Source organism: Amycolatopsis iheyensis (assembly GCF_024703995.1).
GTDB classification, from domain to species: domain Bacteria; phylum Actinomycetota; class Actinomycetes; order Mycobacteriales; family Pseudonocardiaceae; genus Amycolatopsis; species Amycolatopsis iheyensis.
The window spans coordinates 1-228,300 of the sequence record NZ_JAMXQV010000015.1; the positions used below are offsets into that span (position 1 = coordinate 1).

Genomic DNA, 228,300 nt, shown 5'->3' on the forward strand with positions numbered 1-228,300 from the left:
CGCGCCGGCCTTGCCCCCGGCCGCCGCGGCGCCGGCGGCGGCCGCACCCGCTGCCGCCGCGGTGGCCGCGCTCGCCTTCGCCGCACCGATGGTCGCGAGGTAACCCAGGGCCGCGCCGCCCAGGACGATCGGGGCGATGATCGCGCGCAGCCCACCGTTGACGTCGGCCAGCTCCGCGGCCAGCGCCCGGCAGTTCTCGCACTCGTCGAGGTGGTTTTCGACCTGGGAGCGTTCGCGCTTCGACAGCCCGTCGCGGGTCCACGCGCCGAGCCGCTCGGCGCACGCCCGGCAGCGTTCCTCGGCGTTCTCCTGCAGGTGGACCTGCAGATAGGCCTGCCGCAGCCCCTCACGGGCGCGGTAGGCGAGCGCGGAGACGCCGTTCGCGGTCAGCCCCAGCAGCGGCGCGACCTCGGCCGGGCTCTGCTGCTCGATCTCGGTGTGCCAGAGCACCGCCTGCCAGCGTTCGGGCAGCCGCGCGAACGCCTTCGCGGCCATCGTCCGCTCGAGCCCGGCGACCGCGGTGTCCGAGAACGGCACGGTCAGCGCCTCGGCCGAGACGTCGGTCATGTCCTCGTTGAGGTCGACCCGGCGTTCCTTGCGGGTGCGGTCATACGCGGTGTGACGCAGCGCAGTCAGCAGGTACGCCCGGAAGGCTGTGTCGGGACCCTTGCCGCCACGCAGCGTGTCGAGCACTTTGGCGAACGCTTCGGACACCAGGTCGTCGGCTTCGGAGCTGGATCGGGCCAGCTGACGCGCGAGGTTGTGGGCCGCGCCGGTGTGCCGTTCGTAGAGCGTGCCGTACGAAGCGATCTTCCCGGCGCGGACCTCCGCGATCAGCTCGGCGTCACTCTTTCCGCTGAGATCGGCGGGAACGGTGGACACGGCACTCCTCGGTCGACTAGGGCCAGGACCTGCCATTACAGGCGGACCCGGGACGCGAGACAAGTGTGACTGACCCACCCCAAGCCGTCACGCCGTGGTCGGGGTGTTGACTCCGACGGCGGAGCGAAATCACCCATCCCCGGGTCGCGCCGTGGAAAACCTTCTTAACAAAACTCGCGAGTACGCGTCACGCCGTCCGGCGGGGCACGTCCTCACCGTGAAGCACCGAGCAAGATCGACACGGATCGGACGAAAGGGACGGGGGGTAAGTGGACGTTCCGGCTACGCGTTCCGGCCCCGGTGACGCCCCGTTCGCCGACCGCGCCCTCCGCGCGTTGCGGGCCCGCTGGCGCACCGCCAGCCTGGCCGCCGGCTGGCGCTTTCCGAGCGACTGGGCCCTGCCCGAAGTCGACGCGGTCTGCGCGGCCGTGATGACCAAGGGCCGCGTCGAAGCCGCCGAAACCGCGCTGGCCGGGTTGGCCAGGGCGCGGGCGGCGGCCGGCGCCGGCCTCGCGGAAACCCTCGCCGACCTGGCCGCCCTGCACGCGGTGCTCGACCACACCGGCGACGGGTTCGTGTCGCCGGACGTCGACGCCACCCCGGCGCGGCTGCTCCGGACGACCGCGCTGGCCTGGGCCGACGTCGCCACCGACCAGCTCGTGCACACCGAGGTGACCGACCCGCTGACCGGCCTGCCCTCGGCCGCCTACCTGCGCACGCGGCTCGTGGAGGTCTACCGCGCCGCCGCGAAGCGCGAGCGCCCGGCCGCGGAGGACCACGTGCTGCTGGTCGTCTCGCTCGACCTCACCAGCGTCGCCGGCTTCCCGCGGCTGACCGGGATGATCCTGGTCGCGGACGCGCTGCGGGCGGTGTTCGACAGCGGGCAGAGCATCGCTTCGCTCGGGCCGTCGGTGGTCGCCGCGCTGGTCCCGAAGGACGATCGGGTCGCTTCGCACGGCGTCGCGCTGCGAAGGGCGTTGCACGAGCGGCTTTCCGTCGACGCCCAGCTGGCCGACGCCGGCCGGCCGCGGGTCTCGGCGGTGCGTCTGCCCGCCACCCACGAAATGGCTTGCGACCTGCTGGCCCAGCTCGCTCGCGTGTAGAAGAGGTGAAAAGTCCGGTTTGCCCCGGACCCTTCTGACCTGGATCGGGCGGGTCATGATTTCCTGGTGAGGTGACCCGGACCGTACCCACCGACGTCGACGGCCCGATCGCGGCCGGCTCTCAGCACCGCCTGGCCCTGCGGAAGTCACTCGCCCGCCTGTCCGTGCGCCCGCGGTCGATCCTGATCCTGGCGGTGATCCCGCTGGTCGCGATCGGGTACGGCATCTACGGCTGGCAGCACGACTGGGTGCTCGGCGTCGACAGCGCGGTCTACCGCGCCGGCGCGCTGACGCTGCTGCACGGCGATTCGCTCTACGACGCCAACACGCTCGCCGACGAACCGTGGTGGGCGCTGCTGCCGTTCACCTACCCGCCGACGGCCGCGCTCATCTTCGTCCCGCTCGCGGCGTTCCCGACGCAGATCTCGTGGGGCCTGATCACCGCGATCTCGCTGGCCGCGATGGCGCTGTCGATCCGGATCGCGATCGGCGCGCTGCCCCGCCCGGCCTCCGACGGCCCGCGCTGGTGGGCCTCGCCCGCCCGCTCGACCATCGTGTTCTTCCTGGTCTTCCTCGGCCTCGAGCCGGTGTGGCGGACGATCTTCCTCGGCCAGATCAACCTGGTCCTGATGGCGATGATCCTGCTGGACATGCTGGTCATCGGCGCTCGCGGCAGCAAGTGGGGCGGCGTGCTGGTCGGCGTCGCGGCGGCGATCAAGCTCACCCCGCTGGTGTTCCTCGGGCACCTGTTCATCACCGGCCGCCGGATGGACGCGATCCGCGGGCTCGTCACGTTCGTCGTCCTGCAGGGCCTGATGTTCCTGGTCAACGCCCACGACGCCGCCAAGTACTGGACCATCACGCTGCCGGACACCGGCCGGATCGGGCCGGTGCACTGGGCGGGCAACCAGTCGCTGAACGCGCTGATGAACCGGGCCACCGACCTCGCGCCGTGGGCGTCGAAAGCCGCGATGGGCATCGGCTTCCTGCTCGCCATCCCGGCGCTGTGGCTGCTGATGCGCTTCCACCGCAAGGGCCAGGCGCTGGCGGCGCTGCTGGTGACCGCGTTCTGGACGCTGCTGATCTCGCCGATCTCGTGGACGCACCACTGGGTGTGGGTGATCCCGCTGATCGTGCTGCTGGTTTCGCGGCTGCCGAAGACGACGCCGAAGACGGCGTGGAAGCGCTGGGTCGGGACCGGGGCAGTGGCCTTCGTGTTCGTCAGCTGCGTGCTGCTGATCCTGCCGAACGGCCGCAACGTCGAGCTGCACTGGAAGGTGTGGCAGAACGTGCTGGGGGACGCCTACATCCTGATGCCGGTGGTGCTGGCCGCTGCGCTCGTGCTGCGCTGGGGCCTGCAGCGGCGGGCCCGCAAGAAGGCGGCTCCCGACGAGCATGTCGACGTCCAGACCGGCGTCTGACGTGCGGCGGGGCCGGCTCCTGGCCGGCGGGATCGCGCTGCTGGTGCTGGCCCTCGGCGTCGTCGTCTGGCTGGCCGGCTGGCACCTGGGCGCGGACAGCGCCGTCTACCGCGCCGGCGCGCTGACGCTGGTGCACGGCGACCCGCTCTACACGCGGGACGTGCTGACCGCGCTGCCGGACTGGGTGCGGCTGCCGTTCACCTACACCCCGGCCGCCGCGCCGCTGTTCCTGCCGCTCGCTCTCGTGCCGTCCGGCCTGGTGTGGGGCGTGATCGCGGTTTTGTCGGTGGTCGCCCTTATCGTCGTCATCACGGTGGTTTCGTCGTCGCCGGGGCGTGCTCCGCTTCTGGGAAGAAGCTGGTGGGCGCTGCCGGCGGGAACGGCCGCCGCGCTGGTGCTGGAGCCGGTGTGGAAGACGCTGTTCCTGGGCCAGATCAACTTGATACTGATGGCGTTCGTGGTGCTGGACGTCCTGGTGCTCTCGCTGCGTGGGTCGCGGTGGGCGGGTGTCCTGATCGGCGTGGCGGCCGCGATCAAGCTGACTCCGTTGATCTTCGTGCCGCACCTGTTCTTCACGGGCCGGTGGAAGGACGGGCTGCGCGCGCTCGGCACGTTCGTGGCACTCGAAGCGGTGATGTTCGCGGTCATCCCGGTCGACGCGGCGCGGTTCTGGCGGGATTCGGCGACCGACCCGAGCCGGGTCGGGTCGGTGCACTGGATCTTCAACCAGTCGCTCAACGGGCTGGTCAACCGGGCTTCGCAGCTGGCCCCCTGGTCGCTGGCGGTGGCGGTCGGCGTGGCGGCGGTGCTGGCGGTGCCCGCGGTGTGGCTGGTGGTGCGGCTGCACCGGCGTGGCGAAGACGCGGCGGCGTTGCTCGTGACGGCGTTCTACGGGCTGCTGCTTTCGCCGGTGTCGTGGTCGCACCACTGGGTCTGGTGCGTGCCGTTGCTCACGCTGCTGGTGGTGAAGGCGCGGTGGTGGGCCGCGGCGGCGGTGGCGGTGCTGTTCGCCTCGCAGATCGTGATGCTCGTGCCGAACGGCGGCGACCAGGAGTTCGGCTGGGGCCTGGGCTGGTCGGTCCTCGGCAACGTCTACGTGCTCGCGGCGGCGGCCGGGATCCTCGGGCTGGCGGCGCGTGAGCTTCGGCTGGTCCGGCGGTCGACCCGCCTGGTCACCGTTTGCCAATCCGGCTGAAAGCAGGCGGACACGTTCCGGAGGCGGCCCGCTCAACGGCCCCTTTCCGCCGTGACTGCCAGCCGGATTGGCAAAAGTCGACACAGTAGGCTGATCGGCGCTATGGACAAACACACCGGTCTGCCCGTCGTGGGCATGGTGGGCGGCGGCCAGCTGGCCCGGATGACCCACCAGGCGGCGATCTCCCTCGGCCAGTCCCTGCGCGTGCTCGCCGCGGGCGAGAACGAAGCGGCCGGGCTCGTCGCCGGCGACGTCACCCTCGGCCACCACACCGACCTCGACGCGCTGCGGAAGTTCGCGGAGTCGGTCGACGTGCTCACCTTCGACCACGAGCACGTGCCGGGCGAGCACCTGCTGACGCTGGCGATGGAGGACCACGTCATCCGGCCGGCGCCGGCGGCGCTGGGCTTCGCGCAGAACAAGCTGGTGATGCGCGAGATGATGGCCGGCCTCGGCGTGCCGGGCCCCGCCTTCGCCGAAGTGTCCGCTGTGGACGACGTGGTGGCGTTCGGCGGCGAGCACGGCTGGCCGGTGGTGCTCAAGGCGTCCAGCGGCGGCTACGACGGCCGCGGCGTCTGGATGCTGGACACCGCGCGGCACGCCCGCGAAACCGTGCCGGAGCTGCTCGAAGCGGGCACCCCGCTGCTGGTCGAGGAGAAGGTGGCGATGCGGCGGGAGCTGGCCGCGCTCGTCGCCCGCTCACCCTTCGGCCAGGGCGCGGCGTACCCGGTGGTCGAGACGGTCCAGCAGGGCGGCATCAACACCGAGGTGCTGGCCCCGGCGCCGGGGCTGTCCGACTCGCGGGTGCACGAGGCCCAGGACCTGGCGCTGCGGGTCGCGTCGACGCTCGACGTCACCGGCCTGCTGGCGGTCGAGCTGTTCGAGACCGACACCGGGCTGCTGGTGAACGAGCTGGCCATGCGCCCGCACAACTCCGGGCACTGGACCATGGACGGGTCGCGCACCTCGCAGTTCGAGCAGCACCTGCGCGCGGTGCTCGACTACCCGCTGGGCCGCACGGACCTGATCGCGCCCGCGTGCGTGATGGCGAACGTGCTGGGCGCGGCGGAGCTGCCCGAGATGGGCCCGGACGAGCGGCTGCACCACCTGTTCGCGCGGTTCCCGGAGGCGCGGGTGCACCTCTACGGCAAGCAGGAGCGGCCGGGGCGCAAGCTCGGGCACGTGAACTTCACCGGCGAGCGCATGGAAGACCTGCGCAACCGCGCGCTGCTGTCGGCGCACTGGCTGTCCCACGCCGTCTGGCTCGACGGCTACGAAATCCACTAGGAGATCAGGTATGGCGCCGCAGGTGGGCGTGATCATGGGCAGCGACTCGGACTGGCCGACGCTGGAGGCGGCCGGCGCGGCGCTGGCCGAGTTCGGCGTCGAGTACGAGGTCGGCGTCTACTCGGCGCACCGCACCCCGCAGCGCATGTTGGACTACGCGACGTCGGCGGTGGCGCGCGGCATCCGCGTGATCATCGCGGGCGCGGGCGGCGCGGCCCACCTCCCGGGCATGGTGGCTTCGGCGACGGTGCTGCCGGTGATCGGCGTCCCGGTGCCCCTGAAGTACCTCGACGGCCTGGACTCGCTGCTGTCGATCGTCCAGATGCCGGCGGGCGTCCCGGTGGCCACGGTCTCGGTGGGCGGCGCGCGCAACGCGGGCCTGCTGGCGGTCCGCATCCTCGCGGCGTCGGATGAGGGCCTGCGCGCGAAGATGGCGGAGTTCCAGCGGGACCTGGAGAAGCTGGTCCTGGACAAGGACGCGGCCCTGCGCGCCAAGGCGGGCCAGTAGCCTTCCCGGCCGGGCCGCGCCGTCCGGCCGTCAGCGGGTGAACTGGTGGGCGACGGTGCAGCCGTTGACGGTGCACAGCTGGATTTCCACCTTGGTGATGCCGCCGATGGGGCCTTGCACGGTGAAGTTGAAGCTCCGCGTCTCGCCGTCCGCCGTGCGGGTCTGGCCGACGTAGAAATCATCGGCTCCGTAGAAGTCGAAGTAGACCGTGGTGTCGCGCGCCACCTTCGCGCTGTCGACCACGTAGCCCTGCACGCCGACCGACCAGTTGTACCAGATCAGACCGCCCGCGGTGGCTCCGCCGGTGATCTCGTAGCGGCCGAACGGCGTCGTCGGGTAGTCGGCGCTCGCCTCGCCGGCGACGGCGACGACAGCGCAGAGCGAGGCGGTCGCGGCGACGACGGCCCGGGTGAGTTTCCGCATCGGGGGTTCCTCTCGGGGAGCGGACGATCCGCCCCCTCCACTCCCCGAGGCACCTGCGGGTTTAGCCGTCGAGCTCGCCGATCAGCTGCTCCCGCAGCTGCCGCTTGAGCACCTTGCCCGCGGCCGACACCGGGATCTGGTCGACCACGTGCACCTCCCGCAACCGCTTGTAGGGCAGCACCTTCTCGTTCACCGCGGCCATCAGCTCGGCCGGGTTCAGCTCGTCCCGGGCCACCACGAACGCGACCGGGAGCTCGCCGACCTCGACGTCGGGGCGGCCGACCACCGCGGCCGCCGCGACGCCCGGCATCGTGATCAGCAGCTCCTCCAGCTCCCGCGGGAAGACGTTGTATCCCTTGTACAGCAGCATGTCCTTCTTGCGGTCCACGATGGACAGGTAGCCGTCCGCGTCGAGGATGCCGACGTCGCCCGTGTGCAGCCAGCCGTCCACCAGTGCCGCCGCCGTCTCCTCCGGGCGGTTGCGGTAGCCGAGCATGATCTGCGGGCCGCGCAGGCAGACCTCGCCCTTCTCGCCGGACGGCAGCGGGTCTTCGCCGCCCTCGGCCGGGACGATCTTGACCTCCGTGTCGAAGATCGGGACGCCCACCGAGCCCACCTTGCGCGTGCCCGAGGCGTACGTCGGCGAGATGACCGCGCCCATCGTCGCCTCGGTGAGGCCGTAGCCCTCGCTGACCACGACGCCGGGGAACCGCTCACGCAGGGCGTTGATCATCGCGTGGTTCATCGGCGCCGCGCCCGAGCCGATCGAGCGGACCGACGACAGGTCCGCCGTGTGGAACGACGGCGTCGCGAGCAGCGCGGCGAACAGCGCCGGGGCGCCGCCGATGCCGGTGATGCGCAGCCGTTCGGCGTCTTCGACGTACGCCGCCGGGTCGAAGCGCGAGTGCAGGACGATCGTCGTGCCGGCGATGACCGCCGCGTTCAGGCCGCCGATGATGCCCATGGCGTGGAACCACGGCGTCAGGTTGATCGCGACGCCGGTGCCCAGCCGCGTGGGCCACTCGTCCTCGCCGCCGATCTGGTCGAGGGTGATGTCGCCGTGCGCGTCGAGCGCCGGGACCGAGCCGCTGCCCCAGCACGAGTGCTGGAGGGTGTTGACCACGACGTTGCGGTGGGTGAGCCGCACGCCCTTCGACCGGCCGGTGGTGCCGCCGGTGTAGGCGAGGTGGGCGAGGTCGGCGTGGACGTCGATGTCCACCGACGGGCGCGTCTCCGGCTGGCCGGCCTGGAACGCCTCGAACTCGACGGCGTCTTCGGCGAGGTCGCCGGTGGGCCCGACGACCACCGTCAGCCGCGCCGGGATGCGGTCCGCGACGCTCGCCAGCACGCCCGCGACCGGGCCGAACGTCACGACCGCCGCGGCCTCGCAGTCGGCGAGCTGGAACGCCAGATCGTCCGGCGGGAGCAGCGGGTTCGCCGGGCTGAAGGTGGCCCCGGCCAGCAGCGTGCCGTAGTAGGCGACCGGGAAGGCCAGGCAGTTCGGCAGGTGCAGCGCGACGACGTCGCCGCGGCCGATGCCGTGGGCGCGCAGCGCGTGCGCGAAGCGGCAGGCGGCGCGGTAGGTCTCGGCGAAGGTGAGGCTGCGGCCTTCGTGGGCGAAGGCGGTCCGGTCGCCCCAGCGGGCGGCGCCGGCGGCGATGAGCGAACCGACGGGGACTTCGGGGTAGGCGAGGGAGGCGGGCAAACCGGGCGGCGTCGTCGGCGCGGTGAGCGGCATCACTCGACCTTACGAATTCTGCGGTCCACGACACAAGGACGCAGCCGGTCGGTGAACGAGCGCTAACATCGAGCAGGACTCTCCCGACGTCGTAGAGAAGGTGACCCGAAGTGACCGACGGCCTGTACCAGCTTGCCGAGGAGCACGAGGAGCTGCGGGCCGCGGTCCGGGCCCTGGCCGAGAAGGAGATCGCGCCGTACGCGGCCGAGGTCGACGAGAACGAGCGCTACCCGATCGAGGCGTACAACGCGCTGGTGAAGTCCGGGTTCAACGCCGTCCACATCGGCGAGGAGTACGACGGCCAGGGCGCGGACGCCGTCGGCGCCTGCATCGTGATCGAAGAGGTCGCGCGGGTCGACGCGTCGGCGTCGCTGATCCCGGCGGTGAACAAGCTCGGCACGCAGCCGATCATCCTGTCCGGCTCGGAGACGGTGAAGAAGCTGGTGCTGCCCGCGATCGCGTCGGGCGAGGCTTCGGCGTCGTACGCGCTTTCGGAGCGCGAGGCCGGCTCGGACACCGCTTCGATGCGCGCCCGCGCGCGGCTCGACGGTGACCACTGGGTGCTCAACGGCACCAAGTGCTGGATCACCAACGCGGGCGAGTCCTCCTGGTACACCGTGATGGCCGTGACCGACCCCGACGCCGAGAAGAAGGCCAACGGGATTTCGGCGTTCGCCGTGCACAAGGACGACCCCGGCTTCTCGGTGGGGCCGAAGGAGAAGAAGCTCGGCATCAAGGGCTCGCCGACGCGGGAGATCTACTTCGAGAACTGCACGATCCCCGAGGACCGCATCATCGGCGAGCCGGGCACGGGCCTGAAGACGGCACTGCGCACGCTCGACCACACCCGCCCGACGATCGGCGCGCAGGCACTGGGCATCGCCCAGGGCGCACTCGACGCGGCGGTGGCGTACGTGAAGGACCGCCGTCAGTTCGGCAAGGCGATCGCCGAGTTCCAGGGCGTCCAGTTCATGCTGGCCGACATGGGCACGAAGATCGAGGCCGCACGCCACCTGGTGTACGCCTCGGCGGCGGCTTCGGAGCGCGGGGACAAGCGCGCGGGCTTCATGGCCTCGGCGGCGAAGACGTACGCGTCGGACATCGCCATGGAGGTGACCACCGACGCGGTCCAGCTCTTCGGCGGCGCCGGGTACACCCGTGACTTCCCGGTCGAGCGCATGATGCGGGACGCGAAGATCACGCAGATCTACGAAGGCACGAACCAGATCCAGAAGGTCGTCATGGCCCGGGCCCTGCTCAAGGGCTGACCGCCAGAACCTCGCGAAGCCCCCGGCGCACCTGCGCGCCGGGGGCTTCGTCATGTCGAAAAATCACTCACCAGGGGGAGTGTCCGAACAAGTTACTCGCGCGTTAACCCAGCGGTGACGTGGATCACCATCCTTCACAGAGAGGTGAACCGGATGGGCATGACGCGCAGGTTGCTGACCGCCGCCCTCGCCACGGCCGTGGCGCTCACGCTGGGGGCCGGGACCGGGCAGGCCGCCGAACGAGAACCCACTGGGCCCGTGCAGCCCAACATCCTCACCGCCGCCCTCTACTCGCTGGGGAACCCGACCATCGCGCCGCCCGGGGCGAACGACTGGGGCTGCAAGCCCTCCGACCGGCACCCGAACCCCGTGCTGCTCTCCAACGGGACCACCGCCAACGCCTACGAGAACTGGGCCAACCTGTCGCGGAAGCTCGCCGACGCCGGGTACTGCGTCTTCGCCGGGAACTTCGGTGGGGCGCCCGGCTCCTTCCTGCAGACCGTCGGGCCCGTCGCCGACACCACGAAAGCGCTTGCCGCCTTCGGGGACAAGGTCCTCGCCGCCACCGGGGCCAAGAAGCTGGACGTCGTCGGGCACTCGCAAGGCGGGATGAACGTGCGGTACTGGATCAAGTACCTCGGCGGCGCGAACAAGATCAGCCGGCTCGTCGGGCTTTCGCCGTCCAACCACGGGACCGACCTCTTCGGGCTGCTCAGCACCCTCGAAATGATCCCCGGCGTGCCCGCCGCGCTCGGGACCGTCTGCCAGGCCTGCAACGAACAGGCCGTCGGCTCGGACTTCCTCACCGACCTCAACGCCGGCGGCGAGACCGTCGACGGCATCCAGTACACCGTCATCCAGACCCGGTACGACGACGTCGTCACGCCCTACACCAGCGCGTTCCTCCCGGCCGGGCCGAACGTCAAGAACATCCTGCTGCAGAACGTCTGCGGGCTCGACTTCACCGACCACCTCGGCATCACCTACGACCCCGTCGCGCAGGGGCTCGTGCTCAACGCGCTCGATCCCGCCCACGCCAAGACACCGCCGTGCGTTCCGGTGCCCCCGGTGATCAGCTGACGTTCGCCACATGAGACATGACCCACCGCCGGGGCGGATTCGCGCCCCGGCGGTGTCACTCTCGAAGCATGTACTGGCCGGTTCCGGCGTCCTGGACGCCCCACGACGAAGCCGAGCTGGTCGCCGGGTGGCGGCTGTGGCTCGAGCTGGCCGACCGCGCCTGGCCGGCGGCCGGCTGGGACGGCACACCCGCCGACGCCGTCCGGCAGCTGCGGGAGCTGCTCGCCGCGTGCGACGAGATCGAGACGTCCTACCGCGCCGCCGCGCCCGAGCCTTCGCCCGGGTTCCTCAGCCTCACCCAGGGCCTCGCCGTCACGGCCGGTTCCGCGATCTCGCTCTGGTTCGACGACTTCGACCAGCTCGACGGCGAACGAGCCGCCCTGCTGCACGACGACTTGGCGCGGTTCGCCGAGCAGGCCGAGCAGGTGTTGACCTTGTTGGCCGTTCACGGTGGGTGGGCCGGGCTCGACGCGATCCGGCGCCGGCCTGCCTAAGCCAGCGTCGGGTCGAAGCCGCCGGCTTCGACCGCCAGGAACTCCGTGCCGCCGAGGGCGTCGTCCAGGGGGCGGTCCAGGGTCAGCTTCCGGTCCTCGAGCGTCCAGGCCAGTTCGATGAGCGTGTCGACGCGCTCATCGCCTTCGACGCGGTGGCTTCCGCCCGGAGCCCACTTGCCGTCGATCTCCGCCCGCACGCGCACCGCGAGCCGGCCCGGCTCCGGGGTGTGCCAGTCGAAGCGGAGGACCACGAACTCCTTGCTCCAGCTCGACCAGTACTGCCAACCCGTTCCGTCGGCACGGAAGCCCAGCTCCGTGTACTCGGTGGAGCCGGGGTACAGCTCACACTCCGACCAGTAGCCGGCCAATCGCGCGCTCACGCCCCGATCGTTCCACAGGCACAGCAAGTGATTAGGCCGCTTGGCCCAGCCGATCACGATCCGGAATGGGTACCCGTACACGCATGAACCGGACATCAGACGGCGCGAACCGGGCCGAGGCCAAGGCCGAAAGAGGAGTGCGCCGGACCGAGGCCGACGCGCAACGGGGCGAGAAGAGTGACACCGCGCAGCTGCTCGGCCGGATCGGCATGGCCTGCTACGGCGTCGTCCACCTGATCATCGCCTACCTCGCCCTGCAGGTTGCCTTCGGGGACAGTGAGCAGGCCGACCAGAAGGGCGCCCTGCAGCAGGTCGGCTCGACAGCGTTCGGGCAGGTGCTGCTGTGGGTTCTCGCCATCGGTCTGGTCCTGTTCGGGCTCTGGCAGTTCATGATGGCCGCCACCGGCTACGAGTGGGTCAGCGGCGGGCAGCGGACCCGCAAGCGGATCGGCGCCGCCGCGCGCGGGGTCGTCGTGATCGCCTTGGGGTTCACCGCTTTCCGGATCGCCACCGGCAGTGGTGGTGGCGGGTCGAGCAACCAGACGCAGCAGGAGTTCACCGCGAAGCTGCTCCAGCTGCCCGCCGGTCCGGCGCTGGTGGTCGTCGCCGCCGCCTGCATCCTCGGGGTCGCGATCGCCGCCGGGGTCAAGGGTGCGAAGAAGAAGTTCCTCGAAGACCTCGACACGCACGAGCTGCCCGGCAAGACCCAGCACTGGATCGGCGGCGTCGGCCGGGTCGGCTATCTCGCGAAGGGCGCCGTCCTCGGGATCGTCGCGGTCCTCGTCGCCATCGCCGGGTTCCAGGCCGACCCGAAGAAGGCCGGCGGGCTGGACGCCGCCCTCAAGACGCTCGCCGCCCAGCCCTTCGGCACCGTGCTGCTCATCGTCGTCGCGCTCGGCCTGGCCGCGTTCGGCGCCTACTGCTTCGGCGCGGCCTGGGCGCACAAGCGCTAACGCCGGGCCACCTGCGCGAGGTATTCCTTGCGGTCCAACGGGTTGTCGCCGGTCCGCGGCCGCGTCGGCGGCGGCCCGGGGTAGGGCCGGTAGTCGTCGAACTCGCTGAAGAACACGGCCTCGCCCTGCCCGAGCGCGGGCAGCGCCTGCTCGAACTCGTGGACGTGCGCGGCCGGGATCGTGCCGTGCAGCGTGCACGACGCCGGCCCGACGACCGGCTCGCCCGGAATCCCGCGCAGGTCCGCGAGCTTCAGCAGCACCGCGCTGACGGCGCTCGCCGGGATCTCCAGCTCGAAGCGGTGCACCGGCTCGTGCACCCGCGTGCCGGCCTCCTGCAGCGCCGCCATCAGCACCAGCGGCGTCATCTTGCGGAAGTCGCCCGCCGCGCTGAGCGGGCTGAAGAACGCCGTGTGCGTCAGCGTGACGGCGACGTCGAGCACCTCCCAGCCGTACAGGCCCTGCTCGAGCGTCGCGTGCACGGTCTCCTCGATCGCCTTGTGGAAAGCCAGCGGCAGCGACCCCAGCTCGACCGACAGCCCGAACGAGACGCCCTGACCGGGTTCCACCCGCAGCCCGACCGTCGCGAAGAAGTACAGCCGCTGCTCGGGATCCAGCTCCTCGAGCGCTTCGCCGCGGCCGACCGGCTTCTCGACGTACAGCGTGCGTGTCCGCTCGAACGTGACGTCGATCCCGGCGCCGTCGGCCAGCATCGAGCGGATCACCTCCTTCTGCACCTCGCCGTAGAGCCGAACCGAAATGTCGTGGCCGTGCCGGCGGACGTCGATCAACGGGTCCTCTTCGGACAGCCGGGTCAACGCCGTGAACAGCGCGGCCGCCTGCTCGGGCCGGACCGGCCGGACGACGGTCTCCAGGCTCGGTGGCGCGAACACGCCGTCGCCGGCGGCGCCGGGGGAGCCGAGGCGGTCGCCGATCCGGACCTCGCGCAGCCCGCGCACCCGGGCGACGTCCCCGGCGAGCGCCACGTCGCCGCCCGCGACCTCGACCGCCGAGACCCGGCCGGCGAACTCCGTCTCCCCGCGGTAGCAGGGAATCCGCTGCCGCGGGGCCAGTGAGCCGGAGTGCAGGCGGGCGTAGGCGATCTTCTCCCCGGCGCGGCCGCGGTCGATCTTGAACACCGTCGCGCGCAAGGGCCCCGCGCCGGTGCGTTCGGTCGCCGGGAGCAGTTCCGTCATCGCCGTCACGAGGTCCGCGACACCCGCGCCGGTGATCGCCGAGCCGGTCAGGACGGGGTGCGCCAGGCCGCGCGCGACCTGGCGGGCCAGCTCGGCGCGGCACGCGGCCTCGTCGACCGACCCGTCCACATAGGACTCCAGAAACAGGTCGTCGCCATCGGCGAGGAATTCGGGTGACGTCGCTTCGGCCACCGCGACCGCTCGTGGGGCCAGCTTCGCGCGGATGTCTTCGAGCTGGTCGCGGGCACCCATCCGGTCGGTCTTGTTGACGAAGACCAGCGTCGGGATGCCGAGCCGGCGCAGCGTGCGCATCAGCACGCGGGTCTGGGCCTGGACGCCGTCGACGGCCGACACCACCAGGACGGCGCCGTCGAGGACGCGCAGCGCGCGTTCGACCTCGGCGATGAAGTCCGAGTGGCCCGGGGTGTCGATCAGCGTGATCCGGGTTTCGCCGGTCACGAAGGAGACCACCGCGGAGCGGATGGTGATGCCGCGACGGCGTTCCAGCTCGAGGGAGTCGGTCTGGGTGTCGCCGCGGTCGACGCTGCCGAGGTGGTCGATGGCGCCCGCTTCGAAGAGCAGGCGCTCGGTCAGGCTGGTCTTACCGGCGTCGACGTGGGCCAGGATGCCGATGTTCAGGGTTTTCACGGTCGTGAGAAGTCCTTTGTGATGCGGGTGACAGGCCGGGCAGGACGGTCTGTCGGCGCATCGGGGTCTCCTCACGGTCGTTGACGCAGGTCAGGGCGAAGATAGCGCTCGCGGCGGTGGTCGCCAAGTGAGTTTTCGGTCCCTGTCGGTTCCCTGTCGATCACCCTCCGATGCTTCGATCGGGCGTTCCGGACCCCTAGCTTGGGGCGGGTCAGTTGAAAATTCACCCACCGGGGAGCTGAAACCGATGTTCGGACGAGTCAAGGACGTGGCGCTGCTGCTGGGGAGGATCGGCGTCGCGGTCGTCTTCCTCGCGCACGGGCTCCAGAAGTGGAACAACGGCATCGACGGCACGGCGAAGTTCTTCGAGATGACGGGCATCCCGCTGCCCACGGTCGCCGCGGTCTTCGCGATGACCGTCGAAATCCTCGGCTCGATCGCCTTCATCGCCGGGTTCCTGATGCCGCTGGTGGGCATCGGGTACGTCGTGATCTCGGTCGGTGCGCTGCTCTCGGTGCACATCGACAACGGCCTGACCGGCCAGGGCGGCTACGAGCTCGTCCTGGTGCTGGCGCTGGCCGGGCTCGCCCTCGGCTTCAACGGCGGCCGCCTGTCGCTGGACCACCTGCTGTGGGGCCGCAAGCGGGCGCGCCGCGAAGCCGAGGTCGGCGAGCTGCAGAACGCCTAGGCCGGGAGGTCCGCCGTGGTGCGTTCGGCATCGCGGCGGGCCGCCAGCTTCGCCTCGTCCGCGTTGCTCACGTGGACGAGGTGGGCGCCGGCGGCCAGCGGGACGAGCAGGCCGTCGAGGATGCCGTCGGTTCCGCTCCAGTCGCGAATGGACAGCACCCGGTCGTCCGCGCCGAGGCCGAGCTTCCCGGCGCGGGTGCGGGCTTCGGCCAGCACCTCGTCCACAGTGGACTCGAAGAGCGCCGCGGTGTCGCCGGGGATCGGGAACAGCGGGCTGTACTGGTCGCCCGCCGCGCGGGACTCGCTCAGGTAGTCGAACGCGCCGCCGCCCGGCGGCTCGGCCAGCCCGCGGCCCATCGGGTCGAGCGTGACGACGGCCGTCGCCGCCGCGCCGGTCGGCTCCGGGTCGTCCGGCCCGACGAACGCCACCCGCGCGCCGGCTCCTTCGGTCACGACGCGCGCCCCGCACCACCACGCCCCGAGCAGCACGCCGACGGTCTGCCAGTGCGCCGGGAGCTGCACGGCCACCGCGTCGCCCGGTTCGACGTCGAACTCTTCGGTCAGCCAGTTGGCCGTTTTCGCCGCCCAGTTGGCGGTCGTCGCCACGGACAGCTCGACGCGGCTGCCCAGCTGGTCGTCGTAGTGGGTGATCAACGGTTTGGCGGGCGAGGCCAGCAGCGGGCGCAGCAGCTCGTCGGTCAGGCTCATGCGCGAAAGCCTAAAGCGCGGACCACGCGGTTCGCCGGTTGACACCGCCTCTCCGGGCTCGGTAGCTTTGCTTTGCAAGCAAATGTATATCGGAGCTGGGGGACAGCCATGACCGTTCTCGTCACCGGCGCGCGCGGCCACGTCGGCCGCGCCGTGCTCGACGCGCTCGTCGCCGCAGGTCAGGACGTGCGCGCGGCGAGCCGCGACGCCACCACGCTCGACGTGCCGACGCCCAAGGTGAGCGCCGACCTCGAAGATCCGTCCACACTGGACGCCGCGCTCGCCGGCGTCGAGTCGGTGTTCCTGTACACACGCCCGTCGGGGATCGAGGGCTTCGTGAAGGCGGCCGAAGCGGCCGGCGTGCGGCACGTCGTGCTGCTGTCGTCGGGCGCGACACTCGAGCCGGAGTCGGCGCAGAGCCGCATCGCGGCGCTCCACCACGCCGTGGAGCAGGCGCTGATCGCGGCGCCGTTCGGGGAGACGCGGCTCAACCCGGGTGCGTTCGCGACGAACGTCCTGGGCTGGCGCGCGGACATCGCCGAGGGCGTCGTCCGCACCGCGCACCCGGACTCGCGGGTCGGCGCCATCCACGAGCGGGACATCGCCGACGTCGCGGCGAAGATCCTCGTCGATGGTTCGCACGTCGGGGCGGCGCTGCAGCTCAGCGGACCCGAGCCGATCAGCTTCCGGGAGCAGGCGGCGGTGCTCGCCGACGTCCTCGGCAGGCCGCTGCCGGTCGAGGAGCTGACACCGGAGCAGGCCGCCGAGCGGATGGTCGCGCTGGGGTGGCCGCCCGAGGTGCCGCCGGAGATCCTGCGCGCCTGGGCACGGACGTCCCGGGAGCCGTCGGTGGTGACCGACGTCGTGCGCGAGGTGACGGGGAACGAGCCGCGCACGTTCCGCCAATGGGCCGAGGATCACCGCGCCGACTTCGCTTGAGCGGCACTTTCCCTACGAAAGCTCCGCTCGGGTGGCGGCGGGGCGGCACTTTCCCTACGAAAGTGCCGCTCAGTTGACGCAGGGGACTCCGTCGGAGGCCTGGAGCAGCGGTGTCGCGGCGGGGGCGGCGCCGCTGCCCCCGCCACCACCTCCGGGGGCCTTGGCCGCCGCCGGCGCTGGCCGGCCCGCCAGGCTCGCCACGAACTCGCGGACCGCCTTCGGGTCGACCTGCACGATGCTCTGGCCGTCCGGGCTGCGGCCGTTGGCCGTGAGCACCGGGATCGTCGCGAACGTCAGGTCACCCGAGGCGATCCCGCGCGCCTGCTGCGCGAACTGGAGCAGGTCGAGCCCCGGGTCGAGGGTCAGCGACCGGTGCACCGCGTCCATCAGGTTGTTCAGCGTGCCCGGGCTGGTCAGCGTGCCCGCCGAGAGCACCTGGTGCAGTGCCGAGGACAGGAACGCCTGCTGCCGCACGATCCGGTCGAGGTCGCCGCGCGGGAGGTTCTTGCGCTGGCGGACGAACGACAGCGCCTCGCCGCCCGACACCGTCTGCTCGCCGCGGCGGAAGTTCGCGCCCGAGTCCTTGTCCTCGGTCGAGTGGTTCAGGCACACCTTGACCCCGCCGAGGGCCTCGGTGAGCAGGTAGAAGCCCAGCAGGTTGACCTCGGCGTAGTGGTCGATCCGCACCTGCGTGAGGTCCTGCACCGCCTGCACCAGGACCCGGCGGCCCTCGGTGTCGGAGTCGCGCTCGATCTTCGCCTGGTCACGCTCGCCCTGGCCGCGCAGCTGCTGCGCGAAGTGCGCCTTCGCGATGCCGTACGCCGAGTTGATCTTCGCCGGGCCGCGGCCCGGGACGTCGGTCCACGTGTCCCGCGGGACGGAGACCGCCGACGGCTTCGCGCCGTTCTTCGGCACCCGCAGCAGGATCATCGTGTCGGTGTTCACCGCGCCGTCGTTGGACTCGGTCCGCAGCTGCTTCAGCAGGCGCAACGGGAGCTGGTTGCCCTGCGCGTCCGTCCGCGCGTCGCTGCCGACGAGCAGGATGTCCTCCGCGCCGTCGTCGGCCGGGGGCGGCGCGGGCTCACCGGCCCGCGGGGTGAGCGCGTCGGTCGTCGGGACGTTCTGCTGCAGCTGGTCCTTCGTGACGTACGCGTAGCCGGTGACGCCGAGCGCGAGCAGCGAGACGAGCCCGATCGCGACCCGGCGCGTGACCCGCCCGGCCCGGCCCAGCCGCGAAGCGGGCAGCGGCGCGGCCTCGACGACCGGAGCGGGCTCGGGCGGACGCGGGAACGGCGACGGCTTCCACTCGGAATCGTCGCGCTGTGTCACCGGCGTCACGTCCGGCTCTGGCTTTTCCTGCTCTTCTGCCACCCTGGCTCACTTCCCCCGACCACCCTGCGTACGCAGTCTAGTTGACGCAGGGAACGCCGCCCGCGGTGATCGGCGGCGCGGCGGGGGTGGAGTTCGCGGACGTCGACGGCGTCGTCGTCGGCTTCGCGGGCGCCGTCGAGGGCGCGCCGCCGGCGCCGGCGGCGGAGCTCCGGAAGTCCTTGCCCAGCAGCACGCGCACGTGCCCGGCGGTGACGTCGCGGTCCGGCTCGGCCTGGACCGTCGTGCCCAGGGCCTGCTTGACCAGCTCGAGCCCGGCGGCGTCGGCCGGGTTGTAGCGGACCACGGTGGTGTTGCGGTTGCTCAGCTTCTGGTCGGCGGCGAGCGTGAAGCCCTTGCCCTGCAGCATCGCGTGGGTCTGGGTGGTCAGCGCCGGCGAGCCGGTGCCGTCGAACAGCTCGACCGTGACGGCCTTGGCGCCGGGCAGCTGCGTGGCGCTCGGCGCGGCCGGGGTGTCGCCGTCCGACGTCAGCCGGGCCACGTCGGCCTGGACGGCCGCCTGGTCGACGCGCAGCACGTCGGCGCCGCCGATGTTCGCGTTGCCCAGGGTGGGGATGGTGTGGAACTCGATGTTGCCGCCGGTCAGGCCGCGCATCTGCTCGGCGAACTCGGTCAGGTCCCAGCCCGCCGACACGACCACGGACTTCTTCACCGCCGTGACCAGGTCGGCGATCTTCGCCGGGCTGGTCAGCACGTCGGTGGAGATGACCTTGCGGGCCAGCCCGGACAGGAACGCCTGCTGGCGGGCGATCCGGTCGAGGTCGTAGTTGGGCAGCCCGTAGCGCTGGCGGACGAACGCCAGCGCCTGCACGCCCTCGATGGTCTGGCGCCCGCCCGGCAGGTCCACGCCGGACTTCACTTCCTTGACCGGCCCGTTGAGGCAGACCTCGACGCCGCCGATCGACTTGGTGATCTCGTAGAAGCTCGCCAGGTTGACCTCGGCGTAGCGGTCGATCATGCCCGGCTTGCCGATGAACTTCTCGATCGTGGCGATCAGGTTCTTCCGCCCGGCGACCTTCGCTTCCTTGTCGGCCTGCTTGAGGTCGGTCATGCCCTGGCGCTGCAACGTTTTGTAAGTGTCCGTGTACGCGTAGACAAAGGCGCTGTTGAGCTTGTGCTTGCCGTAGCCGCCGGCCAGCTCCACCCAGGAGTCGCGGGGGAACGAGATCGCGATCGCGTGCTTCCCGTTCTGGGGGATGTGCACGAGGATCATCGTGTCGGTGTTCAGCTCGCCGTCCGAGACGCCGGCGTGCAGCATGTCCAGCACCTCGCGGGGCAGCGGGTTGCCCTGCGCGTCGGTGCGGCTGTCCTGGCCGACCAGGAGGATGTCGATCGCGCCGTCGAGCGGCTTGGCGTGGGCCGTGGTGTCGGCGAAGACGTCGGTGGTGGTCAGGCCCTTGTTCGGGTCGCCGATGAAGTGCCAGCCGTACCAGGTCAGGGCCAGGATGGCGACCGACAGCAGCGACACGACGACCTTGCCGCCGCGGCGGGCGAAGATCGCGGCGGCGTGGCCGGCCCGCTCCCGGCGGGGGGCCGGGATGGGCGGCGCAGGCCATTCGGTCACGCGCTTCCTCCCCTGTGAACCCCGTGCTTCCCCCAGGGCACCGACGTGCCTCCATCATGACTCTACTGAGGGTGTTGTGGGACCTCCGTAGGCTGGGGGTCGATTGCCCCGGACGGGGCGGAGGGGAAGGCGGGAAGATGCGGGTCCTGGTCACCGGTGGTGCCGGCTTCATCGGGTCGCACTACGTCCGGCAGGTGCTGACCGGCGCCTACGCGGCGCTGGCCGACGCCGAAGTGGTCGTGCTGGACAAACTCACCTACGCCGGCAACGAGGCCAACCTGGCCCCGGTCGCCGCCGACCCGCGGTTGCGCTTCGTCCGCGGCGACATCTGCGACACCGCGCTGGTCGCGGAGGTGATGCGCGGGGTGGACCTGGTGGTGCACTTCGCCGCCGAGTCGCATGTGGACCGCTCGATCCTCGGCGCCGCCGACTTCGTGCTGACGAACGTGCTGGGCACGCAGAACCTGCTGCAGGCGGCGGTCGAAGCCGGGGTCGGCAAGTTCGTGCACGTGTCCACCGACGAGGTCTACGGCTCGATCGAGACCGGCTCCTGGACCGAAGACCACGTGCTGGAGCCGAATTCGCCGTACTCGGCGTCGAAGGCGTCGTCCGATCTGGTGGCGCGGTCGTTCTTCCGCACCCACGGGCTGCCGGTGTGCGTCACGCGGTGTTCCAACAACTACGGTCCGTACCAGTTCCCCGAGAAGGTCATCCCGCTGTTCGTCACGAACCTCCTCGACGGGCGGAAGGTGCCGCTCTACGGCGACGGCCTCAACGTCCGTGACTGGCTGCACGTGGACGACCACTGCCACGGCATCCAGCTGGTCGCCGAGGCCGGCCGGCCCGGCGAGGTCTACAACATCGGCGGCGGCACCGAGCTGACGAACCGGGCGCTGACGGAGCTGCTGCTGGCCGCCGTCGGCGCGGGCTGGGACAGCGTCGAACCGGTCGAGGACCGCAAGGGGCACGACCGCCGCTACTCGGTGGACATCACGAAGATCGGCGCCGAGCTGGGGTACGCTCCGCGGGTGTCCTTCGAGGACGGTCTGGCCGCGACAGTGGCCTGGTACACGGAAAATCGCGCGTGGTGGGAGCCCCTTGCGGAGCGGGCCGCGCTCAAGAAGTAGAGGATGTGCCTGTGCGGCTGACGGTGCTCGTGCCCGGTGGTTCCGGACAGCTCGGCCGGGATTTCGCGGCGCTGGCTTCGGATTCGGTGGACGTGATCGCCCCCGGGTCGGCCGAGCTGGACGTGACGGCGACGGGCCAGGTGCTGGCGGCGGTCGGCGCGCTGGCCGACCGCGCCCGCGAAACCGGTTCGGCCCCGGTGGTCGTCAACGCGGCGGCGTACACGGCGGTCGACGCGGCGGAGACGGACGAGGACCGCGCGTTCGCGGTGAACGCCGACGGCCCACGGGTCCTGGCGGCGGCGTGCGCGTCCCGGCGGGTCCCGCTGATCCACGTGTCGACGGACTACGTGTTCGCGGGCGACGCGTCGACGCCGTACGAGCCCCTCGACGAGCTGGGCCCGCGCACGGCGTACGGCCGCACGAAGGCGGCGGGCGAGGACGCGGTGCTCGGCTCGGGCGCGTCGTCCTGGGTGGTGCGGGCCGGCTGGCTGTACGGGCACACCGGGTCGAACTTCGTGAAGACCATGACAGCTCTGGAGTCTTCGCGCCCGGAACTGTCCGTTGTGGACGACCAGATCGGCGGTCCCACGTGGACGGCCGACCTGGCGGCGGGGCTACTGGAGCTGGCTTCCCGAGTGGCGGCCGGCGACGGGCCGGAGCGCCGGATCCTGCACTGCGCGAACACCGGTTCGGTCAGCTGGTGCGGGTTCGCCAAGGCGATCTTCTCGCGGCTGGGGGCGGACCCGTCGCGGGTGCACCCGTGCACGACGGAGGAGTTCCCGAGGCCCGCGCCGCGGCCGGCGTATTCGGTGTTGTCGCCGGCTTCGTGGCAGGAGGCGTGGCTGACCCCGCTGCGGCCGTGGGAAGAGGCGCTGGACGCCTACTTCAAGGCCCGGTCAGTGCCGGCCTGAGGAGCGTTCGAGCACCCACGCGTAGTACCACTTGTTGTCGCGGAACTGGTTCTTGCCGTTCTCGGACAGCGCGTGAACGGCACCCCAGAGTCCGCCGCTCGCCCCCACCGCGGCGATCGCCGTCTGCAGTGCCGGTCCGTATGCCGCCACGAGGATCGCGCTCACCGAGCCCAGGACCGCGCCGGTCGCGCCTGCCGCCCGTTTGCGGCGGACTTTCCCGATCTCGGCTTTCATCGACCTGATCTGATCGTTGATCTTCAAGCCGACCTTGACCAGCTCCTGCTGGGACTGAACTGCGTCCAGCGACGAGTCCAGCTCGAGCAACGTGAGGCGCAGCTGGTCGCGGAACGCGGCATAGGAGTCGAATTCGCCGACGGTGATCCTGCTGAAGTCGCGAAGGCTGGTGCCCTCGATGAAGGGCAAGTCGGTCTGAAGCACCGGTCGAATCAGGCGGCTCTTGAGCGGGGTGGCCCCTGATCCGTCGATGAGCCGGCCGTCGCGAGCCAGCAGGTCCAGGGCGTGGAGACGCCTTGGTTCATCACACGGCCGGGGTCGCAGCTTGACGCCGCGCTCGGTGCGGTAGCCGAATCTCGAAAAGCTGGGGACGTACCAGGCGAGTCCCGCTCGCAGCAGCGGCCGGGCATCCAGGACCCAGTGGCCCAGTTCGCTCAGGTTCGGGCAGTGCACACCGTAGGCCTCCGTCTCGTTGTGGTTTTCTTCCCGATACCTCGTGGCGTGCAGGCTGGCTCGTGCGTCGCCGGCCCTCCCGGAGTCGATTTCCACTATTGGCTCAGGATGTGTGCATTTCCGTCGTTCTATACCTACCTCGTGGAGGTCCTGGGACCAGTCGTGACTGAGCGTCAGCGTGTCGGATATCAGGGCAGCTCGTTTCGTGGTTTCGGCGAGGTCGTGGCAGCTGTTGTCGGTGGACAAGTTCACGTGGAACCTGGATCTCGTCAGGTCGTCGATCGCCTGCAAGTCCGCCTGCCTGGTTTCCCAGAAAAGTTCGCAGTAGTGGAGTGCCGCTGCTTCGGGGTCGGACCGAAACTTGGAGCCCGGGCGCGGGTGATATTTCTTCATTCGAGACGAAATCGGCTCGAAACCGGGGGCCTTTCGTGAGCGGAGCACGACTTCATGCTAAATGAACCGAGGCGGCAGTCGGCGGAGGCGTTGCCCGTTGCCCGTTGCCGGGTGGGCCCGGTCAGTGCCGGCCTGAGGCCAGCCGGTACGCGCCGACCGTCAGCTCCGCGCACGTCCGCCAGGTGAAGTTCGCCGCGTGGGCTCGTCTCGATGCCGACGTCGCCACCGCGTGGGGGTCGGTCACCGCCGTCCGCAACGCCGAGGCCAGGCCGTCCACGTCGCCGTAGGGGACCAGGCTCGCGCAGTCGCCCGTCACCTCGCGCAGTGCCGGGATGTCCGTGCACACCACCGGGACGTCCGAGGCCATCGCCTCCAGCACCGGCAGCCCGAACCCTTCGTCGCGGGACGGGAGCACCAGGGCCGACGCGCCCGCCACCACCGTGCGCAGGTCCACATCGGACAGATAGCCGGTCTGGGTCGTCCGGGCCGAGCGCGGGAACGGGCCCGGGCCGGCGAAGACCAGGTCCGGCAGGTCCGGCGCCGCCTCGTGGGTGCGGGTCAGCCAGTCCAGGCCCTTGCGGGGGCCCGCCGCGCCGGCGAACAGCAGGTACCGCGACGGCAACCCGAGCCGCGCGCGACGCTCGTCGTCCGGCGGGCGGGCGGTGAACCACGCCGGGTTCACGCCCAGCGGGGTCACCACGATCTTGTCGCGGGAGACGTCCAGGCGTTCGGCCACCGAGTCCGCCACCGCCGCCGTCGGCGTGCAGATGACGTTCGCGCGGTGGGCGCCGCGGCGGACCAGCTCCGGCAGGTCGCGGTCGCTCGGGGCGAGCTCCGCGGGATTGTCCAAAAAGGCCAGGTCGTGGATCGTCACGACGCCTGCCGCGCGGAACCGGGCCGGCAGCACGAAGTTCGTGCCGTGCACGACGTCCGTCGGACCGGCGAACAGCTCCACCGGCGGGAACTCCGCGCGCACCCAGGCCTTCCGCAGCAGCCGCGCCGCCACCGGCATCCCGCGGGCCCGCGCGCCGTAGGGCAGCACGTGCCGCAGCCGCCGCCAGCCGCGCAGCGTGAACGCCACCGCGCGCGTGTCCACCTCGGGGATCGACACCAGCTCTTCGATCAGCGCGGACGTGTACCGGCCGATGCCGGTGCGCGCGCCGAGGAGCGGGGTGCCGTCGAGGAGAACGCTGAGGGACCTAGCCACGGCGCAACCGCTGCTTGACGACCTTCAGCGCCCGGCCGCCCGCCCGCCGCGCCAGCTCACCGGCACCACCCGCGGCCAGGTACTCGCGGACCAGGTCGGCGTCGCGGCGCAGCATCGCCCGGCCGCGCACCGCCGGCGTCTTCACCAGGTCCGCCGAGCCGGGCAGCCGGTCGGCCGCCGGGCGCGGGTCGCGGCAGAACTCCACCAGCGGCTTCAACGCTTCCGGCCAGGCGAACCGCTGCGCGACGACGGCGATCCGCTCGACGCAGCCCGCGGCGAACTCCTCGTCGTACAACGACTTTTCCAGCGCGTCCGCCAAAGCCGAAGCGTCTTCGGCCGGGACGACGACACCGAGCTTCTCGGCCCGCACCAGGTCGGCGAACGCGTCGCCGTCGGTGGTGACGATCGGCAGCCCGGCCCACAGGTAGTCGAGGACCCGGGTGCGGAACGCGAACGTCGTCTCGACGTGCTCGTAGTGCGTCGTGACCCCGCAGTTCGCGTCGAGCAGCCAGTTCTGGCGCTCGTGGTAGGGCACCCACTGCTCGTTGAAGTAGACGTGCTTGTCCGTCATGCCCAGCGAATCCGCGAGCCGGATCGTGCGCGTGCCGATGTCCATCTCGGCGACCTCGGGGTTCGGGTGCTTCATCCCGAGGAACACCAGCCGGACGTCGCCGCGGCGGCGGCGCAGCGTGTCGATCGCGCGGACCAGCGTCAGCGGGTCGAACCAGCTGTACACCCCGCCCGCCCAGAGCACGACGTGGTCGGTGCCGCCGATGCCCAGCGACGAGCGGAGCCCGGGGCCGGTGCGCGCCGGTGGCTGCGGCGACAGTCCGAACGGGACGACCGCGAGCAGCGACTGCGTGGTCGGGTCGGCGTCGTAGAGCCGCGGGGAAAGCCGGCCCATCGCGGCCAGGTGGCCGAGCCAGAAGTGCCGCTGCCGCTCGGACGCGCAGAGGAAGAAGTCGCCGCGTTCGAGCTGGGCGTCCAGCACGCGGGTGACGCCGGCCAGGTCGGCCGCGCGCTGGTCGTCGGCGACGCCCTTGCCCTGCTCCAGCAGTTCCAGGTGCATCGGGTCGTAGAGGTCGGCGACGACGATCTTGCCGCTGTGCTCCTTCTTCAGCGACGGCGCCAGTTCGAGCACGTGGCCCTGCAGGACGATGACGTCGGCCCAGGCGATCGGCGCGTCCAGCTCACGGTGCTTGCCGGCGCTGACGCGGAACGGCGCGGGCGGCGGCGTGGCCAGCGGGTTGGTGGTGATCAGGTGGACGTCGTGCTCGGCGGCCAGCGCGAGCGCGATGTTCCAGGCGCGGATCGCCGGGCCGGCCATCCGCTCGGTGAGCGCGTCACCGGTGAGCACGAGGATCTTCCGGCGCCGGCCGAACGCTTTCTCGATGCCGAACGCCTCGACGAGGATGTCGTGCGCCGCGAGGTAGCGCGGCAGCGGGTACGCGGGCTCCAACGCCTTGCGCAGCAACGGAAGCAGGTCCGCGTCGGTGCGGACGCGGGCGGCCTGCTCGACCGCGCGCGACTCGGCCAGCGACGGCAGCTGCTCGACGAACTGGTCGATCGCCAGCAGCCCGGCGAGCGTCGTGCGCGGGATCGCGACGTCGCCGGACTCGATCGGCCCGACCCCTTTTTCGAGGTCCAGCTGGGTCGCGTCCAGCTCGCCGCGGGCGGTGGCCCGCCGGACGGCGAGGGCGAGGGCCGCGGGCAGCGCTTTGACGAGGGTCTCGTCGGAAAGGTTCTTGTAGAGCGCGGCCAGGGCGTTGCGCTCCAACAGGAAGGTCTCGCGGCCGGTCTCCGGCGCGTCGACGGCCGCCATCGTGCCGTGGTGGCGGTGGTAGGTCAGCGACTCCGGGACGTACCGGACGCGCCAGCCGCGCAGGTTGAGCCGCCAGCCGAGGTCGACGTCCTCGTAGAACATGAAGAACCGCTCGTCGAAGCCGCCCAGCTCGGCGAACACGCTCGCCCGGACGAACATCGCCGAGCCGGTGCCGAACAGGACGTCTTTCGCGACCTCGTGCTCGGCCGCCGGGACGTCGGCCAGCGGCGAGCCCGCGTGGCGCTTGTAGCCCATGCCGAACCAGGTCAGGCCGCCGTCGACGAAGTCGGTGCCGGTGCCGTCCCAGTCGAGGACCTTGCTGGCCACGGCGGCGACGCGGGGCTGCGCGCGCAGCTCGGCGACCGCGGCGGAGACCCAGCCGGGCGCCGGGCGCGCGTCGTTGTTGAGGAACCCGAGGACAGTGCCCTTGGCGTGCTTCGCGCCGAGGTTGCAGCCGCCGGCGAACCCGGTGTTGCGGCCGGCCTCGATGACGTTCGCGGCGGGCACGGCCTCGCGGATGCGGGCGGCTTCGTCGGAGTTGTCGACGCAGATCAGCTCGAGCTCGGGGTAGTCGTGCTCGGCGAGCGCGCGCAGGCAGGTGATCGTGTCGTCGGCGCCGCGGTAGTTGACCACGATCACCGAGACGAGCGGTTGCGGTGCCCCCTGCGCCAAAGCCTGCTCCTTCGTCGGGATTTGCGCCAGCTTAAAGGCCAGCCCAAGCGTCCCAGACCGCGCCTCGGCCGAGTGCCGCGCGACGGCCGATTCCGCGCCGGGCCGCCAGCGTCGCCGGAAGGCGGGTGATCACCTCGGCCAGCACCCGGCAGCGCAGGCCGAACCGGAAGTTCGCCGCGGCCGGCCGCCCCGGCCGCAGTGGCAGCACCGCTGTCAACACGGCGAACCGCAGCAGCTGGTTCACCGCGACCCCGCGGGGCGCGCAGCGCAGCAGCATGAGCAGCCGGTTGCGCTCGTTCCAGCGGTGGAACGGCGCCGAGCCCGGTTTGCTGCTGACGCCGTGGGCGTGCCGGACGCGGGCCTCGGGCGCCGCGACGACGTCCCACCCCGCCAGCCGCAGCCGCCACGCGGTGTCGGTGTCCTCGTAGTAGCAGAAGAACGACGCCGGGACGCCGCGCACGCTCTTCAGCGCGTCGACGCGGAGCAGGGCCGCGCCACCGCAGAAGCCGAACACCTCGCCCGCGGGATCGGTGAGGTCGGCGCCGTGGCCGTCGGCGGTCAGCCGGACCCCGGCGGACTGCGTGGTGCCGTCGGGCCGCACGAGCAGCGACGTCGCCGCGCCCGCCAAGGGCGCTTTGTCCAGGGTGTCTTCCAGCGTGGCGAGCCAGTCCGGCGCCGGTTCGGCGTCGTCGTTCAGCCACGCCATCAGCGGGGTTCCGACTTTCCCGAGCGCGACGGCGAGCGCGCCCGCGTAGCCCGTGTTGCGGGACAGGCGAATTACTTGCGGGTGCGAAGGATGGGCCTCGAGCAGGGCGGCCGTGCCGTCGTCGGAGGCGTTGTCCACCACGAGCGTCCGATGTGGACGCGTCTGCGCGGCGAGCGCGTCGAGGCACGCGGTGACGTGCCCGGCGCCCCGCCAGGTCACGACGACCACCGTGGTGGCGGGATTCGCGGTCACGTCCCGCACAATAGCCGCGTGCCCGAACTGGTCGTGCTCGCCGAGCAGCTCCTCGCGCCCGTGCCCGGTGGCACCGGGCGCTACACGGCCGAGCTGCTGCCCGCGCTCGCGCAGACCGCGCCGCCGGGCTGGACGGTGTCCAGCGTGGTCGCGCGGCACGCCGACGTGGGTGCCGCGCGGCTCGACGGCGTCGACGGTCCCCGGGTGCTGCGGATCCCGCCACGCGCGCTGGTCGCGGCCTGGCAGCTGGGCCTGCGCTGGTGGCCGGGCGGCGACGCGGTGCACGCGCCGACGCCGTTCGCGCCGCCGCGCGCGCCGGCCGGGAAGACGTTGAGCGTGACCGTGCACGACACCGTGCCGTGGACCCACCCCGAGACGCTCACCGCGCGCGGGGTCAGCTGGCACCGGTCGATGATCGCGCGCGCCGCGCGGCGGGCGACCGGGCTGGTGGTGCCGACGCGGGCCGTCGCCGACGAGCTGGCGGTGCTGGTCGACGTCGACGTCCCGGTGCGCGTGGTGCCGCACGGCGTGCGGGTGCCGCCCGGGTCCGCCGAGGTGGACCTGCCTTCGCGGTACGTCCTGGCCGTCGGCACGATCGAGCCACGCAAGGGCATCGACGTGCTGGTCGACGCGGTCGCGGCGCTGGAGGGCACGGTGCTCGTGCTCGCCGGGCAGCCGGGCTGGGGCGGCGTCGACCCGGTGGCGCTGGCGCGGGAACGCGGGCTCCCCGCGGACCGGGTGCGGATGCTGGGGAAGGTGTCGGACGCCGAGCTGGCGACCGTGCTGCGGCGGGCGAGCGTGCTGGCCGTGCCGAGCCTCGCGGAGGGCTTCGGGCTGGGCCTGCTGGAGGCGATGGCGGCCGGGGTGCCGGTCGTGCACACGGACGTCCCGGCGCTGGTGGAGGTCGCGGGCGGCGCGGGCCTGACGGTGCCGCGCGGCGACGCGGCGGCGCTGGCGGCGGCGTTGCGGCAGGTGCTGGAGTCACCCACCGTGGCGGCCGAGCTCACTCGATCGGGGCGGGAGCGGGCTCGCGCGTTCACCTGGCGTCGCGCGGCCGAAGCCGTCTGGGCGATCCACCAGCGGCCGCCCGACTAGGCGGGTTTGCCAGTTCCCGACCATGACGGAGGGTCGTCGCCGTACCCTGCAGGGGTGAGCGATGACCCCCGGGTGCTGATCGACGCGACCGCGGTTCCCGCGGACCGCGGCGGGGTCGGCCGGTACGTGGACTCGCTCGTCGCCGCCCTCGACGCGGACGGGGCGCGGGTCACCGTCGTGTGCCAGCCCCGGGACCTGCGGCTTTACGATCGGCTGGCACCGCATTCGCGGATCGTGCCCGCGTCGCCGTCGACGACCACCCGCACCGCGCGGCTGACCTGGGAACAGGCGACCTTGCCCCGGCTGGTGCGCCGCCTCGGCGCGGACGTCGTCCACTCGCCGCACTACACGATGCCGCTGGCCACGTCGGCGGCATCGGTCGTCACGCTCCACGACGCGACGTTCTTCACCGACGCCGTGCTGCACTCGTCGGTGAAGGCCCGCTTCTTCCGCGCGTGGACGGCGACGGCGTTGCGCCGCGCGACGCTGTGCGTGGTCCCCTCGGCGGCGACGGCGTCGGAGCTGGCCCGCGTCGGCCCGGTGCGGCACGCTTCCTTGGAAGTCATTCACCACGGCGTCGACACTGAGCGGTTTCACCCACCGTCACCATCGGAGGTGGCGGCCGCCCGATCGGCGGTCGGCCTCGGGCGTACGCCTTACGTGGCATTCTTGGGTGCTCTCGAGCCGCGGAAGAACGTCCCGGCACTGATCCGCGGGTTCGCGCGGGCGGTGGCGGGGCAGCGGGACGCGCCGGCGTTGGTCCTGGCCGGGCAGCCGGGGTGGGACACGCAGGTGGAGCGGGCGCTGGACGCCGTGCCGCATCGGCTTCGGGTGATCCGGGCAGGATATCTGCCCTTCGGGACACTGGCCGGGTTCCTGGGCGGGGCTTCGCTGGTGGCTTATCCGTCGCTGGGCGAGGGGTTCGGGCTGCCGGTCCTGGAGGCGATGGCGTGCGGCGCGTGCGTCCTGACGACCCGGCGGCTGTCGCTGCCGGAGGTGGGCGGCGACGCGGTGGCGTACTGCGGCGTCGGCGCGGGCGACGTGGCGGCGGGGCTGTCGGAGCTGCTGGCGGACCCTTCGCGCCGCTCGGAGCTCGCGACGGCGGCTCAGCAGCGCGCGAAGGAGTTTTCCTGGGCGACTACGGCTGAGCGGCACCGGGAGGCGTACGCCAAGGCCTGGTCCCGCCACCTCCGCACCCGCTGACCCCGGTGATCCCAGAGCCGACACACGTGATTGAAGAGTCAACTCGCGTGATTGAAGGGTCGACACGGCGGGGCTCGGGCGCGGGCGGCGTGTCGTCTCCGCAATCACGCGTGTCGGCTTCCTGATCACGTGTGTCGGCGGTTCCGTCACGGGCTTCGGGGTGGCGGGGTCGCGTTGGGTGACCGGTGGACAATGGCCGGGTGACTGAGCACTCCCGCTATGGCGACGAAGTCGGCGTCGTGACCGTGACGTACTTCTCCGAGGACACCATCGAGCGCTTCCTCGACACCCTCGACAAAGCCACCGAGCGCGAGGTCAAGGTGGTCATCGCCGACAACGCCTCCGTCGAAGGCGCCCTCGAGGAGGTCGCGAAGAAGCGGAAGAACGTCCAGCTGCTCAGCATCGGCGAGAACGTCGGTTACGGGGCCGGCGCCAACCGCGGTGCCGCGGAGCTCGACGACCGGTACGGCTGGGTCGTCGTCGTCAACCCGGACCTCGAATGGGAGCCCGGCTCCCTCGACGCTCTCCTCGAGGTGGCCGAGCGGTGGCCGCGTGGGGGTGCCTTCGGGCCGCTCATCCACGACCTCGACGGGACCGTCTACCCCTCGGCGCGGCTGCTGCCGTCGTTCGGGCGGGGGATCGGGCACGCCGTCTTCGCGAAGGTCTGGCCCGGCAACCCCTGGACGAAGCAGTACCGGCAGGAGACCGGCACCCCGGTCGAGCGCGTCTCGGGCTGGCTGTCCGGCTCGTGCCAGCTCATCCGCCGCGAGGCCTTCGACTCCGTCGGCGGCTTCGACACGCGCTACTTCATGTACTTCGAGGACGTCGACCTCGGGGACCGGCTGGCGAAGGCGGGCTGGCTGAACGTCTACGCGCCGTCCTCGAGCGTCATGCACGTCGGCGGGCACTCGACGTCGCAGGCCTCCAAGAAGATGCTCAAGGCGCACCACGACAGCGCTTACCGCTACCTCGCCGACCGCCACCCGGGGCTCGTCTGGAAGCCGGTGCTCGCCGCCGCGAAGCTCGGGCTCGCGCTGCGGCTCAAGCTCGAGACCCGCTAGATCCCGTCGAGCCGGCGCGAGAGGTCGGACCTGCCGTTGTTCTGCGTCACCGTCGGCACCAGACCGGTCTCCTCCGGGTCCGGCTCCTTCAGCGGGCTCGTGATCGGCTCGGCCTGGGGCCGGCGGGCCAGCGGCGTGGTGACCGGCGAGGGCATCGGCGTCGTCGGCGTGGGTGTGCTCAACGGCGTCGTCGGCTGCGGCCGCCGGCTGCCCTGGGCCTCCAGCCGCCGGGTCGGCGACGAGCCGGCCAGCGGGTGGTCGTTCTCCTCGATCAGCGACGCCGGGAGCTGCGTGGTCGTGTCGGGGTCCTGGCTGCGGTCGAGCCCGTCGATGGCGGCACGCGGTATCTGCTGCGTGTTGGAGGCGTCCATCGGCGAAATGGCGCTGTCGGGTGTCACTACGAACACACCGCGCGCTTGGGCTCGTGCGAGCAGGGCGTCCGCCCGATCGCGGGGGTCCATCCCCTCGGCCTCCCGACTGACCCGGGGCCCTCTGGGGAAAGGCCCGCCTGTTTCCTGTCTAGGGTAGGCCCTCCGGGCGACCTCCGTCAGGGTTTCCCGCGGCTTGTCGCTCAGCGGTGCGTGATACAGGAGGAGATTTCCGTGACGTCCGAGGTCGAGATCGACGCCGTCGTGCTGGTCGGGGGCAAGGGCACCCGCCTGCGGCCCCTGACGCTGTCGGCGCCCAAGCCGATGCTCCCGACAGCCGGGACGCCCTACCTGAGCCACCTGTTCTCGCGCATCCGCGAGGCCGGGATCCGGCACGTCGTGCTCGGCACGAGCTACCGTGCGGAGGTGTTCGAGGAGTACTTCGGCGACGGCAAGTCGATCGGTCTGGACCTCGAATACGTCGTCGAGGCGGAACCGCTCGACACCGCGGGCGCGATCCGCAACGTGTACGACAAGCTGCGCGCCGACCACGTGATCGTCTTCAACGGCGACATCATCTCCGGCTCCGACCTCGGCGAGCAGCTGCGGGTGCACCGCGAGTCCGAGGCCGACGTCACCCTGCACCTGCAGCGCGTGCCCGACCCGAGCCGCTTCGGCTCGGTGCCGACCGACGAGACCGGCCGCGTCCAGGCCTTCCTCGAGAAGACGCCGAACCCGCCGACCGACCAGATCAACGCCGGCTGCTACGTCTTCCGCCGTCCGGTGATCGAGGCCATCCCGACCGGGCGGCGCGTGTCGGTCGAGCGCGAGACGTTCCCGGGGCTGCTGGAGCAGGGCGCGCACATCCAGGGCTTCGTCGACAGCTCGTACTGGCTTGACGTCGGCACGCCGGAAGCGTTCGTGCGCGGCTCGGCCGACCTGGTGCGCGGCGTCGCGCCGACGTCGGCGCTGCCCGGCCGCCCCGGCGACTTCCTGGTGCTCGACGGCGCTTCCGTCGCCGAAGACGCCCAGCTGTCCGGTGGTTCGACCATCGGCGGCGGCGCGGTGGTCGGCTCGGGCGCGAAGATCGACGGCTCGGTGCTCTTCGACGGCGCGGCGGTGTCCGAAGGCGCGATCGTCGAGCGTTCGGTGCTCGGGCACGGTGCTCGGGTCGGCGCCGGCGCGGTGCTGCGCGGGGTCGTGCTGGGCGACGGCGTGTCCGTCGGTGCGGGCTGCGAGCTCCTGGACGGCGCCCGGATCTGGCCCGACACCGTGCTGCCCGACGGTTCCGTCCGCTTCTCGAGCGACGCGTAGCCGATGTTCTGGCGTCCCGCGTTCGAAGTCGACCTGGGCCGGGTCCTGGGTCCGCTGAAGCGCGGGCGCGGGTCGCTCAACATCCTCACCGACGAGCGCGGCATCACCTGGCTCGCCTCGAACACCCCGGACGGCCCGGGCACGCTGGCGCTGCGCAAGCTGTCCGACGGCCGGATCGAGGCGGCGGCCTGGGGCGAGGGCAAGGACCGGCTGCTCACCGGCGTCCCGGCACTGCTCGGCGCGGACGACGACGACACGGAGTTCGTCGCGCACCACGACGTCGTCGCGCGGGCGCGGCGGGAGAACCCGGGGCTGCGGCTGGGTGCGACGGGTGTCGTGTGGGACTGGCTGGTGCTGGCGGTGCTGGAGCAGAAGGTGACCGGCAAGGAGGCCATCCGGTCGTGGGCCGAGCTGTGCCGCCGCTTCGGCGAGCCGGCACCCGGGCCCGGGCCGGAGCGGCTGCGCGTGCCGCCGACGCCGGTGGCGCTGCGGTCGCTGCCGGACTGGCACTGGCACCGCGCGGGCGTGGACATCAAGCGCCGCACGGCATTGCTGAACGCGGCGCGCGTGGCCGGGCACCTGGAGCGCGCGGTGGAGCTGCGCGGGCTGGCGGGCCGGCACCTGCTGCGCAACGTCCCGGGCATCGGGGTGTGGACGGCGGCGGAGATCGCGCAGCGGGCGTGGGGCGACCCGGACGCGGTGAGCTTCGGCGACTACAACATCCCGTCGATGGTCGGGAACGCCTTGCTGGGCACGAAACTCGACGACGCCGGGATGGCCGAGCTGCTGACGCCGTACGCGCCGCAGCGCCAGCGTGCGGTGCGGTACCTCGAGGCGGCCGGCCATCGGCGGCCGCGGTTCGGGCCGCGGATCGAGCTGCGTGACTATCGCGCGATGTGAGGAGTCGGCGGGTTGGCCTGGTATGGGCGGCCGCGGTTCGGGCCGCGGGTCGAGCTGCGTGACCACCGCGCGATGTGAGCCGCTTCCCGGTCGGCTGCCGGAGCCGCTTCGCGCTGCCCGGGTGGCGTGGCCGCTCGCCTCTCCTTCCCGGGCCACTGCCCCAGAACGCCGCGAAGGGCACATCCAGGGCGCTCAAGCCCACCAAGGTGCCCTGCCAGACCTCCGGCTACTGCTGCGGGGGATAGCCACCCTGCTGCGGCGGATACGGCTGCTGCGGCGGGTACCCAGGCTGCTGCTGCGCGGGATAGCCCTGTTGCGCCGGATAGCCCTGCTGCGGCGGATACCCGGCCTGCTGACCGGGGTACCCCGGCTGCTGCGGCGGGTAGCCCGGGTACTGCTGCGGGTACGGCGGCTGCTTCGGCTTGGCGGCGTGGATGATCACCGCCACCACCGCTCCGATGCCCGCCAGGAGCACCAGCAGGATCAGCAGCATCAGCACGCTCATGCTCACCCTTTCCCTTCGTCGAGTGCGGCGCGGACGATGGACAGCGCCTCCGCGTCCGCCAGCCCCAGTTTGCGGGTGAGCGCAGCGTATTCGGCCGCGGCCTGCTGGGCGCGGCGGCGGCTCTGGTCACCCGACGCCGCCACGAAACTGCCCGCCCGGCCGCGGGTTTCGATCAGCCCCGCCTCTTCGAGCTCGCGGTACGCGCGGGCGACCGTGTTCGGCGCGATGCCCAGGTCGGCCGCGAGCTGCCGGACCGTGGGCAGCTTCGCGCCGACCGGGAGGCTCCGGTCGTTGATGCGCGTGGCGAACCCCGACCGCACCTGCTCGTACGGCGGGACCGGCGAACCGCTGTCGAAGGGGATCACCAGCTCTGCGGACCCGCTCCCGGACCCGGCGGCCGCTGCCCGTACGGCCCCTGCGGCGCGTACTGCTGCGGCATCGGCTGCGACGGCGGATACCCCTGCTGTGGCGGGAATCCTTGCTGCTGCGGCGCGAAGCCCTGCTGCGGCGGGTACGGCTGCTGCGGACCCGGCGGCGGGAAGTGCTGCGCCGGCGGGAAGTTCGCCTGCGGGAACTGCCCGCCGTTCTTCATCGCCTCCTCGCGGCGCATCTTCGACACCCGGACGATCACCGCGATGACGAACACGATGATGCCCAGGACGATGATGCCGAGCACGATGTAGCCGAACACGCCGGTGTCACCGCCGCCGCCGGAGTGGTAGTGCACCCGCTCGGGGAACTGCGTGGCCATGGTGGTCCTCCCTCCGGACCCCAGGCTAGTGCCCGGCACCGACCGGAACGGCCGCTTTCACCAGATCGGCGAGATCTTCCGACCCCGCCGGGAGCGCGTCCACCGGCCACCAGCGCAGGTCGTCGGACTCCTCGCTGCGCACCGGCGAAGCACCCGCCGGCGCGTGGACCGCGTACCGGACGTCGAAGTGCCGCGTCGGCACCCCGAGCGAGCACGTGATCGGGTGGACGTCCAGGTGCACCGGCGCCGCCCCGATCCGCAGCCCGCTCATCCCGGACTCCTCGGTCGCCTCCCGCAGCGCGGCCTCGGCCAGCGAGCCGTCGGCCGGTTCGCAGTGCCCGCCCAGCTGCAGCCACCGCCCGACGCGCGGGTGCAGCGTCAGCAGCACGCGCGTCCCGGTGTGGTCCAGGACCACCGCCGACGCCGTGAGGTGCCCGGCCGCGCACGAACGCTGACACGAGTCCTCACGTGCGGCGAGGAACCCGAGGAACGCCTGCCGCAACGACTCCTGGGCCGCGAGAGCGGGCCGCCACGCCTCGAGCGTGGCGACCGCGTTCGAGTGCAGGCTCACCGCTCCAGCAGCCCGTCGCCGGGGGTGACCGGCCCGCGCGGGCCCGGGTCCGTCAGCGGGACGCCGATCGCGACCGAACCCAGCGGCTGCCAGCGTTCGTCGAGGCCGAGGACCTCGCGCACGAGCGGCGCGGCGAAGATCGTCGACCCGATCCAGCACGAGCCGAGGCCTTCGGCCGCCAGCGCGACGAGCAGCCCCTGCACCGCGGCGCCGCCGGCGACGGTGAACATCGTCTTCTCGCAGTCGTTGCGCCGGTCGTCGCGGTAGGTGTGCGCGCCGTCCGGGACCAGGAACGGGATGACGACTTCCGGGGCCCGGTAAAGGATGTCGCCGCGGCTGAGCCGCTTCGCGATCTGCTCCTCGGTGAACTCGTCCCCGGAAAGGTCGGCCCGCCAGGACTCGCGCATCGCGTCGAGCAGCTTCTCGCGGGTGCCGGCGTCGCGCAGCCAGACGAACCGCACCGGGTGCGTGTGGTGCGGCGCGGGCGCGGTCAGCGCGGACGCCACGGCGCGGCGCATCGCGGCCGGGTCCACCGGCTCGTCGGCGAACTGCCGCACCGACCGCCGGGCCGGCACGGCCGCGCGCCGGCCCTGCGTGATGGCCTCGTTCGTGCCCAGCCGGAAGAGGTCCTCCTCCAGCGGACGGACCAGGTCCCGCGCCGTCGAGCCGTCGTCTTCGAGGAAGAGCCCGCGCACGACGGCGACCGGGGTGCCGCCGAGCTTGCCCTTGACCAGGTCGGCGGCCGCGGCCAGCTCGTCGGCGACCGCGACCTCGGTGACGGCCAGCTCGTTGCCCTGCCCGTCGACCTCGCCGCGGTAGGCGTGCAGCACGCGCAGCCCGGACGAACCGATCGCAGCGTCGGTCTGCCCGACCCGCCACGCGCGGCCCATGGTGTCGGTGACGATCACCGCGACCTCGACGCCGAGCCGCTCGCGCAGCCCGTTGCGCAGCGCCAGCGCCGACGCGTCCGGGTCCGCCGGCAGCAGCGCGACCTCGTCGCCTTCGACGTTGGACGCGTCGATGCCCGACGCCGCCTGCACGATCCCCAGGTGGTTCTGCGTGATCACGGTGCGCGCGATCCGCGCGACCACCCGGATCGCCTCGCGCTCGACGAGCTTGCGGCGTTCGGTGTCGCGGGCCTCGGGGTCGGCGGGCACCTTGACGAGCCTGCCCTCGGCCTTGGACACGATCTTGCTGGTCACGACCAGGACGTCACCCGAGCGCAGCCAGGGCGCGGCCGTCACGATCGCGCCGGTCAGGTCGTCGCCGGGACGGAACTCCGGCAGCCCGGTGACGGGCAGGATCTCCAGCTTGGCGGAGGCGTGGTCAGGCAACGGGGGCTCCAGCGAGTTCGAGGGCGGCCCTGGCCATCGCCGCGGTCGCGTCCACATCGGACATCAGCAGCGGCACGTCGCGGACGGTCACGCCCGGCACGTCGGCCGTCTCGCCTTCGGCGATCAGCCAGCCGTCGAGGACGCCACCGTCCTTGCGCGAGCCGTAGTGCCGGCCCACCGCCTCGGCCGACGTCTCGACGCCGATCGCGGTCAGGCACGCGTCGGCCATGCCGCGCAGCGCCTTGCCGCCGATGATCGGGGACACCCCGACGACCCCGGCCGACGTCTTGCGCAGCGCGTCCCGGATCCCCGGCACGCCCAGCGTCGTGCCCACCGACACCACCGGGTTCGACGGCGCGAACAGCACGGCGTCGGCTTCCTTGATGGCGTCGAGCACGCCCGGCGCGGGCTTGGCCTCGTCGTTGCCGACCGCGACGATCGAGTGCGCCTTCGGCTCGGCGCGGTAGCGCACCCACCACTCCTGGAAGTGGACGGCCTTCTGCTGGCCGTCCTGCTCCGGGTCGTCGATGACGACGTGCGTCTCGACCCGGTCGTCGGACATCGGCAGCAGCCGGACGCCCGGCTGCCAGCGGTCGCAGAGGGCCTCCGTGACCGCCGAGAGCGGGTAGCCGGCACGCAGCATCCGCGACCGGATCAGGTGGGTGGCGATGTCCTTGTCACCGAGGCCGAACCAGCTCGGCTCGGCGCCGTAGGCCGCCAGCTCCTCCTTGACCACCCAGGTCTCGCCCGAGTGCCCCCAGCCGCGTTCTTTGTCGATCCCGCCGCCGAGGGTGTACATGCAGGTGTCCAGGTCGGGACAGATCCGGAGGCCGTGCATCCAGACGTCGTCGCCGGTGTTGACCAGCGCCGTCACCTCGTGCTCCGACTCCCCGGAACCTTCCGCCGGCAGCCCCAGGGCCGCCTTGACACCCAGCAGGAAGCGGGCCCCGCCCACTCCGCCGACCAATACCACGATCTTCACGACGTCGAATCCTCGCACGAGCCGGGTGCGGGCACCCAGTACCGGTATCTGTGGTGCGGGGCGTAGCCGAGCCCCGCGTAGAGCGCGAGCGCGCCCGAGTTCCCCTCCGCCACCTGCAACACCGCCTGCCCCGCGCCGTGTTCCGCGCCCCAGGCGTGCAGGCCGCCCATCAGCGCGGACGCGAGCCCGCGGCGGCGGAAGTCCGGGCTCACTTCGAGCCGCCCGACGTGCAGCCAGCCGTCGACCAGGGCACCTCGGACCACGCCGGCGGTGACGCCGTCGAGCGTCGCGACCCCATACCCGACCTTCCCACCGGTCAGCACGCTGCGCGCGGCCGGGGAGTCCTCACCGGCCCCCAGCGTCAACTCCCACCACCCGGGCGTCGGCTCGTCCGCCACTTTCATGACGAAAGTTGCGTCTCGGCGGCCGGAGGCGTCACTTTCGTAGGGAAAGTGCCGCTTGGGCGGAAGCGGGGTGGTGAGGACTACCACCTCGTGGCCGCGGTGGTGGCGCTTCGCCTCGACCCAGCCTTCGGCGGCGATCGCGTGCTCGTTCGGGCTGTCGCGGAGCACCTGCGCCATCGGTGGGATCCCCCGATCGTGGGCGAAGTCACACACCGTGCGCAGCGCCTCGGGGACCGGGCGGCCGGGGTCCCCGACTGCGAGGACGCTGTTCGCCCGCCCCGTGAAGCCGTCCGCCCAGCGCAGGCGCCACTCACCCAGGGGATCCTCCACCAGGGGTGGCCATGCTTTGCTGCAGGCGATTTCGAGCGTCTCCGGTGCGTTCACCGCTAGATTGTGACTGAGGCGGCGGAAGTCGCGGAGCGGATATTCCCGAGGAGGTGGCCGTGGGCATCCAGCGCAAGGACGAGCGGCACAACGAGAAGCTCGTCGACGAGATCTCCGAGGGGTTCAACCGGGCGGTGGGCGACAAGAAAGCCGAGGAGGACGCGCCCAAACCGCGTTTCGTCATCACCGGTGACGCCCGGGCGACCCCGCCCCCGCGCCGCCGGGAACGGTGAGCAGCGGCCATACCCCTGGTATGGCTAAGGGTTGCCTCACCAACCGATCGGGTGCCGATGCCGCGTAATGTCGGCACGGACTGGCTGTTTGCAGAGACTGTCTCTGCAGAGAAAAAGCAGGAGTGCGCAGTGACCTACGTGATCGCCGAGCCCTGCGTCGACGTGCTCGACAAGGCGTGTATCGACGAGTGCCCCGTGGACTGCATCTACGAGGGCGAGCGGATGCTGTACATCCACCCGGACGAGTGCGTCGACTGCGGCGCCTGCGAGCCGGTCTGCCCGGTCGAGGCGATCTACTACGAGGACGACGTCCCGGACAACTGGTCGGACTACACCAAGGCCAACGTCGACTTCTTCGACGAGCTGGGCTCGCCCGGCGGCGCCTCCAAGGTGGGCAAGACCGCGCACGACCCGGGGTTCATCAAGGCGCTGCCCCCGCAGGGCGAATGAGCCGGGTCGCGCTGCCCGACTTCCCCTGGGATTCGCTCGCCGAAGTCAAGGCCAAGGCGCAGGCGCATCCCGGTGGGGTGGTCGACCTCTCCATCGGCACGCCGGTCGACCCGGTCCCGGCCGGCATCCGCGACGCGCTCGCGTCGGTGTCGGAGATCCCGGGCTACCCGACGACGCACGGCATCCCGGCGCTGCGCGCGGCGGCCATCGCCGCCCTCGGCCGCCGGCACGGCGTCACCGGCCTGGAGCCGGACGCGGTGCTCCCGACCATCGGGTCGAAGGAGGCCGTGGCCTGGCTGCCGCGGCTGCTCGGCTTCGGTCCCGGTGACCTCGTGGTCATCCCGGAGCTGGCGTATCCGACGTACGAGGTCGGGGCGCTGCTCGCGGGCGCGTCGATCCTGCGCGCGGACAGCACGGTCGCGCTGAGTTCTGCCTCAGGCGCCGGCGGGCTGGGCCCTCGCAAGCCGGCGATGATCTGGCTGAACTCGCCGTCCAACCCGACCGGCAAGGTGCTCCCGGTGGAGCACCTGCGCAAGGTGGTCGAGTGGGCCCGCGAGCGCGACGTCGTCGTGGTGTCCGACGAGTGCTACCTGGCGCTGGGCTGGGACGTCGAACCGCTGTCGATCCTGCACCCCGACGTCTGCGGCGGCCGCACGGACGGCCTGATCGCGGTGCACTCGCTGTCGAAGTCGGCGAACCTGGCCAGCTACCGCGCCGGGTTCCTGACCGGTGACCCGAAGCTGATCAAGCAGCTGCTGGAGATCCGCAAGCACGCGGGCATGATCGTGCCGCGCCCGGTCCAGGAGGCGATGGTCGCCGCCCTGACCGACGACGAAGCCTTGACGGCCCAGCGCGAGCGTTATGCGCGGCGCCGGCTTTCGCTGCGGAAGGCGTTGCAGGACAACGGGTTCCGCGTCGACCATTCCGAAGCCGGGCTGTACCTGTGGTCGACCCGCGACGAGCCCGCCGCGGCGACGGTCGAGTGGCTGGCGGACCGCGGGATCCTGGTGGCCCCGGGCACCTTCTACGGCCCGGCCGGCGGCAAGCACGTCCGGATCGCGCTGACCGCGACCGACGAGCGCGTCGACGCCGCCGTGGAACGCCTGACTCAGTAGTCCCGGCCCGTGAAGCCCCGGTAGACGAACCTGGTGAGGGCCTCGACCGCCTCTTCGTCGGTCGGGGGCTGCCAGCCGGCCGGGGCCGGGTCCAGCAGCCACATCTGCGCGAAGTTGTCGATGAGCTGGTACATCATCGCGATCGACAGCTCCGTGCGCGCCGGCAGCCGCATTCCGGCCGCCGTGACGTGCGCCAGGTGGCCCGTCAGGTCCGCCGCCTGGGTCGCGCCGAAGCTCGCCACCGTGCGCGCGAAGGTCTCGCTGACCATCGCCGCCTGGCGCAGCGCCTGCATCGTCGGCGCGTGCTCCTTGTAGAAGTCCCAGTACTGGGCGACGTGCCAGCGCACCGCCGCCGGGTCGGTGAAGTCCGACAGGTGTCCCTCGGTCCGCGCGCTCTCGTCGCCCGAGGCCGCCATGTCGGCCAGGAGCGCTTCGAGCAGCTCTTCCTTGCCCGCGAAGTGGTTGTAGAACGACCCCGCGGCCCGGCCCGCCTCGGCGGTGATGTCGGTGATCTTGGTGTTCAGGTAGCCCTTGCGCGCGAACACGCGCCGGGCCGCCACCTTCAGCGCCGCCTCCGTCTCGGCGGCCTTCTCCTTGCGGTTCACCGGCACCTCCTTGACTCCGGACGCTAGCAGTGTCATTCTGAATTCAGATTCACTGAATTTCAATTCACTGGGAGGACGACATGGACACTCGGGTGCTGATCGCGGGGGCGGGACCGACCGGGCTGACGCTGGCCATCGAGCTGGCGCGCCGCGACGTCGCGGTGCGGATCATCGACAAGGCGGAGACCTTCTTCCAGGGCTCGCGCGGCGACGGCCTCCAGCCCCGCACGCTGGAGATCTTCGAAGACCTCGGCGTGCTGGACGCGGTGCTGGCCGCGGGGGCCGCGCCGGTCCCGATGCAGATCCACGTCGGCGGCGAGGTCGTCGGCGAGCGGGCGATGTTCGAGCCGGTCGAGCCGACGCCGGACAAGCCGTACCCGACCGGCTTCTTCCTCGGCCAGTCGCAGACCGAGGGCATCCTGCGCGACCGGCTGGCCGAGTTCGGCGTCCACGTCGAACTGGCGACCGCGCTGGCCGGCTTCGAGCAGGACGACGAGGGCGTGACGGCGACGTTGAGCACCGGCGAAACCGTCCGCGCCGAGTACCTGGTCGGCGCCGACGGCGGCAAGAGCTTCGTGCGCAAGGCGTTGGGGATCGCGTTCGAGGGCACCACCGACGAGTCGATCCGGATGCTGCTCGGCGACGTCCACGCCGAGGGGCTCGACCGCAACTACGGGCACTGGTTCGGCGCGTCGGACGACCCGATGCGCGGCATGATGTTCAGCCCGCTGCCGGGCACGCCGTGGTTCCAGTTCGGCTCACCGCTGGGCGACGGCGACCTCGACGTCGAGACGGCGCTGCCGGCCATCCAGGCCCGGCTCGACGAGCTGACCGGCGGCGGCATCACGCTGTCGGACCTGGCCTGGTCGACGGTGTGGCGGCCGAACGTCCGGCTGGCGGCGAGCTTCCGCTCCGGGCGCGTGTTCCTGGCCGGCGACGCGGCGCACGTCCACCCGCCGACCGGCGGCCAGGGCCTGAACACCGGCGTCGGCGACGGCTACAACCTGGGCTGGAAGCTCGCCGACGGCGCCCCCGAGCTGCTCGACAGCTACGAGCTCGAGCGCCGCACGAACGCGGCCCGCGTGCTGGGCATCTCGACCGAGCTGATGCGGAAGTACACCGACGGCGACGAGGACGCGCACCGGCGCGGCGAGGAGACCCAGCAGCTGGACATCAGCTACCGCGGCGGCCCGCTGTCCCCGGCCGGCGACGGCGCGCTGCGGCCCGGCGACCGCGCCCCGGACGCGCCGCTGCTGGCGTCCGACGGCAGCCGCGTCCGCCTGTTCGAGCTGTTCCGCGGCCCGCACGCGACGCGCCTGGTCTTCGGCGACGGCGAGGTGGGGGAGCACGCCCACCGGATCCTGCCCGCGGGGAGCACACCGGTCGGCGGCGCACTGGTCGACGACGGCGGGCACGCGTACGCGGCTTACGACGTCAAGCCGGGGGCCGAGGTGCTGGTGCGGCCGGACGGTTACGTCTGGTCGGTGTCCTGATTCACGACATCCCGCCGCTGTGCGTGGAGTTGTCGTAGGTGCCGTTCGGCTTGGCGCGGTACGGGTAGCGACCGGCCTTCCGCCCGCGTCGCACGCGGCGCCCGGCCAGGGCGCCGATCGTGAGGATGAGCAGGACGAGCAGCACCACGCCGCCGATGGCCAGGGTCAGTGCGGTCGTCATCGGCCGAGCCTAGGCGTGCAGGGCCTTGGCAGCTTTGTCGACCTTGGTCCAGGCGTCCTGCCAGGCCGCGCGGGCCTCGGCGCGGCGGGCCAGCTCCCGCTCGGCGATGCGGCCCGCGACGAACCCGACCGGGCCGTCCACCGACGCCAGCACCGTGCGCATCCGCTCGGCCGCGAGCACCGCGTCCTGGTGGTCACCCAGCACGGTCTGGAAGTCCCGCGTCGCTTTGATCAGCTTCTTGATCCGCTTCGCCCGCTTCTTCTTCGCCGACGTCTGGGCCAGCTCGGCGGCGTAGCGCAGCTTCTTGCCGTGGATGCGCAGCGCGTGCAGGTCGTCGTCCGGCGGGTCGGCCGACAGGGCGCGAACGGCCTTCGCGAGCTTGCGGTGCGGCTTCGCCAGCCCGGTGACCAGGTCGTGCGGCTCGTCGGCCACCTCCTCGGCCGACGAGCGGCTCAGCAGGCTGACCTCGCGCAGCAGCGTCGAGTAGCGGGCACTCGACAACGCGCGGGTCAGCCGCCGCTTCGCCGTCGCGCGCTCGGTGACGAACCGGGACACCAGGCGGCGGCCCGCCTCCTGGTCGCGGACCTCGAAGTCGGCGATGACCTCACGCAGGTGCCCGACCAGCACGTCGTAGTCACGCACCTCGCCGAGGGACTGCCCGAGCCAGCCCAGCTCGGCGCGCACCGGCTCGGCGCCGTCGCCGACCAGCCGGCCGGAGAGCTTCAGCACGCTGCGCATCCGCCGGAGCGCGACGCGCATCTGGTGCAGGTCCTCCGGGTCGGCGCCGGAGCGCGTGCCGGGCTCGTACGCGAGCAGCGCGCGGATCTCCCGGTCGAGCTTGGCCCGGACGTGGTGGGCCGCCGGGTCGGCCGGGCCCACCACGACCGGGAGCTCCGGCAGGCCCAGCTCGGCCGGGGTGCGAGGCAACGATTCGGTGGTCACCTCATGAATTCTAAGTGAACCGCGCGCCTCAGTCGTTCGCGTGCAGCATCGCGTTCAGCTCGACACCCGACCCGGTCCGCGGCACGACCTCGACCGCGCCGGTGGCCGAGTTGCGGCGGAAGACCGCGCCCGAAATGCCGCTGAGCTCGAGGGCCTTGACGACCTTGCCGTCGACGAGCACCTTCGTCCCCGCCGTGACGTAGAGGCCGGCCTCGACGACCGTGTCGTCGCCCAGCGAGATCCCGACGCCGCCGTTCGCGCCGATCAGGCAGCGCTCGCCCAGCGAGATCGTCTCCTTGCCGCCACCCGAGAGCGTGCCCATGATCGACGCGCCGCCGCCGACGTCCGAGCCGTCGCCGACGACCACGCCGCCGGAGATCCGGCCCTCGACCATCGACGCGCCGAGCGTCCCGGCGTTGAAGTTCACGAAGCCCTCGTGCATCACGGTGGTCCCGGACGCCAGGTGCGCGCCGAGCCGGACGCGGTCCGCGTCGCCGATCCGGACGCCGGAGGGCATGACGTAGTCGACCATCCGCGGGAACTTGTCCACGCTGTAGACGGTCACCGCGCCGCGCGCCCGCAGCCGCAGCCGGGTGGCCTCGAAGCCCTCGACCGGGCACGGGCCGTGGTTGGTCCACACGACGTTGGCCAGCAGGCCGAACATGCCGTCGAGGTTCTGGCCGTGCGGGCGGACCAGGCGGTGCGAGAGCAGGTGCAGCCGCAGGTACATGTCGTGCGTGTCGGCGGGGGCGTCGGCCAGCCTGGCGATCGTGGTGCGGACGGCGACGACCTCCACCCCGCGGTCGGTGTCCGGGCCGAGCAGGTCCGCGGCGGCCGCGCCGAGCAGCTCGGTGGCCTCCGCCGCGCTCAGGCGCTCGGTGCCGGCCGTGCCGCCTTCGACGAGCTTGGGGTGCGGGAACCAGGTGTCCAGGACGGTCCCGTCGGTCGCGACGGTGGCCAGCCCGACGCCGCCGGCGCCGGTCGTTTCAGGGTTCGGGCTCTGCTCGCTCACGCCCGACACCGTAGTCCGTGACTTCTGGGGCCGAGCCCCAGACCCCAGCCGGGGGCGAGCCCCCTGGACCCCCGAAAAGCGGTGTGTGACCTGCGTCAACTACCCGTGGGCCGCGCGGCTACCTGCTTCTTCAGCCCGTCGAGTGCCCCGGCGATGTCCACCAAGGCCTGGGTGCAGGGCCCGCCCGGATCCGGCACGGTCGTGCAGCCCGCGCCGCGGAACGCCGCGATCGCGCGGTCGAGCCCGTCGGCCTGGGCGACCAGCTGCGGGTCGCGGTCGTTCGCGCGCTTGCGGGCCGCGCCCGGGACGCCGCCGAGCTCGGTGACGTACTTCTCACAGCCCTTGGGCAGCTGGGTGCGCGGGCTCGCGAAGCACTGGTCGGCGGTCAGCGCGTCCAGCTTGGTCGGGAGCGCGTCCGGGCCCGGCTCGCCGCCGCCCTGCTTGGGGGTCGGGCCGGCTTCGTTGCCGCAGCCGGACAGGACCAGGACCAGCAACGCACCGCCGAGGACGACCGGGAACCTACGCACACCCTCACGGTAGCGTGCCGGGCATGAGCCTCGACCTGCACGCCGACCCCGTCGACCTGACCGCCGCGCTCGTGGACGTCTTCAGCGTGTCCGGCGCGGAGGCCGAGATCGCGACGGCGGTGCAGGAAGCGCTGCGGGAGCAGGCATCGCACCTCGAGATCGTCCGCAACGGGGACGCCGTGCTCGCCCGGACCAACCTCGGCCGCGCGTCGCGGGTCGTGCTCGCCGGGCACCTGGACACCGTGCCGGAAAACGGCAATCTGCCTTCGCGGCGTGAAGGTGCCGGAGACGACGAGGTGCTGCACGGCCTCGGCACGGTCGACATGAAGGGCGGCGACGCGGTGTTCCTCCACCTCGCCGCGACGCTGCCTTCGCCGAGGCACGACGTGACGTTCGTCTTCTACGACAACGAAGAGGTCGAGGCGGTCAAGAACGGCCTCGGCCGGATCGAGCGCGAGCTGCCGGAGTGGCTGGCGGGCGACCTGGCGATCGTCGGCGAGCCGTCGAACGGCGTCATCGAGGCCGGCTGCCAGGGCACGATGCGCGTCGAGCTCCGGTGTTCGGGCACGCGGGCGCACACGGCGCGGGCGTGGATGGGGGAGAACGCGATCCACGCGCTGGCCGAGCCCCTGCGGCGGCTGGCGGAGTACGCGCCGCGGATCGTCGACATCGACGGGCTGACCTACCGCGAGGGCCTGCAGGCGACGAAGATCGGCGGCGGGGTGGCCGGCAACGTGGTCCCGGACGCCGCGGTGCTGACGGTGAACTTCCGCTTCGCGCCGGACCGCAACCCGGAGGCGGCGGAGCGGCACGTGCGCGAGGTGTTCGACGGCTACGAACTGTCCGTTGTGGACATGTCCCCGGGAGCCCTCCCGGGCCTGTCGGCCCCGGCGGCGGCGGAGCTGGTGACGGCGGCCGGCGGGCGGGCGGCGGCGAAGCTGGGCTGGACGGACGTCGCGCGGTTCGCGGCACTGGGCATGCCGGCGGTGAACTTCGGCCCGGGCAACCCGACCTTGGCGCACACGAAGCAGGAGAACGTCCGGACGGCGGAGATCCGCCAGGTCGCGGACGTGCTCCGCAAGTTCCTCGCCTGACCCGGTCCCCAAGCGCCCCAATGTGGCCTTCGGTGCGTCAGACGCAACGAAGGGCCCCTTGGGTGCGTCAGACGCAACCAAGGCCACATTGGGGCGCTGTGGTCCTTGTCACAGTGGAGGGTGCTGAGCTGCGGTGACGCTCCGGCACCGGTCGTCACCGCAACTTTTCGGCGTCGTGGGCCGTATTCCCCGGTGAAGCCGCTTCCTGGAGGAGTCATGCCCGAAACCGCGAGACGGGCCGCGGCCGCCGCCGTGCTCGCCGCGGCGGTGGTCGGGGTGCTGACCGCCTGTGAGCAGCAGCCCGTCGCCGCGCCCGCGGCCGGGCCCGTCGTCATGGCCATCGGTGAGGCGACCGCGTTGCCGCCGCCGCCCGCCGAACAGCAGCCCGTCACGCAGACAGCACCCGTGGAAGTCGCCATCACCTTCCCGCGCACCGGCTCCGGCCAGTGGATGTTCACCCCCGGCAGCGCCGAAGTCGCCGGCACGCAGGGCAAGCTCATGCGTTACCGCATCGCGCTGGAGACCGACATCGACGGCGTCGGGCCCGCCGGCTTCGCGAAGCAGATCCGCGGCATCCTCGGCGACCCGCGTGGCTGGACCGGCGGCGGGCAGTGGCGGCTGCAGGAGGTCGGGCCGGACGACGACGCCGACTTCACCATCTACCTGGCCACCCCGGCCAGCCGCGACAAGCTCTGCGGCGGCACCGCGGACAGCTACACCTCGTGCCGCAACGGCAGCAACGTCGTGCTGAACGTCGCCCGCTGGGCCAACGCCGTGCCGAACTACGGCGCTCCGCTCGACGTCTACCGCCAGTACATGGTCACCCACGAAACCGGGCACCGGCTCGGCCACGGCCACGAGCTGTGCCCGGGCGCGGGCCGGCCGGCGCCGGTGATGGAGCAGCAGACGCTCGGGCTGCACGGCTGCGTCCCGAACCCGTGGCCGTTCCCGAACGGCCGTGAGTACGCCGGCCCGTCGGGCGAGTACGACGACCCGATCCCGGCCGGCGACTCCTAGCGGCCCTGCAGGGACTTGACGTTGTTGCCGAACGTCCAGCCCTTCGAGCCGTCCCAGTTGATCGACCAGTCCATCAGGCCCTTGAGCCCCGGAACCGACCGCCACGCCTGGGAAACCAGGCTCGGCGACATGTACCCGCCACCCGCGCCGGGCTGCGCGGGCAACCCCGGGACCTGCTTGTCGTAGGGCACCCGGATCGTGGTGCCCTGCACGGTCAGGCCGTTGTTCAGGCACTGGGTCTGCACGGTGAAGCCCTGCACGGTCCCGGCCTGGTAGGAATCGCCGCTGCAGCCGTACATGGACCCGTTGTAGTACTGCATGTTCAGCCACCACAGGCGGCCGTTGTCCGCGTACTTCTTGATGATCGGCAGGTACGCGCCCCAGATCGAGCCGTAGGTGATGCTGCCGCCGGTCACGTACGCGGTCTCCGGCGCCATCGTCAGCCCGAAGCCCGCCGGCATCTGCGCCAGCACGCCGTCGATGATGCGGATCAGGTTCGACTGCGACGCCGAGAGCGTCTTGATGTTGCCGCTGCCGGTCAGGCCGGTCTCGATGTCGATGTCGATCCCGTCGAAGTTGTACTGCTTCAGGATCGGCACGACCGTGGCGACGAACTTGTCCGCCACCGTCGAGGACGACAGGTCGATACCAGCCGCCGCGCCGCCGATGGACATCAGGATCGTGGCGCCCGCGTCCTTTGCCGCGCACATCTCGGCGGGCGTGGACACCTTGACCCCGGCGTCCATCCCGTTCTCCCACAACACGGTCCCGTCGGACCGGATCACCGGGAAGGCGGCGTTGATGACGTTGTAGCCGTGCTGGGCCATGCGGCTGTCGGTGATGGGCACCCAGCCCATCCCGGGGTGGACGCCGTTGGCGGCGCCGTCCCAGTTCTCCCAGTAACCCTGGAGAACCTTGCCGGCGGGCCGTGGTTTCACCGCGCACGTGTCGGCCTGCACCGCCCCCTGCGCGGGGGCCGACACGAGCAGCGGGACGGCCAGCACCGCCGCCAGGAGAGTTCCGAACAGGCGGGTTCTGCGACCGGACATACCGGCTCCCATCGTCGTTGAGGGGCGTACGCGGCGTGTCCACTCACGATAGGGAACCGGGGAAAGTGCTGACTACCTACGAACGGGTGGTCTAGACAACCGTAGCTTTCACGTGAAAGCGGCGACCTGGGGGCGGCACTTTCACGTGAAAGTGCCGCCCTTTGGGTCAGACGGTGAGGGTCCAGCTGGAGAGGTAGCCCGTGTCGGCCGGGCCGACGTCGCGCAGCCGCAGCTGCCAGGCGCCGTTCGCGGCCTCCGACGAGGCGTTGACCGTGTAGGTGGTGTCGAGGTTCGGCGTCGAGTCGCTGCTGGAGTTCTTCAGCCGGTACGCCGTGCCGTCCGGGGCGACGAGGTCGATGACCAGGTCGCCGCGGTAGGTGTGGGTGATGTGCACCTCGACCTTGGTGGTGCCGGACGCGTTGCGCGCGCAGCCGCCGACGGTCGCCGGGCTGTTCACCGCGGCACCCGGGTAGTCCGGGATGTCCAGCCGGGTCCCGTTGGTCACCGGCGCGCACGACGACGTCCCGACGCCGAGCGAGAACGACGCCGTGTGGTCGACGTTCGCGCCGTCCGCGGTCACGGTGACCGGGAACGTGCCGGTCGGGGTGGTCGAAGACGTCGAGATGGTCAACGTCGAGGACCCACCGGACTGAATCGTCGCCGGGCTGAACGACGCCGTCGCGCCCGCGGGCAGGCCTGAAGCGGACAGGGAGATGGACTGCGCGGACCCGGACGTCGTCGCGGTGCTCACCGCGACCTGCAGCGACTGTCCGGGTTGGACGGTCCCGGCAGTGGGGTTCAGCGCGACGGAGTAGTCGTTGCCCGTCGTCGTCGCGACGGCCAGCTTCCACAGCGCGTACCCGATGGCGTCGGAGTTCTTCTCCAGCGGGGTGTCCGGGATGTTGGAGGTCGTGTCGCACGCGCGGTGGTAGCAGTTGTCGAACGCCGCACCCGCGGTGCCGCCCCACTTCTGCGCCTGCGCCGAGCTCTTGATGTCGCCAGCGCCGGTCGCGAGGCCGCCGACCGGGATGCCCGCGCTCTTGAAGGACGCGTGGTCGGAGCGGCCGTCGCCCTCGCTGTCGCCCTCGGTCTGGATGCCGATGGACGAGAAGTACTCGTCGAAGATCGCCTTGACCGAAGCGACGTCGTCGTAGACGAAGTAACCCCAGTTCTTCGAGCCGATCATGTCGAAGTTGAGGTAGGTCTTGATCTTCGTGCGCTCGCTGCTCGGCAGGTTGTTGACGTAGTACTTGGAGCCGACCAGGCCGGACTCCTCGTCGGCCCACCAGGCGAACCGGACGCGCTTGGCCATCGCCGGGTTGGTGCGGGCCAGCGTCAGCGCGACTTCGAGGATCGACGCGCTGCCGGAGCCGTTGTCGTTGATGCCGGGGCCGGCGCTGACGGAGTCGAGGTGCGCGCCGAGCATGATGACCTGGCTCGCGTCACCCTGCGGCCACTCGGCGATCAGGTTCTGCGACTGGCCGATGCAACTGGTGCACGTCTGCCTCGACGTCGTGTAGCCGGCGTTCTTGAGCAGGTTTTCCACATAGGACACCGAGGCCGCGTAACCGCCGCCGCGCGGCGAACGCGTGCCGCCGTTGTTGTTGGCGATGGTCTGCAGCTGGTTGAGGTGGGTCTTGATGTTGGCCAGCGAGATGTCCGGCGCGGCGAGCGCGGTGGCCGGAGCGGCGGTGGCCGCCGGCGCGGTCACCACACCCAGGACGGCGGCCAGGGCGGTGACCCCGGCGCCGAGTCGTGTCTTCCACTTCATGGCGGTGAATTCCTTCGGTGGGGGTTGGGGAGAACGGCCGTGAAGGCCGCACCTGGCTGGTGCGGCCTTCACGGGGTGGGGCGTGCTACACGGTCAACGTCCAGGAGGACAGGTAACCGGTGTCGGCGGGGCCGACGTCTCGGATGCGGAGCTGCCACGCGCCGTTCGCGGCTTCCGAAGAAGCGTTCACGGTGTAGGTGGTGTTGATGTTCGGGGTCGACGACGAGCTGGAGTTCTTCAGCCGGTAGGCGGTGCCGTCCGGCGCGACCAGGTCGAGGACCAGGTCACCGCTGTAGGTGTGGGTGATGTGCACCTCGACCTTGGTGGCGTTGGACGCGTTGCGCGCGCAGCCGGCCACCGTGTTGGTGCTGCTGACCGCGGCACCCGGGTAGTCCGGGATGTCGAGCCGGGTCGAGTTGGTCACCGCGGTGCACGAGCCCGTGGTCCCGACGCTCAGCGTGTACTGCGCGGTGTGGTCGGTGCTGGCGCCGTCGGCGGTGACGGTGATCGGGTAGCTGCCGGTCGGCGTCGACGCCGTCGTCGCGATGGTCAGCGTCGAGGAGCCGCCCGACTGGATGGTCGCCGGGCTGAACGTCGCGGTCGCGCCGGCCGGGAGACCCGAGGCGGACAGCGTGATCGACTGCGCCGCGCCGGAGGTGATCGCGGTGCCGACGGTGGTGGTCGCCGAGGCGCCCGGCTGCACGGAACCCGAAGCCGGGTTCAGCGCGACGGAGAAGTCCGGTCCGCCGCCGCTGCACGAGGTCGGCTCACCGCTGACGGTGGTGACGGAGATGGCGTCCCACGCGGCCTTGGTGGCGTTGTACTCGGTGCAGCTGCCCGGGAAGAGCGCGATCGCGGCTTCGAGGGTCGCCTTGCGGGCGGCCTTGTGGTTCCACGACGAGGTCTTCTTCAGCAGGCCGTTGTAGAAGATCTTGCCGGCCTTCTGGATGCCGACGCCGGTGACGCTGGAGTTGTTGCAGGTCGGGCTCGTGGGCTTGCCGCCACCCGGGTTCGAGCCCTCGGCCAGCAGGTAGAACCAGTGGTTCTGCGGGCCGGCCGCCGCGTGCACCTCGGTGCTCGGGATCGACGACGAGTAGCAGTTCGGGTCGCCGACCTTCGACGGCTGGTACATGTAACGGATCGGGCCCTGGCCGACCAGGTTGACGCCCTCGCCGACCTCGTAGTCCGGGGTGTCCTTCGGGTTGTTCGCGTACGCCTCGGTCAGCGCGCCGAAGATGTCACCGGTCGACTCGTTCATGCCGCCGTTCTCGTTGCCGGAACCGGCGCCGCCCGGGGTGAACTGGAAGATGCCGTGCCCGAACTCGTGGCCGACGACGTCCATCGAGGTGGCCTGGCGCTGGTTGTCCTGCGAGTGCCCGAAGTGCGTCGACGAACCGTTCCAGTAGGCGTTGACGTCGTTGAGGCCGACGGACGCCGGGTAGCCGGTGCCGCTGCCGTTGATGCCGTTGCGGCCGAGCCAGTCGGCGAGCATCTTCCACTCGGTCTGGACGCTGTAGAGGACGTCGACGCAGCCGGTCTCGAGGTCCGTGCCGGAGCCGTTGCCCCAGTTGTTGTCCGGTCCACTGTAGACGGAGCCGCCTTCGCGGCCGCAGCTGATGCCGGAGCGGCCCGGGTCGCGCAGGGTGTACGTGCTGCCGGACTGCGTGGTGTCGATCGAGACGTTGCCGACGTAGTAGCTGTTGCCGGTGCCGGCGACGTTCACCGTCGCGGGCTGGGCCTGGGTCCGCGCGCCCGAGGCGAACGTGCGCACGTCGTCCCGCTTGTCGAGCACCGCGCCGGTCGCCGCGTCGACGAAGACGTGCAGGTTGCTCGGCGCGGTCGCGGTGCGCCCGGCGACGACGACCTCGTACGCCAGCTTCGGGTTCGCCCCGGCCAGCACGACCTTCTCCGGCGTGCTCACACTGTCCACAGTGGGCAGTTGGGCGCGCGCGGTGGCCGCGGCTTTCGCGGCGTCCAGCGTCACCCGCGTGCCGACGGTGATCGGCGCGGTCTCGGCGGCGCTGGTGCCGCGCACCCGCCCGGCCCCGTCGGCGACGACGACCGCGTCGCCGCCCACGACCCGAAGGCCCTGGTAGGTGCGCTGGTAGGCGCCGTAGAACAGGCCTCCGCCGCCGGCGGTGAGCCCGACGCGCTGGAACGCTTCGGCCGGCCCGCGCTTGAGCGCGTCGAGCCCGCTCGCGGCCGCTTGGTCGGCGGCGCGGGCGGCGGCCACATCCGGCGCGGCGGGCTGGGCCGCCGGGGTCGCGCTCGCCGGGGTCACCGGCAAGGCGAGCGTCATGGCGAGCCCGGCGGCGGCCGCCAAGCCCGTTCTGAACCCACGATGGGTCATCGAGATCACCTTTCACGAAGGCAGAATCAAGGTCCGGCAAGGGAAAGGGGGACGTGTCCGGCGGCCTAACAGCAGGTATGCGTCCGGACGCATCCGAGTAAAGGATCAGCGCATCGGGGCGTCAATGCGCCGAACGGACCAACGCCGCCTTTCGGAATAGCGGGTCAATTCGTACAAACCCCGCCGGGGCTGGGGATTCACCGCGTGTTCCGCGCCGGAACGACTTTCGTAGGGACTGTCCCGGACACCATCCGAACGCCGGAAGCTCTCGATCACCGGGAATCGTTAGTACTGCTCAGGAAAACGTTGTCAGTCGGCTTCCGCGCCCAAGGCGATGAGCCCGTTGCGCAGCACGTCCGCCGCTTCGGCCTGCTTCCCCGTCTCGCCCAGGAGCTCGCTCAACGGCCGCAACGCCCGCACCAGCACGCCGCGCGCGCCGAGCCCGGTGGCGAGCTCGACCGCCGCGCGCAGGTACTCCGCCGCGCTCCGGTGATCGCCGCGGGCGCGGGCCAGTGAACCCAGCTGGAGCCGCAGCTCCGCGGCCAGTGCCGTGCCCGCCACGACCGACGGCCGGATCTGGTCGAGCAGCGCGCTCGCGGTCTGCAGCCGGCCGGCGGCGAGGTACTCGGCAGCCAGCTCGACCGTGATCGCCGGGACGTCGTCCGGCCACGCCGTCTCGCGCGCCGCGCCGAGGTCGGCCAGCGCGCCTTCGACGTCGCCCGCGCGGCCGCGGACCCGGGCCCTGGCCAGCAGGCAGTGCGCCATCGCCGGGTGCAGGGCGCGTTCCTGCATGAGGTCGTAGGCCGCGGCGATCGACGCCGCCGCGTCGGCGAACCGGTCGGCCGCCAGGTGGCTGCGGCAGACCTCGACGTGGCTGCGGGTCAGCTCGGCCAGCACCGCCGGGCCGCCGCGGGTGAGCCGCAACGCCGACTCGGCGTACTCGGCGGCGCGGTCGAGGTCGCCCTGGCGCAGGTGCCGCTCGGCCAGGCACGCCCGCAGCGTCAGCAGCATCGAGGGCTGCGGGTACCCGTCGCGCAGCAGCTCCGCGTGGCAGGTTTCCAGCAGGTGCAAGGAATACTGGGACTCGCCCCAGCCGGACAGCACCGCCGCGCGCAGCGGGACGACCATCGCGCGCACCGGCGGCGGCTCGCCCGACAACGTCGTCTCCGCCTCCGCGACGTACTTGGTGCGGGCTTCGCCGCCGGCGTACCCGGCCAGCCACAGCAGCGCGATGCCCGCCTGCCGCGGCCGGTCGAGGCGTTCGGCCTGGCGGCGGATCCGCTGCATCCGCGGGATCGCGCGGCGGGCGTCGCCGGCCAGGAACCGCTCCGCGGTCTCGATCAGTTCGAGGTCCAGTTCGAGCAGCTCGCGGGGTGAGCTGCCGCCGAGCAGCTCGTCGGGGTCGATGCCCAGCTGCTGGGCGAAGAACCGCAGCGCGTCCCCCGACGGCGTCCGCGCGCCGGTCTCGACCGACGACACGTACGCCGCCGAGTACTGCGGTCCGGCCAGTTCGCGCTGCGTGAGCCCGCGCTCGGTGCGCAGCTCACGCAGGCGTTCGCCGACGCTCTCGCTCACTCGGGTCGCCCTTCCACCGGTTCAGGGTAGGCCGCGCGGCGGCGGGGGAGTCGCCCGCCGCCGCGCGGTGAGGGATCAGCAGGCGCCGGCGTCGCTCCACACGGCCCACGAGCCGGGTGCGCCGGGCTCGGCACCGGTCGAGTACCAGGTGGACGTCCACTTGTGACCGTTGTGGCTCACGGCGTCGTTGGGCACGTACGCCTTCGCGGAGTCCCACTCGGCGAGCCCGCCGCAGCCGGTCGGCGGGGTGCCGGTGCCGACGGTCAGCGAGAACTGCGCGGTGTGGTCGGCGTCGGTGCCGTCACCGGTGACCGTCACCTGGCTGGTGCCCTGCGGCGTGGTCGCCGAGGTGGTGATGGTCAGCGTCGCGGTGCCGCCGGACTGGACGCTCGCCGGGCTGAAGGTCGCCTTCGCGCCCTCGGGCAGGCCGGTGGCCAGCAGCGAGACGGTCTGCGCGTTGCCGGAGGTGACCTGGGTGGTCACCGTGGTGGTCGCCGTCTGTCCCGGTTGGACGGACGCCGACGTCGGCGACAGCGTCAGCGAGTAGTCGTTGCCGGCCGGCGGCTGCCCGCTGCAGGTCGGCTCACCGCTGACGGCCGGGACGCTCACCGCGTCCCACGCGGCCTTGGTGGCGTTGAACTCGGTGCAGCTGCCCGGGAAGAGCGCGACCGCGGCTTCGAGCGTGGCCTTGCGGGCCGCGCGGTGGTTCCACGACGACGTCTTCTTGAGGAGGCCGTTGTAGAAGATCTTGCCGGCCTTCTGGATGCCGATGCCGGTGACGGTGCTGCCGTTGCACGTCGGGCTGGCCGGGGAGGCGTTGCTGCCCTGGGAAAGCAGGTAGAACCAGTGGTTCTGCGGACCCGCGGCGGCGTGCACCTCGGTGCTCGGGATCGACGACGAGTAGCAGTTCGGGTCGCCGACCTGGCTCGGGTTGTACATGTAGCGGATCGGGCCCTGGCCGACGAGGTTGACGCCCTCGCCGACGGTGAAGTCCGGCCGGTCGACCGGGTTGTTGGCGTAGGCCTCGGTCAGCGCGCCGAAGATGTCGCCGGTGGACTCGTTGAGCCCGCCGTTCTCGTTGCCGGAGCCGGCGCCGCCGGGCGTCGTCTGGAAGACGGCGTGCCCGAACTCGTGCCCGACGACGTCCATCGGCGTGGCCTGGCGGCGGTTGTCCTGCGAGTGCCCGAAGTGGGTCGAGGAGCCGTCCCAGTAGGCGTTGACGTCGTTGAGGCCGACGCTGGCGCGGAACCCGCCGCCGGCGCCGTCGATGCCGTTGCGGCCCAGCCAGTCGCCGAGCATCTTCCACTCCGTCTGGACGCTGTAGAGCGTGTCGACGCAGCCGGTTTCGAGGTCGGTGCCGGAGCTGTTGCCCCAGGTGTTGCTGCTCTTGGTGAAGATCGAGCCGCCTTCGCGGCCGCAGGCGATGCCGCGGCGGCTCGGGTCGGTCATCGAGTACGAGCTGCCGGAGCCGGAGGTGTCGATCGAGACGGTCCCGGCGTAGTAGGAGTTGCCGGTGCCCGCTTCGCGGACGTCGTCGCGGGTGTCGAGGACCGTTCCGGTGGCGCTGTCGACGAAGACGTGCAGCTTGGTCGGGTGGCCCTGGTTGTGGCCGCTGACGACGACTTCGTAGGCGAGCTTGGGGGCGTCCCCGGCGAGCACGACGAGCTTCGGCGCGCTCGTGGTGTCCACTTGGGACACCTTGGCGGTGGCGATCTTCTTCGCTTGGTCGGCCTTGAGCGTCGCCTGGGTGGGCACGGCGATCGGCGCGGTGCGCGCGGCCTCGGTGCCGCGGACGTGCCCGGCCCCGTCGGCGACGACGACCGCGTCCCCGCCGACGACCGGCAGGCCGTGGTAGGTGCGCTGGTAGGAGGCGTAGTAGAGCCCGCCGCCACCCGGGGTGACTCCGGTGCGGACGAAGGCCTCCCCCGTGCCCTTGGCGAGCTGGTCGACGCCGTTGAGCGCGGCTTGGTCGGCAGCTCGGGCGGCGAGCGCCTCGGGCGGGGTGGCGGCGGGAGGTGTGGTGGCCGCGGCCGGGATCACCGGCGCCGCGAAGGTCAGGGCGAGGCCGGCGATCGCCGCCAGCCCACGTGGGGATCTCATGGGGAACCTTTCCGGGGACGCGGGGTGTGCCCGGTGTGATAACTGCTGTTATTGCGCCGGACGCAACCGAGTAAAGGATCCGGTGGGCGCGCCGGTCAATGGGCCGAACGGAGCAGTGGTGGCTCGCGAAGATCACGGCGTTCGGCGTGAAACCGCAGGAAACGGCCGTTCTGCCGACTGGTCTGAACCAATTCACCAACTTTGGTAGGAACTTGGTTCTGGTCCGGACCACCGAGCCCAGTGGTCCGGCGAATCGGGAGGGTCGGCTCGCGTACCCGGGTGGTCGGTTCGCGTACCCGGGCGGTCGGCTCGCGTGCCTGGACGGTCGGTTCGTGAGCCGACCCTCTGGGTACGCGAGCCGACTCTGCAGGTGCGTGGGCCGACCCTCCGGGTCAGGCCTCGGGGCCGGCCGCCGAGTCGAGCCCACGCCGGTAGGCCGCGATCGCTTCGTCCAGATGACCACGTTGTCGGAGCACGTCGCCGAGCCGTAGTGCCGTCGAGACCGCCGCGCCGTGCAGTGCCGCCCCGGTCTGAATCTCGGCCGCTTCGCGCAGCAGCCGGGTCGCCGTCTCCAGGTCTCCCTGGGCCTGGGCGACCTGGCCGCGCAGGCCCGTCGCCTCGCCCAGGGCCTCCACGTCGCGGGCCAGCAGCGACCAGACCTCCGAAACCAGCTCGGCTGCCTCGTCCGGGGCGCCCTGCCGGAGCCGGACCTCGGCCAGTTCGAGCGTCGCGCCGGCGACGCCCTCCTCCGACCCGATCGCCGCCAGCTGGTCGCGTGCCGACGTCAGCTCCGCGCGGGCCTCGGCCAGCCGGCCCAGCCGCCGCAGCAGGTAGCCGCGCGCCCAGCGGCAGCGGGCCGCGTCGCGGTCGAAGCCCACCGACGCGAACAGGCGGCACGCCTCGATCAGGTCCTGCTCCGCCCGGCCGGACTCGCCGGTCGCCTGCCACACCTGCGACGCCTGCCGGTGGAACCGCGCGACGAAGTCCGGCCGCGTGGCCGCCTTCGCCAGCCGGTGGCCGTCGACGGCCGCGCGCTGGGCCCGGTGCAGGCCGCCCATCTCCATCAGCGGGTGGATCAACGCGGTGAGCAGGCACAGCTCGGCATCGGGGTCGCCGGACGACGCGGCCAGCTCCGCCTCGACGCGCGCGATCGCCGCGCCGGCGTCGCCGCTGAGGTACCGGCAGCCGGACCAGCGGTGCACGATCATCGCCCGCAGCCACGGCGGCGCCGCGTCGGCCAGCTCCGCCGCGTGCTCGAGGGCTTCCTGCGCGCCGGAGACGTCGAAGAGCTGCCACTTCACCTCGGCGGCGCAGAACCGCGCGTAGCACTCGACGTCGTCGAGGTGGTAACCCGCGGCCTGCTTCCCGGCGGTCGCGAACCGTTCTTCGGCGAGCTCGACCCGGCCCTGTTCGAGGTCGCGGTAGCCCTCGTCGAGGGACGCGCGCAGCTCGTCGGCAACCCCGGGCGGCCGCCCGAACCGCAGCTCGTCGACGGTGAGGCCGAGCCGCCCGGCCAGGTAGCCGAGCATCTCCTCCGACGGCGGCCGGCTGCCCGTCTCGACCTTCGCGAGGAACCCGCGGTCGTACCCCGGCTCGGCCAGCTCGCGCTGGGTCCAGCCCCGGTCGGTGCGCAGCCGCCGGATCCGCGCGCCGAGCGGTTCGGTCATCTCCCCACGGTAGGTCATGACCCCGCGGAACAGCCGCACCGGAGACACCGACCTGCCCGGACGGGCATCACGTGTGTCTGGAGGGGCATCACGCGTGATCAGAGAGGCATCACACGTGATTGGAGGGCCATCACGTGTGATTGGAGGGCCATCACGCCGATGTCCCTCCAATCACGCTTGATGCCCCTCCAGACACGCTTGATGCCCGCCCAATCACGCTTGATGCCCCCCTGATCACGCGTGATGCCCGTGCGGAAACGGACATATTGACGTGCGTGGCCCGTCCGGCTAGCGTTCTCGCCAATTAAATAGGAAACTTTCCTAACTAAGCGGAGGCTGATCATGCGCCTGCTTCCCCTCGCGACCGTGGCCGCGCTCGCCGTGCCGCTCGCTGCCGTCCCGGCCGAAGCGGCCACTGCCGCCGAGGTGCGGGTTGATCAGGTCGGCTACGCGCTTGGTGAGGCGAAGCACGCGTACCTGCTCGGTGGTGCGCCCGGCAAGTTCGCCGTCGTCGACGAGCGCGGGCGCACCGTCCGCGAAGGCCGCACCGGCGCGAGCCTCGGCGAGTGGAACGCGCGGTACCAGACCGTGTTCGACCTCGATCTGTCCACTTTGGAGAGACCGGGCACCTATCGGGTCAAGGCCGCCGGCGCGACGTCGCCGCCGTTCCGGATCGACACCGCGCGACGCCTCTTCCGCCCGCTCGTCAACGCCACCACCGAGTTCTTCCAGGCCCAGCGCGACGGCCACGACGTCGTCCCCGGCCGGCTCGACCGCAAGCCGTCGCACCTCGCCGACCGGCAGGCGACCGTCTACGCGGAACCGAAGTTCCAAGGCGAGGGCGGCGACGAAATCGTCGAACCGCTGAAGCCCCAGGGTGGCCCGGTCGACGTCGAAGGCGGCTGGGTCGACGCCGGCGACTTCGTGAAGTTCACGTCCAACACCGCGTATTCGCTGGCCGAGCTGGGTGTCGTGCTGCGTGACGACCCCGATCCGGTGCTGGCGAAGGAGGTCCGCTTCGGCCTCGACTGGCTCGACAAGATGTGGGACGGCCGGACCAAGACCCTCTACGCCCAGGTCGGCATCGGCACCGGCAGCGAGGAGTTCGGCTTCCTCGGCGACCACGACGTCTGGCGCAACCCCCAGGACGACGACGCCCTCGACGTCAAGCCGGGCGACCCCGCCTACTTCGTCAAGTACCGGCCGGTGTTCCCGGCCGCCCCGGCGGGTGCGCCGCTGTCCCCGAACCTCGCCGGCCGCGTCGCCGCGGCGTTCGCGCTCGGGGCGCAGGTCCAGGCACACCGCGACCCGAAGCTGGCCCGGCATTACCTCGCCGAAGCGGCCGCGGTGTTCGCCCAGGCGAAGACGACGGACGTCGGCGAGCTCGTCAGCGCGTTCCCGCACGCCTACTACCCGGAGTCGTCCTGGGAGGACGACCTGGAGCTCGGCGCGACGCAGCTCGCGCTCGCGGCGCGCGCCCTGAACGACCCCCGCGCGAACGGCTGGGTCCGCGACGCGGCCAAGTGGGCGAAGGCCTACATCGGCAGCGACGACACGAGCACGTTGAACCTCTACGACACCAGCGCGCTCGCCCACGCCGACCTCGCCGGCCTGCTGCGGGCCGGTGTTCCCGGCGCCGCGCTCGGCGTCCGCGAGCTGGCCGCCGACCTCCGCCGCCAGCTCGACTCCGGTGTGGAGCAGGCGAAGAAGAGTCCATTCCGGACGGCCGTCGACGTCACCGACTTCGACGCCGCCAGCAAGAGCTTCGGCTTCGCCGCCACCGCCCGGCTCTACCAGCGCGTCACCGGAGACACGCGGTACGCGGCCTTCGGCGCCCGGCAGCGTGACTTCACCCTGGGCGCGAACGCGTGGGGCGTGTCGCTGGTGGTCGGCGTCGGCACGACCTTCCCGCAGTGCCCGCACCACCAGGCCGCGAACCTCGCCGGACCGGCCAAGGTGCTGTACGGCGCGGTCGTGAACGGTCCGAACGGCGCGGACAACTTCGCCGATCTGCCGTTCCCGGCGGGCGCGAAGGAATGCACCCGTCCGTATGAATCCTTCGACGGCCAGGGAAGTCGTTACGCCGACGACCTGAGTTCATGGCCCAGCAACGAGCCGGCCATCGACTTCACCTCGACGGCGCTGCTCGCATTTTCGCTGGCGGGCAGGCCGTAGCATGGCGTAGTGAGCGAACAGTCTGAATGGCCGGACGGCCAGTACCCCGAACGCCCGGTAGAGCGCCACAAGGGCCCGGTCGTGCTGCGCCGCGACCGCCGCGACCAGGGCAGCACCACCGACCAGCGGCTCCTGGACGCGCGCGGCCCCAGCGACTGGGTGCACACCGACCCGTGGCGCGTCCTGCGGATCCAGGCCGAGTTCGTCGAGGGCTTCGGCGCGCTCGCCGAGGTCCCGCGCGCGGTCACCGTGTTCGGCTCGGCGCGCACCAAGCGCGACAACCCGGAGTACGAGCTCGGCCGCAAGATCGGCGGCGCGCTGGCCAACGCCGGCTTCGCCGTGATGACCGGCGGTGGCCCGGGCGCGATGGAGGCGGTCAACCGCGGCGCGGCCGAGGCCGGCGGCTTCTCCGTCGGGCTCGGCATCGAGCTGCCGTTCGAGCAGGGCCTGAACCCGTGGGTCGACCTGGGTGTCAACTTCCGGTACTTCTTCGCCCGCAAGACGATGTTCATCAAGTATTCGCAGGCCTTCATCTGCCTGCCCGGCGGCTTCGGCACGCTCGACGAGCTGTTCGAGGCGCTGACGCTGGTGCAGACCAAGAAGGTCACGAAGTTCCCGGTGGTGCTCTTCGGCAGCGACTACTGGGGCGGTCTCTACGACTGGATCGCCAAGACCGTGCAGGCCGAAGGCAAGATCAGCCCGCACGACCTCGACCTGCTGCACGTCACCGACGACATCGACGACGCCGTCCGTGTGGTCCAGGAGTCCTACCAGGCCTGGGAGGACACCCACTGATGAGCCGGATCTGCGTGTTCTGCGGCTCCTCCATGGGGTTCTCGCCGCGCTACGCCGAGCAGGCGGCCGCGCTCGGCAAGCTCCTGGCCCAGCGCGGCATCGGCCTGGTCTACGGCGGCGCGAGCGTCGGCACGATGGGGGTGGTGGCGGACGCGGCGCTGGCCGCGGGCGGCGAGGTGATCGGCGTGATCCCGGAGGCGCTCTCTTCGGTGGAGATCTCGCACGCCGGGCTGTCGGAGCTGCACGTCGTCCGGGACATGCACGAGCGCAAGGCCAAGATGGCGGCCCTGTCGGACGGCTTCCTGGCGCTGCCGGGTGGCGCGGGCACGCTGGAGGAGCTGTTCGAGGTCTGGACGTGGGCCCAGCTCGGGCTGCACGGCAAGCCGATCGGCCTGGTCGACGTCGACGGCTACTACGGGCCGCTGCTCGCGTTCGCCGACCACATGGTGAGCGAGGGCTTCCTCAAGGCGGACTACCGGCAGCTGCTGCTGCTGGATCAGGACCCGGCGGCGCTGCTGGACCGGTTCGAGACGTACGAGCCGCCCGCGCCGCCGAAGTGGGCGAAGGAGCCACCGGGGATCTGACGTCGGTGGCGGCCCGCACGAACGCCGCCACCACGCGCGAGCGGGTCCGGTCCGGCCAGGCCAGCACCACCGACGTCCGGGGTGCGTCGAGCACCGGCACGCACACGACGTCCGCGCGCACGTGGCGTCGGGCCGACTCCGGGACCACCGCGACGACCTGGCCCAGCGCCACCAGCTGCAGCAGCTGTCCCGCGTCGCGCACCTCGGGCCCGGGCACGTCGCTGCCGGGCCAGCGGGGGAACGGCTCGCCGTCGAGGTCGGCCAGGACCAGGGCCGCCCGGTCGGCCAGCCGGTGGCCGCGGGGGAGCATCGCCACCTGGTCCTGCTCCAGCAGCAGCTCGGTGTCGAACCCGACGTAGTCGTCGTGCGGGCCGTGCAGGAACGCCAGGTCGACGCGGCCGTCGCGCAGCATGCGGGACTGCTCGCCGACCCCGCACACGACGATCTCGACGTCGATCGCGTCCGGGTCGGCCCGGTAACCGGGGAGGATCCGTTCGAGCAGGCCGGCGTCGCCGTCGGTCTTCATCGCCACGAGCAGCTTCGGCGCCGCCTGCCCCGCACGCTGCGCCCGGCGCACCGCGGCGTCGACCGCGTCGAGCGCTTTGCGGCTCTCCGCAAGGAAAACCGTGCCCGCGGGCGTCAGGCTCACGCCGCGGCTCGTGCGGTTCAGCAACGGCACACCCATGCGGCGTTCGAGCTGCTGGATGGCGCGCGACAGCGGCGGCTGCGCCATGCCGAGGCGCTGCGCCGCCCGGCCGAAGTGCAGCTCCTCGGCGACCGCGACGAAATACGCGAGCTCCCGCGTCTCCATACCGCCAGGGTATCCGCCGATGCGGCATCGGTGTTGGCTCGCGCGGGCGTCCCGCTGGTGTGCTGGAGCCATGGACGAAATCACTTTGGTCACCGGCGCGAACAAGGGCATCGGCCGCGAGATCGCCGCGCAGCTGGCCGCCCTCGGGCACACCGTCGTCATCGGCGCCCGCGACGCGGAGCTGGGCGAGAAGGCGGCCGCGGAGCTGGGCGTCGACTCCGTGGTCCTCGACGTGACGGACCCGGCGTCGGCCACCGCCGCTGCCGCCCGCATCGAGGAGCGCTACGGCCGGCTCGACGTGCTGGTCAACAACGCCGCCGTCGCCAGCCCGCCGGGCACCGACCTGGCGCGCCAGAGCCCGAGCACCGCCGACCTCGGCACGCTGCGCACGGTCTTCGAGACGAACTTCTTCGGCGTCATCACGGTCACGAACGCGCTGCTGCCGCTGCTGCGCCGGTCGGCCGTGCCGCGCATCGTCAACGTCTCCAGCAGCGCCGCGTCCCTGACCCGGAACGCCGAGCCCGCCACCCCGCTGCCGATTTCGGCGGGTTACACCCCGTCGAAGACCGCGTTGACGTCGTTGACCCTGCAGTACGCGCGGGAGCTGCGCCCGGACGGGATCCTGGTCAACGCGGTCTGCCCGGGCTTCTGCGCGACGGACCTGAACGGCCACCGGGGGTTTCGCACGCCGGCCCAAGGCGCGGTCGCGGCGGTCCGGATGGCGACGATCCCGGCGGACGGCCCGACGGGCACCTTCGTCGACGACGAGGGTCCGGTGCCCTGGTGACGGCCTAAACCGCCGGGCCGGTCCACGCGTGGAGGGTGGCGAACCGAGGGAAGGAGCCCACCATGGTCCGGACGAGCAAGCGCGTGGTCCGGCGGCTCGCGGCCGTGCTGCTGGCGCCCGTGGCCGCCCTGGCGCTGGCCGCTGCGCCCGCCTCGGCGGCCACCAGCGGCTTCGCGACCGCCAGCTCCTGGCAGGACTGCCCCGAAGGGTGGTTCTGCGCCTGGGAGAACGCCGACGCCACCGGCCACTGGGCCCGCTTCCAGGACGGGTCGTCCGATCTGACCAAGGCGATCAACGGCTACGTGTTCAACGACAAGTTCCAGTACGCCTACAACCGGACGGGCAACGTCTGGGCCCTCTACGAAAACATCGGCTACAACTACTACCAGCCCGGGCGCAAGCTGCTGATCGGCCGCGGCTGGCGGGGCCCGCTGGCGCCGAAGTACAGCTTCGCGAACCTCACCAGCTCGCTGCTCTGGATCGCCAACTAGGCGACGCCCTCACTCGGCCGCTTGTGGTAGGTGTCCACGTACTCCTGCCCGGAGATCTCCAGGATCTGGTACATCACCTCGTCGGTCACCGACCGGCGGATCGCCGGCGAGTAGTCCTGGCCCTCGTACCGCGAAAAGTCGAGGGGCTTGCCGAACGTGATGGCGATCTTGGCCCGGCGCGGGATGCGGGCACCGCCCGGCTGGAGGCCCTCGGTGCCGGTCAGCGCGACTGGCACCACCTTCGCGCCGGTCGCCAGGGCCAGCGCCGCGACGCCGGTGTGGCCGCGGTGCAGCCGGCCGTCCAGGGAGCGAGTTCCCTCGGGGTAGATCGCGAAGACACCGCCCGCGTCGAGCACCTTGCGCGCCGCTTCGAGGGCGGCCAGCCCGGCCTGGGCGTTGCCGCGCTCGACCGGGATGTAGCCGAGCCCGCCGACGAACCCGGCCATCAGCTTGCCCTTGAGGCCCTTGCCGGTGAAGTACTCCGCCTTGCCGAGGAACTTGACCTGCCGCGGGGTCGCGAACGTGATCACGCCGGTGTCGAGCGCGGCGCGGTGGTTGGCGGCCAGGAGCACGGGGCCCTCGGCCGGCACGTTCTCCACGCCGATCACCTCCGGCCGGTACACGGCCCTGGCCAGCGGGCCCAGCACGAACCGGACAAGCAGCGCGATCAAGTGGTCCTCCTCCTCGGTGCGGTGACACCAGCATGGCACGATCGTTACTCGTGAGTTGGTTCGAGCGGCGGACATGGCAGGAGCCCGGTTGGGCCCCCGAGGACATCGTGACCGCGAAGGGTGACCGGACGGTTTCCGTCGTGCTACCGGCGCTGGACGAAGAGCGGACCGTGGGCGACGTCGTCGCGTCGGTGCGGCCGCTGGTCGGCAGCGTGGTCGACGAGCTGGTCGTCGTGGATTCGGGTTCCACGGACCGCACCGTCCAAACGGCCGAGGCCGCCGGCGCGCGGGTGGTCCGCCGGGAGGACGTCCTGCCGGACCTGCCGACCGTGCCGGGCAAGGGCGAGGTGCTGTGGCGCTCGCTGGCCGCGACCAGCGGCGACTTCGTCGTCTTCCTCGACTCCGACCTCGTCGACCCGGACCCGTCGTTCGTGCTCTCGCTGCTCGGCCCGCTGGTCACCGAAAGCGGCGTCCACCTGGTCAAGGGCTTCTACCGCCGCCCGCTGCGGCTGGAGAGCAGCGGCGGCGGCCGCGTCACCGAGCTGCTGGCGCGACCGGTGCTCTCGGCGTTGCGCCCGTCGCTCGGCGGGCTGGTCCAGCCGCTCGGCGGCGAGTACGCGGGCACCCGCGAGTTCCTCGAATCGGTGCCCTTCGCCGCCGGCTACGGCGTCGAGATCGGGCTGCTGCTCGACGCCGAGGCGCGCTACGGCCTCGACGGGCTCGCGCAGGTCAACCTCGGCGTCCGCAAGCACCGGAACCGCTCGCTGCTGCAGCTGGGCGTGATGTCCCGGCAGATCCTCGGCACGGCGCTGGCGCGCTGCGGGGTCCCGGCCGCGGACGCGCCGTTCACGCAGTTCGTGCAGGTCGACGAGGAATGGCTGCCGGACGTCACCGAGGTGCCGGTCGCGGACCGGCCGCCGATGCGGGAAGTGCTCGCCCGTCCTCGAGGGTGACGACCTCGTCGAACCCGGCCAGGTGCTCGGGCCGGTGGGTGACGAGCACGACGCTGCCCCGGGCCTTCGCAAGCACTTTCGCGAGGACGGCGTCGCCGTGGGCCGGGTCGAGCCCCTCGACCGGCTCGTCGAGCAGCAGCACGCGGGGGTTCGCGAGCACGGCCCGGGCGAGGACCAGCCGCTGGCGCTGCCCGCCGGAGAGCCGGTCGCCGTCCGGCCCGGTTTCGCGGTCGAGCCCGAGGTCGAAACCGGCGGTCTCGCAGGCTTCGCGCAGCTCGTCGTCGGTCGCGTCCGGGTCGGCGATCAGCAGGTTCTCGCGGACAGTCGTGTGGAAGACGTGCGCGTCGGCTTCGGCGCCGGAGACGAGGCGCGGCAGGTCGGCGTATTCGTCGAGCGGGTGGCCGTCGAGGAGCACCCGGCCTTCGGTCGGTGTTTCGGCGCCGAGGAGCAGGCGAAGCAGCGTGGTCTTCCCCGCGCCGCTGGGGCCGAGGATGCCGACGCGCTTGCCGGGCGGCAGGTCGAGGTCGACGTCCCGCAGTGCCGGGGCGCGGCCGGGATACCGCACGCCGGCCCGCTCCAGCCGGAAGTGTCCACTTTGTACGGAACGCGGGCTCGGGACGGGTGGGGGCGTGGCGAGGACGGCTTGCACGCGGGTCGCAGACGCGCGGATCTCCGGCACGCGCCGGGCCGCGCCGATCAGCGGGAGGACGACCTCGAAGGCGGTCATCGCCGCCAGGGTGAGGGCGGCGGTCCAGGGCACGGAGGCGTGGCAGAGCAGTGCGACGGCGACGGTGGTGCCCAGCTGGACGAGCACGCCGGCCGCCGCGAACAAGGCGGTTTTGCCCATGGTTTTCCGCTCGCGCACGACGAGGTGGCCGACGACGTCGTCCGCCCGGGCGCGGTGCGCGGCGAGTGCCCCGGCGGCGACCAGCTCCCGGTGCCCGGTCACCAGCTCGACCGCGCGTTCGGCCAGCTCGGCCCGCTTCGGCGCGTTCTCTTCGGCCGCCCGCGCGGTGCTCCGGACGACCAGCCACGGCAGCAGCACCCCGGCGACCGCGAGCCCGCCCGCGAGCACCCCGGCCGCGAGCGTCGACGCCGTCGCGGTCACCCCGACGGCGACGCTCCCGACGAGCGCGGCGACCCCGGCCGGCAGCAACCACCGCAGGACGGCGTCCTGCAGAGCGTCCACATCGGACACGAGCCGGGTGACGAGGTCGCCGCCGGAGTAGCGCGGTGTGAGGGCTTGGTAGACGCGGGTCCGCAGGGTGGTGAGCCACCGCAGGACGACTTCGTGCCCGGCGAGCCGTTCGGCGTACCGGAGCCCGCCGCGCAGCAGCGCGAGCGTGCGGACGGCGACGATGGCCACGGTCAGCGCCCCGAGCGGCGGGCGTTCGGCGGCGCGAAGGAGCAGCCAGGCGGCGGTCGCCATGAGCGCGAGCGCGGCGAGTTCGGCGCCGGCGCCCAGCAAGGCCGCGCGCAGGAGCCGGAGGACGTCTCGGGGGGACACGGCCCAGCGGTTCACGCCGCCACCTCCGCGCCCACCCGGCCGGCCCGCAGCTCGACCACGCGGTCGGCCAGGGAAACCATCGCCGGCCGGTGGGCGACCAGCACCGCCGTCCGTTCCGGCAGCAGCCGGCGCGTCGCGGACAGCACCGCCGACTCCGTGCGGGAGTCCAGGCGGGCGGTCGGCTCGTCCAGCAGCAGGAGCCCCGCCGACGTCCGGGCCAGCGCCCGCGCCAGGCCCACGCGCTGCCGCTGGCCGGCCGACAACCCCGAACCCAGCTCGCCGACCGGGGTGTCGAACCCGGCCGGCAGCCCGGCCGCCACCGAGTCCAGCGCCGCCGCCCGCGCCGCGGCCGGGACGTCGGCGGCCGCACCCAGCGCGATGTTCGACGCGAGCGACCCCCGGAACAACGTCGGCCGCTGCGGCACCCACGCCACGTCCGCCAGCCAGTCCGCGGGGTCGAGCGTGCGCAGGTCCACGCCGTCCACGAGCACTCGTCCCGATGACGGCGTCACGAACCCCAGCAGCAGCGCCAGCAGCGTGCTCTTCCCGGACCCGCTCGGCCCGACCAACGCCAACCGCGAGCCGCCCGGCACGGACAGATCCACTTCGGACAGTGCGGGAACGCCGTCGTAGTCGACCGAAACCCGCTCCAGCACCAGCGAAGGCGCACCTCGACGGCGGGTGGAAGCCGCCTTCCGAACCGAAACCACCGGTGCCGCGAGCGCCTCCCGCAGCGCCGCCAGCCCTTCGGCCGCGGCGTGGAACTTCGCGCCCGCCGCCCGCAACGGCAGGTACGCCTCCGGCGCCAGGACCAGGATCAGCATCGCGGTGCGCGCGGAGACGTCGCCGGACAGCAGCCGGAACCCGATCGGCACCGCGACCAGCGCCACCGACATGGTCGCGACCAGCTCCAGGACCAACGCGGACAGGAAGGCGACCCGCAACGTCTTCACGGTCGCGTCGGCGTGCGCCGAAGCCATCGCCCGGACCGTCGACGCCTGGGCCGCCGCCCGCCCGAACACCTTCAGCGTCCCGAGCCCCCGCACCACGTCGAGGAAGTGCCCGCCCAGCTTCGTCAGCAACGACCACTGCCGCTGCGTGCGGGCCGCGGTGTGCTTGCCGATGAGGATCGCGAACACCGGGATCAGCGGCAGCGTCACGGTGACCACCAGCGCCGACACGAGGTCCGTCGTGAACAGCCGCACGATCACCGCCACCGGCACCACGACCGACACCACCAGCGACGGCAGGTAGCCGGTCAGGTAGCTGTCCGTGGCGTCGACCCCGCGGGTCACCTGCGTCGCGACGACCCCGGCGCGCTCGGCCCGGGAGTCGAGCAGCCGGCGGCGCAGACCACCGCGCACCGACGCCGCGAACCGTCCACTGAGGACACCGTGCCCCGCGGTCAGCAGGACGCGGGCGGCGACGGCCACGACGAGGAACAGGGACACCCCGCCGCCGGTGAGCAGCGTGGCGAGACCTTCGGCTTGGAAGAGCACCGCCGCCGCGGTGAACACGGCGAGCGCGCTCAGCGCGGCGAGGTACCGCCGGAGTCCGGGCAGAGCAGGCACGACGTCCCCCTAGAAGTGCAGCAGCGAGCGCTGGTCGAGCGGACGGCGGTGCGCGCGCCAGGTCAGCCACTGCACGACCAGCAGCAGGAGCACCGACGGCGGCGCGAACCAGGCGAGCACCGCGAACGTCCCGGACGCTGTCGCCGCCTGGTCGACGCTCATCGCGTAGTCGGTGGCGACCAGCACCGTCGGGAACCGGACCACCCCGACGAGCAGGGCCGGGCACGCCGACAGCACCATCGACCCGACGAGCGCGACCCGGTGCCGGCGCGTCGCCAGCGCGACCCGCAGCACCAGGAACGCGGCAAAGGCCAGCACGACCACCGCGACGCCGAACCCGGTGCCGCCGTCCAGTGCGAAGAAGCCCCAGCCGGTGGCGACGACGAGGAAGGCGAGCACGGGCGCCGCGAAGGCGCGGGCCAGCCGCACCGCGCGGCCGGTCAGCTCGGCCGGCGCCCGCACGGCGAGGAACGCCGCGCCCTGCAGGCAGAACAACGCGACGAACCCGAGGCCCCACAGCACCGCGTACGGGTTGAACAGCGCCAGGACGTCCCCGGACGGCGAGCCGTCGGCGTCCAGGGGCAGCCCGACCAGCAGGTTGCCGAGGAACAGGCCCCACGACAGCGCCGTCACCAGCGCGCCGCCGACGATGCCCGCGGTCCACGCGCCGCGCCGGGCGTCCGGGCGGCGGCTGCGCAGCTGCATCGACGCGGTGAACGTGACCAGGCCGAGCAGCAGCGTCACGACCAGGACGTACGCCCCGGCGAACACCTTGCCCTCCAGGTGCGGGAACGCCCCGAACAGCAGGCCGACCGCGGCCACCAGCCACACCTCGTTGGCCAGGAAGAACGGCCCGAGCGCGCCGAGCGTCTGCCGCCGGCGCCGCTCGCCGGACTCGAAGCCCGGCAGCAGCATGCCGACGCCGTAGTCGTAGCCGGCCAGCGCGAAGTACCCGCAGGTCAGCAGACCCAGCACACACCACCAGATGGTCGCCATCGGTCAGACTCCGCTCAGGACGGGCAGTTCGGCGGGCTCTTCTTCGACCGGATCCGGGCCGCGCTTGGCGACCCGCGCCATGAGCACCCAGTCGGCGACCGCGAGCGCGGCGAACAGCAGTGAGAAGGCGATGAAGGAGAACAGGATCTGGCCGGCCGGGACGTCCGCGATCGCGTCCGCGGTGCGCAGCTTCCCCCAGACCAGCCACGGCTGGCGGCCGAGCTCGCGCACCAGCCAGCCCATGATCGAGGCGAGGAACGGCAACGGGATCGCCGCGACCATCAGGTAGTGCAGGAACCGCGCCTTGGTCACCCAGTTCCGGAAGAGCAGCAGCGTGCCGAGGATCGCGCACACGAACATCAGGAACCCGAGCCCGATCATGGCGCCCAGCGGCATCCCGACGACGCTCTCGTCGAGCTTGTCCGGTTGGTACATCTTCAGCTCGCCGAACTGCGCGAAGCCCTGGTTGACCACGAAGATCGAGCCGACCAGCGCCGCGACCACGCCGATGCGCATCGAGCGGCGGAAGAACTCGACCTCGGTCGTGCGCTTCAGGAAGTGGTACGCGCTGACGCCGACCACGAAGAACCCGCCGGTCACCAGTGCCGCGCTGAGCACGTGCGGCAGCGAGGCGACGAGCGCCGGGTTCGAAAACAGCGCGCCGAAGTCGTCGAGGTGCAGCGTGCCGCCTTCCAGGCGGCTGCCGACCGGGTTCTGCAGGAACGAGTTGGCCAGCATGATGAACAGCGCCGACGCGTACGCGGTCAGCGTGACCAGCCAGATCAGCGTCAGGTGCAGCCACTTGTTCAGCCGCCCGAAGCCGAAGATCCACAGGCCGAGGAAGGTCGACTCGAGGAAGAACGCGACCAGCGTCTCGATGGCCAACGGCGCGCCGAAGACGTCACCGGCGAATGCGGAAAGCCCGGTCCAGGTCAGCCCGAACTGGAATTCCATCACGATTCCGGTGACGATCCCCAGCGCGTAGTTGATCACGTACAACCGGCCCCAGAAGCGCGTCATCCGGAGCAGCTCGGGCTTGCCGCCGAGCGTCCAGCGCGTCTGCATCACGGCCACCAGCGTGACCAACCCCAGTGTGAGCAGCACGAACAGGAAGTGGAACGAAGTCGTCGTCGCGAACTGGAGTCTCGCGACCGGGAGTGCGTCCATGCCGAGCGACTATATACGTAGACTGCCTACATGTAGCCATCAAATCCATGAGATCCGGGTCATCTCCGGGAAATACCCCGGTGTGTCCGGAGTGCCCGGTCAATAGCGTGTCCGGGGTGGGCATGCGTAGACTGCGTACCTATGAAGGCGGACACCTTGCGCGGGCACCTCGACGCGTTGCTGCTGGCGGTGCTCGACGGCCGCAAGCTGCACGGCTACGCGATCATCGAGGCGCTGCAGCTGCGCAGCGACGGCGCGCTCGACCTGCCGACCGGCACCGTGTACCCGGCGCTGCGCCGGCTCGAGCGGGCCGGCTGGCTGGCCAGCGAATGGGACGTCGTGTCCGGCCGCAAGCGCCGCACCTACCGGCTCACCCGCTCCGGGCAGCAGGCCTTGGCCGCCGAACGCGCCGAGTGGCGGGAGTTCACGGCGGTCATCGGGGGAGTGCTGGGAGCGGACGCATGATCGAGGGCTACATCCAGGAGCTGGACCATCGGCTGCACGGCTGCGGCCGCTTCAAGGCCGACCTGCTGGGCGAGGCCCGTGACGGCCTGCACGACGCCGCGGACGCCTACCGCGCGGGCGGCTGGAGCGTCGAGGACGCCGAGCGCCGCGCGGTCGCCGACTTCGGCCCGGCCGCCGTCGTCGCCCGCGACTACCAGGCCGAGCTCGGCATGCTCAGCGGCGTCCGCACGCTCTGGAAGCTCGTCCTCGGCGTGCCGGCGATGCAGATCTCGTGGGACTACGCCCGGATCCTCACCTTCGGCGAATGGACGAGGTTCACCACGCCGACGCCGGGGTGGTACCAGGTCGTCACGCACGTCACCCACGGCGCGGTGTTCGTCGTGCCGGTGATCGGCGTGCTCGCGCTGCTCGGCATCCGCTGGCTGAGCCGGCGCCTGGACGGCGTCGGGCTCGCGCGGTTCTGCGGCGTCCTCATCGCGCTCGCGGTCGGCGTCAACCTCGCCTCGGTCGGGCTGCTGATCGGCACCACCGGCTTCGTGGACGCTTCGAGGCTGTTCCTGAGCGTCCCGTGCGTCCTGTTGATGGTCGCCTGGGTGCTGCTTTCGCTGCGGCTCGTCGTGCTCGCGAGACGATCCTGGGGTGGGTATGCCACGATCGTCGCGTGACGACCGCGCTGATCTACCTCGTAGTCATGCTGCTGGTGGCCGCCGTGGTGTTCCTGCTCGCCGCCGTCGTGTTCGGCCGGGGTGAGGAGCTCGCCCCGCTGCCGCCGGGCAGCTCGCCGACGCGGCTGCCGGCCGAGGACATCACCGGCGAGGACCTGACCGAGGTCCGGTTCCAGCTGGTGCTGCGTGGCTACAAGATGTCCGAAGTGGACTGGGTGCTGCGGCGCCTCGGCGTCGAGCTCGACGAGCTGCGTGCCCGGGTCACCGAGCTGGAGCAGCGCGAACGCGAGCGGGAGAGCTCGCCCGAAGGCGCCCAGTGACGGATCTGATCCTGTCGGTCGACGTCCGCGCCCCGGCCGGGACGACCTGGCTCGCGCTGACGGACTGGACGCGCCAGGGCGAGTGGATGCTCGGCACCGAGGTCGAGGTCGTCGAGGGCAACGGCCGCAGCGTCGGGTCACGGCTCTCGGCGTTCACCGGGGTGGCCGGCATCGGCTTCACCGACACGATGGAGATCACCAGCTGGGAGCCGCCGGTGCGGTGCGCGGTCCGGCACCTCGGCAGCTTCGTCGCCGGCACCGGCGTGTTCCAGGTGGTGCCGAAGGGCGCGCAGCGCTCGACGTTCGTCTGGGCCGAGCACCTGCGGCTGCCGTTCGGGCCGCTGGGCCGGCTCGGCTGGCCGGTGGTGCGGCCGGCGTTCGCGCTGGGGGTGCGCCAGTCGCTGCGGCGGTTCGCGCGGTTCGCGGAAGGTTATTCGGTGGGTGGGGATGAGTGAGCTTCTCGGCGCCGACGGCGTCGCGCGGTGCAGCTGGGGCAATTCGACGCCGGACTACGCGTCCTACCACGACGAAGAGTGGGGCGTGCCGCTCCACGGCCGGGACGAGCTGTACGAGCGGCTGTGCCTCGAGTCGTTCCAGTCCGGGCTGTCGTGGATCACGATCCTGCGCAAGCGCGAGAGCTTCCGGAAGGCGTTCAAGCAGTTCAAGCCGGTCAAGGTGGCGAAGTTCGGCGACGCCGACGTCGAGCGGCTGATGCAGGACGCGTCGATCGTGCGGAACCGGGCGAAGATCCTGGCCGCGATCAAGAACGCCCAGGCGATCGCTTCGCTCGATACGCCCTTGGACGACCTCTTGTGGTCGTTCGCGCCCGCCTCGCACGCGCGGCCGGCGTCCATGTCGGACGTCCCGGCGATCACCGACGAGTCCAAGGCGATGGCCAAGGAGCTGAAGAAACGCGGCTTCGTCTTCCTCGGCCCAACCACGTGCTACGCGCTGATGCAGGCCACCGGCATGGTCGACGACCACGTCGCGGGCTGCTTCCGCGCCTCGTGAGTGTTTAGGGCGGTTAGAACCGCCCTAAACACTCACGAGCGTCACTTGCCCTGGAAGTTCGGCTTGCGCTTGCCGACGAAGGCCTCGACGGCCTCGGTGTGGTCGGCGGTCGCGCCGAGCGCCGTCTGGGCGGCGTCCTCGGCCGCGAGGGCCTCGTCGAACGTCGACTGGGCGGCCAGGTTGAGCACGCCCTTGATCTTCGCGTAGGCCACCGTCGGCCCGGCCGCGAGCCGCGCCGCGACCTTCTGGGCGCGGGCCGGCAGCTCTTCGTCCGGGACGACCTCGCCGACCAGGCCGAGCCGCTGCGCCTCGGCGGCGTCGACGGTGCGGGCCAGCAGCATCAGCTCGGCGGCGCGGCCGTAGCCGACCAGCCGCTGCAGCGTCCAGGACGCGCCCGAGTCCGGGCCGAGCCCGACGTTGGCGAAGGCCATCAGGAACGACGACGATTCGGCGGCGATCCGCAGGTCACTGGCGTAGGCGAAGGCGGCCCCGGCGCCGGCGGCGGTGCCGTTGATCGCGGCGATGACCGGCTTCGGCATGTCCACGATCGCCTTGACGATCGGGTTGTAGTGCTCCTTCACCGTGTGTAGCGGGGCGGGGTCACCCGCCTGCAGCAGTCCCACGTGCTCCTTCAGATCCTGGCCGGCGCAGAACGCCTTGCCGGAACCGGTCAGCACGACCGCGCGGACAGCCTCGTCGCCCGCCGCCTCGCGCAGCGCCGCGAGCAGTGCTTCCTTCAGCTCGACGGTCAGCGAGTTGTACGCCTGCGGCCGGTTGAGGGTCAGGGTGCGCACCCCGTCGGCGTCGGCGGTCAACAGGACGTCGGATGTGGTCACGTCTTCTCCTTGCGCGGATGCATCGGTCGTTCGACAGTCTTTCACCTCGCGCGAGCCGCATACCAGCACCGATACGGCGGCAAAAGATCCCCTCCGCTGATGCGCCCGGCCGCTGATGAGGGACAATGGACCCAAGACCCGGCTGGCTTTCACGCGAGCGCGACCCGGGCGCGCCGGTTGAGACGGAGGGAGCACGCTATGGCGGCCATGAAGCCCCGGACCGGAGATGGTCCCCTCGAAGTGACTAAGGAGGGGCGGGGCCTCGTGATGCGCGTACCGCTCGAGGGTGGTGGGCGACTCGTCGTCGAACTCTCCGCGGAGGAGGCCAAGGACCTCGGCGCCGCTTTGGCGGAGGTCACCGGCTAGCAAGCCTCCCCAGAACCGTCCTTCCGTCGCACCCCGGTCTCCTTCGGAGGCCGGGGTCGCGGTTCCTCTGCGCCCGAAGGTTGCTCACTGTGCGTAATCCGCTACCCCCCGTTCCGACTAGTCTGCTCGACATCGAGGTCGCGGGCGACCTGCGCCGCGGCGCCCCGACGGCCCGGCTGGTGGCCGCGCCCGCCGACGACGTCGAGTCCGAGCCGCTGGAGATCGGCGGCGTGCGGATCACCGGCAAGGCGGGCGACGTGCAGACGGTCACGGGCGACGGGCCCCGCTGGGTCGCGGGCCTCGGCGACGGCGAGCCCAAGCAGTACCGCAAAGCCGGCGCGGCGCTGGTCCGCGCGGTGAACGCGGCCTTGGCGGACGACGTCGACCACGGCGGTCGCGCCTTCCGCGCGGTGCAGCTGGCGCTGCCCGAAGAAGCGTCAGGGGAGCACGTCACCGAGCTCGCGCTGGGGCTGCTGCTCGGCGGCTACCGGTTCAAGGTGACCGGCGACGACCCCAAGCCGTCGGTGCGGACGATCCGGCTGGTGGCGCACGACCGCGCGGTCGAGCCGTTCACCGCGCTGGTCGCGCGCGCGTCGGTGCTGGCGGGCGCGACGGCGTTGACCCGCGACCTGGCGAACACGCCGTCCAACGTGAAGACCCCGGCCTGGCTCGCGGACACGGCGGCCCGGGTGGCCGGCCCGCGCGTCGAGGTGGCGGTGCGCGACGAGAAGTGGCTGACGACGCAGGGCTTCGGCGGCGTCCTGGCGGTCGGCGGCGGTTCCGCGCGCCCGCCGCGGCTGATCGAGATGACGTACCAGCCGTCGGGGGCGGCCCGGCACCTGCTGCTGGTGGGCAAGGGCATCACGTTCGACACGGGCGGCCTGTCGATCAAGCCGGCCGACGGCATGCACCTGATGCGCACGGACATGGCGGGCGGCGCGGCGGTGATCGCGGCGATCCGCGCCGTCGCGGCGCTGGAGCTGCCGGTGCGCGTGACGGCGCTGGTTCCCGCGGCGGAGAACCACGTGTCGGGCTCGGCGTACCGGCCGGGCGACATCGTCCGGCACTACGGCGGCAAGACGACGGAAGTGTCCAATACGGACGCGGAGGGCCGGATGGTGCTCGCGGACGCGCTGGTCTACGGGATCCGCCGCTTCTCGCCCGACTACGTGGTCGACGCGGCCACCCTGACGGGCGCGATGAAGGTGTCGCTGGGCCTGCGCACCGGCGGCCTGTTCGCTTCGGACGACGCGCTGGCGGCGCTGGTCGCCGGCGCGGGTTCGCGCGTCGGCGAGGCCTGGTGGCGGATGCCGCTGGTGGAGGACTACGCGGAGAGCGTCCGCGGCGAGTTCGGCGACGTCCGCCAGACCCCGGGCGGCCCGGGCGGCATCGCGGCGGCGTTGTTCCTGCGCGAGTTCGTTTCGGGCTTGCCGTGGGCGCACCTGGACATCGCGGGTCCGGCGCGGTCGGAGAAGAACTACGACGAGGTCGTCCCGGGTGCGACGGGGTTCGCGGCGCGGACGTTGGTGGAGCTGGCGGCGTCGCTGGCCTGATTCCGGCTCGCGAGGACGTGGTCGCGGAAGCCGGTGACCGCCGGGGTCATCGGCTCTTCTGCTCGCCAGACCAAGCCGATCGTCCGGAACGGCGTCGGCTCCAACGGCACCTCCGCGACCCCCGCCGGCGTGCCCGGGCCGAACCGTGGCAGCAACGCCACCCCCAGGCCCGCCGCCACCAGGCCGCGCACCGTGTCCGACTCCTGGCCCTCGAACGCGATCCGCGGTGTGAAGCCCGCCGCCGCGCAGAGCTCGTCCGTCAGCGTCCGGACTCCGTAGCCCTGCTCCAGCAGCACGAACTCCTCGTCGGCCAGCTCCGCCATCCGCACCGACTTCCGCCCGGCCAGGCGGTGCCCGGCCGGGACCGACAGCAGAATCTCCTCCTCCACCAGGCCCGCGGAGACCAGTGTCGGCACCGAGGGCAGCGGGGCCAGCAGCGCCAGGTCCAGCTCGCCGCCCGCGAGCCGGTCGACCATCTCCTGCCGCGAGCCCTGGACCAGCGTGAACCGCACTCCGGGGTACCGCGCCCGGTGCCCGCGCAGCAGTTCCGGCACCAGCGACCGCCCGAGCAGGTGCAGGAACCCCAGCACGACGTGCCCCGACTCCGGCGCGACCTCCTCGCGCGCCAGCCGGACGCCGTTGTCCACCGCCGCCAGGCCGCGTTCGGCCGCTTCGGCCAGCAGTTCGGCCGCGCGCGTGAGCCGGATGCCGCGGCCGTCCGGGACGGTCAGCGGCGCCCCCAGCGCGTCGGCCAGCGTCGCGAGCCGGCGGCTCACCGTCGGCTGCGGCACGCCCAGCAGCTCGGCCGCGCGTGTGACGTTCCTCGTCTCGCGCAGCGCGGCGAGCAGTGGCAGGTGCGGTGCCACCTGCGCGGACAGCGAGTCATACGTCATCGCATCAATCATGCCAGATCGACGCATTGGACGTATTGGTTAGCGCTGCTTACTTTCAGGTCGTGACCTCCACCCGCCGAGTCAAGACCGCCGTCGCCGCGGCCGGGATCTCCTCCTTCGCCCTGCTCTACGCGCCGCAGCCGGTGCTGCCGCAGCTCGCCGCGCAGTACCACCTCGACCCCGGCGGCGCGGCGCTCGCGGTGAGCGTCGCGACCGGGGCGCTGGCCATCGCCGTGCTGCCGATCGCCGCGTTGTCCGAGGTGATCGGGCGCCGGCCGGTGATCCTGACTTCGGTGCTCGCGTCGGTCGTGTTCGGGCTGCTGCTGCCGCTCATGCCGACGTACCCGGCGCTGCTCGTGCTGCGCGCCCTGCAGGGCATCGCGATCGCGGGCTTCCCCGGCGTCGCGGCGGCCTACCTGGCCGAACGCCTCGGCCGCGCGGGGGTCGCGGCGGCCGTCGGCGCGATGATCGCGGGCAACACGGTCGGCGGCATGCTCGGCCGGCTCTCGAGCGGCTTCTCCGCGGGCCCGCTCGGCTGGCGCGGCGCGCTGTTCGTCGTCGCTGGTGTGGGCGCGGTGTGCTCGGCGATCACCGTCGTGACGCTGCCGCCGGGAACCCGCCCGCGTGGCGACGCGCAACTCCGCGCCGTGGCGAAAGGCCTGGTCACGGCCTTGAGCAAGCCGGTGCTGCTGGCGCAGTACGCGGTCGCGCTGCTGGCGATGGGCTCGTTCGTCGCGCTGTACAACGCGGCGGGGTTCCGGCTGACCGGCGACCCGCTGAACCTGTCCCCGGCCATCGCTTCGCTGGTGTTCCTGGCGTACGCGACGGGCTCGGTGTCTTCGGCCGCAGCGGGCCGCTTGGTGGCGCGGGTGGGCCGCCGCCGGGCGCTGATCGGCGCGTTGCTGCTGACGGCCGCCGGCGCGGCGCTGACCCTGCCGGACTCGCTGCCGCTGGTCATCGCCGGTTTTTTGGTGCTGACCTGCGCGTTCTTCGCGGCCCACGCGGTCGCGAACGGCTGGGCGGCGGCGGACGCCCCGGAGAACGCGCGCGGCCAGGTGGGCGGCATGTACACGGCGACGTACTACCTGGGCAGCAGCGTCGGCGGCGCCGCGGGGGCGTGGGTGTACGGGCACGCGGGCTGGCCGTGGCTGATCGCCGTGGTGGCGATGTGGCTGCTCTTGGCGGCGGCTGCCGTCGGGGTCGGGACGCGGGTGCCGGTGCAGCGGCGTGAGCTGGTCAACGCCGGCTGACGTCAGATCGCGGCGGCCACCAGCAGCCCGCCACCCACCGGGAGCAACGCCGGCACCAGCCGCTCGTCCTCCCGGAACGCCCGCGCGACCTCCCGCAACGCCAGCGTCTCCGGGTCCCGCCGGGCCGGGTCGATCACGCGGCCGCCGACCAGGACGTTGTGGAACGCGATGATCCCGCCGCGTCGCAGCAGCGACACGCCCAGCTCGTAGCACCCCGGGTACTCGATGTGCGCCGAATCGACGAACACCAGGTCGTACCCACCCGGTGTGAGCCGCTGGAGCACGTCCAGCGCCCGGCCGACGATCAGCCGCGTCCGGCCCGGCGCGTAGCCCGCCTCGCGGAACGTCACGCGGGCCGCCCGCTGGTACTCCGGCTCGACGTCGATCGAGGTCAGGATGCCGTCGGGGGCCATGCCGCGCAGCAGGCTCAGCCCGCTGACCCCGCAGCCGGTGCCCACCTCGACCACGGCCTTCGCGCGCAGCGTCGCGGCCAGGAAGCGCAGCGTCGCGCCCGCACCCGCGCTGAGCGGGTGGCAGCCCAGGTCCTCGGCCCGGGCGCGGGCGGAGGACAGCACCTCGTCGTCGGGCAGGTACCCGTCGACGAACCCGGAATCGGCCGGTGCGGCCGCAGGCGTGGGCGTGTTCACGCACGGAGGTTAGCGTTGGTTGTCGATAAATCCGCGCAGGCTCCCTGGTAAGCACCCGGGAAGAACTTCTCAGCCTGCTCTCAGTCCAGTCTCACTAGAACCATAAGGAGTCCCGACAGACTCAGTGGGGAACACGGGAACACCGTGCCGATGGCCCGCGTTGGGTGGAGCAGACAGGAGTTACGCAGATGGAGGTGCCTGCTCCCGCGATGCAGAACGCCGTTGCCGAAAACGACGCCGACGCGGCTCAGCCCGTGTCCCTGGACGAGGCGGTCTGGACGCCACCGTCCTGGGACGAGGTCGTCCGCGAACACGGTGACCGGGTCTACCGGCTGGCCTACCGCCTGACCGGCAACACGCACGACGCCGAGGACCTCACGCAGGAGACCTTCATCCGGGTCTTCCGCTCGCTGGCGTCCTACAAGCCCGGCACGTTCGAGGGCTGGCTGCACCGGATCACCACCAACCTCTTCCTCGACATGGCCCGCCGCCGCTCCCGCGTGCGCATGGAGGGCCTGCCGGAGGACACCGACCGCATCGTGGGCGACGACCCGAGCCCGGAGCAGGTCTACTCCGACACGCACCTGGACCCGGACCTGCAGGCCGCGCTCGACGAGCTGCCCCCGGAGTTCCGCGCCGCCGTCGTGCTGTGTGACGTCGAAGGGCTGTCGTACGAGGAGATCGGCGCGACGCTGGGTGTCAAGCTGGGCACCGTCCGCAGCCGGATCCACCGCGGCCGCCAGGCGCTGCGCGCTTCGCTCGAGCGACGGCGCGCTCACGCCCCGGAGTCTGCGAAGGTGTCGGTATGACCGCACCGCGAGGCTGGGCACTCCCCGAGTCGCACCTGCTGCCGGAAGTAGTCGTGGCGTTCGTCGACGGCGAGCTTTCGCACGGCGCCCGCGATCGCGCGGCGTCGCACATCACGCGCTGCGCGGCGTGCGCGGCCGAGGTGCGCGCGCAGCGCCAGACGGTCGACACGATCCGCCGCGCGGGCGCGCCGTCGATGTCGGCGGGGTTCCTGGCGAGCCTGCAGTCCATCCCGCAGCACACGGAGCTGCCGAGCAGCCCGGACAACCTGGCCATCACGGCCGACGGCCAGCTGGTCGCGGTCCAGCGTCCCGACCGGGTCGCGGGCCTGCGCGACACGGGCGTGCTGGGTGGTGTCGCGCCGTTGGGATCATCGGCGCCGCTCGGCCAGTCCGAGAACGTCCTCGGCGGCGGCCGTTTTAAGCGACGCGCTGCCCAGGGAGCCGGGGTCGTCGTATCGGGCCTCGTGCTGAGCGCGCTGGCGCTGGTGGGCACGACCGCGGACAGCGGCGACGGCAGCCCGGAGACGGGTGGCGGGGCGCCGCAGCCGGCGAACCTGCTGCCGGCCCAGATGGCGGTGCCCCAGCAGGCGGCCCCGCCGCTGACGTCGGCGCCACCGAGCACGACGCCGGTCGCGGTGCCGGCCGGGATCCGCTGAGACTTCATTCCACGAAGGCCGTCATGAGGGATTCCTCGTGGCGGCTTCGGCATTCCCCGCTCCGGCGGGCCGGGCAAGAAACAGCCACTTCACCGGCCGACCGGCAGACTCGGAGCACTGGGCTTGGGTATCGTCACGCCCAGCCACCTGATCTTCTGCACCGGGGAATGATGACCGAGCCGAACGTGAATCCCGAGCAGCCCGAAGCGCGCGAAGCCGACAGGCTGGGTCCGCGGCCGCTCGCGCGGCCGGCCGTCGATCCGGCGCAGGCCGCCGTGTTCGGGCGGCCGTCGGGCGTCGACGGGGCGTTCGACCAGCTCTACACCCCGCAGAAGGCCAACGGCGTCAGTCTCGCGCCGCCCGCGCCCGAGTCGCTCGCCGAAGCCTTCCGGCGCCCGCCCGGTGCCGAAGGCGTGCTGCTCGAACGTCCCCGGGAAGCCACCGGGGAGCCCGCTCCGCAGGATCCGCCGCTGTGGAACAGCACCGCCGACCCGTGGCGCGATCCGGGGGCCGGCGCCGTGCTCGCCGGCCCCGCGATGCCCGCCGAAGACGAGGAAAAGCCCGCGCGACGTCCCGCCGGGGCGCTGCTGAGCCTGCCCGAGGTGCTGTTCGGCCGTCGCGTGCAGCCGAAGGCGCTGGTGCTGCTCGGCGTCGTCGCGCTGCTGATCGGCGCCGCCGGGGGACTCGTCGGCTGGTGGGTCGCCGACACCGGCACCGAGCTCACCGGCTCCGCCACCATCTCCGAAGCCGAGGCGGGCAAGGAGCGCCCGGCCGGCTCGGTCGCCGAGATCGCCAAGCGCGTCTCGCCCGCCGTCGTCTCGCTCGAGGTCTTCAAGCCCGGCGCCGAGTCCGGCGAGCAGGGCTCCGGCGTGATGATCGACCCGCAGGGCTACATCCTCACCAACGAGCACGTGATCTCCTCCGCCGCGGCCGACCCGGGCGTCAAGGTCACCGCGATCTTCAGCGACGGCACCCGCACCGAGGCCAAGCTCGTCGGCGCCGACCAGAAGACCGATCTCGCCGTGGTGAAGGTCAACGTCACCAACCCGACCGTGCTGCAGGTCGGGAAGTCGTCAGACCTTCAGGTCGGGGACACCGTGATGGCGATCGGCTCGCCGCTGGCCCTGCAGAACTCGGTGACCGCCGGCATCGTCAGCGCGTTGAACCGCCCGATCACCGCGGGCGGCGACAACGGCGCCCCGCCGGTCACCTACGAAGCCATCCAGACCGACGCCGCGATCAACCACGGCAACTCCGGCGGCGCGCTCGTCGACTCGACCGGCGCGCTGGTCGGCATCAACTCGTCGATCCGCTCCTCCGGCGCGGACGGCGGCAGCATCGGCATCGGCTTCGCCATCCCGAGCGACTACGCGATCAAGATCGCGAAGGCGCTGATCAAGGACGGCAAGGTCCAGCACGCCGACATCGGCATCAACGCGTCCTCGACGGTCGCCGGCTCGTCCACGATGGGCGCGCAGGTCAAGAACGTCGCGCCCGGCGGCCCGGCGGCCAACGCGGGCATCAAGGAAGGCGACGTGATCACGAAGATCGGCGGCCGCCTGGTGCGGGACTCGGCCGAAATGACGGTCGCGGTGCGCGCCCACGACGTCGGCCAGGTCGTCCCGGTGCAGCTGGTCCGCGACGGCGCGAGCTTCGTCGTGGACGTAACCCTGGCTTCCGACTGAGTTCCCGCGTTCGGCCTGCCGTCGCGCGGGCCGGGGCGGGTACCCTGGGCGGGTAGGTTCCGAGCGGAGGTAGACGGGTGTTCGACAGTGTCGGATGGGGGGAAATCCTCGTCCTCATCATCGCCGGTCTCTTCATCCTCGGCCCGGAACGGCTGCCGGAGGCGGCGTCCTGGCTCGCGAAGAGCGTGAAGAAGGTCCGCGACTTCGCGACCGGCGCGCGGGAGCAGCTCCGCGAGGAGATGGGCCCGGAGTTCGACCAGCTGCGCAAGCCGCTGGAGGACCTGCGAGGCTTGCGCAACTTCGACCCGAAGCGAGTGGTGACCCAGCACCTGTTCGACGGAGACTCGGACCCGCTGGGCATCAAGGGCATCACGAACGGCAGCCCGAGCGTCAACGGGACCAACGGCTCGAACGGCCACCCGGTGGCCCAGACGCCGGCACCGGAGCCGCTGAAGCCGGGCGAGCGCCCCCCAGTCGACCCGGACGCCACGTAACCCGAGTTCTCAAGCGCCCCAATGTGGCGTTGGGGGGGTCCAACGCACCCAAAGCCCCAATGGGTGGGTGCCAACCCCCCCCAGCCACATTGGGGCGCTTGAAGCCGAGGGTCAGCGGCCCGCCGGGGTCACGTTGAGCATCATGCCCGCCAGCCCGCGCGCCTTCACCGTCAGCTTCTTCGCCGCGTCCCTCAGCACCACCGAAGCCGGAGCCTCCGGCTCGGTCAGCACCAGCGGCTCGCCCGCGTCGCCCTGGGCGACCATGCGTGGGTCCATCGGGATCTGGCCCAGCAGCGGGACCTCCGACCCGATCGACTTCGACAACGACGAAGCCACCGTCTCGCCGCCGCCCGCGCCGAAGATCTCCATTCGCTCCCCGGAAGGCGTCTCCAGCCACGACATGTTCTCGATCACCCCGGCCACGCGCTGACGCGTCTGCAACGCGATCGCCCCGGCGCGCTCGGCCACCTCCGCCGCGGCCTGCTGGGGTGTTGTCACCACCAGGATCTCCGCGTTCGGGATCAGCTGGGCCACCGAGATCGCGATGTCGCCCGTGCCCGGCGGAAGGTCCAGCAGCAGGATGTCCAGGTCGCCCCAGAACACGTCCGCCAGGAACTGCTGCAGCGCCCGGTGCAGCATCGGGCCGCGCCACACCACCGGGGTGTTGCCCGGGGTGAACATACCGATCGAGATCACCTTCACGCCGTGGGACTGCGGCGGCATGATCATCGTGTCGACCTTGGTCGGCTTCTCGCGCGCGCCCAGCATGCGGGGGATCGAGTGGCCGTAGATGTCCGCGTCCACCACGCCCACCGACAACCCGCGAGCCGCCATCGCCGCCGCCAGGTTCACCGTCACCGACGACTTGCCGACGCCGCCCTTGCCCGACGCGACGCAGTACACCCGCGTCATCGAGCCCGGCTGCGCGAACGGGATCACCGGCTCGGCCTGGTCGCCGCGCAGGGACTTGCGCAGCTCGGTGCGTTGTTCGTCACTCATGACGTCCAGCTCGACCCGGACGTCGACCACGCCGGGGAGCTTCGAGACGGCTTCCTTCGTGTCGTTGGTGAGCGTCGCCTTCAGGGGACAGCCGGCCACCGTCAGGTAGATCCCGACCGTCACCACGCCGTCGTCCCCGACGGCCACGTCCTTGACCATCCCCAGGTCCGTGATGGGTTTCCGGATCTCCGGGTCTTGCACGCTCTTCAGCGCGCTGCGGACGTCATCGACGCTGGGGAGCTGCTGGGTGCTGGTCACCCCACCCATGTTACGAGCCGGTAGGAGTGCGCGGCTTCCTGGGCTTGACGTCGAGGTCCTCCCGCAGCCGGTCCAGCTCGCTGCGCAGGTAGTCCCGCGTGGCCACCTCGCCGACCGCCAGCCGCAGCGCCGCCAGCTCCCGGGCCAGGTACTCCGTGTCGGCCTTCGTCTGCGTCGCGCGGTTGCGGTCCTCCTCCAGGGAGACGCGGTCGCGGTCGTCCTGGCGGTTCTGCGCCAGCAGGATCAGCGGCGCCGCGTACGCCGCCTGCGTCGAAAAGGCCAGGTTGAGCAGGATGAACGGGTACGGGTCCCAGCGCAGTGACACCGCCGCGAGGTTCAGCACGATCCAGACGATCACGATCAGCGTCTGCCAGAACAGGTACTTCCCGGTGCCGAGGAACCGGGCGATCCGCTCGGTGAACCGGCCGAAGGAGTCGGGGTCGATGTTCAGCCTGAACCGGTTCTGGCTGCGGGGCTGGTCGAGCCGCCGTCCCGAAGTCAGCTCAGGCACGGTCTTCCTCCAAGGTGTCGTGCAGCCCGGTCTCGCGCCAGTCCTCCGGCAGCAGGTGGTCGAGGACGTCGTCGACGGTCACCGCGCCGATCAGGTGGTCTTCGGTGTCGACGACCGGCCCGCAGGTCAGGTTGTAGGCCGCGAAGTAGCGCGTGACCTCGGCCAGCGACGCTCCCGGTTTCAGCGGCGGCAACCCGGTGTCCACCGCGCTGGCCACCAGCTCGGCCGGCGGCTCCCGCAGCAGCCGCTGGAAGTGGACGACGCCGACGTAGCGCCCGGTCGGCGTCGCGGTCGGCGGCCGGCAGACGAACACCATGCTGGCCAGCGCGGGCGGCAGCTCGGCGTTGCGGATGTGCGCGAGCGCCTCGGCGATCGTCGTGTCCGGCGTCAGCACCACCGGCTCCGGCGTCATCAGGCCGCCCGCGGTGTCGGACGAGTACTCCAGCAGCCGCTTGACCGGCGCCGACTCCTCCGGCTCCATCAGCTCCAGCAGCCGGTTCTGCTCGGCCGGGGCCAGCTCGGCCAGCAGGTCGGCCGCGTCGTCCGGGTTCATCGCCTCGAGGACGTCGGCCGCGCGCTCCTCGGCCAGGTAGGCCAGCAGCTCCTTCTGGTCGTCGTCGGGCAGCTCCTCGATGACGTCGGCGAGGCGCTCGTCGTCCATCGCGTCGGCGACCTCGTGGCGGCGCTTGAGCGGCAGGTCGCGCACGGTGGCGGCGATGTCGGCCGGGCGCATGGTGTCGAACAGCATCAGCAGCTGCCCGGCGCCCTGGGGCTGCGCGCCGAGGTCGTTGAGGCCGAGCCCGGCGACTTCGGACCAGGGCAGCACCTGCATGGTCGCGCGCCGGCGCGTCAGGCCGAGGCGCCGCTCCCGGATGGCGAGCTTGGCCAGCACCCAGTCGCGGGTGCGGGTCGGCTCCATCCCGGCGTCGACGACGGTGATCCGCGTCTCGGACCCGGCCAGCGTGGCGTGCGCGTCGAGCAGCTGGCCGAGCACCAGGACCTCGTTGGGGCGCTGGTTGAACTGGCGCATGTTGACCGATCCGGTGGCCAGCGTGACGGCGGTCGGCTCGATCGAGGTGACCCGCAGCATCGGCACGAACACCCGGCGGCGGGTGGCCAGCTCGACGACCAGGCCGAGGATCCGCGGCGGCTGGGCGTCGAGGCGCAGCCCGGCGACGAGGTCGCGGACCCGGCCGATCGACTCGCCGTCCGGGCCGAATACCGGCAAGCCGGACAGCTGAGCTGCGAAAACCCTGTTGACCGCGGCCATGGGGCTGACACTATCGGCTGGCTGCCCAGGGAGCGATTTCCGCCACTGTGACGAAGGCCGGGTCGTCGCTCTCTTCGTCGCCTTCCTCGGCCATCCAGATCCAGTTCTGCACCGCCCGCACGAGCGTCCACGCACGCGCTTTCGAAGCGTCCAGCTCCTGGGAGGCGACGATCAGCGCGAACCGCTCGTCCAGTGTGGACTCGGTGAACCGGTTCCAGAACAACGGGATGACGCCCCACTCGAGGTCGCCCGCCAGCGGCTTGGGGTCGATGACCAGCCACGGCTCACGCGTGCCCGCCAGGACGTTCTGGAAGTGCAGGTCCTCGTTCACCAGCACCTCACCCGCGTCCGGTCCCAGCTCGCGGCAGATCGCGACGGCGTCGTCGATCAGGCGTTTCTCGAACGGCCTGCCCAGCGAGGCCCACCGGCGGGGCAGCTCCTCGGTCAGCGTCGCGGCTTCGGCGCGCAGCCGCCGCCGCATCGACGACGGCGCCGGGACGGCGAGCCGCCGCGCCAGCTCGCCGATCAACGGCACGGCGTCGCGCAGCGGGAGGTCGTCGAGGGTGCGACCGGCGTCGAGGCGCTCGAGCAGCAGGACGCCGTCCTCGGGTGCGGAATCCAGCAGCAGCACCGCACCCCGACCGGCCCATGTGGACAGTGCGAGCGGCTCGTCGGCGGATTCTTCGTCGCGCCAGCCGAGTTTCAGCACCACCGGCGTGCCGTCGGCGAGCCGCGCCGGCTGCACCACGCCGACGTAGCCGTGCATCGCCTCGCCCTCGAACGTCAGGCCCCACTTCCGCGCGTACCCGGCGGCGAGGTCGGGCAGGGCCGCCAGCCACGGGACGGCTTCCGCGCCGAGCACGCGCGGCGCCCGGTCGGCGAACAACGGTGGCACGCGAAGATCGGTCACCACCCCAGTCTGGCGGGCCCGTCCAGTGCGTTTCGTCCTGGTCGTCACCGGCGTACGCTGGGATTTCAGGGGAAAACGCAACCCCGGGGAGCAGCCATGCTGGTGGAGATCCTCAGCGCCGTCGTCGTCGCGGGTGGAGCCTGGCTCGCGGCCAGCGTGCGCGTCGTGAAGCAGTACGAACGCGGGCTCGTGTTCCGGTTCGGCCGGGTGCGGGCCCGGGTGCAGGACCCCGGCCTGGTGACGCTCGTGCCGTTCGTGGACCGGCTGCAGAAGGTCAACATGCAGATCGTGACCATGCCGGTGCCGGCCCAGGACGGCATCACCAGGGACAACGTCACAGTCCGGGTCGACGCGGTCGTCTACTTCAAGGTCATCGACCCGGTCGTCGCGGCGGTCAACGTGCAGGACTACCGCTCCGCGGTCGGCCAGGTCGCGCAGACGTCGCTGCGCTCGATCATCGGCAAGAGCGACCTCGACGACCTGCTCTCCAACCGCGAGCGCCTCAACGAGGGCCTGGAGCTGATGATCGACAGCCCGGCGCTGGACTGGGGCATCCACATCGACCGCGTCGAGATCAAGGACGTCGCGCTGCCGGAGGCGATGAAGCGCTCGATGTCGCGCCAGGCCGAGGCGGAGCGGGAACGGCGTGCGCGCGTCATCTCCGCCGATGGTGAGCTGCAGGCGTCGCACAAGCTCGCGCAGGCCGCGGCGACGATGGCCGAGCACCCGTCGGCGCTGCAGCTGCGGTTGCTCGAGACGGTCGTCCAGGTGTCGTCGGAGAAGAACTCGACGCTGGTGCTGCCGTTCCCGGTGGAGCTCCTGCGGTTCCTCGACGCGCAGACGCCGAAGCCCGCGGCGCCACCGGCCCCGGCGGCCGAGGCCGCGCCGGAACCCGCGGAGCTGGAGGCAAACCCGGAGGTGAACGGCCACGCGACGCCGTCGCCGCGCAGCCCCGGCGACGCGGTGCTGCCGGCCGACTAGGTCAGCTTGCCGTTGGCGCCCAGGATGAACAGCGTGGTGAAGAAGCCGACCCACAGCGCGATCACGACGTAACCGATGATCACGGCGGCCGTGGCCAGCCCGCGGCCGCCCGCTTCGCCGCGGTTGGTCTTGCTCAGCGCGATGTGGCCCATGATGAGGCCCGCGAGCGCGGTGATCCCGGAGCAGAAGCCGAGGATCGAGCAGACCAGCGCGCCGATGGCCAGCGCGTTGTCCTGCTTCGGCGCAGCCATCGGGACGTGCGGCTGGGCGTAGGGCGCGACGTACGGCTGGCCATACGGGTAAGGCTGCTGGTAGGTCGGCTGCTGGTAGGGCGGGTACACCGGCTGCGGCTGGCCGGGTGCTGCGTACGGCGTGCCGGGGATGTGCGCGGCGGGCGTCTCGAACGCGCCGGGCGGCAGCGGCTCCGGCGGGGCGGGCGGCTCGGCGACCGTGGTGTCCGACGCGCTCGAGTCCGCGGCGGTGGTGTCGGCGACCGTGGTGTCGGCGATCGTCGCGTCCGTGGCCGGCGGGTCGTAGGTCTCCGCCTGGTAGGACGCCGGCTCCGCGGCGGGCGGCGGGTCGTAGGAGACGGCCGGGTCGGTGGCCGGGCGGTCCTTGTCCTCGGACGAGTCGGTCATGACGGGTCCCCTCGGTGCGTGCGGGCGACCAAGGCTAGCGCCAGCCGTGGGCCGCGCCGACGGCGATGACCACGACGACCAGCGCGATGTTCAGCCCGATCGCGATGTAGCCGATGATGATCCCCGCCATCGCGAGGCCCTGGCCGTCGGCTTCGCCGCGCTTGCCCTTGCCGTAGGCGATGTGCCCCATGATCACGCCCGCGATGGCGAGGACGAAGCACAGGACCACGCCGAGGATCGAGCAGATCAGCGACCCGACGGCGAGTCCGGAGCCCTCCCGCGGCGGCTGCATGCCGCCCGGGTAGCCGGGGTACTGCGGGTAGCCGGGCTGCTGGTAGCCGCCGCTCGGGTACTGCTGGCCGTACGGGTTGTTCGGATCCTGCGGATAAGTCATGGTTTCCCCCTCTCGGAGGCACTTTACGGTGCTGATCACCGGCAGCGTGAGCGCCCTCATAGCAGGGTGGCCGGATTCGGGTCATACTCACCGGTAACCCAGCGCCGGGAGCCGGCGTCGAACGGAAAGGGAGCCGTGATGGCCCGTCTCGCCCAGACCGCCGGCCTCACCGACGTGCAGTCGGAGATCCTCGCGACCGTCCGCTCGTTCGTGGACAAGGAGGTCATCCCGCACGCGCAGGAGCTCGAGCACGCCGACACCTACCCGGCGGACATCGTCGAGGGCATGAAGGAGATGGGCCTGTTCGGGATCACCATCCCGGAGGAGTACGGCGGGCTCGGCGAGTCGCTGCTGACCTACGCGCTGGTCGTCGAGGAGATCGCGCGGGGCTGGATGAGCGTGTCCGGCGTGATCAACACGCACTTCATCGTGGCGCACATGATCTCCCGCCACGGCACCGAGGCGCAGAAGCGGCACTTCCTGCCGCGGATGGCGACCGGCGAGGTGCGCGGCTCGTTCTCGATGTCCGAGCCGGACCTCGGCTCCGACGTCGCGGCGATCAAGACGAAGGCCCGCCGCGACGGCGACAAGTACGTCATCGACGGCTCGAAGATGTGGCTGACCAACGGCGGCTCGTCGAACCTGATCGCGCTGCTCGTCAAGACGGACGAGGGTGCGGAGAAGGCCCACCAGAACCTGACGACGTTCCTGGTCGAGAAGCCGGAGGGCTTCGGCGAGGTGGCGCCGGGCCTGACGATCCCGGGCAAGATCGACAAGATGGGCTACAAGGGCGTCGATACGACCGAAGCGGTCTTCGACGGCTACGAGATCGGCGCGGACATGGTGCTCGGCGAGGCGCCGGGTCGCGGGTTCGCGTACATGATGGACGGTGTCGAGGTCGGCCGCGTGAACGTCGCGGCGCGGGCGTGCGGCATCGCGATCCGCGCGTTCGAGCTGGCGGTGGAGTACGCCCAGCAGCGCAAGACGTTCGGCAAGGCGATCGCCGAGCACCAGGCGGTGGCGTTCAAGCTGGCGGAGATGGCGACGAAGGTCGAGGCGGCGCACCTGATGATGGTGAACGCGGCCCGGCTGAAGGACTCGGGCGAGCGCAACGACGTCGAGGCCGGAATGGCCAAGCTGATCGCGTCGGAGTACTGCTCGGAGGTAACCCAGGACGCGTTCCGCATCCACGGCGGCTACGGGTACTCGAAGGAGTACGAGATCGAGCGGCTGATGCGCGAGGCCCCGTTCCTGCTGATCGGCGAGGGCACGAGCGAGATCCAGAAGACGATCATCAGCCGCGGCTTGCTGCGCGAGTACAAGTCCCGCAGCTGAGCCGACTTGTCGACAAAAGGCCGAAGAGCCCACAGCCTTGAAAAAGAGCGGGATGACCACCCAGCAACCCCCTCGACAACGTGACGGGACTGTGGAAGCCCCGGTCATCCCGGAGCCTGCCCGTCCGGCGAGGACATTTCTTGAAAGGCCGAACCCGACCTCCCGACCCCAACCGAGACCCCCAGGCCCCACTGGCGCGGGCCTTTCGGGGTAAGCGGCTCGCAAGGTCCGGGCGTTCTTGACAAGATGGACGCCCAGACCTCAGAGCGCAGGTGATGATGGTGAGTAGTCCCTTCGGCGGGGGCCGGGCGCCCCAAGGCCTGCCACGGCTGCCGACCCCGCCGACCGGCTGGCCGATCGGGTCCTACGCGACCTACGGCGAAGCGCAGCAGGCCGTCGACTTCCTCGCGGAGAGCGAGTTCTCCGTCAGCGATGTCACGATCGTCGGCGTCGACCTGATGCTCGTCGAACGCGTCATCGGGCGGCTGTCCTGGGGCCGTGTGCTCGGCACCGGGGCCGTCTCCGGCGCGTGGTTCGGGTTGTTCGCCGGGCTGCTGCTCGGGCTGTTCGTCAACCAGGGCTTCGCGCTGCAGCTGCTCACCGGGCTCGTGCTGGGTGTGCTGTCCGGGCTGATGTTCGCCGCGATCGGGTACAGCATGTCGCGCGGGCGGCGGGACTTCTCGTCGGCGAGCCAGCTGGTCGCCGGGCGCTACGACGTCCTGTGCCAGCCGCGTTCGGCCGAACAGGCCAGGGAGCTGCTCGCGAAGCTGGCGCTCAAGCCGCCGTCCGTCAACCCCTGAAAAACCCCACCCCTACCAGGGAAAAATCACGATTCGACGCGCGGTGGGCTGAATCGTTACCGATACTGCTTGCGGGGTGTGATCGCCCGGCATAAGTTGTCCGACACCAGTCGGGCGGCCTCGCCCAACCAGCGCGGCGGCCCGAGCACTAGCACGTCGGGGTGCTGGCGCGGTTCGCCTCATCGCGTCGTGGTGCCCTCCAGGGCTCCACGCTGTCCGGCGTGCACGCGGGTGAGGAGGCCTGATGGGGAAGAGGATCGGCGCGGGCAAACGGGGGCGTTCGCCCGGCCGTACCGCGGTCCTGCTGGGGGCAGGGGCTTTGGTGACCGGCATGCTGGCCGGTTGCGGTTCGGGCGGTGGCGTCAAGATCAACGTCTACTACGCGCCCGAAGACAGCTTTCAAAAAGTCGTCGACAACTGCAACAAGGCGGCGAACGGCAAGTACGAAATCGTCTACAACAAGCTGCAGCGCGGCGCGGACGACCAGCGCCTGCAGATGGCCCGGCGGCTCGCCGCGGGCGACACCGCGATGGACGTCCTCGGGCTCGACGTGACCTGGGTTTCGGAGTTCGCCGAAGCGGGCTGGGTCGAGGAGTGGAAGGACCAGAACAAGGCGGCCGCGACCGAAGGCGTCCTGCAGGGACCGCTGGAAACCGCCACCCACAACGGGAAGCTCTACGCGGCCACGAAGAACACCAACGTCCAGCTGCTCTGGTACGACGACCGCATCACGCCCACGCCGCCGAAGACGTGGGACGAGATGATCGCCAAGTCCAAGGAGCTCAAGGCGCAGGGCAAGCCGTACAGCATCGTGTTCACCGGCGCGCAGTACGAAGGCCTCGTCGTCTTCTACAACACGCTGGTCGAGTCGATGGGCGGGCACATCCTGTCCGACGACGGCAAGTCCGTCGTCCTCGACGACGGCGCGGTCAAGGCGCTCGCCCTGCTGAAGCAGATCGCTTCGTCGGGCATCACCGACCCGTCGCTGACCAACTCGAAGGAGGACGACGTCCGGCAGACGTTCCAGCGCGGTGACGCCGCGTTCGAACTGAACTGGCCGTTCGTCTACGCCTCCTACGCCAAGGAAAAGCCGCAGGACGTCTCGCACTTCAAGTGGGCCGTCTACCCCGAGGCGCAGGCCGGCACGCCCGCCAAGACCACGATCGGCGGGTACGACCTCGCCGTCAGCTCGCTCTCGCCGCACAAGCCCGAGGCGTTCGAAGCGGCGCTGTGCCTGCGCAACGCGGAGAACCAGAAGTACTCCGCGATCAACGACGGCGTGCCGCCGACCATCGAATCGGTGTACCACAACGACACGCCGCTCGACCCGTCGAAGCCGGCGGGCGACGACAACCCGAACATGGCGATCAAGTACCCGATGCGCGACTCGATCATCGAGGCGATCAAGGACTCGGCGGTGCGGCCGCTGACCCCGGCGTACCAGAACATGTCGACGGTGATGTCGAAGGTCCTCTCCCCGCCGGGCGAGATCGACCCGAAGACCACCGCGGACAAGCTGCGTGAGCAGCTCAACGACGCGCTCCAGTCGAAGGGAGTGATCCCGTGACCGTCCAGGACCCGACCACGGCGGGGGCCACCGCGGCCCCCGAACCCGTGTCGCACAAGAAGAAGGGCAAGCCCGCCCTCTCCGAAGGGAAGAAGGCCGAACGACGGCTCGGGCTCTGGCTGTGCGCGCCCGCGTTCGTCGTGATGATCGCGGTCACCGGCTACCCGATCGTCTACTCGATCTGGCTTTCGCTGCAGCGCTACGACCTGAGGTTCCCGGCGCAGCAGGAGTTCGTCGGCTTCGACAACTACGGGGCCGTGCTGTCCAATTCGTACTGGTGGACGGCGTTCGGCACCACGATGTTCCTGACCGTGGTGTCGGTGGCGATCGAGTTCGTGCTCGGCATGGCGCTGGCGCTGATCATGCACCGGACGCTCGTCGGGCGCGGCCTGGTCCGCACCGTCGCGTTGATCCCGTACGGCATCGTCACGGTCGTCGCGGCGTTCTCGTGGTACTACGCGTGGACGCCGAAGACCGGCTACCTGGCCAACTGGCTGGCCGCGGACGCGGCGCCGCTGACGGACCAGTGGCCGTCGATGTTCATCATCATCGGCGCCGAGGTGTGGAAGACCACGCCGTTCATGGCGCTGCTGCTGATGGCCGGCCTCGCGCTGGTGCCCGACGACCTGCTCAAGGCCGCGGCGATGGACGGCGCGAGCGCGTGGCAGCGGTTCACCAAGGTGATGCTGCCGGTGATGAAGCCGGCGATCCTGGTGGCGCTGCTGTTCCGCACGCTCGACGCGTTCCGGATCTTCGACAACATCTACGTGCTCACCGGCGGCGCGCAGGACACCGGTTCGGTGTCCATGCAGACCTACGACAACCTGGTCAAGGGGCTCAACCTCGGGATCGGGTCGACGATGGCGGTGCTGATCTTCATCACCGTGGCGATCATCGCCTTCATCTTCATCAAGGTGTTCGGCACGGCCGCACCGGGTTCGGACACTGGGGGTAAGCGCTGATGGTGATGGGAACCGTCACGACGGGCCGCAAGCTCAGGTGGGGCCTGGTCGACATCCTCGTGCTGGTGTTCGCGCTGGTCCCGGTGCTCTGGGTCGTTTCGCTGTCGTTCAAGACCAAGGACACGCTGACCGACGGGTCGTTCATCCCGCAGTCGTGGACCTGGCAGAACTACGCGGACATCTTCCAGACCTCGGAGTTCCTGCTGGCGCTGGTGAACTCGATCGGCATCGCGATCATCTCGACCGTGATCGCGGTGGTGCTGGGCACGATGGCCGCGTACGCGATCGCGCGGCTGGAGTTCCCCGGCAAGCAGCTGCTGGTCGGGCTCTCGCTGCTGATCGCGATGTTCCCGCAGGTGTCGCTGGTGACCCCGCTGTTCAACATCGAGCGGAACCTGGCGCTGTTCGACACCTGGCCGGGCCTGATCCTGCCCTACATCACGTTCGCGCTGCCGCTGTCGATCTACACGCTGTCGGCGTTCTTCCGCGAAATCCCGTGGGAGCTGGAAAAGGCGGCGAAGATGGACGGCGCGACGCCGGCCCAGGCGTTCCGGCGGGTGATCGCGCCGCTGGCCGCGCCGGGTGTGTTCACCACCGCGATCCTGGTGTTCATCTTCTGCTGGAACGACTTCCTGTTCGCCATCTCGCTGACGTCGACCACGGCGTCGCGCACGGTGCCGGCGGCGCTGTCGTTCTTCACCGGGTCTTCGCAGTTCGAGGACCCGACGGGACAGGTGAGCGCGGCCGCGGTCGTCATCACCATCCCGATCATTGTGTTCGTGTTGTTCTTCCAGCGTCGCATCGTGGCGGGGCTGACCTCCGGTGCGGTGAAGGGGTAGTCATGGCAGAAATCGTCCTCGACAAGGTGTCGAAGAAGTACCCCGACGGCGCGCTCGCGGTGTCCGAAGTGGACATCACCATCGCCGACGGCGAGTTCATCATTCTCGTGGGCCCGTCCGGCTGCGGGAAGTCGACGACGCTGAACATGGTGGCCGGCCTGGAGGACATCTCCTCCGGCGAGCTGCGCATCGACGGCAAGCGCGTCAACGAGAAGGCCCCGAAGGACCGCGACATCGCGATGGTGTTCCAGTCCTACGCGCTCTACCCGCACATGAGCGTCCGGGAGAACATGGCGTTCCCGCTGCGGCTGGCGAAGGTCGACGACAAGACGGTCCGCGCGAAGGTCGAAGAGGCGGCGACGATCCTCGACCTGACCCAGCACCTGGACCGCAAGCCGGCCAACCTCTCCGGTGGCCAGCGGCAGCGCGTCGCGATGGGCCGGGCGATCGTCCGCAGCCCCAAGGCGTTCCTGATGGACGAGCCACTGTCCAACCTGGACGCCAAGCTGCGCGGCCAGATGCGGACGTCGGTGTCGAAGATCCAGAAGCAGCTCGGCACGACGACGCTCTACGTCACGCACGACCAGACCGAGGCCATGACCCTGGGCGACCGGGTCGTGGTGCTGCGCGGCGGGTACGTGCAGCAGATCGGCGCGCCGCAGTTCCTCTACGACAACCCGGCGAACCTGTTCGTGGCCGGGTTCATCGGCTCGCCGTCGATGAACTTCGTCCCGGCGACGCTGGAGAACAACGAGCTGCGCAGCGCGCTCGGCACGACACCGCTGACGGACCGGATCCGCCGGCTCGTCGAGAAGGCGGGCGCGCCCCGCGAGGTGCTGGTCGGCATCCGGCCGGAGCACTTCGAGGACGCGGCGCTGGTCGAAGCCGGGCAGAAGTCGGGCGGCGGCACGTTCACCGCGCACATCGACGTCCTGGAGTCGATGGGCTCGGAGAAGTTCGCCCACTTCACGCTGGAAGGCGACGCGGCGACGTCCGAGGAGCTGGCGGAGCTGGCCGCGGACAGCGGCTCGTCCGACGTCCCGGGCGCGGAGTCCCAGATCGTGGCCCGCCTCTCGGCGGAGTCGTCCGCGAAGGAGAACGCGGACCTCGAGGTCTGGTACGACGCGGACAAGATCAAGCTGTTCGACCCGTCGAACGGCAAGAACCTCACCTACGAAGACTGACCGCCGGTCGTGAGTGTTCCGGGCGGTTCTAACCGCCCGGAACACTCACGACGGTCTCAGGCCTGGGGGAGGCGGGGGAGGATCGCGCCGGCCGCGGTGCGGGCCAGTGCGCAGGTGGCGTCGTTCGCCGTGCCCGCCGTCTCCACCACGCTGATCTCCGCCAGCTCGCGGCGGCCCGGCAGGCCCGGCGCCGGCTGGGTGGTGTCGACCAGGCAGAACGCGCCCGCGAGCCGCACCCGCGCTTCGCGGCCGCCCACCGTCTCCGGCGGACCGGGGGCGAGCAGCGGCTCCACCGTCTCGACGGTCAGCTTGACGCTGACCTTCCCGCGGATGCAGGTGTGCCCGGACAGCCCGGTCGCCGGCTGGCTGCCGGGTCCGGCGGCGGCGTCGAGGTCGTGGTTGTCGAGCAGCACGCACGGCAGCACCCGGCCCCACGAGCGCTCCGGGAACGTCAGCCGCCCGACCTTCTTCGCGGTGATCGCGGCCAGCGCCGACCCGACGGCCGCGTCCGCGACCCCGCAGCGGGCGCCCTGCTGCGCGCCGGGGTCGGTGACCGTCAGGTCGAGCCGGTTGCCGTCGGCGAAGGTGATCGCGCGGGTGCACGCGCTGCGGTCGTTGAACATCGACTGCTGGATCGCGACGCCGTCGGGCACCGGCCCCTCGTAGCCGTACGGCTTGAGGTTCGGGTCGGAGTCGAACGCCAGCGGGCCCACCTGGATCGTCCGCCCGCCGCTGTCGGCCCGGCAGAGCTCGAACGTCGGGACGGCGGTCGCGCCGGGCGACACCTCCGCGACGTCGAGCAGGCTGCAGTAGTCGACGCTCGCGAAGTCCCCGAGCGCGGCGGACGCGGTCAGCGGCGACGGCCCGGAGCTCTGCTCGGGCGGGGCCGCCTGGGTCTTGGCGCAGGCCGACGCGAGCAGGGCGCAGAGCATCGCGACGACAAAGCATTTCCAACGCGGGTACACGGGGTGCAAGTATCACCACATCGGGCCGAAAAACCAGCCCTGACGGGGAGATCTCTCACTATTTTCCGTGGCACGTGGCGAGAACGCGCAGTTCAGCGGGTTTTGACGCCGTCGCCGGAAGTTTCGCCGGACTCGCGAACGATATTCGCTTTTGCCGTCCCCTAAGGGAGCGATCCTTCCCGGGAGCGATGCGGAAGCGGGTGCTCCGGTGGTGAAGTGGAGGCATCGGAAGTTCGAGGAAAGGGAAAGACGATGAGCGCACCGGTCACACGACGGCTGTCCCGCCCCCGCCACGGCCGCATGATCGGCGGCGTCTGCGCGGGTCTCGCGCAGCGGTTCGGGATGAAGCCGAACACCGTGCGGCTGCTGGCCGTGCTGTCCTGCCTGCTGCCCGGCCCGCAGTTCGTGGCCTACCTGATCATGTGGGCGGTCATCCCGTCCGAGTAAAGCCGTTGGCGCGCAACGAAAAGGGCGCTACGCTGCGCGGTTGTGTGGGGAGACCACTGGAGCTCGATGCTCCGCGACCTGTCCGGGGACTCGTTCAGCGAGGCGTACGAGCAGCTGTACGACACGCTCGCGCCGCCGTCGGGCTGGAAACCGGACGCGGCCGAGGCGCTGCCGGCGCTGCTGACCTACCTCGAGCAGCTGGACTCGCCGGAGCGGGCCGAGGTGTTCGAGATCGTGCACACCCTCGCGGTCCGCGCGGCGGCGGACGAGCCGTGGCGGGCGGCGTGGACGGCCGCGGTGCCGCGGCTGCTCGCCCTGGCCGCCGACGTCGACGCCGACGTGCGGCGCGCGGCGGTGCTGGTCCTGGGCGAGCGCCCGGACCCGGCGGTGCTGGCCGCGTTGCTGGACCGCTGGCCGGCGGAGCCGGTCGAGGGGGTCCGGCTGGGGCTGGTGATCGCGATCGGCGAGCTGGGCGGCGCGGACGTGCTGCCGTGGCTGGCCGAGCGCACCGAGACCGACGCGATCCACGCCGCGGCCCTGACCACGACAGCCCGGATCACCGGCGAGGCGCCGGTCGAGCGGCTCGCGGACCTGCTGAGCCGAGACATGACGGCGTTCGCGGGCCTGCACGGTTACCAGCGGCCGGCCCCGGTCCGCTGGGCCGCCGGGCGGCTGGCTCCCGGACCGCGTGCGGAGCTCCTGGCCGCCCTGGCCACGCGCCCGGCCCGGCGTTCGGCGGCGGCGCAGGTCGCGTTGGGGGAGATCGCCGACCGGCGGTCGGCCGTCGAGGGCCTGCTGCCGCTGGTCGGCGCGCTGCTGGACACGCCGCAGCGAGGCACCGCGGCCGCGCTGCTCGGCGGCATCGCGCCCGCGTCGGCGGAGTACGCCGACCAGCTGTTCGCGCTCGCGGACGACCCGCAGGCCCGCGACTACGCGCTGTGGGCGTTGCTGCGGCTGAAGGACGCCCGGTGCGTCGAGCCGCTGCTCGCGCGGTTCCGCACGCGCGAGGACGCGCTGATGACCGGCAGCGTCGGCGACCGCGGACGCGGACACTGGAGCGTGTTCAAGGAGCCGGGGGCGCACCAGATGCTGATGGACGCCCCGGAGTTCGCACCCGAGTTCCTGCCGTGGGTGGGCGAGACGCTGGATCGCAGCACCCACCGGCACACGGTGTGGCCGTTGACCAGGTTGTTGCGCGTGTGGGGCCCGGCGGGCGCGCCGGCCGCGCCGCACCTGACGCGCCTGCTCCGCGACGACGACCCGCACACGGTCGAGTGGTGCGCGGACGCGCTCGCGGACATCGGCGGCGAGCCGGTCCCGGAGCTGAAGAAAATCGCGAAGGGCCGCAGAAGGCCATGGCGCACCCGCGCCGCGGCGGCGACGGCCTTCGCCCGCCTCGGCGGCGACCGTTCATTGGCGGTGGAGCTGCTGGAGAACGGGATCAAGGCCGGCGAGCTGTCGGCGGTCGAGCACGCGGCGGCGTTGGGGACGATCGGCGCGCCCCTGGCGGACGTGCTGCGCGCGTGCCACGCCAACGAGCAGCGAGCGGAAGTGGTCATCGCGGCGGCGTTGGGCCAGGTGACGGGCGAAGTGGCGGAAGCGCTGCCGGTGCTGCTGCGGGCCCTGGAGGGGGTGGAGCCGATGCTGGTCGAGTGGCACACGACCGACGCGGTGCGCGCGCTGGCGCGGCTGGGGCCGTTGCCGGGGGCGGTCGCACCGGTGCTGCGGGAGCTGCTGGCGAGCGACGGCCGGTTTTCCCGCTCGAACGGCTGCGACCTGTTCCGCGAGGACGACGCCTTCCGCCGGGACGCCGCCCGGGCGCTGGCGAACTGCGCTAGCTGAGGGAGTGGAGGAAGCCGCGCCAGGCGGTGGTGTCGACGGCGAGGTTCGGGCCGGACGGGTCTTTGGAGTCTCGAACCGCGACGGTCGGTGCGGCGAAGGCAACCTCGACGCACGCGGTGTTTTCGCCCTGGCTGTAACTGCTCTTGAACCAGTTGGCCCCGTTCAGGTCCACAGCCTCACCTCAAGCGCTCATTTCGTTCGCCAGCCCGAAAACCAGGTCTCTCGACTGGGTTTCGCCGAGGGCCATCTTACCGAGCTTGCGGAACTGGCGGATGAGCTCGGCGACCTGAGTCTGCTTCACCAGCTGCAGGTGACCACCCGCGTGGTCCACGTAACCCAGGTCGCTGATGGTGTCCTCGGGGAACCTCAGCACCGAAAACGCACCCCGAAGGCCCGGGTGCACCCCGATTCCGGCCGAAAGCACTTGCACCTGCACATTGTCGAGCTCGGAGAGCTCGACAATGTGCAGCATCTGCGCCACGAGGGCGCTCGGTTTGGCGATCCGGCGGCGGAGGGCCACCTCGTCGATGATGGTGTGCAGCTGGAGCGGCTCTTCGCTGTGAAGCCGCTTCGCGCGGTGCATGCGCACGTTGAGGTTCCGGTTGCGTTCGCGGGTGCCGCTCTCGGCGAAGAAGGCGGCGGCGTAGTCCTCGGTCTGCAACAGGCCGGGCACCGTCGCGACCTCGAAGTTGCGGACCGAAACCGCCTCCGCCTCCAGCGCCGGATAGCTGTTGACCGACACCCCCTCGATCCGGTTCTGGTTGGGCCGCCGCGCCTCGCGCGCGATCTCGACCACCCGCTCCAGATCGTCCTCGGACAGCCGGTACAACTCGGCCATCGCCCGGGCGTGCAGCGGATGGATGGCTCCCTGCCCCTTCTCCATCCGCGAGAGCGTGCTCTTCGACAGGTCCAGGTCACCCCCGGCCTGCTCCAACGTCAGGCCGGCCTTCTCCCGCCAGGCCTTCAGCTCCCTCCCGAGCTGCAGCCGCCTGATCGCCGGAACGCTGTAGTACGCCACCCGCACCTCCCCGTCGCCATGATCGCGCGGGGTGCAGTGTCCGGGCGGGAGGGCGGCGCCGGGATCCCGCGCCGATCACCCCATCAGGGGCGCCAGCAGGACATCGCTTCGTCGACTTCGCTGACCTCGAGCGGCGCGTGGGGCAGCTCCGACGGCTTCCCGGGCTTCGCCCGCAGCCCGTCGAGGAGCATCGCGAGGCAGCGGCGCCACAGGTCCGGCTCCACCGCCGACGTGAACTCGATCGCCGAGCCGACCATCATGTGCAGCAGCGGGATGTCGGTCGGGGAGAAGTCGGCGCGCAGGCCGCCCGCCGCCTTGGCGCGTTCGACGAGCTGTGTGATCAACGGCACCATGCGGGCTTTCGCCTCGGCGACGTGCTCGTGGCCGAACTTGTTCGACAGCATGATCTCGCGCAGGCCGCGGTCGCCCGAATGAAGCTCGATCGACTTCCAGGTGAAGTCGACGAACGCCTGCCAGGCGTCTTCGGCCTTCAGCGCTTCCTCGGCGAGGTCGCCGATCTCCGCCATCCGCTCGGCGAACATGGCTTCGACCAGGTGTTCCTTGCTGGGGAAGCGGCGGTAGACCGTGCCGACGCCGAGGCCGGCGTGGTGGGCGATGTCGTCGAGCGTGGCTTCCAGGCCGCGTCGGCCGAAGACCTCACGAGCGGAGGCCAGGATGCGGCGGCGGTTGAGTTCGGCGTCGCGCCGCAACGGCCGCGCCGGTGCGGCGGGACCGGGGTCCCGTGTCATGCGTCCCAGTCTAGCAATCAAGTAGAGGCACCTTCTCCGGTTTGTGTGTACCTTGGGTCGCGTAAGGGGAGACACCTACTCCACATAGCTTCCTGATCACTCCCAGTGAGGGGACACCCATGTCCGAATCCACTCTCGCCGTCGCGCCGCCGGGGGACGCGCGCGCCGTCGAGAACCCCCACCACAGCCGCCGGTGGCTGATCCTGGTGATGATCGGCATCGCCCAGCTGATGGTCGTGCTGGACGCGACCGTCGTGAACATCGCGCTGCCGTCGGCGCAGGTCGACCTGGGCTTTTCCAACGACGCGCGCCAGTGGGTCGTCACCGCGTACGCGCTCGCGTTCGGCAGCCTGCTGCTGCTCGGCGGCCGCCTGGCCGACCTGTTCGGCCGCAAGAACACGCTGCTCGTCGGCCTGGCCGGCTTCGCCGCGGTGTCCGCCCTCGGCGGCTTCGCGACCAACATCGAGATGCTGCTGATCGCCCGGGCGGCACAGGGCGTGTTCGGCGCGCTGCTCGCTCCCGCGACGCTCTCGCTGCTCACCACGACGTTCACCGACCCGAAGGAGCGCGGCCGCGCGTTCGGCGTCTTCGGCGCCATCGGCGGTGGCGGCGCGGCGGTCGGGCTGCTGCTCGGCGGCGTGCTCACCGAGTACCTCGACTGGCGCTGGTGCATGTTCGTGAACATCATCTTCGCCGTGGTCGCGTTCGTCGGCAGCTCGGTCCTGCTGCGCAACCAGAAGGACGACGGCCCGCGCCCGAAGCTCGACCTGCCGGGCACGATCACCGCGTCGGCCGGCCTGTTCGCGCTGGTCTACGGCTTCGCGAACGCCGAATCCGACTCGTGGTCTTCGGCGTCGGTGTGGGGCTTCCTCGCGGGCGGTGTCGTGCTGCTGGGCGTGTTCGTGTGGCTGCAGCAGCGCGTGTCGCACCCGCTGCTCCCGCTGCGCGTCCTGCTCGACCGCAACCGCGGTGGTTCCTACCTGGCGATGTTCCTGCTGGCCATCGGCATGTTCGCGATCTTCCTGTTCCTGACGTTCTACGTGCAGCAGAACCTGAAGTTCACCCCGATCCAGAGCGGCGTCGGCTTCCTGCCGATGGTCGCGACGCTGATGCTGGCCGCCACGACGGCGACGGCCGTGCTGCTGCCGCGCTTCGGCCCGCGTCCGCTCGTGCCGACCGGCATGGCGATCGCGGCGGTCGGCCTGTTCTGGCTGAGCGGGATCGGCCTGGAGAGCACGTACGTCTCCGGCGTGCTGGGCCCGCTGCTGGTGATGGGCTTCGGCATCGGGCTGGCGATGGCGCCGGCGATGAGCGTCGCGACGTTCGGCGTCGAGGCGCACGACGCCGGGGTCGCGTCGGCCGCGGTCAACACGATGCAGCAGGTCGGCGGCTCGATCGGCACGGCGCTGCTGTCGACGCTGGCCGGCAACGCGGCGACGGCGTACCTCGCGAACAAGGTCCCGACCCCGCAGCTCGCGGCGGAGGCGGCGATCGAGAGCTACACGACGGCGTTCACCTGGGCGGCCGTGATCTTCGCGGCCGGCGCGGTGCTCAGCGGCCTGCTGCTCCAGTCGGGCGTCCCGAAGGGCGAAGCCGCGCCCGGCGCCGTGCACATGTGAGATTCGCTTGAACCTTTCCGGCCCCCTGCGCACTAGTAAGACTGAGAACGTGCGAAGGGGGCCGGAGTGGGGGCGTCGAGAGACCTCGATTTCAGCGAGTACTTCGCCGCGCGGGTACAGCGGTTCCGCCGCGTGGCGTTCGCCTTCAGCGGTGACTGGCACGCGGCGGAGGACCTGGTCCAGGCCATGTTCGTGCAGCTGTACCGGCGCTGGCGGCGCGTCCGGCCGGACACGGTGGACGCCTACGCCCGCCGGATCCTGCTGAACCTGTTCCTCGCCAGGCGGCGTGTCTCGGTCCGCGAGTACGTGACGGCCTCTCCACCCGACCAGGAGTCACCACCCGGCCGCGACACGCCGGCGCGGCTCGACGTCGAACGCGCGTTGGCCGGGCTGACGCCGCGTCAGCGCGCGATGGTGGTGCTGCGGTTCCTCGAAGACCTCCCGGTGGCGGAGGTCGCTTCGCTGCTCGGCGTGGCCGAGGGCACGGTCAAGTCCCAAACGGCCCGCGGGGTCGAAGCCCTGCGCTTTTCGATGAGCGGGGAGCGGTGATGGAGGACGTCCGAGCCGCCTTGACGGCGTACGTGACCGAGGGCGAACCGCCGCTGGGCCTCACGACTTCCGGCGTCCTGGCGTCAGCGCGCCGGTCGCGGCGGCAGCACCTGCTCACCGGCGCGGTGGCGCTGTTCGTGGTGGTGCTGGCGCTGGGCCTGGCGGTGGTGGTCCTGCCGGGCCGCAACCCGGTGGCGGCGCGGCCGTGCCCCACGGCGACGGACACGCGTTCGGCGCTGGTCGACCGGCTGAGCTGCCTGGTGGGCAACGCGGTGCGCGGGCTGTTGCCCGCGGACGCCGCGGTTTCGCGCTTGACGATCCCGGGAGAGACCCCGCCGTCGGACCCGTACCACCTGATCGCGGACGAGGTGGGCGCCGAGCCGCGGGAGGCGATCTTCCACATGGGTGTGCGGGTGACGGACGCGGCGGGTTCGGGGTCGGTGTACGTGCTGATCCTGCCGGTGAACTCGGGTGGCCCGCCGTGCGGTGAAGTGGACCAGATCTCCTGCCGTTCGGAGCAGACGCCGCAGGGCGGGCTGTGGTTGTCGACGCTGCGCGCGGGCGACGCGGTGAAGAACCGCGTGGCGCTGGCGGCGCCGAACTCGCTCGTGCAGTTCTGGTCGACCAGCAGCGGGGTGCTGGAGCAGTCGGGGGTGGTGCTGCCGAAGCAGCGTCCCGAGCCGACGTTGACTTTGGCGCAGGTGCGGGAGCTGGCGTTGACACCGGGGTTGGGGCTCTGACGATGCTGGAAGCGTGGGGGACCGTGCCGGCGGGGGAGGTCGTCGCGTCCACTGTGGACGCTTTCGGCCGGGTCATCGCGCTGTACGCCGACGGCGGCTTGCTGGTGGACGGCACGTCGTGCGGCCGCGTCGCCGAGCCCGGCCGGCACCCGATGATCGACGCGTCCGGCGACGGGTTCGTCCTGGCGAACAGCCGGTGCCGCATCCGGCCGGGGGCCGAAGCACCGCGCAACGGCCGGATCCTCGACGGCGCCGGGCAGGTCGTGACCGCGTTCCACGCCGGCGACGGGATCGAGGAGGTGGTCACCGGGCCCACCGGCGAGATCTGGATCAGCTACTTCGACGAGGCTTCGATCCTCGACGGCGGGCTCCGCAGCCACCCGGGGCTGATCCGCTGGACCGCCGCGGGCGAACCGGCCTGGCGCGTCCGGCACGACCCGGGGCTCTACTGGATGGACTGCTACGCGCTCAACGTCGGCGAGCGCCGGACGTGGGCGGTCCCGTACCCGGAAGTGCCGTTGGTGGAGGTCGGCGCCGACGGCCTTCGGTCGGTCCGGGCGTCGCCGGTGCGTTCGGTGCTCGGGGTGGCCGTCAGCGGCGCGGACGCGCTGTTCCTGCTCCACCACGGCGGCGAGTTCTCGACCCGGACCGCGCGCTTGCGCGACGACGAGGTGGTGGCCGACGACCCGCGTCCCCTGGTGGCCCCCGGCGGCTGGACCGGCCGCCGGGTGAGCCGCGGCGACCGGATGTGGCTCCAGTTCGGCGACACCTGGTACGTACTGGGGCTCTAACGGCCCTTGGCCCGCAGCGCTTCGATGACGTCGTCGTCCCAGCGGTGCGTCCGGATCAGCCGGTACCGCTCCGCCGCCACCCACATGTACGCCTCGGCGTCCGTCCGGTCGCCGACCAGGCCCGCCTGCCGCAGCATGCCCACCACCGGGCCGAACTCCTCGTCGAACCAGCGCTGCGCGATGCTCGCGCGGTCGCAGAACTTGCCTTCGTCCTGCATCAGCCGGAAGCCCCACGCCTCCACGTGCTCGCCCAGCTTCGCGTAGTCCCACGGGTCCGACACGATCACCGACGCGCGCGCGTGGCCGGTCAGCGGCACGCGCTCCAGGAACAACCGCCGGTAGTCCTTGACGATCAGGTCGCCCCGGTGCCGGATGCCGGCCGGGTTCAGCTTGGTCCGGACCTCCGTCACCGCGGCCTCTATTGTGGACAGTCCTTGGGCGATGGCCACCGAAACCCGGTGGTGGCCGTCGATGATGAAGTGCAGCTCCCCGACGCGGTACACCTCGATCGGCGGGATCACCTCGCCGCGGCGGGCCGCCAGTGCCAGGCGCTCCCAGCGTTCGCGGACCCGGCCGGACGTCGGGCGGAAGCGGCGGTCGAAGTCGCGGCTGCGGTCCACGGTGCCGGCGATCGACTCCAGCTTGATCACCCGCAGCCCGATCCGGTGCTCGCCGAGGTAGCCGAGCGCCTCCACCACCTCGTGGAACGGCAGCATGATGTTGACGTCGTCGGGCTCGCGGCGCAGCCACGTCGACAGCCGCGAGAGCACCTGGCCCCGGCGCGCGCGGAGGAAGTCGTTCTCCGCGTCGGCGCGGGGGAACCCCGTCTCTTTCATGAGAACTCCATGATCCGGTGGCCCACCACGTTGCGGATCCGGGTTTCGCCGACGACCCGGTCCGGCACGGGTTCGCCGTGGGGGTGGATGTGCCCGTGCAGCAGCCACTTCGGGCGCAGCACGTCGATCGTCCGGTGCAGGCACGCGAACCCGCGGTGCGGCGGGTCCGCCCGGTCGCCGAGGTCCAGTGGCGGCGAGTGCGTCAGCAGGACGTCGACGTCGTGGCCGTCCCGACGCCGGCGCCACTTCGCGCGCCGCACCAGGCCGCGGGCGCGGCGGGCCTGCTGGCGCTGTGTCCACTGGTTCGGCCCGTCGTTGTAGCGGATCGAGCCGCCGAGCCCGGCGAACCGCAGCCCGGCGACGTCGACGACGCGGCCGTCGGCGTTGACCCCGCCGGCCGGGCCCGGCCAGACCGTCGGGAAACCGTCCTTCATGGACAGCCCGCCGTAACGCGTGTAGCCGCTCAGGTCCGGGTCGTGGTTGCCGGGCACGAACACGCACGGCGCGTCGAGCGCGCTGGCCAGGAACGCGAGGTAGTCGTACGGCAGGTCGCCGGCGCCGATGACGAGGTCGACGGGGACGGCGCGGACCGCGTCGGTCCACAACCGCTCTTCGACCTCGTCGGAGACGACCAGCGCTTTCGGCACGCACCCAGGGTACGACGCCGCGGCACTACTTCATGCCGTGCGCGAACCCGGGGTCGGCGACGATGACGGAAGTGATGATGACGATCCACAGCACGCTGAGCGCGAGCGCCCAGAACTTGAGGTTGGACAGCATCCGGGACATGGCGAACACTCCGATGGGGAAGAGGGGACTTAGAGCCAGCCGTTCTTCCGGAATATTCGGTACAGCAACAGGCAGATGCCGAGGATGACCGTGATCACCAGCGGGTACCCGAACTTCCAGTGCAGCTCGGGCAGGTAGTCGAAGTTCATCCCGTAGATGCCCGCGATCATCGTCGGCACGGTGATGATCGCCGCCCACGACGTGATCTTGCGCATGTCGGTGTTCTGCTGCAGGGAGATCTTCGCGACGGTCGCGTCGACCAGGGTGGACAGCAGCTCGTCGAACGCCGCCACCCGCTCGGACACGGTCGTGAGGTGGTCGGCGACGTCGCGGAAGTACGAGCGGACGTCGTCGGGCACCAGCCGCGTGTAGCCCTCGGCCAGCCGCTGGATCGGCGTGGCCAGCGGCATCACCGCGCGGCGCAGCTCGAGGACCTCCCGCTTCATCAGGTAGATCTGCTCGGCGCTGATCTGCGAGCGAGGCGCGAAGACCTGCGCCTCCATCACGTCGATGTCGCTCTCGATCCGGCCCGTGACGTCGAGGTAGTGGTCGACGACGTGGTCGGCGATGGCGTGCACGACCGCGGACGGGCCGAGCTGCAGCCGCTCCGGGTCGTCGTCGAGCTCGCGGCGCAGCCGCGCCAGGCCGGAGTGGTTCCCGTGGCGGACGGTGATCACGAAGTCCCGGCCGAGGAACACCATCAGTTCACCGGTCTCGACGATCTCGTTCGCCGTTGTGGGTGACTCGTGTTCGACGTACCGGACGGTCTTGACCACCAGGAAGAGCGTGTCGTCGTAGCGCTCCAGCTTCGGCCGCTGGTGCGCCTCCAGCGCGTCCTCGACCGCCAGCTCGTGCAGGCCGAAGGTCTCCGCGATGCCCTGGATCTGCTCGGAGTCGGGCTCGTGCAGCCCGATCCAAACGAACCCCTCGTGGCGCTTGCGGACCTCTTTGATCGCCTCGACGTGGGACCAGCGGCCGGGCAGGCGCTTGCCGCCGACGTACACCGCGCAGTCGACGACGTACGCGGACAGCGGCACCGGAACGCGAACGGGCACGCCCTTGGCCCGGCTGTTGCCGCGGCCGCGAAGGCCGCCGAGCGAGGGAATGGCAGGCATGGGATCTCCTGGGCGTCGTGCGTTGGTCGTGCGAGACGACTGACCAGGGGCGGAGTGTGTCCGCCCGGCGACACCAGCGTTCCCGGGGAGTGAACGGCCTACCTGGAGACGACCCGTGAGGTGGGAACGCTGGGACTACTAGGGAGCGGACTATCGCCACTACTCATCGGGGTTCCTCACCTCCTTCGGGCCGGGTACAGAGTGGTACGGCTCGCGTTGACGCGCGAGAACCAATGGTCGAGGGTACTCCTCACTACGGATGCGTGTCGTACCAGCCTCACGCGTCGTTACGCGGCAAGGAGAGACGAGTGCAGTTCGGCCGGTACTACGAGGAGTTCGAGGTCGGTGCGGTCTACAAGCACTGGCCGGGCAAAACGGTCACCGAATACGACGACCACCTGTTCTGCCTGATCACCATGAACCACCACCCGCTGCACCTGGACGCGCACTACGCCGAGGAGACCACCGACTTCGGCAAGAACGTCGTGGTCGGGAACTACGTCTACTCGCTGCTGCTCGGGATGTCCGTGCCCGACGTCTCCGGCAAGGCCATCGCGAACCTCGAGGTCGAGTCGCTCAAGCACGTGAAGCCGACGTTCCACGGCGACACGATCTACGGCGAGACCGAGGTGCTGGACAAGACGCCGTCGAAGTCCAAGGACGACCGCGGTGTCGTGTACGTCGAGACGCGCGGGTACAAGCAGGACGGCCTGATCGTGTGCACCTTCCGGCGGAAGGTGATGGTGCCCAAGCGCTCCTACGGGGAAACTCGGGGCGGGGAGCAGCCGGGCCGGCCGGTGCCGCACGAGTGAGGCTCTGATGGACCTGGACGCGATCAAGGGCATCCTCCGCAAGTTCGCGGAAGTCGAGGCCCGCGGCGTATCGCCGCTGTACGAGCACCTAGCCCTGCAGGCCGCTTCGGACGACGACGTGGCGGGGCTGCTGTCGGTGGCCCGCGACGGCGAGGTGCGGGCGACGCTGCTGATGGCGACCGCGCACCGGCTCGTGCAGGCGGACCCGATCCACCCGCTCTCGCGGTACTACCCGTCCTTGGGCGGCTTCGACGGCGTCGACTCCGAGACGTGGCCGCTGTTCCGGTCGTTCCTGCTGGAGCGGGCCGAGAAAGCCCGGGCGCTGATTTCGTCGCGCTACACGCAGACGAACGAGGTCCGCCGGGCGGCGCTGCTGTACCCGGGCGTCGCGCGGGCGGCCCGAGAAGCCGGCGGGAAGGTTTCGCTGTTGGAGGTCGGCTGCAGCGCCGGGCTCCTGCTGGGGCTGGACCGCTTCGGCTACCGCTACCAGTGCGACGGCGGCGAGCAGCTGACGGCGGGCCCGGCGAAGACCCCGGTCGGGCTGCACTGCGCGCTGGACCTGGCGCCCGGCGCGGTGGCGCCGAAGCTGCCGAAGAAGCTGGCCGTGCTCGACCGGGCCGGGCTCGACCGGGCGCCGGTGGACCTTTCGGACGAGGACGAGCTGGCCTGGCTGGAGGCGTGCGTCTGGGCCGACCAGCCGGACCGGATCCGGCTGCTCCGGACCGCGGCGGCGGAGCAGGCCAAGCACCGGCCCCGGCTGATCACCGGGGACGGGGTTGCCGACCTCCCCGACGCGGCGGCGTCGTTGGACGGGCCGTTGGTGGTGGTGACCAGCCACGTCCTGGCGTACTTCTCGCCTGATCGGCGTGCTTCGTTCGTTTCGGAGCTGGCCGCGCTGGCGGAGTCCCGGCCGGTGTGGTGGGTTTCCGAGGAGTTCTACGGGGCCGGGCTCGAGACTGTGCTGCCCGGCCGGTCCGATCTGGCCGGGGACGGGCTGGCCACGCTGGGTGTCGTCCGGTGGGAGGACGGGAAGCCGGAGGCCCACGCGCTGGCCCGGACGGCGCCGCACGGGCAGCGGATGACCTGGTTGCCGCTGTAGTCAGGCGGCTTGTTCACAAGCCGGCCTCGGTATGGGCGAGTCCCGTCGGCTCGGCAACCGGCGTGCGCAGGTCGTGAAGGGGCGTTCGTCGCGCCGGGCCGGGCCACCGCGGGCCAGATGTCGCGAACGACCCGTCAGGACGTTGAACGGGCCTTTCGCGGAAGCCTGTGCCATGGCGCGAAGGCCGAAATCGCAGCGGATGACCTGGTTGCCGCTGTAGTCAGGCGCGGGGGAGCGCGTTCCAGTCGCGGAGCGTCACATACAGGAGATCCACCAGCTCCCCCGCCGCCTCGAGGCCGGAAAGGTCTGCCGCATCGGACCAACGCGCGTCCGTCGCGTCGTCACCCGCCGTGAGTACTCCGCCCGTCACCGAGCAGGCGTAGTCGTGGATTTCGTACGGCCCGCGGACCACCGAGCCGACCACTGTGCCCGGAATCACGTGGAGACCCGTTTCCTCCAGCATCTCCCGAATGACGGCCTGTTCGTCCGTTTCACCCGGTTCGACTCGGCCACCTGGCAGGGACCACTGCCCCGAACCGGGGTCGTTCGCCCGCCGGATGAGGAGCAAACGGCCGAGGTCGTCGTACGTGATGCCGCCTACGCAGCGGATCGTGGTGCCGGTCGGGGCGTTCATGTCCCCAACGGTAGACGTCCGGGACTTGAAAACGGATGTCCTGTACACGGAGAGTAGCCGTACGGTACACTTCGGACGTCGTGCTGACCCAAGCGCGGGACTTCCCTCCCGTGCGCCTGTTCAGTGCGGTACAACGTAAAAAGTCAGGATTTGCTCTTGTCCGGTGTCACCGTAAGAGACGGGATTTGATCGCGGTGAACGTGAAGAAGATTGCGGGCCTCGCCGGTATCGCGTTGGTGCTGTTCTTCGTCATTGCGCAGCCGGGGCAGGCCGCGGGCCTCGTCGGCAACATCATCGACTTCCTGCGCAGCTCGGCCGAATCGGTGATCACCTTCGTCAGTAACGTCTTCAGCTGACCGATCGGGGCTAACCTGGACCCATGTTCGCGCCACGCGACCCCGACGAGTACCTCCTCGACACCGAGCGGCGGGTCATCCGGATCCGCCGCCACTGGGCGGTGCTGCTCTGGGACACCTTCGAGGCGGCCGCGCTCCTGGCCATCTGCGTCCTGGTGTCCTACCTGCTGCCGCCGGCGCTGTACATCGGCCAGAACATCCTCTGGTACGTGGCGCTGCTCGTCGTCCTGCGGTTCGCGTACGTGGTCATGGAGTGGTGGGTCGAGCGCCTCGTGGTCACCGACAAGCGCTTCGTGATGACCACCGGCGTGTTCACGACCAAGGTGCTGATGATGCCGATCAGCAAGGTCACCGACCTCAGCTACGTGCGCACCGCCACCGGCCGCATGATGGGCTACGGCACGATGGTCGTGGAGTCCGCCGGTCAGATCCAGGCGCTGAACCGGATCGACTACCTCCCGCGGCCCGAAGAGTTCTACGACACGATCTCGGAGCTGGTCTTCGGTGACAAGCAGAAGCAGGCCGAACGCTTCTCGATGATCAAGGCCCAGCGGGCAGCCCGCGGAAAGAAGCCGGTCGGCTGACGTCCCCGCCGGGCGTGTGACCCAGCGCATCGTCGACAATGGACCCGATGCGCATCGACCTGCACGCCCATTCCACCGCTTCCGACGGCACCGACACGCCGGCCGGGCTCGTCGCCGCGGCCGCGAGAGCCGGGCTCGACGTCGTCGCGATCACCGACCACGACACCACCGCCGGCTGGGGGCCCGCGACCGAGGCCATCCCGCCCGGCCTGACCCTCGTGCCCGGCGCCGAGCTCTCGACGGTGTCGACCGACCCCGAGACCGGCCGCCAGATCAGCGTCCACCTGCTGGCCTACCTCTTCGACCCGACGGCCGAGCCCGTGGTCACCGAGCAGACCCGGCTGCGCGTCGAGCGCCGCACGCGGCTGCGCCGGATGGCCGAGCGGATGGCCGCCGACGGCCTGCCGGTCGACGCCGACGAGATCTTCGGCCTGCTGCCCGAGGACTCCCCGCCCGGCCGCCCGCACCTGGCGCAGGCGCTGGTCCGGGCCGGCCTGGTCAAGTCCGTCGACGAGGCCTTCGCCGACTACCTGAGCCCTCGTCGCGGCTACTACGTCGCCCGCCGCGACACGCCGGTCGAGGAAGCCATCGACATGATCGCCGCGGCCGGCGGCGTCACGGTCATCGCGCACCCCTTCGCGTTCAGCCGCGGCGCCACCATCAGCGAGGACACCCTCGCCGGGCTGGCCGCCCGCGGGCTCACCGGCGTCGAGGCCGACCACCCCAACCACGACGCGCCGACGCGGGCCCGCACCCGTGCGCTGGCCGGCGAGCTCGGCCTGCTCCACACCGGGTCCAGCGACTACCACGGCACGAACAAGACGATCGCGCTCGGCGAGTGCACCACCGATCCCGGGCAGCTCGAGGAGCTCGTTTCGCGGGCGACGGGGTTCCAGGTCGTGAAGGGCTGAGATGGCCATCGCCGACTTCTTCGACGCGAAGCTCTTCATGAGCGCGACGATCACCCTGGTCGTCATCATGGACCCACCCGGCACGGTGCCGGTGTTCCTCAGCCTCGTCGGCCGCAAGCCGGTGGCGACCCGGGCGCGCGCCGCGCGGCAGGCCGTCCTGGTGTCGCTGCTGGTCATCAGCCTGTTCGCGGTCGCGGGCCAGGCGATCCTCGCCTACCTCGGGATCGGCATCCCGGCCCTGCAGGGCGCCGGCGGCCTGCTGCTCCTGCTCATCGCGCTGCAGCTGCTCACCGGCAGCGGCCACGAACCCGAGGCGGCCGCCGAGGACGTCAACGTCGCCCTCGTCCCGCTCGGCACGCCGCTGCTGGCCGGGCCCGGCGCGATCGCCGCGACCATCGTGTTCGTCCGCCAGGCCGACGGGCACATCGGCGCGTACATCGCGCTGGCGCTGGCGATCGTCATGACGCACTTCGTCATCTACATCTGCATGCGCTACTCCGGCGTCGTCATCCGGCTGATCAAGGAAAGCGGCATCACGCTGCTGGCCAAGGTGGCCGGCCTGCTGCTCGCGGCCATCGCCGTGGAGCTGGTCGCGAACTCCGTGCGCGGCTTCATCGCCGGCGGCAGCTGAGGTCCGCCTTTCGGGTTGTCCTGCCGGACAGGAACTCCCGCGTTCGTTGACATCGTTGGCACGTCTCCCGCAGATTGAATCCCAGCCCAGCGCTTGAAACGATTCAATCGTGTCGGAGGCCTCGATGAAGTGGCTCAGAGTTTTCCTGCCGGTGACGGTCCTGGTGGCGAGTGGCGTGGTCGCGGCGCCCGCCGACGCCGCGCCGGGCTGGCAGAAGTACGTCGTCGCGCCTTCTTCGCGGGACGTGCGGCCGGTGAAGGTGCTGTCCACCAGCGGCGATGTCACGAACCCGGCCGGCCTGCTCGGCCGGGGTGTCGCGACGTTCAAGCGGCAGGCCCCGCCGCCGAAGCCGGCCTGGCCCGCGGGGACGACGGCGGCCGCGTCGTCGTTCCACGCGCCGAACAACGGCGGCAACGGCCAGCCGCGGACCTACGACCCCGGCAACGCCGTCGACGGCAATCTCGACACGTTCTGGAACGACGACACGATCGGCGCCTACCCGGACGTCCTGACGATTACGTCGGCCGCGCCGGTCGCGCTGCCCGGCGTCACCGTTCTGTCCAGTGTGGACGGTGTGCCGCAGGACTTCACGGTCGAGGTCCTGGACGGCGGCGCGTGGCGCGTCGCGGCCACGGTGAGCGGCAACACCGCCGTGCAGCGCGCGGTCGCGTTCGACCGCCCGGTGACCACCGCGCAGGTCCGGATCACCGTGACGAAGGACCAGAACACGCCGTCCGGCGAGTTCAGCCGGGTCACCGAGGTCTGGCCGGGGCTGGTCGCCGACCCGCCGGTGCCGGTCGCGGTGGTGGACTTCGGCAAGGTCGTCGCCGGCTACCCGAAGATCTCCTTCGCGGGCGCGTCGGCGAACCACCCGGGCATCCGGGTGTCGACCTCGGAAACCCAGCAGTACCTGGGCGAACGTTCGGACTTCTCGCGCTCGGACTTCTCCGGCGGGCCGGGCAGCGACCAGATCGCCGTGCCCGCGACACCGACCGTCTGGCGGGACACGAAGGGCTGCGCCTCCGGTACGCAGGTGTGCGCGGACGGCCTGCGTGGCTTCCGCTACCTGCGGATCAGCCTCGACGCGCTCGCGTCGGACGCGCCGCTCACGCAGCCGTCCGGTGAGGTGCGGATCAGCGGGGTCTCGCTCGACTTCACGCCGTTCCTCGGCACGCCGGACACCTACCGCGGCTGGTTCGAGTCGTCCGACGACGCGCTGAACCGCTACTGGTACGCGGCTTCCTACACCAACGAGCTGGGCCTGGACACCTTCCGCGCGTCCGATGTGGACCCACGCGGGGCGTTTTCGCCGTCGCTGGAAGGGAAGCTGGTGCTGCACGACGGCGCGAAGCGCGACCGAGACCCGTACGTCGGCGACGTCGCCGTGTCCGGGCTGACCGAGTACCTGACGCACCAGGACGGCACGGCGGCGCGCAACGTGCTCGCCGATCTGGCCGACCACCAGCGGGCCGACGGGTGGATCCCGCCCGCGTCGATCAACAACTACACGCTGCCGCTGTTCGACTATCCGCTATGGTGGGTGACGTCGAGCTGGGACTACGTGCTTTACACGGGCGACACCGCGTACGCGGCTTCGTACTACTCGCACCTCGTGAAGACGCTCGACTCGTGGTACCCGTCGGTCACCGATTCGCGCGGGTTGCTCGCGAAGGGGCTCAACGGCACCGGGGGCTACGGCGATTACGCGTTCCTGCCGCGTACGGGCGAGGTGACGTACTACAACGCGTTGTACGTCCGGGCACTTCAGGGCGCGGCCGGGCTGGCGCGGGCGACCGGGCACCCGGCGGACGCCGATCGGTGGCTCGCACGGGCTTCGGGTGTGGCGTCGGCTGTGAACGCCTACTTGTGGGACCCGGCGGCGGGGGCGTACCTCGACTCCGGGACGGGCGCGGTGCGGCACGGGCAGGACGGCAACAGCCAGGCGATCCTGGCCGGGATCGCGTCGCCTTCGCAGGCCACGTCGGCACTGGCGCGGCTGGCGGCGGGCGCGTTGCCGTACGGGAACCCGTTCATGGACAACGACACTCTGGTTTCCGATGGCACGAAGCGCGTGTACGCGTTCACGTCGTTCCCGGAGCTGCAGGCGCGGTTCCGGAGCGGGCAACCGGACTCGGCGATCGACCAGATCAAGCGGATGTACGGCTGGATGGCTTCGCACGACCCGGGCATCACGGCGTGGGAGGGCATCGGCGAGGGCGGTTCGCACTACGAGCAGGGCTACACGTCGGCGGCGCACGGCTGGTCGACCGGGGTGGTTCCGGCGCTGACGAACGAGTTGCTGGGCGTCTCGCCGACTTCGCCGGGCTTCGCGACGTGGACGGTTTCGCCGCATCCCGGGTCGGTCGCGTGGGCGCGCGGAGCGGTGCCGACGCCGAAGGGCGCGTTGTCGGCTTCGTGGAGCCAGCACGGTTCGGTGTTCTCGCTGACGGTCACGGCGCCTCGCGGGACTTCGGGTTCGCTGGTGGTCCCTGGTGGTCGCCTGGTGCTCCTTGACGGGCGGCCGATCCGGGCGGGTTCTCTTTCTGTTGGCGGCGGCACGCACACGGTGCTGGTGGTGCGGTAGGCCGGTTTCCGCGCGGGGCGGGCTCGCCCCGCGCGGAAAGTGTCGGTGGTGGTGCGTAGCGTGGCAGCTGTGAAGGAGCAGATGGGGTTCGACTTCGGCGTCGCGCAACCGGTGCGGCTCACGAAGGTCTCGCCGGCGCGGCTGGCGACCTTCGACGACTGCCCGCGCCGGTACCGGCTGTCGTACCTGACGAGGCCGACACCGCAGCGCACCGGGCCGTGGGCGCACAGCACGCTGGGCGCGGTGGTGCACAACGCGTTGCGGGCGTTGTTCGACTTGCCGGTGCTCAAGCGGGTGCCGCAGCGGGCGGTGGCGCTGGTGGCCGAGTTCTGGAAGGACGCGGGCTTCGAGACCGAGGAGCAGGCGGCGCGGTACCGGGCGCGGGCGAAGGGCTGGGTGGCGGAGTACGTCGAGGACAACGACGTCACGCACGACCCGGTCGGGCTCGAGCGGTGGGTGTCGGCGCCGGTGAGCGCGACGCCGGGGGAGAAGCCGTCGATGATCATCGAGGGCCGCGCCGACCGGATCGACGCCCGCGACGGCTCGCTCGTCATCGTCGACTACAAAACGGGGCGGCGGCCGCCGGACGAGTACGAGGCGCGGGCGTCGCAAGCGCTGGCGTTGTACGCGGTGGCGGCGGCGCGGACGCTGCGGATGCCGTGCACGACTGTCGAGCTGCACCACGTCCCGACCGGCACGATCGCGGCGGCGGAGCACACACCGGAGAGCCTGCAACGGCAGCTCCAACGCGCCGAAGAGACCGCCGGAGACCTGAGGCTGGCCACGGATACCCTGGACGCGGGCGGCGACGCCGACGTGCTGTTCCCGGCCCGCCCGGACCGCCGCTGCGCCTGGTGCGACTTCAGGCCGAGCTGCGCGGCGGGCCAGGAAGCAGCCCCGGCGGCGCAGCCATGGGACCTGCTGGCGCCCTGACAGGGAGGAAAAGTGCCTTCACCGGACACCGACGAACTGGCAACGGTGCCGTTGCCCGCCGGCGCCCCGGAAGCGGAGGACGCCGCTGGTGCGGCCGGAGCCCCGCCTGCCCGCCGGGAGCGCTCCACGCCACCGCCCGCTCAGCGAGAGCCGGCTGGCAAGGCCGTGGGTGCCGCTGGCGCGCCGGAAGCCCGGCCCGTCCGCCAGGAGCCGGCTGGCGGGGCAGAGGGTGCCGCTGGTGAGGTGGAAGCGTGGCGGGAGCCGGCCGGAGAGGCCGAGGCGCTGACCGAGCCGCAGGAGCGGGTTGAGCCTGAGCTGATCGAGGCCGATGGCTCAACGGATGAGCCAGTCGCGCCCGCGAAGGCTCCGGGGCGTTGGTGGCGTGGGTTCACCGGCTCGCTGGCCGCCGGTCTCGTGGTCTTGGCGCTCGGGGTGCTCGTCGTGGCGGGGATCTGCCTGTACACCGGTGCTCCGGGGCCCGGTGCGGCTCTGCTGATCGGTCACCCGATCGCCGCGGTGCTGGCCTTGGTCGCGCAACGAGTCGCCGACCGGCGGACCGGCGTTGCCGCCGCCGGAGCCGGATTCGCGGTGGTGCTGTTCACCGCCTCCGCGCTCACGATCTTCTGGCTCACCTGACCGAGTCCCGCCCCCAACCACGCGAGTCCCGGCCCCGATCACGAGTCCCGGCCTCAATCACGCGAGTCTCGGCCCCAATCACGCAAGTCCCGGCCTCAACCACGCGCGATGCCCTTCCAATCACGCGTGATGCCCTTCCAATCACGCGTGATGCCCCTCCAATCACACGTGATGCCTCGCCAGACACGCGTGATGCCCCCTCCGGGCACACGAACGTCGGCTACTTCAGCGCCGTCAGCGTGTTGCCGCGCTCCTCGAGCAGCACCGGACCGGCCGCACCCAGACGCACCGCCCCCGCGTACCCGCGCCGATCGACCCCAACCGTCCGAATCGTCGAGCCGTCGTTCTCGTTCAGCACCGCCAAGCCGCCCTTGATCGGGACCACCAGCTGCGACGCGAACAAAATCCCCGGCCCCGAAGCGCTGCTCAACGTCCAACGAGGCGAAAGGTCGTCGCGCGACAGCGCCAGCATCTTCGACCCGCTGAACCAGTACACGTTCGACGGCGTCTGCGTCGTCGCCTCGACGCCGCCGGCAGGGTCCGCCGCCAGGTCCGATGGTGGGACGTCCAGTGGGTACGCCGCGCGCTGGGAACCGTCGCCGTTGAAGATCACCAACAGCTTCTGGTCCGGGAGGACCACCGCCGTCAGCTCGCCCGACATCGCGATCACCCGGGCTCGCTTGCCCGCCAGTACGCTGCTGAACGACACCGATGGCTCGTCGTCCTTCTCGGGCGCCGCCTTGTAGACCGTCAGGCGGTCCGCCGGGTCGCCCGGGCAGCGCTCGATCACACCCACCTTGCCCGACGCCGCCGCCACGGTGCCGTACGTGCAGCCCGTGCGCGGCTGCTTGCCCGCGTTGACCAGCGCCGGGACCTGGCCGTACTCGGCGCTCTGCACCAGGTCGTCGCGCCAGGTCGTGAGGAGCTTCTTGCCCGTCGCCGTCACGTGGGAGCCGTCGGTCACCAGGCGCGTGCCCAGCTCCGCGTTGCCGTTGCGCTGCGCCGTGATCCGGCCCGTGCCCGGGTCCAGCTGCGTGACTTCGCTGCACCCCGACGTCTTCGAGTAGACGGCGTTCAGCCGCCCCCACGTCTCGTTCATCGTGCACAGCGGCAGGTCACGCGTGTAGTGCCAGCGGATCAGCCCGGTCAGCGGATCACGGCCGGCGACCTCGCCGCCGTCCGCCGTCGCCACCGCGTCGCCCGCCACCACCGGGACCGGCGTCGCGCCGCTCGACGCGCTCCAGATCTCCGCCAGGGAACCCGGCACCGCCCCCGGCGCCGCGGGCAACGGGGCCGGCGGCTCGGCTTCGGTCCGGTCGGTCGCCGCGCTGTCGCTGGTCACGCTCACCACCAGCGCCACCGCCACGACGACCACCGCGATCACCGCGGCGAGCACCCGGTCACGCCCGCGGTTCCACGGCGACCGCCGTGCCTTGACACGCGGAGCGGGCGAAGCGGGCGGAACGTCCTCGAGGACGTCTTCGGAGCCGTAGTCGGGGGCCGGATCTTCCGCGGGCGTGACCACTTCAGGCGCGCTTTCGGGCGCCTTCTCGTCTTCGCTCACTTACCCGACCCCCGGTGCGTAGGCCTCAGTCTGCCGACGCAGGTGTATCAGAAGTCGCCGCGGGACGGCGACGGCGGCGTCGCCGAGCCGGCCGCTCGGCGTTCTCGCCGGCTTCCTTCTCGGCCACGGGACCGGTTGTTTCCGGCGCGGTGCCGCGGGTGCGGCGACGCGTCCGGGTGCGGCCTTCGGCGGGAGCGTCCTCCGAAGAGGACGCAGCGGCGTTGTCCGCCGCCTCGACGGCCTCGGCCGCCCGCGCACCGCCGCGGGTCCGCTTGCGCGGGGCCCGGTTGCGCTTGCGCGGCGCGTCTTCCGAAGCGGGCTCGTCACGACGACGGCCGCGCTTCTTGCCGCCCAGGTCCTCTTCCACCTCGGCGCCCAGGCCCGCGCGGGTGCGCTTGGCCAGCGGCAGCCTGCCGGTGGTGCCCTCCGGGATGCCCAGGTCCTCGAACAGGTGCTTCGACGACGAGTACGTCTCGACCGGCTCCGGCTTGTCCAGGCCCAGGGTGTCCGAGATCAGCTTCCAGCGCGGCTCTTCGTCCCAGTCGACGAGCGTGACCGCGACGCCGGTGCGCCCGGCGCGGCCGGTGCGGCCGATCCGGTGGACGTAGGTCTTCTCGTCGTCCGGGCACTGGTAGTTGATGACGTGGGTGACGTCGTCGATGTCGATGCCGCGGGCGGCGACGTCGGTCGCGACCAGCACGTCGACCTTGCCCGAGCGGAACGCGCGCAGCGCCTGCTCGCGGGCGCCCTGGCCCAGGTCACCGTGCACGGCCGCGGCCGCGAAGCCGCGCTCGACCAGGTCGTCGGCGACCTTCTGCGCGGTGCGCTTGGTGCGGCTGAAGATCATCGTGAGCCCGCGGCCCTCGGCCTGCAGGATCCGGGCGATGACCTCGGGCTTGTCCATCGAGTGCGCCCGGTAGACGAACTGGGTGGTCCGCTCGTGGATCGCGCTCGCGTCGTTCTCCTCGGCGCGGATGTGCGTCGGCTGGTTCAGGAACGTGCGGGCCAGCGTGATGATCGGGCCGGGCATGGTGGCCGAGAACAGCATGGTCTGGCGCTCGTCCGGCACCATCCGCAGGATGCGCTCGATGTCGGGCAGGAAGCCCAGGTCGAGCATCTCGTCGGCCTCGTCGAGGACGAGCCCGCGGACCTTGCCGAGGACCAGGTGCTGCTGCTCGGCCAGGTCGAGCAGGCGGCCCGGGGTGCCGATCACGACGTCGACGCCCTTGCGCAGCGCCTCGATCTGCGGCTCGTACGGGCGGCCGCCGTAGATGGCCAGGGTGCGGATGCCGAGGTGCTTGCCGGCGCCCTTGAGGTCGTTCGCGACCTGGATGCACAGCTCGCGGGTCGGGACCACGACCAGCACCTGCGGGGTGCCGTCGCCCGGGACCTGGACGCGGTGCAGCAGCGGGACGCCGAAGCCCAGCGTCTTGCCCATGCCGGTGCGGGCCTGGCCGATGAGGTCGTCGCCGGCCATCGCGAGCGGCAGCGTGAGCGCCTGGATCGCGAAGGTCCGCTCGATGCCGGCCTCGCCGAGGGCCTTGACGATCTCCGGCTTGACGCCGAAGGACGCGAAGGTCGGGGCCTCGGGCTCGACCTCGACGCCCGCCTGCAGCGGGTGCGAGGTGTCGAGCGCGGCCGGGCCGGTCTCGCTGTGCTCCAGCGCGACGGCGGGGGTCTGTTCGGTTGTGGGAATTTCTGCGGTCAGGGTGATCGCCTCTCTCGTGACCAGCGCGCACAGCCGTGGGTCCGCTCGACACTCGACCGGGAGTAAACCCTGGTCCCTGGCGCTGATCTGGAGCGCGGAACCGGTCCGTCCCGGGAATGCCGGAAGAGGCGTGCACGCACATTGCAGTACGTCGGCAAGCCAACGTGACCTGCCTGTTTCCCGACGTCGGTATGACGTACGGAAGCTCTGTGTCAAACGCAGTGTACCTGGTCAGCAGTTTTTCAACAGTACCCGGCGTGTCGGAACCAGTGGGATCGGTCTCGTCCCGACACGCCCGGGTGCTTCGGCGATACCCTGCCCGGGTGACCGAGCCGAAAGAGATCTCAGAAGGCCTAGTCGACCTTCTGGGTGTGATCGCCTACCTCGAACTTTCCGCGTTCGACCGGATGGCCGAAGACGCGCGAAGCGCCCCGACACTGGCCGGGCGGGCCGCGCTGGCGCAGATGGCGGCCGCGGAGATCGGTCACTACGGCCTGCTCGCCGAACACCTGGCCGCCCACGACGTCAAGATCGAAGACGCGATGACGCCGTTCGTGGCCCAGGTGGACGCCTGGCACGCCTCGACGCCGCCCAAGTCGTGGCTGGAGTCGCTGGTCAAGGCCTACGTCGGCGACGGGCTGGCCGCCGACCTCTACCGCGAGATCGCCAGCTGGCTCGACCCGGAGACCAAGGACCTCGTGCTCACCGTGCTCGCGGACACCGGGCACTCCGCGTTCGCCGAGCGCGAAGTCGCGGCCGGCATCGAAGCCGACCCCAAGACCCGCGACAAGCTCGCGCTGTGGGGGCGCCGCCTGCTGGGCGAGGCGCTCACCCAGGCCCAGTACGTCGTCGCCGAACGCGACGGGCTGGCCGAGCTCATCATCGGCGGTTCGGGCGACCTTTCCGGAATCGCGGCGCTGTTCCGAAGGTTGCAACAAGGGCACACAAAACGCATGCAGGCGCTCGGCCTGGGCTGATCCCGATGGAGTACCCGGAAGTGACGACGCGGTCGAGCGCGGACATGCGCCACCGGAACGAGCCCGTTCGGTTAGCCTTGCCGAGCACATCCCTTACGAATTTCCAGCGGAGGTCCCACGTGGAGGTCAAGATCGGCATCAAGGACACCCCGCGCGAGCTGGTGGTGTCCAGTGGCCAGTCTCCCGATGAGGTGGAGAAGCTGGTCGCCGAGGCCCTGACGGCCGGTGACGGGCTCTTCCGCATCAACGACGAGAAGGGGCGCAAGTACATCGTCCCCTCCGACCGCATCGCGTACGTCGAGATCGCCCCGTCCGACGTCCGCAAGGTCGGCTTCGGCGTCGGCGACTGACTCGTAGCCCGCGAAGGCCACCCCGGGTGCCGCCCGGGGTGGCCTTCGTGCTTGTCGCCCTGGTGGGCGGCCGCTTTCACCGGATCGGTGAGTGTTGCTTGGAGTGTCGCGAATCCGCCGCCTAACTTCGGCGGGCGATCCGGTGTCACCGGACCCGGACGCCACGACCCCTCAGGAGCAACCAGCATGACCACTGTCGAGCCGATGGCGAGCGACGTGGCGGATCTCGTGCGGAACACCCTTTCCGCGCACAAGTCGATGTTCCTCGCGACCTCGGGCAGCGACGGCCCCTGGGTCGGCGGCGTGTACTTCGCCGAGACCGGGCCGTTCACGCTGAACCTCGTCCTCGAAGACCGGGGCCGGACGCTGGCCGCGATCCGGGAGAACCCGGTCGTGTCGGTGGTCGTGTCGACCGGCTCGCCGATGCAGCCGTTCCTGCAGGCCCAGGCCCTCGCGGAGGTCGTCCCGGCCGAGGACGACCCGCTGGTGCGCTCCCTGCTCGTGGCGAAGGTGCCGGAGGCGGCGCCGTTCCTCGAAGCGCCGGTCACCCCGGTCCGGCTGAGCGTCCGCAAGTGGCGGGCCACGGACATCCCGAACGGCTGGCTGCCGGGCCGCGAGCTGCCCGGCCCGCGCCAACCCTGAGCCGGCCGGTGCGGCCACCGCGCGGGGTGGCCGGGCCGGTTCCGAAGTCCGTGAAGGCTCCCTCCGGCGAGGGGGCCTTCACGGCTTTCAGGCGTTGAGCTCTTCGAGCGTCGTCGGCACGTGGAACGGCGGGGTGCTCGTGCCCATGACGCGGTAGCGGCCCCACGGGTCCGGGTCGGACAGCTCGCCGGTCGCCGTGTGCGTGCCGGTTTCGATCGTGACCGGCTTCTTCTTGCCGCCGGCCAGCCGGGTCAGCTCCTCGTTCACCGCGACCCGGCCGTACCAGCGGTAGTAGCCGTCGATCGGCTGGAAGTAGCCGCGCAGCTCCACCGTCGTCGTGACGGACACCCCGTCGACCACCAGGGTGGCCGGCCCGCTGTAGCCGTCTTCGTCGTGCTCGCTCATGAACTCTCCTCCAACGACTCCGAAGCGCGGCCCAGCTGGACCACCTTGTTGGCTTCCAGGGGCAGGTTCGGGTCGATGACCACGCCGTTCTGGCGGGACAGGCCGTCGATCGCCGCCCAGATGATCTGCGTCAGGTACTCCACCACCGCGTCGCGGCCCATGGACCGGCGGTCCAGCCACCACTCACCGGTGTTCTGGACCATGCCGACGATCCCGTGCGCCCACGGCTCGGCCGCGCCGGAGTCCATGTTGAACATCCGCATGTAGTCGCCGAGCAGCGCGGTCAGCGCCGTCGCGATCAGCTCCTTGTCCTCGGCCACGACGTCGGACGACACCGGCTTCTCCGGCCGGCCGTGCGCCAGCAGCCGGTAGAGGTTCGGGTGCTCCTCGATCACCGTGAAGAACGCGTCGAGGGCCATCCGGATCCGCGGGACCGGCGCGAGCTCGGCGTTGATCGCCGGGATCAGCCGCTCGAACAGGATCTCCGTGCCGCGCTGGCCGAGGGCCACGTAGAGGTCGGCCTTGTCGTCGAAGTGCCGGTACAGCACCGGCTTCGTGACGCCCGCCTCCGCGGCGACGTCCTCCATGCCGAGGTCCGGGCCGTGCGTGTCGAGCGCCCGCAGCGCGGCTTCGACGAACTCCTTGCGCCGCGCGATCCGGTGCTTGCGCCAGCGGTCGCGCCGGGCGTCGCCGGTCGCCTCCTCGTCGCGGGACGAAGACCTGGACTGCTTGCCGGAGCGCTTGACACGTTCGATCACGGGGCTCATGCTACGCACAGGTAACTGTTACCTCAAGTTACACATTGCGGAAGGGGTGTCGGCAATGACGCGAACGCTGAAGGAACCGGATCGCGAAAAGACCGCGGACCGCCTGCTGAAGTCGTCGGCGAACAAGTTCTACGACCCCGACGTCGACATCGACTGGACGGCGCCCCTGGTCGAGGGCAAGCGCTTCATCCTCGACGAGCGCTCCTCGCTCTACGGCACCGAACTCTGGGACAAGCTGACCCCCGAACAGCGCATCGAGCTGGGCAAGCACGAGGTCGCGAGCGTCGCGACGACCGGGCTGTGGTTCGAGATCCTGCTCATGCAGATGCTGCTCAAGGAGGTCTACGAGCAGGACCCGACGTCGGCGCACGCGCAGTTCGCCCTCACCGAGATCGCCGACGAGTGCCGGCACTCGACGATGTTCGCGCGGATGGCGTCGCGCATCGGCTGCCCCGCCTACGGCCCGGTGCCGTGGCTGCGGAAGCTCGCGAAGCTGATGCCGACGATCTCCTACGGCCCGGCGCGCTACGGCGCGATCCTGGTCGCCGAGGAGGTCCTCGACCGGCTGCAGCGCGAGCAGATGAACGACGACGGCGTCCAGCCGCTGGTCCGGATGGTCAACCGGATCCACGTCCTGGAAGAGGCCCGGCACGTCACCTTCGCCCGCGAGGAGGTCACGCGCGGCATGGCGAAGCTGTCGAAGGCCGAGATCGCCTACCAGCAGTTCATCATCGCGCTCATCTCGTACTTCGTGACGCGGGCGTTCATCAACCCGAACGTCTACAAGGCGGTCGGCATCCGGCCTCGTGACGGCGTCGAAGCGGCGCTGAACAACCCGCACTGGCAGGGGACGATCGCGTGGGCCGGGGAAAAGATCATGCCGTTCCTGCAGGAGTCCGGCCTGGTCGGGCTGCCGGGGAAGTACTTCTGGCGCAAGTCGTTCCTGCTCCCGGCGGGCCGGTGACCACCGCCGCGCGGCTGCGGGACCCGGCCGCCGAGCACCGGTTCGTCGCGAGCGACGGCGCCGCGCTGCACATCTGCGAGTCGGGGCCCGCCGACTCCGCCGTGACGCTGGTGCTCGTCCACGGGTGGACGCAGGACCACCGGACGTGGGACTTCGTGCTGCCGCACCTCGACCCGGGTGTGCGCGTGCTGCGCTACGACCTGCGTGGGCACGGCGGTTCGGCGCACGCCCGGCCCGGCGGCGCCACGATCGCGCGGCTGGCCGACGACCTCGCCGAGCTGATCGCTTCGCGCGTCCCGCAAGGACCGCTCGTGCTCGCCGGGCACTCGATGGGCGGCATGACGCTGATGGTGCTGGCCGAACGGCATCCCGAGCTGGTCGCTTCGCGCTTGGCGGGCGCGGCGTTCGTCGCGACGTCGTCGGGGGACATGGACAAGCTGACGCTCGGGTTCCCGGGCCTGGTCGGCCGGGGCGTCACGCGCTTCGAGCCGCGGGTGGCCCGGCTGCTCGCCCGGCTGCGGTCGGACACCCTGCGGCTGCGGCCGGGGATGGTCCGCTCGGGCGCCCGGCGGCTCGTCTTCGGCGTCCGGCCGGGACGCGCGCAGGTGGACAGCGTCGTCGAGCAGCTGCTGTGCGCGCACCCGGCGAGCGCGGGGATGTTCCTGGACGCCATCGCGTCGCACCGCGGCGTCGGCGGTCTGGGCGCGCTGTGCGACGTCCCGTCGGTGGTCTTGGCGGGAGAACGCGACCGGCTCTGCCCCCTGGCGCACGCGAAGGTGATCGCGGACGAACTCCCGCACGCCGAGTTCATCCGCTTCCCGGGCGCGGGTCACATGCTCCCGCAGGAACGCCCCTTCGAGGTCGCCCGCCGCATCTCGGCGCTGGTCCGGACAGCCGCCGCGAACTGACAGCCACTGCCAAAAGCGGCACTTTCACGTGAAAGTGCCGCTTTTGGCAGTGAGTGTCAGGAGTCCTTGAGGGGGAAGCCGCCGCCGATGCCGCGCCAGGCCAGGTTGGCCGTCAAAGCCACTGCTTCCTCCTGACTCATCGACTGGTGGTGCTGCAGCCAGAACCGGGCGCTGACCTGGCTCATCCCGACCAGGCCGACCGCCAGCAGCCGCGCCTTGTCCTCGTCGAGGCCCGCGTCCGCCGTGATCGTCTCGGTGATCGCGTCCACGCTCGCCGACGTCGCCCGGTCGACCGCTTCCTGGACCGCCGGCTCGCCGCGCAGGTCGGACTCGAACACCATCCGGAACGCGCCCGCGTCCTCGCTGACGAAGTCGAAGAACGCGCCGACCGTCGCCGGGACGCGCTGGCGGTTCTCCGTCGTCGAGTCCAGTGCCGTCTGCACGCGCTTGACCAGCTCGTCGACGTGGCTCTCCAGCAGCGCGATGTACAGGTCGAGCTTGCCGGGGAAGTGCTGGTAGAGCACCGGCTTGCTGACACCGGCCACTTCGGCGATCTCGTCCATCGCGGCGGCGTGGTAGCCGTTCTCGGCGAAGACCCGCTGCGCCGCGGCGAGGAGCTGGGCCCGGCGCTCGGTCCGGGGCAGGCGCACCCCGCGTTGCTGCAGCCGCGTCATCTCCGTCATGTACTTCCTCCCGTCTTCGCACCTTCGACGGGCGGGGTCGCCACCGCGTGAAGTCGTCCTGAAGATTACTCGCCGGTATGTATGCCTTGCCAAGTGTCGGGCATCCTGGATTCGTGAAGACCCCTGTGACCACCCGGGCGCCGCTGACCCACGTGCCCCTGTCGCCCAGGGAACTGCCGTCCCTCGAGCCGATCCTGCCGCCGTGGCCGGCGACCTACGAAGAGGTCGGCACCGCCCGCCTCCACGTCCGTCGCACGCCGGGCCCGGACGGCGTGCCCGCGGTGTACCTGCACGGCCTCGGCGGCTCGTCGACGAACTGGACCGACCTGGCCGCGCTGCTCGCGCCGGTCGCCGGCGGCACCGCGCCCGACCTGCCCGGCTTCGGCTCCTCCGAGCCTGAAGCGGGCTTCGACTTCAGCCTCCAGGCGCACGCCGAGGTCGTCGCCAGGCACATCGAGGACGTCGGCGCGCCCGTGCACCTGCTCGGCAACTCGATGGGCGGGGCGATCGCGTTGCTGATCGCCGAACGGCGCCCGGAGCTGGTGAAGACGCTGACGCTGATCTCGCCCGCCATGCCGGACCGGCGGCCCGACCCGCGGCGGCTGTCGGACCCGAGGATGGCGCTGGCGTACCTGCCGCTGGTCGGCGCCCGGGTGCGGGCGCAGCTGGCCGCGCTCGGCCCGCGGGAACGCGCCGCGCAGGTGATCGACCTCTGCTTCGCCGACCCGTCGCGGTTCCCCGAGAGCCGGCTGGACGAGCTCGCCGAGGAGCACGGCGCCCGCGCCGGGTTCGCCTGGGCCGCGCCCGCGATGGCCCGCAGCACGTTCGCGATCTTCCGGGCCTGGTCGACGCTGGGGAAGGCGTCGCTCTGGGCGGCCGCGCCGCGGGTTCAGGCGCCGACGCTGGTGGTCTGGGGCCGCGAAGACCGCGTGATCTCGGTGCGGCGGGCGAGCCGGACCGCCCGGGCGCTGCCGAGGGCCCGCCTCCTGGTGCTGCCGCGCACGGGGCACGTGGCGCAGATGGAGCGTCCGGTCGTGGTCGCGAAGGCGGTCCTGGGGATGTGGGAGCACGTCGACGCGGGCACCTGGTAGCCCGATCGGGCGACCACAAATCCCCGGGTGGACCGCCAGTCGCCGATAACGGTTCGGTGGCGCTGTGGCACCCTGGTGCGGTGGACCGGGTGAAGCACGACGCGCGAGGCGAAGATCGCCGGGCTCCCCACCGCGCGTCGGCCCGCCGCGAGTCCGAGTTCGAGGAGCCGTCGCGCACCGGGCAGTACCGCCCGTCGAAGGCGCCGGCCCAGCGCGTCAGCGAGGACCGCTACCGCCCCGGCGGCCGGCGGACCAGCGCCGAGCCGCTGAGTGCGTCGTGGAAGCCGCACCACGAAGCCGCGGAGGCGAAGCAGGAGGCCGCGCCGCCGAAGTCCGCCTTCGCGAAGCTCACCAAGACCTACGGCTGGCGCGTCTACGCGCTGCCGATCCTCGTCGTGCTGACCGTGCTCGTCGTGGTCAACACCGCCAACAGCCCGGCCCAGCCGATCGCCGAGGAGGGCGCCGGCCAGAGCGTCGAGTCCGCGGGCGGGGACGCGGCCGGCGGCGCCATCGACGGCAACGGCGAGCAGGCCATCCCGGAGAACCCGGCCACTCCCGTCGACCTCAAAGTGCCGACCGCGGACCTGCCCAACGGCATCCCGTTCACCCAGGCCGGCACCGGCCAGTGGCACACGGTGCCGGGCAGCGGGCCGAAGGTCGGCACCGGGAAGCTGTACACCTACACCGTCGACGTCGAGGACGGCATCGACGCGGCGAGCTACGCCGGTGACGACGCCTTCGCCGCCGCCGTCGAGGGCACGCTTTCCAACCCGACCCAGGGCTGGACGTGGGACGGCAAGATCGCGCTGCAGCGCGTCGACAAGAACTTCCCGAACCCGACGTTCAAGGTGAGCCTCACCACGCCGGAGACCACGCACCGCGCGGACGCCTGCGGGTTCCAGATCAAGTTCGAGGCGTCCTGCTACCGCAAGAGCCTCGGCCGGGTGCTGATCAACCTGGCTCGCTGGGTGCGCGGGGCGAAGGCGTACGGCGCCGACATGACCGGGTACCGGCAGTACGCCATCAACCACGAGGTCGGGCACGCGCTGGGCAACCAGCACGTCGGCTGCGGCGGCAACGACCAGCCGGCGCCGGTGATGATGCAGCAGTCCTTCGGCGTGGCCGACGACTACGTCTCGATGCTCAACGACATCCCCGGCGGCGACAAGGGCAAGGTGGCCAAGGACGGCCGGGTCTGCAAGACCAACTCCTGGCCGAACCCCACGCCGCAGTAATCGGCTGTCTCAGCATCCGGGAGCGGGAAGGTCTATTTGCCCCCGCGCGTTGTGCATAGTGGGATGGACGCGACCCGCGTGCGAGATGGAGGACCAATGTCAGCACTGCCGCCGCTCGTCGAGCCGGCTGCCGAGCTCACGAAGGAAGAGGTGGCCCGCTACAGCCGCCACCTGATCATCCCGGACGTCGGGGTGACCGGGCAGAAGCGGCTGAAGAACGCGAAGGTCCTGGTGATCGGCGCCGGCGGCCTCGGCAGCCCCGCGCTGCTGTACCTGGCCGCGGCCGGCGTCGGCACGCTCGGCATCGTCGACTTCGACGTCGTCGACGAGTCGAACCTGCAGCGCCAGGTCATCCACGGCCAGTCGGACATCGACAAGCTCAAGGCCGCCTCCGCGCAGGAGTCGATCGCCGAGATCAACCCGCTGGTCAAGGTGCACCTGCACACCGACCGGCTGGACTCGTCGAACGCGCTCGAGATCTTCGAGCAGTACGACCTGATCGTCGACGGCACCGACAACTTCGCCACGCGCTACCTGGTGAACGACGCCGCGGTGCTGCTGGGCAAGCCGTACGTCTGGGGCTCGATCTTCCGGTTCGAGGGCCAGGTCAGCGTGTTCTGGGAGGACGCGCCGAACGGCAAGGGCCTCAACTACCGCGACCTCTACCCGGAGCCGCCGCCCCCGGGCATGGTTCCCTCCTGCGCCGAGGGTGGCGTGCTGGGCGTGCTGTGCGCGTCCATCGGCTCGATCATGGTGACCGAGGCGATCAAGCTCATCACCGGCATCGGCGAGACGCTGCTCGGGCGGCTCATCAGCTACGACGCGCTGGAGATGAAGTACCGCGAGGTCAAGATCCGCAAGGACCCGGAGACCCCGAAGATCACCGAGCTGATCGACTACGAGGCGTTCTGCGGCGTGGTTTCCGACGAGGCCGCGCAGGCCGCGTCGGGCAGCACGATCACGCCGGCGGAGCTCAAGGCCAAGTTCGACAACGGCGACAACTTCGCCCTGATCGACGTCCGCGAGCAGCACGAGTACGAGATCGTCAACATCAAGGGCGCGACGCTGATCCCGAAGGACCGCATCCTCTCGGGCGAGGCGCTGGCGGAGCTGCCGCAGGACAAGCCGATCGTCCTGCACTGCAAGTCCGGCGCCCGGTCCGCGGAGGCGCTCGCCGCCCTGCACGCGGCCGGGTTCAAGGACGCGACGCACCTCGGCGGTGGCGTGCTGGCCTGGGCGAAGCAGATCGACCCGAGCCTGCCGACCTACTGACAGTGGCCTCCCGTGAAGGCCGCCTCCGGCTTCGGAGGCGGCCTTCACGGCATTTCGGGCACCCGGCAAAACCGTGCGTGACCAGCGCGTCTTCTCGATCGTGGACCACCCGGCCGGGTACCGTCACCAGTTGTGCGGACAACCCTCGAACGTCCTCCGGCGCACGTCTGCGCGGCCTTCGGCGGTCTCGGCGACGCCAGTGAGCCGATGCCGGACTCGACGGCGTGGCGCTGCGGCGACCTCGTGTTCAAGCCGGTCACGGACAAGGCGAAGACGCTGTGGACGGCCCGCGCGCTCGACTACGCCGACGAGCCGGGCCTGCGGGTCGCGAAGCCGGTCCGGTCGACGGACGGCCGCTGGATCGTCGGCGGCTGGACGGCGTCGAGGTTCGTGGCGGGCACCCCGGAGCACCGCGGCGAGGAGGCGGTGCTGGCGGCGGTGAAGCTGCACCGCGCCACGATGGGCTTGCCCCGACCGGACTTCATCGCCGGCCGCCGCGACGTCGACGCGATCGCCGACCGGGTGGCGTGGGAAGAGCTGGAGGTCCCGCTGGAGGAGACGAAGGGCGGCCGCTGGTTCGAGGTCCTCGCCGGTGCCCGCCGCCCGATCAAGCTGCCGTCGCAGGTGGCCCACGGCGAGCTGCTGGCGGGCCTGCTCTTCGACGGCGACGCGGCTCCGGGCGTCGTCGACTTCGTCCCGTACTACCGGCCGGGCGAGTACGGCGCGGCGATCGTGGCGGTGGACGCGCTGGCGTGGGGTGGGGCCTCGCGGGAGCTGCTGGAGCGGTGGGCGCACCTGCCGGAGTGGCCGCAGCTGCTGCTGCGCGCGGTGTTGTTCCGGTTGGCGTCGAACGCGCTGAACCCGCGTTCGACGCAGGCGTCGCTCGACGGGCTGCGGGTCGCGTCGCGCGAGGTGAGCGGGGTCTTGTGAGCGGTCTGCCGCTCCGGGATGATGGGGCGATGACCAGCTGCCGAAAGGGCCATGCCGCGTAGGCGCCCCGGAAGTCTCCGCCGCACCCGGCGACTCGATGTCGCGGGGCCGCCGCCGGACAAGATCCCTCACCTCTCTCGCCGTGTCATGCGGCAACTCGCTTTCGCCGAAGCGGATGCCGGGCTGGTGCCCGGCGCCGTCGCCCGTGCGCTCCGGGGCTGGCGACACCGCACCCGGCCGCCCTTTCGTCATTGGCTGCCGGACTGCCCCTGCCCCGGCTGCGACCCGCTCGAGGTCCGGGAGGATCTCGCGCAGCTGCTCAGCGCCCTGCCGCGCCGGGAGCGGGCGCTGATCGGAGCCGAGCTTTCGAAGGCCGACCGGCGGTTCCTCGCGCTGACGCTGCCCGACCCGTTCGCCGCGTCGCCGAGGTGGTTCGAACGACGGCTCGCCGACCAGCACGGCCGCGGGCCGTTGTGACGCGGGTCATGCACCTCACCGCCTGGTCCCCGGGACTCCCGCCGTAATGTCAACTGCCTGAAACATTCGGTCGATTCCGAGTAACACGGCCTCCTTAGCGTCAGGGCATTCCCGAACGCCGAGGAGGTGCCCGTGCCGCAGGTCGACACCCACTGCCCGTACTGCGCGCTGCAGTGCGGGATGCACCTCGACGGCGTCCGCGTCACGCCGCGGGACTTCCCGGTCAACGCCGGCGGCCTGTGCCAGAAGGGCTGGACTTCCGGCGCCCTCCTGACTTCGCCGAGCCGGCTGACCACCCCGATGGTTCGGGTGGCCGGCGCGCTCGAGCCCGTCAGCTGGGACTTCGCCCTCGGCTTCGTCGCCCGCAAGCTGCGGGAAACGCAGGAAAACCACGGCCCCGACGCCGTCGCGGTCTTCGGCGGTGGGGGACTGACCAACGAGAAGGCCTACCTGCTCGGCAAGTTCGCCCGGGTCGCGCTCGGGACGTCGCAGATCGACTACAACGGCCGCTTCTGCATGTCCTCGGCCGCCGCCGCGGGGATCAAGGCCTTCGGCGCCGACCGCGGGATGCCGTTCCCCGTCACGGATCTCCAGCGCGCCGACGTCGTGCTGCTCGCCGGGGCCAACCCGGCCGAGACCATGCCGCCGTTCACGCAGCACCTGCGTGGCGCCGACCTGATCGTCGTCGACCCGCGGCGCACGCCGACCGCCGAGCTGGCGAGCCTGCACCTCGCGCCCGCGCCCGGCACGGACCTCGCGCTGGCGCTGGGCATCCTGCACGCCGTCGTCGAAGGCGGCCACCTGGACCAGTCCTATGTGGACGAACGCACGAACGGCTTCGACGCCGTGTGGCGGATTGCCTCGTCCTGGTGGCCGGAGCGCGCCGAGCGCGTCACCGGTGTCCCGGCCGCGGATATGCGGCTCGCCGCCGCGAAGCTCGCGCAAGCCCGCAACGCCTACGTCCTCACCGCCCGCGGCACCGAGCAGCACGCCACCGGCACCGCGAACGTCGGCGGCTGGATCAACCTCGCCCTCTCCCTCGGCCTGCCGGGTCGCGCGGGCTCCGGCTTCGGCTGCCTCACCGGCCAGGGCAACGGCCAGGGTGGCCGCGAGCACGGCCAGAAGGCCGACCAGCTGCCCGGCTACCGCAAGCTCGACGACCCGGCCGCGCGCGAGTACGTCGCCGGCGTCTGGGGCGTCGACCCGGACAGCCTGCCCGGGCCCGGCCGCTCGGCCACCGAACTCCTCGAAGCGCTCGGCACCGAAGACGGCCCGAAGGCGCTGATGGTGTTCGGCAGCAACGTCGTCGTGTCGGCTCCGCGGTCGGGCCGGATCCAGGCGCGGCTGTCCGAACTGGACTTCCTGGTCGTCGCCGACTTCGTGCTGTCGGAGACCGCGCGACTGGCCGACGTCGTTCTCCCGGTCACGCAGTGGGCGGAGGAGCAGGGCACGCTCACCAACCTCGAAGGCCGGATCCTGCTGCGGCGCAAGGCCCTCGACCCGCCACCGGGCGTCCGGTCCGACCTGGACGTCCTCAACGGACTCGCGAAGCACCTGGGAAAGCCGGGCTTTCCGGCCGACCCGGAGACGGTGTTCGAGGAGCTGCGAATCGCGTCCAAGGGCGGTATCGCCGACTACTCCGGCGTCAGCTACGAGCGGCTGCGCAACGGCGAGGCGCTGCACTGGCCGGTCCCGGCGGAAGACCACCCCGGCACGCCCCGGATGTTCCTCGACACCTTCGCGCATCCGGACGGCCGCGCCCGGTTCACGCCGGTCGAGCACAGCGGCCCGGCCGAGCTGCCCGACGAAGAGTTCCCGCTGCAGGCCACCACCGGCCGCGTGCTGCAGCACTACCAGTCCGGCGCGCAGACCCGGCTGATCGACGAGCTCAACGACGTCGTCCCGGAGGTGTTCGTCGAGGTCCACCCGGACACGGCCAAACGGGCCGGGCTCGAAGAAGGCGATCCGGCCCGGATCCGCTCGCGTCGCGGGGAGACGATCGCCAAGGTGCGGTTCGTCCAGAGTCTCAAGCCCGACCTCGTGTTCCTGCCGTTCCACTTCCCCGGTGAGCAGCGCGCGAACCTGTTCACCAACCCGGCGCTCGACCCGGTCAGCCGGATGCCGGAGTTCAAGGTGTGTGCCGTGTCCTTGTCTACAGTGGATGGTGCCGCATGACCCCGCGTGAAGTCGTCATCGTCGGGTACGGCATGGCCGGCGCCCGGCTGGCCGACGAGATCCGCCGCCGCGACCCGATCGCCGAGCGCGTCCGGCTCACCGTGCTGGGCGCCGAGCCGCACGCCGCCTACAACCGGGTGCTGCTGTCCGCGGTCGTCGCGGGCGGGATGAGCGCCGAGAGCGTCCGGCTGCACGACGACGAGTGGGCCACCCGGCACAACATCGACCTGCGGCTCGGGGTCGACGTCGCCCGGATCGACCGCGGCAAGCGCTGCGTCGAGCTCGCCGATGGGTCCACTGTGGACTACGACGCGCTCGTCCTGGCGACCGGCGCCAACCCGTGGATCCCGCCGGTCGAAGGCCTCGAAGCCGGGCCGGGCGTGGTCGCCTTCCGCAGTCTCGACGACTGCGCCAAGATCCTGGACGCCGCCCGCTACGGCGCGCCGGTCGCCGTCCTCGGCGGCGGGCTGCTCGGGCTCGAAGCCGCCCGCGGGCTGGCCGGGCGCGGCAACCAGGTGACCGTCGTGCACCCGCTCGGGCACGTCATGGAACGTCAGCTCGACCCGGCCGCGGGGCACGTGCTGGCCCGCCGGCTCACCGAGCTGGGCGTGACGTTCAAGTTCGGCGCGACCGCCGCCCGCTACCTGCCCGGCGACGGCCTCAAGCTCGACGACGGCACGCTCGTCCCGGCCGACCTGGTCGTCGTCGCCGCCGGTGTGCGTGCCGAGACCCGCCTGGCCGCGGAGGCCGGCCTCGACGTCGACCTGGGCATCCTCGTGGACGACGTCCTGCGCACCAGCGACGGCCGCATCCACGCCCTCGGCGACTGCGCCCGCCACCCCGGCGCGCCGGCCGGGCTGATCCAGCCCGCGTGGGAGCAGGCCGAAGTCCTCGCCGACGTCCTGACCGGGACGAACGCGGCCGCCCGCTACCGCGGCACGACCGCCGTCACCCGGCTCAAGGCCCGCGGCATCGACCTCGCCGCGCTGGGCGAGACGCAGCTCGACGCCGGCACCCCGGACGCCGAGGTGCTGACCTTCAACGACCCGACCGGCGGGCGCTACGGCAAGCTCGTCGTCCGCGAAAACCGGGTGACCGGGGCGATCCTGCTCGGGCTGCCCGACGCGGCCGCGACGATCACCCAGTTCCACGACCGCGGCACACCGCTGCCCGAGGATCGCCTCGGCGTGCTGCTCGGCCGCTCGCTGCCCACCGGCAGCGGCCCGGCGGCCAGCCCGGCCGACCTGCCCGCGACGACGGTGATCTGCCGTTGCAACAACGTCACCAAGGGCCGGCTGATCGAGGCCTGGAAGGCCGGGGCCACCGACACTCCCGCACTGGCGCGGGCCACGCGGGCCACGACGGGATGCGGCGGGTGCACCGACACCGTCGGCGGCATCGCCACCTGGCTCGCGGCGCAATGACTTCGTCCGACAAGGAGACTGCCATGGCCCACCGAGGCAAGCGCTGGATCGAGCACTGGGATCCCGAGAACGAAGAGTTCTGGGACTCGACCGGCAAGAAGGTCGCCCGCCGCAACCTCTGGTTCTCCGTGCTGGCCGAGCACATCGGCTTCTCGGTCTGGACACTGTGGTCGGTCATCGTCCTGTTCATGGGCAAGGACTACGGGTTCGACGCGGCCGACAAGTTCCTGCTCGTCTCGACGCCGACGCTGATCGGCGGCCTGATGCGGCTGCCCTACACCTTCGCCGTGGCGAAGTTCGGCGGTCGCAACTGGACGGTCGTGTCCGCCGCCCTGCTGCTGATCCCGACGTTCCTGGCCGCGCTGGTGCTGCACCCCGGGACGTCGCTCGGTACGTTCCTGGTGGTGGCGGCGCTCGGCGGGGTCGGCGGCGGAAACTTCGCGTCGTCGATGACGAACATCAACGCCTTCTACCCCGAAAAGCACAAGGGCTGGGCCCTCGGCCTCAACGCCGGCGGTGGAAACCTCGGCGTGGCCGCGATCCAGCTGGTCGGGTTGCTCGTGATCGGGGTCGCGGGGGCGACGGCCCCGCGGATCGTGCTCTACGTCTACCTCCCGCTGATCGTCGTCGCCGCGCTGTGCGCGTACCTCTTCATGGACAACCTCGCCACGATGAAGGGCGACACCAAGGCCATGCGCGAGGTCGTCAAGGACCCGCACACCTGGGTGATGTCGTTCCTCTACGTCGGCACGTTCGGCTCGTTCATCGGCTACAGCTTCGCCTTCGGCCTGGTGCTGCAGAACCAGTTCGGCCGCAGCCCGCTGCAGGCGGCCGCGGTGACGTTCCTCGGCCCGCTGCTCGGCTCGCTTTCGCGCCCGGCGGGCGGCTGGCTCGCCGACCGGATCGGCGGCGGCAAGATCACCTTCGCCACCTTCCTGGGGATGGCGCTGGCCACGGTCGTGCTGATCCTGGCGTCGACGTCGAAGTCACTGGCGTTGTTCACGGTCGCGTTCATCGTGCTGTTCGTGCTCGCCGGCGTCGGCAACGGTTCGACGTACAAGATGATCCCGGCCATCTTCCGCGCGAAGGCCCGCACGGCGATCGCGAACGGCGCCGAGGAGGCGGCCGAGCTGCTCAAGGCGCGGCGGCTGTCGGGCGCGCTGATCGGTCTGGCGGGGGCGATCGGCGCCGAGGGCGGCCTGTTCATCAACCTCGCGTTCCGGCAGTCCTTCGCCGACGCGCACAGCGGGGTGCCCGCGTTCATCGGGTTCCTCGTCTTCTACGGGCTGTGCTTCGCCGTCACCTGGGCGGTCTACCTGCGCAAGCCCGCCGAACAGCCCACGAGTGAGCGCGGTCTGGCGCTCGCGGGAGCGGAGGTCTGAGATGCCCACCCTCGTCGTCGCCGGACACGGCATGGTCGCCCACCGGCTCGTGGAGGCGGTGCGCGCGGAAGACCCCTCGGGGAACTGGCACATCGTCGTCCTGTCCGAGGAGCCGCGCCCGGCGTACGACCGGGTGGCGCTCACGTCCTACGTGGACACCTGGGACCCGGCTTCGCTGGCGCTGCCCGGTTCGGACTACGCGGGTGACTCCTTTGTGGACCTCCGGCTCGGTGAGCTGGCGGTTTCGGTGGACCGGAACGCGAAGACGGTCACCACGGCCTCCGGCGAAGTCGTTTCTTACGATGCTCTCGTGCTGGCCACCGGCTCGCGGCCGTTCGTGCCGCCGGTGCCGGGCCACGACCTGCCGGGCTGCTTCGTCTACCGGACCATCGAGGACCTCGACGCGATCCGCGCGGCCGCGGTCGACAAACCGGGCCGCGGCCGGCGGTCGGCCGTCGTCATCGGCGGTGGCCTGCTCGGTCTGGAGGCCGCGAAGGCGTTGCGGGACATGGGACTCTCGCCGCACGTCGTGGAGATGGCGCCGCGGCTGATGCCGCTGCAGGTCGACGAGGGTGGCGGCGCGCTGCTGCGTCGGCTCATCACGAACCTGGACGTCACCGTCCACACGGGAACCTCCACCGACGCCATCGAAGCCGACGGCTCGCGGCTGCTGGCCCGGCTCGGCAACGGCACCGAGCTGGACGTCGACCTCGTCGTGTTCTCCGCCGGTGTCCGGCCGCGTGACGACCTCGCCCGCCAGTCGGGCCTCGAGGTGGGCCCACGCGGTGGCGTGCTGACCGATGCGTCCTGCCGCACCGGCGACCCCGCGGTGTACGCGATCGGCGAGTGCGCGTCGGTCGACGGCCGGGTGTACGGCATCGTGGCGCCCGGCTACGCGATGGCCGAGATCGTCGCCGCGCAGCTGACCGGCGGTTCGGGGACGTTCCCGGAGCCGGACACCTCCACGAAGCTGAAGCTGATGGGCGTCGACGTCGCGTCGTTCGGCGACGCGCACGCGGCCACCGAGGGCGCGCTGGAAGTCGCGGTCAACGACGCGGTCGCCGGGACGTACAAGAAGCTCGTGGTCACCGACGACGGCAAGACGCTGCTCGGCGGCGTGCTCGTCGGCGACGCGACCGAGTACAACACGCTGCGTGCGCTGGTCGGTCGTCCGCTGCCGGCTGAGCCGGGCGCCATCCTCGCCCCGGCGGGCGGCGGCGCGGCGGTCGGCGTCGACGCGCTGCCGGACGCGGCGCAGATCTGTTCGTGCAACGCGGTGTCGAAGGGCGCGATCACCCGCGCGATCCACGAAGACGGCTGCGACTCGGTGCCCAAGCTCAAGGCGTGCACGCGGGCCGGGACCGCGTGCGGCTCGTGCGTCCCGTTGCTCGGCAAGCTGCTGACGGCGTGCGGCGTCGAGCAGTCGAAGGCCGTGTGCGAGCACTTCCCGCAGTCGCGCGCCGAGCTGTTCGAGATCGTCCAGGCCACCCGGATCACGACGTTCAGCGAGCTGATCGGTCGCTACGGCTCGGGCAGCGGCTGCGCGATCTGCAAGCCGGCGGTGGCGTCGATCCTGGCCACCCTGGGCAACGGGCACGTGCTCGGCGGCGAGCAGCTGACGTTGCAGGACACCAACGACCGGTACCTGGCGAACCTGCAGCGCAACGGCACGTACTCGGTCGTCCCGCGGATCCCCGGCGGCGAGATCACGCCGGAGAAGCTGATCGTCATCGGCCAGGTCGCCCAGGACTTCGGGCTCTACACCAAGATCACCGGCGGCCAGCGGATCGACCTGTTCGGGGCCACTGTGGACCAGCTGCCGCTGATCTGGCGCCGGCTGGTGGACGCCGGGTTCGAGTCGGGGCACGCGTACGGCAAGGCGCTGCGCACGGTCAAGTCGTGCGTCGGGTCGACGTGGTGCCGCTACGGCGTGCAGGACAGCGTCGGGCTGGCGATCGAGCTGGAGCTGCGCTACCGCGGCCTGCGGTCGCCGCACAAGCTCAAGTCGGCGGTGTCGGGCTGCGCGCGGGAGTGCGCGGAGGCGCGGAGCAAGGACTTCGGGATCATCGCCACGGAGAACGGCTGGAACCTCTACGTCGGCGGCAACGGCGGCACGACCCCGCGCCACGCCGACCTGCTGGTGTCCGATGTGGACACCGAGACGCTGATCCGGACGATCGACCGGTTCCTCATGTTCTACGTGCGCACGGCCGACCGGCTGCAGCGGACCGCGCCGTGGATCGAGGAGCTGGACGGCGGGCTCGACCACCTGCGCGCGGTGATCGTCGACGACTCGCTCGGCATCTGCGAGGACCTCGACGCGGCGATGGCCAAGCACGTCGACAACTACGCCGACGAGTGGAAGGGCGTCCTGGAGGACCCGGAGAAGCTGGCCCGGTTCAGCTCCTTCGTCAACGCGCCGGGCACGCCCGACCCGGCGATCTCGTTCCGCGCGGAGCGGGAGCAGAACGTGCCCGTGCTGCTGGGAGTCCCGAGTTTTTCGAACAGCGAGGTGCGACGATGACGACGTCGGTCCGGACCTGGACGGCGGTGTGCGCCGTCGAGGCGGTGCCGGAGTACGCGGGGGTCGCCGCGTTGCTCGGCGACGTGCAGGTGGCGATCTTCCGGCTGCCGGGCGAACGCTTCCACGCACTGTCCAACTGGGACCCCTGCAGTGGCGCGGCGGTGCTCTCGCGCGGCATCGTCGGTGACGCGGGCGGTGTCGCGGTGGTCGCCTCGCCCGTCTACAAGGACCGGTTCTCGCTCGAGGACGGCCGGTGCCTGGACGCGGAGGGCGTGTCGGTCCCGGTGTACGAGGTGCGCGTGCGAGGGGGCGTGGTCGAAGTGGAGAGCCCGTGATCGGTCCGCTGGCCGGGTTCGTGGTCGGCATCACCGCGGCGCGCCGGGCGGACGAGCTCGGCGCGCTGCTGGTGCGCAAGGGGGCGAGCGTGCGGTACGGGCCGGCGATCCGGATCGTGCCGTTGACCGACGACACGGAGCTGCACGCGGCGACTTCCCGGCTGCTGGAGTCCCGAGTGGACGCGGTGGTGGCGACGACGGGCATCGGCTTCCGCGGCTGGCTGGAGGCGGCGGAGGGCTGGGGGCTGGGCGACGCGCTGCTTTCGCGCCTCTCGTCGTCGTCGCTGCTGGCACGCGGCCCGAAGGTGACGGGCGCACTGCACGCGGCGGGGCTGTCCCCGGCTTACTCGCCGGCGTCGGAAAGCAACGCGGAGTTGTTGCAGCACCTGCTTTCCTCGGGCGTCGCGGGGCAGCGGATCGCGGTGCAGCTGCACGGGGAGCCGTTGCCGTACTTCGTGGACGCGTTGCGCGCGGCGGGGGCGGAGGTCATCGAGGTCTCGGTGTACCGCTGGGTCGGCCCGGCGGACCCGGCCCCGGTCGACCGCCTGCTGGACGGCGTGCTGGAGGGAGCGATCCACGCACTGCCGTTCACGAGCGCCCCGGCGGCGGCGTCACTGCTGGCGCTGGCTCGCCGTACCGGCCGGCTGCCGGGCCTGGTCTCGGCGTTGTCGGGCCCGGTCGTCGCGGCCTGCGTCGGCCCGATCACGGCGGGGCCGCTGGCCGCGGTGGGCATCCCGACGGTCCAGCCGCACCGAGCGCGGATCGGCGCGCTGGCCCGCACGGTGGCGGAGACCCTGGTGGCCCGGTCCCCGCGGTTTTCGGCGGGCGGCCGCGCGATCGAGCTGCGCGGATCATCCGCGGTGGTGGACGGCGAGTGGCGCGAGGTGGCCCCGGCGCCGATGGCTCTGCTGCGGGCGTTGGCGGCGTCCCCGGGCCGGGTGGTGTCCCGCCGCGAGCTGACCACGGCGTTACCGGGCGGCGGCGAGGAACACGCGGTGGAGACGGCGATCGGCCGGCTGCGGACGTCACTGGGTGGCGGGCGGGTCGTGCAGACGGTGGTGAAGCGGGGGTACCGGCTCGCCGTGGACGCCTGAGCGATCTCCGCGGACATCACCGCCGCCCTAGCCGACCCAGGTGACCGCGTGCTTCTCGAACCCCCGCGCGGCCGCCACCCGCGCCGCCTCCGTCTCGGCCTCCTCGCGCGCCGCCGGGCGGAGCGGGTCGAACGCCGTCACCGTGAACGTCAGCTTCGCGCCGCTGCCCTTCGTCCGCCATGTTCCCGCGATGTCGCCGTCGGCCAGGAGCACGCCCGGGTTGCCCAGCATCTTCCAGACCTCCTTGCGCCGCGCCGGGTCCGGGACCAGCAGGGCCTTGTCGCGGGCCTGGATGAACGGGTCCAGCGGCGGCAGCAGCCGCACGACGTCGGGCTCCGGCGGGTTCTCCAGCGCCTTCACGCGGTCGGCGGGCAGGTACCGCTTCTTCCCCTCGACCTCGACCTCCGCCAGGTCCGACGGCCACGTCCTGTCGACGACCGCCCGGGCGGTCCCGGCGAACTCCGCCGCCTCGCCCGGCGACGCCGGGCCGTTGAGCCGCAGGTACGACTCGATCACCGCGGTCGCCGCGGCGACGTCCGGCTTCGTGCGCATCCGGCCGCGGCCTTCGAGGGGCGCCAGCGTCGCCGGGGACGCGCCGGCCACCAGGCGCACGCCCGCGTGCGGCGCCGCGATGCGCATCAGCTGCTCCTGGATGTGCGTCGCGTTGCAGCCTCGGCACCAGCGGGAGAACTCCGGCGGCAGCTTCTTCGTCACGGCCGTCGAAACCGCGCCCTTGGTCATCTCCTTCGTGACGACGGCGCGGAGGGCGGCGGCCGCCGTGAACACCACCTCGGCCGCCGCGGGCCCGGTCGCCGCCAGGTCCTTGCGCTGCCACAGCATCCGGGCCAGCGCGTCCGCGTCGTCCAACGGCACCAGCGCGCGCGTCACCTCGGCGAGGTCGAGGTGGTAGTGCGGCGCGCCGCGCAACGTCCACGCGAGCACCAGCCGCTGGTCGTCGGCCAGGGAAACCGGGCCGTCGAGCCGGGCCACGGCGGCCAGCAGCGCGGTGTCGCGCATGCTGTCCTGCAGCCCGGCCCGCACGACGGCGAGGTCGGTGACGTCCTTCGCCGTGCGGTGCAGCCCGTGCTCGGCGATGCGGTAGGCGAGTACCTGACGACGGTCCACGTGCGACTCCTAGAGCGTGTACTCGAAGGTGTACCCCATCTTCTCCTCGCCCATCGCGCCACCGACGGTGCCGCTGCCGGTGAGTCCCGCCAGCGCGCCGGTGCCCGAGCCGGGGACGACGGCGAACGTCGACGCGATGCCCTTGGCGTCGAACGTGAACTCGTGCTTCACGACGAACGTCCCCTCGCGACCGTCGACCTTGCCTTCGAAGCGCTCGAAGCTCGGCGACGTCGTCGTGCCGCTTTCGTAGCCTTCGCCCGCGTAGTAGAGCAAGAGGTCGCAGACCGATTCACCCTCGATGACACCCTCGTACGCCATCGCCGCGTGCGCGTAGGCGACCCGTGGGCCCCCTTCGGTCCCGCTGACGACGTTTTCTTCCCAGTTCTTCATGGTGAATGCGTTCATGGGGACCACTCTGCCGGGCATACCTGTCAGCTTGTGTCAGGTATTTCTGCCAGAATCGGGGCATGCGCGCCAGCCGGCTCCTGTCCGTCCTCCTGCTGCTGCAGAACCGCGGCCGGATGACGGCCGAGGAGCTCGCCGAAGAGCTGGAGGTCTCGGTCCGGACGGTCTACCGGGACATCGACGCGCTGTCGGCGTCCGGCGTCCCGGTGTACGCCGACCGCGGCCGGACCGGCGGGTACCGCCTGGTCGACGGCTACCGCACCCGGCTCACGGGGATGACCGAGGAAGAGGCGCAGTCGCTGTCGCTGGCCGGGCTGCCGGTGGCGGCGGCAGAGCTGGGGCTCGGCACCGTCCTCGCCGCGGCCCAGCTCAAGCTGTACGCGGCGCTGCCGCAGGAGCTGCGAGACCGGGCCGGGCGCGTCGCCGAGCGGTTCTACCTGGACGTCCCCGGCTGGCACCGGGGCATCGAAAGCCTGCCGGCGCTGTCGGCGATCGCCGACGCCGTGTGGTCGTCGCACCGGATCCGGATCCGCTACGAGCGCTGGGGGCAGCGCGTCGTCGAGCGGGACGTCGAGCCACTGGGCCTCATCCTCAAGGCGGGCAACTGGTACCTCGCCGCGCGCTGCGAGGGCACCGACCGGACCTACCGGATCTCCCGCGTGCTCGAGCTGACGGACCTCGGCGAGGAGTTCGAGCGGCCCGCCGGTTTCGACCTCGCGGCGTACTGGCAGGAGTGGTCCGAGCAGTTCGAACGCCGGATGTTCCCGCGCGTGGCCGTGGTGCGGCTGTCGCCGCGGGCGCAGGCTCTCGTACCGTTCTACGCGGGCTCGGTGGGCGCCCGCGCGCTGCGGGACTGCCGGAACGAGCCGGACGCGGACGGCTGGCTCACCGTGGAGCTGCCGGTGGAACCGGGCGAGCCCGCCATCGGCGAGCTGCTGCGGTTCGGGCCGCACCTGGAGGTCCTGGCACCGGCGGACCTGCGTGCGGAGCTGGCGGAAGCGATCGAGGAGATGGGCGCGTTCTATGGGTGAGCTGAGCGGGGTCGCGATCGGTGTCACGGCCGAGCGCCGGGCCGAGGAGTTCATCGGCGCGCTCGAGCGCCACGGCGCCGAGGTCCGGCACGCGCCGACGATCACGATCATGCCCCTGAACAGCGACCCCTTGCTTCGCGGCGCCACCTCGGCGCTGGTCGCGGCACCGGTCGACTTCACGGTGGTCACGACGGGCGCGGGCTTCCGCGGCTGGCTCGACGCGGCTTCGGGCTGGGATCTGCGCACCGCGTTGGTCGCGCGGTTGGGGGAGTCCCGGATCTACGCCCGCGGGCCCAAAGCGGTGGGCGCGGTCCGGGGCGCGGGCCTGCGCGAGACCTTCTCGGCCGAGTCGGAATCGAACGCCGAGCTGTTCGACGCGGTGGGTTCGGCGGGCGTCGACGGTGCTCGCGTGGCCGTCCAGCTGCACGGGACGCCGTTGCCGGAGTTCACCGCGCCGCTGGTTTCGGCGGGGGCTTCGCTGGTGGAGGTGCAGCCGTACCGGTGGACTTCACCGCGGGACGTGACACCGGTGCACGAACTGATCGACGCGGCGGTGGCCGGCTCGCTCGGGGCGATCGCGTTCACGAGCGCCCCGGCGGCGGCGAACTTCCTGACGCTGGCCCGCACTTCCGGCCGCTACCAGCAACTGCTCGCGGCGTTGCGCGGGCCGCTGGTGGTCGCGTGCGTCGGTCCGGTGACCGCGGCGCCGCTCGAGGCGGTGGGTGTGGAGACTGTGCAGCCGGAGCGGCAGCGCCTTGGTGCGCTGGTGAAGCTCCTGGTCACGACGCTCAGTGGCACCGGTGGGACGTCGGAGAGCCGGTCGTAGCGCCGAGGTCGTCGTCGCGGCCGGCGGCCAGGCGCGGCCACTGCGCGATCGGCCGGCCACCCGGCCACTCGGCGAGCGGCGGCCAGTCGGGCGCGCCCGCGTCGGTCCGGACGTTGGTGCGGTCCTGTGGCACGCCGTCCGGGGAGTCCTCCCAGGACTCCTGGCGCCCGAACGCCGTCAAGTCCATCAGCGCGTAGCTGTAGTCCATCGCTTCCACGCCACGGCGTTTCGTCCAGTACGTCTCGAACACGCGGTCGCCGTCGCGCAGGTAGCAGATCAGATGGAACAAGCCCTTTTCGCGCCCGCCGAGCAGCGCGTCCAGTGACGGCTGCGCCGAGTACCACGGCATGTCCCAGCCCATGAAGGTCCGATACCGCAGGCTTTCCGCGTACGACGTCGCGGCGTCGGCCGGCTCGGTCGCGACGTTGCGGCCCTGCGAGAACACCGCGTACGTGATGTCGCGCGAGTGCAGGTTCGCCAGCTCGGCGACCTGGTTCGTGTAGAACGTGCAGCCCTCGCACTGCTCCGCCGCGGGGCGGCCCGGGTTCCACATGAAGTAGTACGCGATCAGCTGGCGGCGGCCTTCGAACGCGTCGAGCAGGGTGACCGGGCCGTCCGGGCCGAGCAGCTCGAGAGTCGCGTCCACCTCGACCATCGGGAGCCGGCGGCGGGCCGCCGCGATCGCGTCGCCTTCGCGCGTGTGGGCCTTTTGCCTGGCGCGCAACCGGTCCAGGGCCTCTTCGAACGTCGAGCGGTCAGTTTGTGTGGGCATCATGGTTGCTCCTCGGGAAGTGCTTCGGCGAGACGCTTGATCTTCGCCAGGCGGCGGTCCCAGTCGGCGGCGAGCGCGGCCATCCAGCGGGCCGTCGTGTCCAGTGCTTCGGCGCGCACCGCGTAGCGGACTTCGCGGCCGACCTTGACGCTCTCCACCAGGCCGGCCGCGTCCAGCACCGCCAGGTGCTTGACGATCGCCTGGCGCGACACCGGCAGCCCGCCCGCCAGGGTCGTCGCGGTGGCCTGGCCGTGTTCGGCCAGCAGGTCCAGCAGGTGACGGCGGGTCGGGTCGGCCAGGGCGGCGAGGACGCCGTCGACCACGCTCATCCGGCTCGGGCGGCCAGTGCGGGGAGGCACTGTGCCCAGCCGTCGGTGTGGTCCTTGACCACGTTCCGGCGGTTCTCGTCGGACGTCGGCAGGGCGGCGAACCCGCTTTCCACCACGCGCAGCCGCGTGCCGTCGCCCTCGGGGGTCAGCGTGAACTCCACCAGCGTCGAGTTGTCTTCGCGCAGCTCCTCGCCCGGGAACGCGCTCACCCAGCGGTAGGCGAGGTAGCGCGGCGGGTCGACCTTCTCGACGCGCAGCGGGAAGTCGCCGTGCTGCGAATGCTTGACCACCAGGCGTTGGCCTTCCTCGGCCATTGTGCCTTCGATGGTTTCGTCGTCGGTCGCCCAGAACCCCGGCTCGGCCACCAGCGGCCAGACGCGGTCCGGCGCGGCGGCGATCAGGATGTCGCGCTCGATGCGGTCGCTCGGCATGGGTGCGCTCCTTTCATGTGCAACACCAGGGTTGCACATGAAGGACTGCTGTGCAACCTCGCGGTTGCACTGAGAGGTCAGTCGACCGCGCGGAGGGCCTCCCGTCCCACCGCCTCTTCGCTCATGCCGTTGCGCCAGTAACCGGTGAAACAGATCCGCCGCTTGTCGACTTCGCGCTCCCGCACGAGGTGCCGCCGCACCAGCTTCACGACGCCCGCTTCGCCCGACACCCACGCGTACGGCGCTCCGCCGGGGAAGGACGCCGCTCGCACCGCGTCGAGGAGCGCCGCGCCCATCGGCCGCGAGCCGCGCAGCAGCCAGTGGACTTCGACCGCTCCGCGCGTCTCGAACGTCTGGCGCGCTTCGCGCTCCGAGACCTCGATGTACGCCGACGCGCGCGTGCCGGCCGGGAGCCGCTCGAGGATCGCGCCGATCGCGGGCAACGCCGTTTCGTCGCCGACCAGTAGCTGCCAGTCGGTGCCGTCGGGCACGTCGTAGAGACCGTGCGGGCCGAGAAATGCCACCCGGTCGCCCGGCGCGACGCGCGCCGCCCAGGCCGACGCCGGGCCGGAGTCGCCGTGCAGCACGAAGTCGACGTCGATCTCCGCCGCCGCGGGCCGGTGCGCCCGGACCGTGTACGTGCGCATCGGCGGGCGGACGCCGTCGGGCATCGCCAGGTACGTGCGGTACCACGACATGACGTCGGAGCCGGTCTCCGGCAGCTCGGGCGTTTCCTGGCCCGGCAGCGGGAAGAAGACCTTGACGTACTGGTCCGGCGCACCGGGCGGCACCTCGCCGAAGCTGGCTGCCGCGAAGGTCACGCGCACCATGTGCGGCGTGATCGGCCGGACCACGGTCACCCGGGCCTGGTGGTACGTCAGGGCCGCCGGCCGCTCCACCTGCGTCGTCATTAGGCGAGGCTAACCTAAAAGTCAGCGGTCAGAACAGTCCCTCCTCACCGGGATCTTCGTCACCGTCGGGCTTCCAGCGGTATTTGCGTAGGTCGACGCGCTGGCCGTCGGCCAGCACGCCTTCGGCGCGCAGCCGCTCCAGCTGGTCGTGGACCAGGTGCGGCGCCGGGGTGCCGTTCGCGCGCAGGATCCGGTGCCACGGCAGGTCGTGCCCGTCCTCGGCGAGGATGGCGCCGACCATCCGCGGCGAAGGCGCGCCGGCGAGCGCCGCGATGTCGCCGTACGTGGCCACCGTGCCGGCCGGCACCGACTCGATGATCTCCCGCACGCGCTCGTGCAGAACGTCGTCCATACCCACACTCTGCCGCACACCACCGACACTTTTCGTGTCCGCCCGGCGCACGCTCCGGCACCTTCACCGAACACCCGCCCGCTAAGCCGTGCCGGTGCGCCACCCGGGGGAGCGGGCGTGGTTCCATCGCGGGGTGAACGGGAGGCGAACGAGGCAGGCGGACGCGCGGCTGGTGCGCACGCCGATCGCCGACGCACCCACGTTCACCTGGGACGATGGCGCCCGCCGAGTGCTCTCCGCACCCGGGGGGTTCCGCCGCGTGCTCGGCGGCCCCGGCACCGGCAAGACGGCGCTGCTGGCCTCGGCCGCCACCCGCCGCATCGCCGAGGGCGCCGACCCGGAGAGCGTGCTGGTGCTCACCACATCCCGCAAGGCCGCCGAGACCCTGCGCGCCGACATCACCCGCCGCCTCACCGCCGACCCCGACCAGGCGCGGCCGTTGCCCCGGACCGTCCGCGAGCCGCTGGTGCGCACCGTCCACTCCTACGCCTACTCGCTGCTGCGGCTGGAGGCGATGGCGGAGGAGCTGCCGCCGCCGCGCCTGCTCGCCGGCGCCGAGCAGGACGTCGTCGTCCGCGAGCTGCTGGCCGGCGACCTCGACGAGGAGGCCGGGTACTGGCCCGAGCAGCTGCGGCCGGCGCTGATGGTCCCCGGTTTCGCCGAAGAACTGCGTGACCTGCTGATGCGTGCGGCCGAGCGCGGGCTCGGGCCGGAGGACCTCGCCGAGCTGGGCCGCCGCCGCGGCCGCGACGAGTGGATTGCCGCCGGGCAGTTCTGGGCGCAGTACGAGGAAGTCACGCAGCTGCAGGGCGCGGGCGGCAACGCGCTGGGGGTCGCGAGCGCGCCGGCGCTGGACGCGGCCGAGCTGGTCACCTCCGCGCTGCTTGCCCTGGAGGACGACGACGAGCTGCGTGAACGCGAGCGCACCCGCGTGCGGCACCTGTTCGTCGACGACGCCCACCACCTCGACCCGCTGCAGACCGGCCTGGTCCGGATGATCGGGCACACCGCTGCGGAGTTCGTCGTGGCCGGCGACCCCGACCAGAACGTGTTCTCCTTCCGCGGCGCCGACGCGAGCCTGTTCGCCGACGCCGACCCGGACGGCAGCCGGACCGTCACGCTCACCACGGCGCATCGGCTGGCCCCGGCCGTCCGCTTGGCGGTGGCGAAGATCGGCGCGACGCTGCCGGGCGCGTCGTCGCACCGCAAGATCGTCCCGCCGGCCGGGGCGACGGGCGGCAACGTCCGCGTGCGCGTGATGCCGACCCCGGCCGCCGAAGCGAGCTGGATCGCCGATCAGCTGCGCCGCGCGCACCTCGTCGACGGCGTGCCGTGGTCGGAGATCGCGGTGCTCGTCCGGTCGCCGGCGCGGACTTTCCTGGTGCTGCAACGCGCTTTGCGTGCGGCCGGCGTCCCGATCGGGTCGGCGACCGAGGAGCTGCCGCTGGCGCGCCAGCCCGCGGTGCGGCCGCTGCTGGCCGTGCTGAAGCTCGCGCCCGCGCCGGACCTGCTCGACGTCGACCTCGCCGAAATGCTGCTGTCGTCCGCGCTCGGCGGCGCGGACCCGCTGGCGCTGCGGCGGTTGCGGCGCGGGCTGCGCCGGCTCGAGCTGGCCGGCGGCGGGCAGCGGTCGAGTGACGAGCTGCTCGTGGAAGCGTTGCGCGGCGGCGACATCCTCGTCGGGCTGGCCGACGCGGAGGCCGAGCCGGTGCGGCGTGTCGGCGGGCTGCTGCGCGTCACGCACCAGGCCGTCGCGCGCGGCGACGGCGTCGAGCAGGTGCTGTGGCAGCTGTGGACCGAAAGCGGGCTGCAGGACAAGCTGCTGAAGCAGGTCGAGCGCGGCGGATCGCTGGCCGCGCAGGCCGATCGCGACCTCGACGCGGTCGTCGCATTGTTCGACGCGGCGGGCCGGTACGTCGACCGGCTGCCGCGCGCGAGTGTCGCGTCCTTCGCGGATTACCTGGGGGCGCAACAGATCGCGGGCGACACGCTCGCGCCGGCGGCGGTGCCGTCGGACGGTGTCTCGCTGCTGACCGCACACGCCGCCGCGGGTCGCGAGTGGACGGTCGTCGCCGTCGCGGGTGTCCAAGAAGGAGCTTGGCCGGACCTGCGGCTGCGCGGGTCGGTGCTCGGGGTCGAACGGCTGAAGGACCTGATGGCCGGCGTCGACGACGACGCCGTGTCCGCCACCGCGCCGATCCTGGCCGAGGAGCGGCGCCTGTTCTACCTCGCGATGAGCCGGGCGAAGGAGACGCTCCTGGTCACCGCGGTGTCCGGCGAGGACGAACAGCCGTCGCGGTTCCTCGACGACCTCGAGGAGAACGGCGCCGACGACGGCGGGCTCGACTCGCGGATGAAGCCGCCCGGCCGGTCGCTGGTGCTCGCCGAGCTGGTGGGGGAGCTGCGCGAGGTCGTCTGCGACGACAAGGCCGACCCGGCGCGGCGGCGGCGCGCGGCCGCGCAGCTCGGCCGGCTGGCCGAGGCGAAGGTGCCGGGCGCGCACCCGTCGACGTGGTACGGCCTGCTCCCGGCGTCCAGCGACGAGCCGGTGCACCCGCCGGGCGACCTGATCCGGATCTCACCGTCCACAGTGGAAATCCTGACGAAGTGCCCGCTGCGCTGGATGATCGAGCGCCACGGCGGATCCGACCCGGCGCAGCTCGCCGCGGTCACCGGGACGCTGGTGCACGGGCTCGCGCAGGCCGTCGCGTCCGGCAAGACCGACGCGGAGTTGCAGGCCGCGCTGGACGAGGCGTGGGTGCGCGTCGACGCGGGGGCGCCGTGGTTCTCCCGGCGGGAGCGGCGGCGCGTCGAGCAGATGCTGAAGAACTTCACGACGTGGCTGGAGCAGAGCCGGGCGGAGCTCAAGGAAGCCGGGGTCGAGCAGGACATCGAGGTCGAGCTGCCGGCCGGGGGCGACGACGAGGTCCGGGTGCTGCTGCGCGGGCGCGTCGACCGGGTCGAGCTGGACAGCGAGGGCCGGCCGGTGATCGTCGACATCAAGACCGGCAAGGTCCCGGTGTCCGGAAAGGACGCGGAGGCGCACCCGCAGCTGGCCGCGTACCAGCTGGCGGTGCTGCTGGGTGCGATCGAGGGCCGCTCGGAGGCCGGCGGCGCGCGGCTGGTGTATGTCGCGAAGGCGAACAACAAGACGGGCGCGACCGAGCGATCGCAGCCGCCGCTCGACGAAGCCGGCGGAAAGCAGTGGCTGGAGCTGGTCCGCGACGCGGCGGCTTCGGCGGCGGGGCCGGACTACCAGGCCCAGGAGAACCCGGACTGCGACCGCTGCCCGGCCCGCGGCTGCTGCCCGCTGCGCCCCGAGGGCAGGCAGGTGCCCGGCCAATGACCACCGAACCGCCGCTTTCACGTGAAAGCTACGCTTTGAACCGCAAAGCGGCACTTTCACGTGAAAGTGCCGCTTGGGGGGTGAGTGGGTGAGCCCGCTACTCATCGCGAACCCCGTCGAGCCTGCCGAACTCGCCGACGCGCTCGGGCTGCACCGGCCGACGCCCGAGCAGGCCACCGTCATCGCCGCGCCCGTCGAGCCGTCGCTCGTCGTCGCCGGGGCCGGGGCGGGCAAGACCGAAACCATGGCCGCGCGGGTGGTCTGGCTGGTGGCCAACGGGATCGTCAGCCCCGACCGCGTCCTCGGCCTCACCTTCACCCGCAAGGCGGCGCGCCAGCTCGGCGAACGCGTCCGCGCGCGGCTGCGGCGCCTGGCCGGCTCCGGGCTGCTCGACCGGCTCGACCCCACCGGCGGGCTGCGGTCCACTGTGGTCGCGGGCGAGCCGACCGTCCTCACCTACCACGCATACGCCGGGCGGTTGTTGTCCGAACACGGGCTCCGGCTGCCCGTGCAGCCCGGTGTCCGGCTGCTGTCCGAGACGTCGTCGTGGCAGATCGCGCACCGCGTCGTGTCCACATGGGACCACGAGCTGGACACCGACCGCGTGCCGCCGACCGTGACCGCGGACGTCCTGCAGCTGGCCGGCGAGCTGGGTGAGCACCTGATCTCGACCGAGCAGCTCGCCGAGTACACCCAGTGGATGTGCCAGGTCATCGAGAACGCCCCACGCGCCAAGGGACAGCGCGCCGCGCTGCCGCAGAAGCTCACGGAAATCATGGCGGCGCAACACTTCCGGCTCGCGCTGCTGCCGCTGGTCGACGAGTACCACCGCCGCAAGCGCAACGAAGGCGCGCTCGACTTCGCCGACCAGATGTCCCTGGCCGCACAGCTGGCCGGCGGCTACCCATCGGTCGTGCGTGGTGAGCGCGAACGCTTCGGCGCCGTGCTGCTCGACGAGTACCAGGACACCGGACACGCTCAGCGCGTCCTGCTGCGGGCGCTGTTCGGCGGCGTCGAAAACCCGCCGATGCCGGTCACCGCGGTCGGTGACCCGGCCCAGGCGATCTACGGCTGGCGCGGCGCCAGCGCGGCGAACCTGCCCCGCTTCACCACGGACTTCCCGCGCCACGACGGCGAAAAGCCCGTCCCGGCCAACGAATTCGGCCTGCTGACGAGCTTCCGCAACCCGCCGGAGATCCTCGACCTCGCCAACGCGATCGCCGAACCACTGCGGGCCCGCGGCCTCGGCGTCGAACGGCTGCGGGCCCGCGAAGGTGCCGGACCGGCGGACATCGCGTGTGCGCTGCTGCCGGACATCCGCGGCGAACGCGAGTGGGTGGCCGACGCGCTCGCCCGGCGCTGGTACGCCGTGCAGGAGGAGACCGGCAAGCCGCCGACCGCCGCCGTCCTGGTGCGGCGCCGCGCCGACATGGCGCCGATCGCCGCCGAGCTGCGGGCGCGTGGACTGCCGGTCGAGGTCGTCGGGCTCGGCGGGCTGCTCGACGAGCCCGAGGTCGCGGACCTCGTCTCGACGTTGAAGGTGCTCGCCGACCCGCTGTCCGGCAGTGCGGCGGCGCGGCTGCTGACCGGGGCGCGCTGGCGGTTGTCCGCCGCCGACGTCGCCGCGCTGTGGCGGCGGGCCGGGGAGCTGTCGAGCCCGGAGAAGTCCACTCCGGACAATCCGGAGCTGGTCGTGGAGCGCGTCGAGCAGGCCGGGCTGATCGACGCGATCGACGAGCCAGGCCCGCCGGAGCGGTATTCCGAAGCGGGCCACCAGCGCATCCGCCGGATCGGCTGGGAGCTGGCCGCGCTGCGGCGACGGCTGGACCAGTCGCTGCCGGAGCTCGTCGCCGACGTCGAACGCACGATGCTGCTGGACGTGGAGTCGTTGGCGCGCCCGGGATCCGCGGGCCGTGCGCACCTGGACGCGTTCGCCGAGGTCGTCACCGACTACGCGGAGACGGCGCCGACCGCGACGCTGCTGTCCTTTGTGGACTACCTGAACACCGCGGCGCACGCCGAGGACGGGCTCACCCCCGGCGAGGTCGAGGTCGTGCCGGACCGCGTCCAGGTGCTGACCGTGCACTCGGCCAAGGGCCTCGAATGGGAGGTCGTCGCCGTCCCGCACCTGGTGCACGAGGTGTTCCCGGGCCGACGGCGGTCGTCGTCGTGGCTGCGGACCGCGACGTCGCTGCCCGCCGCGTTGCGCGGCGACTCGCAGGACCTGCCCGAGCTGCGGATCGCCGACGGGTACGACCGCAAGGAAGTCCAAGAAGGACTGGAGCTGCACGAGGCGGGGTTCGTCGAGCGGGAGCAGGCGGAGGAACGGCGGCTCTGCTACGTCGCGCTGACGCGGTCCGAGCACGCGCTGATCGTGTCCGGGCACTGGTGGAACGAGAGCAGCAGCCGGTTCAAGGGGCCGTCGGAGTTCCTGACGGAGATCGGCGACGTCCTGCGCGAGACGGGCGTCGGGCAGCTCGCCGAATGGGCGCCGGAACCCGCCGCGGAGGACGAAAACCCGCTGGTGTCGGACTCGCGGACGGCGCGCTGGCCGGTCGACCCGCTCGGGGACCGGCGCACCGGCGTGCAGACCGGGGTGGAGCTGGTGTTCGAGGCGCTGGCCGAGCCGACCGAGTCCGAAGAGGACGATCCGGACGGCTGGCGCACCGACACCGACGTCCTGCTCGAGGAATGGGCACGCAAGGACGACCGGGTCAAGCGGGTCCCGCTGCCGTCAAGGCTTTCGGTGAGCCAGCTGGTCGCGCTGGCCGAGGACGCCGACCGGCTCGCGACGGACCTGAGCCGGCCGCTCCCGATGGAGCCCAACAGCTTCGCCCGCCGCGGCACGGAGTTCCACGGCTGGCTGGAGCGCCGGTTCGCCGGCGACCAGCTCATCGAGATCGACGACCTCCCGGGCGCGGCCGACATCGGCGAGGCGCCCGACGCGGACTTCGAGGAGCTGCAGGCGGCGTTCGAGCGCAGCGAGTGGGCTGAGCGCGTGCCGCACGCGGTGGAGATCTCGTTCTCGGCGGACGTCGAGGGCATCACCCTGCGCGGCCGGATGGACGCGGTGTTCTGGCACCCGGACGGCTACTGGGAAGTGGTGGACTGGAAGACGGGCTCGCTCCCGGCCGAATCCCGCCGCCCGGCGCTGTCGGTCCAGCTCGCGGCGTACCGCATGGCCTGGGCAGCACTGAAGAACGTCCCGGTGGAGCAGGTCCGCGCGGCGTTCCACTACGTCCGCGCGAACCACACGATCCGCCCGGCGGACCTCCTGGACGCGGAAGGCCTCCGCCAGCTCCTCCGCGACATCCCCGAGGCGTGATCGAAGGGTCGACACGCGTGATTGAGCAGTCGACACGCGTGATTGGAGCGACGACACGGCGGGTGTGCGAGCCGCGGCAGTGTCGACCCTTCAATCACGCGAGTTGACCCTTCAATCACGCGTGTCGACCCTCTGATCACGGGTTCAAGCGCGGTCGCGGACCTTCAGGGCCCAGGCGATCATCGGCCACTGGAGGGGGAGGCGGGCGTAGGCGATGGCGCGTTGGGACGGCGTTCGCGCGTCGACTGCCATTTTGACGTTGCCGGGGAAGACGCCCAGGAACAGCAGGGCTGCTGCCAGACCGCCCAGGCGGCGGGTGCGCGGGGTCGCCACCGCGGCCGCGACCGCCAGCTCCGCGACGCCCGAGCCGTACGTCCACGCCCGGCGTGAACCCGGCAAGGACCGCGGGATCAGCCCGTCGAACGGCTTCGGGACGGCGAAGTGCAGGACGCCCATGAAGCCCAGTGCCCCGGCCAGGACGTGCGCGGGTCGTTGTGAATCAGCCACCGGCTGATGGTTCCACGCGGCGGCGCTCGGGGCAGTTCGGCTATCCTCCGGGCGTGAGTGACGCTCGACACCAGCCGCTGGGAGCCGGTGCATGAAGGCCCTGAGGCGGTTGCCGCTGGGCAGTCTCACCGATCGGCCGGACCACGAGCTCGTCGGCGTGCTGCGGATGCCCGAGCTGACCGTGAGTCCCCTCCGCTCGATCGTGAAGCGGGTTGTCGGCGCGACGCTCGCGCTGCTGCTCACGGTGGTCATCGTCTACATCGACCGCGACGGCTACCGCGACGCCAACGGCGACGGCCTGTCCCTGCTCGACAGCCTGTACTACGCCACCGTTTCGCTTTCGACGACCGGCTACGGCGACATCGCGCCCGCCACCTCGTCGGCCCGCCTGGTGAACGTGCTGGTGATCACCCCGCTGCGGGTGCTCTTCCTCATCGTCCTGGTCGGGACCACCCTGGAGGTGCTCACCGAGCGCTCCCGGCAGGCGTTCAAGATCCAGAAGTGGAGGACGAAGGTGCGCGACCACACGGTCGTCGTCGGGTTCGGCACCAAGGGCCGGTCCGCCGTCAACGCGCTGCTCGGCGACGAAGACGTCGAACCGGGCCAGATCGTCGTCGTGGACACCGACCAGCAGGCCCTCGACGCGGCGAGCGCGCTCGGCCTCGTCGCCGTGCACGGCTCGGCGACCCGGGCGGACGTCCTGCGCGTCGCCGCGGTGCAGCACGCGCGGGCGGTCGTCGTCGCCCCCAACCGCGACGACACGGCGGTGCTCGTCACGCTCACCGCGCGCGAGCTGGCGCCCAAGGCGCACATCGTGGCGTCGGTGCGGGAGGCGGAGAACGTCCACCTGCTCAAGCAGTCGGGGGCCAACCAGGTCGTCGTCTCCAGCGAGACGGCCGGGCGGCTGCTCGGCATGGCGACCTCGACGCCGCTGGTCGTGGACATCATGGAGGATCTCCTGACCCCGGAGTCGGGCCTGGCGATCGCCGAGCGGGCGGTCGAGCCGGCCGAGGAGGGCGGGTCGCCCCGGCACCTGTCCGACCTGGTCCTGGGCGTGGTCCGCGACGGCGTCCTCTACCGCGTCGACTCCCCGCAGGCGGACGCCATCGAGCCCGGCGACAAGCTGCTGTACGTCAAGAAGGTCACGCAGGCGGAGAAGATCGAGCGCTGACCAGGGCGCCTGGGTTTTGCCCGCGGGATCTGGAACCATGAACCGGTGCCTCCGCGATCACTCGATCTCAAGTGGCCCACGGTGGCGATCCCCGCCGCGGCGGGTGTGCTCGTCGTGCTGCTCGCCTGGCTGGCCGGGCCGGGGCTGCTGGGCATCTCGAACGACGATCTCGGCGCCCCCGTGACGGCCGAGGTCACCAAGCCCGCGCCGTGCGACCGGCCGGACGCCGTCGAGACCGTGAAGTTCACCGTCGCCGGCAAGACGCACGAGGGCACCCTCAACGGCTGCGGGCACGGCCAAGGCGAGCGTGTCGACGTCGGCGTCCCGGAGCAGCTGCCGGACCAGGGCACGGTCACCGTCCGGGCCGCGGACACCTCGGCCGGGGCGTCGGACGCGCGGCGTCCGATCGGCCTGTTCCTGCTCGTGTTCGCCTGCTTCTCCGGCGGGATGTTCGTCTACCTCTGGCTGAGCATCCCGCTGCGACCGAAGCCCGCCCCGAAGGTCAGCTGACCTCGGACGACGGCGCCGCGAAGGTGTTGCAGTCGGCGATCCGGTTGCTCGTCGCGCCCGCCCGCCACCACGACGCGTAGTGCGCGTTCGTGCCGTGGTCGTGGCTGCGGGACGTGTTGTCGCCGCGGGTTTCCTGGTCGTTCCAGGCCTTGTTGTACATGTCGCGGTTGATCGTGCCGCCCTGGTCGACGTGCGCGCCGAGGAACATGCCCGAGAAGCACTGGGCCTGCAGCTCCTTGCGCCGCGACATCTCCAGCCCGGCCGGGCTGTTCTGGCCGGCCTCGTAGATCTTCTGCCAGGCCGCGTCCATCAGCCCGGCGACCTCCTGGACGTGGTGGCCGTACTCGTGCGCGAACAGGGCCAGGTACACGCCGGGGTTGTTGCCGTACTGGTCGGTCTGCAGGCCGCGGAACGGGACGTACAGGTTGTTTTCGCAGTAGTACGCGGCCGTCGCGATGCCGACCTGGATGGTGCCGCACTCGGTTTCGAAGCTCGCGCCCGTCGGGAAGTGCAGTGCCGGAGAGGTGAACGGCAGGTGGTAGGCCTCGAGGAACGGGCCCCACGCCGCGTCGAGGCACTTGCTCGCCGCGGTGAAGAACGCCTCCGCGCCCGCCTGGGTGCTCTGCCAGGGCGGCAGGGTGCAGACGCGGTTCTGCAGCCCCGCGTTGGGGTCCTGCAGGATCGGGTGGTCGGCCAGCTTGAGCACCTTCTGCGGGCCGGTCGCGCTGGGCGTCGACAGCTCGGTCGACGGGACCGGCGAAGCCGACGCCGGGGCGCCCGCGCCGCCGGGCAGCTGCGAAGGGCTCTCGGACGACGGTGTGTCGCGGTAGTTGGCGCTGGACAGCGGCGGTGTCGCGTCGCGGTTGAGGGCCACGATCGCCACCAGCCCGAGCACCAGCACGGCCACCGCGCCGAGGCAGACGCCGATCACCGCCGCCGGGGACCGGCGCTTCGGGGCGGACACGGTGTGGGGGCGGCCCAGCCACGGGAGATCCGGTTGCGCACCCGGCACCGGCGGCGGCTGGACGGTGCCGCGAGGCGGTACCTGGCCGTGGGGCGGTTGCGTCACTAGGCAGTCCCGAAGGGTCTCGGTACGGATCGGGGGTACCCGATCCCGCCATTCAGCATATCGGGGGAACGGGCCTTCCCGCACCCGTCCGTGCGCACGGCGTCACCGCGCCCGGACGTCACCCCAGGTCTGGCCGGGTGCAACCGGCTCTGAGAGAGTGTCGGCAAGCAGGCACTGCAGGCGAGGGGCTTCGATGACAGACACCGGTGGCGCGCCCGGCGGCGAGGGCGCCGACACGCCGACACCCAGCCAGGGCATCCCCCAGGCTCCCGCCCCCGGATCGAGTGAGTCGAAGCCGCCGGAAGATCACTCCGCGTCATCGGCGACGCCGCCGCGTGGGTGGCAGGCGCCGGACGCGCAAGCCACGCCGGAACCGGCCCCGCCGACGCCGACCGGCTGGCAGTCGCCGTCGGCCGGCTACCAGCCGGACGCGCTGCCGCCGTTCACCGGGCAGCAGCGGTACGCGCCGGCGCCCGGCGGCTGGAACCCGCACGGGCTCGGCAAGCCCGGCGTGATCGCGCTGCGGCCGCTCAACATCGGCGACATCCTCGACGGCGCGATCACCGCGATCCGCCGGCACCCGCTGCTGATCCTCGGCATCGGCGCGGTGATGGCCGTGATCAGCGCCGTGATCGGCTTCTTCATCCAGCGGTACGTGCTCGCCGACCTCGAGAGCCTCGCGGCGCCGGGCACCCTCGGGCCGGGCGCCACCGAACAAGAGCTGCGCGACTTCGTGTTCGGCGCGTTCGGCGACGCCTTCCTCGCGGTGGTCCCGGCGCTGTTCGTCACGACGTTCCTGCTGACGATCACCGCCGGTCTGATGGCCGCCGTGATGGGCCGCGCCGCGCTGGGCCGCGAGGTCACCTTCGGCATCGCCTGGCAGGAGGTGCAGCCTCGGCTGCTGCCGCTGCTCGGCGTCGCGTTCGTCTACTCGCTGATCACGACGGTCGGCCTGATGCTGTGCCTCATCCCGGGCGCGGTGGCCTGGGCGTTCTGGGCGCTGGCCGCCCCGGCGCTGGTGCTCGAGCGCGGCACGTTCCGGCAGGCGTTCGCCCGCTCGGTCAAGCTGGTGCGCGGCTCGTTCTGGCGCGTGCTCGGCATCCTGGTGCTGGCGAAGGTCATCGAGTCGTTCTTCGAGAACATCATCCAGCTGCCGTTCACCGTCGGCACCGGCGTGTTCAGCTCGGTCCTCACCCCGGGCAAGGTGTACGTGCCGAGCACCGGCGACCTGCTGCTGGCCTCGGCCGGGCAGATCGTCTCCGGCACCATCGCGATCCCGTTCGTCACGCTGGTCACCGTGATCGTCTACCTCGACCAGCGGATGCGCCGCGAAGGCATGGACATCGAGCTGGCGCGCGCGGCCGGGGTCCAGCCGCCGCAGGCGTGGTGAGCTGGGTCCTGATCGACGTCCCGGTCGACATCGACCGGGACGCGGCCCGTCGCGCCGCCGCCGAGGAGCTGACCGACCCGAAGTACCGGGACGCGCAGCCGAACATCCTCCAGCAGATCGGGCAGTGGCTGGGTGACCGGCTGAACGAGCTGCTCAACGGCCTTTCGTCGTCGTTCCCCGGCGGGGTCTTCGGCTTGGCGCTGGTCCTGGTGCTGCTGATCGTGCTGGTCGTCGTGATCCGGCTGCGCACCGGCAAGATCGCCCGCGCGGCCCGCGCCGAGCGGACCGTGTTCGGCGGGACGCGGCGGCAGAGCGCCGGCGACTACCGCCGCGCGGCCGCCGAAGCCGCGGCCGCCGGCCGGTACGACGACGCCGTCCGCGACCGCTTCCGCGCCGTCGTGCGGGCCCTGGAGGAACGCGCGCTGCTCGACGTCCGCTCCGGCCGGACGGCGGACGAGGCCGCCGCGGAGGCCGGGCTGCTGCTGCCGAACGTCGCCGACGCCCTGCGCCGGGGCGCGCGGCTGTTCGACGACGTCCACTACGGCGGCCGCGAGGGCACCGAAGCGGCCTACACCGAGCTGACCGAGCTGGACGAACGCAGCCGTCGTGAGCGGCCGGTCGCCATGGCGGGCCAGTGACGACGTCGGTTTCGCCGGACGTGCGCCGGATCTGGCGCTCCGCTCGCATCCCCCTCGCCCTCGTTGTCCTGATCTTCGCCGCCGGCGCGCTGTTGCTGCTCGGCCGCGGCGAACAGACCCACGGCGCGCTCGAACCCGGCTCCTACGAGCCCGGCGGCGCCCACGCGCTCGCGCAGCTCCTGCAGGACCAGGGCGTCGACGTCCGGACGGCGCACACGATGGCCGAGGCGGACGACGAAGTCGGCGAAGACGCGACGCTGCTGGTCACCCAGCCCGACCTGGTCCCGGCGAAGCGGCTCGACGCGCTGCGGGAGCACGCCGCCGACGTCGTCCTGGTGACGCCGGGCGCGCCGACGCTGCACGACTCGCTGCCGCTGGTGCACCCGGTCGCCCAGAACGACGAAGGCACCTTGAGCCCGCAGTGCACCGTCGCCGCGGCGGTCGCGGCCGGCGACGTGACGCTCGGCGGCATCGGCTACGCCTCGCCCGGCGCGCGCTCGTGCTATCCCGGCGAGGACGGCGGCGGCACGCTGCTGCAGCTCGCCGACGCGGGCGGCACGACGACGCTGCTCGGCTCGTCCGCGCCGCTGACCAACGACAAGCTCGCCGAGCAGGGCAACGCGGCGCTGGGCCTGCACCTGCTGGGCGCGCACCCCAAGCTCGTCTGGTACCTGCCGGCCACGACCGACCCGGGGCTGGACGACAGCCGCCGGTCGATCTTCGACCTGATCCCGGACGGCTGGTATTTCGGCGCCGCGCAGGCGTTCATCGCGGTCGCGCTGTTCGCGCTGTGGCGGGCCCGGCGGCTGGGCCCGGTGGTCACCGAGCCGCTGCCGATCGTCGTCCGCGCGGCCGAAACCGCCGAGGGCCGCGCCCGGCTGTACCGGCGGGCGAAGGCCGCCGGGCACGCGGGTGAGACGCTGCGGGAGGCGGCGCGGGCCCGGCTGCGCACGACGCTGGGCCTGCCGCGCGACGCGGACCCGGCGGCGCTGGTGCACGCGGTGAGCGCGCGGGCCGGCCGTGCGGCGAACGACGTCGGCGCGGTGCTCTACGGTCCGCCGGTGGCCGACGACCCCGCGCTGGTCCGGCTGGCCGGCGAACTGGACAGGGTGGAACGAGAGGTGGGGCGAACTTGACCAGCGAAAACGCGACGGGGGCCCGCGAAGCGCTGATCGCGCTGCGTGCCGAGGTCGGCAAGGCCGTCGTCGGCAACGACGCCGCGGTCACCGGGCTGATCCTGGCGCTGCTCTGCCGGGGGCATGTGCTGCTCGAAGGCGTCCCGGGGGTGGCGAAGACGCTGCTGGTGCGGGCGCTGGCGGCGGCGCTGGACCTGGAGACCACGCGCGTGCAGTTCACGCCGGACCTGATGCCCGGCGACGTCACCGGCTCGATCGTCTACGACGCGCACAGCGGCGAGTTCTCCTTCCGCGAGGGCCCGGTGTTCACGAACCTGCTGCTGGCCGACGAGATCAACCGGACGCCGCCGAAGACGCAGTCGTCGCTGCTGGAGGCGATGGAGGAGCGGCAGGTTTCACTCGACGGCAAGACGCGGCCGCTGCCGGACCCGTTCATCGTGATCGCCACGCAGAACCCGGTGGAGTACGAGGGCACCTACCCGCTGCCGGAGGCGCAGCTGGACCGGTTCCTGCTCAAGCTGACCATGCCCGCGCCGTCGCGTGAGGACGAGATCGGGATCCTCTGGCGGCACGCGCAGGGCTTCGACCCGCGCAACCTCGCCGCGGCCGGCCTCAAGGCGGTCGCCGGGGCGACCGAACTGGCGGCAGCGCGCGAAGCGGTTTCGAAGGTGACGATCGGGCCCGAGGTGATCGGGTACGTCGTCGACCTGTGCCGGGCGACGCGGTCTTTGCCGTCGGTGCGCATCGGCGTTTCCCCGCGTGGCGCAACGGCTTTGCTCGCGGTGACCCGCGCGTGGGCGTGGCTCGCCGGGCGCGACTACGCGACGCCCGACGACGTCAAGGCGCTCGCGCGGCCCGCGTTGCGGCACCGCCTGGACGTGCGGCCGGAGGCCGAGCTGGAGGGCGTCACCGCGGACGGCGTCCTGGACCGCGTGCTCGCGTCCGTGCCCGTGCCGCGCTGACATGGCCGTCACCGGAAGGCTCGGGCTGCTGGCGCTCTTCGGCGCGCTGGTGGTCGGGCTGCTCCTGCCGTCGACGACCGGGATCCTGGCCGTCGGCGGGGTGCTCCTGGTGCTCGTGGTCGTCGACCTGGTGCTCGCCGGGGGCGTTCGGCCACTGACATTTCAGAGGTCAGGTGATACCTCGGTGCGGCTCGGCGAGCCGTGCGAAGTGCGGCTGGTCGTCGCGAACCCCGGTGGCCGCGCGATCCGCGGGCAGCTGCGGGACGCGTGGCCGCCTTCGGCCGGCGCCTCCGACCGGCACGCGCTGCGCCTCCCCGCGGGGGAGCGGCAGGCCTTGGTGACTTCGCTGCGGCCGTCGCGACGCGGTGACCGGACGGCGGCCCGGGTGACGGTCCGGTCGGTCGGCCCGCTGGGCATCGCGGCGCGGCAGGGTTCGCACGAGGTGCCGTGGACGGTCCGCGTGCTGCCGCCGTTCCACAGCCGCAAGCACCTGCCGTCCCGGCTGGCGCGGCTGCAGCAGCTCGACGGCCGCAGCGCGGTACTGATCCGCGGCCAGGGCACGGAGTTCGACTCGCTGCGCGAGTACGTGATCGGCGACGACGTCCGCTCGATCGACTGGCGCGCCACGGCCCGCGCGGCCGACGTGATGGTCCGGACGTGGCGCCCCGAGCGCGACCGGCACGTGGTGCTGGTGCTCGACACGGGCCGCGTGTCGGCGGGCCGCGTCGGCGACGCGCCCCGGCTCGACGCGGCCATGGACGCGGCGTTGTTGCTGGCGGCGCTGGCTTCCCGGGCCGGCGACCGGGTCGACCTGCTGGCGTACGACCGGCGGTTGCGGGCCGCGGTGCAGGGTTCGTCGGGCGCGGCGTTGCTGACGTCGCTGGTGAACGCGATGGCGCCGCTCGAGCCGTCGCTGGTCGAGACGGACGCGCGCGGGATGGTCGCGGAAGTCCTGCAGCGCACCCGCCGCCGGTCGCTCGTGGTGCTGCTGACCGGTTTGGACGCGGCGCCGCTGGAAGAGGGGTTGTTCCCGGTGCTGAGCACGCTGACCGCGCGGCACGAGCTGATCGTGGCGTCGGTGGCGGACCCCCGGGTGGCGGAGATGCTCGCTGGCCGGGGTGACGCGGAAGCGGTGTACGACGCGGCGTCGGCGTCGCGGACGGTGGCGGAGCGGCAGCGGGTGACCGAGCGGCTGGCCCGGCACGGGGTGAGCGTGGTCGACGCGGTGCCCGAGGAGCTGCCGCCGGCGCTGGCGGACCGGTACCTGGCGCTGAAGGCGGCGGGCCGGCTCTAACGGGTGGCTCCGGTGGTGCGGGGTCCTCGGCTTTGTTAAGCCCGAAGCATGTTCAAGCTCATGGCTGTGGCCTTGGCGATCGCTTCGGCGCCCGCGTCCGACGGTTCGCCGGTCTACCTGGCCGACGGCGGCGGCAAGCTTTCGCTCGCGGTGGTTTCCGGTCAGCCGGTGCTGGCGGACGCGGCCGATCCGGGTGCCAAGTGGACGTACGCCGGGCAGCACTTCACGAATGTCGCAAGTGGACAGTGCTTGACGGCGGCGAGCCCGGTCGACGGGGTCGCGGTGAAGCTGGCCGCCTGCGCCGACGCGGACAAGCACCAGGCGTGGCGGCGCGTGGCCGGGCTGCCGGGGCTGGTCGAGATCGCGAACGTCGCGACCGCGAGGTGTTTGACCGCTGAGGACTCCGTCGCGGGAGCCCGGCTGTACCAGGAAGTCTGTTCGCTGACGGGCATCGCGAACACGTGGGCCGCGGGCGGCCGGACGCTGGCCATCCTGTCCGGCAACGGCCAGCGCCTGGCGTCGAAGGACCCCGGCGCGCCGTTCGTGGTCCGGGTGATCGGCGAGAACGGCCAGCCGGCGGCCGACGTGCCGGTGACGTTCTTCGTCCGCGCGGCCCGCCCGAAGAACGCGCTGGTCTTCGAAGGGGGCGCGGAAACGGTGACGGTCAAGACGGGCGCGGACGGGTCGGCGTCGAGCCCGAAGCTGACGCTGACCGAGGTGGGCGAGTTCGAAGCGCGGTTCGTCGGCACGGCGGGACTGGACGACGGATCGTCGATCGCCTTCGAGGGGTCCTGCCTATGCTGACTCGGGCAGCGCGTCGCCGGCGTCGCGCGCGTCGAGGTCGCCGACTTCGCCTTCTTTCGCGGCCCGGCGGCCGAGCGTGAAGACGTAGCCCAGGAACAACACTTCGACCAGCGCGCCGATGCCGACGCGGACCCACGTCGGCCAGCCCGACGGCGTCACGAACGCCTCGATGATCCCGGACACGAACAGCACGCACGCCAGCCCGAGTGCCATCACCACCACCGACCGGCCCTGCTCGGCCAGTGCTTTCGTCCGGGAGCGGCGGCCGGGGTCGAGCACCGTCCAGCCGAGCCGCAGCCCGGTGCCCGCCGCGACGAACACGGCTGTCAGCTCCAGGAGGCCGTGGGGGAGCAGGAGGCCGATCATCACGTCGCCGCGGCCGGCCGCGCTCATCGCGCCGATGATCACCCCCGCGTTGAGCGCGTTCATCCAGAGCGCGCCGATCACCGGCAGGCCCAGCGCGACACCGAGGAACAGGCAGGTCGCCGCCACCCAGGCGTTGTTCGTCCACACGCGCGCCGCGAACGACGTCGCCGGGCCCGTCGAGTAGTAGCTTTCCGCCTCGCCGCCGGGCTTGGTGAGCTGGTCGAGCCCGTCCGGCGTGGCGATCGACGCGCGGACGTGCGGGTCGCCCGCGACCCAGACGGCGATCACCGCCATCACCGCGATCGACACCAGCGCGGCGGGGATCCACCAGCGTCGCGACAGGTAGACGGCGGCGGGGAACCGGCGCGTGAAGAACACCGCGACCTCGCGCCAGGCCGGGTTGTGCGACCCGGAGATCGCGCTCCGGCCGCGGGCGACCAGCCCGGACAGCCGGCCGACGAGCGCCGGGTCGGGCGCGACCGAGCGCACGATCGACAGGTGCGTCGCGGTCCGCTGGTAGAGCGTCACCAGCTCGTCGGCTTCGGCACCGGTCAGCTTGCCGCCGCGGTGCGTCAGCTCGCCGAGCCGGGTCCACTCCGCCGTGTGCGCCGCGACGAAGACGTCCACATCCACTCCGCCACCCTAGCCGTGGCTACGCTGGGCGGCGTGCACGAGGAATCCGAGCTGGTCACCGGCGAAGCCGTCGTCCTGGACCTGCGCGTGGCCAAGCTCGCCAGCCGCGCGCTGGCGATGGCGCTCGACGTGCTCGTGCAGTTCGCGCTGCTGCTGGGCTCGATCCTGGTGCTGTCGTTCGCGCTCCCGGACGCCGACGAGTCACTGGCGCTGACCCTCACGCTGGTGTTCCTGGTGCTGATCATGGTCGGCTACCCGGTGCTGTTCGAGACGCTCTCGCGCGGCCGTTCACTGGGCAAGCTGGCGGTGGGCCTGCGGGTGGTGCGCGTCGACGGCGGCCCGATCCGCTTCCGGCACGCGCTGGTGCGCGGGTTGGCGGGGTTCGTCGTGGACTTCTGGACGCTGGGGCTGTTCGGCGCGGTGGCGGTGATCGTGTCGCTGTGCTCGTCGGACGGCCGCCGCGTCGGCGACTTCCTGGCGGGGACGCTGGTGGTCCGCGAGCGCGTCCCGGAGAGTGCCGGCTACCCGGCGATCGGGATGCCGCCGGGGCTGGAGGGCTGGGCGTCCCAGCTCGATCTGACCCGCCTGCCGGACGACCTCGCGCTGGCGAGCCGCCAGTTCCTGGCCCGCTTCGGCCAGCTGCGACCGGAGGCGTCGCACGCGCTGGGGTGGGGGCTCGCGCAGCAGGTCGGCAACGCGCTCGGCACGCCGGTGCCCGCTGGGGTGCCGGCTTGGGCGTTCCTGGCGGCGGTGCTGGCGGAGCGGCGTCGGCGAGATCACGCGCGGGCTTTCCAGGCGTACACGGCGCAGGTCGAGGCGGCGCGGGGGCAGACGTTTGCTGGTGGGTATGGCTCGGCCGGCTTCGCTGCCGTCGCACCGGCTCAGCCGGGCTACGGCTACGCCGCCGCTCCGGCCGCGCCTGCCGGCTTCGCCGGGCCCGCCGCTCAGCCAGGCCAGCCGGAGCCGCCGACCCCGCCGTCTGGCACGCCCGCCGTCGAGAACCCGTTCACACCGCCGAGCTGACCGGGCCCGGCTTCAAGCGCCCCAATGTGGCGTTGGGTGCGTTGGGCGCACCGAACGCCACATTGGGTGCGTTGGGCGCACCGAACGCCACATTGGGTGCGTTGGGCGCACCGAACGCCACATTGGGTGCGTTGGGCGCACCCAACGCCACATTGGGGCGCTAGGAAACGTCTCCCGCGGCGGCGAGCCAGGTGTTGCACTGCTGGTTGCGGTTGGTCGTCGCGCCGTGTTGCCACCATGAGATGTTGTGCTTGGCGCTGCCGTGGTCGCGCTTGCCGTTGCGGGCGTAGTCGTCGCCGCGGTCCTGGGCGTTCCAGGCCTCGTTGTAGATGTTCTTGTCGACCGAGCCGCCCGAGACCGACGCCGAGCCGAGGAACATGCCCGAGAAGCACTGCGCTTCGAGTTCCATGCGCCGGGACAGCTCGAGGCCGGCCGCCGAGTCGGCGCCCGCGTCGTAGCGCTGGTTGCCGTACGCCTCGGAGATGCCGGACATGTTCTGCACGTGGTGGCCGTACTCGTGGGCCAGGCTCGCCAGGTACGGGCCGGGGTGGTTGCCCCACTGGTCGATCTCGATGCGGTCCATCGGCATGTAGATCGTGTTGTTCGACGGGCAGTAGAACGGCGTGACACCGGTGGCCGTGCCGCCGCTGCCGCAGGGGGTCGACGACTCGGAGATCGACCGCGGCACGGACAGCTTGGGCGTCTCGAAAGGCAGGTCGACACCGCCCAGCATCTTCGACCACATCGCGTCGAGGCAGGCGATGCCGGACTGGAAGAAGCGCTGGGCGCTGGCCTGGTCGGTCGCCCAGCGGCTCAGGGAGCACGGGATGTTCTGCAGGCCGTAGTCGGCGCCGCCGAACAGCGGGTTGTTCCCGGTCGCGACCACCGACCGCGGGCCACGCGGGGGTTGCGACGTCGGGGTCTCGCGCTCGGACGTCGCCGAGGTGGTGGTTTCCTCGGTCGACGACGTGGTTTCGGTGGTTTCGCCGGTGGTGTAGGTGGGGGAGTAGGTGTCGCTGGGGTAGCTGCTGGAGTACCCGGCATCGGCGACGTGCCGGGTGTTCCCCCCGATCAACGCGACGGCGGCGACCAGCCCCCCGACAACGGCGACGATCCCGATGATCGCGACGGCGACGATGACTCCGGTGTTGGACTTCTTCCGGACGTAGGGGGTGTAGCCGGGAGCGAACCGCGGCCCGAGGTAGCCGGGGGCGGGACCGGGGTACTGCGGGGCGAAGACGGGTGGCGCGGCCGCGGCGGGTGGCGGCAGCGGGGGTCGGGCCGGGGGCGGGGCGAAAGGCGCGGTGCCCTGGCGGGGGTACGGCCCGGAGGGCTGCCCTGGAAAGGGCATGCTGGGCGGCTGGCCACCAGGCCCGTGCGGCAGCTGCGGTCCGGGGCCGTGCGGTGGTTGAGCACCGGGGCTGTGCGGCGGTTGCGGCCCGGGGCTCTGCGGTCGATGCGCCGGCCCGCCCTGCCCTGGCGCGCCGCCGGGCCGTTGGCTCGGCGCGCTTGCGGGGCCTTGCTGTCCGTGGCTCGCGGCCCCACCGGGACTTTGCGGCCAGTGGGCGGACCCGCCTTGCCCGGGCGCGCCGCCAGGTCTTTGGCTCGGCGCGCTTGCGGGGCCTTGCTGTCCCTGGCCCGCGGCCCCACCGGAACCTTGCGGCCCGTGGGCCGCGCCGCCCTGCCCCGGCGCGCCGCCCGTCCCCGGCCGCCCCTGCGGCAACGGCCGCACCCCCGGCGGCGGCAACGGTGGCCGTCCCGGTGGCGGCGTCGGCCGTCGCGGGTCGTGCGGGCCTTGCGTCATCTTTGTGGAACCCCCCGTGCGCTTTCCCCGTCGGACGCGGCGTACCTGCGGAGATCTCGCCGTTCCGGGCGTCAGCATAGATCGAGTGCTCTAAGGTGTGGTGCTGTGTTGAGGAATTGGGGGACAGCGGCCGCGGTCGTCGTGGCCGTCGGGCAGCTCTTCGGTGCCCAGGGGCCCTCCGCCGGACCCGTCCTGCCGGACCAGCCCACCGCGCAGACCCAGCAGCCCCAGCAACTCGGCGGCCAGGACGTCCAGCCGCTCGAGGGCGCCGCCGCCGATGTCGCCCTCAAAGTCCTTCGTGACGGCGCCCTCCAGGTCACCGAGAAGGTCACCGTGCCCGGCGGCCGGCAGCTGACCTCGCGCGTCCCTCTCAAGGTCTCCGCCGGCGACGACCAGGACCGCGTCTTCGCCGTCCGGGACATCAAGACCGAAGGCGCCGCCACCAGCCGGCTCACCGGCGACCAGCTCGTCCTCACCTTCACCGGCGGCAGCTCCACCGTCAGCTACCTCGTCGACGGCGCCATCGCCGACCAGAGCGGCCGCCAGCAGGCGCGCTGGCAGGTCGCGAGCGGCTTCGACGCCCCGGTCGCCAAGGTCACCGCGTCCTTCCTGGCCCCGTCGCCGCGACTGTCCCCTGTGGACTGCTTCGCCGGCCCGATCGGCTCCAGCCGGCGCTGCACCCTCGCCGAGCTCGACCACACCGGTGTCGTCCGCCTCGAACAGAACGACGTCCAGCCGGGTGATCGCGTCGACCTGCTCGTTGGCCTGCCCGCCGGCACCACCCCGGCCAACGCGAAGTTCGCCGACGTCGGCCTCTTCGCCACCGCCTTCGCGTTCACCCCGCTGACCGGCGTCGTCTTCGCGCTGCTGATCGTCTTCCTCATCGCGGGCGCGATCTTCGTGTGGCGCCGCCGGAAGGAAGACAAGGGCGCGCTCACCGCCGCCACCGGCCCGGTCGAGGTCCTCCTGCGCGAAGGCGACCGCGTCTTCTTCGCCAGTCCGGACGGCGTGCTGCCCGGCCAGGTCGGCACGGTCGTCGACGAGACCGTCGACGTCGTGGACATCAGCGCCACCGTCGTCGACCTCGCCGTCCGCAACTACCTGTGGCTCGCCGAAGCACCGGGCAACGACTGGCAGCTCGCCCGCCGCAACCCGCCGGACGAGCACCTGCACGACTTCGAGCGCGCCGTCTACGAGACGCTGCTGCCGCCGGGCACCGACGCCGTGCTCGTCTCGCAGCTGCGCGCCCGCGGCGGCCTCGATCTGCGCAAGATCAGCGACGCCATGTACGCCGACGTCGTCACCAAGCGCTGGTTCTCCCGCCGTCCCGACACCGCCCGAGGCCGGCTGACCTGGCTCGGCGCCGGGATCTTCGCGCTCGGCGCGGTCGCCACCGCGGTCCTCACCTTCACCGTCGGCGAAGCGCTGCTCGGCGTCGCCGTCGCGCTGGCCGGGCTCGCCGTCGCCGCGGCGGCCGCCCTGCTGCCCTCGCGCACCGCCCGCGGCCGCGCGCTCGTCGGCCAGGTCCGCGGCCTGCTCGACTACCTGCACCACGCCAGGGCCGAGGACATCCCGCCGGCCGACCGGGAGCTGGTGTTCTCGCGGTCGCTGCCGTACGCGGTGGTGCTCGGCGACACCGAACGCTGGCTGGGCGCCTTCGCCGCGCTCAACCCGGCGTCCGACGGCTCGGCCGGGCTCTACTGGTACGGCGGCATGGAGGCCGACCACGACCTGCGCCGGTTCGGCGCGCACTTCCCGTCGTTCCTGACCGCGCTCGACGGGCTGCTCACCGAGTCCGGCCGCGCGTCCCGCTGACCGTGCTCGCGGGAGCGGCGCTCGCGCTCTTCCTGGCCGCGGCGCCGGTCGACCAGCCGCCGCTGCCCACCGTGCCGCAGAGCGCCGAAATCCAGCTCAAGGTCGAGCGCGACGGCGCGCTTTCGGTCGTCGAAGCGATCTCCGTGCCCGACGGCGTCACGATGGACCGCCGCGTCCCGCTGCGGGTCGCCGCGCCGCACCACCGGGACCGGCGCTACCACGTCCGCGACGTCGTCGTCGAAGGCAGCGGCAACGCCCAGGTGGACGCGGACGCCTTCACCGTCCACCTCACCGGCACGTCGATCGTCCGGTACACAGTGGACGGTGCGGTCGCCGATAGCCGGGTCACCTGGGAGCCGGCCGGCGGCTGGAGCACCGACCTGAAGTTCGTCCGGGCGTCCTTCGCGGCGCCCGAGATCCCGATCGCCGTCGACTGCCTGGTCGACGCCTCGCCGTGCGCGGCCGCGCAGATCGACCACGCCGGGCTGACCCGGTTCAGCGAGCAGAACCTCCCCGCGGGCCGGCGGATGACGGCGACCGTCGAGCTGCCGGCGGGCACCGTCCCGGAAAACGAGGACCTGGTCCCCGCGAAGACGCTCGCCGGCGCGTTCGTGGTCACCACCCCGGTCGCCTGGGCCTGGGCGGCCTTCGGCGCGCTCCTGCTCGCCGCGGCCAGCTGGGTCCTCCTCGCCCGCCGGCGTAGCTTTCACGTGAAAGCGACGCTTCCAGGTGGGAGCTTTCACGTGAAAGCGACGGGGGAGTTCGCGTCGCCGGCCGGGGTGCTGCCCGGGCACGCCGGACTGCTGCTGCACGGCCGGGCCGGGCCCGCCGACCTGGCCGCGACCGTGCTCGACCTCGTCGTCCGCAACTACGTGTGGGTCACCGACGGCTCCCGCTTGCTGCGCCGCAACCCGCCCGACGAGCACCTGACACCCTTCGAACGCGCCGTCTTCGACGCCGTGCTGCCGGGGGAGTCGGTGACCCTCGCCGAACTGCGGCAGCGGCACGTCGAGCTTCCCCTCGCCGAGCTGGCCGCCGACCTCGCGGGCCGCGGCTGGCTCGCGACCGGGCGGCTCCGGCGCGCCGGGATCCGGGTCGTGTTCTACGGCGTGTTCCTGACCGTCCTGCTCGCGCTGACCGCCGGGTACGCCCAGCTCGGCGTCATCGTCGTCCTGGCCGGGGCCGCCGCCGTCGCCGTCTCGGCCGCGCTGCCCGCACGCCGCCGCGCGGGTGACGAGGTCGCGCGCCGCCTGCACGGTGTCGCCGAGGAGCTCGCCTCGGCGCGGCCGAAGGACCTCGACAAGCTCCAGCGGGAGCTGGTGTTCTCCCGCGCCCTGCCGTACGCGTCAGCTCTGGGCGAACTGGGGCCGTGGGTGGCCGCTTTCGACGGTCTGAAGCACCCGCCGCCGGTGTACTGGCACGACGGCGACATCACGCCTGACCAGGCCGGATCGTTCGCGACCGCGCTCGTGGGCACGTTCGCGGCTGCCCGCCGCGGGCGCCTGCTCGCCACCGCGGCCGCGGACACCGGTTCTCACCCGCCAGCCGGGAAGCCAGGAGGCGCCGAGCCGTCGTAGGGTGGGGCCATGGCCGATCCCGAGCTCGTCCGATACACCCTCGACAACGGTCTGCGCGTGGTGCTGGCACCCGACGCGACCGCGCCGGTGGTCGGCGTCAGCGTGCACTACGACGTGGGTTTCCGTTCCGAGCCGGAGGGGCGCACCGGTTTCGCGCACCTCTTCGAGCACCTGATGTTCCAGGGCTCCGAGAGCCTCGAGAAGCTCGCGCACTTCCGGCACGTGCAGTCCAGCGGGGGCACCTTCAACGGGTCCACCCACCCGGACTACACCGACTACTTCGAGGTGCTGCCGAGCGCCGCGCTCGAGCGTGCGCTGTTCCTCGAGGCCGACCGCATGCGCGCGCCGAAGCTGACCGCCGAAAACCTGGCGAACCAGATCGACGTCGTCAAGGAAGAGATCCGGCTGAACGTGCTGAACCGGCCCTACGGCGGGTTCCCCTGGATCACCCTGCCGCCGGTGCTGTACTCGACGTTCCCCAACGCGCACAACGGTTACGGCGGCTTCGAGGACCTCGAGAGCGCCACGGTCGAAGACTGCGCGGCGTTCTTCGACACCTACTACGCGCCGGCGAACGCCGTGCTCACCGTGGCCGGTGACTTCGAGGTGGACACCGCCAAGGCGTTGATCGAGCAGCACTTCGGCGACGTCCCGCACCGGCCCGCGCCGCAGCGGCCGTCGTTCGCCGAGCCGCTGCCGACCACTGAGCTGCGCGGCGAGGTCGAAGACCCGCACGCCCCGCTGCCTGCGCTCGGCATCGGCTACCGGATGCCGGACCCGATCAACGACGTCGACAGCTACCTGGCCTACCTCGTGCTGGCCGGTGTGCTCACCGACGGCGACGGCTCCCGGCTGCAGCAGCGGCTGGTCCACAAGGAACCGCTGGTCGTCGACATCGGCGCCGGCGCCGGGCTGTTCGGCCCGTTCGAGGCCCGCGACCCCGACACGTTCACCGTCACCCTGATCCACCCGCACGAGGTGCCGCGCGAGCGCGTGCTCGCCGCGCTGGACGACGAGCTGGAGAAGCTCGCCGAGACCCCGCCGAGCGAGGAAGAGCTGCGCAAGGTCACCGCCCGCTGGACGGCGAGCCTGCACTCGGAGCACGACAGGCTGGTGTCCCGGACGCTGGCCCTCGGCTCGTTCGAGCTGCTCTACGGCGACGCGTCGCTGGTGTACAAGCTCGCGGACCGGATGTCCGCCGTCACCTCGGAAGCCGTTTCGGCGGCGGCGAAGGCGCTGCGCCCCGACGCGCGCGCCGTCCTGGTGGTCAAGCCCGCTTCGGAAGGGACCAACGAGCAGTGACTTCTGCAACGCACCGCAGTGCGGAGGAAATCGGCCGCACCGCGCGGGGGCCGCGCCCGCTGCCCCCGCTGGGCGAGCAGCGCGCCGCCGCCGATCTGTCCCATGTGGACACTTCGCTGGCCAACGGCCTGCGCGTGGTGGCCGTGCGCAAGGCGACCGTGCCGATGGTCGAGGCGCGGCTGTGGATCCCGTTCGCGGGTGACGACGCGCTGCACCCGGCGACCGCCGAGGTGCTCGCCGAGACGATCCTCACCGGCACCGAGCGCCGCAACCGCATCGAGATCGACGCCGAGCTGGCGCTGATCGGCGGCGACATCGGCGCCGGCGTCGACCCGGAACGCCTGGTGCTGACCGGATCCGCGCTCGCCGACAAGCTCCCGACGTTCCTCGACGTGCTCGGCGACGTCCTCACTGGAGCGACCTACGCCGACGACGAGATCGCCCGCGAGAAGGAGCGGCTCGTCGAGCGGATCGCCGTCTCGCGCACCCAGCCGCGCACGATCGCACGGGAGGCGCTGCAGAAGCACCGCTACGGCGACCACCCGGCCACCCGCGAGGTGCCGCGCGCCGAGGACGTCGCGGTCGTGACGCCCGAGCAGGTCCGCGCGCTGCACCAGGCGTCGGTGCTGCCGCGGGGCGCGGTCATGGTGCTGGTCGGCGACATCGACCCGGCCGGCGTCATCGGCGAGCTGGAGAAGGTGTTCGGCGGCTGGGCGTCCGACCGCTCGGCCGTGCGGCTGCCCGCGCTGCCGGACCTGACCGGGCCGAACGTGCTGCTGGTGCCGCGCGCCGGGGCCGTCCAGTCGCAGATCCGGCTTTCGGCGCAGACCGTGCCGCGCACCGACCCGGGTTACGCGGCGCTGCAGCTGGCGAACCTGGCCTACGGCGGGTACTTCTCGTCGCGGCTGGTGGAGAACATCCGCGAGAACAAGGGGTACACCTACTCCGCGCACTCCGGGTTCGAGTTCACCGAGGGCACCGCGGTGGTCAACGTGGACGCGGACACCGCGACCGAGGCGACCGCGCCGGCGCTGCTGGAGACCCGCTACGAGCTGGGCCGCCTCGGCCAGGTCCCGCCGTCGGGCGACGAGCTGGAATCGGTGCGGCAGTACGCGATCGGCTCGCTGCTGACTTCGACGTCGTCGCAGGGCGGGCTGGCCGGGCAGGTGCTGGCGCTGGCGTCGACCGGGCTGGGCCTGGAGTGGCTGAACGAGCACCCGGCGCGGGTCGCCGCGGTGACCGCGGACGACGTCGCGGAAGCGGCGCTGAAGTACTTCGCCCCCAAGCGGTTCACGGGCGTGGTGGTCGGTGACGCGGCGGTGCTGGAACACAAGCTCGTGGCCCTCGGCGACGTCGTCGTGGGCGAGCCGGCCTGATGTCCGTCCCGTTTTCGCTGGGGGACCTGCCGACCCTGTCCCGGTCCACTGTGGACCGGCAGGAAGGCTTGCGCACCAACCCTTCGCGACTGCTGGCGAAGTGGTCCGACGCCCGGGTCGTCCTGCTGGACGACGCCGGGCGCACCCCGGTCGTCGAGGGTTCTTCGGTGCTGGCGTTCCGCAAGGCGATCGACTTCGGCGCTTCGCCACCGGAGGACGCGGTGTTCCTGGGCGAGTGGCAGGACACCGACTACTGGTCGCTGCCGGGCGGCCCGTCGGGTGACGCCCAGACGGTGAAGATGGCGGGCAGCTGGGGATTCGTCGAGGAGGTCCCGCTGGTCGACGGCGAGGTCTGGGTCGAGCTGCGCGGCTACGGCGACCTCCTGGACGACACGTCGGCCGGGCTGTTCACCACGGCGCAGGCGTTGCGGAACTGGCGTCGCCAGGCGAAGTTCTGCACGCGGTGCGGTCACCCGACGGAGCTGGTCCAGTTCGGCTGGGCGAGCAAGTGCACGAACGACGGCCGCGAGGAGTACCCGCGCACGGACCCGGCGGTGATCTGCCTGGTCCATTCGACGGAGGGGACCAACGGATCGCACGTGCTGCTGGCGCGTCAGCCGATCTGGCCGGCCGGGCGGTACTCGGTGCTGGCGGGTTTCGTGGAGGCGGGCGAGTCGCTCGAGGCGTGCGTGCTGCGGGAGATCCGCGAGGAGGTCGGGGCGTCGGTGTCCGACGTCCGGTACCTCGGGAGCCAGCCGTGGCCGTTCCCGCGGTCGATCATGCTCGGGTTCACCGCGCGGGCGGATCGTTCGCTGCCGCTCGTGCCCGCTGACGGGGAGATCGAGGAGGCGTTGTGGGTGTCGCGTGAGGAGGTGCGCGCGGCGTTCGCCAACAGTGCGGCGCGGGTCGCGAAGCCGACGCCGATCGCGAACGGGGCGGCGGAGATCATCCTGCCGGGGAACTCGTCCATCGCCCGCGTGATGCTCAAGGCCTGGGCGGACGCGGAGGAGTAACCGCCCACCACAGAGCGCGACCACGAACGGCCCCGGCTTCCCGCCGGGGCCGTTTTCGTCGCGCCCCACGCACCCAGGACCCCGAGCGCCCCAATGTGGCCTTGGTTGCGTCAGACGCACCGAAGGCCACATTGGGTGCGTCTCACGCACCGAAGGCCACATTGGGGCGCTTGGCCCGGGCCGGTCCGCGCAACCGGAAATCCGTTGACCAAGCCCCACGCACCCGGCGCAACTCGTTCACCGGTGCGCCCGCCGACCGGCCTAGACCCCCGCCAAGCGTTACCTCCCCGTTTCCGGAGCCCGTTGACGGCTGTGCTCCGGCTCACTACAGTCCTGCGAAACCGTCTGTAAAGTATCCTAATTAAGTCGGGAGCAACGAGTGCGAGCCGGTAGCCCGCGGATGCTGCGCGAGATCAACGATCGCGCCGCCATCGAGGTCCTCCTGCGTGAGGGCCCGTTGACCCGCGCCGAGCTGGAGCTCGCCATCGGGCTCTCCAAGCCCGCCACCGCGCAGCTCATCACCCGCCTCGAGCAGGACAACCTCGTCGTCAAGGCCGGTGTGCGAGGCGGTGGCCGCGGTCCCCGCGCCCAGCTCTGGGCCGCCAACGGCGCGCTCGCCTTCGTCGCCGCCGTGGACCTCACCCCGCACGTCGCCGACTTCGTCGTCGCCGACGTCGCCGGGATCGTGCTCGCCGAGTACCGGACGCCGCTGCCCGTGCACGAAGGCGCCGACGTCGTCGGGACCTTCGGGGAAGCCCTCCAAAGAGTTGCCGAAGAAGCCGGAATAAGGAGAGAAGACCTGGCCCATGTCGTGATCGGCGCGCAGGGGGCGTTCGATCCGCGGACCGGGCTGCTCTCCTCCGCCCCGCACATCCCCGGCTGGCTCGGCTTCGACGTCCCGCAGAAGCTCTCCGACGAGCTCGGCGTCGACGTCCTCATCGAGAACGACGTCAACCTCGTCGCCGTCGAGGAGATGAGCGTCGGGCAGGCGCAGGACGTCGACGACTTCGTCATGGTGTGGCTGTCCGAAGGCGTCGGCGGCGCGGTCGTCATCGGGCGGCGGCTGCTGCGCGGCGCCACCGGCGGGGGCGGCGAGATCGACTGGATGCGCGTGCCCGACCCGGCCTCCGTCGACACCGGCGACGTCTGGCCCGAAGCCGGCGCCCGGTTCGGCAACCTCGTCGACTCGCCCGCCATCTGCCGGCTCGCCGCCGCGCACGGCATCCAGGCCGAGACCGCGTGGGAAGCCGTCGAAAAAGCCGGGAGAAGCCCCTTCCTCGACGACCTCGCGAGGCGGGTCGCCGGGGGAGTGGCCAACCTCGTCGCCGTCGCCGACCCGCAGCTCGTGCTCCTCTGCGGCGACACCAGCCGCGCCGGTGGCGAGGAGTTCGCCGCGCTGGTGCAGGAAAAGCTGCACGAACTGGTCCTGCCGCGCACACCCGTCGGCTGCGCTTCGGTGCAGGGCAACGCCGTCCGCGCCGGCGCGCTGCAGTCCGCGCTGGCCACCGCCCGTGAGGACGTCTTCGGCGTCGTCACCCCCACGCTCCTCGGGTCGCGCAGGCCCGCGGTCGGACTTCCGCCCGGTGCGGCGGCGGTCCCGAACACCCGTCCCGCCCCGTCCCCAACCGAATAGACCCCACCGATGAGGAGGAGGGCCATGCCCCCTACCACCCGGACCCGCCGAGGCGCCCTGTTAGCGGCCGCCGCCGCGGCGTCCCTCCTGCTGACCAGCGCCTGCTCCGGCGCCGCCGCACCCAGTGGTGGCAGCGGTGACCCGGCCGCGGCGCCCGGCAAGGACGACAAGCTCACGATCACCGTGTACTCCAAGTTCACCGACCGCGAGTACGGGGTGGTGACCGCGGGCCTGAACAAGCTCAAGGCGAAGTTCCCGAACATCGAGATCAAGCACGAGGGAAACCAGGACGACGACAAGCTCACCCAGTCGATCCGCGGTGGCAACCCACCCGACGTCGCGATCTCCTTCTACACCGACAACCTGGGCGCCTGGTGCTCCACCGGCAGCTTCCAGGACCTCAAGCCCTACATCGACCGCGACAAGATCGACCTGAACCAGATCCCGGACGCGGTCCGCAACTACACCGAGTACCAGGGCAAGCGGTGCGCGATGCCGATGCTCGCGGACGTCTACGGCATGTACTACAACACCGACATGTTCGCGGCGAAGGGCATCACCTCGCCGCCGAAGACGATGTCGGAGCTGTTCGAGGACACCAAGAAGCTCACCGAGTTCAACCCGGACGGCTCGATCAAGGTCGCCGGCTTCCTGCCCTCGATGCCGTTCTACGCCAACCAGGCCCAGTACTGGGCGCAGTACTTCGGCGCGAGCTTCCTCGGCCAGGACGGCAAGTCGGACCTCGCCACCAACCCCGGCTGGAAGGCGATGTTCGACTTCCAGAAGCAGCTCATCGACTTCTACGGCGGCCACGACAAGGTCGAGAAGTTCAAGGCCGGCCTGGGTGACGAGTACTCCGCCGACCACGGCTTCCAGAAGGGCAAGCTCGCCATGATGATCGACGGCGAGTTCCGCACCGCCTTCCTCAAGGACCAGGCGCCGGACATCAAGTACCAGACCGCGCCGTTCCCGGTGCTCGACACGATGGCCGACCACTACGGCGGCGGCTTCACCACCGGCACGATCATCGCGATCCCCAAGGGCGCCAAGAACCCCGGCGCCGCGTGGGAGCTCATCAAGCAGGTCACCCTGGACACCGACACCCTGGTGGACATGGCCAACGGCCTGAAGAACGTGCCCAGCACCAAGGCGTCGCTGACCTCGCCGAAGCTGGACCTGCAGCCGCAGTTCAAGACGTTCCTCGAGATCTACGACAGCGGCAAGCTGGTCGCCAACCAGACCACCCCGATCGGTGACGCGCACCTCAAGGCGGTCAACGACTTCGCCGAGAAGTGGCAGGCCGGCTCCGTGCCCGACCTCCTGGGTGGCCTGAAGACGGTCGACGCGCAGGTCAACGACGAGCTGAAGCAGAAGGGCGCCGGCGGATGACCTCCACGGCCCTTCCCGTCACCACCGACGGTTCCCCGTCCGCACCTGCCAAGGTGCGGACGGGGGCCCGCCGGGCCAAGCGCCGCCGGACCGTCTTCTTCTTCATGGCCCCGGCGTTCGTCGGGTTCCTGGTCTTCTTCGGCTACCCGCTGATCGCGACGGTCTACTACTCCTTCACCCGGTACGACCTGATCAACGCGCCGGTGTTCATCGGCTTCGACAACTACGTCCGGATGTTCACCAGCGAGCCGCTGGTCGGCACGGCCGCGTACAACACGCTGTGGCTGGTCGTCATCCTGACGGTCTGCCGGGTGGCGTTCTCCCTCGGCGTCGCGTCGGTGATCTCCCGGCTCAAGTCGGGCGTCGGCCTGGTCCGGACGCTCTGCTACCTGCCGACCCTCGCCCCGCCCGCGGCGGCGACCCTGGCGTTCGTCTTCGTGTTCAACCCGGAGTTCGGCCCGGTCAACCGGTTCCTGCGGCTCGTCGGCATCGACGGCGGGCTCTGGTTCAACAGCCCGTCGATGTCGAAGCCCGCGTTGACGCTGCTCGCGCTGTGGGGCTCCGGCGAGCTGATGATCATCATCCTGGCCGCGCTGCTCGACGTCCCGACCGAGCAGTACGAGGCCGCCGAGCTCGACGGCGCCGGCCCGATCCGCCGGTTCTGGCACGTCACGCTGCCGTCGATCTCGCCGGTGCTGCTCTTCGGTGTGGTCAACTCGATCATCTACGCCCTGCAGTTCTTCACGCAGGCGATCGTCGCGGCGTCGGCTTCGGCGGGGACCGCGGACGTCGCCGGCAACTCGAAACTCATCGGGGCGCCGCAGAACTCGACGTTGACGTACCCGATCTGGCTGTACGTCCAGGGTTTCCGCTACTTCAACATGGGTTACGCGGCGGCGATGGCCGTGCTGTTGTTCATCGTCAGTGCCGGGTTCACCTGGATTCTCGTGCGTCAGCTGCGGAGGTCCCAGCACCAGGAGGAGGGCGCATGACCGCGTTGGCCGAAGCGCCGCAACGCGATGCCGGCGTGCCGCCGAAGGTCCGGTTCAAACGCACCTGGGACAAGCGGCTGTCCTACATCGCGACCCACGCGGTCGGGATCGCGCTCGGCGTGATCTTCATGCTGCCGCTGCTGTTCGTGTTCCTCACCTCGGTGATGAAGAGCGACCAGGCGATGACGGCGAGCCTGTGGCCGACCGAATGGCACTTCGAAAACTTCGTCGAGGTGTTCCAGAAAGCGCCGCTGCTGGAGTACTTCGGCAACAGCCTGCTGTACTCCACGGTCGCGACGGCGGGCGCGCTGCTTTCGGCGATCCCGGCGGCGTACGGGCTTTCGAAACTGCGGTGGCGCGGGCAGAACCTGTTCTTCATGCTCACCGTGGCGGCGATGCTGCTGCCACCGCAGGTCACCATCGTGCCGCTGTACGACCTGTGGGTGCGGATGGGGCTCACCGGCACGCTGGTTCCGCTGATCGTGCCGTACTTCTTCTTCGACGCCTTCTCGATCTTCCTGCTCCGCCAGTTCTTCTTGACGATTCCGAAGGACTACATCGAGGCGGCGAAGATCGACGGCTGCAACGAGTTCCAGGCGATGTACCGGGTGCTGATCCCGATGGCGAAGCCCGGGATCGCGGCCACGGCGATGTTCTGCTTCCTGTTCACCTGGAACGACTACTTCGGGCCGTTGCTCTACACCGGGGAAAACCGCGACCACTGGCCGCTTTCGCTGGCGATCGCGTCCTTCCGCGGCATGCACCACGTCGAGTGGAACCTGACGATGGCCGCCACGGCCCTCATCATGGCGCCGGTCATCGTGCTGTTCATCTTCGCCCAGAAGTCGTTCGTCAAGGGCATCACATTCACGGGAGTCAAGGGATGAAGCTGGCAGTCGTCGGTGGCGGGTCCACCTACACGCCGGAGCTGATCGACGGCATCGCCGGTCGGCGCTCCACTTTGGACGTCGACGAGATCGTGCTGGTCGACCCGGACGCCTACCGCGTCGAGGCTGTCGGCGGGTTCAGCCAGCGGCTGCTGGACCACGCCGGCCACCCCGCGCAGGTCCGGACCACGCAGTCGCTGGAGGAGGGCGTCGACGGCGCGTCGGCCGTGCTCATCCAGCTGCGGGTCGGCGGGCAGCGGGCGCGGCGCTCGGACGAGACGTTCCCGCACGCCTGCGGCTGCGTCGGCCAGGAGACGACCGGCGCGGGTGGGCTGGCGAAGGCCCTGCGCACGGTGCCGGTGGTGCTCGACATCGCCGAGCGCGTCCGCAAGATCGCCGGCGACGACACGTGGATCGTCAACTTCACCAACCCGGTCGGCATCGTCACCCGCGCCCTGCTCAACGAGGGCCACCGCGCGGTCGGGCTGTGCAACGTCGCGATCAATCTGCAGCGGCAGTTCGGGAAGCTCCTGGGAGTCGGCGCGGACGACGTCAAGCTCGTCCACACCGGACTCAACCACCTGAGCTGGGAGCGCGGCGCGCTCGTCGACGGCGTCGACCGGCTGCCGGAGCTGCTGGAGCAGCACCTGGACTACCTGGCCAACGAGGTCAGCGTGCCGGAGAAGTGGTTGCGGCGGATGAACGTCGTGCCGTCGTACTACCTCAAGTACTTCTACGCGCACGACGAGCAGGTCACCAAGCAGCGCACCGAACGGCCGCGCGCGGACGTCGTGTCCGACGTCGAGGAAGAGCTGCTGAAGATCTACCTCGACCCCGAGCAGAACACGAAGCCGGAGTCGCTCGAAAAGCGTGGCGGCGCGTACTACTCCGAAGCCGCCGTGCAGCTCGTGCACGCGCTGACCGCGGGCGGGCCGGCCGAGGAGCACGTGGTGAACGTGCGCAACAACGGCGCGTTGCCGTTCCTGCCCGACGACGCCGTCATCGAGACACGATCCACTGTGGACTCCAAGGGGGCGACGCCGATCCCGCAGCCCGCCGTCGAGCCGCAGTTCTCGGGCCTCATCGCGGCGACCACGGCGTACGAGTTCCTGGCGCTGGAAGCGGCGGTCAAGGGCGGCCGCGACCGCGTGGCCGACGCGCTGCTGGCGCACCCGCTGGTCGGGCAGTACACGAAGGCCGACACGCTGGCCGATTCGCTGGTCCAGATCAACCGCGAGTACTTGCCCTGGGCCCGCGGATGAAACCTGCGATTATCGCGATCGACGGCGGCAACAGCAAGACCGAGGTCCTGGTGATCTCGGGAGACGGCGTGGTGCTGGGGAAATCGAGAGGCCCCGGCGCGTCGCCGCAGAACATCGGCGTCGCGGCGTGCGTCACGGCGCTGGAAGGCCTGGTCCTGGCGGCGTACCCGGACTTCGGGGCGAAACCGTTCGCGGTGCACACCTCCGCTTACCTCGCCGGGCTGGACTTCCCGCGCGAGGAGGAAGCGTTGCACGCGGCGCTGTCCGCGCGAGGCTGGAGCGACACCCTGACCGTCGGCAACGACACCCTCGCGCTGCTCCGGGCGGGCAGCGCGGGGGTGGGCGTCGCGGTGGTGTGCGGCGCCGGGATCAACGGCGCCGGCGTCGGCCCGGACGGGCGCGTGCACCGCTTTCCCGCGCTGGGCAAGATCTCCGGCGACTGGGGTGGTGGCTACCGGCTCGGCGAAGAGGCCCTGTGGTGGGCCGTGCGCGCCGAGGACGGCCGCGGCCCGCGGACCGCGTTGATGGCGGCGGTCGCGGCTTACTTCGGCAAGCCGACCCTGCTGGACATCGTGCAGGGCCTGCACTTCGAGGAGATTCCCGCCGCCTCGATCCACGGGCTGTGCCCGCTGCTGTTCGAGGTGGCCGCGGCGGGCGACGAGGTCGCGCAGGACATCGTGACGCGGTTCGTCGAGGAGGTCAGCGTCTTCGCGGCGGTGATCCTCCGCGAGCTGGACCTGACCGAAGACGCCCCCGAGATCGTCCTCGGCGGCGGCGTCCTGACCGGGATCGGCGCGCCGGTGATCGCGGAGATCGAGAAGCGGTGCCTGAAGGTCGCGCCGCGGGCGGTGGTCCGGGTGGTGGACGTGAACCCCGTGGTGGGCGCGGCGTTGTTCGGGCTCGACACGCTGGGCGCTTCCGAGGCCGCGAAGGCCTCGTTGAAGGCGGCAACTCAGCGCGCATAGACCTGGTGGCCTGCCTCGAAGCGGCGCGAGGCAGGCCACCAGACCCTTTTCACGGCGCCGGGACGATGGTGTCGCCCGTTTCGAGCAGCGTCTTGAGGTCGGAGAGGATCCAGGCCCAGCCGCCACCGGCGTTCTCGTTCGGCGGCGCGTCGAGCCGCTCGAAGGCGCCGCTGACCATCGCGGCGATGTTGGGGGCGCCGGTGACGTCGTGGGTGACGGTCAGTCTGGTGCCGGCTGTCTTGGACTCGTCGATCTCGTAGGTGAGGGTCGTGTAGGGCTCGTCGGCCACGTCCTGGGGCGCCATCAGCAGCTTCCAGGTGATCACCAGCTTGCGCGGCGGGTCCACCTCGAGGACTTCGCCGTCGACGATGTCGCCGGTCATCCCGGCGTCGATGAACGGCTGGGTCGGGCGCATCCGGTGCTTCCCGCCGGGCCGCAGGTCGAAGTCGGCGAGACCGGTGTAGCCGTAGCGCTGCGTCCACTCGGGCTTGGTGATGGCTTCCCAGATGCGCTCCGGCGTCGCCTTGATGTAGACGCGGTAGACCTGCACGGTGTTCGTCATGGTTCTTCGCCTTCCAGTTCGTTCTTGAGGTCGAGCAGCGCGGTGACGTGGTGTTCGGTGTACTTGTCGATCCACCGGTCGTGGATCTGCCGGATCGGCACGGGGTTCAGGAAGTGCCGTTTCTCCCGGCCTTCCTTCCGCGCGACGACGAGGCCGGCCTCTTCCAGCAGCTTCAGGTGCTTCATGACGCCGAAGCGGGTCATGTCGACCTGGGTCTCGAGCTCGGTGAGCGTGCGGCCGTCACGCTCGAAGAGCAGGTCGAGCAGGAACCGGCGGGTCGGGTCCGCCAGCGCCTTGAACACCAGGTCGTCGTCAGGCACGTGACCGAGGATAGGTGACCAAAAGGTCACATGTCAACGGACGGCGCTTTCACGTGAAAGTGACCCGGAGGAAGCCTCCGGGTCACTTTCACGTGAAAGCTACGTTGTTCAGACCAGTAGGGAGAGGGGGAGGATCAGGGCGATCGCCACCACGGAGATCAGCGTCTCCATCACCGACCAGCTCTTCAGCGTCTGCCCGACCGACAGGCCGAAGTACTCCTTCACCAGCCAGAAGCCGGCGTCGTTGACGTGCGAGAAGAACAGCGACCCGGCGCCGATCGCCAGCACCAGCAGGGCGCTGTGCGACGGGTCCATCGTCGCCGCCAGCGGGGCCACGATGCCCGCCGCGGAAACCGTCGCCACCGTGGCCGAGCCCGTCGCCAGCCGGATCGCCACCGCGACCAGCCAGCCGAGCAGGAGCGGCGAAAGGTTCGCGTCCTTGGCCAAGCCGGTGATGACGTCGCCGACGCCCGCGTCCACCAGGGTTTGCTTGAAGCCGCCGCCCGCGCCGACGATCAGGATGATCCCCGCGATCGGGCCCAGCGAGTCGGCGAGCACAGTGGACAGTCGCGCGCGGTCGAGGCCCGCCGGGCGGCCCAGCAGCACCATGCCCACCAGCACCGCCGCGAGCAGCGCGATCAGCGGGTCGCCGACGAAGTCCAGGATCTTGCGCGCCTGGTTTTCCTTGCCCAGCAGGATGTCCGACAACGCTTTCGCCAGCATCAGCACGACCGGCAGCAGCACCGTCGTGAGCGTCGCGGCGAAACTCGGCCGCGGCTTGTCCGTGTCGGCGCGCTCGGGGATGAGCCGCTCGGGCGGCTGCGCGTCCGGGACGAGCCGGGCGGCGACCTTGCCGAACAGCGGGCCCGCGATGACCAGCGTCGGGATGCCGACGAGCAGGCCGAACGCCAGCGTGACACCGACGTTCGCGTTCAACGCGCCCGCCGCGGCGAGCGGACCCGGGTGCGGCGGGACCAGGCCGTGCAGCACGGAGAGGCCGGCGACGGCCGGAATGCCCAGCAGCATCAACGGTTTCCCGGTGCGCTTGGCCGCGAGCAGCACCACCGGGATCAGCATGACGAGCCCGATCTCGAAGAACATCGGCAGCCCGATCAGCGCGGCGACCAGTGCCATCGCCCACGGCAGCGCGGCGCCGCGTGCCTTGCCGAGCACGGTGTCGACGATCTGGTCGGCGCCCCCGGAGTCGGCCAGGAGCTTGCCGAGCATCGCGCCGAGGGCGATCAGGATGCCGACGGACGCGACCGTGCTGCCGACGCCGTTCGTGAAGCTCTTCAGCAGCTTGTCGACCGGCATCCCGGCGGTCAGCCCGAGGACGAGCGAACCGAGCACCAGCGACAGGAACGGGTGCAGCTTCACCTTAGTGATCAGCACGACGATGACGGCGATCGCGACGACGGTGGCGATGATCAGGCGGGTGTCGTGGCCGGTCCAGGCGGCGGCGAGGGTGGTCATGGGCGCTCCCGGAAGGCGGTCAGGGCGGCTTCGGTGATCTCGGCCGGCGTTTCACGGATGTCGAAGATCGCGCCCGGCTCGTCCGCTTCGAGGGGTTCCAGGTCGGCGAGCTGGGAGTCCAGCAGGGAGACCGGCATGAAGTGGCCCGAACGCGACTTCATGCGCTCGGCGAGGATTTCGCGGTCGCCGTGCAGGTGGGCGAACCAGACGGCGCCGCCCGTCCGCAGCACGTCCCGGTACCGGCGCTTGAGCGCGGACGACGTCACGACGCCGCCGGCGGCCTGGTGATCGCGGATCCAGCCGGCGATGGCCTCGAGCCAGGGGGCGCGGTCGGCGTCCGTGAGGGGGTGGCCCGCGGTCATCTTGTCGATGTTGGCCTGCGGATGGAACGTGTCCGCTTCGGCGTACTCGACGTCCAGCGCGTTCGCGAGCGCCGTGCCGATCGTCGTCTTGCCGGAGCCTGACACCCCCATCACCACGATGACGGTCATCCGCACCTCCCACTTCGTTGTGCCCAGGTGAGTGAAACTCAAAAGTACTACTTATTCAAGATGAAGTACTACTTAATCGAGTCAGATCGCTAGGTTGGGTCACGTGAGGCACGAGCAGGTCCTGGACGAGCTGGGTGCGGCGATCGCGAACGGGTCGCTGCCACCGGGCACCGTGCTGCGCTCCGAAGACCTGCAGGACCGCTTCGGCGCGTCGCGGACGGTGGCGCGCGAAGTCGTCCGGGTGCTGGAGACGATGCAGCTGACCAGCAGCAAGCGGCGGGTCGGGGTGATCGTCCGCGAGCCGGGCGAGTGGAACCACTACGACCCGCGCCTGATCCGCTGGCAGCTCGACGGCCCCTCGCGGCCGACGGCCCTGGCCACGCTGAACGAGCTGCGTTCGGCGATCGAGCCCTGCGCGGCGCGGTACGCAGCCCTGCGCGCGACCCCGGAGGAGCGCGGCCGGCTCGGCGCGCTGGGCGAACGCCTGGCCCGCACGGCCCGCGCCCGCGACCTCACGACGTTCCTCGGCTTCGACATCGAGTTCCACGACCTGCTGCTCACGGCGTCCCGGAACCCGATGTTCGCGCAGCTGTCGCAGGTCGTCGCGGAGGTGCTGACCGGCCGGACCGGGCACGGGCTGATGCCTCCCGAGCCCCAGCCGGAGGCGATCGCGCTGCACCTGGAGGTCGCGGCGGCGGTGGCCGGCGGCGACGCGGACCGCGCGGAGCGGGCGATGCGGGACATCGTGGTCCAGGCGCGGGAGGAGATCGCGGCACTGGTCGACTAGCGCCCCAATGTGGCCTTCGGTGCGTCTGACGCACCGAAGGCCACATTGGGTGCGTCTGACGCAACCAAGGCCACATTGGGGCGCTCGGTGGGCGGGCAGGGCTTGACCGGGCTGGTTCCCGGGTCGAGTAGCCTCGACGGGTACTGGACTTTCTTTGCCGGGGGGCACGGGTGAGCGCGGCGCGCGCGATCGGACTGGTGTTGGGTGTGGTGGCCGACGGCGCTCTGGGCGACCCCCGGCGGCGCCCTCCGGTGACGGCGTTTGGCCGGCTCTCGCCGGGCCCCGGCCTGGCGGTCGCGGGCGCCGTGGTCGCCGGCGGCCTGCTGCTCGAACGCGTCGGCCGCGGGCGGCCGCTGGTGCAGGCCACCTCGACTGCCGCGTCGACGTGGGCCGTGCTCGGGGCGGCCGGGCTGGCGCTGCAGGGCACCGAGCTCGCTCGCGACCTCGAGGAGTCCCGCTTCGACCCGGCACGCTCGACACTGTCCGAATTGGACCCGCGGGTGGCCGACAGTCTCGACCTGGTCGGCCTTTCGCGGGCCTCGGTCGAAACTCTGGCGGAAAACACCTCGGACGCCGTCGTCGCGCCGCTCGTCTGGGGCGCGGTCGCGGGCGTGCCCGGGCTCCTGGGCGCCCGCGCGGTGAGCCTGCTGCGACGGGCGCGCGCGGGACGTCAAGGCCACTGGGCGATCGACCGGCTCGACGAGCTGGTCCACCTCGTCCCGACCCGCGTCGCGGCGGGCCTGACGGTCCTGGCGGCCCCGGTGGTCGGCGGCTCGGCGGGCGGCGCGTGGCGGGCGTGGCGCCGCGACACGATCGCCCACCCGAGCCCGAACGCGGGCCGCGTCGAGGCGGCGTTCGCGGGAGCGCTGGAAATCCGCGTCGGCGGGCGGACCGTTTACCCGCAGGGCGTGGCCGAACTGCCGGTGCTCGGCGTGGGGCGGAACCCGGACGCCGGGCACGTGACGCGGGCGGTGGAGCTGTCCCGGGTCGTCGGGTGGCTGGCCGCGGTGACGTCGGTGGTGCTGGCGGTCGTGGCCGGGTGCCGGCGCCGGTCGGTGTAACTCCTCCGCGTATCAACGAGCGTAGTGAACGCTTCGCGGATACTGGGAGGAATTTCGTGCGGTACAAGCACATTGTGGTGGGCGTCGTCGCGGCGAGCCTGATGGGTCTCGCCGTGACCGGCACCGCCGAGGCCAAGGACCGCCGCTGCGGCCCCACCTACGAGCAGGACTCCACCGGCAGCTTGGGCACTTCGTTCACGCTGAAGTCCAAGCACGACGACGACGGCCCCGGCGGGTCGTTCGTCGTGGGGGAGGAGTTCGAGATCCACACCAACGTCGCCGGCCAGACCTGGAGCATCACCTTCGCCGACAACGGCAAGGTCTTCTTCACCGGCGACGACGTCTCGACGACCGCGGGGATCCGGGAACAGCACCCGACCGCGAACCAGCCGGGCGTCACCCAGCACATGACCGCGGACGCGGTGAACCACACCACGGGCGAGACCATCCACGGTTTCCTTGACGTCCTCCCGGTCCCGCGCTGCGGCGGCTGACGCACTCCGCTCGTCGCGGCTGAGGGCCCTCAGCCGCGACGGCGCAGCTGGGCCAGGGCTTCGTCGTCGAGCCGCCCGCCGCGTTCGGCCAGCCGGGCGCCGATCCGCTCGCGGTCCTCGGCCGTCTTGTTCCCGCCGAACTTGAACTTCGCGCGCACGCCCGTGATCGTGAACTCGATCCCGCGGATCCCCGGCAGCAGCCGCCGGTCCGGGGCCTCGGTCGCGCTCACCCGGGCCCGCGCGCCGTCCGGCTCGAAGTGGCGCAGCTGCTCGTCCAGCAGAGCCGCCTTCGCGGCCGGGTCGTCGACCAGCCGCACGTCGCCCTCGAGCTGGACCGTCGCGTAGTACGACGTCGGCACCCCGAGCTCCGGGTCCGCCGCGGTGTTCCAGTCCGCGCGGATGTAGGTGTAGTCGTCGACCACCGTCAGCAGTGCCCGGGGGTGCTCCTCCAGCAGCGGCCAGATCGGGTTCGGGCGGGCCAGGTGCGTGAGGACCGTGCGGTCGCCGTCGAACGCGAAGTGCGCCGGGGTCACCACCGGGAGGTCACGCCCGGAGCCGCCGGCGATGAGCTGGCCGAAGTCGTGCACGGACAGCCAGCCGCGCCATTCGTCGTCCGAAGCGGCGTCCCAGGGGTGGATCAGCATGACCCGAGTATCACCGGGACAAGTGGCACCGAGAAAGGGCCATTTTCGGGCTACTTCTGATGTCCACTTTCGGCGAGCTCGTCCTCGGCGAGGATCTCCGCGACGGACTTCCGGCGCGTCGGCGTCTCGGCCGACGCCGTCAGCGCGCCACCGGGCTTGAGCTCGCGCACGGTGAAGTACAGCCAGCCGAGCAGCGCCATCGTGCCGAACGCGAGCCACTGCAGCGCGTAGGACAGGAACGGCCCGGAGTCGGTCTGCGGCAGCGGCAGCGCGCCCAGCACGCCGGGCTGACCGGTGTCGAGCTGGAAGTACCCCGGCCGGATGTCGAGCTTGCCCGCCCGCGCGACCACCTTCGAGTCGACGACGTAGCTCTGCAGCTGCCCACCGGTCGACGCGTCGGCGAAGGCGTCCCGGTTCTTCGGGTCCGTCTCGTCCGCGCGGGCCCGCGCGGTGACCTGCACGGTCCCGGCCGGCGGCGGTGCGTAGGGCAGCACGCCGGACTTGCTGTCGAGCCGGACGTAACCGCGGTCGACCAGCACGACCGTGCCGTCGGTCGTCCGCAACGGCGTCAGGACCTCGAAGGCGCCTTCGCCCTGGACCGTCCGCAGCCGCGCGACGACCTCCTTGTCCGGCAGGTACTGGCCGGTGATGGAGACGAGGTGCCATTCGGTCCGCGGGCCTGGCGCGGCTTCCGCGGGCAGCAGCTGCGCCAGCGGCAGTGGTGCCGCGGTGAACGACGCTTCGAGGGCGGAGTTCTGCTGCTCGCGCTCGGTGTTGCGGCTGAACTGCCAGGGCGCCAGCAGCGTGTAGCAGCAGACGGCGAAGGTGAAGACCACCGCCGTCAGGGCCAGCCACCCGGGCCGGAGCAGGAACCGCAACCGCACCCCACCACGGTAGGCCGTGCCCCACCCGGGCCGCCCTCCGACCTCCGTCACCTGTGACGTCGGCCGGGACGAACCGCCCGAGCGGGGCGAACGCGGCTCAGCGGTCCAGCCGCCACTGCTGGCTCGGGTTCCCGGCGACGCAGGCGGCGGTGATCACCCGCGTGCCCGGGTCGTTCGAGCCCAGGTCGGCGCAGAGGCCGTTGTGGTTGCGCAGCGTGCCGTCCCCGGGCGCGGTCCACTGCTGGCTCGGGTTGCCCGGCTGGCACGCGATCATGATCAGCCGGCTGCCGGGGGTGTTCGAGCCGAGGTCGGCGCACAGGCTGTTGGTGTTGCGCAGCGCCCCGCCGAGCAGCCCCCAGCGCTGGCTGACGAGGTCCGCCCCGCAGGCGACCATCGTGATCGGCGTGTTCACGGCGTTCGAGCCGAGGTCGGCGCAGAGACCGTTGCTGTTGCGCAGCGTGCCGTCGCCCTTGAGGAACCACTGCTGGCTGAGGTTGCCCTCGGCGCACCCGACGGTGATCAACGGCGTGCCCGGCGCGTTGCTGCCGATGTCGGCGCAGGCGCCGGCGGCCGTCCGGAAGGTGCCGTCACCCGGGAAGCGCCACTGCTGTTCGGGCCCCGCGGTGCAGGGCGCGGTGACGAGCGCCGTCCCGGCGACGGCGACGCAGCGTCCGTCCGCGGTGCGCACGGTGCCGTCACCGGGCAGCGTCCAGTGCTGACCGGCGGCGCACGTCGTGAGGGTGACCTGCGGGCCGTCGCCGGTGCAGAGGCCGTTGAAGTTGCGGATCGCGTACGGCGGGATCTGCGCGCGGACCCAGTCGGTGATCTCGTCGAGGCGGGTTTCGGTGGTGCCCTGCCGCGTTTCGGTTTCGCCGAGGCACCCGTGCTGCCACGACGTGGCGTTGACCGCGACCAGCTCCGTGACACCGCCGGTCTCCCGCAGCGCCGGACCGCCCGCGTCCCCCTTGCAGGTGGTGGCGTCCGCGGCGGTGATGGCCAGCGTCGTCGTGGTGCTCGACTGCACGGTGAAGTTCGCGGTGGACAGCTTGTCCGGCACCCAGGTCGTCGCGGTCCGGCCGTAGCCGGCGATCCGCAGTGTTTCGCCGGTCTGGACCGGCGACGTGGCCAGCGCGACCGGCGCGACCGTGAAGACGGGCGCGTCGAGCTGGGCCAGGGCCAGGTTCCGGTCCGCCCTGGGGACCAGCGTGGTGATCTTGGCCGTCCGGCCGCCGACCGTCGCGGTGGCCGTGCCTGGCTGCGCCGGGTCGGCGAAGCAGGACGACGCGGTCAGCACCCACTGCGGTGCGACGAGCGCGCCGGTGCAGGCGCGGCCGGCGCTGGTGACCTTCGCGACGAAGGTGTAGGTCCCGTCGGCGGCTTGGCTGCCACCGGTGATCGCCGCGGCCGGCGTGGCGGTCAGGACCGCCGCTGCCAGTGCCAGGCCGAGAATTCTTGGGCGCACGCGGTTCCCCTCATCGACGACGATGCCGGAGGGCTTATCGGTGCGGTGGGGTGAGTGGTACAGACCTGGCTTGTGACGCCGGTCACGCGTGGGTGCGGACCCAGTCGAGCAGTGCCGGTACTGAGCGTTCGATCATGCCGAGGACGTCCTCGAAGCCGTCGTCGCCGCCGTAGTACGGGTCGGGGACTTCGGCTCCTTCCGGGGCGGATGGGTCGAATGATCGCAGCAGTCGGACCTTGCTGGGATCTTCGACGCGCTCGAGCAGGAACTCGACGTGGCCCTCGTCTGCCGCGAGCAGGAGGTCGGCTTCCAGGTCGTCGCTGGTCACCTCGGTGGCGACGTGCTCTGTCGGGTAGCCGTGGGCCTTCAGGGTGGCTCGGGCTCGCTTGTCGGCCGGCTCTCCGGCGTGCCAAGGGCCGATGCCGCAGCTTGAGACGCGTACGTCGTCGAGGCCGGCTTCTTCCAGCTTCGCGCGGAAGATCAGCTCGGCCATGGGGGAGCGGCAGATGTTGCCCGAACAGACGAAGACCAGGTTTGGCACTTCGTGAGCGTAACCGGCCGGGAATTCCCTCCGGCACCCCGAAGCTTTGATTGTGACTACGGCCGGCAGCACCGCGTCAAGGCGGGAAAGATGCCTTGACCCGGCGCCGCCGGCCGTGTTTTGGCTTCGGATCGGGGTGCGGGGGTCTGGGTCCTCGTCGGTGTGGGTTTGCGTGTTGCCTGCGGCGTTGCGTAACTGGCCGTTCACCCGGTCACCCGCTCGCTCGGCGGTACCAGCCGCCTGCGGCGGGCACCTAGCGTTCGTTGCGCGAGGACGTGAACCGGAAGGAGAGCGACATGCACGGGTGCTGCTCCAAGTGCACTGGTCAGGGCTGCGGCTGCTGCGGCAACTGCAACTGACGCGCCACCTCGGCGCTCCGGCGTCGGAACGCCGGAGCGCCCTTCCGGTCGACCCCTAAACCGCGCACGTTGCCGCGGTTGCCGCGCGCAGCGCTCGGGCGTGCAGGGCGTCGAAGCGGTGGACCACGTCCGCCACCCTTGCCGCCACCAGCAGGCGGGCCGGGCACGTCCGGGCCGTTCGCAGCTGCCGTGTTGCCGCCAGCTCGGCCAGCAAGCCCGTATTCATGCGGTCGATCGCCGGGCGGATCTCGGTCAGGTCGGGGCGGGTTGCCGGGGCCTCCGCCGGGTGCTCGGCCCACCTTGCGTGCAGGCCTCGCTGGACCAGTTTGCTCGCCTCGACCTGCGCGCGGAAGAACCGGACCGCCTCCGCCGGGTCCAGGCCCAGCTCCGGGGCGCGCGCCGCCACCGAGTCGTAGATCTGCTGCTCTCGGACCGGGTCGTCGATCGGGGACCCGGTGCCGTACTTCGCCGCCGCCACCTGGTCCGCGATGCGGACTCGCTGCGCCACCAGGTCCGTCAGCCGCCAGAGGGACGGCGGGGAAGCCGACGCCGGGACCGTGGCCAGCACGAGCGCGGTGATCACCGGCAAGAGCACAGCCAGTACTCGCATGAGCCGGGACCGTACATGCGAAGATCCCCGGGTGCCCGCACTTTCCGAAATCATCGCCGTGCTGGAGCAGGCGTATCCGCCCGTTCTGGCCGAATCGTGGGACGCGGTCGGACTCGTCTGCGGTGACCCGGCCGAGCCGGTCACGCGCGTGCTGTTCTGCGTCGACCCGGTCGCCGAGACCGTCGACGAGGCCGTCGAGCTCGGCGCGCAGCTGATCGTCTCGCACCACCCCCTGCTCCTTCGCGGCGTGCACGGCGTCCCGGCCGACACCGCCAAGGGCGGTCTCGTGCACCGGATGATCCGCGCCGGCCTCGCGCTGTACTGCGCGCACACCAACGCCGACTCCGCCGACCCCGGCGTCTCGGACGCGCTCGCCCAGGCCATCGGGCTGCGCGTCACCGGACCGCTGGAGCCGAACGAAGACGGCGTCACCGGCATCGGCCGCGTCGGCGAACTGCCCGAAGCCGAACCCTTCGCGACGTTCGTCCAGCGCGTCGCCGACGCGCTGCCCGCGACCGTCCCCGGCGTGCTCGGGGCCGGGGACGCCGGGCGCCCGATCCGCACCGTCGCGGTGTCCGGCGGCGCCGGCGACTCCTACCTGAAGCGGGCCACCGCGGCCGGCGTCGACGCCTTCGTCACCGCCGACCTGCGGCATCACCCCGCCGGTGAGCACCTGGCGAACCCGGGCCCGGTGCCCGCGCTCGTCGGGCTGACCCACTGGGCCAGCGAATGGCCCTGGTGCGGGCAAGCCTCGGCGGTCGTGGCGCGGGCGTTTGCGAGTAACGTCGACGTTCACGTCTCCACGCGGTGCACCGACCCGTGGAACGTCCGCGCCGAGCGCACATCGATTTAGAGGAGCACCGTGAAGGCCGAACCCGCCGTGCAGCGCCAGTTGCTCGAGCTCGCCAAGGTGGACGCCGAGCTCTCGCGCACCGCGCACCGCCGCCGCACCCTGCCCGAGCTGGCCGAGATCGACGCGGGCGAGAAGACCGCCCGCGAGCGCCGCGACGCGCTCGTGTCGGTGGAGACCGCCGCCTCCGACCTCGACCGCGAGATCGCCCGGGCCGAGAAGGAGATCGAGTCGGTGCGGGCCCGCGAGGACCGCGACCGCAAGCTCCTGGCGTCCGGCACGGTCAACGCGAAGCAGATGACGGACATCGAGCACGAGCTGCAGTCGCTCGAGCGCCGGCAGAGCGCGCTCGAGGACGACCAGCTGGAGCTGATGGAGCAGCGCGAGGCCCTCGGCCTGGACGCGCAGCGCACCGGCGCCGAGGTCGACAAGGCCGAGGCCGAGGTGGCCGCCGCCGTCGCGCGCCGCGACGAGGCGTTCAAGGACCTCGACACCACCCGCGCGCGTCGCGACGAAGACCGCGAGAAACTGCTGCCGCGCTTCCCGGAGCCGCTGCTCAAGCTGTACGAGCGGGTCCGCGAGCACAAGGGCATCGGCGCCGCGCTGCTGCGGGCCCGCCGCTGCGGCGCCTGCCAGCTGGAGCTGGACCGCAACACCGTCAACGAGATCAAGGGCGCGCCCGAGGACGACGTCATCCAGTGCGAGAACTGCGGCGCGATCCTGGTCCGGACCATGGAGTCGGGTCTGTGACCTTGCACGTCGTCATCGAGGCCGACGGCGGTTCCCGGGGCAACCCGGGGCCGGCCGGCTACGGCGCCGTGGTCAAGGACGGCGACGGCGAGGTGCTCGCCGAGCGGAAGGAAAGCCTGGGCGTCGTCACCAACAACGTCGCCGAGTACAACGGCCTGATCGCCGGGCTGGCCGCCGCGGCCGAGCTCGGGGCGTCCACTGTGGACGTCCGGATGGACTCGAAGCTCGTGGTGGAGCAGATGTCCGGGCGCTGGAAGATCAAGCACCCGGACATGCAGCCGCTGGCCGAGCGGGCCAAGGAGCTGGCCGCCGGCTTCTCGCGCGTCAAGTACGAGTGGATCCCACGGGCGCAGAACTCGCACGCGGACCGGCTGGCCAACGAGGCCATGGACGCCGCGGCGGGTGGCGCCACCGCCGGCCGGGCTTCGCGGACCGCCCGGCAGGCCACTCCCCGCGGGGCCGCCACCGCCGCCCCGGACCCGGGCACCGAAACGCCTGCCCTGCCGAAGCTGCCGACCCGCAAGCCCGACCGCGCGGCCGTGGCCTGGACCGGCGCGAAGGGCACCCCGACGCGGCTCCTCCTGCTGCGCCACGGCCAGACGGAGATGTCGGCGCTGCGCCGCTACTCCGGCCGCGGCGACGTCCCGCTCACCGAGCTGGGCCGCACGCAGGCCGCGGCGGCGGCGAAGCGGCTCGCCGCGATGGACGGCCTGGTCGTCGACGGCGAGGCGGTCCCGATCATCGCCTCGCCGCTCACCCGGACGAAGCAGACCGCGCAGGCCGTCGCCGACGCGCTCGGCGGCCGCGTCGAGACCCACCCGGGCCTCATCGAGACCGACTTCGGCGACTGGGAGGGGCTGACGTTCGCCGAAGCCGCCGACCGCGACCCGGAGCTGCACTCCTCGTGGCTGGGCGACAGCTCCGTGCCGCCGCCGGGCGGGGAGAGCTTCGACGTCGTGCACCGGCGCGTCCGCAAAGCGCGCGACGAGCTCATCGCCGAGCACGGCGGCAAGACGTTGGTGCTGGTCAGCCACGTGACGCCGATCAAGACGCTGCTCCGGATGGGCCTCGACGCCGGGCCGCAGCTGCTGTTCCGGCTGCACCTGGACCTGGCGTCGCTGTCGATCGTCGAGTTCTACCCCGACGGGAACGCGTCGGTCCGGCTGGTCAACGACACGTCCCACCTGGTCTGACCCACCGAAATGTGGGGTGGATCACGCTCAATGCCGACGCGTGGCCGACCCCGGATGGGGTATTGGCTACAGTGTCTCGACCGCGTCGCCGCGGTGGCGGGCCCACTGACGGGCTCACTTCATGGGGCGCCAGCTCGCGCGTATCCCACCGGCAGAAGCCTGCGGGCGGAACAGTGACGAGGACATGACGGCTAGCGCACTCACCGAGACCTCCCCGAGCGACGTCCCCGAGGACCCGGCGCCCGCGACGACCACGCGCGGCTGGGGCGCGCGCCTGGCGCCGGTGCTGGCCGTGCTCGCCGGCGTCGCGGCGGTCGCCGTCCACGCCACCCGCTACGGCCACTGGATCGTCGACGACGCCGCCATCACCTTCTCCTACGCCCGCAGCTTCGCCGACGGCCTCGGCCCGGTGCTGCAGCCGGGCGCCCCGCCGGTCGAGGGCTTCTCCGACCCGACCTGGATGGTGCTGCTCGGCCTCGGCAAGGTCGTCGGCCTGTTCGACCACGGCCTGCTGTTCGGCCTCCCGGACTACGTGCTGTTCCCGAAGGCGCTCGGCCTGTTGTTCACCGGCGGCATCCTGACGGCCTGCTACATCGCGGCGAAGCAGATCTTCGAGCGCTTCGCGTGGCTGGCCACCCTGGTCGTCGGCCTCACGCTGGCGACGATCCCGTCGTTCGTCATCTGGGTCGTCTCGGGCCTGGAGAACTCGCTGTTCGCGTTCGCGGTCGTCACGCTGGCGGTCACGCTGTTCGTCTCGGTCCAGCGCGAAAAGCTCCTGACGCCGAAGGTCGCGATCTGGGCGGGCGTCATGGTCGCGTTCGCCGCGCTGACCCGGCCGGAAGGCCTGATCTACGCGGGCGCGTACCCGCTGGCCGCGCTGCTCCTGCTGCGCGGCGGCCTGTTCTGGAAGAGCTTCCGGCTGGCGCTGCTGTCGGTGGCGGCGTTCGCCGTGCCGTTCGGCGCGTACGTCGTCTGGCGGCACGCGGAGTTCGGGCGGCTGCTGGCGAACCCGTCGGTCGCGAAGCAGCAGGGCCTGCCCGGGTTCGACGCGCTCAAGCGGCCGTTCGAACTGGTCGAGTACGCCGGCTGGGCGGGCGTGGTCCTGCTCGCCGCGGTGATCGTGTTCGCGCTGGTCAAGGCACCGTGGCGGCGGCCGCTGATCGCCCTGCTCGTGCCGCTGGCGTTGGGGATCATCGCGTACGGCGTGATGGTCGCCGACTGGATGTACCAGCACCGGTTCGCCAGCCCGATCTGGCCGCTGGCGGTCATCGCGGGCACGTTGTCGGCCGGTGAGCTGCTCCGCCGTCGCCGGGCGCTGCTGCGCGTCGGTGTGGTCGTGGTGCTGGTGGGGGCGTTCGTCCCGTCGGCCATCGGGTTCGCGCAGGCGGCGGACAAGTTCGCGGGCAACCCGAACATCACGGCGTGCCTGGTGGCGGACCGCTTCGGCCGCGGCTTCAACACGTACGCCGACATCCTGGGCATCCAGAAGGCGTCGCTGCTGCTGCCGGACCTCGGCGGGTCGTCGATGACCAGCCGGCTGGACCTGGTCGACATGGCGGGCCTGGTCAACAAGCCGATCGCGGACCTCGTCCACGACGGTGACATCCCGGGCCTGCGGAACTACGTGTTCGACACGGTGAAGCCGACGTTCATCCACTCGTGGGGCCCGTGGGCGGCGGGCAACGGCATCGCGCTGGATCCGCGCCTGGACCGCGACTACGTGCTGATCTATTCGTCGCCGATCGAGGGCCTGCGCAACGGCGACTGGGTCCGCAAGGACGCGGTGACGGACCCGGCCAAGCTGAAGGCGGCACAGGACTACGCGGCGAAGACGATCCCGGCGGTGGCGGCGGACCGCTTCGGCGGCCCACTGGACGACTGCGGCCCGACGATGAAGCCGGGCCAGACGATCACGATGCCGAACTGAGCCCGGACTCCGCTCGCCGGTGACCGCCCTGTTCGAGCACGCGCTGCGCCTGCACCGGCAGGCGCCGGACGCGCCGCTGCCCCGCGACGGCGAACCGTACCCGGACGGCGAACGGCATCGCCGGCATCGACCGGAGTCCAGGCAGGAGTTCCGCCTCCAAGGCGCCTCCGTCGCGCGAATCCTCGACCGGCACTTCGCCGATCCCGACGCGCCGGCCGGCGCCCTCGTCGACGCGTTCCACGACGTGCATGTCCCGATCCACCCCAACGAGCACATCGGCGCCGCGGCCCGGCGCGCCGAGCCGCGGCGAGTGCGCCGGACCGGCCGATGGCTGGTGCGGCACAGCACCGATCGCTGCTCGGTCACCGTCGGGCTGGCGCTGCTCGCGGCGGACCACGCCGAGCCGGACATCCCGCTGATCCAGACCATCGGGCTGCTGTCGGACCGCTTCGGGTCGCTGGCCGCCGAAGCGCTCATGCGTCGCCAAGGCGGTGCGGAAGCCCTGCTCTGGCTGGCTCGGCGCGTCACCGGCTGGGGACGGGTCTACGTCGTCGAGGCCCTGTGCCGGGTGGGCGCCGGGATCGCCCGGCCGTGGCTGCTGCGCGAAGCCTGCGACGGCGACTTCCTCAACGGCTACTTCGCCGGGAAGGTCGCCACCGCGGCGCACCTGCACGAAGCCGTCCTCGGCGGCGACCTCGACGACGACGTCGCCGATCACACCGGCCGGCTGCTGCGGATCATGACTGGCTGCGAGGGGATGGGCACGACCCTTGCCACCTACCCGCCGGCGGCCGCCGTGCTCGCCGCGCACTCGGCGTACCTCGCGACGCAGGCGCCGACCGTGGAGCGGTACCTGGTCGCCGCGAACATCGCCGGCCCGCTCGCGGAAAAGGCGCCTTCGGAGAACGGATGCACCCCGGCGCAGCGCGACGACGTCGTGCGGCAGTACCTCGCGGTGCTGAACCGCCAGGACTGGTGCGACGCCGTGCACGCGGGCTTCGACCGCGACGGCGAGTACGCGGCCTGGTTCGTCCCGAACGTCGCCACCCGGCTTTCCTTGCGTGCGTTCAGCTCGCCAGGCCGAGGCTGAGCCAGAGGGCAACGGTCGCCGCGGCCAGGCACAGGGGTGTCGTGATCGCACCGAGCGCGTGGAACGTCTTCGCCGACGGGTGGGCCGGCAGCGTCCGGCGCCACAGCAGCGTCGCCAGCGAGCCGAGGTAGCCCGCGTTCGGCCCGATGTTGACCCCCAGCAGCACCGCCAGCAACACCCCCGGTGCCGGGTGCGGGCCGAGCACCGACAGCAGGATCAGCGTCGCCGGGAGGTTGTTGACCAGGTTCGCCAGCACCGCCGCCACGCCCGCCGCGACCAGCAGGTCGAGCAGGCCCGTCGACGTCGGGAGAAGATCGGTCAGGACCCCGCCGAGGACGTGCTCCGAGACCGCCTCCACCACGACCGCCAGGCCGAGCACGAACAGGCACAGCTGCGGCGCCGCCTCCGTGACCAGCTGCCACGGCTTGATCTTGCCCATGGCCAGCGCCCGGACGCCGAGGATCAGCGACGCCAGCGCCGCGATCCACACCGGCTCGACGTGCCCCAGTGGGCCGAGGCCGAAGCCCACCAGCGTCAGGGCCAGGATGACCAGCGCGAACGTCGGGGTCTCGAGGTGCCGCTCCGGCGCCGCCGGTTCGCGCGGGCGCAGGTCGGCGGCGAAGAACCGCAGGAAGACCAGCAGTTCGATGCCGATCGTGACGAGCCAGGGCAGGGCCATCAGCGCGGTGAACCCGGCGAACGTCAGCCCCGAGGCGGCGAAGGCCAGCAGGTTCGTCAGGTTGGACACCGGCAGCAGCGTCGAGGCCGAGTTCGCCAGGTGCGCGCACGCGTAGACGTGCGGCCGGGCGGGCAGGCGGAGGCTCGTGGCCGTCGCGAGGACGACCGGCGTGAGCAGGACGACGGTGGCGTCCAGGCTGAGGACCGCGGTCGTCCCGGCCGCCGCGGCGAAGGTCAGGACCAGCAGCCGCCGGGGTTTGCCGTGGCACGCCTCCGCCAGGCGGTTGCCGAGCCAGGCGAACACGCCGTCGACACTGGCCAAAAAGGACAACAGCAGGATCGCGGCCAGGAAGCCCAGCGTGGGCAGGATCTCGACGGCCCGGTGCCCGGCCGCTCCGGGCCGCACGAGCCCGAGCAGGAGAGCGACCCCCGCGGCGGGCACGGCGGCGACGGCCTCCGGCCAGCCACGCGGCCGCACGATCGCGAAGACCAGCACACCGGCCAAGAGCGCCAGGCTGCCCGCGCCCGCCCAGAAGTTCACCCGCCCACGCTAACCGACGCCCACCGGACGGCGTCGGAGCCGGTCGGAGCGCCCTGAGGGGGGTTGTTTTGTCGTGGTTTGCGCTGGTCGTGGTGGGTTGACCGGTCGTGCTGACGCTCAGGCTCCTCCACCGCACACCGCATCGCCGAAAACACCGGGTTGGCCTGCTGCTGAGCCTTGCTCAGCGGTCGACGTGCTTCGGCTTTGTAGGGAGTGAGCACGACCTGCTCACACGATCCGCCGCAGACCGGGCAGTCACCGGTGTCCCGGACGTCTTTGTGCCAGCCGTGGAAGCCTTTGTCCCCGGCCGGGTCAGGCCGTGGGCGTGGGGGTGCTGGCGGATGCGCAGCCGGCGGGCGGCGGTGATATCGGCGGTCTTGTCCAGCAGCGCCGCCGCGCCGGAGGGCGGAGACGGATACGCCCGTGCCGGCTCCGAGGTGGGCCGGGCGCGGGTCGTGACGTAGCACCGCGAGCACGAGCAGGGCCGACTGTGCGCCAGCGGGACCGCAGCAGCTTCCGGTGGGCGCGGATCAGCTCGGCGACCAGGTGCAGGGTCTGTCGCGAGAGCGGAAGGGTGACCTGGTAGGAAAGAGGACCGAAGCCCTCGGCGGGTGATTGACTCACATCTCGATCTTGCCGAGGGCTTCACCTATCGCCCGGTCACCACGCTGGTCCCCGGCACCACGTCCTGCCGACATGGGCAACCACACGGATCTCAGCGCCCTGACCAGCCCCAACCACGATGAAACAACCCCAATGTGGCGTTCGGTGCGCTGGACGCACCCAACGCCACATTGGGGCGCTTCCCAGGCACGCGCCGGCGCCCGAAACTGTCGGTGCCCGCCGGTAGAGTGGAAAACGGGGGGCGCCCCACGCCCGGGTCAGACGCCGAGCGGCTCCGGGGTCGCCGCGCCGCGCAGCAGGTCCTTCTCCTTCTCGCGGATCACCGGCAGCACCTCCTTGCCGAAGTGCTCGACGTCCTCGAGGTAGTGCAGGAACCCGAGCAGCAGCAGCGAAGCCCCGCGCTTCTTGTACTCGATGGCCCGGTCCGCGATCTGCTCCGGCGTCCCGATCAGCTGCGTCCGGAACCCGTCGTTGTACTGCACGAGGTCCTCGAACTCCGAATCCGCCCACATCCCCTTCGCGTCCGAAGTGGACTTTCCGGCCTGGGCGGCCGCCGAGCGGAACCCTTCCACCGCCTCCACATTGGCCTTCGCCACGATCTCGCGGAGCACGGCGCGCGCCTCGCTCTCGGACGAACGCGCGATCACGAAGCCGTTGAGTCCGAAGCGGACGGTCCGCGAATTCGCGGTGGCGTACCCGCGCACCTCGGAGACCTGCTCGGAGAACCCGTCGAAATCCTTGCCGTTGCTGAAGTACCAGTCCGACACACTCCCGGCCAGCTTGCGCGCCGCCGTCGAGTTGCCGCCCTGGAAGATCTCCGGGTGCGGTGCCGCCACCGGCTTCGGCTTGATGTCGAAGTCGTGGATGCGGTAGAAGTCGCCGCGGAACTCGGCGTGGTCGTTCGTCCAGAGCTCGCGCAGCACGCGGATGAACTCCTCGGACCGCCGGTACCGCTCGTCGTGTTCCAGCCACGGTTCGCCGAGGCCGGTGAACTCGCCCTTGAACCAGCCGCTCACCACGTTCACCGCCGCGCGGCCACCCGAGATCACGTCCGCGCTGGCGATGAACTTCGCCAGCACACCGGGGTGCCACAGTCCGGGGTGGACGGCCGCGATCACCTTCAGCCGCTGCGTCGCCAGCAACAGCGCCAAGCTGAACCCGGTCGACTCGTGCTGGTACGCCGCGCCGTAGCTGGCCGTGTACCGCACTTGGGAAAGCGCATACTCGAACCCGCTGTTCTCGGCGAGGACAGCCAGATCTCTGTTGTACTCGTAACCCCAGTCCGTCCGCTGTTCGATGTCGGACGTGACGAGGCCACCACTCACGTTCGGGACCCAGTAAGCGAACTTCAACGGCTCTTCGAGCGACATGGCCCGAGTAGAGCAACGACCCCGCAACGGGTCAACGCGCGTCCACGCGGTGGGAAGACTTCGCCAGCGCCCCACCGAGTTCCGCGCGCCCGGGGATGCCGAGCTTGCGGTACGCGCCCGACAGGTGCAGCTCCACCGTCCGCCGCGTGAGGTGCAACGCCGTGGCGATCTCCCGGTTGGTCAGCCCCTGCGCGGCCATGACGGCGATCCGGTTTTCCTGCCGCGTCAGGCCGTGCTCGTTGTCCTTCGCCGGCGTCAACGCCCGCCGCGACGACCGCAGCTCCTCGGCCGCCCGCCGGGCGAGCGGCCGCGCGCCGCAGTGCTCGCTCAGCTCGACGGCCTGCCGCAGCGTTTCGATGGCCTTTTCGGACTGACCGTGCCGCGCCTGCAGCGTCCCGAGCTCGGTCAGCGCCGTCGCCAGCTGCAGCCGGGCCGGCGACGAGCGGAGCGCCGTGATCGCCTTGTTCAGCGCGCGCTCGGCTTCGTCGTCCTCGCGGACGAGACCGAGCGTCGTCAACGCCGTGCCCAGCGGTCGCGCCGCGCCCCAGCGGGCGGCGGCGTTGATGTCCTCTTCCGCGAGCCGCGCCGCGTCGTCGGCCTGACCCAGCGCCAGCGCCGCGCGGGCCGCGTGCGCGCGCCACGGCACGAACCCGGGGAACCGCATGCCGTGGTGCGCGAGCCGGCGGCCGCAGCTGAGCAGGTCCTCGTACCCGAAGCGCGTGTACCCGGTCGCGACGCGCAGACGGCCGCGCGCGTACAGCAGGTAGGTGTGGGTGAACAGGCCCTGGCTGGCGACGAAGTCCATCCGGTCGAGCAACGACGTCGCCGCCTCGAACCGGCCCAGGTCCACCCAGCACTCGACGAGCTTGGCCGCGCACAGCACGCCCACCGGGCACGTCGTCGTCCCGCCGCGCTCGTCGAACCGGCGCAGCAGCGACTCGAAGTGGACGCTCGCCCGCTGCAGGTCGCCGCTGGCCTGCAACGCGATCCCGCGCGCCAGGGTGGGCAGCGCGCCGTGCGGCACGTGCACGTCCCACGGCTCGCGTTCGACGTCGAGGACCCGGCACAGCCGGTCGACGTGCGCCGGCTCGTCCGCGAGCACCGCGGTGGCGAGGGTGAAGAAGTAGTGCTGCTCGAACAGTTCGCCGTCGTCCCCGGTCAACGCGCCGGCGAAGTGGCCGACGGCGTCCTGCGCCGACTCGCCGCTGCGCACCGCGTCGAGCGCGAGCAACGCCGAACGGCTGCGCTGCGCCGCGGGGTCGGTCAGCGGCGCCCACTGCTCCTCGAAGTCCCGGAACTCCGGCGGCGGCCCGAGGCGGCTGCCGGCTTCGGCGAGGTAGGTCATGCACAGCAACGGCCACACGGCGTCCGGCCCGCCGGCGTCGAGCCGCGCGGCGATCTGGCCGGCCGCGCTGATCGCCAGCCGCGCGTCCTGGCCACCGCAGAGCGACAGCAGCATCGCCGAGGCGATGAACGCGGCGGTGTCGCGGTTGCCGACCGTGTCGACGGCCTCCCGCACGCGCTGCGCCGCGGCGGGCGGGTCGACCTGGAACTCCGCGTGCGCCAGCTGCAGCAGCACGGCCACCCGGCGCCCCGACGTCAGCCGCTCTTCGAGAGCGCGCCGAAGGTACCGCGCGCCGAGTTCGGAGCGGCCGGTGAACACGGCGTTGCGCGCGCTCAGCCGCAGGACGTCGACGCCCCACGGGATCCGGATCGACGTGGCTTCGAGCAGGTGGGCGGCGACGCGCTCGGCCGGCGCGCCCGTCTCGGACAGCAGCTTCGCCGCCCGCGCGTGGTTGACCGCTCGCGTGGTCTTCGGCATGTCCTTGAGGACGGAGTTGCGGACGAAGGGCAAGGTCAGCGTCGGACGGCTGCTGTTGTGCAGCAGGTGCAGCCGGACCATCGTGTCGATCGCCTGCAGCGCGTCGAGCTCGTCGACGCCGGCGAGCTGGGCCAGCAGGTCGAAGCCCGCGTCCTCGCCGAGGATCGCGGCCGCGTGCAGGATCGACGGCGCGTGCGGGAACTCCTGCATCCGCGCGTGGAGCACCTGGCCGATCAGCGACGAGCCGAGCTCGTGCGGGTCCGCGCCGGGCAGCAGCCGCGGGCGCAGCGCGTTCAGCAGGTACGGATTGCCGCCGGTCGCCTCGCGGCAGGCGGTGGTGAGCTCACCCGGGGCCAGGCCGAGGATCTCCGCCGCCGCCGCGTCGCCGAGGCCGGTCAGGGAGATCGACGCGGGCGTGCAGCCCGCCATCTCGAGCAGCGCCACCTCGCGGTGCGGTGGGTGGCCGGTCAGGGACGTGAGTATGATCAACACCGGCAGGTCGAGCACGCGGTGCCGGATGTAGGCGAGGCACCGCATCGACCAGGCGTCGGCGAGGTGCACGTTGTCGATGCCGAGGAAGAGCGGGCCCCGCGCGGTCGCTTCCCGGATGATCCGGAAGAAGTGTTCGAGTGCTTCGCTCTCGCCGGCCGGGCCGCACTGTTCCTGGAAGGGCGGGCCCGGGTGGTCGAGCGCGTCGACCAGCTGGCGGGCGAGTCCGCCGGGCAGGTGGCTCTCGAGCCGCGACCCGGTGGCGATCGCGACGGTGAAGCCGGCGTCCGCGGCCAGCGCGGCGGTCGTGTGCAGGGTGGCGGTCTTGCCCATGCCGAACTCGCCGACCAGCACCGCGCTCGCCGCCGTGCCGCCCAGCGCGACGGGGAAGAGGCTGGTCAGGCGGCTGAGCTCGGGCTCGCGGCCGGGGAGCCGCGGGGCGGGACGCTTCGGTACCGAAGCCCCGCTGACGGGGTGCTCGGGATTTACTTCGGTATCCACCGTAAGGACTTTCATGTTGGGTTGGGGCAGACTACTGGAAACCGGTCGACCACGGGAGATCCCGCAGGTCATGGCCGGTATCGGCCACAACCGGAGCAGGGGAGACGATGCACGCAGCGGATGCGGACCGGATCCCCGTGGTAACCGGCCGGGCAGCGCGGGCGGCCGTGACGGCCACCCCCAGCGCGAGCAGCACGAGTGCTCCGGCGGCCATCCCCCGCCGGCCGGAAAGGCGACACGGCTTCCGCCGCCGGGCGGCCCCGTCCCTCGGCGGCGGGTAGCTGTGGCCGGCCCCGCCGGGCGGGGCTGAGCTGCCGGACACCGGATCAGCATCGCCGGAGCCGCCGGAAGCCGGGAAGCCATCGGGGGCCGGCGAGCCGGAACCACCGGGAAGCGGGACACCGGAGCCATCGGGTGCCGGGGGACCGGCGCCGGCGGAGGTCGGGATGTCGGGGCCACCGGCAGCCACCAGGCCGGCGTCACCGGGGATCGGGAGACCGGAGCCGCGGGAAGCCGAGGAGCCGGAGCCGCCGGAAGCCGGGGGACCGGCGCCACCGGCAGCCCGGGACCCACCGGAGACCGGCGGACCACCACTCGGCAAGTACCCGAGGCGGGCCGCCGTCTCGAGGGCCTCGGTCACCGGGTGGAACCCCTCGAGCAGTTCCCGGCAACGAGGACACCCGCGCAGGTGGGTTTCGAACTCTTCCGCGTCGTCCAGGACACCCAGTTCGTACGCCGCCGCCGCGTGGTGCTTCCCCCTCATCGGGCCGCTACTTCCCCGAGCGCCTTCCGCAATTGCCGCATCGCCGTGTACAACCGCGATTTCACGGTTCCCTCGGGAATTCCCAGAATTGTCGCCGCCTGCCGGACGGTGTTTCCGGCGAGGTAGGTCTCGTGGATGACGGACTGATATTTCTCGTCCAGTTCCGACAATGCCCGGCTAATCGTTAGTGCGGCTAACGAACTGTCCGTGCGGTCGGTGGACGCGGCGTTTTCCGGGATCTCCAGAGCGACCTCCTGTGGCCGGATCCGGCGATTTCGCCAGCCGTCGATGACGATCCGGCGGGCGACGGTCAGCAGCCAGCCGCGCAGCATTCCGGGCTCGCGTTCGAGCGTGCCGGAGTGCTGCCACGCGCGGATCATGGTCTCCTGCACCACGTCTTCGGTCCACTGCCGGTCATGGTTGGTCAGGGCCAGTACCTGCGAAAACAGGGTTGCGCGGAAGTCCTTGTAGAGCAACGGGACGAGGTCGTCGCCGTGGTGCGGGCGCGTGTCGAGGGCGGTGGCCGACGAGGCGTGGCGGCTTTCTCTGCCCGGTGCTTCCGTAAAGCGTGCTTCCATAAAGCTCGCAACCTCACCTGACTGGCGGACCGTGGGGCCATCGGAGCGTAGCGTAAAAACACTTAATAGGCCATATGCATTAGTTTCGCTAACCCCATTAACTGAACCGCTACGGCGACCCGCGGCGAGCGGTTCACAATGTGTCTTGTGATGCACGTCACAGTCACTAAAAGGTGACGGTGAGAACCGGGTCACACCTCCTTCCCGTAATCCCCGATGAGGACCTCTTCGGGAAGGGGACAACGGGGATGCCGTTCCGATTCACCGCGCTGGTCGCCGCCGCGGCCGCACTTCTGCTCGGCTGCGCGCTCCCCGCGTCGGCCGGCGAGCTCCAGCAGACCGACCGCGCGCTGCTGACCCGCCTGAAGCAGCACACGCTGTGGGCGACGCCGGCGAGCAGGCAGGCCGCCGAGCGCGCCACCAACCGGCGGGTCCGCGCCGTCGCCGGCCGCATCGCCGACGACCAGGCCCGCCTCGACGTCGCCCTGCGCGCGGTCGCCGACCGGCTCGCCTTCGGCCTGCCCAGCGCGCCGACCGACCAGGAGCGGGCGTGGGCCGACGAGCTCGCCGCCCGCTCCGGCGACGAGTTCGACCACGACTACGTCAACCGCCTGCGCGCCGAGTACGGCACCCTCTTCGCCCTCGCCTCCGACGTCCGCGCCGGCACCCGCGACGACGACGTCCGCGCGTTCGCCCAGACCGCCGTCGACACCGCGCTCGGGCACCTGACGCTCCTCGAGAGCACCGGGCTCGCCGAGACCACGTCCCTGCTCGTCTCCGCCACCGAAGACGGCACCGACGACACCCTCGGCGGCGGGGACGTCGCCCTCGGCGCCGTGTTCGTGGCGTTCGCCGCCGTCGCCACGTTCGGCCTGCTCCGCCTGCTCGGGACCCCCGGGCCGATCCAGCCGCGCACCCGGAGGTAAGCCCGTCCATGTCCCCGCTAGCCGCGCTGACCCCGGTGTCGCCGCACGACACCGGGATCGCCGAGGTCGCCGCGCTGTCCGGCCGCCTCACCTACTTCTGCATGTGCCTCACCCTGTGCTGGGGCGTGCTCGCCGCCACCGGCTGGGTCCGCCGGTTCAGCGGCCAGGACGCGCTGCGCGCCGGGCACCTGCTGCTCGCCGCGTTCACCCTGGCCACCGGCACCCTGCACGGGCTGACGTTCCTCTTCCTCGAGGACGACCCCTTCGGCGTCGCCGACCTCCTGCTGCCCTTCTACGACGGCACCCCGCGGCACGCGCTCGGCATCGCCGGGCTCGAGCTCGTCGTGGCCGTGTCCGTAACCGCCGGCCTGCGCCGCGGCGCCCGCGAAGGCCGCTGGCTGCGTTTCCACCAGGCCGGCTACCTCGCGATCGGCCTGCTCGCGGTGCACGCCTGGCTCGGCGCGATCGCGAGCGGGCACCTCGCGGTCGTCTGGCTGGCGGGCATCACCCTGCTCGTCCCGCCGGTGGTGCTGTCGGTCCTGCGGGTGCTGCCGGCCGCGGTCCTCGTCCGCTTCGGGCTGATCGAACCCGAGCCCGAAATCGCCTCGCTGCGGGTCGACGTCGACAGCCAGCGCTGCCACGCCTACGGCGTCTGCCAGGCGGAGGCGCCCGGCGTGTTCCAGCTCGGCCAGGACGGCCGGCTCGAGTACGAGAAACGGCCGGGCGCCGGGGAAACACCGAACGTCCAGGCCGCCGCGCGCGCCTGCCCCATGCGAGCCATCCACCTGTTGGGAGCCACCCGATGAGCGAACGCATCGTCATCGCCGGAGCCGGTCTCGCCGGCCTGCGCGCCGCCGAACGGCTGCGCGAGCTCGGGTTCGACGGCGAAGTCGTCGTCCTGGGCGCCGAGCCCGACATCGCCTACCACCGGCCCGCGCTGTCCAAGAGCCTGCTCACCGGCGCGATCAGCCGCGCGGACACGCTGCTGGCCGACCCGCTCGAAGTCGACGCCGAGTGGTACTTCGACAGCCCGGTCACCGCGTTGTCGCCGAATCGGCAGGTCGTCCACCTGCGTGACGAGGAGGTCCGCTACGACGGCCTGATCATCGCCACCGGCGTCGAACCCCGCCGGCTGCCCGGCGCCCCGCACGGGCACCCGCGGGTCGTCGTCGTGCGCACGCTCGCCGACACCACCGCCCTCCAGCGCGCGCTCGCCACCAACCCGGGGCCGGTCGCGGTCGTCGGGGACGGGTTCATCGGCTGCGAGGTCGCCTCGAGCCTGCGTGAGATGAACCGCGACGTCGTCCTCATCGGCCGGGCGCGGTCGCTGCTGGCCGACGTCCTCGGCCCCGACATCGGCGACTGGCTCACCGCGCTGCACACCGCCCGCGGCGTCCGGTTGGAGCTGGGCACCACCATCCGCCGGTGGCGGCCCGAGTCCAGGTCGGTCGGCCTCGAGTTCGCCGACGGCCGGGCGATCGACGTCGCCTGCGTCGTCGTGGCCGTCGGGAGCGTCCCGGCCGTGTCGTGGCTGCGCGGGGCCAAGCTGCCGCTGGACGACGGCGTCGTGTGCGGGCCGACGTGCCACGTCCTCGGCTCGGACACGATCGTCGCCGCCGGCGACGTCGCCCGCTGGCCCAACCTCCGCTACGACGCCGCGCCGCAGCGCGACGAGCACTGGCTCAACGCCGTCGAGATGAGCCGCGCGGCGGCCGAGAACCTCCTCGCCGGGCCCCAGGGCTCGCCCGCGTTCACGCCGGTGCCGCGCTACTGGTCCGAACAACACGGCGTCCGCATCCAGGTCGCCGGGCGGCCGATGCTCGGCACCGACACCGTCCTGCTCGAATCCCCGGTGCCGGGCACCCGGCCGATCACCGGGTTCGTCCGCCACGGCGGGCTCGTCGGGCTCGTCGGGCTGGACAGCCCGGCCGCGGTGCTGCACTGGACCGCCGAACTCGCCCGGCAGCACCCGGCGCCGTCGGTCGTGCCGCCGCAACGGCCCCCGGAACCCGAGCGGCCCCGCCACCACAGCCGGGCCGCGGCCGGGTACTGAGCTACGATCTGCTCCGCGGACGAGCTGGCAGGGCGGTCGCGAGCCGGGGCGACCCGGCTCGAGGAAAGTCCGGACTCCACAGGGCGGGGTGGTTGCTAACGGCAACCCGGGGCGACCCGCGGGACAGTGCCACAGAGAAGAGACCGCCCCGGCTTTCGGGCCGGGGTAAGGGTGAAACGGTGGTGTAAGAGACCACCAGCACCCCGGGTGACCGGGGTGGCTAGGTAAACCCCACCCGGAGCAAGGCCAAGAGGAAGCCCCCGGGCTTCTGCGCAGGCGTTCGAGGACGGCCCGTCCGAGCCTGCGGGTAGGCCGCTGGAGCCTGCCGGCGACGGCAGGCCGAGATGGATGGCCGCCGCCCCGGAAGCCGCGAGGCGACCGGGGAACAGGATCCGGCTTACATGCCGGCTCGTCCGCCCCTCCCGCACCCGAGCGCCCCAATGTGGCGTTGGGTGCGTCAGACGCACCGAACGCCACATTGGGTGCGTTGGGCGCACCGAACGCCACATTGGGTGCGTTGGGCGCACCGAACGCCACATTGGGTGCGTTGAGCGCGCCCAACGCCACATTGGGGCGCTTGAAGCCGGGCGCGGCCGCGGTTCCCCGCGGGGTTACCGCGGAGTAGGGTGCGGCCATGGCGGGTGACGAGAAGCGGTTCAAGGCGGCCTTCGATTCCTTGCACTCCCTGGCGTACTTCGCGCCGGAAGTCGACGCGGCGCTGACCGGCATCGGCCTGCGACCCGGGCGGATGCCGTACTTCGCCGGGCGCTCCGCCGCCATGGGGCCCGTCGGGCCCGAGGTCGTCGCGGCCACCTTCTACAACTTCAACCCCGAGGTCGTCGCCCGCGTGATCCCGCGCGCCTGGACTCTGGCGACGCCCGAGCAGGTCCTCGAAGCCCGTTTCGACGGCGTCGACAAGGCGTTGACGCGGCTGCTCGGCGACCACGTCAAGAGCGACGAAGTCGCCGAGGCCGCCGAGCTCGCCCGCGAGGCGAGCGCCGGCTGCACCGCCGAAGGACGCCCGCTCTACGCCGCGCACGCCGGGCTGGGCTGGCCGGGGGAGCCGCACCTCGTGCTCTGGCACGCGCTGACCCTCCTGCGCGAGCACCGCGGCGACGGCCACATCGCCGCCCTCGTGCTCAACGGCCTCAGCGGCGTCGAAGCACTCGTCACGCACGTCGCCACCGGGCTGGGCTTCACCACCGCCACGGCCAAGCTCACCCGCGGCTGGAGCGACGAGCAGTGGGCCGCCGCCGAAGCCGGTCTGGCCGATCGCGGCCTCCTCGACGCCGACGGTGCGCTGACCGAAGAGGGCGTCGCCGTCCGTGACCGGGTCGAGACGGCCACCGAAGCCGCGTCGCAAGCGCCGTGGCGGCACCTCGGGCCGGAGAAGCTGGCCCGGCTGGAGGAGCTCGGCCGCGGCCTCAGCCGTCGTGTCGTCGAGGCCGGCGCGTTCCCGGAAGGTGTCTTCGCGAAGCGCCGCTCCTGATGACCAAGATCACGCTATGTAGTGAAAAGTGTGTGAAGTCCTGAGCACAATGTGACGGACAGCGGAGGCGGTCAAGATCGACATGACCGCCGACCGGCCGAAGGGCCGTCACAGAACGGACTCGCGCGACGCGGCCGTTCGGGTCATGTCACACTGTTCCGGGCCGCACAACGGCCACGGCGTCAGTACCCACAGTGAGCAAATCCCGGGCAATGGGGTGAGTTCGTCAGCACACTGAGAAGTATGGGTGCCCTCTCTTTAACCCGAGGGCCCTTGCCGCGATGATGGTGGGCGTGGAGTTTTCGTGTGCCCTGCCCGCCACACCGGTTGACAAGCCAGCCGTCATCTACGCAGCGCGCTTTGACCACTACCCCTCGTAGCCCCCATTATGTTCGAAGCACCGCCTGAGCCAGAGCCGCGCGGGCCCCACCGCGCACCGGGAGTAACGCGATGATGACCTTGACCACCCTCGACACGCTGGCCGCCGGCGAGCTGGGCACGGGAAACGTGCGCACCTGGCTCATCGACAACATCATCCCCCTGGTGCTGCTGGCCGTCGCCCTCCTTCTCCTCTGGCTGGGCGGTGGCAAGGGCGACAACGCCGGCGTGATGCGACGCCTGGCCGGCGTGGTCATCGCGCTCGCCATCATCGGCCTCGCGGTCAGCGGCGCGGGCGTGAACGTGGGCCAGTGGATCGCCGGCCTGTTCACGGGCTGAGGCGGACGGCGTGCGCATCAGGACCGATGACGAGGTTTACCGGGTCGACGCCGTGTGGCTCGGCCCGCCGAAAGCGACTTTTCCCTGGAGAGCCCGCTACGTGGCGTGGCTCATCGGCATCCCGGCGTTCTTCGTCGTCCTCGGCATCGAACGCTGGGCGGGGTGGAGCTTCGGGTTCTTCTCGACGGCGTGGGCGTTCGTCGCCACCATCGTGATCACCCGGCTCCTCACGGCCAAGATCAGCCACGAGCGCCCGCTGGGCACCGTGGTCGCGATGGCGGGCCGCGAGCTGAACACCCCCAGAGAGCGGACCACGGGCACGGGCGGCGCCGTCAGCGCCAGCCGCGTCCGGATGCGGGCCGAGCGCCCGCTGCCGAAGCACCGCCGGAGACGGCAGTACCAGCACCACGGCCACCAGCCGGGTGGCGTCCAGGGAACACCACGAGCGCGCCGGGGGCACAGCGCGGCCCGGGCCGGGAGGTAGTCGTTGTTCGGTCGCGGCGGTAGCCGAGGAAAGCAGGGTCGGGACGCACACTCGGGCGCGTGGCAAGCGCCCGAGCAGGTCCGCGCGCCGCGCAACGGTTCGGCGGGCGGCAAGGGCCGTCGCCTGACCGGAGAGCAGGCGATACCCGCGTATACCCCGTCGATCGCGGTGCGAAGCATCGACGGGCACCTGGTCCGCACCGGGTTCGAGGTCTACGCCTGGTACCGGCTCGCGCCCCAGCGCTGGTCGTTCCGCTCGGACTCGCAGCGGCGCGACCTCGTCGCGGCCATCGCCGGCCAGTACGCCGAGCTGCAGGGCCGCTGGCTGCACCTGCGCGTGACCAACCGGCCGTACCCGATCCGGATGTGGGCCGAGGCGCACGTCTACAACGCCCACGGCCGCCCGGACGACGTCCCGGGCGCCATGTCGTTCGACGACTACCTGATCGGTGAGCAGCAGCAGCTCATGGGCCGCTCGATGGCCGAAAAAGAGGTCTACATCGGCGTCCAGGTGCAGACCCGGCGGATGGTCGACCGCGCGGTCGAGCGGGCCGCGCCGGTGCTGCGCAAGATCCTGCCCGAGGCCGTCGACGCCGAGCTGACGGCGCTCGACTCCGAGGTCGAGCACCTCGACCAGGTCATCGGCAGCGCCGGGCTGGAAGGCCGTCCGGTGCACGCCGAGGAGATGTCCTGGCTGATGCACCGCTCGTGCTCGCTCGGCCTGCCGGCGCCGCGGAACATGCCCGCGGTGCCCGGCGCGGCGTGGGAGCCCGAGGACCTGGCCAGCTTCACCGACGCCGCCGACTACTACGCCGAGCCGTACGCGCCGACGGTGACCGTCCGCGGCCGCACCGGCTCCAACGCCGGCGTCTCGCGGCACCTGGCGGTCCTGACCGTCGGGCAGATGCACGGCCTGCAGATCCCCGAGGTCGACGACCCGTGGATCCAGCACGCCGACCGGCTGCCCGCCGCGGTCGAGGTGTCCGCGCGCATCTACGTCCGGCGGCCCGAAGAAGTCGCCGGCGAGCTGCAGCGCCAGATGAACAAGGTGCGCTCCCAGGTCAAGCACTACACCGACGAACACGAGCTGGAGCCACCGCAGTCGCTGTCCCGGCAGGCCGGGCGCGTGCTGGAGATCGACGACGAGATGACGTCGGGCTTCACCGCGCTGGCCACCCGCGTCCGGTCCTGGTGGCGGCTGGCGGTGTCCGGCCCGACCGAGCGCGACGCGCTGCGCCTGGCCCAGCAGCTGCTCGACCTGTACAAGCCGAAGATCGCCATCGAGCACCCCGAAGCCCAGTACGCGCTGGCCCGCGAGTTCATCCCGGGCGAGCCGCTGGCGTCGGCGGCGTACATGCGCCGCGGCTCGGTGGTCTGGGCGTCCTCGGCGGTCCCGACGGCGACCGCGGAGGTCGGCGACCGCCGCGGCATCCTGCTCGGCGAGACGTGCACGGCGACCCGGCGCCCGGTGGCGTGGGACCCGTGGATGGCCCAGGAGATCCGCGACGGCTCCGGCCTGACCGCGATGGTCGCCGGCCTGGGTGGTGGTAAGTCGTTCCTCGGCGGCGGCATCGTCTACAAGACACTGCGCGCGGGGGCGAACTGGACGATCCTCGACCCGTCCGGGCCGCTGTCACGGCTGTGCGACCTGCCGGAGATGCGGCCGTACGCGCGGCCGATCAACCTGCTCAACGCCCAGCCGGGGATCCTGAACCCGTACCGGGTGGTCGCCGAGCCGCTCATCGAGCACTTCATGGACGAGGACGATCCCGAGCGTTCCTGGCGCCGCGAGAAGGCTCTCGCGGGCGCCACCCGCCGTCGTCTCGTGCTGGACGTCTTGACCGGTGTCCTGCCGTACGAGGTGTCGCGCATGGCGCAGACCCGGATCGTGCTGCTGCGCGCGGTCCGCACGGTCGGTGGCCGGTTCGACGCGGATCCGGGCCAGGTAATCGATGCGCTCCGGCGGGATTCTTCGGAACACCACGAGCACGCGGGCGTCGTCGCGGACTTCCTCGACGAGATGCGCGAGCGGATGGCGCTGCTGATCCCGGAGACGGACGCGGACCCGTACGCGGAGACGCGCGACGACCGCCTGACGGTGCTGACGATGGCCGGCCTGACCCTGCCGAAGGACGGCGTCCCGCGCGAGTACTGGACCGACGCGGAGAGCCTCGGCGTCGAGATGCTGAACCTGGCGGCGTGGCTGACCCAGCGGTCGGTGTACGAAAAGCCCAAGGAGATGCGCAAGGGCGTCTGGATCGACGAGGCGTTCTTCCTGTCGGAGGTCCCGACCGGGCGCGTGCTGATGAACCGCTTCGCGCGTGACTCGCGCAAGTGGAACGTCCGGGTGCTGCTGTCCTCGCAGATCCCGGCGGACTTCCTGAAGATCCAGGGTTTCGTGGCCCTGCTGGACTCGGTGTTCGTGGGTCGTCTCGACGACGACGACGCCCAGGCGGACGCGCTGCGGCTGTTGAAGGTGCCGGTGGGCGTGGGCTACGAGCAGGTCGTGGCGGCGCTGGGCCGTCGCCCGGGCTCGCAGCAGCGAGGCCTGGAGCGCGACGTGGAGCCCCGCCAGTTCATCTTCGGCGACGGCGCGGGCGGCGTGGAGCGCATCCGCGTCGACTTCTCGGGCCCGCACCTGGACCACCTGCGGGCGGTCATGGACACGACGCCGGGCTCGAAGGACGCGGCGTCATCACGGCGTCCGGGCAACGAGCTGGCCCTGCCGCCCAACGGGGCGGCCCCGGAGAAGCCGTTCGTGGCGACCCCGCCGGAGGACGACATCGAGCTGGAACAGGACTTCGAGCTGGCGGCGGAACTGGAGGTCGGCCTGGCCGACGAGAACCTCCTGGGCGCCCCGGACCCCTTGGCATCGGAGACGGGCGAAGTCGAGGGCGGCGTCCAGTCGTCGAACGGCAACGGCCAGGGCGGCCAGCACGCCCGCACGGGTGGAAAGGGCGGCACCGGCCGGGACGCCGCATGAACACCGTGCTGACGCTGGCGGTGCTGCTGACGTTGGCCGCGGGGTGGCACTCGCTGAAGCGGCGGATCAAGGCCGGTCCGCGGCCGGGCCGTCGCACGCCGGGCCGCAAGGCGACGATGTTCGCCGTCATGGTCATCCTCGGCCTGCAGGCGATCGTCACCGCGCCGGCGGCGAGCGCGGCGGCCTGTGGTGAGGCGCCGAACCCGGAACGCCCCGGCGCGGGCATGGTCGGCGCCATCGACCCCGCCGAAGGCCACGGCGAGGCGGGCAGCCCGTACGTCGACTACAGCTACGCCGGGTTCGTCTGGAACACCTTCGAGACGAACTGCTCCGGGTTGAACATCACCCCGGCGGGCTCGACACTCGACACCTGGGGCGGCAACCAGCTGTTCAACCTGGGCAAGAACATCGTCGGCGCGACGAACTCGCTGCACTACACCGTGCTCGAGGGCGGTCTGCTCAACCCGCTCTACAGCGCGGTGAAGTCCGGCGCGGAGAAGGTCTACAACAACATCTACGCCCAGCTGTTCGGGCTGGTCGCGCTGGTCATGTCGATCATGCTGTTCCGCAACATCTGGCGCGGCGACCTCGCCGCGGTCAGCAAACGGGCGTTGTACGCGCTGGCGGGCGTCTGGCTCGCCGCGTCTTCGCTGGCGATGCTGCGGTACTTCGACCCGATCGACAAAGCGATCGTCCAGACCACGACGAACATCCAGGCCGGGTTCGTCGACGACGCGGACAACCGCGTGATCCGGCACGTGCTGCCGACGAACCTGCACAACGAGATCGTCTACAAGAACTGGCTGCGCGGGGAGTTCGGCTCGCCGACCGCGCCGCAGGCCGACCAGTTCGGGCGGCCCCTGCTGGACGCGCAGGCGTTCACGTGGGGGCAGCTGCGCAGCGGCGACGACGCCAACCAGCAGGTCATCGACGGCAAGAAGAACGCCTACAAGGACATCTCCACCAAACTGGGCCCGGCCACCGGCTACTTCACCGGCGAAGCCGGCGGCCGCACCGGCGCGGGCTTCCTCTCGCTGGGCCAAGCCCTCGTCTACTCCCTCTTCCAGCTCCTGGCCAAGGCGAGCGTCCTGCTCGCCCAGGTCCTCATCCGCCTCTTCGCGCTCACCGCGCCGCTCATCGGCCTGATCGCCCTGCTGCACCCGGAGATCCTGCGCCGCGTGCTCAAGGTCGCCGGTGGTGTCGCCTTCAACCTCGTCGTGCTCTCCGTGCTCGCCGGTGTGCACGCCCTGTTGCTGCAAGCCATCTTCGACGCCGGCAACTCGCTGAACATGCTCACGCAGATGGTCCTCGCCGGGCTCATCACCGTGTTGCTGTTCATGGTCGGGCGGCCGGTGCGGCGGCTGTGGCAGATGGTCGAGATGTCGGTCAGCATGGTCGGCGCCGCCGTGCCGTCGCCGGGTGGCGGGATCTTCTCCCGGTTCCGGCGCAACAAGAACGGCCCGACGTCGCAGGACGAGTTCTGGCAGCACGTGCGCGACACCGACGACGTCGTCGACGGCGAGCAGCGCGGGCCGATGGGTGCCACCGTCGGCGGTGGCCGGTTCCGGCCGGAGGCCACGATCTTCGCCAACGCCCAGCGCCTCGACAACGCTTCGGGCGCGTCCCGGCCCGCCGCCGCCTGGTCCGGGGCGCCCTGGCCGGGCGCCGTCGCCGGTGGTGGCTCCGCGGGTGCCTTGCCCGCGGGCGGTCGTCCCGGCTCGCCGGTGTTCGGCCAGTACAACCCCGCGAACGGCGACCCCGGCGACTACGTCGTCGTCGGGCCGGGTGGCCGGCCCACGCTGCGCCGGGAGGAGAGCCGGCGCGTCGACACCTCGCCGGTCGCCGACCGGCGCTGGACCGACGAGCCCGAGCCCGTCGTCGTGCCGTCGCACATGCGCGCGCCCGAAGCCGACCTGAACGGCTACGCGGCGTCCGAACCGCCGCGGCCGCCGGGTGTGCGGGCGCAGCCGCGCCGCGTCGACCCCGAAGTCGTCGCCGGCAAGCCGGTCTTCGTGCTGTACCGGCCTTCGCGCGGCATCGAGGTCCGCGAAGAGCCGCGGGACACCGACCAGCTGATGGGGCGGTGACCGATGCCGATCCGCACCAACCGCGGCCGCGCCGCGGTCTACCGCCGCCTGTGGGGCTGGCCGCTGCGCTCGCCGCGCCACCTGATGGGCACGCTGGTCTTCCTGGCGATCCTGGTCACCGCGCTCGGCATCGTGCTGCCGAAGGTGGTCGGCAAGCCGCAGGCCAAGGCGGCGCCGGTGACCCCGGGCACGACGACGTCGGTCACGGCGACCCCGCCCGGGGTCGCCGCGCCGGTGCCGACGTCGAACCTGCCGACGCGGCTGTCCGCGCCGCTGGCCACCCCGACCTCCACGGCGCCGAACGCCGACGCGGTCCGCGTCGCCAAGAGCTGGGCCGCGGCCTGGGTCGACCACCCGGCGGGCATCACCTCCGAGCAGTGGCTGGCCAAGCTCAAGCCGTACACGACCGAGGAGTACCTGCCGGTGATGGCGTCGGTCGACCCGGCGAACATCCCGGCGACGAAGGTCACCGGTGAGCCGGTCGTCGGCACGTCCTACACCAGCTCGGTGCAGCTGACCATCCCGACCGACGGGCCGAAGCTGGCCATCACGGTGGTGAACACGAACGCCGGCTGGCGCGTCGCCGACTACGACCAGGCGAGCTGACCGTGCGGCGGCTGGGGTTGTGGCTGGGACTGATCGCGTTCGTCGCGATCGGCGCCCTGGTCGCGACCGCCATCGCCGCCAAGGTCGTGCTGGACAACCAGCAGGCGCAGGCCCGCGGCGTGTCGCTGATGAGCTGCGACGCCTCGGTCGGACCGACCCAGCCGGGCCAGGGCGACCGCGGCACGGTCGACGCGTCCAAGCTCGACGACGAGCAGCGCGGCATCGTCGCGCTCATCATCTCGATCGGCAAGCAGCGGACGCTGGCGCCGCGCGCGTGGCAGGTCGCGATCCAGGCCGGGATGACCGAGTCGGGCCTGCACAACCTGACCTACGGCGACCGCGACTCCCTCGGCATCTTCCAGATGCGCCCGTCGATGGGCTGGGGCTCGGTCGAGCAGGTCACCAACCCGAACTACGAGGTCAACAAGTTCTACGACGTCCTGCTGGCGGTGCCGGACTGGGAGAACCGCCGCCCGGGCGACGCCGCCCAGGCCGTGGAGCGGTCGGGTTTCCCGGACCGCTACCACAAGTGGGAGCCGATGGCGGCGACGCTGGTGCAGAACGTCGGCCAGGTCGTCGACGTCGTCGCCTGCGGGCAGGGGCTGGGCCAGCTGCTGCCGCCGAGCCAGGCCGCGGCGAAGGCGATCAGTTTCGCGCTGGGTGAGCAGGGGAAGCCGTACGTGTGGGGCGCGACCGGCCCGAACGCGTACGACTGCTCGGGCCTGATGCTGCGCGCGTACGAGTCGGCGGGGATCATCCTGCCGCGAGTCTCGCGTGACCAGTACCACGCCGGCGCGTTGCTGCCGGTGCGGGACGCGCAGCCCGGTGACCTGATCTTCCTGTCCACCGATCCGTCGGACCCGAACAGCATCCACCACGTGATGATGTACCTGGGTGACGGCAAGGTCGTCGAGGCCCAGCAGACGGGCGTCCCGGTGCACACGCGGGCGTTCTCGTTCGACGAGCACGAAGTCGTGCCGCAGGCGGTCCGCCCCGGCGTTTAGCATGGGTCGCGAGGGCCTTGACACGAATCGGCCGATTCACCCGACGTCGCGGCGCTTCCACGAGCAGGTGGCCGCGTACTGGCAGAGGATGAGCACGTGGGACGCAAATTCGGCAAGCGAGGCAAAGCCGGCCAGGACCCGGCGGAGCTGTTCGGCGCGCCACAGCCGCCGCGGCAGTCGGCGCGCCCCGCGTCCAGCACGCCGCTGGCCGACCAGCTGAGCCAGGGCTACCCCGGCGTCGACCAGGGGTATGTGGTGCTACCCCGGTCGCTGGCCGAGGGGATGTCGCTGCCGTGGCAGCACCAGATGGCGGCGTTGCTGGCCCAGTTCCACGCGGAGCACGCGGCGCTGGCGTGGCCGATCTACCGGGTGGTGCCCTCGCGTTACGAAAGGCTGGCGGACCTCGACGAGGAGCAGCTCGCGGAGGCGGGCTACCTGGTGGAGATGGACGCGGACGGCGAGATGGTCTACCGCGAGCGCAGCGGCCGCAAGGTGGAGGACCCCCTGGACACGACGGTCCTGGTGTCATCCCTGGACCCGATCCCGAAGCCGGCGGCCCGGCCGGTGCCGCCGCCGCCGGGAGCCCGGCCTGGTCAGGCGCCGGCCCCGATGAACATCGGCCCGGCACCGGTGTGGCGGACGGTCCCGCAGCCGCCGCCGGCCGCGCCGGAGCCGGGTTTGAGTACTGCGTGGAGTCAGGGGGAGGGACGTCATTCGGCTCCGTCGGGGCGTCGCGAGGCGGTTCATCCGGTCGCGCCCGATTTCCAGGCCGGGCCGGTCACCCAGCCACAGGGGGTTGTGGTGCCGCCGGGGACTGCTCGGTCTGCGGCAGCGGGGCGGCCGGAGTCTGCCGAGGTGGAGTCGGGTGTAGGCGCGGCCGGCCTGTCTGCTGAGGTTGAGCCTGGGGTCGCTGAGCAGCCGCAGTTCGAGGCGGGGGTAGCAGGCGGTCCGCAGGAGTCTGCTGAGGTGCCGATGGCGGAGCCTGGCGTTGCTGAGTCGCCGCGCGGCGCCTTGGAGCCTGATGGTTGGTCGCAGGGAGCCGCCATTGTGGAGCCGCAGCCGGCTGGCGGTTTGGAGCCGTCGCGGCCTGCGGTTGCTGAGGAGCCGGGTCTCTCGGGCGGTGGGCCTGGTGTGGCTGAGGCGGCGCCCGCTGGGGGGCCGGGTGTTCCAGAGCCTGTGAGTGGCGCGCAGGTCGGGAATGTGGAGCTGTCGCAGGCTGCCGGCGCGGAGCCGCAGTTCGCTGCTGGGGAATCGCTGCAGGCTGGTGCCGCGGAGCCGTCGCAGGCCGAGGGCGTGGAGCGGTCGCAGGCTGCCGGCGCGGAGCCGCAGTTCGCTGGTGGGGAATCGCCGCAGGCTGGTGCCGCGGAGCCGTCGCAGGCCGAGGGCGTGGAGCGGTCGCAGCCCGTTGCAGGAGGGGCGCACGAGCCTGCCGCCGTGGAGGCGCCGCAGCCCGCGGCTGTGGAGCCGTCGCGGTTCGCTGGTGGGGGCTCGCGGGACGCCGCTGGTGTGGAGTTGTCGCGGCCTGAGGCTGCGGGGCAGCCGCAGGCCGGGGATGTGGAGCCGTCGGTGCCCGCCGCCGCGGAGCCGTTGCTGCGCGCTGGTGGAGAGCCGGAGGAGGTCGCTGCTTCGGAGCAGCCGGGCACCGGGGGTGTGCAGCCTGCGGCTGAGGAATTGCCGCGGCCTGATGGTGCGGCTGCTGCCCAGCCTGGGGATGTGCAGCTGCCGGAGGCTGCGGAGCCGTCGCAGCGCGCTTCAGAGGAGCCCGAGCCGCAGTTACCTGCCGATGTGCGTGCGTCGGAACTCGGTGCCCGTGAGTCGCAGGAGCCTGCTGGTGGGGAGTCGGTGCAGCCTGGTGTTGCGGAGCTGCGGGAGTCTGCTGCCGCGGAGTTGTCGCAGCCTGCGGTGACGCAGCAGCCTGCTGATGAGCCGACCTCGGAACCTGGTGCTGCGGCGCCTCCGCAACCTGCGGGGGCTCAGCCCGAAGCGTCGGCCGCGCAGCCGCCCCACGAGCAGGCGCCATCTGCTGCGCAGCCGCAGGTGCCGGTTGTGTCGCCGCCCCAACTGCCCGGTGCCGTCCAGCAGTCGCCTGTCATGCCGTCGGAGGTTGCTCCGTTGCCGCAGGGGGGACCTGCCCAGTCGGAGCAGGTCCAGTCGTCGCAGGCGCCGTCCGGTCAGTCGCCGCAGCCAGGTGTGCCGGCGGCCCAGTACGGGCAGCCCACCCAGCCGCCGCAGATGCAGCCTGCCCAGCCGTCACAGCCCGGTCAGCCGCAGTCTGCCGCGCAGAACCGGCCCGGTCAGCCGCAGCAGCCGGTCGAGCAATCGCAACCGGTCGAGCCGCAGCAGCCTGCCGCGCAGATCCAGTCCGGTCAGCCGCAGGAGCCGGTAGAGCTGTCGCAGCCCGGTCAGCAGCAGTCTGCCGCGCAGACCCAGCCTGGCCAGCCGCAGCAGGCGGTCGAGCCGTCGCAGCCGGTCCAGTCGCCGCAGGCGGCCGAGGCGTCGCAGCCGGTCCAGCCGCTGCAGTCTGCCGCGCAGGTCCAGTCCGGTCAGCCACAACGGCCGGTCGAGCCGTCGCAACCGGTCGAGCCGCAGTCTGCCGCGCAGATCCAGTCCGGTCAGCCGCAGCAGCCGGCCAAGGCGTCGCAACCGGTCCAGCCGCAGCAGCCTGCCGCGCAGACCCAGCCCAGCCAGCCACAACGGCCCGCCGAGCCGTCGCAGCAGCCCGCCCAGCCACACCCGCAGGCCCAGCCCCCAGCCCCACCGTGGAGCCAGCCCAACCAGACGCCACAACCAACCCAGAACACCCGCCCCAAACCAGTCTTCCCCGGCCCGGAATCAACCCCCCACCCCCTCCCGACCCGCCACGCGGCCCCGGCCCGCCCGGTCTTCCCGGGCCCCGGCACCACCCCCGCCCCGGCGCCGAACGCCCGCCCCGTCTTCCCGGGCCGGGACACCCCGCTCCCGCAACCCTCCAAACCGGACCAGGAACCCGCCACCCCACCCCGCGGCACCCCGCGCGGCTGGTTCGACGAGTTCCCCGAGAACCAGGAAGCCACCGAAGGACCGCAGGACTTCGGCCCGACCGGGCAGCCGACCGAGATCCCCTACCGGTACAAGCGCTGACAGGCGGGCCCGGGGGTGCGAACCTAAGACCATGGCGAAAGATCCGAACCCCGACCAGGGCTGGTACTACAACACTCGCACCAACGAGGTCGAGCACCTCGAGCGCAGCCGCGGCATCGACCTGCTCGGGCCGTACCCGGACGAGGCCACCGCCCGGCGGGCGCTCGACATCGCCCGGGAACGCACCCGGCAAGCCGACGCCGAGGACGACTAGACCGACAACCCCGGGCCCAGCACGAACTCCGGGTCGACCTGGGACGCCAGGTCGGCTCCGGCCCACGCCCGGGCGTTGCGCAGGTGGAACTCCACCGCTTGCCGCTGGTAGCGCGCCCAGTCGCGCTGCTCCGCGTCCACCGCCGCCCGCATCGACCGCAACGTCGCGAGGTTGCGGGGCTCCAGCTCGGTGATCGGGCGGGCCCTGCCGCGCTCCGCCGCCCGCACGTGCCCCGACGCCGACAGCCAGCCCAGCAACGCGCCGCCGACCTGCTCCTGCAGGAACTCGACGTCCTCCGCGTCCGTCACCTTGTTGCCCACCACCACGAGCCGCACGCCGAAGTCGCGGGCGTAGTCCGCGTACTGGCGGTACACGCCCACGCTGCGGACTGTCGGCTCGCACACCAGGAACGTCACGTCGAACCGCGTGAACAGCCCCGACGCGAACGCGTCCGCGCCCGCCGTCATGTCCATCACGACGTACTCGCCCTCGACGTCCACCAGGTGGTTCAGCAGCAGCTCGGCCGCGCCCACCTTCGAGTGGTAGCACTTGACACCCAGGTCGTCCTCGTCGAACTGGCCGGTGACGCCGAGGCGCACGCCGCCCAGCTGCCGGAAGCAACTGTCGAACACCGGGTTGTCCTCGAACGGCCGCACCAGCCGGGATCCGCGGCCCGGCGGCGTCGTCTTGATCATCGACGCCGCGTCCGCGATCCGCGGGTTGTCGCCGCGCAGGTAGTCCTTGATGAGGGCCATGTTGTCGCCGAGCGTCGGCCAGGCCAGGGCTTCCTCTTCGGTCGCGCCGAGCGCCACCGCGAGGTGCTGGTTGATGTCGGCGTCGATGGCCAGCACCGGCGCGCCGGCGTCGGCGAGCGACGCGACGAACAGGGACGACAACGTCGTCTTGCCGCTGCCGCCCTTGCCGACGAACGCGATCTTCACGGGAGAAACCCTTCCTGAGAATGAAGACGGTTTTCATTATTGCGCGCCCAACGTACACCCGACCGGCCCGCGCCCGATCGGGCGATCATCGGCCCCTCGGAGGGTTAGGGTTGGGGGGTGCCTCCCCTCGTGATCAGGACACACTCGGCGGGCGGGGACTTCGGCCCCCTGCGTGCCGAGTTTTCGCTGCCGGAGTCGTTCGGGCCCGAGGTGCTGGCCGAGGCGGAGGCGGCGGTCCTCGACCCCCTCGCCAGCGCCGGCCCGCGCGAGGACGCGACGGACCTCCCGTTCGTCACCATCGACCCGCCGGGCTCCAAGGACCTCGACCAGGCGATGGTCGTCGAGAAGACGGCGCACGGCTTCCGCGTGCAGTACGCGATCGCCGACCTCGCCGCGTTCGTCCCGCCCGGCGGCGCGCTGGACCGCGAATCCCGCTCGCGCGGGCAGACGCTCTACCTGCCCGACGGCAACGTCCCGCTGCACCCGCCGGTGCTCTCCGAAGGCGCGGCAAGCCTGCTGCCGGGCGAAATCCGGCCCGCGGTGCTCTGGACCATCGAGACCGACGACGCCGGCGTGCTGACCTCGACGCGGGTGCGCCGCGCACTGGTCCGGTCCACCGAGCAGTTCGACTACGAGACCGTCCAGGCCGCCCTCGACGCGGGGAACCCGCACCCGTCGGTGGCCGCGCTGCCGGAGCTCGGCCGGCGGCGGCGCGAGCTGGCCGTGCGGCGCGGCGCCGTCGAACTGCAGCTCCCGGAGCAGGAGATCAGCGGCGACCCGGACGGCGGCTGGGTGCTCGCCCGCCGCCCGCGCACCGCCGTCGACGCGTGGAACGCCGAGATCTCGCTGCTCACCGGGATGGCGGCGGCGCGGATCATGATCGACGCGCGGGTCGGCGTCCTGCGCACGCTGCCCGACCCCGAACCCGACGCCGTCGACTGGCTGCGCCGTTCGGCCGAAGCGCTCGGCATCGCGTGGGCGCCGGAAACGACCGTTTCGGAGTTCCTGTCCCGGCTGGACCCGGGCCAGCCGGCGTCGATGGCGCTCTACGCCGACACCACGCGGCTGCTGCGTGGCGCGGGCTACACGGCGTTCGACGGCGAACTGCCGGCGCTCACCACGCACGCCGGGATCGGCGGCGCGTACGCGCACGTCACGGCGCCGATCCGGCGGCTGGTCGACCGGTTCGCGACGGAGATCTGCCTCGCCGTGTCGGCCGGGCGCGAGGTCCCGGAGTGGGTGCGGGCGGCGCTCGCGGACGTCCCGGACCGCATGATGGCGTCCGACACGCTCGCCGCGAAGGTCGAGCGGGCCTGCATCGACCAGGTCGAGGCGTGGGTGCTGGCCGAGCACATCGGCGGCGAGTTCAGCGCGGTGGTGCTGCGCGCGGACGAGAACAAGGCGGAGATCCTGGTCGAGGACCCGACGGTGATGGCGAAGTGCGCGGGGGAGAAGCTGACCGCGGGGGAGCGGATCGGGGTCCGGCTGACCGCGGTGGACGTCGAGAAGCGGAAGGTGTCGTTCGAACGCGCATGACTCTGGTCGACGATCTCGGGGAGCCGGTGCCGGTGCGCGGCCCGGTTTCGCGCGTGGTGTCGCTGGTGCCGTCGCTGACCGAGGCGGTCGAGGTCAGCGCACCCGGCCGGCTCGCCGGCGCGACGGACTACTGCACGCACCCGGCCGCGCTGGACGTCCCGCGGGTCGGCGGGTCGAAGTACCCGAAGCTCGACCGCGTGCTGGACCTGGCGCCCGACCTGGTGCTGGCCAACTCGGAGGAGAACCGCCCGGAGGACGTGGAACGCCTGCGCGCCAACGGGATACCGGTCTGGGTGATGGCGGCGTCGGCGACGGTCCCGGCGGCGCTGGGCTCGCTGCGGCGGATCCTCACCCAGGCGTACGAGCTGGCGGAGCCGGACTGGCTCGTGACGGCGGAGGAGGTCTGGCGCGAGGTCCGGCCGGCGCGGTTCCACGCGGTGGTGCCGGTGTGGCGTAAGCCGTGGATCGTCGTGGGCCGCGAGACGTTCGCGGGTGACGTCCTGCGCCGGGTCGGCGTGGCGAACGTCTACGCGGACTCGGCGGAGCGGTACCCGCGACCGGACGTCGAGGAGCTGCGGGCGCACCTGCGCGCGGACGCGGACCTGCTGGTGCTGCCGGACGAGCCGTACTTGTTCACCGAGGAGGACGGTCCGGACCACTTCCCGGACGCGCGGCACGTGCTGGTCTCGGGGCGGCACCTCACCTGGTACGGACCTTCGCTGGTCGACGCGCACGCCGCGTTGACGGAGGCGCTGGCGGGGCTGTGAAGTCGAAGCCGCGGGCGAGCGCGGCGCGGACGGCTTCGGCGACTTCGGCGGGCCGGATCGGCTCGGTTTGCCTGTGCAGCCAGTTGTCCGGCCGCGGCCGCCCCGTGTCGACGACGAGGGTGGCGCCGGGCCGCTCGGCGAGTTCGACCGCGAAGGTCATCGCGGCGCCTAGCCCCTGCGAGTAGGTCGGCTTGGGCCGGACCGACCAGCGGTAGCCGGCGCCGTCGACCGTGATGAGCCGCGAACCCTTGCGCGCCAACGTCATGGACTGAACCTACGCCGGGGCCGGGTCATCGGCGATCGAGTTTCCGCAGCCAGGCTTCGAGGCGGTCGAAGTGCTCGCCGGTCAGGCCGGTGTGCGCGTCGACCGGGATCAGCTCTGTCGGGATGTCCGCCCGGCGCTCGAGAAAGCGCCGCCGGGCGTCCGGGAACAGGTCGAAGTCGTCGTCGAACCAGGCCAGGGGGCGGCCCGCCGCGAAACGGGCCACCGGGCCGAACTTCCACGTCGGCTGCGGCCCGGCGAACTCGACCACCGGCAGCGGCGGCAGCCCGATCGCCGGGCCGACCTGGCGGTTCGCCCGGTGCTCCCAGCTGGTCGCCCAGGCCAGTTCCGCGTCGGCGGAAGCGGCCAGGGCGAGCAGCGTGGGGCCGTGCGAGGGGTTCAGCCAGATCCGCAACCGCTTGCGGCTCCACCGGGAGAGCCGCAGCGGGTGCTCGACGTAGCCGGCGGGCTTCGCGTGGCGGGGCGCCGCCCACGGGCTCAGCGGGCCGTCGACGTCGAGCAGGATCAGCGGTCTCACATGGCTTACAGCGTCAAACCCGTCAACACCGTTACCCGCTCCTCGGTGAAGTCCGCCATCGCCGACGCCGGGCCCTCGCGGCCGACACCCGAGTCCTTCACCCCGCCGTAGGGCATCTGGTCCGCGCGGAAGCTCGGCACGTCGCCCACGAGCACCCCGCCCACGCGAAGCGCCGCCGACACCTCGAACGCCGTCGGCAGGTCGCGGGTGAACACGCCCGCCTGCAGGCCGAACCGCGACGCGTTGATCCGCTCCACACCCTCGGCCACCGACGACACCCGGACCAGCGAAACCACCGGCCCGAACACCTCCTCGGCCATCACCGACGCGTCTTCGGGGACGTCCGCCAGCACCGTCGGCTCCACCGTGGCGCCCGATCGCCCGCCGCCGGCCAGCAGACGAGCGCCCGACGACACCGCCGCGGAAACCCACGACTCGACCCGTGAAGCAGCGTCGACGTTGATCAGCGGGCCGACGTCCACGCCGTCCGCGCGCGGGTCGCCCGTGCGCAGCGAAGCGACCTGCTCGACGACCTTCGAAGCCAAAGCGTCGTAAACGGAAGAGTGCACGTACACCCGCTGCACCGAGATGCACGACTGCCCCGCCTGGTACATCGCGAACGTCGCGATCCGCTGGGCCGCGAAGTCGAGGTCCGTCCAATCGGGACAGACCAGCACCGCGCCGTTGCCGCCCAGTTCCAAGGCCACGTGCTTGCGCGGGACGCGATCGCGGATCGCCCAGCCGACCGGGACCGAGCCGGTGAACGACACCACCGGCAGGCGCGGGTCCTCGACGAGGCGGGACGACGTCTCGTTGTCCACCGGCAGGATCGACCACGAACCCGCCGGGAGATCGGTGGCAGCCAGGATCTCACCCAGCAGCAACGCCGTCAGCGGCGTCGCCGGCGCGGGCTTGAGCACGATCGGCGCGCCCACCGCGATCGCCGGCGCCACCTTGTGCGCCACCAGGTTCAGCGGGAAGTTGAACGGCGTGATGCCCAGCACCGGCCCGCGCGGGACGCGCCGGACCAGCGCCAGCCTGCCGGTGCCGCCCGGGTCGGTGTCGAGGCGCTGCAGCTCGCCCGAGAAGCGGCGCGCTTCCTCGGCGGCCCAGCGGAACGTCGACACCGCGCGCCCGACCTCGCCGCGCGCCCACTTCAGCGGCTTGCCCGACTCGGCCGTGATCAGTTGTGCGATCTCCTCGGACCGCTCACCCAACGCCCGGGACACGTGGTCCAACGCCCCGGCGCGGACGTGCGCGGGCAGCGTCGCGAACTCGTCGGCGACGTCGTGCGCGGCCTGCACCGCGGCCTCGACGTCCGAAGCCGACGGCACGAAGTGCGACCCGGCCGAGGAGCCGTCGAAGGAGTGGCGGACGTCGACCGAAGAACCGCCGGTCACCGGCTTTCCGGCGACCCAGAAGGGGAAAGTCATGCGCGAGCCTCCGTGCGGACAGCGTGCTCGAGGACCGAGAGGCCCTCGTCGAGCAGGTCGTTGGACAGGGACAGGGGCGGCAGCAGCCGGACGACGTTGCCGTAGGTGCCGCAGGTCAGCACCACCACGCCGGCCCGGTGGCAGGCCGCCGCGACGCGCTTGGTGAGGTCGGCGTCCGGCTCCGAAGTCCCCGGGCGGACGAACTCCGCCGCCAGCATCGCGCCGCGCCCGCGGACGTCACCGAGCACGCCGGTCTCGGCGGCCAGCGCCCGCAGCCGCGGCAGCACAGCGTTCTCGATGCGCTTCGCCGACGAAGCCAGGTCTTCCGACTTCATCGTCTCGATCGACCCCAAGGCGGCCGCGCAGGCGATCGGGTTGCCGCCGTACGTGCCGCCGAGGCCACCCGGCCCGACCGCGTCGAGGAGGGAAGCGCGGCCGGTGACCGCCGAGAGCGGCAGGCCGCCGGCGATGCCCTTGGCCGTGGCGATCAGATCGGGGACGACGTCCTCGTCCGAGGAAGCGAACCAGGAACCGGTGCGGCAGAAGCCCGTCTGGACTTCGTCGGCGACGAACACGACGCCGTTTTCCCTACACCACGCCGAAATCGCGGGCAGGAAGCCGCGTGCCGGCTCGATGAAGCCGCCCTCGCCCTGGATCGGCTCGAGCACCACCGCGGCGACCTGGTCGCCGCCGATCTGCTTCTCGATCCGGTCGATGGCCAGCGCGGCGGCTTCGGGGCCGGACAGACCGTCGCGGTACGGGTACGAGCCCGGCACGCGGTAGACCTCGGGCGCGAACGGGCCGAAGCCGTGCTTGTAGGGCACCGACTTCGCGGTCATGCCCATGGTCAGGTTGGTGCGGCCGTGGTAGGCGTGGTCGAACACGACGACGGCCTGGCGCCCGGTCGCGACGCGCGCGATCTTCACCGCGTTCTCGACGGCTTCGGCGCCGGAGTTGAACAGGACCGACTTCTTCGCGTGGTCGCCCGGCGTCAGCTCGGCCAGCGCCTCGCAGACCTCGACGTACCCCTCGTACGGCGCGACCATGAAGCAGGTGTGGGCGAACCGGCCGGCCTGCTCGCGGACGCGGTCGACGACGGCCGGCGCGGAGTGCCCGACGTTGGTCACCGCGATGCCGGAGCCGAAGTCGATCAGGACATTGTCGTCGGCGTCGGTGAGCAGGCCGCCGCTCGCCGAGGTGACGTAGACGGGCAGCACCGAGCTGACCCCGGCGGCGACGGCGTTCGCGCGGCGCTCCTGCAGCTCGCGCGAGACGGGGCCGGGGATCTCGGTGCGCAGCCTGCGCTGCCGGGGCGCCGGGGCCTGCGGCTCGGCGGTGGTGCTTGCGGTCACGGCGTGCTCCTGGGGAAGTCGGTGGACGTCCTCAGGATGAGCGGTTACCGGACGGTCGTCAGCTGGACGTTCCGGCTATTTCGAAGCGTATGGTTGGCCGTTATGGCACTCACGCTGGCCGGACTGGCCGCCGAGCGCCCGCTCGGGCTGCGGGTGCTGACCGGCGAAGACCTCCTCGATCGCCCGATCGGGTGGGTGCACCCGACCGAGCTGACCGACCCGCAGGCGTTCCTCGAGGGCGGTGAGCTGCTGCTGACGACCGGCCTGGCCCTGGACGAGGAGACGGCGCCGGCCTACGTCCGCCGGCTGGTCGAGGCGGGGGTGGCCGGGCTCGGCTTCGGCGTCGGGCTGAGCCACGACGCGGTCCCGCGCGCCCTCGTGGCGACCGCGGCCGAGGTGGGGCTGCCGGTGCTGGAGGTGCCGAAGAAGACGCCGTTCATCGCGATCACCCGCGCGGTTTCGCGGGCGGTGGCGGCGGACGAGTACGCGACGACGGTCCGCATCGGCAAGGCCCAGCAGGAGCTGACCCGCACGGCGGTCGGCAAGGGCGGCCCGGCGGGGGTGCTGCGGAAGCTGGCGAAGCTCGTCGACGGCTGGGTGCTGCTGCTCGAACGCACCACGGTCATCGAGGCCGCCCCGGCCGGCGCCCGCGCGTACGCCCCCGCGCTGCGGGAGGAGCTGGAGCGCCTCCGCGCCGGCACCCGGGTCTTCGCGCTCGACGGCGACGAGGTCGTGCTGCAGACCCTCGACACCAGCGCGCGCCGGGTGCTCGCCGTCGGCGCTTCGCTCGACACTGCCGGGCGGCACATCGTCAACACCGCGGTGTCGGTCCTTTCCCTGGCGCTGGAACAGGATCGTGCGCAGGCCGCGGCGCGGGAGGCGTTGCGGACCGGGCTGCTGGAGCTGCTGGTGGGTGGCCAGGCCGAACTCGCGCTGCGGGTGCTGGCCGAAGCCGGTGGCGCGCCACCGCGTGCGCCGTGGTCGGTGCTGGTGTTCGCCGGCCCGCCCGCCGCCCGGCGCAAGCTGCTCGGCGCGCTGGAGAGCGAGCCCGTGTTCGCGGCGCGGCGTGGTTCTTCGGTGGTGGCGGTCGGTCCGGTCGACCCGGCGGCGGAGGCGGCGGCGCGGATCGGCGGCCTGCACGGCGGGGTGGCGGGCCCGGTGTCCACAACGGACTTCGCGGCCGGCCTGGCGCAGGCGGAGCTGGCGGCCGAGGCCGCGCTGACGGAGGACAAGGCCCTCGTCTCGGCGGCGGAGCACACCGCCCGCGGGCTGCTTTCGCTGATCGAACCCGCGGTGGCGCAAGCGTTTGCGCGTGGCGTGCTCACCCCGCTGCGCGAGCACGACGAGAACGGCCGCGGTGACCTGGAGACGTCGTTGCGCTGCTGGCTGGAGCACCACGGGCACTGGGATGTGGCGGCGACGCGGCTGGGCGTGCACCGGCACACGCTGCGGAACCGGATCCGGAAGGCGGCGGAGCTGCTGGGCCGGGACCTGGACTCGCCGGGCGTGCGGGCGGAGCTGTGGGTGGCGCTGCAGGCTTGAGCAACGTCGGCACCGCGCCGGGCGTCCCCTTCACGTGGCCTACAAACGCGCGGCACTCATAGCCCTCGGGGTCGTGCTCCTCGCTGGGGGCGGTCTCGCGTTCCTGCCCTGGACGGCCAACCACTTCGGCTACGCCCTGCCCGGCGACCACGGATTGCCGTACCGCATCCACCACGCCGGCCGCGACTACCGCAGCTACGCCACCTGCGCCGGCGCGGGCTGGTGCCACGACGAGCCGTACTGCGTGCCGGGGAACAACGTCGCCATGACGGCGGTCGACGAGGTCGGCACCTGGTTCGGCCCGTCGCACGTCGTCTACACCGCCGAGCGGCCCGACGGCCTTCCGCTGGGCCTTCTCGTCCAAGCCGGGCCGGACTGCTACGTCGGCTACTCGCTGATGGGCGGGCCCTAGTCCCCGGTCACCAGCACGATCGGTGAGTCACCACACCGCCGCAACGACGGCCCGGGTTCCGCGCCCGACGACCACCACGCCGGGACGTCGGCCTCCCGCACCAGCGAGCCCGTCGGCTGCCGGACGCTGTTGGCCACGATCACCCGCCCCTGCGCGTTCAGCAACGCCGCTCCGCGGCCCAGCGACCGCAACCGGGGACGCACCGCCCGCTCGAACTCGCGCACGTAGACGTCCGCTCCCACGACACCCGCGAAAGAACCCCCGCGGGACACCGGAATCGTGAACGTCAGCGTGTACTCGTCGGTGCACAGGTAATCCACGTACGGCCCGTTGATGTGCCGCCGGCCGGTGTCGCGGGGGACCGTGAACCACGACTGGCGCGTGTAGTCCAGGAAGTTCTCGCTGCCCGGGTCCAGGCTGATGAACAGCTGCGACGGCGGCGAACCGGCCGTCCACCACTCGAAGCCGAACTCCGAATCGGCCAGCACCCGCGGCGCGCTGACGAAGCCCGCGCCGATGACCAAACCGCCGAGGGCCTCGATGACCTGCGGGCGGATCCGGTGCAGCGCCGCCGCCGCCGGGGTCTCGGCCAGCACCGACTCGGCGGCCGCCAGCAGGGGCTTGAGTCGCTCGAAAACGCCTTCCACCAACGCCGAAACCTGCTCGACGACCTCGTCGCCGACGGGCGTGCGGGTGTCGTTCACGGTCCTCACCTCGATGCGCGGTTGGGGCGAATCCTACGGGGCGAGCAAGCCGAGGTGCACGTCCGCGAGCCGGTCGAGGGCGCCCAGGATGTGTTCCTCGGTGAGCTTGCGGGCCAGCTCGCCGTCGGCGGCGTCGATCGCGGCGGTGATCGCGGCGTGCTCCTCGTGGGAGTGCGCCCCGGGGTCGAGCGGCAGCCACAGCAGCCCGCCGCGCTCGCTCTGCAGGTGGAGCTCTTCGTGCGTGAGCCGCGGCGACTGCGCGGCCGCGGCGACCTCCAGGTGGAACTGCCGCTCCGCCCGCGTGACGTCGGGGCCGTGCGCCGTCCGGAGGTCTTCGGTCGCCAGCCGCAGCCGGGCGACGTCTTCGGGTGAGCTGCGCTCGGCGGCGAGCTTCGCGGCGGCCCCGGCGATCGCCAGGTAGTGGTCGCCGACGTCGCGCAGGTCCGAGAGCGACACCTCGCGCAGCCGCGAGCGCCACGCGTCCGGCGGCGGGTTGGCCGGCGCGCGCACGAAGCTGCCGCCGCTGCGCCCCCGCCGGGTCTCGACCAGCCCCTGCTGCCGCAACGCCACGAGCGCTTCCCGGACCGTCACGGTCGAGACGCCGAACTGCGCGCTCAAGTCGGCTTCGCTCGGCAGCTGCTCCTCGTCGGCGAGCAGGCCGAGCGTGATGGCGTCGGCCAGCCGCGCCGCCACCGCTTCCGCCCGGCCGACCTGGCCGAGCGGCGCGAACATGGCGGACCGCGCGCTGTGCGACATGCCCTTGCGCATCGTGACCCTTCACCGGTCGGCGTACCCGTTCGCACCAATCTTGCCTGATCCTCTTGTCCTATTACATATGGACTTATATGTTTTAGCTCCCCGACCGCGACGCCGCAATGAGGAGTGATCGTGCAGGAGCTGAAGCACTACGTCGGCGGCGCCTTCGTCGAGTCCAAGTCGGGCCGGACGGCGGAGATCATCGACCCGGTCACCGGGCGCGCCTACTGCACCGCGCCGATCGCCGGGCCCGAGGACGTCGACAACGCGCTGCAGGTCGCCGCGACCGCGTTCGAGACCTGGCGCGCGACGACCCCGGCCCAGCGCCAGCTCGCGCTGCTCAAGCTCGCCGACGCCCTGGAAGCCCGCGCCGACGAGGTCGTGGCCGTCGAGTCCGCCAACACCGGCAAGCCGGTCGCGCTGACCATGGCCGAAGAGATCCCGATGGTCCTCGACCAGATCCGCTTCTTCGCCGGGGCCGCGCGCGTGCTCGAAGGCCGGTCCGCCGGCGAGTACATGGAAGGCCACACCTCCTTCGTCCGCCGTGAGCCGGTCGGTGTCTGCGCGCAGGTCACGCCGTGGAACTACCCGCTGCTGATGGCCATCTGGAAGATCGCGCCCGCGCTCGCCGCCGGCAACACCGTCGTGCTCAAGCCCTCCGACACGACTCCGGCGTCGTCGCTGCTGCTCGCCGAGATCGCCGGCGAGTTCTTCCCGCCCGGCGTGTTCAACGTCGTCTGCGGCGACCGCGACACCGGCCGCGCGCTGGTCGAGCACGACATCCCGGCGATGGTGTCGATCACCGGCTCGGTCCGCGCCGGCATCGAGGTCGCTCGCAGTGCCGCGAACGACGTCAAGCGCGTCCACCTCGAGCTGGGCGGCAAGGCGCCGGTCATCGTCTTCGCCGACGCCGACCTCGACGCCGCCGCGGAGGCCATCGCCGTCGCCGGGTACTTCAACGCCGGCCAGGACTGCACGGCCGCCACCCGCGTGCTGGTCGCCGACGAGGTGCACGACACCTTCGTCGCGGCGCTCACCCGCCAGGCCGAGGCCACCAGGACCGGCAAGCCGGACGACGAAGACGTCGCGTACGGCCC

The 228,300-nt window shown here is 71.8% G+C and carries 218 protein-coding genes, 1 other RNA gene and 1 pseudogene (1 of these 220 only partly in view); 129 read left to right on the top strand and 91 right to left on the bottom strand.

The window, feature by feature from the left end; translation table 11 throughout:
• Positions 1-882: sigma-70 family RNA polymerase sigma factor (locus tag M8542_RS26640; protein ID WP_257922985.1), on the bottom strand; the 882-nt coding region annotated here is incomplete at its 3' end.
• 269 nt (positions 883-1,151) lie between these two features.
• On the opposite strand from M8542_RS26640, the gene M8542_RS26645 reads away from it, so the two are divergent.
• The 5 genes from M8542_RS26645 to purE all read left to right on the top strand — a co-directional run bounded on the left by M8542_RS26645 (position 1,152) and on the right by purE (position 6,396).
• Entirely contained in the window at positions 1,152-1,985 is an 834-nt protein-coding gene (locus tag M8542_RS26645; RefSeq protein WP_257922986.1) for a GGDEF domain-containing protein, read from the top strand.
• Between the two features lie 71 nt (positions 1,986-2,056).
• A complete protein-coding gene (locus M8542_RS26650) occupies positions 2,057-3,406 on the top strand; it encodes a glycosyltransferase 87 family protein (RefSeq protein WP_257922987.1) in 1,350 nt (449 codons plus the stop codon).
• Positions 3,381-4,601: a glycosyltransferase 87 family protein gene (locus M8542_RS26655; RefSeq protein WP_257922988.1), complete on the top strand. Its 1,221-nt coding sequence runs from the start codon at positions 3,381-3,383 to the stop codon at positions 4,599-4,601. Before M8542_RS26650 ends, M8542_RS26655 begins: the two co-directional genes overlap by 26 nt.
• A 102-nt stretch (positions 4,602-4,703) precedes the next feature.
• A complete protein-coding gene (locus M8542_RS26660) occupies positions 4,704-5,888 on the top strand; it encodes a 5-(carboxyamino)imidazole ribonucleotide synthase (protein ID WP_257922989.1) in 1,185 nt (394 codons plus the stop codon).
• 10 nt (positions 5,889-5,898) lie between these two features.
• On the top strand, positions 5,899-6,396 hold the full coding sequence (purE, locus tag M8542_RS26665) for a 5-(carboxyamino)imidazole ribonucleotide mutase (protein ID WP_257922990.1): 498 nt from the start codon (positions 5,899-5,901) through the stop codon (positions 6,394-6,396).
• Between the two features lie 30 nt (positions 6,397-6,426).
• Here purE and M8542_RS26670 read toward each other — a convergent pair whose 3' ends face one another.
• A complete protein-coding gene (locus M8542_RS26670; RefSeq protein ID WP_257922991.1) occupies positions 6,427-6,819 on the bottom strand; it encodes a hypothetical protein in 393 nt (130 codons plus the stop codon).
• A 61-nt stretch (positions 6,820-6,880) separates the two neighbouring features.
• The gene (locus tag M8542_RS26675; RefSeq protein ID WP_257922992.1) at positions 6,881-8,557 is read right to left on the bottom strand and encodes a class I adenylate-forming enzyme family protein; all 1,677 of its coding nucleotides are present in this window, start codon (positions 8,555-8,557) and stop codon (positions 6,881-6,883) included.
• A gap of 110 nt (positions 8,558-8,667) precedes the next feature.
• Here M8542_RS26675 and M8542_RS26680 point away from each other — a divergent pair, with 110 nt between their 5' ends.
• The 3 genes from M8542_RS26680 to M8542_RS26690 all read left to right on the top strand — a co-directional run bounded on the left by M8542_RS26680 (position 8,668) and on the right by M8542_RS26690 (position 11,399).
• Positions 8,668-9,825, top strand: a complete 1,158-nt coding sequence (locus tag M8542_RS26680) for an acyl-CoA dehydrogenase family protein (RefSeq protein ID WP_257922993.1) — start codon at positions 8,668-8,670, stop codon at positions 9,823-9,825.
• Positions 9,826-9,978: 153 nt separating this feature from the next.
• Positions 9,979-10,905 (top strand): esterase/lipase family protein, encoded by a 927-nt coding sequence (locus tag M8542_RS26685; protein WP_257922994.1) that lies wholly within the window; start codon positions 9,979-9,981, stop codon positions 10,903-10,905.
• Positions 10,906-10,973: 68 nt separating this feature from the next.
• Entirely contained in the window at positions 10,974-11,399 is a 426-nt protein-coding gene (locus M8542_RS26690; RefSeq protein WP_257922995.1) for a hypothetical protein, read from the top strand.
• Here the strand turns inward: M8542_RS26690 and M8542_RS26695 are convergent.
• Complete coding sequence (locus tag M8542_RS26695; RefSeq protein ID WP_257922996.1) at positions 11,396-11,779, bottom strand: hypothetical protein; 384 nt, start codon at positions 11,777-11,779, stop codon at positions 11,396-11,398. The two genes, M8542_RS26690 and M8542_RS26695, sit on opposite strands and share 4 nt — an antisense overlap.
• A 137-nt stretch (positions 11,780-11,916) precedes the next feature.
• Here M8542_RS26695 and M8542_RS26700 point away from each other — a divergent pair, with 137 nt between their 5' ends.
• The gene (locus tag M8542_RS26700) at positions 11,917-12,732 is read left to right on the top strand and encodes a DUF1206 domain-containing protein (RefSeq protein ID WP_257923208.1); all 816 of its coding nucleotides are present in this window, start codon (positions 11,917-11,919) and stop codon (positions 12,730-12,732) included.
• Here M8542_RS26700 and M8542_RS26705 read toward each other — a convergent pair.
• Positions 12,729-14,573, bottom strand: a complete 1,845-nt coding sequence (locus M8542_RS26705; RefSeq protein ID WP_257922997.1) for an elongation factor G — start codon at positions 14,571-14,573, stop codon at positions 12,729-12,731. The genes M8542_RS26700 and M8542_RS26705 overlap by 4 nt on opposite strands.
• Before the next feature lie 247 nt (positions 14,574-14,820).
• On the opposite strand from M8542_RS26705, the gene M8542_RS26710 reads away from it, so the two are divergent.
• Complete coding sequence (locus tag M8542_RS26710) at positions 14,821-15,261, top strand: DoxX family protein (RefSeq protein WP_257922998.1); 441 nt, start codon at positions 14,821-14,823, stop codon at positions 15,259-15,261.
• On the opposite strand, the gene M8542_RS26715 is transcribed toward M8542_RS26710, so the two are convergent.
• Positions 15,258-15,968 carry a TIGR03089 family protein gene (locus tag M8542_RS26715; protein WP_257922999.1) on the bottom strand — a complete coding sequence of 237 codons (711 nt, stop codon included), beginning with the start codon at positions 15,966-15,968 and terminating at the stop codon, positions 15,258-15,260. The two genes, M8542_RS26710 and M8542_RS26715, sit on opposite strands and share 4 nt — an antisense overlap.
• Before the next feature lie 108 nt (positions 15,969-16,076).
• Here M8542_RS26715 and M8542_RS26720 point away from each other — a divergent pair, with 108 nt between their 5' ends.
• On the top strand, positions 16,077-16,907 hold the full coding sequence (locus M8542_RS26720) for an NAD(P)H-binding protein (protein ID WP_257923000.1): 831 nt from the start codon (positions 16,077-16,079) through the stop codon (positions 16,905-16,907).
• 69 nt (positions 16,908-16,976) lie between these two features.
• On the opposite strand, the gene M8542_RS26725 is transcribed toward M8542_RS26720, so the two are convergent.
• Entirely contained in the window at positions 16,977-18,236 is a 1,260-nt protein-coding gene (locus tag M8542_RS26725) for an LCP family protein (RefSeq protein WP_257923001.1), read from the bottom strand.
• Between the two features lie 79 nt (positions 18,237-18,315).
• Complete coding sequence (locus tag M8542_RS26730; protein WP_257923002.1) at positions 18,316-19,860, bottom strand: LCP family protein; 1,545 nt, start codon at positions 19,858-19,860, stop codon at positions 18,316-18,318.
• Positions 19,861-19,997: 137 nt separating this feature from the next.
• Here M8542_RS26730 and rfbB point away from each other — a divergent pair, with 137 nt between their 5' ends.
• Positions 19,998-20,987: a dTDP-glucose 4,6-dehydratase gene (rfbB, locus tag M8542_RS26735; RefSeq protein WP_257923003.1), complete on the top strand. Its 990-nt coding sequence runs from the start codon at positions 19,998-20,000 to the stop codon at positions 20,985-20,987.
• An 11-nt stretch (positions 20,988-20,998) separates the two neighbouring features.
• Positions 20,999-21,898, top strand: coding sequence for a dTDP-4-dehydrorhamnose reductase (gene rfbD, locus M8542_RS26740; RefSeq protein WP_372508618.1), 900 nt, complete (start codon positions 20,999-21,001; stop codon positions 21,896-21,898).
• Here the strand turns inward: rfbD and M8542_RS26745 are convergent.
• The 4 genes from M8542_RS26745 to M8542_RS26760 form a co-directional block, all read right to left on the bottom strand.
• Positions 21,884-23,026: a hypothetical protein gene (locus M8542_RS26745; RefSeq protein WP_257923005.1), complete on the bottom strand. Its 1,143-nt coding sequence runs from the start codon at positions 23,024-23,026 to the stop codon at positions 21,884-21,886. The two genes, rfbD and M8542_RS26745, sit on opposite strands and share 15 nt — an antisense overlap.
• A gap of 73 nt (positions 23,027-23,099) precedes the next feature.
• Positions 23,100-24,185 carry a glycosyltransferase family 4 protein gene (locus M8542_RS26750; RefSeq protein ID WP_257923006.1) on the bottom strand — a complete coding sequence of 362 codons (1,086 nt, stop codon included), beginning with the start codon at positions 24,183-24,185 and terminating at the stop codon, positions 23,100-23,102.
• Positions 24,178-26,679: a glycosyltransferase gene (locus M8542_RS26755; RefSeq protein ID WP_257923007.1), complete on the bottom strand. Its 2,502-nt coding sequence runs from the start codon at positions 26,677-26,679 to the stop codon at positions 24,178-24,180. The genes M8542_RS26750 and M8542_RS26755 overlap by 8 nt, the downstream gene beginning before the upstream one ends.
• A 31-nt stretch (positions 26,680-26,710) precedes the next feature.
• Positions 26,711-27,646, bottom strand: a complete 936-nt coding sequence (locus M8542_RS26760) for a glycosyltransferase family 2 protein (protein ID WP_257923008.1) — start codon at positions 27,644-27,646, stop codon at positions 26,711-26,713.
• A 9-nt stretch (positions 27,647-27,655) separates the two neighbouring features.
• On the opposite strand from M8542_RS26760, the gene M8542_RS26765 reads away from it, so the two are divergent.
• The 3 genes from M8542_RS26765 to M8542_RS26775 all read left to right on the top strand — a co-directional run bounded on the left by M8542_RS26765 (position 27,656) and on the right by M8542_RS26775 (position 30,996).
• Positions 27,656-28,732 carry a glycosyltransferase family 4 protein gene (locus tag M8542_RS26765; protein WP_257923009.1) on the top strand — a complete coding sequence of 359 codons (1,077 nt, stop codon included), beginning with the start codon at positions 27,656-27,658 and terminating at the stop codon, positions 28,730-28,732.
• Positions 28,733-28,804: 72 nt separating this feature from the next.
• Complete coding sequence (locus tag M8542_RS26770; protein ID WP_257923209.1) at positions 28,805-29,935, top strand: glycosyltransferase family 4 protein; 1,131 nt, start codon at positions 28,805-28,807, stop codon at positions 29,933-29,935.
• 200 nt (positions 29,936-30,135) lie between these two features.
• A complete protein-coding gene (locus M8542_RS26775; RefSeq protein WP_257923010.1) occupies positions 30,136-30,996 on the top strand; it encodes a glycosyltransferase family 2 protein in 861 nt (286 codons plus the stop codon).
• On the opposite strand, the gene M8542_RS26780 is transcribed toward M8542_RS26775, so the two are convergent.
• On the bottom strand, positions 30,993-31,457 hold the full coding sequence (locus M8542_RS26780) for a hypothetical protein (RefSeq protein WP_257923011.1): 465 nt from the start codon (positions 31,455-31,457) through the stop codon (positions 30,993-30,995). The genes M8542_RS26775 and M8542_RS26780 overlap by 4 nt on opposite strands.
• A 141-nt stretch (positions 31,458-31,598) precedes the next feature.
• Here M8542_RS26780 and manB point away from each other — a divergent pair, with 141 nt between their 5' ends.
• Together manB and M8542_RS26790 are read left to right on the top strand one after the other, a co-directional pair.
• The gene (gene manB, locus M8542_RS26785; protein WP_257923012.1) at positions 31,599-32,678 is read left to right on the top strand and encodes a mannose-1-phosphate guanylyltransferase; all 1,080 of its coding nucleotides are present in this window, start codon (positions 31,599-31,601) and stop codon (positions 32,676-32,678) included.
• 3 nt (positions 32,679-32,681) lie between these two features.
• Positions 32,682-33,578 (top strand): DNA-3-methyladenine glycosylase family protein, encoded by an 897-nt coding sequence (locus tag M8542_RS26790; RefSeq protein WP_257923013.1) that lies wholly within the window; start codon positions 32,682-32,684, stop codon positions 33,576-33,578.
• Positions 33,579-33,804: 226 nt separating this feature from the next.
• Here M8542_RS26790 and M8542_RS26795 read toward each other — a convergent pair whose 3' ends face one another.
• Genes M8542_RS26795 through M8542_RS26825 form a run of 7 tightly spaced genes read right to left on the bottom strand, consistent with a single transcriptional unit; the run spans position 33,805 to position 38,509 of the window.
• The gene (locus M8542_RS26795; RefSeq protein ID WP_257923014.1) at positions 33,805-34,083 is read right to left on the bottom strand and encodes a hypothetical protein; all 279 of its coding nucleotides are present in this window, start codon (positions 34,081-34,083) and stop codon (positions 33,805-33,807) included.
• A gap of 2 nt (positions 34,084-34,085) precedes the next feature.
• Complete coding sequence (locus M8542_RS26800) at positions 34,086-34,451, bottom strand: GntR family transcriptional regulator (RefSeq protein WP_257923210.1); 366 nt, start codon at positions 34,449-34,451, stop codon at positions 34,086-34,088.
• Positions 34,445-34,834 carry a hypothetical protein gene (locus M8542_RS26805; RefSeq protein ID WP_257923015.1) on the bottom strand — a complete coding sequence of 130 codons (390 nt, stop codon included), beginning with the start codon at positions 34,832-34,834 and terminating at the stop codon, positions 34,445-34,447. The genes M8542_RS26800 and M8542_RS26805 overlap by 7 nt, the downstream gene beginning before the upstream one ends.
• A 25-nt stretch (positions 34,835-34,859) precedes the next feature.
• A complete protein-coding gene (locus tag M8542_RS26810; RefSeq protein WP_257923016.1) occupies positions 34,860-35,405 on the bottom strand; it encodes an NUDIX hydrolase in 546 nt (181 codons plus the stop codon).
• Positions 35,402-36,796 (bottom strand): coenzyme F420-0:L-glutamate ligase, encoded by a 1,395-nt coding sequence (locus tag M8542_RS26815; RefSeq protein ID WP_372508607.1) that lies wholly within the window; start codon positions 36,794-36,796, stop codon positions 35,402-35,404. Before M8542_RS26815 ends, M8542_RS26810 begins: the two co-directional genes overlap by 4 nt.
• The gene (gene cofD, locus M8542_RS26820; protein WP_257923018.1) at positions 36,732-37,721 is read right to left on the bottom strand and encodes a 2-phospho-L-lactate transferase; all 990 of its coding nucleotides are present in this window, start codon (positions 37,719-37,721) and stop codon (positions 36,732-36,734) included. The genes M8542_RS26815 and cofD overlap by 65 nt, the downstream gene beginning before the upstream one ends.
• On the bottom strand, positions 37,718-38,509 hold the full coding sequence (locus tag M8542_RS26825) for a GNAT family N-acetyltransferase (protein ID WP_257923019.1): 792 nt from the start codon (positions 38,507-38,509) through the stop codon (positions 37,718-37,720). Before M8542_RS26825 ends, cofD begins: the two co-directional genes overlap by 4 nt.
• A gap of 59 nt (positions 38,510-38,568) precedes the next feature.
• Between M8542_RS26825 and M8542_RS26830 the strand changes: the two genes are divergently transcribed.
• From M8542_RS26830 to dapC, 3 genes are all read left to right on the top strand, one after another.
• Positions 38,569-38,742, top strand: coding sequence for a hypothetical protein (locus tag M8542_RS26830; RefSeq protein WP_257923020.1), 174 nt, complete (start codon positions 38,569-38,571; stop codon positions 38,740-38,742).
• A gap of 129 nt (positions 38,743-38,871) precedes the next feature.
• Positions 38,872-39,192: a ferredoxin gene (gene fdxA / locus M8542_RS26835; protein ID WP_086680320.1), complete on the top strand. Its 321-nt coding sequence runs from the start codon at positions 38,872-38,874 to the stop codon at positions 39,190-39,192.
• Positions 39,189-40,307, top strand: coding sequence for a succinyldiaminopimelate transaminase (gene dapC, locus M8542_RS26840; RefSeq protein WP_257923021.1), 1,119 nt, complete (start codon positions 39,189-39,191; stop codon positions 40,305-40,307). The genes fdxA and dapC overlap by 4 nt, the downstream gene beginning before the upstream one ends.
• Here dapC and M8542_RS26845 read toward each other — a convergent pair.
• Entirely contained in the window at positions 40,301-40,948 is a 648-nt protein-coding gene (locus tag M8542_RS26845; protein ID WP_257923022.1) for a TetR/AcrR family transcriptional regulator, read from the bottom strand. The genes dapC and M8542_RS26845 overlap by 7 nt on opposite strands.
• 44 nt (positions 40,949-40,992) lie before the next feature.
• On the opposite strand from M8542_RS26845, the gene M8542_RS26850 reads away from it, so the two are divergent.
• Positions 40,993-42,405 (top strand): FAD-dependent monooxygenase, encoded by a 1,413-nt coding sequence (locus M8542_RS26850; protein ID WP_257923023.1) that lies wholly within the window; start codon positions 40,993-40,995, stop codon positions 42,403-42,405.
• A gap of 1 nt (position 42,406) precedes the next feature.
• Here the strand turns inward: M8542_RS26850 and M8542_RS26855 are convergent, their stop codons facing one another.
• The 4 genes from M8542_RS26855 to M8542_RS26870 form a co-directional block, all read right to left on the bottom strand.
• Positions 42,407-42,586, bottom strand: a complete 180-nt coding sequence (locus tag M8542_RS26855) for a hypothetical protein (RefSeq protein ID WP_257923024.1) — start codon at positions 42,584-42,586, stop codon at positions 42,407-42,409.
• Between the two features lie 9 nt (positions 42,587-42,595).
• Positions 42,596-43,528 carry a CHAD domain-containing protein gene (locus M8542_RS26860; RefSeq protein WP_257923025.1) on the bottom strand — a complete coding sequence of 311 codons (933 nt, stop codon included), beginning with the start codon at positions 43,526-43,528 and terminating at the stop codon, positions 42,596-42,598.
• A 28-nt stretch (positions 43,529-43,556) separates the two neighbouring features.
• Complete coding sequence (gene dapD, locus M8542_RS26865) at positions 43,557-44,540, bottom strand: 2,3,4,5-tetrahydropyridine-2,6-dicarboxylate N-succinyltransferase (RefSeq protein ID WP_257923026.1); 984 nt, start codon at positions 44,538-44,540, stop codon at positions 43,557-43,559.
• 95 nt (positions 44,541-44,635) lie between these two features.
• Complete coding sequence (locus tag M8542_RS26870; RefSeq protein WP_257923027.1) at positions 44,636-45,067, bottom strand: hypothetical protein; 432 nt, start codon at positions 45,065-45,067, stop codon at positions 44,636-44,638.
• A 23-nt stretch (positions 45,068-45,090) separates the two neighbouring features.
• Between M8542_RS26870 and dapE the strand changes: the two genes are divergently transcribed.
• Together dapE and M8542_RS26880 are read left to right on the top strand one after the other, a co-directional pair.
• Positions 45,091-46,161 (top strand): succinyl-diaminopimelate desuccinylase, encoded by a 1,071-nt coding sequence (gene dapE / locus M8542_RS26875; RefSeq protein WP_257923028.1) that lies wholly within the window; start codon positions 45,091-45,093, stop codon positions 46,159-46,161.
• A gap of 216 nt (positions 46,162-46,377) precedes the next feature.
• Complete coding sequence (locus tag M8542_RS26880; protein ID WP_257923029.1) at positions 46,378-47,178, top strand: DUF3152 domain-containing protein; 801 nt, start codon at positions 46,378-46,380, stop codon at positions 47,176-47,178.
• Here the strand turns inward: M8542_RS26880 and M8542_RS26885 are convergent.
• The 6 genes from M8542_RS26885 to M8542_RS26910 form a co-directional block, all read right to left on the bottom strand.
• On the bottom strand, positions 47,175-48,227 hold the full coding sequence (locus M8542_RS26885) for a chitinase (protein WP_257923030.1): 1,053 nt from the start codon (positions 48,225-48,227) through the stop codon (positions 47,175-47,177). The two genes, M8542_RS26880 and M8542_RS26885, sit on opposite strands and share 4 nt — an antisense overlap.
• 166 nt (positions 48,228-48,393) lie before the next feature.
• The gene (locus tag M8542_RS26890; protein ID WP_257923031.1) at positions 48,394-49,998 is read right to left on the bottom strand and encodes a M28 family metallopeptidase; all 1,605 of its coding nucleotides are present in this window, start codon (positions 49,996-49,998) and stop codon (positions 48,394-48,396) included.
• An 85-nt stretch (positions 49,999-50,083) separates the two neighbouring features.
• A complete protein-coding gene (locus M8542_RS26895; RefSeq protein ID WP_257923032.1) occupies positions 50,084-52,348 on the bottom strand; it encodes a M4 family metallopeptidase in 2,265 nt (754 codons plus the stop codon).
• Positions 52,349-52,657: 309 nt separating this feature from the next.
• Complete coding sequence (locus M8542_RS26900; protein WP_257923033.1) at positions 52,658-53,923, bottom strand: helix-turn-helix domain-containing protein; 1,266 nt, start codon at positions 53,921-53,923, stop codon at positions 52,658-52,660.
• 75 nt (positions 53,924-53,998) lie between these two features.
• Positions 53,999-56,023: a M4 family metallopeptidase gene (locus M8542_RS26905; RefSeq protein WP_257923034.1), complete on the bottom strand. Its 2,025-nt coding sequence runs from the start codon at positions 56,021-56,023 to the stop codon at positions 53,999-54,001.
• A 392-nt stretch (positions 56,024-56,415) separates the two neighbouring features.
• Entirely contained in the window at positions 56,416-57,708 is a 1,293-nt protein-coding gene (locus tag M8542_RS26910; RefSeq protein ID WP_372508619.1) for a helix-turn-helix domain-containing protein, read from the bottom strand.
• Positions 57,709-58,032: 324 nt separating this feature from the next.
• On the opposite strand from M8542_RS26910, the gene M8542_RS26915 reads away from it, so the two are divergent.
• Genes M8542_RS26915 through M8542_RS26925 form a run of 3 tightly spaced genes read left to right on the top strand, consistent with a single transcriptional unit; the run spans position 58,033 to position 61,244 of the window.
• Positions 58,033-59,865, top strand: coding sequence for a glycoside hydrolase family 9 protein (locus M8542_RS26915; RefSeq protein ID WP_257923036.1), 1,833 nt, complete (start codon positions 58,033-58,035; stop codon positions 59,863-59,865).
• Between the two features lie 9 nt (positions 59,866-59,874).
• Positions 59,875-60,660 (top strand): LOG family protein, encoded by a 786-nt coding sequence (locus tag M8542_RS26920; RefSeq protein ID WP_257923037.1) that lies wholly within the window; start codon positions 59,875-59,877, stop codon positions 60,658-60,660.
• A complete protein-coding gene (locus tag M8542_RS26925; protein WP_257923038.1) occupies positions 60,660-61,244 on the top strand; it encodes an LOG family protein in 585 nt (194 codons plus the stop codon). The genes M8542_RS26920 and M8542_RS26925 overlap by 1 nt, the downstream gene beginning before the upstream one ends.
• A gap of 13 nt (positions 61,245-61,257) precedes the next feature.
• Here the strand turns inward: M8542_RS26925 and M8542_RS26930 are convergent.
• A pseudogene (locus M8542_RS26930) lies at positions 61,258-62,217 on the bottom strand (LysR family transcriptional regulator); the annotation flags it as partial.
• Between M8542_RS26930 and M8542_RS26935 the strand changes: the two are divergent.
• Positions 62,126-62,842 (top strand): SDR family oxidoreductase, encoded by a 717-nt coding sequence (locus tag M8542_RS26935; RefSeq protein ID WP_257923039.1) that lies wholly within the window; start codon positions 62,126-62,128, stop codon positions 62,840-62,842. The pseudogene M8542_RS26930 and the gene M8542_RS26935 sit on opposite strands and share 92 nt — an antisense overlap.
• Before the next feature lie 62 nt (positions 62,843-62,904).
• Positions 62,905-63,333, top strand: a complete 429-nt coding sequence (locus M8542_RS26940) for a peptidase inhibitor family I36 protein (protein WP_257923040.1) — start codon at positions 62,905-62,907, stop codon at positions 63,331-63,333.
• Here M8542_RS26940 and M8542_RS26945 read toward each other — a convergent pair.
• On the bottom strand, positions 63,330-64,004 hold the full coding sequence (locus tag M8542_RS26945; protein WP_257923041.1) for a lysophospholipid acyltransferase family protein: 675 nt from the start codon (positions 64,002-64,004) through the stop codon (positions 63,330-63,332). The genes M8542_RS26940 and M8542_RS26945 overlap by 4 nt on opposite strands.
• Positions 64,005-64,054: 50 nt before the next feature.
• Here M8542_RS26945 and M8542_RS26950 point away from each other — a divergent pair, with 50 nt between their 5' ends.
• Positions 64,055-64,957, top strand: coding sequence for a glucosyl-3-phosphoglycerate synthase (locus M8542_RS26950; protein ID WP_257923042.1), 903 nt, complete (start codon positions 64,055-64,057; stop codon positions 64,955-64,957).
• Here M8542_RS26950 and cydC read toward each other — a convergent pair.
• The 4 genes from cydC to M8542_RS26970 are packed head-to-tail and all read right to left on the bottom strand — an operon-like array spanning position 64,893 to position 70,198.
• Complete coding sequence (gene cydC / locus M8542_RS26955; RefSeq protein WP_257923043.1) at positions 64,893-66,479, bottom strand: thiol reductant ABC exporter subunit CydC; 1,587 nt, start codon at positions 66,477-66,479, stop codon at positions 64,893-64,895. The two genes, M8542_RS26950 and cydC, sit on opposite strands and share 65 nt — an antisense overlap.
• The gene (gene cydD / locus M8542_RS26960) at positions 66,476-68,035 is read right to left on the bottom strand and encodes a thiol reductant ABC exporter subunit CydD (RefSeq protein ID WP_257923044.1); all 1,560 of its coding nucleotides are present in this window, start codon (positions 68,033-68,035) and stop codon (positions 66,476-66,478) included. Before cydD ends, cydC begins: the two co-directional genes overlap by 4 nt.
• Positions 68,036-68,044: 9 nt before the next feature.
• Positions 68,045-69,031, bottom strand: coding sequence for a cytochrome d ubiquinol oxidase subunit II (gene cydB, locus M8542_RS26965; RefSeq protein ID WP_257923045.1), 987 nt, complete (start codon positions 69,029-69,031; stop codon positions 68,045-68,047).
• 3 nt (positions 69,032-69,034) lie between these two features.
• Positions 69,035-70,198 carry a cytochrome ubiquinol oxidase subunit I gene (locus tag M8542_RS26970; protein WP_257923046.1) on the bottom strand — a complete coding sequence of 388 codons (1,164 nt, stop codon included), beginning with the start codon at positions 70,196-70,198 and terminating at the stop codon, positions 69,035-69,037.
• A 141-nt stretch (positions 70,199-70,339) separates the two neighbouring features.
• On the opposite strand from M8542_RS26970, the gene M8542_RS26975 reads away from it, so the two are divergent.
• The 5 genes from M8542_RS26975 to M8542_RS26995 are packed head-to-tail and all read left to right on the top strand — an operon-like array spanning position 70,340 to position 72,659.
• On the top strand, positions 70,340-70,663 hold the full coding sequence (locus M8542_RS26975; RefSeq protein WP_257923047.1) for a helix-turn-helix transcriptional regulator: 324 nt from the start codon (positions 70,340-70,342) through the stop codon (positions 70,661-70,663).
• Positions 70,660-71,328 carry a permease prefix domain 1-containing protein gene (locus M8542_RS26980; RefSeq protein ID WP_257923048.1) on the top strand — a complete coding sequence of 223 codons (669 nt, stop codon included), beginning with the start codon at positions 70,660-70,662 and terminating at the stop codon, positions 71,326-71,328. The genes M8542_RS26975 and M8542_RS26980 overlap by 4 nt, the downstream gene beginning before the upstream one ends.
• A complete protein-coding gene (locus M8542_RS26985) occupies positions 71,325-71,648 on the top strand; it encodes a DivIVA domain-containing protein (RefSeq protein ID WP_257923049.1) in 324 nt (107 codons plus the stop codon). Before M8542_RS26980 ends, M8542_RS26985 begins: the two co-directional genes overlap by 4 nt.
• Positions 71,645-72,103 carry an SRPBCC family protein gene (locus tag M8542_RS26990; RefSeq protein ID WP_257923050.1) on the top strand — a complete coding sequence of 153 codons (459 nt, stop codon included), beginning with the start codon at positions 71,645-71,647 and terminating at the stop codon, positions 72,101-72,103. Before M8542_RS26985 ends, M8542_RS26990 begins: the two co-directional genes overlap by 4 nt.
• Complete coding sequence (locus M8542_RS26995) at positions 72,096-72,659, top strand: DNA-3-methyladenine glycosylase I (RefSeq protein ID WP_257923051.1); 564 nt, start codon at positions 72,096-72,098, stop codon at positions 72,657-72,659. Before M8542_RS26990 ends, M8542_RS26995 begins: the two co-directional genes overlap by 8 nt.
• 41 nt (positions 72,660-72,700) lie before the next feature.
• On the opposite strand, the gene M8542_RS27000 is transcribed toward M8542_RS26995, so the two are convergent.
• Entirely contained in the window at positions 72,701-73,495 is a 795-nt protein-coding gene (locus M8542_RS27000; RefSeq protein ID WP_257923052.1) for an enoyl-CoA hydratase-related protein, read from the bottom strand.
• 198 nt (positions 73,496-73,693) lie between these two features.
• Here M8542_RS27000 and M8542_RS27005 point away from each other — a divergent pair, with 198 nt between their 5' ends.
• Both M8542_RS27005 and M8542_RS27010 read left to right on the top strand, forming a co-directional pair.
• A complete protein-coding gene (locus M8542_RS27005) occupies positions 73,694-73,861 on the top strand; it encodes a DUF3117 domain-containing protein (RefSeq protein WP_013222969.1) in 168 nt (55 codons plus the stop codon).
• Positions 73,862-73,950: 89 nt separating this feature from the next.
• Complete coding sequence (locus tag M8542_RS27010; RefSeq protein ID WP_257923053.1) at positions 73,951-75,414, top strand: leucyl aminopeptidase family protein; 1,464 nt, start codon at positions 73,951-73,953, stop codon at positions 75,412-75,414.
• On the opposite strand, the gene M8542_RS27015 is transcribed toward M8542_RS27010, so the two are convergent.
• Positions 75,339-76,307 carry a LysR family transcriptional regulator gene (locus tag M8542_RS27015; RefSeq protein ID WP_257923054.1) on the bottom strand — a complete coding sequence of 323 codons (969 nt, stop codon included), beginning with the start codon at positions 76,305-76,307 and terminating at the stop codon, positions 75,339-75,341. The genes M8542_RS27010 and M8542_RS27015 overlap by 76 nt on opposite strands.
• 62 nt (positions 76,308-76,369) lie before the next feature.
• Between M8542_RS27015 and M8542_RS27020 the strand changes: the two genes are divergently transcribed.
• Positions 76,370-77,557, top strand: coding sequence for an MFS transporter (locus M8542_RS27020; RefSeq protein ID WP_257923055.1), 1,188 nt, complete (start codon positions 76,370-76,372; stop codon positions 77,555-77,557).
• 2 nt (positions 77,558-77,559) lie between these two features.
• Here M8542_RS27020 and M8542_RS27025 read toward each other — a convergent pair whose 3' ends face one another.
• On the bottom strand, positions 77,560-78,204 hold the full coding sequence (locus M8542_RS27025) for an O-methyltransferase (RefSeq protein ID WP_257923056.1): 645 nt from the start codon (positions 78,202-78,204) through the stop codon (positions 77,560-77,562).
• A 209-nt stretch (positions 78,205-78,413) separates the two neighbouring features.
• On the opposite strand from M8542_RS27025, the gene sigE reads away from it, so the two are divergent.
• The 4 genes from sigE (at position 78,414) to tatB (ending at position 81,848) form a co-directional block, all read left to right on the top strand.
• Complete coding sequence (gene sigE / locus M8542_RS27030) at positions 78,414-79,013, top strand: RNA polymerase sigma factor SigE (RefSeq protein WP_372508620.1); 600 nt, start codon at positions 78,414-78,416, stop codon at positions 79,011-79,013.
• Positions 79,010-79,669 (top strand): anti-sigma factor family protein, encoded by a 660-nt coding sequence (locus M8542_RS27035; protein ID WP_257923058.1) that lies wholly within the window; start codon positions 79,010-79,012, stop codon positions 79,667-79,669. The genes sigE and M8542_RS27035 overlap by 4 nt, the downstream gene beginning before the upstream one ends.
• Before the next feature lie 167 nt (positions 79,670-79,836).
• Positions 79,837-81,354 carry a S1C family serine protease gene (locus tag M8542_RS27040; protein ID WP_257923059.1) on the top strand — a complete coding sequence of 506 codons (1,518 nt, stop codon included), beginning with the start codon at positions 79,837-79,839 and terminating at the stop codon, positions 81,352-81,354.
• A 77-nt stretch (positions 81,355-81,431) separates the two neighbouring features.
• Entirely contained in the window at positions 81,432-81,848 is a 417-nt protein-coding gene (gene tatB / locus M8542_RS27045) for a Sec-independent protein translocase protein TatB (RefSeq protein ID WP_257923060.1), read from the top strand.
• 111 nt (positions 81,849-81,959) lie between these two features.
• Here tatB and M8542_RS27050 read toward each other — a convergent pair whose 3' ends face one another.
• The 4 genes from M8542_RS27050 to M8542_RS27065 are packed head-to-tail and all read right to left on the bottom strand — an operon-like array spanning position 81,960 to position 85,799.
• A complete protein-coding gene (locus M8542_RS27050; protein WP_257923061.1) occupies positions 81,960-83,105 on the bottom strand; it encodes an Mrp/NBP35 family ATP-binding protein in 1,146 nt (381 codons plus the stop codon).
• A gap of 10 nt (positions 83,106-83,115) precedes the next feature.
• Positions 83,116-83,616, bottom strand: a complete 501-nt coding sequence (locus tag M8542_RS27055; RefSeq protein WP_257923062.1) for a DUF1003 domain-containing protein — start codon at positions 83,614-83,616, stop codon at positions 83,116-83,118.
• Positions 83,609-84,886, bottom strand: a complete 1,278-nt coding sequence (locus tag M8542_RS27060) for a magnesium transporter MgtE N-terminal domain-containing protein (protein WP_257923063.1) — start codon at positions 84,884-84,886, stop codon at positions 83,609-83,611. The genes M8542_RS27055 and M8542_RS27060 overlap by 8 nt, the downstream gene beginning before the upstream one ends.
• Before the next feature lie 10 nt (positions 84,887-84,896).
• Positions 84,897-85,799: an aminoglycoside phosphotransferase family protein gene (locus tag M8542_RS27065; protein WP_257923211.1), complete on the bottom strand. Its 903-nt coding sequence runs from the start codon at positions 85,797-85,799 to the stop codon at positions 84,897-84,899.
• Between the two features lie 93 nt (positions 85,800-85,892).
• Between M8542_RS27065 and M8542_RS27070 the strand changes: the two genes are divergently transcribed.
• Positions 85,893-86,777 (top strand): slipin family protein, encoded by an 885-nt coding sequence (locus tag M8542_RS27070; RefSeq protein WP_257923064.1) that lies wholly within the window; start codon positions 85,893-85,895, stop codon positions 86,775-86,777.
• Here M8542_RS27070 and M8542_RS27075 read toward each other — a convergent pair.
• Both M8542_RS27075 and M8542_RS27080 read right to left on the bottom strand, forming a co-directional pair.
• Positions 86,774-87,415, bottom strand: a complete 642-nt coding sequence (locus M8542_RS27075) for a DUF4190 domain-containing protein (RefSeq protein WP_257923065.1) — start codon at positions 87,413-87,415, stop codon at positions 86,774-86,776. The genes M8542_RS27070 and M8542_RS27075 overlap by 4 nt on opposite strands.
• A gap of 34 nt (positions 87,416-87,449) precedes the next feature.
• Positions 87,450-87,809, bottom strand: coding sequence for a DUF4190 domain-containing protein (locus M8542_RS27080; protein ID WP_257923066.1), 360 nt, complete (start codon positions 87,807-87,809; stop codon positions 87,450-87,452).
• Positions 87,810-87,947: 138 nt separating this feature from the next.
• On the opposite strand from M8542_RS27080, the gene M8542_RS27085 reads away from it, so the two are divergent.
• From M8542_RS27085 to M8542_RS27110, 6 genes are all read left to right on the top strand, one after another.
• Positions 87,948-89,144 (top strand): acyl-CoA dehydrogenase family protein, encoded by a 1,197-nt coding sequence (locus tag M8542_RS27085; protein WP_257923067.1) that lies wholly within the window; start codon positions 87,948-87,950, stop codon positions 89,142-89,144.
• A 275-nt stretch (positions 89,145-89,419) separates the two neighbouring features.
• A complete protein-coding gene (locus tag M8542_RS27090) occupies positions 89,420-89,944 on the top strand; it encodes a YflT domain-containing protein (protein ID WP_257923068.1) in 525 nt (174 codons plus the stop codon).
• A gap of 244 nt (positions 89,945-90,188) precedes the next feature.
• Positions 90,189-91,511, top strand: coding sequence for an ABC transporter substrate-binding protein (locus M8542_RS27095; protein ID WP_257923069.1), 1,323 nt, complete (start codon positions 90,189-90,191; stop codon positions 91,509-91,511).
• A complete protein-coding gene (locus M8542_RS27100; RefSeq protein ID WP_308210293.1) occupies positions 91,508-92,473 on the top strand; it encodes a carbohydrate ABC transporter permease in 966 nt (321 codons plus the stop codon). The genes M8542_RS27095 and M8542_RS27100 overlap by 4 nt, the downstream gene beginning before the upstream one ends.
• Positions 92,473-93,312, top strand: a complete 840-nt coding sequence (locus M8542_RS27105) for a carbohydrate ABC transporter permease (protein WP_257923070.1) — start codon at positions 92,473-92,475, stop codon at positions 93,310-93,312. The genes M8542_RS27100 and M8542_RS27105 overlap by 1 nt, the downstream gene beginning before the upstream one ends.
• Positions 93,313-93,314: 2 nt before the next feature.
• On the top strand, positions 93,315-94,496 hold the full coding sequence (locus tag M8542_RS27110; RefSeq protein WP_257923071.1) for an ABC transporter ATP-binding protein: 1,182 nt from the start codon (positions 93,315-93,317) through the stop codon (positions 94,494-94,496).
• Positions 94,497-94,552: 56 nt separating this feature from the next.
• On the opposite strand, the gene M8542_RS27115 is transcribed toward M8542_RS27110, so the two are convergent.
• Positions 94,553-95,428, bottom strand: coding sequence for a hypothetical protein (locus tag M8542_RS27115; RefSeq protein ID WP_257923072.1), 876 nt, complete (start codon positions 95,426-95,428; stop codon positions 94,553-94,555).
• A 285-nt stretch (positions 95,429-95,713) separates the two neighbouring features.
• Here M8542_RS27115 and M8542_RS27120 point away from each other — a divergent pair, with 285 nt between their 5' ends.
• The gene (locus tag M8542_RS27120; protein ID WP_257923073.1) at positions 95,714-95,908 is read left to right on the top strand and encodes a PspC domain-containing protein; all 195 of its coding nucleotides are present in this window, start codon (positions 95,714-95,716) and stop codon (positions 95,906-95,908) included.
• Positions 95,909-95,974: 66 nt separating this feature from the next.
• Complete coding sequence (locus M8542_RS27125) at positions 95,975-97,750, top strand: HEAT repeat domain-containing protein (RefSeq protein WP_257923074.1); 1,776 nt, start codon at positions 95,975-95,977, stop codon at positions 97,748-97,750.
• Here M8542_RS27125 and M8542_RS27130 read toward each other — a convergent pair.
• The 3 genes from M8542_RS27130 to M8542_RS27140 form a co-directional block, all read right to left on the bottom strand.
• On the bottom strand, positions 97,743-97,922 hold the full coding sequence (locus M8542_RS27130; RefSeq protein WP_257923075.1) for a DUF397 domain-containing protein: 180 nt from the start codon (positions 97,920-97,922) through the stop codon (positions 97,743-97,745). The two genes, M8542_RS27125 and M8542_RS27130, sit on opposite strands and share 8 nt — an antisense overlap.
• A 9-nt stretch (positions 97,923-97,931) precedes the next feature.
• Positions 97,932-98,768, bottom strand: coding sequence for a helix-turn-helix domain-containing protein (locus tag M8542_RS27135; RefSeq protein WP_257923076.1), 837 nt, complete (start codon positions 98,766-98,768; stop codon positions 97,932-97,934).
• An 83-nt stretch (positions 98,769-98,851) separates the two neighbouring features.
• On the bottom strand, positions 98,852-99,517 hold the full coding sequence (locus M8542_RS27140) for a TetR/AcrR family transcriptional regulator (RefSeq protein WP_257923077.1): 666 nt from the start codon (positions 99,515-99,517) through the stop codon (positions 98,852-98,854).
• Between the two features lie 119 nt (positions 99,518-99,636).
• Between M8542_RS27140 and M8542_RS27145 the strand changes: the two genes are divergently transcribed.
• The 4 genes from M8542_RS27145 (at position 99,637) to M8542_RS27160 (ending at position 103,216) form a co-directional block, all read left to right on the top strand.
• On the top strand, positions 99,637-101,136 hold the full coding sequence (locus tag M8542_RS27145) for an MFS transporter (RefSeq protein ID WP_257923078.1): 1,500 nt from the start codon (positions 99,637-99,639) through the stop codon (positions 101,134-101,136).
• Between the two features lie 66 nt (positions 101,137-101,202).
• Positions 101,203-101,685: a SigE family RNA polymerase sigma factor gene (locus M8542_RS27150; RefSeq protein WP_257923079.1), complete on the top strand. Its 483-nt coding sequence runs from the start codon at positions 101,203-101,205 to the stop codon at positions 101,683-101,685.
• Positions 101,685-102,425: a hypothetical protein gene (locus M8542_RS27155; protein WP_257923080.1), complete on the top strand. Its 741-nt coding sequence runs from the start codon at positions 101,685-101,687 to the stop codon at positions 102,423-102,425. Before M8542_RS27150 ends, M8542_RS27155 begins: the two co-directional genes overlap by 1 nt.
• 2 nt (positions 102,426-102,427) lie before the next feature.
• Positions 102,428-103,216, top strand: coding sequence for a hypothetical protein (locus M8542_RS27160; protein WP_257923081.1), 789 nt, complete (start codon positions 102,428-102,430; stop codon positions 103,214-103,216).
• Here the strand turns inward: M8542_RS27160 and M8542_RS27165 are convergent.
• The 3 genes from M8542_RS27165 to corA all read right to left on the bottom strand — a co-directional run bounded on the left by M8542_RS27165 (position 103,213) and on the right by corA (position 105,956).
• Complete coding sequence (locus M8542_RS27165) at positions 103,213-104,052, bottom strand: chromosome partitioning protein ParB (RefSeq protein WP_257923082.1); 840 nt, start codon at positions 104,050-104,052, stop codon at positions 103,213-103,215. The two genes, M8542_RS27160 and M8542_RS27165, sit on opposite strands and share 4 nt — an antisense overlap.
• Positions 104,049-104,699 (bottom strand): metallophosphoesterase family protein, encoded by a 651-nt coding sequence (locus M8542_RS27170; RefSeq protein ID WP_257923083.1) that lies wholly within the window; start codon positions 104,697-104,699, stop codon positions 104,049-104,051. The genes M8542_RS27165 and M8542_RS27170 overlap by 4 nt, the downstream gene beginning before the upstream one ends.
• A 171-nt stretch (positions 104,700-104,870) precedes the next feature.
• Positions 104,871-105,956 (bottom strand): magnesium/cobalt transporter CorA, encoded by a 1,086-nt coding sequence (gene corA, locus M8542_RS27175; RefSeq protein ID WP_257923084.1) that lies wholly within the window; start codon positions 105,954-105,956, stop codon positions 104,871-104,873.
• 308 nt (positions 105,957-106,264) lie between these two features.
• Between corA and M8542_RS27180 the strand changes: the two genes are divergently transcribed.
• Entirely contained in the window at positions 106,265-106,768 is a 504-nt protein-coding gene (locus M8542_RS27180; RefSeq protein ID WP_013223004.1) for a MaoC family dehydratase, read from the top strand.
• Between the two features lie 7 nt (positions 106,769-106,775).
• Complete coding sequence (locus M8542_RS27185; protein ID WP_257923085.1) at positions 106,776-107,867, top strand: DUF2332 domain-containing protein; 1,092 nt, start codon at positions 106,776-106,778, stop codon at positions 107,865-107,867.
• A 220-nt stretch (positions 107,868-108,087) separates the two neighbouring features.
• Here the strand turns inward: M8542_RS27185 and M8542_RS27190 are convergent, their stop codons facing one another.
• Positions 108,088-108,501 (bottom strand): NUDIX hydrolase, encoded by a 414-nt coding sequence (locus M8542_RS27190; protein ID WP_257923086.1) that lies wholly within the window; start codon positions 108,499-108,501, stop codon positions 108,088-108,090.
• Between the two features lie 80 nt (positions 108,502-108,581).
• Here M8542_RS27190 and M8542_RS27195 point away from each other — a divergent pair, with 80 nt between their 5' ends.
• From M8542_RS27195 to M8542_RS27225, 7 genes are all read left to right on the top strand, one after another.
• The gene (locus M8542_RS27195; RefSeq protein ID WP_257923223.1) at positions 108,582-108,857 is read left to right on the top strand and encodes a hypothetical protein; all 276 of its coding nucleotides are present in this window, start codon (positions 108,582-108,584) and stop codon (positions 108,855-108,857) included.
• A 23-nt stretch (positions 108,858-108,880) separates the two neighbouring features.
• On the top strand, positions 108,881-109,441 hold the full coding sequence (locus M8542_RS27200) for a PH domain-containing protein (RefSeq protein ID WP_257923087.1): 561 nt from the start codon (positions 108,881-108,883) through the stop codon (positions 109,439-109,441).
• A gap of 47 nt (positions 109,442-109,488) precedes the next feature.
• Positions 109,489-110,352, top strand: coding sequence for a PHP domain-containing protein (locus tag M8542_RS27205; RefSeq protein WP_372508609.1), 864 nt, complete (start codon positions 109,489-109,491; stop codon positions 110,350-110,352).
• 1 nt (position 110,353) lies between these two features.
• Complete coding sequence (locus tag M8542_RS27210) at positions 110,354-110,983, top strand: MarC family protein (RefSeq protein ID WP_257923089.1); 630 nt, start codon at positions 110,354-110,356, stop codon at positions 110,981-110,983.
• 124 nt (positions 110,984-111,107) lie between these two features.
• Entirely contained in the window at positions 111,108-113,567 is a 2,460-nt protein-coding gene (locus tag M8542_RS27215; protein ID WP_257923090.1) for an alpha-L-rhamnosidase-related protein, read from the top strand.
• A gap of 81 nt (positions 113,568-113,648) precedes the next feature.
• Positions 113,649-114,500, top strand: coding sequence for a RecB family exonuclease (locus M8542_RS27220; RefSeq protein ID WP_257923213.1), 852 nt, complete (start codon positions 113,649-113,651; stop codon positions 114,498-114,500).
• Positions 114,501-114,512: 12 nt separating this feature from the next.
• Positions 114,513-115,136: a hypothetical protein gene (locus M8542_RS27225; RefSeq protein ID WP_257923091.1), complete on the top strand. Its 624-nt coding sequence runs from the start codon at positions 114,513-114,515 to the stop codon at positions 115,134-115,136.
• A 220-nt stretch (positions 115,137-115,356) separates the two neighbouring features.
• Here M8542_RS27225 and M8542_RS27230 read toward each other — a convergent pair whose 3' ends face one another.
• Both M8542_RS27230 and M8542_RS27235 read right to left on the bottom strand, forming a co-directional pair.
• On the bottom strand, positions 115,357-116,700 hold the full coding sequence (locus tag M8542_RS27230; RefSeq protein ID WP_372508610.1) for an Rv3212 family protein: 1,344 nt from the start codon (positions 116,698-116,700) through the stop codon (positions 115,357-115,359).
• A 25-nt stretch (positions 116,701-116,725) separates the two neighbouring features.
• Positions 116,726-118,315, bottom strand: coding sequence for a DEAD/DEAH box helicase (locus tag M8542_RS27235; RefSeq protein WP_257923215.1), 1,590 nt, complete (start codon positions 118,313-118,315; stop codon positions 116,726-116,728).
• A gap of 416 nt (positions 118,316-118,731) precedes the next feature.
• Between M8542_RS27235 and M8542_RS27240 the strand changes: the two genes are divergently transcribed.
• The 3 genes from M8542_RS27240 (at position 118,732) to M8542_RS27250 (ending at position 120,377) form a co-directional block, all read left to right on the top strand.
• Positions 118,732-119,385 (top strand): ferritin-like fold-containing protein, encoded by a 654-nt coding sequence (locus M8542_RS27240; protein WP_257923092.1) that lies wholly within the window; start codon positions 118,732-118,734, stop codon positions 119,383-119,385.
• A 119-nt stretch (positions 119,386-119,504) separates the two neighbouring features.
• Positions 119,505-119,735, top strand: a complete 231-nt coding sequence (locus tag M8542_RS27245) for a DUF3107 domain-containing protein (protein ID WP_043784361.1) — start codon at positions 119,505-119,507, stop codon at positions 119,733-119,735.
• A 186-nt stretch (positions 119,736-119,921) separates the two neighbouring features.
• Entirely contained in the window at positions 119,922-120,377 is a 456-nt protein-coding gene (locus tag M8542_RS27250) for a pyridoxamine 5'-phosphate oxidase family protein (RefSeq protein WP_257923093.1), read from the top strand.
• 87 nt (positions 120,378-120,464) lie between these two features.
• On the opposite strand, the gene M8542_RS27255 is transcribed toward M8542_RS27250, so the two are convergent.
• Positions 120,465-120,782: a DUF4873 domain-containing protein gene (locus M8542_RS27255; RefSeq protein WP_257923094.1), complete on the bottom strand. Its 318-nt coding sequence runs from the start codon at positions 120,780-120,782 to the stop codon at positions 120,465-120,467.
• Complete coding sequence (locus M8542_RS27260; protein WP_257923095.1) at positions 120,779-121,549, bottom strand: TetR/AcrR family transcriptional regulator; 771 nt, start codon at positions 121,547-121,549, stop codon at positions 120,779-120,781. The genes M8542_RS27255 and M8542_RS27260 overlap by 4 nt, the downstream gene beginning before the upstream one ends.
• A gap of 55 nt (positions 121,550-121,604) precedes the next feature.
• Between M8542_RS27260 and M8542_RS27265 the strand changes: the two genes are divergently transcribed.
• Positions 121,605-122,513 carry an AurF N-oxygenase family protein gene (locus M8542_RS27265; protein ID WP_257923096.1) on the top strand — a complete coding sequence of 303 codons (909 nt, stop codon included), beginning with the start codon at positions 121,605-121,607 and terminating at the stop codon, positions 122,511-122,513.
• Positions 122,510-123,421 (top strand): alpha/beta fold hydrolase, encoded by a 912-nt coding sequence (locus M8542_RS27270; protein ID WP_257923097.1) that lies wholly within the window; start codon positions 122,510-122,512, stop codon positions 123,419-123,421. Before M8542_RS27265 ends, M8542_RS27270 begins: the two co-directional genes overlap by 4 nt.
• Positions 123,422-123,477: 56 nt before the next feature.
• Here M8542_RS27270 and M8542_RS27275 read toward each other — a convergent pair whose 3' ends face one another.
• Positions 123,478-124,104 carry a TetR/AcrR family transcriptional regulator gene (locus M8542_RS27275; protein ID WP_247014495.1) on the bottom strand — a complete coding sequence of 209 codons (627 nt, stop codon included), beginning with the start codon at positions 124,102-124,104 and terminating at the stop codon, positions 123,478-123,480.
• Between the two features lie 113 nt (positions 124,105-124,217).
• On the opposite strand from M8542_RS27275, the gene M8542_RS27280 reads away from it, so the two are divergent.
• From M8542_RS27280 to M8542_RS27330, 11 genes are all read left to right on the top strand, one after another.
• The gene (locus tag M8542_RS27280; RefSeq protein WP_257923098.1) at positions 124,218-125,195 is read left to right on the top strand and encodes an alpha/beta fold hydrolase; all 978 of its coding nucleotides are present in this window, start codon (positions 124,218-124,220) and stop codon (positions 125,193-125,195) included.
• An 80-nt stretch (positions 125,196-125,275) separates the two neighbouring features.
• Complete coding sequence (locus M8542_RS27285) at positions 125,276-126,430, top strand: DUF3152 domain-containing protein (RefSeq protein WP_257923099.1); 1,155 nt, start codon at positions 125,276-125,278, stop codon at positions 126,428-126,430.
• A gap of 96 nt (positions 126,431-126,526) precedes the next feature.
• Complete coding sequence (gene moeZ / locus M8542_RS27290) at positions 126,527-127,702, top strand: adenylyltransferase/sulfurtransferase MoeZ (RefSeq protein WP_257923100.1); 1,176 nt, start codon at positions 126,527-126,529, stop codon at positions 127,700-127,702.
• 132 nt (positions 127,703-127,834) lie between these two features.
• Positions 127,835-128,632: a TIGR02569 family protein gene (locus M8542_RS27295; RefSeq protein WP_257923101.1), complete on the top strand. Its 798-nt coding sequence runs from the start codon at positions 127,835-127,837 to the stop codon at positions 128,630-128,632.
• 147 nt (positions 128,633-128,779) lie between these two features.
• Positions 128,780-129,109 carry a hypothetical protein gene (locus M8542_RS27300; protein WP_257923102.1) on the top strand — a complete coding sequence of 110 codons (330 nt, stop codon included), beginning with the start codon at positions 128,780-128,782 and terminating at the stop codon, positions 129,107-129,109.
• A gap of 132 nt (positions 129,110-129,241) precedes the next feature.
• A complete protein-coding gene (locus M8542_RS27305) occupies positions 129,242-131,284 on the top strand; it encodes a molybdopterin oxidoreductase family protein (RefSeq protein ID WP_257923103.1) in 2,043 nt (680 codons plus the stop codon).
• Positions 131,281-132,708, top strand: coding sequence for an FAD-dependent oxidoreductase (locus M8542_RS27310; protein WP_257923104.1), 1,428 nt, complete (start codon positions 131,281-131,283; stop codon positions 132,706-132,708). Before M8542_RS27305 ends, M8542_RS27310 begins: the two co-directional genes overlap by 4 nt.
• 23 nt (positions 132,709-132,731) lie before the next feature.
• Complete coding sequence (locus M8542_RS27315) at positions 132,732-134,090, top strand: nitrate/nitrite transporter (RefSeq protein WP_257923105.1); 1,359 nt, start codon at positions 132,732-132,734, stop codon at positions 134,088-134,090.
• Position 134,091: 1 nt separating this feature from the next.
• Positions 134,092-136,614 carry a nitrite reductase large subunit NirB gene (nirB, locus tag M8542_RS27320; RefSeq protein ID WP_257923106.1) on the top strand — a complete coding sequence of 841 codons (2,523 nt, stop codon included), beginning with the start codon at positions 134,092-134,094 and terminating at the stop codon, positions 136,612-136,614.
• A complete protein-coding gene (nirD, locus tag M8542_RS27325) occupies positions 136,611-136,949 on the top strand; it encodes a nitrite reductase small subunit NirD (RefSeq protein WP_257923107.1) in 339 nt (112 codons plus the stop codon). The genes nirB and nirD overlap by 4 nt, the downstream gene beginning before the upstream one ends.
• The gene (locus M8542_RS27330; RefSeq protein ID WP_257923108.1) at positions 136,946-138,043 is read left to right on the top strand and encodes a uroporphyrinogen-III synthase; all 1,098 of its coding nucleotides are present in this window, start codon (positions 136,946-136,948) and stop codon (positions 138,041-138,043) included. Before nirD ends, M8542_RS27330 begins: the two co-directional genes overlap by 4 nt.
• Positions 138,044-138,070: 27 nt before the next feature.
• Here the strand turns inward: M8542_RS27330 and M8542_RS27335 are convergent, their stop codons facing one another.
• Together M8542_RS27335 and M8542_RS27340 are read right to left on the bottom strand one after the other, a co-directional pair.
• Positions 138,071-139,168: a DNA glycosylase AlkZ-like family protein gene (locus M8542_RS27335; RefSeq protein WP_257923109.1), complete on the bottom strand. Its 1,098-nt coding sequence runs from the start codon at positions 139,166-139,168 to the stop codon at positions 138,071-138,073.
• A 9-nt stretch (positions 139,169-139,177) separates the two neighbouring features.
• A complete protein-coding gene (locus M8542_RS27340) occupies positions 139,178-139,573 on the bottom strand; it encodes a DUF3224 domain-containing protein (protein WP_257923110.1) in 396 nt (131 codons plus the stop codon).
• 62 nt (positions 139,574-139,635) lie between these two features.
• On the opposite strand from M8542_RS27340, the gene M8542_RS27345 reads away from it, so the two are divergent.
• Positions 139,636-140,604: a helix-turn-helix transcriptional regulator gene (locus tag M8542_RS27345; protein WP_257923111.1), complete on the top strand. Its 969-nt coding sequence runs from the start codon at positions 139,636-139,638 to the stop codon at positions 140,602-140,604.
• Complete coding sequence (locus tag M8542_RS27350) at positions 140,597-141,430, top strand: uroporphyrinogen-III synthase (protein WP_257923112.1); 834 nt, start codon at positions 140,597-140,599, stop codon at positions 141,428-141,430. The genes M8542_RS27345 and M8542_RS27350 overlap by 8 nt, the downstream gene beginning before the upstream one ends.
• Here the strand turns inward: M8542_RS27350 and M8542_RS27355 are convergent.
• The 5 genes from M8542_RS27355 to M8542_RS27375 form a co-directional block, all read right to left on the bottom strand.
• Positions 141,393-142,202, bottom strand: a complete 810-nt coding sequence (locus tag M8542_RS27355) for a DUF899 family protein (RefSeq protein ID WP_257923113.1) — start codon at positions 142,200-142,202, stop codon at positions 141,393-141,395. The two genes, M8542_RS27350 and M8542_RS27355, sit on opposite strands and share 38 nt — an antisense overlap.
• Entirely contained in the window at positions 142,202-142,531 is a 330-nt protein-coding gene (locus M8542_RS27360; RefSeq protein WP_257923114.1) for an ArsR/SmtB family transcription factor, read from the bottom strand. Before M8542_RS27360 ends, M8542_RS27355 begins: the two co-directional genes overlap by 1 nt.
• A complete protein-coding gene (locus tag M8542_RS27365; RefSeq protein ID WP_257923115.1) occupies positions 142,528-142,962 on the bottom strand; it encodes an SRPBCC domain-containing protein in 435 nt (144 codons plus the stop codon). The genes M8542_RS27360 and M8542_RS27365 overlap by 4 nt, the downstream gene beginning before the upstream one ends.
• A gap of 77 nt (positions 142,963-143,039) precedes the next feature.
• Positions 143,040-143,873, bottom strand: a complete 834-nt coding sequence (locus M8542_RS27370) for a siderophore-interacting protein (protein ID WP_257923116.1) — start codon at positions 143,871-143,873, stop codon at positions 143,040-143,042.
• A gap of 28 nt (positions 143,874-143,901) precedes the next feature.
• A complete protein-coding gene (locus M8542_RS27375) occupies positions 143,902-144,225 on the bottom strand; it encodes an MGMT family protein (protein ID WP_257923117.1) in 324 nt (107 codons plus the stop codon).
• Positions 144,226-144,358: 133 nt separating this feature from the next.
• On the opposite strand from M8542_RS27375, the gene M8542_RS27380 reads away from it, so the two are divergent.
• Positions 144,359-147,571: an ATP-dependent helicase gene (locus M8542_RS27380; RefSeq protein ID WP_372508612.1), complete on the top strand. Its 3,213-nt coding sequence runs from the start codon at positions 144,359-144,361 to the stop codon at positions 147,569-147,571.
• Positions 147,572-147,659: 88 nt separating this feature from the next.
• Complete coding sequence (locus M8542_RS27385) at positions 147,660-150,896, top strand: ATP-dependent helicase (protein ID WP_257923118.1); 3,237 nt, start codon at positions 147,660-147,662, stop codon at positions 150,894-150,896.
• A gap of 144 nt (positions 150,897-151,040) precedes the next feature.
• Here the strand turns inward: M8542_RS27385 and M8542_RS27390 are convergent, their stop codons facing one another.
• On the bottom strand, positions 151,041-151,403 hold the full coding sequence (locus tag M8542_RS27390) for a DoxX family protein (RefSeq protein WP_372508613.1): 363 nt from the start codon (positions 151,401-151,403) through the stop codon (positions 151,041-151,043).
• Between the two features lie 91 nt (positions 151,404-151,494).
• Here M8542_RS27390 and M8542_RS27395 point away from each other — a divergent pair, with 91 nt between their 5' ends.
• Both M8542_RS27395 and M8542_RS27400 read left to right on the top strand, forming a co-directional pair.
• Positions 151,495-152,574, top strand: coding sequence for a potassium channel family protein (locus M8542_RS27395; protein ID WP_257923119.1), 1,080 nt, complete (start codon positions 151,495-151,497; stop codon positions 152,572-152,574).
• An 81-nt stretch (positions 152,575-152,655) separates the two neighbouring features.
• Positions 152,656-153,084: a P-loop NTPase family protein gene (locus M8542_RS27400; protein ID WP_257923218.1), complete on the top strand. Its 429-nt coding sequence runs from the start codon at positions 152,656-152,658 to the stop codon at positions 153,082-153,084.
• Here the strand turns inward: M8542_RS27400 and M8542_RS27405 are convergent.
• Positions 153,077-154,096, bottom strand: a complete 1,020-nt coding sequence (locus M8542_RS27405) for a neutral zinc metallopeptidase (RefSeq protein WP_257923219.1) — start codon at positions 154,094-154,096, stop codon at positions 153,077-153,079. The two genes, M8542_RS27400 and M8542_RS27405, sit on opposite strands and share 8 nt — an antisense overlap.
• A gap of 250 nt (positions 154,097-154,346) precedes the next feature.
• Between M8542_RS27405 and M8542_RS27410 the strand changes: the two genes are divergently transcribed.
• The 6 genes from M8542_RS27410 to M8542_RS27435 are packed head-to-tail and all read left to right on the top strand — an operon-like array spanning position 154,347 to position 160,377.
• Positions 154,347-155,543, top strand: a complete 1,197-nt coding sequence (locus M8542_RS27410; RefSeq protein WP_257923120.1) for a hypothetical protein — start codon at positions 154,347-154,349, stop codon at positions 155,541-155,543.
• Positions 155,537-156,181: a DUF4129 domain-containing protein gene (locus M8542_RS27415; RefSeq protein WP_257923121.1), complete on the top strand. Its 645-nt coding sequence runs from the start codon at positions 155,537-155,539 to the stop codon at positions 156,179-156,181. The genes M8542_RS27410 and M8542_RS27415 overlap by 7 nt, the downstream gene beginning before the upstream one ends.
• Complete coding sequence (locus M8542_RS27420; RefSeq protein WP_257923122.1) at positions 156,178-157,317, top strand: DUF4350 domain-containing protein; 1,140 nt, start codon at positions 156,178-156,180, stop codon at positions 157,315-157,317. Before M8542_RS27415 ends, M8542_RS27420 begins: the two co-directional genes overlap by 4 nt.
• A complete protein-coding gene (locus tag M8542_RS27425; RefSeq protein WP_257923123.1) occupies positions 157,314-158,279 on the top strand; it encodes an AAA family ATPase in 966 nt (321 codons plus the stop codon). The genes M8542_RS27420 and M8542_RS27425 overlap by 4 nt, the downstream gene beginning before the upstream one ends.
• A gap of 1 nt (position 158,280) precedes the next feature.
• Positions 158,281-159,573 (top strand): DUF58 domain-containing protein, encoded by a 1,293-nt coding sequence (locus tag M8542_RS27430; protein WP_257923124.1) that lies wholly within the window; start codon positions 158,281-158,283, stop codon positions 159,571-159,573.
• 60 nt (positions 159,574-159,633) lie between these two features.
• Complete coding sequence (locus M8542_RS27435; RefSeq protein ID WP_257923125.1) at positions 159,634-160,377, top strand: ricin-type beta-trefoil lectin domain protein; 744 nt, start codon at positions 159,634-159,636, stop codon at positions 160,375-160,377.
• Here M8542_RS27435 and M8542_RS27440 read toward each other — a convergent pair.
• A complete protein-coding gene (locus M8542_RS27440) occupies positions 160,369-161,376 on the bottom strand; it encodes a stage II sporulation protein M (protein WP_257923126.1) in 1,008 nt (335 codons plus the stop codon). The genes M8542_RS27435 and M8542_RS27440 overlap by 9 nt on opposite strands.
• Before the next feature lie 33 nt (positions 161,377-161,409).
• Between M8542_RS27440 and M8542_RS27445 the strand changes: the two genes are divergently transcribed.
• Positions 161,410-162,399, top strand: a complete 990-nt coding sequence (locus M8542_RS27445) for an RDD family protein (protein ID WP_257923127.1) — start codon at positions 161,410-161,412, stop codon at positions 162,397-162,399.
• Between the two features lie 160 nt (positions 162,400-162,559).
• On the opposite strand, the gene M8542_RS27450 is transcribed toward M8542_RS27445, so the two are convergent.
• On the bottom strand, positions 162,560-163,750 hold the full coding sequence (locus M8542_RS27450) for a neutral zinc metallopeptidase (protein WP_257923128.1): 1,191 nt from the start codon (positions 163,748-163,750) through the stop codon (positions 162,560-162,562).
• A 558-nt stretch (positions 163,751-164,308) separates the two neighbouring features.
• On the opposite strand from M8542_RS27450, the gene M8542_RS27455 reads away from it, so the two are divergent.
• From M8542_RS27455 to M8542_RS27505, 11 genes are all read left to right on the top strand, one after another.
• Complete coding sequence (locus tag M8542_RS27455; protein WP_257923129.1) at positions 164,309-166,018, top strand: DUF2207 family protein; 1,710 nt, start codon at positions 164,309-164,311, stop codon at positions 166,016-166,018.
• Between the two features lie 2 nt (positions 166,019-166,020).
• The gene (locus tag M8542_RS27460) at positions 166,021-167,595 is read left to right on the top strand and encodes a DUF2207 domain-containing protein (RefSeq protein WP_257923130.1); all 1,575 of its coding nucleotides are present in this window, start codon (positions 166,021-166,023) and stop codon (positions 167,593-167,595) included.
• Between the two features lie 9 nt (positions 167,596-167,604).
• Positions 167,605-168,897, top strand: a complete 1,293-nt coding sequence (locus tag M8542_RS27465; RefSeq protein WP_257923131.1) for a M16 family metallopeptidase — start codon at positions 167,605-167,607, stop codon at positions 168,895-168,897.
• Positions 168,894-170,273, top strand: a complete 1,380-nt coding sequence (locus M8542_RS27470) for a M16 family metallopeptidase (protein WP_257923132.1) — start codon at positions 168,894-168,896, stop codon at positions 170,271-170,273. Before M8542_RS27465 ends, M8542_RS27470 begins: the two co-directional genes overlap by 4 nt.
• Positions 170,273-171,286 carry an NAD(+) diphosphatase gene (gene nudC, locus M8542_RS27475; protein WP_257923133.1) on the top strand — a complete coding sequence of 338 codons (1,014 nt, stop codon included), beginning with the start codon at positions 170,273-170,275 and terminating at the stop codon, positions 171,284-171,286. The genes M8542_RS27470 and nudC overlap by 1 nt, the downstream gene beginning before the upstream one ends.
• 400 nt (positions 171,287-171,686) lie before the next feature.
• Positions 171,687-172,919 carry an ROK family transcriptional regulator gene (locus M8542_RS27480; protein ID WP_257923220.1) on the top strand — a complete coding sequence of 411 codons (1,233 nt, stop codon included), beginning with the start codon at positions 171,687-171,689 and terminating at the stop codon, positions 172,917-172,919.
• 24 nt (positions 172,920-172,943) lie between these two features.
• Positions 172,944-174,308: an extracellular solute-binding protein gene (locus M8542_RS27485; RefSeq protein ID WP_257923134.1), complete on the top strand. Its 1,365-nt coding sequence runs from the start codon at positions 172,944-172,946 to the stop codon at positions 174,306-174,308.
• Positions 174,305-175,300 carry a carbohydrate ABC transporter permease gene (locus M8542_RS27490; RefSeq protein WP_257923135.1) on the top strand — a complete coding sequence of 332 codons (996 nt, stop codon included), beginning with the start codon at positions 174,305-174,307 and terminating at the stop codon, positions 175,298-175,300. The genes M8542_RS27485 and M8542_RS27490 overlap by 4 nt, the downstream gene beginning before the upstream one ends.
• A complete protein-coding gene (locus M8542_RS27495) occupies positions 175,297-176,187 on the top strand; it encodes a carbohydrate ABC transporter permease (RefSeq protein ID WP_257923136.1) in 891 nt (296 codons plus the stop codon). The genes M8542_RS27490 and M8542_RS27495 overlap by 4 nt, the downstream gene beginning before the upstream one ends.
• Positions 176,184-177,449: a 6-phospho-beta-glucosidase gene (locus M8542_RS27500; protein WP_257923137.1), complete on the top strand. Its 1,266-nt coding sequence runs from the start codon at positions 176,184-176,186 to the stop codon at positions 177,447-177,449. Before M8542_RS27495 ends, M8542_RS27500 begins: the two co-directional genes overlap by 4 nt.
• On the top strand, positions 177,446-178,414 hold the full coding sequence (locus M8542_RS27505; RefSeq protein WP_257923138.1) for an N-acetylglucosamine kinase: 969 nt from the start codon (positions 177,446-177,448) through the stop codon (positions 178,412-178,414). Before M8542_RS27500 ends, M8542_RS27505 begins: the two co-directional genes overlap by 4 nt.
• Positions 178,415-178,463: 49 nt before the next feature.
• Here M8542_RS27505 and M8542_RS27510 read toward each other — a convergent pair whose 3' ends face one another.
• The 4 genes from M8542_RS27510 to M8542_RS27525 form a co-directional block, all read right to left on the bottom strand.
• Positions 178,464-178,976, bottom strand: coding sequence for an SRPBCC domain-containing protein (locus M8542_RS27510; protein WP_257923139.1), 513 nt, complete (start codon positions 178,974-178,976; stop codon positions 178,464-178,466).
• A complete protein-coding gene (locus M8542_RS27515) occupies positions 178,973-179,296 on the bottom strand; it encodes an ArsR/SmtB family transcription factor (RefSeq protein ID WP_257923140.1) in 324 nt (107 codons plus the stop codon). Before M8542_RS27515 ends, M8542_RS27510 begins: the two co-directional genes overlap by 4 nt.
• A 108-nt stretch (positions 179,297-179,404) precedes the next feature.
• Positions 179,405-180,769: a GntT/GntP/DsdX family permease gene (locus M8542_RS27520; protein WP_257923141.1), complete on the bottom strand. Its 1,365-nt coding sequence runs from the start codon at positions 180,767-180,769 to the stop codon at positions 179,405-179,407.
• On the bottom strand, positions 180,766-181,260 hold the full coding sequence (locus tag M8542_RS27525; protein ID WP_257923142.1) for a gluconokinase: 495 nt from the start codon (positions 181,258-181,260) through the stop codon (positions 180,766-180,768). The genes M8542_RS27520 and M8542_RS27525 overlap by 4 nt, the downstream gene beginning before the upstream one ends.
• A gap of 103 nt (positions 181,261-181,363) precedes the next feature.
• Between M8542_RS27525 and M8542_RS27530 the strand changes: the two genes are divergently transcribed.
• From M8542_RS27530 to M8542_RS27540, 3 genes are all read left to right on the top strand, one after another.
• Positions 181,364-182,047, top strand: coding sequence for a FadR/GntR family transcriptional regulator (locus tag M8542_RS27530; protein ID WP_372508614.1), 684 nt, complete (start codon positions 181,364-181,366; stop codon positions 182,045-182,047).
• A gap of 170 nt (positions 182,048-182,217) precedes the next feature.
• On the top strand, positions 182,218-183,108 hold the full coding sequence (locus M8542_RS27535; protein ID WP_257923144.1) for a cobalamin biosynthesis protein CobD/CbiB: 891 nt from the start codon (positions 182,218-182,220) through the stop codon (positions 183,106-183,108).
• A gap of 56 nt (positions 183,109-183,164) precedes the next feature.
• Positions 183,165-183,602 (top strand): hypothetical protein, encoded by a 438-nt coding sequence (locus M8542_RS27540; protein ID WP_257923145.1) that lies wholly within the window; start codon positions 183,165-183,167, stop codon positions 183,600-183,602.
• A gap of 29 nt (positions 183,603-183,631) precedes the next feature.
• Here the strand turns inward: M8542_RS27540 and M8542_RS27545 are convergent, their stop codons facing one another.
• From M8542_RS27545 to M8542_RS27565, 5 genes are all read right to left on the bottom strand, one after another.
• Entirely contained in the window at positions 183,632-184,246 is a 615-nt protein-coding gene (locus M8542_RS27545; RefSeq protein WP_257923146.1) for an FMN-binding negative transcriptional regulator, read from the bottom strand.
• Positions 184,247-184,296: 50 nt separating this feature from the next.
• Complete coding sequence (locus M8542_RS27550; RefSeq protein ID WP_257923147.1) at positions 184,297-185,130, bottom strand: SURF1 family cytochrome oxidase biogenesis protein; 834 nt, start codon at positions 185,128-185,130, stop codon at positions 184,297-184,299.
• A gap of 97 nt (positions 185,131-185,227) precedes the next feature.
• Positions 185,228-186,592, bottom strand: coding sequence for a ricin-type beta-trefoil lectin domain protein (locus tag M8542_RS27555; RefSeq protein WP_257923148.1), 1,365 nt, complete (start codon positions 186,590-186,592; stop codon positions 185,228-185,230).
• 82 nt (positions 186,593-186,674) lie between these two features.
• Positions 186,675-187,133, bottom strand: coding sequence for a low molecular weight protein-tyrosine-phosphatase (locus M8542_RS27560; protein ID WP_257923149.1), 459 nt, complete (start codon positions 187,131-187,133; stop codon positions 186,675-186,677).
• Between the two features lie 414 nt (positions 187,134-187,547).
• Positions 187,548-188,102 carry a chorismate mutase gene (locus M8542_RS27565; RefSeq protein WP_257923150.1) on the bottom strand — a complete coding sequence of 185 codons (555 nt, stop codon included), beginning with the start codon at positions 188,100-188,102 and terminating at the stop codon, positions 187,548-187,550.
• A 31-nt stretch (positions 188,103-188,133) separates the two neighbouring features.
• Between M8542_RS27565 and M8542_RS27570 the strand changes: the two genes are divergently transcribed.
• The 5 genes from M8542_RS27570 (at position 188,134) to M8542_RS27590 (ending at position 193,912) form a co-directional block, all read left to right on the top strand.
• Positions 188,134-188,955, top strand: a complete 822-nt coding sequence (locus tag M8542_RS27570) for a Nif3-like dinuclear metal center hexameric protein (protein ID WP_257923151.1) — start codon at positions 188,134-188,136, stop codon at positions 188,953-188,955.
• Positions 188,956-188,964: 9 nt separating this feature from the next.
• Positions 188,965-189,702, top strand: a complete 738-nt coding sequence (locus M8542_RS27575; protein WP_257923152.1) for a zinc ribbon domain-containing protein — start codon at positions 188,965-188,967, stop codon at positions 189,700-189,702.
• The gene (locus M8542_RS27580; RefSeq protein WP_257923153.1) at positions 189,699-190,895 is read left to right on the top strand and encodes a bifunctional RNase H/acid phosphatase; all 1,197 of its coding nucleotides are present in this window, start codon (positions 189,699-189,701) and stop codon (positions 190,893-190,895) included. The genes M8542_RS27575 and M8542_RS27580 overlap by 4 nt, the downstream gene beginning before the upstream one ends.
• Positions 190,896-191,079: 184 nt before the next feature.
• On the top strand, positions 191,080-192,822 hold the full coding sequence (locus tag M8542_RS27585; protein WP_257923154.1) for a hypothetical protein: 1,743 nt from the start codon (positions 191,080-191,082) through the stop codon (positions 192,820-192,822).
• 19 nt (positions 192,823-192,841) lie between these two features.
• Entirely contained in the window at positions 192,842-193,912 is a 1,071-nt protein-coding gene (locus M8542_RS27590; RefSeq protein WP_257923155.1) for a hypothetical protein, read from the top strand.
• Here M8542_RS27590 and M8542_RS27595 read toward each other — a convergent pair.
• From M8542_RS27595 to M8542_RS27610, 4 genes are all read right to left on the bottom strand, one after another.
• Positions 193,890-195,131, bottom strand: coding sequence for an SLC13 family permease (locus M8542_RS27595; protein WP_257923156.1), 1,242 nt, complete (start codon positions 195,129-195,131; stop codon positions 193,890-193,892). The two genes, M8542_RS27590 and M8542_RS27595, sit on opposite strands and share 23 nt — an antisense overlap.
• Positions 195,132-196,012: 881 nt before the next feature.
• The gene (gene sfnG / locus M8542_RS27600) at positions 196,013-197,125 is read right to left on the bottom strand and encodes a dimethylsulfone monooxygenase SfnG (RefSeq protein WP_257923157.1); all 1,113 of its coding nucleotides are present in this window, start codon (positions 197,123-197,125) and stop codon (positions 196,013-196,015) included.
• Between the two features lie 31 nt (positions 197,126-197,156).
• Positions 197,157-199,937 carry an AAA family ATPase gene (locus M8542_RS27605; protein ID WP_257923158.1) on the bottom strand — a complete coding sequence of 927 codons (2,781 nt, stop codon included), beginning with the start codon at positions 199,935-199,937 and terminating at the stop codon, positions 197,157-197,159.
• A 759-nt stretch (positions 199,938-200,696) separates the two neighbouring features.
• Positions 200,697-201,278 carry a sigma-70 family RNA polymerase sigma factor gene (locus M8542_RS27610; RefSeq protein WP_257923159.1) on the bottom strand — a complete coding sequence of 194 codons (582 nt, stop codon included), beginning with the start codon at positions 201,276-201,278 and terminating at the stop codon, positions 200,697-200,699.
• Between the two features lie 248 nt (positions 201,279-201,526).
• Here M8542_RS27610 and M8542_RS27615 point away from each other — a divergent pair, with 248 nt between their 5' ends.
• The 11 genes from M8542_RS27615 to M8542_RS27665 all read left to right on the top strand — a co-directional run bounded on the left by M8542_RS27615 (position 201,527) and on the right by M8542_RS27665 (position 213,626).
• Positions 201,527-202,204, top strand: a complete 678-nt coding sequence (locus tag M8542_RS27615; protein ID WP_257923160.1) for a DUF4142 domain-containing protein — start codon at positions 201,527-201,529, stop codon at positions 202,202-202,204.
• Between the two features lie 8 nt (positions 202,205-202,212).
• A complete protein-coding gene (locus tag M8542_RS27620; protein WP_257923161.1) occupies positions 202,213-203,010 on the top strand; it encodes a ferredoxin in 798 nt (265 codons plus the stop codon).
• Complete coding sequence (locus tag M8542_RS27625; protein WP_257923162.1) at positions 203,007-204,257, top strand: NAD(P)/FAD-dependent oxidoreductase; 1,251 nt, start codon at positions 203,007-203,009, stop codon at positions 204,255-204,257. Before M8542_RS27620 ends, M8542_RS27625 begins: the two co-directional genes overlap by 4 nt.
• 20 nt (positions 204,258-204,277) lie before the next feature.
• Positions 204,278-204,673, top strand: an RNA gene (rnpB, locus tag M8542_RS27630) — RNase P RNA component class A.
• Between the two features lie 218 nt (positions 204,674-204,891).
• On the top strand, positions 204,892-205,746 hold the full coding sequence (locus tag M8542_RS27635; protein ID WP_257923163.1) for an SCO6745 family protein: 855 nt from the start codon (positions 204,892-204,894) through the stop codon (positions 205,744-205,746).
• 450 nt (positions 205,747-206,196) lie between these two features.
• Complete coding sequence (locus tag M8542_RS27640) at positions 206,197-206,463, top strand: hypothetical protein (RefSeq protein ID WP_005166545.1); 267 nt, start codon at positions 206,197-206,199, stop codon at positions 206,461-206,463.
• A 10-nt stretch (positions 206,464-206,473) separates the two neighbouring features.
• Entirely contained in the window at positions 206,474-206,947 is a 474-nt protein-coding gene (locus M8542_RS27645) for a hypothetical protein (RefSeq protein ID WP_257923164.1), read from the top strand.
• Between the two features lie 3 nt (positions 206,948-206,950).
• A complete protein-coding gene (locus M8542_RS27650; RefSeq protein WP_257923165.1) occupies positions 206,951-209,929 on the top strand; it encodes an ATP-binding protein in 2,979 nt (992 codons plus the stop codon).
• Entirely contained in the window at positions 209,926-212,016 is a 2,091-nt protein-coding gene (locus M8542_RS27655; protein ID WP_257923166.1) for a magnesium transporter, read from the top strand. The genes M8542_RS27650 and M8542_RS27655 overlap by 4 nt, the downstream gene beginning before the upstream one ends.
• A gap of 3 nt (positions 212,017-212,019) precedes the next feature.
• Complete coding sequence (locus tag M8542_RS27660) at positions 212,020-212,622, top strand: hypothetical protein (protein WP_257923167.1); 603 nt, start codon at positions 212,020-212,022, stop codon at positions 212,620-212,622.
• Positions 212,623-212,639: 17 nt separating this feature from the next.
• A complete protein-coding gene (locus M8542_RS27665; RefSeq protein ID WP_443642361.1) occupies positions 212,640-213,626 on the top strand; it encodes a C40 family peptidase in 987 nt (328 codons plus the stop codon).
• 2,250 nt (positions 213,627-215,876) lie between these two features.
• Here the strand turns inward: M8542_RS27665 and M8542_RS27675 are convergent.
• Positions 215,877-216,413 (bottom strand): hypothetical protein, encoded by a 537-nt coding sequence (locus M8542_RS27675; protein ID WP_257923224.1) that lies wholly within the window; start codon positions 216,411-216,413, stop codon positions 215,877-215,879.
• 364 nt (positions 216,414-216,777) lie between these two features.
• On the opposite strand from M8542_RS27675, the gene M8542_RS27680 reads away from it, so the two are divergent.
• Positions 216,778-216,960, top strand: a complete 183-nt coding sequence (locus M8542_RS27680; RefSeq protein ID WP_257923169.1) for a hypothetical protein — start codon at positions 216,778-216,780, stop codon at positions 216,958-216,960.
• Here the strand turns inward: M8542_RS27680 and M8542_RS27685 are convergent.
• Positions 216,957-217,901, bottom strand: coding sequence for an ATP-binding protein (locus M8542_RS27685; protein WP_257923170.1), 945 nt, complete (start codon positions 217,899-217,901; stop codon positions 216,957-216,959). The two genes, M8542_RS27680 and M8542_RS27685, sit on opposite strands and share 4 nt — an antisense overlap.
• Positions 217,902-218,030: 129 nt before the next feature.
• On the opposite strand from M8542_RS27685, the gene M8542_RS27690 reads away from it, so the two are divergent.
• Both M8542_RS27690 and M8542_RS27695 read left to right on the top strand, forming a co-directional pair.
• Positions 218,031-219,437, top strand: coding sequence for an RNB domain-containing ribonuclease (locus M8542_RS27690; protein WP_257923171.1), 1,407 nt, complete (start codon positions 218,031-218,033; stop codon positions 219,435-219,437).
• A complete protein-coding gene (locus M8542_RS27695) occupies positions 219,434-220,204 on the top strand; it encodes a helical backbone metal receptor (protein WP_257923172.1) in 771 nt (256 codons plus the stop codon). The genes M8542_RS27690 and M8542_RS27695 overlap by 4 nt, the downstream gene beginning before the upstream one ends.
• Here M8542_RS27695 and M8542_RS27700 read toward each other — a convergent pair.
• From M8542_RS27700 to gabT, 4 genes are read right to left on the bottom strand one after another with little or no spacing between them, the layout of a single operon-like run.
• On the bottom strand, positions 220,137-220,469 hold the full coding sequence (locus M8542_RS27700) for a hypothetical protein (protein WP_257923173.1): 333 nt from the start codon (positions 220,467-220,469) through the stop codon (positions 220,137-220,139). The genes M8542_RS27695 and M8542_RS27700 overlap by 68 nt on opposite strands.
• Positions 220,470-220,494: 25 nt before the next feature.
• Positions 220,495-221,004, bottom strand: coding sequence for a hypothetical protein (locus tag M8542_RS27705; RefSeq protein ID WP_257923174.1), 510 nt, complete (start codon positions 221,002-221,004; stop codon positions 220,495-220,497).
• 5 nt (positions 221,005-221,009) lie between these two features.
• A complete protein-coding gene (locus M8542_RS27710; protein WP_257923175.1) occupies positions 221,010-222,437 on the bottom strand; it encodes an aldehyde dehydrogenase family protein in 1,428 nt (475 codons plus the stop codon).
• A complete protein-coding gene (gene gabT / locus M8542_RS27715) occupies positions 222,434-223,789 on the bottom strand; it encodes a 4-aminobutyrate--2-oxoglutarate transaminase (RefSeq protein WP_257923176.1) in 1,356 nt (451 codons plus the stop codon). The genes M8542_RS27710 and gabT overlap by 4 nt, the downstream gene beginning before the upstream one ends.
• 102 nt (positions 223,790-223,891) lie before the next feature.
• Between gabT and M8542_RS27720 the strand changes: the two genes are divergently transcribed.
• Both M8542_RS27720 and M8542_RS27725 read left to right on the top strand, forming a co-directional pair.
• Positions 223,892-225,331 carry a PucR family transcriptional regulator gene (locus M8542_RS27720; protein ID WP_257923177.1) on the top strand — a complete coding sequence of 480 codons (1,440 nt, stop codon included), beginning with the start codon at positions 223,892-223,894 and terminating at the stop codon, positions 225,329-225,331.
• A 73-nt stretch (positions 225,332-225,404) separates the two neighbouring features.
• Positions 225,405-225,743 (top strand): hypothetical protein, encoded by a 339-nt coding sequence (locus M8542_RS27725; protein WP_257923178.1) that lies wholly within the window; start codon positions 225,405-225,407, stop codon positions 225,741-225,743.
• Here M8542_RS27725 and M8542_RS27730 read toward each other — a convergent pair.
• Both M8542_RS27730 and M8542_RS27735 read right to left on the bottom strand, forming a co-directional pair.
• Positions 225,740-226,447, bottom strand: coding sequence for a cache domain-containing protein (locus tag M8542_RS27730; protein WP_257923179.1), 708 nt, complete (start codon positions 226,445-226,447; stop codon positions 225,740-225,742). The genes M8542_RS27725 and M8542_RS27730 overlap by 4 nt on opposite strands.
• 33 nt (positions 226,448-226,480) lie before the next feature.
• Entirely contained in the window at positions 226,481-227,215 is a 735-nt protein-coding gene (locus M8542_RS27735) for a FadR/GntR family transcriptional regulator (RefSeq protein WP_257923180.1), read from the bottom strand.
• A gap of 120 nt (positions 227,216-227,335) precedes the next feature.
• Here M8542_RS27735 and M8542_RS27740 point away from each other — a divergent pair, with 120 nt between their 5' ends.
• Positions 227,336-228,300, top strand: partial view of a gamma-aminobutyraldehyde dehydrogenase gene (locus tag M8542_RS27740; protein WP_257923181.1) — the 5' portion only. It continues 457 nt past the right edge of the window; only the first 965 of its 1,422 coding nucleotides appear in the window; it begins with the start codon at positions 227,336-227,338; the stop codon falls past the right edge of the window.

Bases quoted from the DNA above. Each gene is read 5' to 3' on its own strand.
- M8542_RS26655 (WP_257922988.1), top strand. From the start codon at position 3,381: ATGTCGACGTCCAGACCGGCGTCTGACGTGCGGCGGGGCCGGCTCCTG.
- M8542_RS26660 (WP_257922989.1), top strand. From the start codon at position 4,704: ATGGACAAACACACCGGTCTGCCCGTCGTGGGCATGGTGGGCGGCGGC.
- purE (WP_257922990.1), top strand. From the start codon at position 5,899: ATGGCGCCGCAGGTGGGCGTGATCATGGGCAGCGACTCGGACTGGCCG.
- M8542_RS26670 (WP_257922991.1), bottom strand. From the start codon at position 6,819: ATGCGGAAACTCACCCGGGCCGTCGTCGCCGCGACCGCCTCGCTCTGC.
- M8542_RS26675 (WP_257922992.1), bottom strand. From the start codon at position 8,557: ATGCCGCTCACCGCGCCGACGACGCCGCCCGGTTTGCCCGCCTCCCTC.
- M8542_RS26685 (WP_257922994.1), top strand. From the start codon at position 9,979: ATGGGCATGACGCGCAGGTTGCTGACCGCCGCCCTCGCCACGGCCGTG.
- M8542_RS26690 (WP_257922995.1), top strand. From the start codon at position 10,974: ATGTACTGGCCGGTTCCGGCGTCCTGGACGCCCCACGACGAAGCCGAG.
- M8542_RS26710 (WP_257922998.1), top strand. From the start codon at position 14,821: ATGTTCGGACGAGTCAAGGACGTGGCGCTGCTGCTGGGGAGGATCGGC.
- M8542_RS26715 (WP_257922999.1), bottom strand. From the start codon at position 15,968: ATGAGCCTGACCGACGAGCTGCTGCGCCCGCTGCTGGCCTCGCCCGCC.
- M8542_RS26720 (WP_257923000.1), top strand. From the start codon at position 16,077: ATGACCGTTCTCGTCACCGGCGCGCGCGGCCACGTCGGCCGCGCCGTG.
- rfbB (WP_257923003.1), top strand. From the start codon at position 19,998: ATGCGGGTCCTGGTCACCGGTGGTGCCGGCTTCATCGGGTCGCACTAC.
- M8542_RS26780 (WP_257923011.1), bottom strand. From the start codon at position 31,457: ATGGACCCCCGCGATCGGGCGGACGCCCTGCTCGCACGAGCCCAAGCG.
- M8542_RS26790 (WP_257923013.1), top strand. From the start codon at position 32,682: ATGTTCTGGCGTCCCGCGTTCGAAGTCGACCTGGGCCGGGTCCTGGGT.
- M8542_RS26795 (WP_257923014.1), bottom strand. From the start codon at position 34,083: ATGAGCGTGCTGATGCTGCTGATCCTGCTGGTGCTCCTGGCGGGCATC.
- M8542_RS26805 (WP_257923015.1), bottom strand. From the start codon at position 34,834: ATGGCCACGCAGTTCCCCGAGCGGGTGCACTACCACTCCGGCGGCGGC.
- M8542_RS26815 (WP_372508607.1), bottom strand. From the start codon at position 36,796: ATGTGGACGCGACCGCGGCGATGGCCAGGGCCGCCCTCGAACTCGCTG.
- dapC (WP_257923021.1), top strand. From the start codon at position 39,189: ATGAGCCGGGTCGCGCTGCCCGACTTCCCCTGGGATTCGCTCGCCGAA.
- M8542_RS26845 (WP_257923022.1), bottom strand. From the start codon at position 40,948: ATGACACTGCTAGCGTCCGGAGTCAAGGAGGTGCCGGTGAACCGCAAG.
- M8542_RS26850 (WP_257923023.1), top strand. From the start codon at position 40,993: ATGGACACTCGGGTGCTGATCGCGGGGGCGGGACCGACCGGGCTGACG.
- M8542_RS26855 (WP_257923024.1), bottom strand. From the start codon at position 42,586: ATGACGACCGCACTGACCCTGGCCATCGGCGGCGTGGTGCTGCTCGTC.
- dapE (WP_257923028.1), top strand. From the start codon at position 45,091: ATGAGCCTCGACCTGCACGCCGACCCCGTCGACCTGACCGCCGCGCTC.
- M8542_RS26880 (WP_257923029.1), top strand. From the start codon at position 46,378: ATGCCCGAAACCGCGAGACGGGCCGCGGCCGCCGCCGTGCTCGCCGCG.
- M8542_RS26885 (WP_257923030.1), bottom strand. From the start codon at position 48,227: ATGTCCGGTCGCAGAACCCGCCTGTTCGGAACTCTCCTGGCGGCGGTG.
- M8542_RS26890 (WP_257923031.1), bottom strand. From the start codon at position 49,998: ATGAAGTGGAAGACACGACTCGGCGCCGGGGTCACCGCCCTGGCCGCC.
- M8542_RS26895 (WP_257923032.1), bottom strand. From the start codon at position 52,348: ATGACCCATCGTGGGTTCAGAACGGGCTTGGCGGCCGCCGCCGGGCTC.
- M8542_RS26905 (WP_257923034.1), bottom strand. From the start codon at position 56,023: ATGAGATCCCCACGTGGGCTGGCGGCGATCGCCGGCCTCGCCCTGACC.
- M8542_RS26910 (WP_372508619.1), bottom strand. From the start codon at position 57,708: ATGACCTACCGTGGGGAGATGACCGAACCGCTCGGCGCGCGGATCCGG.
- M8542_RS26915 (WP_257923036.1), top strand. From the start codon at position 58,033: ATGCGCCTGCTTCCCCTCGCGACCGTGGCCGCGCTCGCCGTGCCGCTC.
- M8542_RS26925 (WP_257923038.1), top strand. From the start codon at position 60,660: ATGAGCCGGATCTGCGTGTTCTGCGGCTCCTCCATGGGGTTCTCGCCG.
- M8542_RS26935 (WP_257923039.1), top strand. From the start codon at position 62,126: ATGGACGAAATCACTTTGGTCACCGGCGCGAACAAGGGCATCGGCCGC.
- M8542_RS26940 (WP_257923040.1), top strand. From the start codon at position 62,905: ATGGTCCGGACGAGCAAGCGCGTGGTCCGGCGGCTCGCGGCCGTGCTG.
- cydB (WP_257923045.1), bottom strand. From the start codon at position 69,031: ATGGCGACCATCTGGTGGTGTGTGCTGGGTCTGCTGACCTGCGGGTAC.
- M8542_RS26970 (WP_257923046.1), bottom strand. From the start codon at position 70,198: ATGGACGCACTCCCGGTCGCGAGACTCCAGTTCGCGACGACGACTTCG.
- M8542_RS26975 (WP_257923047.1), top strand. From the start codon at position 70,340: ATGAAGGCGGACACCTTGCGCGGGCACCTCGACGCGTTGCTGCTGGCG.
- M8542_RS26980 (WP_257923048.1), top strand. From the start codon at position 70,660: ATGATCGAGGGCTACATCCAGGAGCTGGACCATCGGCTGCACGGCTGC.
- M8542_RS26995 (WP_257923051.1), top strand. From the start codon at position 72,096: ATGAGTGAGCTTCTCGGCGCCGACGGCGTCGCGCGGTGCAGCTGGGGC.
- M8542_RS27005 (WP_013222969.1), top strand. From the start codon at position 73,694: ATGGCGGCCATGAAGCCCCGGACCGGAGATGGTCCCCTCGAAGTGACT.
- M8542_RS27015 (WP_257923054.1), bottom strand. From the start codon at position 76,307: ATGACGTATGACTCGCTGTCCGCGCAGGTGGCACCGCACCTGCCACTG.
- sigE (WP_372508620.1), top strand. From the start codon at position 78,414: ATGCAGAACGCCGTTGCCGAAAACGACGCCGACGCGGCTCAGCCCGTG.
- M8542_RS27035 (WP_257923058.1), top strand. From the start codon at position 79,010: ATGACCGCACCGCGAGGCTGGGCACTCCCCGAGTCGCACCTGCTGCCG.
- M8542_RS27040 (WP_257923059.1), top strand. From the start codon at position 79,837: ATGATGACCGAGCCGAACGTGAATCCCGAGCAGCCCGAAGCGCGCGAA.
- M8542_RS27060 (WP_257923063.1), bottom strand. From the start codon at position 84,886: ATGGCCGCGGTCAACAGGGTTTTCGCAGCTCAGCTGTCCGGCTTGCCG.
- M8542_RS27070 (WP_257923064.1), top strand. From the start codon at position 85,893: ATGCTGGTGGAGATCCTCAGCGCCGTCGTCGTCGCGGGTGGAGCCTGG.
- M8542_RS27075 (WP_257923065.1), bottom strand. From the start codon at position 87,415: ATGACCGACTCGTCCGAGGACAAGGACCGCCCGGCCACCGACCCGGCC.
- M8542_RS27080 (WP_257923066.1), bottom strand. From the start codon at position 87,809: ATGACTTATCCGCAGGATCCGAACAACCCGTACGGCCAGCAGTACCCG.
- M8542_RS27085 (WP_257923067.1), top strand. From the start codon at position 87,948: ATGGCCCGTCTCGCCCAGACCGCCGGCCTCACCGACGTGCAGTCGGAG.
- M8542_RS27090 (WP_257923068.1), top strand. From the start codon at position 89,420: ATGATGGTGAGTAGTCCCTTCGGCGGGGGCCGGGCGCCCCAAGGCCTG.
- M8542_RS27095 (WP_257923069.1), top strand. From the start codon at position 90,189: ATGGGGAAGAGGATCGGCGCGGGCAAACGGGGGCGTTCGCCCGGCCGT.
- M8542_RS27105 (WP_257923070.1), top strand. From the start codon at position 92,473: ATGGTGATGGGAACCGTCACGACGGGCCGCAAGCTCAGGTGGGGCCTG.
- M8542_RS27110 (WP_257923071.1), top strand. From the start codon at position 93,315: ATGGCAGAAATCGTCCTCGACAAGGTGTCGAAGAAGTACCCCGACGGC.
- M8542_RS27115 (WP_257923072.1), bottom strand. From the start codon at position 95,428: ATGCTCTGCGCCCTGCTCGCGTCGGCCTGCGCCAAGACCCAGGCGGCC.
- M8542_RS27120 (WP_257923073.1), top strand. From the start codon at position 95,714: ATGAGCGCACCGGTCACACGACGGCTGTCCCGCCCCCGCCACGGCCGC.
- M8542_RS27125 (WP_257923074.1), top strand. From the start codon at position 95,975: ATGCTCCGCGACCTGTCCGGGGACTCGTTCAGCGAGGCGTACGAGCAG.
- M8542_RS27140 (WP_257923077.1), bottom strand. From the start codon at position 99,517: ATGACACGGGACCCCGGTCCCGCCGCACCGGCGCGGCCGTTGCGGCGC.
- M8542_RS27145 (WP_257923078.1), top strand. From the start codon at position 99,637: ATGTCCGAATCCACTCTCGCCGTCGCGCCGCCGGGGGACGCGCGCGCC.
- M8542_RS27155 (WP_257923080.1), top strand. From the start codon at position 101,685: ATGGAGGACGTCCGAGCCGCCTTGACGGCGTACGTGACCGAGGGCGAA.
- M8542_RS27160 (WP_257923081.1), top strand. From the start codon at position 102,428: ATGCTGGAAGCGTGGGGGACCGTGCCGGCGGGGGAGGTCGTCGCGTCC.
- M8542_RS27165 (WP_257923082.1), bottom strand. From the start codon at position 104,052: ATGAAAGAGACGGGGTTCCCCCGCGCCGACGCGGAGAACGACTTCCTC.
- corA (WP_257923084.1), bottom strand. From the start codon at position 105,956: ATGCCTGCCATTCCCTCGCTCGGCGGCCTTCGCGGCCGCGGCAACAGC.
- M8542_RS27185 (WP_257923085.1), top strand. From the start codon at position 106,776: ATGGACCTGGACGCGATCAAGGGCATCCTCCGCAAGTTCGCGGAAGTC.
- M8542_RS27190 (WP_257923086.1), bottom strand. From the start codon at position 108,501: ATGAACGCCCCGACCGGCACCACGATCCGCTGCGTAGGCGGCATCACG.
- M8542_RS27200 (WP_257923087.1), top strand. From the start codon at position 108,881: ATGTTCGCGCCACGCGACCCCGACGAGTACCTCCTCGACACCGAGCGG.
- M8542_RS27205 (WP_372508609.1), top strand. From the start codon at position 109,489: ATGCGCATCGACCTGCACGCCCATTCCACCGCTTCCGACGGCACCGAC.
- M8542_RS27210 (WP_257923089.1), top strand. From the start codon at position 110,354: ATGGCCATCGCCGACTTCTTCGACGCGAAGCTCTTCATGAGCGCGACG.
- M8542_RS27215 (WP_257923090.1), top strand. From the start codon at position 111,108: ATGAAGTGGCTCAGAGTTTTCCTGCCGGTGACGGTCCTGGTGGCGAGT.
- M8542_RS27220 (WP_257923213.1), top strand. From the start codon at position 113,649: ATGGGGTTCGACTTCGGCGTCGCGCAACCGGTGCGGCTCACGAAGGTC.
- M8542_RS27250 (WP_257923093.1), top strand. From the start codon at position 119,922: ATGACCACTGTCGAGCCGATGGCGAGCGACGTGGCGGATCTCGTGCGG.
- M8542_RS27255 (WP_257923094.1), bottom strand. From the start codon at position 120,782: ATGAGCGAGCACGACGAAGACGGCTACAGCGGGCCGGCCACCCTGGTG.
- M8542_RS27260 (WP_257923095.1), bottom strand. From the start codon at position 121,549: ATGAGCCCCGTGATCGAACGTGTCAAGCGCTCCGGCAAGCAGTCCAGG.
- M8542_RS27265 (WP_257923096.1), top strand. From the start codon at position 121,605: ATGACGCGAACGCTGAAGGAACCGGATCGCGAAAAGACCGCGGACCGC.
- M8542_RS27275 (WP_247014495.1), bottom strand. From the start codon at position 124,104: ATGACGGAGATGACGCGGCTGCAGCAACGCGGGGTGCGCCTGCCCCGG.
- moeZ (WP_257923100.1), top strand. From the start codon at position 126,527: ATGTCAGCACTGCCGCCGCTCGTCGAGCCGGCTGCCGAGCTCACGAAG.
- M8542_RS27300 (WP_257923102.1), top strand. From the start codon at position 128,780: ATGCGGCAACTCGCTTTCGCCGAAGCGGATGCCGGGCTGGTGCCCGGC.
- M8542_RS27310 (WP_257923104.1), top strand. From the start codon at position 131,281: ATGACCCCGCGTGAAGTCGTCATCGTCGGGTACGGCATGGCCGGCGCC.
- M8542_RS27315 (WP_257923105.1), top strand. From the start codon at position 132,732: ATGGCCCACCGAGGCAAGCGCTGGATCGAGCACTGGGATCCCGAGAAC.
- nirB (WP_257923106.1), top strand. From the start codon at position 134,092: ATGCCCACCCTCGTCGTCGCCGGACACGGCATGGTCGCCCACCGGCTC.
- nirD (WP_257923107.1), top strand. From the start codon at position 136,611: ATGACGACGTCGGTCCGGACCTGGACGGCGGTGTGCGCCGTCGAGGCG.
- M8542_RS27340 (WP_257923110.1), bottom strand. From the start codon at position 139,573: ATGAACGCATTCACCATGAAGAACTGGGAAGAAAACGTCGTCAGCGGG.
- M8542_RS27345 (WP_257923111.1), top strand. From the start codon at position 139,636: ATGCGCGCCAGCCGGCTCCTGTCCGTCCTCCTGCTGCTGCAGAACCGC.
- M8542_RS27350 (WP_257923112.1), top strand. From the start codon at position 140,597: ATGGGTGAGCTGAGCGGGGTCGCGATCGGTGTCACGGCCGAGCGCCGG.
- M8542_RS27355 (WP_257923113.1), bottom strand. From the start codon at position 142,202: ATGCCCACACAAACTGACCGCTCGACGTTCGAAGAGGCCCTGGACCGG.
- M8542_RS27360 (WP_257923114.1), bottom strand. From the start codon at position 142,531: ATGAGCGTGGTCGACGGCGTCCTCGCCGCCCTGGCCGACCCGACCCGC.
- M8542_RS27365 (WP_257923115.1), bottom strand. From the start codon at position 142,962: ATGCCGAGCGACCGCATCGAGCGCGACATCCTGATCGCCGCCGCGCCG.
- M8542_RS27370 (WP_257923116.1), bottom strand. From the start codon at position 143,873: ATGACGACGCAGGTGGAGCGGCCGGCGGCCCTGACGTACCACCAGGCC.
- M8542_RS27375 (WP_257923117.1), bottom strand. From the start codon at position 144,225: ATGGACGACGTTCTGCACGAGCGCGTGCGGGAGATCATCGAGTCGGTG.
- M8542_RS27395 (WP_257923119.1), top strand. From the start codon at position 151,495: ATGAAGGCCCTGAGGCGGTTGCCGCTGGGCAGTCTCACCGATCGGCCG.
- M8542_RS27410 (WP_257923120.1), top strand. From the start codon at position 154,347: ATGACAGACACCGGTGGCGCGCCCGGCGGCGAGGGCGCCGACACGCCG.
- M8542_RS27430 (WP_257923124.1), top strand. From the start codon at position 158,281: ATGGCCGTCACCGGAAGGCTCGGGCTGCTGGCGCTCTTCGGCGCGCTG.
- M8542_RS27435 (WP_257923125.1), top strand. From the start codon at position 159,634: ATGGCTGTGGCCTTGGCGATCGCTTCGGCGCCCGCGTCCGACGGTTCG.
- M8542_RS27450 (WP_257923128.1), bottom strand. From the start codon at position 163,750: ATGCCCTTTCCAGGGCAGCCCTCCGGGCCGTACCCCCGCCAGGGCACC.
- M8542_RS27465 (WP_257923131.1), top strand. From the start codon at position 167,605: ATGGCCGATCCCGAGCTCGTCCGATACACCCTCGACAACGGTCTGCGC.
- nudC (WP_257923133.1), top strand. From the start codon at position 170,273: ATGTCCGTCCCGTTTTCGCTGGGGGACCTGCCGACCCTGTCCCGGTCC.
- M8542_RS27480 (WP_257923220.1), top strand. From the start codon at position 171,687: ATGCTGCGCGAGATCAACGATCGCGCCGCCATCGAGGTCCTCCTGCGT.
- M8542_RS27485 (WP_257923134.1), top strand. From the start codon at position 172,944: ATGCCCCCTACCACCCGGACCCGCCGAGGCGCCCTGTTAGCGGCCGCC.
- M8542_RS27490 (WP_257923135.1), top strand. From the start codon at position 174,305: ATGACCTCCACGGCCCTTCCCGTCACCACCGACGGTTCCCCGTCCGCA.
- M8542_RS27495 (WP_257923136.1), top strand. From the start codon at position 175,297: ATGACCGCGTTGGCCGAAGCGCCGCAACGCGATGCCGGCGTGCCGCCG.
- M8542_RS27500 (WP_257923137.1), top strand. From the start codon at position 176,184: ATGAAGCTGGCAGTCGTCGGTGGCGGGTCCACCTACACGCCGGAGCTG.
- M8542_RS27505 (WP_257923138.1), top strand. From the start codon at position 177,446: ATGAAACCTGCGATTATCGCGATCGACGGCGGCAACAGCAAGACCGAG.
- M8542_RS27510 (WP_257923139.1), bottom strand. From the start codon at position 178,976: ATGACGAACACCGTGCAGGTCTACCGCGTCTACATCAAGGCGACGCCG.
- M8542_RS27520 (WP_257923141.1), bottom strand. From the start codon at position 180,769: ATGACCACCCTCGCCGCCGCCTGGACCGGCCACGACACCCGCCTGATC.
- M8542_RS27525 (WP_257923142.1), bottom strand. From the start codon at position 181,260: ATGACCGTCATCGTGGTGATGGGGGTGTCAGGCTCCGGCAAGACGACG.
- M8542_RS27545 (WP_257923146.1), bottom strand. From the start codon at position 184,246: ATGCTGATCCACCCCTGGGACGCCGCTTCGGACGACGAATGGCGCGGC.
- M8542_RS27565 (WP_257923150.1), bottom strand. From the start codon at position 188,102: ATGCGAGTACTGGCTGTGCTCTTGCCGGTGATCACCGCGCTCGTGCTG.
- M8542_RS27585 (WP_257923154.1), top strand. From the start codon at position 191,080: ATGACGGCTAGCGCACTCACCGAGACCTCCCCGAGCGACGTCCCCGAG.
- sfnG (WP_257923157.1), bottom strand. From the start codon at position 197,125: ATGTCGCTCGAAGAGCCGTTGAAGTTCGCTTACTGGGTCCCGAACGTG.
- M8542_RS27610 (WP_257923159.1), bottom strand. From the start codon at position 201,278: ATGGAAGCACGCTTTACGGAAGCACCGGGCAGAGAAAGCCGCCACGCC.
- M8542_RS27615 (WP_257923160.1), top strand. From the start codon at position 201,527: ATGCCGTTCCGATTCACCGCGCTGGTCGCCGCCGCGGCCGCACTTCTG.
- M8542_RS27620 (WP_257923161.1), top strand. From the start codon at position 202,213: ATGTCCCCGCTAGCCGCGCTGACCCCGGTGTCGCCGCACGACACCGGG.
- M8542_RS27625 (WP_257923162.1), top strand. From the start codon at position 203,007: ATGAGCGAACGCATCGTCATCGCCGGAGCCGGTCTCGCCGGCCTGCGC.
- M8542_RS27635 (WP_257923163.1), top strand. From the start codon at position 204,892: ATGGCGGGTGACGAGAAGCGGTTCAAGGCGGCCTTCGATTCCTTGCAC.
- M8542_RS27640 (WP_005166545.1), top strand. From the start codon at position 206,197: ATGATGACCTTGACCACCCTCGACACGCTGGCCGCCGGCGAGCTGGGC.
- M8542_RS27655 (WP_257923166.1), top strand. From the start codon at position 209,926: ATGAACACCGTGCTGACGCTGGCGGTGCTGCTGACGTTGGCCGCGGGG.
- M8542_RS27660 (WP_257923167.1), top strand. From the start codon at position 212,020: ATGCCGATCCGCACCAACCGCGGCCGCGCCGCGGTCTACCGCCGCCTG.
- M8542_RS27680 (WP_257923169.1), top strand. From the start codon at position 216,778: ATGGCGAAAGATCCGAACCCCGACCAGGGCTGGTACTACAACACTCGC.
- M8542_RS27695 (WP_257923172.1), top strand. From the start codon at position 219,434: ATGACTCTGGTCGACGATCTCGGGGAGCCGGTGCCGGTGCGCGGCCCG.
- M8542_RS27700 (WP_257923173.1), bottom strand. From the start codon at position 220,469: ATGACGTTGGCGCGCAAGGGTTCGCGGCTCATCACGGTCGACGGCGCC.
- M8542_RS27710 (WP_257923175.1), bottom strand. From the start codon at position 222,437: ATGACTTTCCCCTTCTGGGTCGCCGGAAAGCCGGTGACCGGCGGTTCT.
- M8542_RS27720 (WP_257923177.1), top strand. From the start codon at position 223,892: ATGGCACTCACGCTGGCCGGACTGGCCGCCGAGCGCCCGCTCGGGCTG.
- M8542_RS27735 (WP_257923180.1), bottom strand. From the start codon at position 227,215: ATGCGCAAGGGCATGTCGCACAGCGCGCGGTCCGCCATGTTCGCGCCG.